The sequence below is a fragment of the Gordonia sp. DT101 genome (assembly GCF_049844895.1).
Lineage (GTDB): Bacteria > Actinomycetota > Actinomycetes > Mycobacteriales > Mycobacteriaceae > Gordonia.
Window position 1 is genome coordinate 1 of record NZ_JBNCLX010000001.1, and the last position, 230686, is coordinate 230686.

Sequence of the window (230686 nt, forward strand, 5' to 3'; positions counted from 1 at the left end):
CGAACCCGTCCACCACCAGAATGTCCTCCGGCCGTTCCTCGGGTCCGACGAGACGGTCATGCAGTTCGGCGGCCAACTGGTAGTCGTGCCACGCCAGATACGCCCGGCCACGCTGCGTCGCCGCCATCGACCCCAACAGCCTGTTGGCATCCACCTCATCGATGCCCTCGGCATGCAGGTGTCCGGTGAACAACGGCGCCAACTCAGGCCACGGTGAGGCCTCACCCCACCACGACGACAACCGCCAATCCGGACCCGACACCGAACACGCCTTCCCCACAGAGAACAGGACACGGCGAAACCACACGTCCCACATATCTCTGAAAGAAGACCCGCCCGTCAGGGCTGATCCGACATCAACACTTCGATTCCGCTGACAACCAACCTATTACACCGCACCGACAAGTTCGGTCATCGCCGAAACAATTTGTTGCCCAACCACACCAGCGGGTCGTAGTGCCGATCCACCACGCGTTCCTTCATCGGAATCAGCGCGTTGTCGGTGATCTTGATGTTCTCGGGACACACATCCGTACAACACTTGGTGATGTTGCACAGCCCCAGACCGTGTTCGGACTGCGCAGAATCGCGGCGCTCGGCCACGTCGAGGGGATGCATGTCGAGTTCGGCGACGCGCATCAGGAAACGCGGCCCGGCAAAGTTCTCCTTGTTCTCCTCGTGGTCGCGGACCACATGGCAGGTGTCCTGACAGAGGAAGCACTCGATGCACTTGCGGAACTCCTGTGACCGCTGCACGTCGACCTGCTTCATCCGGTACTCGCCCGCCTTGAGACCTTCGGGCGGCGTGAACGACTGGATCTCCCGGGCTTTTGCATAGTTGAACGAGACGTCGGTGACCAGGTCGCGGATGACCGGAAACGTCCGCATCGGCGTGACGGTGATGACCTCGTCTTCGGTGAATGTGGACATCCTGGTCATACACAGCAGCTTCGGACGGCCGTTGACCTCCGCCGAGCACGACCCGCATTTACCGGCCTTGCAGTTCCAGCGCACGGCCAGATCGGGAGTCTGCGTGGCCTGTAACCGGTGGATGATGTCGAGCACCACCTCGCCGTCGTTGACGAGCACGGTGTAGTCCTGCAGGTCACCGCCGTCGGTGTCACCACGCCATACCCGGAACTTCGCGTCATAGCCCATGTCAGCCCTCCTTGTCGCCGCCGGCGTCGGGATGCCCGGCGATCTCACCGGCGGTGTAGTACTTCTCGATCTCGGAGAAATCGAAGAGTTCCAGCAACTCCGCACGCATCGGGATCTGTTCTTCCTTGACCACCGTCACCTCGGGGACGGGCGAATCGCCACCCAGATCCGCGGTGCAGACCAGAAGTGTGTTGCGCCAATTCGCATCCATCGAGGGGTGGTCGTCGCGGGTGTGGCCACCACGACTCTCGGTGCGCAACAGCGCCGCCTTCGCGACACACTCACAGACCAGCAACATGTTTCGCAGGTCGACGGCCAGATGCCAGCCCGGGTTGAACTGCCGGTGCCCCTCCACCTGCATGCCGGGCAGTCGGCCACGGATGTCGTCGAGAACACGGATCGCCTCGTCGACCTCGGCTTCCTTCCGGATGATGCCGACCAGATCGTTCATGGATTGCTGCAGGTCGGTGTGCAGGGTGTATGGGTTTTCGGGCTTGCCTGCGCTCTTCGACTCGAAGGGCGCCAACGCGAACGCTGCGGCCCGGTCGACGTCGGCGGCGGACACGGCGGGCCGGGTTCCCAGCGATTCGATGTACGACGCCGCACCGAGCCCGGCCCGTCGCCCGAACACCAGCAGATCGGACAACGAGTTGCCGCCCAACCGATTCGATCCGTGCATGCCACCGGAGCATTCGCCTGCCGCGAACAATCCGGGCACGCGCGCCGCCCCGGTGTCCGGATCGACCTCGATGCCGCCCATCACGTAATGACAGGTGGGACCCACCTCCATCGGCTCGGCCGTGATGTCGACGTCGGCAAGTTCTTTGAACTGATGGTGCATCGACGGCAGCCGACGGACGATCTCGTCGGCCGGCATGCGCGAGGCGATGTCGAGATAGACGCCGCCGTGTTCGGTGCCACGGCCGGCCTTGACCTCTTCGTTGATCGCCCGCGCAACCTCGTCGCGCGGCAGCAGATCGGGTGTGCGACGGGCACTGTCGTTGTCGGCGAGCCACTTGTCGGCTTCTTCTTCGGTCTCGGCGTACTGGCCCTTGAAGACGGGCGGGATGTAGTCGAACATGAACCGTTTGCCGTCGGTGTTCTTGAGGACGCCGCCGTCACCGCGAACACCTTCGGTCACGAGGATGCCCTTGACACTGGGCGGCCAGACCATCCCGGTCGGGTGGAACTGGACGAACTCCATGTTGATCAGGCTGGCACCGGCACGCAGCGCGAGTGCGTGTCCGTCGCCGGTGTATTCCCACGAATTGGACGTCACCTTGAACGACTTGCCGATACCCCCGGTCGCCAAGACGATCGCCGGCGCTTCGAACAGCACGAATCGGCCGGATTCGCGCCAATATCCGAACGCTCCCGCAATGGCATCACCGTCCTTGAGCAATTCGGTGACGGTGCACTCGGCGAACACCTTGATACGCGCCTCGTAGTCACCGGTGGCCGCGTAATCCTCCTGCTGCAGCGAGACGATCTTCTGCTGCATGGTCCTGATCAGCTCGAGGCCGGTCCGGTCTCCGACGTGCGCAAGTCTGGGATAGGTGTGACCACCGAAGTTGCGCTGGGCAATTCGACCGTCCTCGGTTCGATCGAACAGCGCGCCATAGGTTTCCAGTTCCCAGACCCGATCCGGCGCCTCCTTGGCGTGCAGTTCCGCCATCCGCCAGTTGTTCAGGAACTTGCCACCGCGCATGGTGTCCTTGAAATGTGTCTGCCAGCTGTCCTTCGAGTTGGCGTTGCCCATCGATGCGGCACAACCACCTTCGGCCATGACCGTGTGCGCCTTGCCGAACAACGACTTGCACACCACGGCGACGGAGTAGCCCTTCTCGCGGGCCTCGATGACCGCACGCAGACCGGCGCCACCGGCACCGATCACAACTACGTCGTATTGGTGGCGTTCGGTTTCGGTCATCTAGCGATTGCTCCCAGCGTCGAATCGATTGCGCAACAGTCGTTGCACACATGGCAACGGGTCAACCCACAAATCGCAGGTCAGAGATCGTGTTACTGGCCACCAGCATGATGTAGAAATCGGTGAGCACCAACGTGCCGAGCGTGATCCAGGCGAACTGCATGTGGCGAGTGTTGAGCTTCGAGACCTGAGTCCAGATCCAGTATCGGACCGGATGCGCCGAGAAATGCTTGAGACGACCGCCGGTGACGTGGCGGCACGAATGACACGACACCGTGTAGGTCCAGAGCAGGATCACGTTCACGAGCAGGATCACGTTGCCCAGTCCGAACCCGAAACCTCCACCCTTGCCGTGGAACGCGGCGATGGCATCGTAGGTGTTGATCAACGAAACGATCACCGCCACATAGAAGAAATAGCGGTGTGCGTTCTGGATGATCAACGGAAGCCGGGTCTCCCCCGAGTACCGGGAATGCGGTTCTGCCACCGCGCAGGCCGGCGGCGAGAACCAGACCGAACGGTAGTAGGCCTTGCGGTAGTAGTAGCAGGTCACCCGAAAGCCGAGGAGGAACGGGAGGACCACGAACCCGAGTGGAATCCACATCGGAAGTTCGGGAAACGGGGTCCCGAAGTGGCTCGATCCCGGCACACACGACTCGCTCAGACACGGCGAGTAGAACGGCGACAGGTAGTGATAGTCGGCAACCCAATAGGCGCTGCGAACGAATGCCCGCACCGTCGCGTAGATGATGAATGCCGACAGACCCAGCACCGTCAACAGCGGCGACAGCCACCATCTGTCGACTCGAAGAGTTCGCGCCAGAATGCGCGCCCGTCCCGGAGAGAGAACCCCGGTTGCTTCCCGCTCAGTCGCGGGGGCGCTCACTTCGTCGGCTCACGCGAGTGGAAGCCCAGCCCTTCGTCTTGGGCACCAAGCCATGCCGCCTCGTCAGACTTGCTGTCGGGTACGTAGACCACGTCGTCCTTCCCCCCAGGCGCCCGGACCACCGGTGGCGGCGCATGCTCGAAGTCATGCAGGTCGATCTCGAGCCGATCGAGGTCGTTGGTCATCCGACGAACAGCATCAACATCCCCGTAGTGCGACTTCAGCGTGAAGATGTGATGCCGCAGCGCTCCGATACTGCGGTGGAGCTCCTTCATCTCGGCTGTTATCATGGCGATCCCTCCAAGACCTGTGTGATATGTAACACAGTACTGGCAGGGCGCAGTGAGTCAACGCTTTTGAGCGAACGTGTCACGCTCCCGGCAGGATGTCCGCAGTCGTCCCCGAGGTGCGTCCGGATCCCGCCGAAAGGGCTGGATCGCACTCCGATAAGACCAGCTCAACCGGCATTTCGGTTCGTGTTCGCCTGCACGGCTTGCGCCATGATCTCGAGAATCTCGGGCATCTGGTCGAGAATCTCGCGCTGCCGAGGCGTCAGGTCCGTATCAGCGGCAGCCGCAACGATTTCGCGTCGCCGGGTTCGATCCCGCGCCAGGGCCTCGCCTCCCCCGTCGGTCATCGACACGAGGGCACTGCGCGCATCGTCGGGGTCCGCCGCACGCGAGACGAGACCAGTGGCCTCCATGTCACGGACCGTGATCCGCATGCTCTGATGACGGACTCCGCGCTTGCGCGCCAGGGTCGCGACCGACTGCGGCCCGTCGCGGTCGAGGGCACCGAGCACCTCGCCGTAGCCGGACGGCAGCGATTCGGTGACCGACCGCACCGCGCGTACGAAGCCCCCCACCGCCCGGCGGAGATCCTCGGCAAGGTCGAGTCCCGTTGCGCCGTCGGCATTGTCCGAGTCGACAACCATGTCCCAAAGCGTACAGTCGGACTGTATTCATCTACAGCCGAACCGTGCGCCGGAGGTCTCATGCGTCTCACCAAATACACCCATGCCACCGTCACCCTGTCGAAGGGTGACAACACGCTGCTGATCGACCCGGGAACGTTCACCCCCGACGCCGCGGAGTTGCTGGCCGCCGCCGACGCCGTCCTCATCACGCACGAGCATTTCGATCACTTCGACGCCGAGAAGATCGTGGCCGCCATGAAGCAGCGGGACGAGCTGCATCTGTACGGACCCGCGTCCATCGCCGGCGCGTTGTCGGAGGTCGCGGACCGTGTGCACGCGGTCTCGACCGGGGAGTCCTTCGAGATCGCCGGGTTCGCGGTCGAGACGTTCGTCGCCGACCACGCGGTGATCCACCCGGAGATCCCCCTGGTCGACAACGTCGGATTCCTGATCGATCACCGCGTCTTCCATCCGGGCGATGCGTACCTGAATCCGGGTCGACCGATCGAGACGCTGCTACTTCCCGTCAGCGGACCCTGGATCTCCACCGAGCAGGCCATCGATTTCGTGCGGGCGGTGGCGCCGCAGCTCAGTATCGCGATCCACGACGTCATGCTCAGTGACACCGGCAAGGCGTCAACCGGCATGTTCCTCGGCGCGGACTCGTTGACCGGAACGCCGTTGGAGGTGCTCGCCGTCGGTGAGGATCGGGAGTTGGCGGGCGCGTAGGTCTGGTCGGGTCGGGTCGGGTCGGGTCGGGTCGGGTGCTGGTCTCGATACGCCACTCACTTCGTTCGCGGCTACTCGACCGGCAGAAAGGTTGCGGCCACTCGACCGGCAGAAAGGCTGCGGCCACTCGACGGGCAGCGGGTGCGACTACCCGCACCGGGGAGACACCTACCCGATCTGCGTTCCGCGTACCCTCACCCGCATGACCTTCGAGGGCTTTCCCGAGGCCGCACTCGACTTCTACGACGACCTCGAGATGGACAACACCAAGACCTTCTGGGAGTCGCACAAGGAGGTCTATCGTTCGGCTGTCGCGGACCCGATGCGTGAACTCACGGATGCGCTCGCCGACGAGTTCGGCCCGGCCAAGATCTTTCGCCCCTACCGCGACGTGCGGTTCTCCAAGGACAAGACGCCGTACAAGATCCATCAAGGTGCATTCGTCGGGCTCGGTCCGGCGACCGGATATTACGTGCAGATCGGCGCCCCGGGCCTGCGCGTCGGCGCGGGCTTCTACGAGGCGTCCACCGAGCGCCTCGCCGCACTGCGGGCCGCGGTCGACCATGACCGCCACGGTGCCGACCTGGAACGGCTGCTGAAGAAGCTCGCCAAGGCGGGCTGGGAGATCGGCGGCGACAAACTCAAGACCTCCCCGCGCGGGTGGGACGCCGACCACCCGCGGATCGACCTGCTACGCCACAAGTCACTCACCGTCGGCCGAGACTACGGATTCGAGGACGTGATCCACACCGCCGCCCTGGTCGATCGCATCCGTACGGACTGGCGGGCCACGACGCCGCTCGTCGAATGGGTCGTGCGGCACGGAGCTCCTTAACCGGAAAGGTCTCCGGCGACCGGACCGACGAGCCCGTGCTGTAAGGCGTAGAGGCTCGCGCCGACCCGGTTGGCGGCGCCGATCTTGGTGTATGTCCGCTCGACGTGATTGCGTACGGTCTTCTCGCTCAACACGAGTCGAGCCGCGATCTCCCGGTTGGACATTCCGCGTGCCACCAGTCCGAGGATCTCGGTCTCGCGTCGAGTCAGCGCATCGTCGCGGCGGCCCCGGACCCGCTTGTGTCCGGCGGCGGTCAGAACCGCCTCGACACAGTCGCCGTCGAGCGCTCCGCGGTCGGCACGCCGCTTGATCCGGGAGACCGCTTCCTCGTCGGTGAGCGCCGCCCGGTAGGGCCGTGGCTCGACCGCCGACCGGAAGGCAACCGCAGCCGCCACCAACCGTTGTCCCCGACCGAGTGCGGCACCTCCGATCCCGAGAGGATAGCCGGTGCCGTCGAGATGTTCGTGATGCGCACGTGCGATCGCCGCGATGTCGTCGAAGCCGGGAATCCGCATGAGAACTCGGTCGGTGAGGTACGGGTGCATCCTGACCCGCTCCCACTCGGCCCCGGTCAACTCTCCCGGTTTCGACCAGATCTGACTCGACACACCGATTCGGCCGACGTCGTGGAGATGCCCGGCGCGGCGCACGCTGTCGATCTCGACCGGAGACATCCCGATTTGACCGGCGGCGGAGTCCACGAGCTCGGCCACACCCCTCGAATGACCAAGCGCAAAAGGGCATTTGAGATCACCGAAGTCACCGATCGCCGTCACCAGCGCGTCCAGGCCGCGCTCGTCGAGAGCGATCTCCGAATCCGGGGCGAGGCTCATGGCGCTGCTCCACGGATCGTCCGCGGCCACCGACAGCGCACCCTCGGGGTCGGTGACGAACGCGTCGACGACCGCGGGATCGAAATGACCGCCGCGACGGCTGCGCGCCATCGCGACCGCACCGTGGACGCCGTACGTCCGGTGGTGCACCTCCGCCATGTCGGCCAGTTGCGCCACCCGCATCTCGATCGGGATGTCGTCGGCCGACACACCGTTCGGCAGTCCCCCGCCGTCGTATCGCTCATAGGTGAAGGCGATCGCGTGCTCGACCTCGGGGCCGAGCCCGATGTGCCGCGCCAGGGCTGCCGCCGACATGCAGTGCGAATGCACCAGTGTCGCGATCTGCCCGCGCGCGTCACGGAACAACGTCGCCATCGTCTTCACGCGGTAACCGATCGGCTCCCCGCGAGCCACGTTGCCGAGCAAGAATCGGAAGTATGGAATCCCGGACCAGTCAACGAGATACGCGTCACTTCGCACCGCGATGTCGTCGCCGAACCACCGTGCGTACTCCTGCGAATCGGCATGGCACCCGATCCACATCAGCAGGGTCGCATAGTAGGTCGTGTCGCGCTGGGTTCGGTCCAGCCCGAGCCGATCGGACAACCGGCAGGCGATGACCGCCGAGCGCAACATGTGTTCGGCCGGCTGACCGAGCCCGAGGTCGATGGCGACCGAGAGCCCGGCCAACACCTCCACGCGCCGTGGTAGCGCGGATCGCCCGGTCATGAGCCCATTGTCGACCTGTTGACTGTGCGGTGTCAGCCGCCTGCCGGCCCCGGGGCGAATCACGCGATCAGACACGATGCCGCAGCGCGGGCAGGAGCATGGGCACCCGCTTCCGGTACGCAACGTAGTCAGCGCCGAATGCGCGGACCAGGTCCCGCTCTTCCAGGCGGATGCCGACGAAGATGAACCCGATGGTGGCGATGGCGAAAACGAGGTGCCCTGTGGTCATCGTCGGCGTCACCCAGAAGGCGATGAGGAAACCGAGGTAGATGGGGTGGCGCACGATGCCGTACCAGAGCGGCGTGACGAACCTGTACGTCGGCGCCGGACGACCTCGCGCGTTGGTGACCACCTGCCGCAGTCCGAAGAGATCGAAGTGGTCGATGAGGAATGTCGTCGTCAGGACGAGCAGCCAACCCGCGAGCGACACCGCGACCAGGATGCTCGACGCAAGCGTTCCCGACACATCCCAGAGCTCGGCGGTGATCGGACACCACCACCACATCAGCGCGGCGAGGCACAACGAGGCAGCGAGCACATACGTGCTCCGCTCGACCACTACCGGCACGATGCGCGTCCACCACCGCTTGAAGCCGGCGCGGGCCATCACGCTGTGCTGCGCGGCGAAGATCGTCAGCAACACGACATTCACCAGCAGGGCGATCGCCGCCGGGACGGTCGGGCCGCCGTGATCGATGGTCCGGGCAACGAGATCGCTGTCACCGATGGTGATGCGGATGCCCTCGACGAAGGCGATGGCCCAGGAGAACACCAGCAGGAAAAGGACATAGGCTGCTACGCCGTACCCGACGGCGGCGATCCGCCCGGCAACCTCGACGGTCCCGGGGGCCGGGCGGCGCATCGTCGTCGTCATCACGCCATCTCCGATCGGGCCGCGACAACGTCGCCGGCCGACGGGGTCGGCGACGTGAAACTCGCGTGTCCGACAAAGAACAGGCCGCGCTGGGGTAGCCAGAAATCCCCGAGGGCCGTTTGGACGTCGAGCGGACCGGGGGCGCCGAGATCCTGCCCCCGATGGGAGGCCTCGGTGGTCGCCACCCGCCAGACCTGGAGCGGGGTGGCCCGGAACCGAGGTCCGTTCGGCGTCCGGCCACACAATCGCATGCGACCGGTGCCCAGGACGGCCCCGGCCATCGGACCCATGGCAGTCAAGACCGATCGGCTGGCCAGTGCGCGCATGGGCATCATGTCGCCCATCGCGGTCAAGATCCTCGTGGCCGGCGACGACGCCAGACCGATCCGCCAGTGCAGGACATCACCGAGAGTCACCTCGACATCGGACTCGCCGGTCCAGGCGATGTCGATGGAGGGAACCCGCCGAACGTCCGCGGCCGCGCCGAAGTAGCGGGGACAGCTCACCTTCGGATCGGTTGTCGTGTGAATTGTCCACCTGCCCTGCGGGTCTCGGTGCCAGATCGTCCGATAGGAAGGGCCGATCGAGCTGGCGACCATCTCGCGCAATGCGAGATAGTGGCCTGATGCGAAGGGCGTCCCCATGATCCCGTAACCGGCGAACCGTTCGTCGGTTCCACCCGGCAGTTCGGGATGTGCGCGCAGGGCGGTGACCGCCTGGTGAGGAGTGTGGGTACTCATCTGCTCAGTCTGAGACGCGGCCCGTGCTCGGCGCGTGGGGCAAATGCCTCATCTGCAGATCAGGAGCGAGGTCGAAGGAGCTGACGACCTTAGGAGACGACTCCGTCGACGTACACCCACTGCCCGTCGAGACGCGCGAACCTGCTGCGCTCGTGAAGTGAACCTCGGACCCCATCCTGCCGATGGTGCGCGGTGAACGTCACCTCGCCGGTGGTGTCGAATGGCGTTCCACCGGAAGTGGATTCGATGTCGAGTCGATACCACTGCAGGGTGTCGTCCAGGTCGAGGATCCGGGGCCGCGTGCGCGGATGCCAGCTCGCCAGCAGGTGATCTCGGTCGCCGACCGCGAACGCGGTGAACCGTGACCGCATCAGCGCCTCGGCGGTCCCGGCCTTCCGCTCGCCGGCCAGGATCGGACCGCAGCATTCGTCGAGGGTCAGGCCCGACATACACGGGCACCGCTCGTTCCCCGACCGGCCGTTCCCCGAAATGCTCATCACCGTGAGCCTATGCCCTCGAGACCGTCGACTGCGGATTGACAGCCGGCGCATACGCCGACCGCAGCACCGAAGGGTGTGATGGCACCATGCGCACCACCGAAAACACCTCGACCGATACAGTTCTCGTCGTCATGGTCGGCAGTGCCCGCGCACATGCGATCGTTCACCAGGTCCTCCGGTCCGGACGCAATGTCGTCCTGACCGGCCCGTCGTCGCACGATGTCGTCCCGTTTGTCGATGCCTCCGTCCGCGATCGCGTGTGGGCCGTCGTCTCCGATCCGTCGGATCCCGATCAGGTCGCCGCCGTCATCGAGCGCGCCATCGACATCGTCGGGCCGGTCATCATGATCATCGACCCGAGTGGCCTGCTGTCCGACGTCCAATCGGCCGATCGACAGGTCGCCTGACTGGATCGACCACGCACTTCGGCAGTCGATTCACCACCAGCGCCACCGCAGGCAACGTCACCGCCATCGCCGCGGCACGACGGGCTCTCCGGCAACGGGGCGAGCGGGTCTGGTTCGGTCCCACCATGTGGCAGGACGAGTCGGCGTTTCGCATCTCGGCGTCGTCGTGGCGGATCTCGATACGCCTCGGGCTCGCTACGCTCGCTCGTGGCTACTCGATCAGCGGGATCGGTCGGTGGAATCGGTCGGCGAAATCGATCGGCGGGATGGGCAGCTCGATCGGACAGCACTCACCATCGCGGTCCCTCAGGGCCGGAGGACACTCATCGACACCAGGACGAACTGACGCACTCGGCCCGCCACCTGCGAACCACACGTCGACAGCAGTGGGTCGGACATCTGTTCGGCGAGGATCACCTCGAGCGGACCGTCGTTGCCGTCGAGTACGACGCGAATCCGGTGATCGCCTCGCTGCACGTCCAGCGCTGCCAGCGCGTCGATTCGGTCCTCGCCGGTCTTCTGCCGCACGAAATGCTGGGCCGCCTGCACCGGATGCGGCAATGAGGTCCGTCCCCGCAGGTGCTCATCGTCCAGTCTTCCCTCGTTGTACAACCGGATGAGGGCAGCGGGATCGTCGCTCGAATCGACCCGCCCGTAACTCAGGCCGTGCGGCAGCACGAGCATCGTCGCGGCGAACCGATCACCGCCCAGATGTGAGCATTCCCAGGTCCATTCGGGGAACTCGGTGGCGATCGCAGTGGTCGCCGACCGGCCGCGCACCGCGCAGCACTGGTCGTGTTTGCCGTGCGCGCAGATCGCGATCACCGGGTCCGACGACGATTCGCCGTCGGAGCCGTCCAACGCGAGATCCAGATAGCTCGTCGCGTCGTCGACCTCTCCCTGATGGATCGACTCCTCCCCTGGGCTCGAGTGCACGACGAACCACCGCCAGCGCGGCGTCGGTGCACGCCTACCCGGTCGGCGGATGGCGACGATACGCATCCCGGTCGCCTCCACCCGACGAACGATGGAACGACCGAGTGCGGGATCGATGATCTTGGACGAGTTGAGGAACACCGACGGCCCCCATGGGCCCGACACCTCCAGGAGCAACCACGAGAAGCCGGCCGAGGCCGTGCCGTACATCGGGTCCCCGCGCTCCAGCGACTGATCGCTGCACGGGAGACCGCCCGTCAACCCGCCACCCCGGGCGTCGGCGGTTCGGCGGGAACCAGAACGGCTTCGCGCAGCAGCCGCCGAATCAAGACGATGCCGTCGGCGGTATCGAGTCCGGGCAGTGCGCCGGCATGCACGACGTCGCCGCGGGCCACCATATACAGGGCGTCGGCGCAGTACCCGGGAAAGCTGATCGTCCGGCCGCGCAGCCGTAGCTCGACGCGCTCCCCGGCCCGGGACACCGATCCCACCAGCCCGTGCCGCCAGCACACCCGCGTCGCGGCGTCGAGGTCGGCGATGATGCCGATCGTGCGCAGCGGCCGCACCGAGACCGGGCGAGTCTGTTCGGCGAACCGCGCTCGCAATCGAGTGGCGGTGGCGGCACCGAGATCGGCGCTCCGGTCCCGCAGCACCGCGACGAGGGCCGCCATCGCCTTTGCGGTCATCGCCTCGGTCTCGTCGCGGTCGGTCAGGTCGATCCCCATCGGTAGCGAGGAGCGGAACTCCTCGATCTGACCGAGTTCGTCGACGACGGCCCGGACCAGGTCGACGACGGTGGTCGCGGACACCCCGATGGTGAGATGAATGGACGTCTCACCCTGGGCCTGCGCGGAGTGAATCCACCCGCGGGGCAGGTACAGCACGTCGCCCGGGGTCAGCACCGTGTCGATGACCGGGTCGTCGCCCACCCGCGCCTTGATGGCGCTGCGATGATCGGTCCACGGCTGCGAGGCGAGCGGATCCCGGTGCACCGGCGCATGGACGGTCCATCGCTTGCGCCCGCCGGTCTGCAGCACGAACACGTCGTGGACGTCGTAGTGCGCATCGAAACCGCGGTTGTTCGCCGGCGTGACGTATGCGTTGGCCTGCACCGGATGACCGAGGTCGTCGACCATGCCCCGACCGAAGTCGATCACCGGCGGCCACAGCCGATGAAGCCCCTGCAGCACGATCGTCGCACCGGCCGCGAACTGCGCGAGCACCTGCGCGGAGTCGACCTGGTCGGGCATCTCCGCGCCGAACCCGGCCGGCCCCGTGTAACAGTCGCGACCGACGAGGTCACCGTCCCTGGCCATCCGGATGAAGGGTGTCCGGAGGCCGCGTTCGGCGATCAGTTCGTCGACATCCGATGCCGACAGCAGATCACCGAAGTCCCGCGGCAGTGAATCCGAACGGCTGAGCAGCGGCCGCCGGCCCCAGTATTCGCTCCCGAATGTCGCGGGACCGACCGAGATACAGCGACTGAGCATCGGGTGGCGGTCAGGCTGTTCCGTCGGCACCACCGTCATGGCCGTCGGGATTCGAGCCGCCGTCGGCTGGTCCCTCACCGGCACCCGCAGTCCCGTCGGCACCGCCGTCATGGCCTTCCGGATTCGAGCCGCCGTCGGCCGCGCCTTCGCCGCCTCCGGAGGTGGTGATGTCATCGTCGTCGAGTGCCATCGGCTTCCTTTCGTCGTCCGGAGCTGTACTTGGCTCCTCTCCCCACTATGAAGAGATCTCCCGGCAGTGTCCCGTCATTGAGAGGATCGATCTGCGACCGCCACTCATCCGATCCGAATGATTTCCTCTTACCGGCGACGACATGGCACCTCCGTGCGTGTTTCCCGGCGTAACCTTGCCCAGTGCAACACTGGCGCGTCCTGATCATTCTGTGCGCTGCGCAGTTCATCATGGTCCTCGACACCACAGTCATGAACGTGTCGGTCTCCAGCGTCGTGGTCGATCTCGACACGAGCATCACCCAGGTGCAGCTGGCGATCACGCTTTACACCCTGGTGATGGGTTCGTTCATGTTGTTCGGCGGTCGACTGGGCGACATGTTCGGACGTCGTCGGGTGTTCTCGATCGGCCTGATCGTCTACGGCATCGGATCTTTGATCACCGCGTTCAGCCCCAACATCGGGGTTCTGCTGTTCGGCTGGTCCTTCGTCGAGGGCGCCGGCGCGGTCTTGGTGATGCCGGCGATCATCTCACTCACCGCAACCAATTACGACGGCAAGGACCGTGCCACCGCGTACAGCGCACTGGGTGGGATCGCGGCCGCAGGAGCAGCGGCCGGACCGCTGATAGGCGGCTGGGTCACCGAGGCACTGACGTGGCGGGTCGTCTTCGCGGCCGAAACCGTGGTGTGCCTGGCCGTGATCGCATGCGTTCGGGTCATCTCGGACACCGGCCGGTCGAGTTCGCGGCGGATGGACTGGGGCGGTACGTTCCTCTCCGCCGCAGGTCTGGGCCTCATCGTGTTGGCCTTCCTGCAGTCCGGCACCTGGGGATTCATCCGGCCGTCCGGGGCGTTGACCGTCGCGGGCAACGAGATCACGCCTTTCGGTCTCTCGGTGGTGCCGTTCATGATCGCCGCCGGAGTGTTCGTCCTCATCGGATTCTTCCATTGGGAACGTCACGTCATCTCGCGTGGTCACACGCCGTTGATGCACCCTGACCTGCTGCGAAAACTCCAGTTGCGCAACGGCCTCGTCATGATGGTTGCGCAGCAGACGATCATCGGCGGGATCTTCTTCGTGATCCCCATCTATCTGCAGTACGTTCTGCTGAAAAATGCGTTCGAGACGGGCGTGAAGCTCGCGCCCATGTCGATCGCCATGCTCGTCGCCGCCTTCGCGAGTCCGAAACTCGCTGCGACACAATCGCCACGGCGCATGGTCCGCCTCGGTCTGATACTCGTGATCGTCGGATCGTGCTTGTTGGTCACCACGATCGAGCCGCAGCTCAACGGGGTGTTGTTCGCGATCGGGATGGCGATCTTCGGAGCGGGATTCGGCTTCATCGCCTCACAACTCGGCAACGTCATCATGTCGTCGGTCGGTGACCGCGACCGGGGTGAGGCCGGCGGTCTCCAGGGCACGGCGCAGAACATCGGGACATCGGTAGGGGTAGCCCTCCTCGGTGCGCTGCTCATCGCATCCCTCAGCAGCGGATTCAACAATGCCGCCCAAGCGGATCCGAACCTGTCCGAGCAGAGCAAGACCCGGATCGCCGAGCTCTCCGCCGACGGGGTCGAGATCGTGACCAAGGATCAGCTGACCGAGGCAGCCGAGGCGAACGGCCTGTCGGCCCAGGACGTGGAGCGGCTGGCCGAACATTACGGCGACGCCCAGATTCAGTCGATCAAGGACTCGATCCTGCTCGCCATCCTGCTCGCCGGGCTGGGTCTGGTCGTCGCCCGGCGCCTCCCTCGACAACCGGGTGCGGAACTCGGCGCCGGCCCCGTGGTCGGCGCCGAACCGGAGAATGCCTGACGGAACCGCGACCTCACGCATGCCGGGGCCGCAAAGACCACATCTCTCGTCAGCGACCCTGCGCGCGTGCAAGGTCGGTGACGAGAGATGAGGTCTTTGGGGATTCAGCTACCGAGAATCTTCGCCTTCTGCGCAGCGAATTCCTGTTCGGTCAGGATGCCCTGCTGATACAGGGCGCCCAGCTCCTTGAGCTGTTCGATGGTATCCGGGGCCGGCGCCGCAGCAGGTGCGGGCGGCGGAGCGGGAGGTGCGGCCTGCGGCACGGGTTGCGGCTGCGCGTAACGCTGCTGGTTCTCGTACTCCTGCCGGGACCAGCGGTTGGATTGGCGGCGGGCCACACGGTTGCTCACCGATGTCGCGGTTCCGGCGATGACGGCGGTGCGCGTGGCGGCGCGGATGAGTCCGGGCATGATGATCTCCTTCTGAGGGTCGGATCTGATCGGGAACGAGGCGGTCAGGCCTCGGCGGCTTCCAGGGTTTCGAGGAACTCGTCCATCGGGATACGACCGGCGGACACCATTTGGCCACCGTTTCGTCGTAGCGCCGCAGCAAACCCTGCAGCCCATGAATTTTCGTACACGATGATCGCCGCCGCGGTCCCCGGCTGCAGCACCGATGCCGCCTCGGAGACGTCGTCGGTCGAGATCAGATCGGTGGCGACGCCGTCGAAAACCTCGAAATCGGCACCGAGCTGGTCGAGTTCGAGCTGGGTGATCGAGCCGTCGTCGTCCTTCATCACGAAGGCGAGATCGATGATGCGGATGACACCACGATCCACCAAGTCGATCAGGTAGGGAATCGCCTCTCCGTTCGGCTGCTTGTCGGGCCATTCCAATACGACGTAATCGATGGGTCCGAGCTCTTGGGGGGCTTCTTCGGTCATGAAAACCTCGCTGCATCGCGATTGACAGGTGGTGATCGTCATCCCGCATCGCGCGGAAACGACGACCCTGGGACGATCCTAGTGCGAACAGGCCGCTGCGCCCCGGGGTTCGACCGCATTTTCATCCCGGCCGGGTGAGATGCGGCTCCACCACCGGATCGGGGCTGGTCATCGCTACGCTGTGCGGGTGACATCCGCCGTGCCCCGAACGCGGCCGTGGCGTGTCGTCGCGGCGGGACTCCTGGTGGCGCTCGCGGGCGTCTGCTATTCGTCCTGGGTTCTGGAGTTCCTGTGGCCCGGACCGCTCGATCCGTTCCGCAGTTTTCTGAGCGAATTGGACGCCGCACACCGCCCCCATCGAGAGGTGTACGTCGCAGGAGACATCACCACCTCGTGCTGCGCGATGCTCGCCACCCTCGCCCTGCTCGTGCCGCGCCCCGTGTTCCGCGGGTTCCCGGCGATCACCGCGGTGGTGGCGCTGGGCACCTTCGGGATGTCGACGATCGCCGACGCCCTCATGCCGATCGAATGTATTCCCGGCGTCGACACCGGCTGCCCGAACGAGCCCAGCGGAATCCTCCCGCAGTTACACCACATTCACGCCCTGACGAGCACGCTCGCGGTGTTCTCCATCTTCACCGCGATGATCGCGGCGACGGTCGCCGCCTACCGTTCCGGCACATGGCCGCAACTGCGGGTGGTCGGGAGCATCGTGCTGGTCGTGATCGTGGTGTCCACCGTCTGGATGTTGGCCGCCGACAACCTGTCGGGTGACTTTCGTCTGGGTCTCGCACAGCGCATCCAGGTCGGCGGGATGACGGTCTGGTTGATGGTCTGGGGATGGGCGATCGTCGCGGCGCGGCACGGTCGTAGCCAAGGCCACGCACGAATGTCGGAGGTGTGACGCTAGCGCAGATCGATGACGTCGCTCCCCGGCGACTCCCCGTACATCCCGACGATGTGATCTGCGTATTTCGTCGCAATCGGCTTGCGCCGCAATTTCATCGTCGGCGTCAACTCGTCGCCGCCCGGGTCCCAGGCGGTCGGCACCAGGGTGAACCGCTTGACCTGTTCGACCCTCGACAGTTTGCCGTTGCCCTGCCGGAAGGCGGCGGTGACCTCGTCGATCACCTCGCGCCGACGCGACAGCGTGGCTATGTCCGCATCCGGGATGTTCAGGTTCTTCGCTCGTGCCGCGGCTGCGTCCGGGTCCAGGACGACGAGCGCGGCGATGTACGGCTTGGCGTCTCCGATCGCCACCACCTGTCCGATCAGTGATGACGCCGCCTTCATCGCGTTCTCGATGTTCGTGGGCGACATGTTCTTGCCGGCCTCGTTGATGATCAGTTCCTTCTTACGATCGACGATGGTCACGTTGCCCTGGTCATCGATGGTGGCGATGTCGCCGGTGGCGAGCCAGCCGTCGGCGTCGATGGTGTCCGCGGACTTTTCCGGCTGTTTGCGATAGCCGCGCATCACCACTGGACCACGGATGAGGAGTTCACCGTCGGCGGCCAGCTTTGTCTCTACGCCGGCCACCGGTTTGCCCACGGTTCCTATCCTGAGATTCTCGGCCGTGGTCATGGTCGACACCCCGGTGGTTTCCGACATCCCCCAGACCTCCAACACCGGAATGCCGAGACCGAGGAAGAACTGGAGGACCTCGGGCGGAATCGCCGCCGCGCCGGAACCGGCGAACGTGACCTGGTCCATCCCGATGGCGGTACGGACCTTGTGCAGCACCAGCCTGTCGGCCAGCCCGTGCTGGACGCCACCGACCAATCCGTCACCGCGTCCCTCGAGATGCGCCTTCGCGGAGGCAGCTCCGACCCCGAGTGCCCATGCCGCCAGATTCTTCTTCACCGGGCTGGATTCGTCGGCCATCTTCGCCTCGATTCCCGCCCGGATCTTCTGCCACACCCGCGGCACACCGAAGAAGAAGGTGGGCCGCACCTCCGGTAGCGCAGCGGCGATCTCGCGTGGATCCGGAACGGTCGTCACCTGGATACCGCGGACCATGTTCGCCGCATGCGAGGACACGCGGTCGGCGATGTGGGCAGCGGGCAGGTATGAGATGACCCGGTCGTCGAAGCCCGCGTCGACGTGCTCCTCCAGAGCGGTCAACTCGGCGATGATGTTGCGGTGGGTGATCTCCACGCCCTTCGGCGGGCCGGTGGTGCCCGAGGTGTAGATGAGGGTCGCCAGATCATCCGGTCGGACGGCGCGCCACGATGTCTCGAAACCGAAGCCGTCCGGCGCCGCGGTCTGCTCCAGCTCGGCGAGCGTCATCGCGCCACTTGCGGCGCCGTCCACCACGATCGTCGTCGTGACCGCGGTGTCGGCGGCACGAATCGCCGGCAGGAAGGCCTGCTCGGTCACCACCACAGCGTTCTCGGCATTGCCGAACAGGTACTCGATCTGATCCGGTGAGCTCGTGTTGTAGATGGAGAACGGGATCGCCCCGAGATGCAACGCCGCCGTGTCGACCAGGTGGAATTCAGGCCGGTTGGTCAGCATGATGCCGACAGTGTCCCCACGTCGGACGCCGACTGAAGCGAGCCCGCAGGCGATCGCCTCGACGCGGACGGCATACTGCGCCCAGGTGATCTCCTGGATTCCGCCGACGGTCCGGATCGCCACGCTGTCCGGTCGTACCGTCGCCGTCAGTTGAAAGGCCTCCGGGAGGGTGGCCACTGCGATGCCGCTCTCGTGAGGAAATGTGATTCGCTCCGCGTCCGCCATGACCGATGTCCTCGTTCCGCCCGACTATGTGGTCGGCATCACAGTACCGAGAGATCTCGGAGCCGGAAGAGAATCCACCAGATTGGTAATGGAACAGTAAAACACAGACGTCAGCGATGCAATTTATGCTGCGAGAGCTCGATCAGGCGCCGACCGGACGAACCTCCCACGAACCTCCCCCGGTCAACTCGAGAACATTGGTGTGGTGCTGATCGGTGGTGCTGCGGTGGCTGACGGACACCAGGATCGTCTCGGGTAGTTCCGCCCGGATCAGTGAATACAGCGAGTACTCCAGACCTTCGTCGACGGCGGAGGTCGCCTCGTCCATGAACACCACTTCGGGCCGGGTCAGCAGGATGCGCGCGAATGCCACACGCTGCTGCTCTCCCGGCGACAACACCTTCGACCAGTCTTCCTCCTCGTCGAGCCGATCGACGAGGTGAGGCAGGAACACCCGCTCCAACGCGGTCCGGATCGCATCGTCGCCCAAGTCGCCCGGCCGGGCCGGATACGCGACCGCGGTGCGTAGGTCTCCCAGCGGAATGTAGGGGATCTGCGACAGGAACAACGTGCGGTCGCCCGGCGGGCGGGCGAACTCGCCGTCGGCGAACGGCCAGAGTCCGGCCAGCCCGCGCAGCAGGGTCGTCTTGCCCGAACCCGACCGTCCCTTCACGACGAGGGCGTCGCCCGGGTCGAGCGAGAGGCTGAGGTCGCGGATGAGTTCGTTGCCGTCCGGGGTGGTGATGTCGACATCGGTCAGGCGGACGGCACGCTCGCGGTCCGTGGTGGCGAGCACCGGCAACTCGCGTGACTCCTCGTTGGCGTCTTCGAGCCCGTTGAGCCGGATGAGTGCCGCACGGAAATCGGCGAACGAGTCGTAGGCCTCACGGAAGAACGACAACGAGTCGTGGACATTACCGAACGCCGTCGCCGTCTGATTCATGTCGCCCAGGGTGATCGTGCCGGCGAAGAAGCGCGGCGCCTGGATGACGTAGGCGAACACCACCGACAACTGGTTCACGACGAAGTTCCAGCCGGTGAACTTCAGGGTCCGGAAGACGATCTGCCAGAAGTTGCCGACCACGGCTCCGAATCGTTCGAGCAGGCCGGCACGTTCGACGCCCTCACCGTGATAGAGGGCGACGTTCTCGGCGCCATCACGAACTCGGACGAGTGCATATCGGAAGTTCGCAGTCAGACGTTCCCGGAGGAAGTACAGGCGGATCAGCGGTCGTCCGATCCAGAACGCGATGACAGTGGTGATCAAGACGAACATGTAGACGAACCAGACCATCGCGCGCGGCACATCGGCGCCGAACACAGACATCGGACCAGAGAGGTCCCACAGGATTTTCGTGAACGAGACGATGGTGATGATCGCCGGGATCACCCCGTTCGTCGATGATCCGTTGTACCCGAAGACAAGCTGGCGACTCGACGTCGCGACGGTCGTGATGTCCGTCTCGATGCGCTGGTCGGGGTTGTCGACCCCGGGCTGGATCGCGGCATCAGGCCCCTGAGGGAGCGCCGCCTCGACGAATCTGTTCCGGTAGAACGCCTTTCCACCGAGCCAGTCCGTGGTGTTGCGCGTTGTCATGTACTCGCGCAGCTTGATCTCGAAGGCGCTGCCCAGGTACAGCTCGATGAGGGTTCGTACGATGTGGATCGCTGCGAGGACGCCGAAGATCCACATGGCCTTCCAGAAGCCCGACTTTCCGGCATCCAGAGCATCTTGATTTCCCTGCGCAAGACCCTGGGCTGCGGTCTGGAGCGCCGTGAACATGTCATTGCCCTGATACGAGAACAGGACAGTGAGGCGGACGCCGGCAACCGCCAGCAGCAGCAGCACCCCGACCAGGCTCCACGCCAGCAGTCGAGTATCGGAGTCGGTGAAGAGCCACCGGCGGTCCGCCAGTACTGCCGCCCCCAGTTGGTGAACCGCGCCAGCAGATAGCCGACGACCAGCACCCCGACGAGAGCGATCATGAACACGATGCCGATCCACCGAAGCGAGGCCAAAACCTCGCTGCCCCAGTCGATGCTGTCAGTCACCCTCTCCCCCATCCATCCGAAGGTCACGTGTGGGTCCTGCCCGAAAACCGGCCAGGGGTTCACAGAGATCGCCGCAGTCTAACCCGCGCGTTCGCTTACCACCCGTTAAGGCGAGTGGTCACGGAACGGGACGCAACACAACCCCCGACGAAAGCGCCGATTCGGACACGGTCTCCTGGAGGACGTCGCCGATGCGGACGACATATCCGTCCCGCCCGGACGCGACGTCGCCGGCACGGAACGTCATCTCACATCCACCGCCGTCGCCGCTCTCGCGCTGACCGAGGGTCGTCGTCGACAGTTCGTCGCCGGTCTCGTCGTAGATCCGGACGGCTGCCCCCGGAGCAATCTGCAGTGCCTGTGCCTGGGTCGTCGGACACACCACCGCACCGTGCGCAGTGAAGGACGTCCGGTTGACCGTGCCGACCAGCAGTGCCGCGACCGCTACCCCCGCCAGCGCCATCGCGGCGAGTGAACTGATGATGATGATCGGCGATCGCGTGCTGCGCTGCCAGGTGCGCTGCGGCAACGTCGGTCCCGAGCGCAGCCAGAACTGAGGCGGGTCGGTGGGACCGGTGTAGGGACTCATCGGACGGCCGGCACCGGGGTGTGCCTGCGCCTGTGGCGCCACGTCGTGTCGAGGAGGCTGGGCGGAGGTCATGGGATCAGTCTGCCAGCACGGGGGGTGTGGTCTCGATACGCCGACTCGCCTGGCGGCTCGCCGGCTACTCGACCAGCGGATTGGCGCGGCCACTCGACCAGCGGTTTCGCGCGGCCACTCGACCAGCGGTTTCGCGCGGCCACTCGACCAGCGGTTTGGCGCGGCCACTCGACCGGCGGTTTCGCGCGCTACTCGACCAGCGGATTGGCGCCGCTCAGTTCTTGGGCGGGAAGTACTTGATCAGCGCCTCTTGGACAACCGAGGTCGCCAGGGTACCGTCACGCTTCCAGAACCGGCCCGATCCCATGCCGCGGCTACCGGTCGCGACCGGCGACCGCGTCGCGTACAGCATCCAATCGTCAAAACGGAACTCGCGGTGGAACCACATCGAATGGTTGACGGTGGCGGCGAAGAGTCGGTCGATCCCCCACGAGAGACCGTGGGTGGTGATGATCGAGTCGAGGACCGTGGTGTCGGAGGCATAGCACATCGCGGCCACGTGCAGGAGCGGATCGTCGGGCATCACACCGTCGGTCTTCATCCACACCCGGTTGTCCGTGAGGGTGGCCCCGGCGTCGCGCATCTTCCACGTCGGATCGTTGGCGAATCGGATGTCGATGGGGTGCAACGCATTGACGAACGTGGCGATGCGATCCTCGTAGCCCTTGAAATGCTCGCCGAGCGGCGGCAACTCCTCCGGGTAGGGCACCTGCGGGATGTCCACCGCGTGTTCCAGGCCGGCCGTGTTGTCCTGGAAAGCGACCAGCATCGTGAACACCTCAGAGCCGTCCTGCATCGCGGTCACCTGTCGGTTCGCGAACGACTTTCCGTCGCGAAACCGCGCGACGTGATACTCCATGGGCTTGCTGACATCGCCACCCCGGATGAAGTGGGCGTGCAGTGCGTGGATCGGTGGGTTCCCCCGGGTGATGGTGCGGCCGGCCGACACCACTCCCTGCGCCAGCAGTTGCCCACCGAACGTGCGCGCGGTCTTCTGCTCCGGGTGCTGGCCGATGAACAGGTCGTCGTCGCGTCGCTCGACGTCGAGCAGCGCCAGCAATTTGCCGAGATCCTCGGATTGGTCGGTCATGAGAGCACACCCTATGCCCTCGCGGAGGGTGGTCTCGATACGACTCCTCGCTGCGCTCGTCGTCTACTCGACCAACGGAAGAATACGGCTCCTACCAGCGGAACGGTACGAACTCGACCAACGGAAGAATACGGCTTTTACCAGCGGAACGGTACGAACTCGACCAGCAGAGCGATCCGACCAGCGGGGGTCAGTGGTCCTGCTCGCCGATCCGATGGACGTGAATCATGTTGGTGGAGCCGACTGTTCCGGGCGGAGCACCCGCGACGATCACCACCACGTCGCCTTCTTTGAGACGCCCGATGCGCAGGAGCTGCAGGTCGACCTGATCGATCATGTGATCGGTGCTGTCGACGTTGTCGACGATGAACGTCTCGGTGCCCCAGCTCAACGCCAGCTGGCTACGCACCTCCTGGGTCGGCGTGAAGGCCAGCAACGGAAGCCGCGAATGCAAGCGGGCGAGCCGGCGGACGGTGTCGCCCGACTGCGTGAACGCCACCAGAGCCTTCACCTCCAGTCGCTCGCCGATGTCGCGGGCGGCGTAGGAGATGATGCCGCGCTTGGTGCGCGGCACGTGTGAGAGCGGCGGGACGTCGCGGGAACCGCCCTCGACCGCACGCGCGATCTTGTCCATCGTCAGCACCGAATCGATCGGCCATTTACCCACCGACGTCTCACCGGACAGCATCACCGCGTCGGCACCATCGAGAACCGCGTTGGCGACGTCGGAGGCCTCGGCACGGGTGGGACGCGAGTTCTCGATCATCGAGTCCAACATCTGCGTCGCGACGATCACCGGTTTGGCGTTCTCCCGGGCCATCTGGATCGCCCGCTTCTGGACCAGCGGAACCTCTTCGAGCGGCAACTCGACGCCGAGGTCACCGCGGGCGACCATGATGGCGTCGAACGCCAGCACGATGGCCTCGAGGTTGTCGATGGCTTCGGGCTTCTCCAGCTTCGCGATCACCGGCACGCGGCGCCCCACTCGATCCATGACCTCGTGGACCAACTCGATGTCGGCCGGACTCCGGACAAAGGACAGGGCGATCATGTCGACACCCAGTTCCAGCGCGAACTCCAGGTCGGCAATGTCCTTCTCCGACATCGCCGGCACCGACACGTTCACGCCCGGCAGTGACAGGCCCTTGTTGTTGCTGACCGGTCCGCCCTCGGTCACCATGCACACCACGTCGTTGCCGTCGACTGCCGTGGCGACCAGACCGACCTTGCCGTCGTCGACGAGTAGCCGGTCACCGGGTTTGGCGTCGGCGGCCAGGTGTTTGTAGGTGGTCGACACCCGATCGTGCGTACCGACGATGTCGTCGACGGTGACCCGCACTTCGTCGCCCGTCGCCCACAGCACCTCGCCGTTCGGTGCGCCGGTGTCCTCGAATTTGCCGAGACGGATCTTCGGGCCCTGCAGGTCGGCCAGGATGCCGACCGCCTTCTCGGTGGCATCACTCGCCTTACGCACCCTGGCGTACACCTCGCGGTGCACGTCGTGGGTGCCGTGGCTCATGTTCATCCGGGCCACATCCATCCCGGCCTCGACGAGCTCTTTGAGCTTCTCGTCGCTACTGGTCGCCGGGCCGAGGGTGCAGACAATCTTTGTTCGCCGTGTCACTGTGTTCACCTTAGTCCCGTTGGATCGCCATCTCTATCCCGGCGCGGATTGGTCACCTGCCGGACAACTGCAGTTCGAGCAGGTCAGCGCCCCGACCGGGGTGGTCGCGAACACAATGAAACCAACGCCGCCCGCGCGCGTTGCGGGGCGTCGCCCACGTGGTGGTGCCGTCACCGCACCGACAGGGGCAGGGTCGCCGGCCGCACCGGCGACGGCAGGTCCGACTCGCCCATCAGGAGCTCGTCCACCGCGTGAGCGGCCGAGCGCCCCTCTGCGATGGCCCAGACCACGAGAGAGGCACCGCGGTGGGCGTCTCCGCAGACGAAGACATCCGGGGCGTCTGTCTGCCAGTCGCTGCCACACGACAGCGCACCACGACCATTGGGCTCGAGTTCGAGATCGGCGAGCAGCGGACCGCGCGTGACACCGGCGAACCCGATGGCGAACAGTGCCATCTCACAAGGGATCTCGAACTCGTCGCCGACCGGGGTGACCACTCGTCGCCCGTCCGGCTCACGGACCACCTGGACTTCGGCGAGCACCAGCGTCGTCACGTTGCCCTCCTCGTCGCCGACGAAGCGCTGGACGGCGACCTGATACTTCCGCTCACCGCCCTCGGCGTGCGCCGAGGATGTCCGCATCACCAACGGCCATGTGGGCCACGGTGACCGGTTGTCGTCGCGGTCGCTGGGCAGTTCGGGGTTGTAGTCGAGCTGCACCACCGACGTTGCCCCCTGGCGATGGGCGGTCCCGAGACAATCGGCACCCGTGTCGCCACCGCCGATGATGACGACATGCTTGCCCGCAGCAGAGATCGGCGACGGACCGTCGCCCTCGCATTCGCGATTGGCCGGCACGAGGTGCTCCATCGCGAGGTACACGCCCGCCAGCTCGCGCCCCGGCACCGCGTTGTCGCGGGCCTCCATCGCCCCGATCGCCAGCACGACAGCATCATGACGCGAGCGCAGTTCCTCCACCGACATGTCGGTACCGACGTCGCAGCTGGTGACGAACTCGGTACCCTCGGCACGCATCTGGGCGATCCGCCGATCGATATCGGACTTCTGCAGCTTGTACTCGGGGATGCCGTAGCGCAGCAGCCCACCGAGCCGATCATCGCGCTCGTAGACGGTCACCTCGTGACCGGCCCGCGTGAGTTGCTGCGCAGCAGCCATTCCCGCCGGCCCCGAACCCACGACTCCCACCGATTTTCCCGACCGCGCGGCGGGTGGTTCTGGACCGATGATGCCCTCCGCCCAGGACTCGTAGGCGATGGTCTTCTCGACACGTTTGATGGTGACGCTGCCACCGGTGGTGGCCTCCGAGATCGACAACACGCAGGCCGCCTCGCACGGCGCCGGACACACCATCCCGGTGAACTCCGGAAAGTTGTTGGTGGCGTGCAGCCGGCTACTCGCCGCGTCCCACCGTCCGCGTCGCACCAGGTCGTTCCATTCCGGGATCAGATTTCCCAGCGGACATCCCGCGGTGCCGGAATGGCAGAACGGGATTCCGCAATCCATGCAGCGGGTTGCCTGCTCGGACACCTCTGACATCTCCCGCAACGGGTTCTCACCGTGGTGATAGACGTCGTCCCAGTCCTGCACCCGCTCGGCGACCGGACGGTACTTCGATTCCTTCTTGGGGATCTCCAGAAACCCGCGCGGATCAGCCACGTGCCGCCTCCATGATCGCTGAATCGACGTCGCGCCCTTCGGCCTCGGCCATCCGAGCCGCGTCGAGGACTCGCTTGTAATCGCTGGGCATCACCTTGGTGAAGCCCAGGCACCGCCGTGGCCAGTCGGCCAGCATCGACGCACCGATCGCCGAGCCGGTGAGCTCCGCGTGCTTGGCGATCGTGTCGCGCAGGAATCGCAGGTCGTCGGGGTCCGGACGCAACAACTCCACCATCGCCATGTTCACCTTGGCGGTGTCGAGGTCGTAGACGAAGGCGATACCCCCGGACATACCGGCAGCCAGGTTGCGCCCGGTGGGCCCGAGGATCACCACCCGTCCGCCGGTCATGTATTCGCAGGCGTGGTCGCCGACGCCCTCGACCACCGCCGTGGCGCCGGAGTTGCGCACCGAGAACCGTTCGCCGACCTTGCCGCGCAGGAACACCTCCCCCGACGTCGCGCCGTACAGGATGGTGTTGCCCGCGATGACCTGATCCTCGGCGACGAACCAGGCGTCCGGATCCGGCGCGACGACGATCTTCCCGCCGCACAGCCCTTTTCCGACATAGTCGTTGGTGTCGCCCGACAGTCGGATCGTCACCCCCGGCGGCAGGAAGGCACCGAGCGACTGTCCGGCCGACCCGGTCAGCTTCACCACGATGGTGTCCTCGGCGAGCCCCTCGGCGCCGTAGCGGCGAGTGACCTCCGACCCAAGCAGCGTGCCGACCGTCCGGTTCACGTTGCGCACCGGCAATTCCAGTGTCACGGGATGTGCATCCTCGAGCGCACCTTCGGCGAGCTGGATGAAGGTCTGATCGAGAGCACGATCGAGTCCATGGTCCTGGCCCTGCATCCGGCGGGTCGGCCCCTTGTCGTCGTGGGTGCGGAAGATCGGCGTGAGATCGAGACCCTTGCTCTTCCAATGCGCCACCGCCTCAGCGGTGTGCAGACGCTGCGACTGTCCGATCGCCTCGTCGAGCGTACGGTAGCCCAGCTGCGCCAGGTGCTTTCGTACGTCCTCGGCGACGAACCGGAAGAAATTGACGACGTGCTCTGCCTGCCCAGTGAACCGCGCACGCAGCTGCGGATTCTGCGTCGCGACGCCGACCGGGCAGGTGTCGAGGTGGCAGACCCGCATCATGATGCAACCGGTGACGATGAGCGGGGCCGTCGAGAAGCCGTACTCCTCCGCACCGAGCAGGGCGGCCATGATCACGTCGCGGCCGGTACGCAGGGCGCCGTCGCACTGAACGGTGATGCGATCGCGTAAACCGTTGAGCATCAGTGTCTGCTGCGCGTCGGCGAGCCCGATCTCCCAGGGCGTGCCGGCGTGTTTGAGGGACGTCAGCGGCGACGCGCCGGTGCCTCCGTCGTGACCCGAGATCAGCACGACGTCGGCGTGCGCTTTGGACACGCCGGTCGCGACGGTCCCGACACCCACCGCACTTACCAGCTTCACGTGGATGCGTGCATCGGAGTTGGCGTTCTTCAGGTCGTGGATCAGCTGCGCGAGATCCTCGATCGAATAGATGTCGTGGTGCGGCGGTGGCGAGATCAGGGCGACGCCGGGCGTGGAATGCCGCGTCTTGGCGATCCACGGGTACACCTTGTACGCCGGGAGCTGGCCTCCCTCACCGGGTTTGGCCCCTTGCGCCATCTTGATCTGGATGTCGGTCGCGTTGATCAGGTAGTCGCTGGTGACCCCGAAGCGACCGGAGGCCACCTGCTTGACTGCGCTGCGCCGTTCCGGATCGTAGAGTCGATCGACATCTTCGCCGCCCTCACCCGAGTTGGAGCGGCCGCCGATCCGATTCATCGCGATGGCGATGGTCTCGTGCGCCTCGGCCGAGATGGACCCGTAGCTCATCGCTCCCGTGTTGAACCGCGTCATGATCGTCTCGACCGGTTCCACCTCGTCGAGCGGGATGGGATCGCGTGCGGCCAGGTCGAAATCGAACAGTCCGCGTAGCGTGCCCCCCTCGCGCGACAGCTTGTCGACCTCGTCCGAGTACTTCTGAAAGACCTCGGCCTGACCGGTTCTCGTCGCGTGTTGGAGCAGGAAGATCGTCTCGGGCGTGAACAGATGCAATTCGCCCTCACGGCGGTACTGGTATTCGCCGCCTACCTCGAGACGCCGGTACACCTGCTCTGTCGGGTTCTCCGGGAACGCGCGATGGTGCCGAATCCGGACCTCCTCGGCGAGTTCGTCGAGCCCGACACCTTCGATCCGGGAGACGGTCCGCGTGAAGTACTCCTTGACGACCTCCGACGACAGTCCGACCGCCTCGAAGGCCTGTGCGCCGGTGTACGAGCTGATCGTCGAGATCCCCATCTTGCTCATGACTTTGAGCACGCCCTTACCCAGCGCCTCGAGGTAGTTCCGACTGGCCTTGGACGACGGGACTCCGGTGAGTTCACCCTCCGCGATCAGGTCGTCGATCGACTCGAGCGCAAGGTACGGGTTGACGCCGGCCGCACCGAAGCCGATCAGCAGGGCGATGTGGTGAACCTCGCGGGCGTCACCCGACTCCACCACCAGCGCGACCTTGGTGCGTTCCTTGGTTCGGACGAGGTGATGGTGCACCGCCGACGTCGCGAGCAGCGACGGTATCGGCGCATGATCACGATCGGTCCGCCGGTCGGAGATCACCAGCGTGGTGTGCCCCTCGGCGATCGCCTGGCTCGCCCGCATCCGGAGGTCGTCGAGCGCGGCCCGCAGACCCATGCCGCCGTCGGCCACCTCGTAGAGACCGTGCAGCACCTTGGCCGACAACCCCGGATTGTCGCCGTCGTCGTTGATGTGGACGAGCTTGGCGAGGTCGTCGTTGTCGATGACCGGCCAATGCAGCAGGATCTGCCGGCACGACGCAGCGGTGGGGTTCAGGAGATTCTGTTCGGGACCCATCACGCGCGCCATCGACGTGACGATCTCTTCGCGGATGGCGTCCAGCGGCGGATTGGTGACCTGCGCGAACAGCTCGACGAAGTAGTCGTAGAGCAGTCGGGACCGCTTGGACAGCACGGCAACCGGAGTGTCGGTACCCATCGATCCGAGAGGTTCGTAGCCCGATGCGGCCATCGGCGTGAGGAGTACCCGCATGTCCTCCTCGGTGTAGCCGAACGAGACCTGTCGTCGGACGACGGTGTCGTGATTCGGTTTGTAGACCGACCGGTTCGGCAGGGTCGCGATGTCGAGCAGACCCGCATGGAGCCACTCGTCGTAGGGCTCGGCGCCGATCAGGTCGCCCTTGATCTCCTCGTCCGGGATGATCCTGCCCTGCTCGGTGTCCACGAGGAACATCCGGCCCGGTTCGAGCCTGCCCTTCGAGATGACGTCGTCGACGGGTACGTCCAGCACCCCGGCCTCCGACGCGAGGATCACGCGGCCGTCGCGGGTCTGCCACCAGCGTCCCGGCCTGAGCCCGTTGCGGTCGAGCACGGCTCCGACGACCGTGCCGTCGGTGAAGGTGACGCAGGCCGGGCCGTCCCAGGCCTCCATCAGCGATCCGTTGAACTGCAGGAACGCGTGGCGCTTCGAGTCCATGTCCGGCACGTTCTCCCACGCCTCGGGGACCATCATCATCACCGCGTGCGGAACGCTGCGGCCGCCGAGGTGCAAGAGTTCGAGGACCTCGTCGAGCGAGGCGGAATCCGATGCCTCCGGTGTGCAGATCGGGAAGGCGCGCTTCAGGTCCCCGGGGATGAGGTCGGTCTCGAGCAGCGCCTCACGTGCGCGCATCCTGTTGCGGTTGCCCCGAACGGTGTTGATCTCCCCGTTGTGGGCGACGAATCGGAAGGGGTGGGCCAGTGGCCACGACGGGAACGTGTTGGTCGAGAACCGGGAGTGCACGATGGCGATCGCGCTGTGGCACCGCTCGTCACGCAGGTCGTCGTAGTACAGCGGCAACTGCATCGTCGTCAGCATGCCCTTGTAGACCATGGTGCGGCTCGACAGCGACGGGAAGTAGATTCCCGTCCCTGCCTTGTCGATCTCCGGAGTGACCCGCTCGGCCTGCTTCCGGAACGGGTAGATGAAGCGATCGAGTTCGAGGCCGCCGATCCGCTTCGCTCCGGCAGACGGATCGACGGTGACGAACAGCTGCATCATGTACGGCATACAGCCGATCGCGGTCTCGCCGATGTCCGCGCGCTCGGCGTCGACCGGCAACTCACGCCATCCCAGGATCGTGACGCCCTCGGCGTCCGCCAGCGCACTCACCCGTTCGATGGCGCGCTCGCGCAGGACGGGATCGACCGGCAGGAAGCAGACACCAGCCGCGTAGGTGTTGTCACCAACCGTGGTCGGTGCGGGAAGGTCGAAATCGGTCACCGCGCGGAGCAATGCATCGGGGAGTTGGATGAGGATGCCCGCACCGTCACCACTGTTGACCTCGGCGCCGGCGGCACCGCGGTGTTCGAGGTTCTCGAGCGCCAGCAACCCGTCGGCGACGATCGAGTGGGAACGTCGGCCGTAGACATCGGCCACCATCGCGACACCGCACGAATCGACTTCGGCCTCTGGGTCGTACAGGCCCTGCTTGGCCGGGAGCGCGGAAAACAACATCTCGAACCTCCACTCGACTCGGTGACGAATCGCAATGCTCGATGTCCTCAGGGACAGCGCTGGCCCGTGGAGCAGTTATGCGGTGATCGGGTTCGATGGGCTGAGCCCGATCATCGTGAAGCTTCACTCTATCGGACCAAATCCGAGGGTGCCGCCTACTCCGCTGTGATCAGCACCGGAACGGGTGTGATCCGCGTGACGGGAGTGTCGATGCCCCGGCTAGTGGTGTTCGGGGTGCTCGTCGGGGTCGGTGGTGTCGGCGACATCCGGGGTGCCGTCGGCGACATCCGGGTTGCTGTCGAGGTCATCCGGGTTGCTGTCGGCGACGTCCGGGTTGCTGTCGAGGTCATCCGGGTTGCTGTCGGCGACGTCCGGGTTGCTGTCGACGTCATCCCGGGTGCTGTCGGCGACATCCGGGTTGCTGTCGGCGACATCCGGGTTGCTGTCGGCGACATCCGGGTTGCTGTCGGCGACGTCCGGGTTGCTGTCGGCGACGTCCGGGGTGCTGTCGAGGTCATCCGGGTTGCTGTCGACGTCATCCGGGTTGCTGTCGGCGACATCCGGGTTGCTATCGGCGTCATCCCGGGTGCTGTCGGCGACATCCGGGTTGCTGTCGGCGACATCCGGGTTGCTGTCGACGACATCAGGGTTGCTGTCGGCGGTGTCGTCGATCTCCGATTCGAGCACCCAGTCGTCGGTCGAGGACTCCGCGGTGAGCGGCTCCCCGTCGTCGGTCCGGGGCGTGTGCCGGGCGATCGCGGCCGCGAGTGCGGCCTCGGAGGGACTGTCGGCGGCCTCGTCGGTGTCCGCACGCCGGGCCGCCCTGCCACGTCTCGTGCCCGCGTCGGTGTCGCGATCCTCATCGGTGTCATCGGTGTCGGCGTCGTAGCGGTCATCGACGTAACCGGCGACCCCGAGCTCCTCGAGTTCTTCGGCCCGTTGCGGGTGATAGATCTCCAGCCCCTGCTCACGACCCCGTGGTGCGAGGACGAAGTAGGCTGCCGCACAGGCGAACACCAGCACCGCGGTGAACACGTTGATCCGGGTTCCGAAGATGTGGGTGGCCGGATCGGATCGCATCAGTTCGACGCCGAAGCGGCCGACGCAGTAGCCCGCCACATAGAGGGCGAACAGTCGTCCGTGACCGATTCGGAAACGCCGGTCGACGACGACGAGCAGAATCACCACCAGAACGTTCCACAGTAGTTCGTAGAGGAACGTCGGATGCACGATCGCAACCACATGCCCGTTGGATGTGCCGCTGATCAGACCGGGGTCGGCGACCCCGTTCGCGTCGACACGCTCGTAGATCTTCAGACCCCACGGCACGGTCGTCTCGCGACCGTAGAGCTCCTGGTTGAAGTAGTTCCCGAGGCGACCGATGGCTTGGGCCAGCAGGATTGCCGGGGCGAGCGCGTCACCGAACGCCGGCAGCCTGATGCCGTGTCGTCGCGCCCCGATCCAGGCACCGAGCGCGCCGAGCAGTACAGCACCCCAGATGCCCAGGCCGCCATCCCAGATCTTCAGTGCGTCGATCGGCTCCTTCGGGCCGTCGCCGAAGTAGGTCTGCCAGTCGGTGGCCACATGGTAGAGCCGTCCACCGACGAGTCCGAACGGCACGGCCCAGATCGCGACGTCGAGGACCTCGCCCTCTTGTCCGCCTCTGGCCTTCCAGCGCCGATTGCCCCACCAGACCGCGACGATGATCCCGACGATGATGCAGAGGGCGTATGCGCGCAGCGGAACCGGTCCCAGGTGCCAGACGCCCTCCGGCGGGCTCGGGAGGTAGGCCAGGACCATCGATCCTGCGGATCCAGTCCCGTCGAAAGTTGTCGGCCCAGCAAGGGGTGTCGGCACCGTCACGCTGCCACCCTAACCGACCGACCGATCCGGACCGTGGACCGGCAGTGGGACGCCTACGCGCCGCGTGCAGCCGAGCCGGCCGAGGTCGCCGCACGGACGCCCTCGGCGAGTTCGCCGACCAGCGCCGCGAGCTCGCTCGTGCCCACCTTGGCCGCCGACACCAGCGCCGAGCCCACGATCACGCCGTCGGCATAACTCGCGATCTCGGCAGCCTGCGCACCGCTGCGAACGCCCAGACCGACGCCGATCGGGATGTCCGAGTGTGCCCGCACCCGCGCACAGAGCTCCGGCGCTGCGTCGGACACCGCGTCGCGGGCTCCCGTGACGCCCATCGTCGACGCGGCGTAGACGAACCCGCGCGATGCATCGACGGTGAGAGCCAATCGTTCGGCGGTCGATGACGGCGCGACGAGATAGATGCGGTCGAGGCCATGCGCGTCGGACGCGGCCTCCCAGGCGGCACCCTCCTCGGGAATCAGATTCGGGGTGATCAGGCCGGCACCACCGGCGTTCGCCAGATCCTGCGCGAACCGATCGACCCCGTACTGCAGCACCGGGTTCCAGTAGCTCATCACGACGGCCTGTCCACCCGCCGCGGAGATCGCCTCCACGGCGGTGAAGACGTCGCGGACCCGCACACCGTTGGTCAGAGCCACGTCGGCGGCCTCCTGGATGGTGGGTCCGTCCATCACCGGATCGGAGTACGGCACGCCGACCTCGATGATGTCGCAGCCGGCCTCGACCATCGTCCGGAAGTACGCCACCGACTTCTCGACCGTGGGGTAACCGACGGGTAGGTATCCGATCAGTGCGCTGCGACCCTCGTCGCGGCATCGGGCGAAGGTGGGGCCGAGCTTCGACGGCGCGGTGTGGGTCACGGCGGCTGATTCCTGGGCACTCATACCGTCTCCCCCGTCTGTTCGCCGCCTGCCGCTGCCTCGTCCTGTGATGGTGGCTTGTCGAACAGGTGGAACCATTCCGCGGCGGTGTCGACATCCTTGTCACCACGACCGGACAGGCTCACGACGATGATCGCGCCGCCACCGAGCTCCCGGCCGAGTTTGAGCGCGCCCGCAACGGCATGCGCGGACTCGATGGCCGGGATGATGCCCTCGCGACGGCTCAGCAGCGCGAGCGCGTCCATCGCCTCGGTGTCGGTGATCGGCTGGTAATCAGCGCGGCCGATGTCCTTCAGATACGCGTGTTCGGGACCGACACCGGGATAGTCCAGACCGGCAGAGATCGAATGCGATTCGATGGTCTGCCCGTCCTCGTCCTGCAAGAGGTAGGAGTAGGCGCCCTGGAAGGCGCCCGGTGTGCCGCCCGTGAAGGTCGCGGCATGCCGGCCCGTCTCGACGCCGTCGCCGGCGGCCTCGTACCCGACGAGTCTCACCCCCGCATCGTCGATGAACGGATGGAAGATCCCGATCGCGTTGGATCCGCCACCGACGCACGCGACCACGGCGTCCGGCAGGCGACCGACCTGCTCTTGGATCTGGGCGCGCGCCTCCAACCCGACGACACGCTGAAAATCGCGCACCATCGCCGGGAACGGATGCGGCCCGGCCGCCGTGCCGAAACAGTAATAAGTGTTGTGCGCGTTGGTCACCCAGTCACGCATCGCCTCGTTGATGGCGTCCTTGAGGGTCGCCGAACCGTTGTCGACAGCGATGACCTCGGCGCCGAGGAGCCGCATCCGGGCCACGTTCAGGGCCTGCCGATCGGTGTCGACCCGGCCCATGTAGACCACGCATTCGAGACCGAGCAACGCGCAGGCGGTCGCGGTGGCGACGCCGTGCTGACCGGCGCCGGTCTCGGCGATCACCCGCGACTTGCCCATCCGCTGCGCCAGCAATGCCTGCCCGAGCACGTTGTTGATCTTGTGCGAGCCGGTGTGGTTCAGATCCTCACGCTTGAGGAAAAGCCTTGCGCCGCCGGCGGCCTCACGAAGTCGCGCCGCTTCATACAGCGGCGACGGGCGTCCGGTGTAGTCCCGCTGCAACCGGTCGAGCTCGGCGAGGTAGTCGTCGTCGCTGCGCAGTTTCTGGTACGTCGTGGTGACCTCGTCGATCACCGCCATCAACGCCTCGGGGACATGTCGTCCGCCGTAGACGCCGAAGTGGCCGCTCTCGTCCGGCTCGATCGATGTCCGCGTGGTGAGCCCGACACTCATGGCCGGGTAGGGAACGTTGGGAGAATCGGTATTCGCGCTCACGGTCTCTTGTCGTCGGCTCTCAGGGTCAGCGGGCGGAAATGGCCGTCAGCGAACCGGTTTCGGGCAGGAAGGGTGCGTCCCGGCGGTCACCAGCTCGGAGACGGCGGCCCGCGGGTTGCCACTGGTGACGAGTCCTTCGCCGACGAGCACCGCATCGGCGCCTGCGCCCGCATAGGCCAGCAGATCGGCTGTGCCGCGAACACCGGATTCGGCAACCCGGATCACTCGGGTCGGAAGCCCCGGGGCGATGCGGGCAAAGCAGTCGCGGTCGACTTCGAGGGTCTTCAGATTGCGTGCGTTGACACCCACCACCGAAGCACCGGCCTCGAGCGCGCGATCAGCCTCTTCCTCGGTGTGCACCTCGACGAGCGCGGTCATGCCCAGGCTCTCGGTGCGGTCCAGCAACGACGCCAGGACGTTCTGCTCGAGTGCCGCGACGATCAACAGGATCACGTCGGCGCCATGGGCCCGCGCCTCATGGATCTGGTAGGGCCCGACGATGAAGTCCTTGCGCAGCACCGGGATGTTCACCGCTGCTCGCACGCTGTCGAGATCGGCGAGCGACCCGCGGAAGCGGCGCTGTTCGGTCAGCACACTGATGACCCGTGCACCGCCGGCCTCATAGGCGGCGGCGAGCTCGGCGGGATCGGCGATGGCGGCCAGATCCCCCTTGGACGGGCTGGCGCGCTTCACCTCGGCGATGACCCCGATGCCCGGCTTGTTGAACGCAGCCATGGCATCGATGGGTCCTGGGGCCTGCGCGGACGCCGCCTTGATCGCCGCATAGTCGACCACGGCTTCGCGCGCGGCGACGTCAGCTTTCACTCCCTCGATGATGGAGTCGAGGACAGTCGGCGTACTCACGACGTGTGGGCCCCCTTTCGATGTTCGTGTGTTCTCAGGGTAGACCGGTGCCCGGATCGTCCTGTGGCCGGGTTGGTCGCTCACGGCCGTCGTCCGCAGGGGTGTCCGGGACATCGGTGGGATCGATCCCGGTGTCGAGTGCGTCCCACATCATGCGTTCGTTCGCGGCGGGTCCTTCGTTACGCTCGTCCCCCCGCGCGGCGTCCTCGGACGCGGCGTCACCGGTGGCCGCGGTGCCGGTTGCGGCGCCGTTGGCGCGCTCGTGCTCGGCGAAGATCTGGCGTTCCAGGTCCGCTCGCCGCGCGCCCGGACTCTTGTACTTCGACGACATCCCGGCCCCACCGGCCACCCGGAGCAGGAGCACACCGGCGAGAACAGCGCACACGGTGCCCGCCAGCGCGACCACCGCCGCCCAGGAATTGGTGGTGATCAGGAGTACCTGGAAACGGCCGGGAAGGTTGGCGGCGTCGGCGGCGTAGCCGGAGTCGGCACCACCGGTCATCAATGAGATCGCCGGGATGGCAGCGAGGACTCCGCCCGCCGCGACAAGTATCGCGATCACGCGTAGACCCCACCCACGCACCGAGAACGCCGCGAGGATGGCCGCGAGCAGCACCAGCGCCAGCGGTGTCAGCCACGGACTCCAGTCCGAGCCCTTGACGTCGAAATCCCGTGCGGGGGCGAGACCGTCCGCGGCAAGTACCCGGCACCACACCAGTCGCGACGCCGACCAGAAGGCCAGCGCCGCCAGTGCCAGCAGGATCGCGGCGAGCATCTGGCGGCGCCGCATGAACGACTTCACGGCGGCCGCCGGGTCCGTGCTCGATGGTGTCGGCGCGTTCATCGGGTCCCGCTCTCCACCGTGACCGCGTCGTCGTAGGCGCCCGACCCGACGCGCCGCATGGTGCCGGCCGCGGCCACCGCGTTGAGTACTGCGGTCGCTTTGTTGCGCGCCTCGTTGTACTCATATTCGGGCTCGCTGTCGGCGACCACACCGCCGCCTGCCTGTACGAAGGCACGCCCACCCGACATCAACGCCGTGCGGATCGCGATCGCGGTGTCAGCGTTGCCGGCGAAATCGAGATACCCGACGATCCCGCCGTAGACGCCGCGCCGCGTCATCTCGTGCTGGTCGATGAGTTCCATCGCACGCACCTTCGGGGCGCCGGTGAGCGTGCCCGCGGGGAAACACGCCGTGACCGCGTCGAGTGCGTGCTTGTCGTCGCGCAGCGTCCCGGACACCGTCGAAACGAGGTGCATGACATGGCTGTACCGCTCGACGTGCCGGTAATCGCTGACCTTGACCGTGCCGGGACGGCAGACCCGACCGAGGTCGTTGCGTCCGAGGTCGACGAGCATCAGATGCTCGGCGTTCTCCTTCTCGTCCTCCACCAGGCCCTTGGCGAGGAGCTGGTCCTCTTCCTCGGTGGCGCCGCGCCAGCGCGTGCCCGCGATGGGATGGGTGGTGGCCACTCCGTCGGACACCGTGACGAGGGCTTCGGGGCTGCTGCCGACGATGGTGAACGGACCGCTGCCGGCGCCTTCGTGACCGGGCATCCGTAGGAGATACATGTACGGACTCGGATTGGACGCGCGCAGCACGCGATAGACGTCGACCGGATCGGCCTCGGTGTCCATCTCGAATCGCTGCGACGGCACCACCTGGAACGCCTCGCCCGCTTCGATCTCGCCGACCAGGGTGGTGACGATCTCGCTGTACTCCGCGAGCGTCCGCTGCGACCGGTACTCCGGCGTCGGCCGATCGAAATGAGACACCGTGGACGGCGACGGGGCGGCCAGGGCCTCGGTCATACGGTCGAGCCGTGCGACCGCGTCGTCGTATGCCTGCTCGGCCCGCTCGGACGAGCCATCCCAGTTCACCGCGTTCGCGATCAGGGTGATGGTGCCCTCGTGGTGATCGACCGCGGCGAGGTCGGTCGCCAGCAGCATCATCATGTCGGGGAGTCCCAGATCGTCGGTCGTGGTCTCCGGAAGCCGCTCGAGCCGGCGCACCATGTCGTAGGCGAAGAACCCGACGAAGCCACCGGTCAGCGGCGGCATGTCGGGGAGCGGGTCGGTGGCCAGCAGGCGTAGCGACTCCGCCAGCGCCTCGACCGGGTCACCCCCGTCGGGAGCGCCGGTGGGGACTTCTCCCCACCAGCGGGCCTCACCGTCGACGACGGTGAGGGCCGACGGCGAGTGCGCGCCGATGAACGACCAGCGCGACCACGAACGGCCGTTCTCCGCCGACTCCAGCAGGAAGGTGCCCTCCCGGTCGCCGGCGAGCTTCCGGTATGCCGACAAGGGTGTCTCGGAGTCGGCGAGCACCTTGCGGGTGACGGGCACGACGCGGTGGTCGGCCGCGAGGTCGAGGAAGTCCGCGAGTGTCGTCGTGTCGCGGCTCATCCCAGCGGCTCGCCGCCGACGCCCCAGTGCTGCCGGGGGATCTCGGTGATGGTCACCCACACCGAGTCGGGATTCTTGCCGGTCGCCTTCGCGTAGGCATCGGTCACCGCCGCGATGGTCTCCCGTTTGACCCGGTCGGACAGGCCCGGGGTCTGCGAGATCTGGATCATTGGCATCGGCGCCGTCACCGCCTTTCTTCTCGACTGGTCGCGTTCATTCTCCCCCGCCGTCGGCAGGGGCTCCGCCGGCCGGGGGTGCGTCGGATGCCGCGAGCGGCAGCGACGCGGTGTCGAAACAACTGTGATTACCGGTGTGGCAGGCGGCGCCCACCTGGTCGACCACCAACAGCACCGTGTCACCGTCGCAGTCGAGCCGGACGTCGTGCACGAATTGGGTGTGGCCGCTGGTCTCACCCTTCACCCAGTACTGCTGCCGTGAGCGGGAGTAGTAGGTGGCGCGTCGCGTTGCCAGCGTCCGCTCGAGCGCGGCGTCGTCCATCCACGCCATCATCAAGACCGTGCCGGTCTCGCGTTCCTGGGCGACCGCAGCGAACAACCCGTCGTCATTGCGCTTGAGGCGGGCGGAGATGTCGGGGTCGAGAGCCATCTTCGAGGTCCTGTCGTGTTGTCGAGTGCGTAGGGGGAACGTCGCGTCAACGGACGATGATTCCCTCCGCCGCCATCGCGGCCTTCACGTCGGGGATGGTCAGCTCGCCGAAGTGGAACACCGACGCGGCCAGGACCGCGTCGGCGCCGGCCTGCACGGCGGGCGCGAAGTCGGCGATCCCACCTGCACCGCCACTCGCGATCACCGGGACGTCGACCTCGGCGCGTACCGCGGCCAGCATCCGCAGATCGAAGCCACGCTTGGTGCCGTCGGCATCCATCGAGTTGAGCAGGATCTCACCGACTCCGAGTTCCTGCCCGCGCCGGGCCCACTCGACGGCGTCGATACCCGTGCCGCGGCGGCCTCCGTGGGTGGTGACCTCCCACCCCGATGGTGTGGGTTCGTCGCTGTCAGGAACGGTCCGCGCGTCCACCGACAGCACGATGCACTGCGATCCGAACCTACGGCTCATCTCGGCGAGCACCTCTGGACGTGCGATGGCCGCGGTGTTGACGCTGACCTTGTCGGCACCGGCCCGCAGCATGGTGTCGACGTCGTCGACGGTGCGGATCCCGCCCCCCACGGTCAGCGGGATGAAGATCTGATCCGCCGTCCGCTTGACGACGTCGATCATCGTCGACCGGCCCGAGCTCGACGCCGTGACGTCGAGGAAGGTCAGTTCGTCGGCCCCCTCGCCGTCATAGCGGGCCGCGAGTTCGACGGGATCGCCCGCGTCACGCAGGTTCTGGAAGTTGACCCCCTTGACGACCCGCCCGTCGTCCACGTCGAGACAAGGGATCACTCGCACCGCAACTGTCATCGAAAAGTCCTCCCGATCGAGACGTCCCCGACAACACCGTCGAGACAAGGGATGACTCGCACCGCAACCGTCATCGGCGACCTCCGGAGTTCTCTGGGCGCCCGGCGCCCGGGGGCTGCGAGGCCCATTCGTCGCCGACCACGTCTTCGATGACCGTCATCAATTCCGCGTGCAGACCCGGTGCCGCACACACCAGCGAGGGCGACGCCGCCGTCCACGGTGCGCCGGCGAGATCGGTCGCGACTCCGCCTGCGGCGCGCACCAGCGCCGCACCCGCAGCGTTGTCCCACGCGTGCCGGCCGAAAGCGATTGCGCCGCCGAAGATCCCCGCGGCAGTGTAGGCCATGTCGACGCCCGTACTACCCGTCATCCGCAACCGGGCGACCCGAGAGCTCAACGCCCGGATGACATCTGCGCGTCGCGCACCGGGATAGCGACCCTTCGCGCGCTCGTTGAACGGACCGTAGGCGATGACCGAGGTCTGCAGGTCGATCGGACTCAGCGGCGGCACGGGTTCGCCGTCGACGAGCAGCGGGCCGTCGACGTGGCCGGCGTAGCGACGTCCGAGTAGCGGCAGCCAGGTCAGCCCGAGCACCGGGTCGCCGTCGACGAGCAGCCCGAGCAGGATGCCCGCCAGCGGGACACCTGTCGAATAGTTGTAGGTGCCGTCGACCGGATCGAGCACCCAGACGGGGCCCTCGGTGACCGGCGGTCCGCCGAACTCCTCACCGTGAACCGGGATCTGGGTGCGGTCGGTAAGTTCACCGGCGATCCGTCGTTCCAGATCGAGGTCGACCTGTGTGGCGAAGTCGGTGGGGCCCTTGGCGATTGCGCTCGGAGCGCCGAGCCCGGCCACGAACTCGGCGGCCACCGAGTCGAGGATGGTGCTCGCGGTGTCGAGCAGTCGTGAGTGGTCCATCACGTCCCGGCGACGGCGGCCAGGGCCTGCGGCAGGGTGAACCGGCCCGCGTAGAGCGCCTTGCCGACGATCGCACCTTCCACGCCGCGGTCGACGAGCCCGGCGATCGCGACCAGGTCGTCGAGGGCCGACACGCCGCCGGAGGCGACGACCGGCGCCGACGTGACCGCGGCGACCTCGCCCAGCAGATCCAGATTGGGTCCGGCCAGCGTGCCGTCCTTGGAGACGTCGGTGACGACGTACCGTGCACAACCGTCACGGTCGAGGCGCTCGAGCACCTCCCACAGGTCGCCGCCGTCGGTGACCCAGCCGCGACCGCGGAGACGGTAGGAGTCCCCTTCACGGACGACGTCGAGCCCGACGGCGATCCGGTCGCCGTAGCGTTCGATCGCCCGTGCACACCACTGCGGGTTCTCCAGCGCAGCCGTGCCGAGATTCACGCGGGTACAACCGGTCCCGAGCGCGGCGGCAAGCGAGTCGTCGTCGCGGATACCGCCGGAGAGTTCCACCTTCACGTCGAGTTCGCCGACGACGTCGGCGAGTAGTTCGCGGTTGTTGCCGCGGCCGAACGCGGCGTCGAGATCGACGAGATGAATCCACTCGGCACCGTCGGTCTGCCAGGCCAGCGCGGCCTCCCGCGGAGACCCGTATGAGGTCTCGGTGCCGGCCGCGCCTTGTACGAGTCGGACGGCCTGCCCGTCGGCGACGTCGACGGCGGGTAGGAGTTCAAGGGTGTTACCCATCGGTGGATGTGTTCCTGTCTGTCGTATCGGAGGTGTGGGGCCGGTCGGCACGCGCGGCCAGGATCTCATGCTCGGCACGGGCGATCATGCGCCGGGAGACGCCGCCGATCACCCAGATCATTGCCAGCACCGCGATCAGTGCGATGACCAGGCCCGCGATGGGCGACCATTGTGCCACCAGCAGGATCACCGGGATGGACACCAGCAGTACGACGACACCCGCGCCGAGCGAGTACAGGACCAGCTTGCCGTAGGAGAATCGGGTGTCGTCGATGTTCATGCCAGGGACCGGACCCAGTTGCGGAGCAGGTGCGCGCCGGCATCACCGGATTTCTCCGGGTGGAACTGGGTCGCGGCGAGTGCGCCGTTCTCGACGGCGGCCAGGAACGGCCCGCCGTGTGTCGCCCATGTCAGTTTGGGCGGATCGATCCGCGAACCGTCGGTGTCCATGCTCCAGTCCTGAACGGCGTAGGAGTGCACGAAGTAGAAACGAGTATCGGAATCCAGCCCGTCGAAGAGCATCGTGCCGTCCGCCGCGTCCACCGTGTTCCAGCCCATGTGTGGGAGCACCTTGGCCGGGAGCCGGCTGACGGTACCCGGCCACTCGCCGCAGCCCTGTGCCTCGACGTCGAATTCGACCCCCCGCTCGAACAGGATCTGCATGCCCACGCAGATGCCGAGCACCGGTCGCCCACCGGCCAGACGTCGGTCGATGATGCGGTGACCTCTGACCGCGGTCAACCCCTCCATGCAGGCGGCGAAGGCGCCGACCCCGGGGACCACCAGCCCGTCACAGTTGGTCGCGATGTCCCGGTCGTCGGTGACCGTCACCTCGGCCCCGGCCCGTTCGAGCGCGCGCTGCGCCGAACGTAAGTTGCCCGATCCGTAGTCGAGGATGGTGACCGCGGGTGCACCGCTCATCGGCTGCACCCCATCAGAGGGCGCCCTTGGTGGACGGCACACCACTCACCCGCGGATCGTTCTCGGTCGCGGCACGCAATGCGCGGGCCACCGCCTTGAACTCGGCCTCGGTGATGTGGTGCTGGTCGCGTCCGTACAGGACTCGCACGTGCAGGGCGATGCGTGCGTTCATGGCGATCGCCTCGAAGACGTGACGGTTGATCACGGTCGAATACGGAACGCCCGGATATCCGCCGATCACCGCGGTGAGCAGGTGCTCGGGTTCACCGGTGTGCACGCAGTAGGGCCGTCCGGACACGTCGACCGCCGCGTGCGCCAGGGACTCGTCCATCGGTATCCAGGCGTCGCCGAACCGCCGAATGCCCTTCTTGTCGCCGAGCGCCTGGCCCAACGCCTGACCGAGCACGATCGAGGTGTCCTCGATGGTGTGGTGTCCCTCGACCTCGACGTCACCTTTCGCCTCGACAGTCAGGTCGAAGCTGCCGTGCTGGCCGAACGCGGTGAGCATGTGGTCGAAGAACGCGATACCGGTGGAGATGTTGGTGACGCCGGTGCCGTCGAGGTTGAGCTCGACGGTGATCGACGACTCCTTGGTCGTTCGTTCGACCCGCCCGATACGCGGTGCTGTGGTGGTCACTTACCCATTCTCCAGATCTGTGGACGCGAGCGTTCGGCTGACGTCGAGGAAGGCATCGTTCTCGGCCGCCAGGCCGATGGTGACACGTAGATGGCCCGGGATTCCGACGTCGCGGATCAACACGCCGTGGTCGAGATAGCGTCGCCAGCTCGCCGGTGCGTCGCCGAAGTGACCGAAGAGGAGGAAGTTCGCGTCGGAATCCACCACGCGATACCCGGCATCGGACAGGGTCGCGGCGACGCGTTTTCGCTCGGCGATGATCGCCGCGACACCGGCCAGGGTGTCGTCGCCGTGCCGCAACGCCGCCCGGGCGGCGGCCTGCGTGAGTACCGACAGGTGATACGGCAGCCGGACGAGGAGCAACGCCTCGACGATCGCCGGTGCCGCGGCCAGGTATCCCAGGCGCCCGCCGGCAAACGCGAACGCCTTGCTCATGGTGCGGCTGACGACGACCTTGGCCGGGAACTCGTCGATGAGTTCGACCGCGCTGGGCCGCTCGGAGAACTCGCCGTACGCCTCGTCGACGATCACGATGCCCGACGCCGCCTCGACGATCCGCCGCAGGTCGTCTGGGGTCACCGAGCCGCCGGTCGGGTTGTTGGGCGAGGTCACGAACACCACGTCGGGTCGCCGGGCCGTCACCTCGGCGACCGCGTAGTCGATGTCGAGGCCGAAATCGGCAGCGCGATGGGCGGCCAGCCAGGTGGTGTCGGTGCCGTCCGAGATGATCGGGTGCATCGAGTACGAGGGCACGAATCCGAGCGAACTGCGCCCCGGGCCCGCGAAGGCCTGCAGCAGCTGCTGCAGGATCTCGTTGGAACCGTTGGCCGCCCACAGGTTCTCGACCGCGAGGGACACGCCGGTCGCGGTCGAGAGATACTCCGCCAGGTCGCTCCGCAGAGCGACGGCGTCGCGATCCGGATACCGGTGCAGCGCTGCGGCCACGGCACGCGCCGACTCTGCGACGTCGTCGATCAGTGCAGCCGACGGCGGGTGCGGGTTCTCGTTGGTGTTGAGGACCACTGGAACCTCGAGTTGCGGTGCACCATAGGCGCTCTTGCCACGGAGGTTGTCGCGCAGCGGCAGATCGTCGACGGTGATCCGGCCTCCCGGCACGGTGGGTGCGCTCACGACACCGCTCCCGAATCCGAACCACTTGCAGCGCGATGTGCGACGAACCGCTGTTTCACCGCGTCACCGTGTCCCGGCAGGTCTTCCGCGTCGGCGAGGGTCACGACGTGATCGGCGACGTCACGCAGAGCGGCCTCGTCGTAGTCGATGACATGCACGCCCCGCAGGAAGGTCTGCACCGACAGCCCCGACGCGAACCGTGCCGAACCCGATGTCGGGAGAACGTGATTGGACCCGGCGCAGTAGTCGCCCAGGCTGACCGGCGCATACGGCCCGACGAAGATCGCGCCGGCGTTGTGCACACGGTCGGCGACCGTGGCCGCGTCGCGCGTCTGGATCTCGAGATGCTCTGCGGCATAGGCGTCGACGACGGCCAGACCGGCCTCGAGATCGTCGACCAGCACGATGCCGGATTGTTCACCGGACAGGGCGGTGGTCACGCGCTCCCGATGCTTGGTGGCCGCGACCTGCGTATCGAGTGCGGTGTCCACGGCATCGGCGAGGTCGGCGCTGTCGGTCACGAGCACCGAGGCAGCGAGGACGTCGTGCTCGGCCTGGCTGATCAAATCGGATGCCAGGATGCCCGCGTCGGCGCTGTCGTCGGCGAGGATGGCGATCTCGGTCGGCCCCGCCTCGGAGTCGATGCCGACGACGCCACGACAGAGTCGCTTGGCGGCGGTCACGTAGATGTTGCCGGGACCGGTGATGAGGTCGACCGGATCCAGGACGGCACCCGGGTAGTCGGCGGCATCGGTGTCGGTGCCGCCGTAGGTGAGCAGGGCCACGCCCTGCGCGCCGCCGACCGCCCACACCTCGTCGACGTCGAGCAGCGCACACGCGGCGAGGATGGTCGGGTGCGGCCATCCGCCGAAGTCCTTCTGGGGCGGCGAGGCGATCACCAGCGAACCGACACCTGCCTCCTGGGCGGGCACCACATTCATGATCACCGACGACGGGTAGACCGCGTTGCCGCCGGGCACGTACAGGCCGACGCGCCGTACCGGGATCCACTTCTCGCTGACCACGCCGCCGTCGACGACCTGCGTGCGGGAGGTCTCCCGACGCTGGTCGGCGTGGACCTTGCGGGCCCGGGTGATCGATTCGCGCAACGCGTCGGCGACGGCCGGGTCGAGTCGCGCAAGCGCGTCGGCGATCACCGCAGCGGGGACGCGAACCGAGGTCGGCCGGACACCGTCGAACTTGGTACCGAACTCGAGCGCGGCCTCGACCCCGCGCTCGGCGATCGCGTGAACCACCGGCGCCACCGTGTCGAGGACGGCATTGACATCGGTGCCCCCACGCGGCAGCGCGCGACGCAATTCGGCGAGCGTCGGGGTGGCGCCGCGCAGGTCGGTTCGGGCGAGCATCGGGTTCTCCTGTGAGCTGGGGAGGGTGCGCACCATGCGCACACGTCACGACCAGTTTATGGGGTCGGGAGAAGCGGTTTCCGATCGGTAGCAAGAATCCGCGCACAGCGCGGATTCTTGCTACCGATTCGCTCAGGGAGCCGGGATGTCGAGCCCGAGGTCGAGCACGGTGACCGAATGCGTCAGCGCACCGACGGCGAGATAATCGACCCCCGTGCGTGCGTAGTCGGCGGCCATCTCGAGCGAGAGCCCACCGGAACTCTCCAGCTTCGTCCGGGGAGATCGCGTGTTGCGACGCTGTACCGCCATCTGCGTCTCCCACAAGGCGAAGTTGTCGAGCAGCACCAACTGCGGTTCCAGCGGCAGTACTTCGTCGAGCTGCGCCAGCGAATCGACCTCCACCTCGACCGGGAGGCCGGGGGCAGCCGCACGCACGGCGCTCAACGCCGCGCTCACCGAGCCGGCCGCAGCCACGTGGTTGTCCTTGATCAGCGCCGCATCGCCGAGGCCCATCCGATGGTTCACGCCGCCGCCGGCGCGGACTGCGTACTTCTGCAGATATCGCATTCCCGGCAACGTCTTCCGCGAATCACGCACCCTGGTGTCCGTCCCCTCGACCGCGGCCACCCATCGGGCCGTCGCGGTGGCGATGCCGGAGAGGTGCGACACCAGATTGAGCGCCGTCCGCTCGGCGGTGAGCAGTGTGCCGGTCGGCGCATGCACGCGGAGCACCACATCGCCGGGCCCCACCGCGGCGCCGTCGGGAACGGCGGCCGTCACCTCGTAGGCACCGGCGCCGATCACCTCGTCGAACACCGCGAGCACCACCGGGACCCCCGCGATCACGCCGTCGGCCCTGCTGACGACCGCGGCCTCGGTCCGCGCGTCGGCGGGAACGGTCGCGAGCGTCGTCACGTCGGGGCCGTGGCGCAAATCCTCGTCGAGAGCGGTCCTGATCAATGTCCGGACCTCGTCGGTGACGGTCAGATCCAGGTCCGCGGCGGCCCGGACCTGACCGACGAATGCCTCATTCACCGGAACCGGGACTGCCGATCGAGATCATCCGCTCGACGCTCTTGCGCGCCCGCTCGGCGACGTCGGGCGCGACATGAACCTCGTCGCGGCCCTCACGCAGCGAACGAAGCAGCGCAGCGGGGGTGATCATCTTCATGTACGGGCACGACGCGCGGTCGTTGACGGCCTGGAAATCGACTGTCGGCGCGGCCTTGCGAAGCTGGTGCAGCATGCCGATCTCGGTGGCCACCAGAACCTGGCGGGCGCCTGTCGTGCGGGCGGCGTCGAGCATGCCGCCGGTGGACAGGATCTTCACGCGATCCTCGGGGACCGCTCCCTCACCGGCGAGGTAGAGCGCCGACGTCGCGCACCCGCACTCGGGGTGGATGAAGAGGTCGGCATCGGGGTGGGCGCTCGCCTGGTCGGCGAGTTCGTCCCCGTTGATGCCGGCGTGCACGTGACATTCGCCTGCCCAGATGTGGATGTTGTCGCGACCGGTCTCCCGCTTCACATGGGCCCCGAGGAACTGGTCCGGGAGGAACAGCACGTCGCGGTCGGGCTCGATCGATGCGACGACGTCCACGGCATTCGACGAGGTGCAGCAGATGTCGGTGAGACCCTTCACCTCCGCGGTCGTGTTCACGTAGGAGACCACCACCGCGTCAGGGAACTCGGACTTCCATTCGCGCAGCTCGTCGGCGGTGATGGAGTCCGCGAGAGAACATCCGGCGCGGGCGTCGGGGATCAGCACCCGCTTCTCGGGGCTGAGGATCTTCGCGGTCTCCGCCATGAAGTGCACGCCGCAGAAGATGATCTCGTCGGCGTCGACCTCGGCGGCGATCCGCGACAGTGCGAGCGAGTCGCCGACGTGGTCGGCGACATCCTGGATCGCGGGAAGCTGGTAATTGTGCGCGAGCAACGTCGCGTTGCGAGCGCGGGCAAGCCGTCGAACCTCGTCGGCCCATTCTGGTGTCGGCTCCACGCCGGCGTACCCGCCGGGTCCGTCGGTCCACACGGCATCCATCAGACCGAGGTCGACGCTCGCCACTCCTGGCGCCGCGGCCGGACGATCGCTGGTGATGCTCATCTGCCACTCCTCTACCGGTCACGCTCGGGGCATGGGTCATGCGGCCGAGCAGGGTTTTCGACTGGTGGTCGAAAACACTGCCCATGGTAACACCGGTCACATCTACGGCATTCCCGCCCGCAATTCGAGTAGTCCACTACGCGTTCGCTCACGCGTGCCGAACCATAGCGTTGGCGGTGTACAGACCTCATCCGGCCAGTCCAGACCGCGGCCCCGGACCAGATTGTGAGCAACGCGATGACCGTCTCCCCCTCCGACAGCTTCAGCCCCGTCCCCGTATCGACCGGCCCACGGCCGATTCCGCCCGGCACCGGACGCCCGGATGCGGCCGCACAGCGTCGCGAAGCCGCCCTCGCCCGTCTGGCCGCCCGGCGGATGCCGCTCCCCGGACAGCCCGTCGCGATGCCGGTCACATCGGCACCGGCCCACACGGTGCCCACGACGTATCCGGCGCAACGGGTCCATCCGACCGACGCGCGAAACGGGCGTTCTCACATGCGGCTGATTCCGGGCACCACCCCGATTCCGCCCGGCATGTCGACGTCGCTCGCGGCGCCGACAGCACCACGGATACCGTCGCCGGCGCTGCGCCCGCATCCCGAGCGCCCCGCTCGCAGGCGACCCGGCCTCACCGACCGCGAGATCCAAGTGCTCCGCACCTGGCTGCTCACCGATTCGAAGATCTGTGTGGCGGAAGAACTCTCGATCTCGATCGGCACGGTGAACACCCATCTGACACGTATCCGGGCCAAGTACACGGCAGTCGACCGGACCGCCCGCACCAAGGCAGCCCTGGCCGCGCGCGCCATCCAGGACGGGATTCTCGCCCTCGACGAGCTCTGAGCCACGGCGTGGCGAGGGGCAGGCAGGCGGTCCGAGCACCCATACAATCGACGCCATGCCACCGCCCCCACCGTCGTCGCCCACCGCCTTCCAGGCACCGTCGGGCGTACGCGTCGAGGTGTTGACGGCGGTCTTCCAGGTGCGCGAGTCCGGGCCGGAGTCGGCATCCTCACTGTGCGTCCTGCTCGAGAAGGCAGCCGACGTTGACACCTGGTCACTGCCGGGCGGGGATGTCGCAGACGATGAGACCCTCCAGACCAGTGCGCGACGTCTCGTCGCCGACACGGTCGAGATCGGCAACCTCGCGCACCTCGAACAGCTGGCCGTGTTCTCCGGTCCGCATCGGGTCCCCGGCGTCCGCACCATCGCGTCCACCTACCTCGGGCTGGTCCCGAGCGACGTGCAAGCATCGCTTCCCGAGACCGCGGCCTGGCACGGCGTCGATGCGTTGCCGGACCTCGCCTTCGACCATGGCGACATCGTCGCCGCGGCGCGGCATCGCCTGGCCGCCAAGCTCTCGTACACCAACATCGCCTTCGCACTTGCCCCGGCACGATTCCCGATGTCGGAACTGTCCGAGATATATTGTGCGGCACTGGGTTATCCGGTCGACACGACAAACCTTCTCCGCATCCTCAGCCGCCGCGCCGTGGTGGTGGCGACCGGCACGGTCGGCAAGACCGGACGGTCCGGTGGGCGCCCTCCTGCCCTGTATGCGTTCGCCGACACCCGATTACGGGTCACCGACGAGTTCGCGACCCTGCGCCCGCCGATGTGACCGCGGCGCGGTCACCGGCGAGAGGAGCTCAGAAGGGTCTCGAGCTGGGTACGGGTCGTCTGTGGCTCCCGGCCGATGAGTTCCTCCAGTGCGGGATCCACGGCCGCGAAGTCGCCGCGGCGTCCCGCTTCGAACAGTCCGAGCATCAAGCGGGCCGCGGGCTCCGGCATTCCCGAGGCGATCATGCTCCGCACCCAGTCCTCGTCGTCGACGACGGTGCGGCGGATCGTCGTCGACGTGATATCCGACATCATCTCGGCGATGTCGGCAAAGGTGACTGCATCTCCCGCGGTCAACGGGGGTGTCGGGCCGTCGAACAGCGGGCCGTCGTTCCCGGCGGCGAGAAGAACCGCGGCCCCGGCGGCGAGGTCGTCGCGGGACGTCCACGACACCGGGCCGTCGTCGGGTAGTGCGAGTTCGCCGGTCTCGAGCGCACCGGCCACGAGATGCCCGACCGTGTGGGCGTAGAAGCCGTTTCGCAGCGAGGTCCAGGGCACGCCGATCTCGGCGATGCGACGCTCGGTCTGCGCATGGTCCGGGGCAGCACCGAACGGGGAATCCGTCAAGACGTTCTGGTGTGCGGTGTAGAAGACTCGTCGGGCACCGGCGTCGGCGGCCGCCCCGGCCGCGGCGGCATGCTGCGCGACGGCAGCAGGCCCGAGGGAATCCACCGAGGTCACCAGGACTCGGTCGGCGCCCTCGAATGCGTGGCTCAGGGATTCCGGGTCGTCGAAATCACCGCGGCGCACACGCACACCCCGGACGGCGAGGTCGTCGGCTTTCCTCGGATCGCGGACACTGACCGCGATGTCGGCCGGCGGAACCCGGTCCAGCAGTTCTCGGACGATGCCCGCGCCCAGGCCTCCGGTGGCACCGGTGATGACGATCATTGTGCTGCCCTCTCGACGTTATCGATGAAATCCCAATTGTGTTATCACTGATTCATCCAACGGTAACACAAATACGTTATCGTCGATAAATGACAATCGCCCATTCCGACCGCGACCTGGTACGACTCCGCGTCCTCGATGCCGCCGCCGAGCTCCTCGCCGACGGCGGTCCCGACGCGGTCACCACACGCGCGGTGGCGTCGTCCGCGGGCGTACAGGCGCCGACGATCTATCGACTCTTCGGCGACAAGGTCGGCCTGCTCGACGCCGTTGCCGATCGGGTGTTCGCGGACTACGTCGACGCAAAGAAGGTGGACCGCGACAGCGACCCGGTCCGAGACCTCCGACGCTCGTTCATCGCGCACATCGACTTCGGAACGTCGAATCCCGGTCTCACCGCGATCTTCTCGGACCCGCTACGCCGCCCCTCGGCCACCGAGGAGCGGGGCATCGCCGTGCTGCGGGAGCGTATCCATCGGGTCGCACGCGCGGGACGCCTCCGCGTGCCCGAGGAGCGCGCCGTCATGCTCGTGCACGCGATCGGCACCGGCGTCGTACTCGCGCTCATCGCAGCGCCGAAACCGGATCGAGACGACCACCTCGCCGACGCGGCGTGGGAATCGCTTGCCGCCGCGGTCCTCACCGACGTCACCGACCGGTCCGACGACGGCACGCGCGCGGCGGCGCTGCGCCTGCGGGCCGACGACGACGCGCTCGCCGCGGCGCTCAGCCCGGCGGAGCGGACGCTCATGCGTGAATGGCTCGACCGGATCGCCGGTTCGTGACCGGAAACGCCCATCGCGCCGACGTCAGAGCGCAGTCAACACCTCGGCGTCGCCTTCGGTGATCGCGATCGTATGTTCGCTGTGCGCCGTGCGTGAGCCGTCGGCCGACCGGATCGTCCAGCCGTCGGGGTCGTAGATGATCTGCGACGTGCTCTGCGCGAGCCACGGTTCCAGCGCCAGAGTGAGCCCGGGCCGCAACCGCATCCCGTGCCCCGCCCGCCCGAGATTGGGCACATGAGGATCCTCGTGCATCGTGCGACCCAGCCCGTGCCCGCCGAACTCGGTGTTGACGAGATAGCCTCGGGACGTGCAGATCTCGCCGATGGCGGCCGAGATGTCACCGAGGCGATTGCCTGCACGCGCCGCGGCGATACCCGCCACCAGAGCCGCCCTGGTGGTCTCGACGAGTCGCTCGTCGTCGCTGCGCGGGGTCCCGACGATCACCGTCCGTGCCGAGTCGGCAACCCAGCCGTCGATCGCCACCGCGATGTCCATGCTGAGCACGTCACCGTCCGCGAGTACGTGGTCGTGCGGCAGGCCGTGCAACACGGCGTCGTTGACCGACAGGCAGATGACGTTGCGAAACGGCCCTCGCCCGAACGACGGGTCGTAGTCCCAGTAACAGGAGGCGGCACCACGCTCTTCGATCAGCTCACGGGCACGCATCTCGAGGTCGAGGACATTGACACCGATCCGCGCACGACCGGCCAGGTCGTCGAGCAGTTCCGCGATGAACCGCCCGGTCACCCGCATCGACGCGACCTCTTCCGGTGACTTGAGTTCGATCACTGCGGCCTCCTGTGTCCGGCTCGGGCGGTATTTGAATACCACCCTACGTAACGAGGACGGTATTTTCATACCGGGGTAGCTACAGTGGGCACATGGTTCGCGCACCACTCACCCCTGAGCAGATCGCCGCAGGCCGCAGGCTCGGAACACTGCTGCGCGAGTGTCGCGGCAACCGCACGACGAACGAGGTGGCGCGTGCAGCCGGGATCTCACCGGAGACGCTGCGCAAGATCGAGGGTGGCCGTTTGCTGACGCCGTCGTTCGCGACCGTCGTCGCTCTCAGTCGGGTCCTCGATGTGTCGGTGGACGCGCTCGCCACCGCGATGAGTGGCGAGGTCACCGCTCACATCGGCTGAGCGGTGGGCTGCAGTCGCTCGTCGGCGCCGGCGTCGGGCAGGTCCCCGACGCCGAGGTCAGCGCGGCGCGCGGCGAGCGCGAGACCGAGGTAGACCAGCGAGGCGGCCAGCGGCGCGCACACGAACAGGACCCATGGCCCCCCGATCCCACCCCGCACGGCGCCGTCGAGCCAGAGGTCCGGGACCACCTCGAAGGTCGAACCCACCGGCGACGACCTGGGATCGTCGAAACGCCAATCGGCCACCGTCGTGCCGACCCAGGCCGCGACGAGCGAGCCGATCACCGTCGCCACCGCGACGGCGACGAATCCCAGCGGACCCCGCCACCGACGACTCGTGAACCATGAGATCGCCACGGCGACCACCCCGTAGCCGAACAGGAGCAGGGCAAAGGTTGCGACGCCCGCGAATTCCTCGGGGAACTGGCCTGCCGGGATGAGCGCGGAGTCGGCATCGACGACCCGGCCCGACATCGCCGGGGTCACCTCCGCCCAGATCATCCCGACCACGAAACCGAGCAGGACCACCGAACCGACCACCGCGATCAGCGGCCCGACGGCGGGCCGACGCCCGGCGATGGTCACCGCCGGCCCAGTTCGGTCGAATCGATCGTTCCGTGCCGGGAGCACCGGGCACCCCATCCGTCGGGACGTACCTGCACCACCATGCGTCGACCACACTGCCCGCAGAACCGGGGTGGTTCCAGACCCATCCGGGCTGCCGGCGGCACCGCATCGGCCGACTCCAGTTCGAGCTCGAGTCCGGTGTGGACACCGAACCGGCAGGGCTGGGCCATCGGGCCCGGGATCTCATGCAGCGCGTCGGGAATGCCCGGGGGCCCCGGCGTCGTCTTCGGAGACGTCACGTCGTCGAGCCTAGATGCTGTCGTTGAGTGCTTTGATCGGCATCGACAGATCCGACAGGAGATCGAGATCGTCTTCGGCCGGTCGGCCCAGCGTGGTGAGGTAATTGCCGACGATGACGGCGTTGATGCCGCCGAGGATGCCCTGCTGGGCACCGAGATCGCCCAGCGTGATCTCGCGACCACCCGCGAAGCGCAGGATGGTGCGGGGCAGCGCGAGACGGAACGCGGCGACCGACCGCAGCGCCTCGGAGGCCGGCAGGACGTCGAGATCGCCGAACGGGGTGCCCGGGCGCGGGTTGAGGAAGTTGAGCGGCACCTCGTCCGGCTCCAGCGACGCGAGATCGGCGGCGAACTCGGCGCGCTGCTCCAGACTCTCCCCCATGCCGAGGATGCCGCCGCAGCAGACCTCCATACCGGCGTCGCGGACCATCCGCAGGGTGTCCCAGCGTTCCTCCCAGGTATGGGTGGTCACCACATTCGGGAAGTGGCTGCGGGCCGTCTCCAGATTGTGGTTGTACCGATGGACACCCATGTCCTTGAGCTGATCCACCTGTTCCTGGGTCAGCATGCCAAGGCTGCAGGCGATCTGGATGTCGACCTCGTTGCGGATCGCCTCGATGCCGGCCGCGACCTGGCTCAGCAGCCGCTTGTCCGGGCCGCGGACCGCGGCGACGATGCAGAACTCGGTGGCGCCCGTCTTCGCGGTCTGCTTGGCAGCCTCCACCAGCGACGGGATGTCGATCCACGCGCTGCGCACAGGCGACGCGAAAAGACCGGACTGTGAACAGAAGTGGCAGTCCTCGGGACAGCCCCCGGTCTTGAGCGAGATGATCCCCTCCACCTCGACCTCGGGTCCACACCATCGCATCCGGACATCATGGGCGAGCTGCAGCAGTCCGGTCAGACGTTCTTCCGGGAGCCGCAGCACCTCGAGGACCTGCTCGCGGTTCAGCGGCTCCCCGCGGTCGAGGACCTGTGCGCGCGCGACGTCGAGGATGTCGCCGGTCGTCTGTTCGGATACAACGGATGCCTGGGTCACGAGTGGACTCCTTCGGTGGACTGGCTGTCGGGGTGGGCGGACGGTACCGCCGTGGAAAAATCAGTTACTTTCGGCGCGAATCCGGTTGCTTTCGGCGCGAATCCGGTTGCTGTCGGCGAGGATTCGGTTGCTGTCGGCGAAAAGGAGGTTGCTGTCGGCGGTAGAGCACTCTCACGCCGGAGCCAGTCGGTGTCGATCCATGACGGCGCGCGGCGGCGGAAGTCCGCCGGATCGAGGCCCCCCACGCCCGCCGGGATCACGCCGACGATCGGTACCCCGGTGACGCGCGGTAGATCGGTGCGGTTGCAGGTCATCGCGAGATCGGGGTCGGCGGGCCACGAGCCCACCACGAGGCCTGCCGGACGCAGGCCGCGGGCGACGATCGCACCGACGGTGAGCTCGGCATGGTTGAGCGCACCGAGCCCCGGCGGAACCACCACGAGCACACCCGCATCGGTGGCCGCCGCGACATCGAGCAGGGTCAGTCCGTCGGCCAGGCGGACCAGGATTCCACCGGCGCCCTCGACAAGGGTGAAGTCGTGGACGGCGGACAACGCGGCGACCGCGGCCGAGATCCCATCGAGATCGAGCTGATCCATCCCGGCTCGCCGGGCGGCCGTGTCCGGGGCGAGCGGATCGGGAAAGCGCGCACATTCCACCGTAGTGACCGGACCGGCCAACTCGTCGATCACGGCAAGGTCGCCGGGCTCGCCGGGCGCGACCCCGGTCTGTGCCGGTTTGCACACGGCCGCGGTCAATCCGGCGTCCGCGACGGCCGCGACCAGCGCTGCCGTGACAATGGTCTTGCCGACGTCGGTGGACGTGCCGGTGACCGCGAGGACATGTCCGGTCATCGCACACCCACCTCTCGGGCCCCGACCTCGCGCAGCGCGTCGTTCACGACGTCGGCGACCTGATCGATCACCGGCACGTCGAGATCGGCCCGCACGGTCAGCCGCAGTCGCGAGGTGCCCGCGGGCACCGACGGCGGGCGGAAACAGCCGACGAGGACGCCGCGATTCCGGCAGATCGCGGCGGCGGCCACCGCCCGTTGTGGCTCTCCGATGATCAACGAGATGACCGCAGCGGCCGGGGTGGGTGCACCGATCGCGACAGCGAGACGAGTCGCGTTGGTGCGCAGCAGATCCGGCATTGACGCATCTGAACGGAGCAGTCCGAGGGCGGCACGTGCCGCCCCCACCGCCGCCGGATTGAGCCCGGTGTCGAAGATGAAGGTCCGAGCCCGGTCGATCAGATGGGAACGCAGCAACGCCGATCCGAGCACCACGCCGCCCTGCGCGCCCAACGATTTGGACAGCACCGTGGTGACCACCAGGTCCGGAGCCCCCGACAGCCCGAGCTCGGCGACCAGCCCTCGACCGCCCGGCCCGCGGACTCCGAGGGCATGCGCCTCGTCGACGAGCAAGGCGGCGCCGTGATCGCGAGCTGCCGAATACAACTCACCGACGGGTGCCGGCTCGCCGTCGATGCTGTACACCGAATCGGTGACCACCAGGGCCCGTTGTTCGGTCCGCTCACGCAGCGCCGCACGCACCGCGGCGTGATCACCACGATCGGTCACCACCACCCGCGCCCGCGACAACCGGCATCCGTCGATCAGCGACGCATGCGTACCCGTGTCGCTGACGATCAGATCGCCCCGGCCCGCCAACGCCGTGATCGCCCCGACGTTGCCGAGATAGCCCGACGAGAAGGTCAGCGCAGCAGGAAAACCGAGGAAGTCGGCCAGATGGTCCTCGAGTTCGACATGGAGCTCGGTGGTCCCGACGACGAGCCTCGACGCGGTCGAGCCGGCCCCCCAGGTGTCGAGTGCGGCATGGGCACCGGCGATGACGGCCGGATGGCCGGACAGGCCGAGATAGTCATTGGAGGCGAGGTTGATCATCGTCGGATCGGGGGGCCGCACAACGGGTTCGCGATGCAATCCGGCGGCGCGCAGACGCGCGGCCTCGTCGGCCAGCCAGGCCAGCGCATCGTCGGCATCGACGACCGGCGTGATCACGGAATCCGGCAGTTCGGTGGTCGTCATCGGATGGCGCCCGCGACGAGATCGGTGGACAGGCAGGCCTTCGCGGCGGCCCGCACCCCACGGGTGATGGTGTCGATGTCGTCGTCGGTGCACACGAACGGGGGCATCACGTAGATGAGATCCCGGAACGGACGGACCCACACTCCCTCGTCGAGTGCGGCCGCAGTGGCGGCGGCGACGTTCACCGGACGGTCGAGCTGGACGACGCCGATGGCCCCGCGCACCCGGACATCGACGATCCCCGCATGACCGTCGAGGTCGGCCAGCCCCGACCGCAACCGGCTCTCGATGCCGTGCACCCGTTGCCGCCACGGGGAATCGAGCAACAGTTCGACCGAGGCGACCGCCACGGCACACGCCAGCGGATTCGCCATGAAGGTCGGCCCGTGCGCGAGCCCGCCCGCTTCCCCGGCGCTGATGACCGCGGCGATCTCAGCCGTACACAAGGTGGCCGCCAGGGTCAGGTATCCGCCCGTCAGCGCCTTGCCGAGACACATGATGTCCGGGGCCACCCCCGCATGATCGGCCGCGAACAGTTCCCCGGTGCGGCCGAATCCGGTCGCGATCTCATCGAAGATCAGCAGGACGCTGGCACGGTCGCAGATGCGGCGCAGTTCGCCCAGGTACCGCGGATCGTGGAACCGCATCCCGCCCGCACCCTGCACGACCGGTTCCACGATGACGGCCGCCAGCCGGTCACGATGCCGTTCGACCGCGGATTCGAGAATGCCGACGTAGTCGTCGTCGAACGCCGTAGGCGGCGCGGGCACAAAGACCTGTTCGGTGAGGACGTCGTGCCACATCGAGTGCATCCCGCCGTCGGGATCGCAGACGCTCATCGGCGTGAAGGTGTCGCCGTGGTAGCCGCCGCGCCACGTGAGCAGTCGGGTCCGCTCCCCGTGACCGCGACTGCGCCAGTACTGCAGCGCCATCTTGACCGCCACCTCCACCGACACCGAACCCGAGTCGCAGAAGAAGACCTTCTGGAGCGGCTCGGGGGTGATCGACGCGAGCAGCTGTGCCAGTCGGGCGGCGGGTTCATGGGTCAGACCGCCGAACATCACGTGTGACATCGTCCCGAGCTGACGGGTCACCGCGTCGTCCAGCACCGGATGGCGGTAGCCGTGAATCGCCGCCCACCACGAGCTCATCCCGTCGACGACGCTGCGCCCGTCTCCCAGCTCGAGCCGGACACCCCCCGCGCCCCGCACCACCAGTGGCGGTGGCTGCGACAGGTCGACCCCCGTCGCCGGCATCGCGCCATAGGGATGCCAGACATGCTCGGCATCGATACGACTGATGGTGGCCTCGTCCACAGCGATGTCCTTCGAGATCGGGAGAGACGTCGTTCGGGCTGACGGCGTCCTGGACACTGTACAGGCTTCCTGGACGCTGTACAGGCCGCGCGTCGTCGGGTACTCGCGCCCATTAGCCTGAGCGGGTGAGCAACAATCGGGCCGACGTCCTGCGAGCGGCTCGGGACATCCTCACCGACCACAGCCTCGCCGACCTCTCGATGCGACGACTAGCCGCGGACCTCGGTGTCCGCCCGAACGCGCTGTACTGGCATTTCCCGAACAAGCAGACGCTGCTCGCCGCCCTGTCCGACGACATCCTCGGCGAGGTGCGCACTGCGCCGGGGTCGCTCCCGTGGGATGAGAAGCTGGCATTCCTGGCGACCGGGATGCGCGCCGCGCTGCTGTCGGTGCCCGACAGCGCCGAGGTGGTGTCGTCGAGCTGGGCCAGCGGACTGTCGCCGAAGTCGATCGCCATCGACCTGACCACGGTGGCACGCCACGGCGGGCTGAGTGAACGGGACGCCCGGGCCGTCGCGACCGCGGTGTGTCAGCTGGTCATCGGACTCACCATCGAGGAGCAGACACGTGCCCAGATGGAACGCCTCCAGGTGATCGAGCCGTCGGACCGGGACTTCACCGCCGAGTTCACCGACGGCCTGAGCGTGATCCTCGACGGCGCGCGACTGCGCGCCCTGGCCGTGTCCGCGTCCCCCGCCTCGGCCGAAAGTAAAGAAAAGTAAAGGTCAGCGGGGGTGTCACCGTAGGCGTGTCGAAGCGGACCGAAGCGGGATATCACAGCTTGGACATGTAGATTGCTTCCCGATACCCGCCTCTGGCACACCCACCCAGCCGTCGGGTTCGGTTCGCCGAACGCGACGTCGAGACAGGAAGACGTACCCAGGTAGTGGCAGCCCCGACCCACGCAGCCGCGCCGGCGACGCCGGCGCAGGCCGGAAACGTGCCCGCGTATCGCACCGACCTCGATGGTCTGCGCGGTATCGCGATCGCACTCGTCGCCTGCTTCCACATCTGGTTCGGCCGGGTCTCGGGCGGCGTGGACGTCTTTCTCGCGTTGTCGGGGTACTTCTTCATCGGTTCGCTGCTGCGTCACGCGATCCACAGTCAGGCGCCGCACGTCACCTTCCGTGACACGATCGATCCGTGGCCGCGCCTGAAGCGACTCCTGCGCCGCCTTCTGCCCACCCTGTTCACCGTGCTGATCGCGGTGGCTGTGCTGACCGTCATCGTGATACCCGAGACCCGCTGGGTCAGCATCGGCCGCGAGCTGATCGCGAGTGCGTTGTACTACCAGAACTGGCATCTGGCGTTCAATTCCCAGGACTACCTCGCGGCGAGCTCGGCCAACAGCCCCCTCCAGCACATCTGGTCGATGTCGGTGCAGGGTCAGTTCTTTGTCGTCACCGTGGTCGTCGCCCTCGCATTCGCCGCACTGCTCAAGCTCTTCGCGAAGGCCGTCGCGCCGTTGGCGAACCCGCAGGTGATCCGGGCGGTCGTCGGTATCGCCATCCTCGCGGTCGCCGCCGTGTCGTTCTACTGGGCCCACATGCGGATGGGGGTCAACCAGCAGTTCAACTACTACGACACCCTCTCCCGGCTGTGGGAGCCGCTGACCGGCGGCCTGCTCGCGATCTGGTTGCCCAACTGGCGCGTCCCGCGCTGGATCCGTACGGCGGCCGCAGTCGTGGCCCTCGCCCTGATCGTCACCTGCGGCTGGTGGATCGACGGGGTCGACTCCTATCCGGGGCCGTGGGCGCTGATCCCGGTGGGCTCGACACTCCTGATCATCTGGGCTGGCGCCACTGCCCTGGAGCGTCCGCGGCCGGGCGTCTCCGAGCCGCAGGCCCTACCGCCGGTCAACCGGATGCTGGCCAGCCGGTGGCCGGTCTGGCTGGGCACCATCGCCTACGCCCTCTATCTCTGGCACTGGCCCCTGCTCATCTTCTACCTGACCTGGCGGGGCAAGGACCACGCCTCGGTGCTCGAGGGTGTGGGGCTGCTCGCGGTCTCGATCACGCTCGCCTGGCTCACCAAGCGATACATCGAGGATCCGTTACGCGGTGGCGGCCGGTCGCGGCTGGCGCACGCCCGCCATGACGGGAGCACCCGCTGGCTGACCTACACCTCGGCGCTGACGTCGGTCCTGGTGATCGCAACCCTGGTGACCGGGGTCGGCATCAAGGTCTGGGATCGGCACGTCTCGACCATGGTGGTGGACACCAAGAACCTCGATCCGAGCCTGTATCCCGGTGGCCGTGCACTTCTCAACGGCCTGCCCGTGCCCGCACTGGATCCGCAGCCGTCGCCGTTGCTGGTCACCAAGGACTTCCCGGAGACCTCCACCGACGGCTACATGAGCAGCTTCGAGGACCCCGACATCCACGTCGGTGTGTACGGCGACCCCAACGCGACCAAGACGATCGCACTGATCGGCGGATCGCACGCCGAGATGTGGATCAGCGCACTGAACCTGCTCGGACAACGCAACCACTTCAAGGTGACCACGTACCTCAAGATGGGTTGTCCGATGTCGACCGAGCTCGTCCCCAAACAGAACGGCGTGCCGTATCCGCAGTGCCACGACTGGGTGATGCGAGTCCAGAAAAAGGTCATCGCGGACAAGCCGGACGCTATCTTCACCAACTCGACCCGGCCTCGCGACTACGAGCCCGGCGACTGGGTGCCCCCGACATACACACCGATCTTCGACGATTTCATCGCCGCGGGCATCCAGGTGTTCGGTATCCGCGATACGCCCTGGCCGCACAACGCCGCGGGTCTGATCGACACGCCGACGTGTCTCGCCGACGGCGGGTCGGCCACGAGTTGCGCGACTCGACGGGCCGCAGCGCTGGCTCCCGAGGACCCGGCGAAGGCGTTGTCGGCGACCAGGCCGATGTTCCACGCTCTCGACCTCTCCAACGGGGTCTGCGATCCGGAGTTGTGCCCGGCGATCGTCGGCAACGTGGTCGTCTACAAGGACTGGCATCATCTCAGCGCGACCTTTGTCCGCAGCCTGACCGATGAATTGGGCCGACAGATGGCGGCAGCGGCACCGTGGACGGGCCAGTCGCCCCGGTGACCCCCCTCGCCCGTTGACCCCCTCGCCCGTTGACCCCCTCGCCCGTTGACGCTGTGTGACGTCGACGGTCACACATCGTAGGCGTGCTCTCCGAGATGAACCCGGGGCCGTTGACGGCTAGTGTCGTCTCATGGAATCGCCGAAGGTCGCAGTGACTGAGTCACCGGCCCCCGATGCCGGAGGTTCGCCCCCCGCCCAGTCCGCGGAGGTCACCAACGTTCCCGATCCGTTCGACTTCGCGGCACCACCGGACGACCGGGAACCCTTCATCGTCTGGCCGGGCAGCGCGTATCCGCTCGGCGCGACGTATGACGGTGTGGGGACCAACTTTTCGTTGTTCTCCGAGGTCGCGACCGCGGTCGATCTGTGTCTCGTCGACGACGCCGGGACGGAACGTCGGATCCGCCTGGAGGAGGTCGACGGATACTGCTGGCACTGCTACCTCCCCAACGTCGGACCGGGTCAGTTCTACGGCTTCCGGGTGCACGGTCCCTACGATCCCGCGCAAGGCCTCCGCTGCGATCCGAGCAAGCTGCTGCTCGACCCTTATGGGAAGGCGTTCCACGGCGAGTTCGACGGGGATGCGTCGCTGTTCTCGTACCCCATGGTCGACGAAGAGCCGGCGGAGGTGTCCGCCGACGACGGGACCGCCCAAGCAAACGTCGTCGACTCGACGGCCGGCGGCACCGACACGGCGCCGCGCGGCGATTCCGCGACCGGGTCCACCAGAACACCGGACACCGACACCGACGACACCGAGACTGCGGCCGAATCGGTCGCCGACACCGAGTCGTCGCTGACCCTCACCACCCGCGCGCCGACCGACATGCCGCAACTCGACTCGCTGGGCCACACCATGGTCTCCGTGGTGATCAATCCGTATTTCGACTGGCAGAGCGACCGATCGCCGCGCCGTCCGTATCACCAGACGGTCATCTACGAGGCCCACGTGAAGGGGATGACCGCCACTCATCCGGATGTTCCGGAACATCTGCGCGGAACGTATGCGGGGCTGTGTCACCCCGTCATCATCGATCATCTGCAGTCGCTGGGTGTCACCGCGATCGAGCTCATGCCGGTCCACCAGTTCATGCAGGATTTCGTCCTGCACGACAAGGGCCTCCGGAACTACTGGGGGTACAACACCTTCGGGTTCCTCGCACCCCACGTCGAATATGCGTCAAAGGCCGATCAGCCGGCAAGCGCGGTCACCGAGTTCAAGGCGATGGTCCGCGCATTCCACAAGGCGGACATCGAGGTGATCCTCGACGTGGTCTACAACCACACGGCCGAGGGCAACCATCTCGGCCCGACGGTCTCGTTCCGCGGGATCGACAACGCGGCCTACTACCGGCTCGTCGACGGCAACCCCGAGATGTACATGGATTACACGGGAACCGGGAACAGCCTCAACGGGCGCCATCCGCACACGCTGCAGCTGATCATGGATTCGCTGCGGTATTGGGTACTCGAGATGCATGTGGACGGCTTCCGTTTCGACCTCGCTTCCACCCTCGCCCGTGAGCTGCATGACGTGGACCGGCTGTCGGCGTTCTTCGATCTGGTGCAACAGGATCCGGTGGTGAGCCAGGTCAAGCTCATCGCGGAGCCCTGGGATGTCGGCGAGGGCGGCTACCAGGTCGGCAACTTCCCGCCGCTGTGGACCGAATGGAACGGCAAATACCGCGACACCGTCCGGGACTACTGGCGAGGCGAACCGGCCACCCTCGGAGAGTTCGCGTCGCGGCTGACGGGTTCGTCCGATCTGTACGAGGCAACCGGCCGTCGCCCCCTGGCCAGCATCAACTTCGTCATCGCCCACGACGGCTTCACGTTGCGTGATCTCGTGTCCTACAACGAGAAACACAATATCTCCAACGGCGAGGACAACCGGGACGGCGAGAGTCACAACCGATCCTGGAACTGCGGCGTCGAGGGCCCCACCGACGACCCGGACATCCTCGCCCTCCGCGCACAGCAGCAGCGCAACATCCTGGCCACCCTGTTCCTCTCGCAGGGCACGCCCATGCTGGCGCACGGTGACGAGATGGGCCGGACGCAACAGGGCAACAACAACGTCTACTGCCAGGACTCCGAACTCTCGTGGATGGACTGGTCGCTCGCCGAGAAGAACGCCGACCTGCTCGACTTCACCCGCCGGGCCATCGCGCTGCGCCACGACCACCCTGTGCTGCGGCGCCGAAGGTTCTTCGCCGGCAAGCCGATTCGCTGGGGCGATCAGGCCCTCGACATCGTCTGGCTGACGCCGGCCGGTCAGGCAATGACCGCCGAGGACTGGGACAGCGGGTTCGGCAAGAGCCTGGCGGTGTTCCTCAACGGCGACGGCATCGAGGAGAAGAACGAACTCGGCGAGAAGGTCGTCGACGACAGCTTCCTCGTCTGCTTCAACGCGCACGACGGCGACATCGACTTCCACCTGCCACCGCCGTCGTGGGGCCTCGAGTGGAGCGGCGAACTCGACACCACCCACGCCACCGGCGCGACCGACCTCACCGCCGCGGCCGAGACGACCGTGACCGTCGGTGCCCGATCGGTCCTGGTCCTGCGTAAGACGGCGTGAGCACCGAACGGCAGATGTCGTCCGCCGGCACCCACCGCATCGGCGGACGACAAGAACCGGTCGCCACCTACCGGATTCAGCTCACCCCTTACCACGGCTTCGCCGAGGTGGTCGACATCCTCCCCCAGATCGCCGATCTGGGCGTGAGCCATCTCTATCTGTCGCCCATCGGGCGCGCGGTCGAGGGGTCCACCCACGGATACGACTGGGTGCCGCCACCCGGGGTCTCGACCGAACTGGGCGGGATCGACGGGTTGCGGGCACTGCGTCGCGCCGCCACCGGCCACGGACTGGGAGTGATCGTCGACATCGTGCCGAACCACACCGGCGTGGCCGACCCGGTACAGAACCCGTGGTTCAACGACCTGCTGCGATACGGTTCGGGGTCGCGCTACGCGACGTGGTTCGACGTCGACTTCTCCACCGACAACGGCACCGACGGCAAGATCGCGCTCCCGGTGCTCGCCGCCGATGGCGACCTCTCGCCCCTTGCCGTCGACGACGGACATCTCCGCTACTACGACCATGTCTTCCCCACGGCTCCCGGCACCTCCGACGGCGCGCCGTCGGAGGTCCACGACCGTCAGCACTACCGGCTGGTCCCGTGGAACAGCGGATTGATCGGATACCGGCGGTTCTTCACCGTCAACGAACTCGCGGGACTGCGCCAAGAGGACCCAGAGGTCTATGCGGCCTCCCATCGATGGCTGTTCGACCTCGTCGACGAGGATCTCATCGACGGCGTCCGTGTGGACCATCCCGACGGGCTCTGGGATCCACAGGCCTATCTGCGGCGCCTGCGGGGCGACGTCGGCGATCGTCGGTTGATCTACATCGAGAAGATTCTCGCATCGGATGAGGAGCTGGAGCCCACCCTGCCGGTGGAGGGAACCACCGGCTACGAGCAGATGCGCGCGATCGACGCCGTCTTCACCGCACCGACCGGGATCATCGAGCTCGACGAGGTCCACGAGAACGTCACGGCCACGACCGGGGATTCGGCGTGGCTGCAAGCGACCGAACGAGAACGCAAACTGTTCACCGTCGGTCAGATGTTCCCGACCGAGCACCGACGGCTGGTCCGGGCGATCACCCACTCGGATCCGTCCGCCGACGTCGACGCGATAGCCGAGGCGACGGCCGAATTGATCGCCGAGATCGGTGTCTACCGCGCCGACTACCCGTCCCTGCGGCCCCGGCTCGTCGACACCGCAGCCCAGATTGCCCGTCGTGCACCAGCTCTCACGTCCGCACTCGAATTCGTCGTCCAATCCACCGCTAGCCCCGGGGCGGCCACGTCTCGGCTCGCCCAGACCTGCGGCGCGGTGACCGCCAAGAGTGTCGAAGACAGCCTGTTCTATCGCACGGCCCGACTCGTTTCCGCTCAGGAGGTCGGGGGCGACCCGGCCAACCCGGCGATGTCGCTGCGAGAGTTCCATACCCGCAATGCCCGGCGGGCACGTGACTGGCCGTGGGCGATGACCGCGACGTCGACGCACGACACCAAACGCGGCGAAGACGTGCGGGCCCGCATCGCCCTGCTCGCCCAGGTGCCGGAGCGGTGGTCTCTGCTGGTCCGCCGGATCTGGTCTGCCACGCCGCCACCGGACGACCTGACCGGATACTTTCTGCTCCAGAACATCTTCGGGGTCTGGCCCGTCTCCGGAGCCGTCGACGACACCCTGCGGACACGTCTGCGCGCCTACGCCCAGAAGGCGTCCCGTGAGGCCGGCCTCCACACCACCTGGACCGACGTCGACGAAGAGTTCGAGAGCGCTCTCAGCTCCTGGGTGGACGCCATCACCACCGGTGATGGCGCGGACGCGATCGGGACACTTGTCGGCGAGATCTCGACGAGTTGGCAGGCCGAGGCGATGGCACGCAAGGCGATCGCACTGCTGGGTCCAGGCGTCGGGGACATCTATCAGGGTACCCAGTGGTGGGACGACTCCCTCGTGGATCCCGACAACCGTCGGCCGGTGGACTACTCGCAGCCTGCGGACCATCCCAAGACCGCACTGATCCGCGTCGCCCTACGGGCACGTGCCGATCATCCGACCGCGTTCGGCGCGGGAGGTACCTACGCTCCGCTAGCGGCCGAGGGCCCGCGCGCGGATCACGTGATCGCCTTCGTCCGGGGAGCCGGCGAGGACCACCCGCGGGTCGTCGTGGTGACCGCGCGCTTCACCCACAGTATGTCCGCGTTCGACCGATCCGCGACCTCGGTGGTCCTGCCGCCGGGGGCGTGGACCGACGCCGTGACCGGCGAAACCCTGGACGGCGCCGCGGATCTCGCACAGTTGCTCGCATCCGGACCCGTCGCGATACTCACCCGCGCAGGGTGACCGCACCTCGAGCGGTGCTGATCACCCAGCTGGGGCAGGCGCCTGAGGGGCGGGCGCCTGGGGGGTGGCCGGAGCGGCCGGCTGACCGGACTGATTCTGTTCGCCCTGGGGCGCGCCGATACCGGCCTGAGCGCCGTCGAGCTTGGCGACCAGCCACTTGCCGTCCTCTTTGTGCAGGTCCAGCCAGATAAGCATCAGTTCCTTGCCGCCCGACGGCGCCAGTGTGCTGGTACCACTGACCTCCATCAGCACACTCGTCTTCGCGGAGTCGGTATCGAAACTGGTGACCGACACCGACTTCACGGTCGGGGTCGCCTTAACGTTCAGATCCTTGACGGCCTTGGTCCCGTCGGACTGCTGCTGCTCCAGATGTTGACGGAACTCACCGGTGGACAAGGGGCCGAGTAGCTCCTTCATGTTCCCGATGTTGTCGGTGTTCATCGTGCTGACCAACTTGACCGAGAACTCCTCCGACGCCGCCTTGCTGTCGTCGAAGGCGGCGAGTTCCTGCCGCTGGTGATAGTAGCCCCAGCCCAGCAGTACGACCCCGACGACCACGGCGATCACAACGACCGTGGCCAGGACCTTCACCAGCCCACGGGTCGTGAAGGTCAGCGAGATCTCGCGTCCGCCAGACGATTTCGGGCGTTCGGGATCGGCGGCCGCGTCGGCGGCCGTGGTCACCGAGGCCGTGGTCACCGAGGCCGCGGTGCCGGAGCGCCGGCCCGCGGTCCGAGCGGATTTCGTCTGTGGACGCGGCACCTTCGGTGCCGGCTCGTCGGCGCTGTCGGCCACCTTGCCATCGGCGTCGAGATCCGCGTCGTCCCGCGGCGTGGGGTCGGTGTGGGCGGCGTCCTCGGGACGGGGTGATCCGAACTCTGTCGAGTCATCATTCGGTCCGTCGGAGTTGTTGTCCTGCTTGGTCATTCCTTCTCTTCACATCACTTGTCGAGCGGCACTGTCCGCGCATTCGGGTCATAGCCGGGCGGCGGACCGGCGGTGTCGTCGCCCGGGGGTCGAGGTGCGCTCGCCGATCCGCGAACCTGTTGCCGCGGGTCTTCGGTCACACAGTACAGATTGGTGGGCACGGTCAGTTCCAAGATCTTCGTCGGTCGCACCGGGGTGACGGCGTAGTTGCAACTCGGACGAGGGAAGATCGAGCCGAACGCCCACCACGCGCCACCGTGGAACATCGAGAGGCTCTTGACCCCGGCGTCGCGGATCGACGGGAGTAGATTCGCGATCGCGGGTGCCCGCAGCGCACCCTGCCGCGCCACGTCCACGAATTGCTGGAGCACGTCGGACACCGGGTCCCGGATCTGGTTCAGGGAGCCGGTCAGACTCGTCAGTTGCGACGGCCCTCGATCGAGCAGGGTGCGGATCTCCTTGTCGGACGCCACCGCCGCGTTCACGATGGTGCTCAACGAGGAGACCGTGGTCCCCAGATCCGGCTGGATGTTCGCGGTGGTCTTCAGGATCGTGCCGGTGTCGGAGATCAGCTTCTTCGTCTGCGGCAGGACGAGTGCCAGATCCGCGAAGATGGTGCCGCCCGAGACGAACAGTGCGCGGAGGTCGTTGTCGTCGGAGCCGTCCGAGCCGAGTGCCACCTCGAGGTTGTCGACCGCCGACCGCAGCTTGACGGGATCGATCTGCTCCACGACGTTGAGGGACGCCTCCAGCGTCTCGGGGAACGGTGCCGTCACCCGGGTCTGGTTCACCTGGATGACGTCGCCGTCGGCGAAATACGGACCGTCGGCGGTGGCCGGTTCGAAGTCGACGTACTGTTCACCCGCCGCCGAGAGACCGAGCGCGGCGACGACCGCGTTGCGGTTGATCTTGACGTCGTCGCTGATCTTGACCGTCACGTCGACCTGTTTCGGCTGCACACGGATCGACTCCACCTCACCGACCCGGGCGCCACGCAGCATGACGCCGGAGGTGTCCTGGAGTCCACCGGAACTCGTGAAGTGCACGGTCATCTCATACGTGCCCTTGAACGGATCCCAGCGGAGCGTGCCGAACGACAGGTACGCCAGCCCGACGAGCATCACCAGGATCAGCCCGATGTTCCCGACGAGAACCGAGTGCCCGCGCACCCATGTGAACGGACCGGACACGACTCTCATCCGCAGCACCCCCGCGTTCCGGTGAGGCGCGCCAGCAGTCGGGTCAACGTCTGCTGCAACGCTCTCGAGCCCTCGTCCACGTCCTGCAACTCGGGCAGGCGACTCGCCGAGTCGAACCCTGCGCCGGGATTGAGGTAGTAGACCTTCGCCGACAGTGCCGCGGCACTACCGGGCGTCGACTTGACCCACTTGGGAGTCAGCGTGGCCAGATTGTCCGAGAGCGGACCGAGGACGCTCGCGGCGCCGCGCAGACCCTTCAGCGCGGTCGACAGGTGTCCGATGAGCTCGACGAGATTGTCCTGGTCGGAGTTCAGGAAGTCGTTGGTCGCCGCGGTCACCCGGTTGGTCTTGTCCAGGGTCGTCAGGATCTGACCGATCTGGCCGTTCACCGCGTTGACCGCGGGTGCGAGTTTGTTGATCGACGCCATGATCTGGGCTCGTCCGTCGGCGAGCTGACCGGTCAACACCTGCATGTTCCGCATCGACTCGTCGACCTCGGTGGAGTTCTTGTTGAACTTGGTGATCGCAGTGGTGAGGCCCTCGATCGAACCGGACAGCTCATCCGGATGCGCCGACACCGCGCTGCTCAACTCCGTCAGGATCCCCTGCAGTGAGCTCAGGGATCCGCTGTCGACCAGACCCGAGGTGCTCACGAGTAGATCCTCGACGGTCGCGGCGGCGGAAGTCGGCCCGTCGAGGTTGTCGCCGTCGCCGAGATACCCCGACGGCGCGCCCTTCGGGGGCAGGAGTGCGACGAACACGTCGCCGAGCGGAGTCGCCTGCCGCAGTTCGGCACCGGTACCGGTCGGCAGCTTGGACTCCTTGCTGACGTTCATGGTGACCACCGCCGAGTAGTCCTGCGCGACTATGTCGGTGACCTGCCCCACGTCGGTTCCGTAGAGCTTGACCTTCGCGCGCGTCGGCAGGTTGAGCGCATTGTCGAACTTCGCGGTCAAACGAATCGAGTCTCCGATGCCGCCGGGAGCGGGCAACGGGATCTGTTCGACGGTGAGGCCTGGTACCACGCCGCAGCCCGACATCGACACGACCGCGGCCACGAGCAGCATCATCAGGGCTCCCCGCGAGGCCCGTCGGCCGCGGCCATCGGCGCGCTGGACTCGGAAGGGTCCGATGCCATCTCGGGTCATTTCGTCAGCTCCAACATCGCCGAGAACACACCGAGGTCCGGCCCGAAATCCTTGAGCTGGCCAGTGCGGCATCCGTTCTTCTGGAGGTTGATGGCCTGGCAGAAGGTCGACAACGCCTCGGTGTCGATCAACGACTTGTCGAGCAGCACCTGTGCGCGCCAGGCCCCCTGCTCGGCCGAGACCGAGTTGCTGAGGTTCTGGAACAGTAATGGTCCCAGGTCGATCGTCTCCACCACCTGCCGAGAGAAGTCACTGAGGTTCTCGGCCAGCGCGGCGAGGCGGCCGGTCGACGACCCGATCGCTCCCGAATTGTTCCGCAGGAACGCGGTGGTGTTCTGCAACGCGACGTTCAGGTCGCCCAGCGTCGCCTGCAGACCCGGCGCCTGCGTGCGGAGCATCTGCGCGACGTCGTTGATGGAGTTGGAGAACGCGGTCATCTTCGGATAGTTGGACACCAGCGTGGAGGTCAGTCCCTGCACGGTCTTGATGATCTCCATCAGCGCACCACCGTTTCCGGATGCCACCTCCGAGGCCTTGCTGAGTTGGTTGAACGCCTCACGCATCCGTTCGCCGTTGCCACTGGTGATGCCGGAGGTGATGTCGACCAGGTCGGCGACCGGTCCCTCACCGGGCTGATCACCCGACAGCGACTTCACCAGCCCGTCGATCGAGTCGAACAGTTCGCCGGTCGAGACCGGGCTCTTCGTCTGCTGGATCACCGAGCCGTCGGCGAGCTTGTCACCCTCGGAGTAGGCCGGGGACAGCTCGATGTGCCGGGTTGTCACGATGGACGTGTTGACGATGGCCGCGGTCGCGTTGGCGGGCACCGGGACATCCTTGTCGACGGTGAAGGTCACCTTCACCCGGTTGCCCTGCTGCTGCACACCGGTCACCTGGCCGACCGGCATCCCGAGCACCGAGACGTCGTTGCTCGTATAGAGGCCGGCCACGTCATCGAAGTATGCGGTGACCTGAATGGCCGAGCCGAACGCCGCGGTCCACTTCGCCGGGATGAGCGAACAGCCGGACAGGCCCAGCACCACCAGGAGCGCCAGGGCGACCATCGACAACGGTCGGCGCAGGCCGGAGACTCCACGTGCGGAGATCAGCATCCGTCCACCACCCTTGCCAGACACAGCCAGTTGTCCGGGAAGATCCCCCAGGGAAGATAGCCATTCGCGTACGGACCGTCGCCGATGATGTTGTTGGTGAGTCGCGCGGTGACCGGGAGCACCTCGAGCAGCTTGCGCAGGTTGGCGCGATTCTTCTCCAGTCCCTGTGACATCGTGTTAAGGTTTGCCATGATCGGCGCGAACTGGTCGCCGTTCTCACGGGCCACTGCTCGCGCCTGCTCGGTGAGCTGGGCGATCCCGTCGAGCATCCTCGTCACCAAGGCCTCACGCGCGGTGATCTTCTCGGCGAGCTGACGACCCTGGCCCACGATGATCGACAACTGTGTCTGACTGTCGTCGACGATCCCCGTCACCGACTTCGTGTCGCTGACGAGTTGATTGATCTGATCCCGGCGGTTGGTTATCACCTTCGACATCGCCGTCAGCGAGTCGAGCGTCGGCTTGGTCACCGCAGGAGCACCGGCGAGCTGCCGGTTGAGGGTACGCAGGCTGTCGGCGAAGCTCTCGTCGTCGATCCCGGCGATGATCGGGGTGCCTTGTTCGATGGTCTTCTGCAGATCGTAGGGGACGCTCGTCTGCGCGATCCGCCCGTCGGCGGCCTGGGTGGGCGAATCCCCCAGCGACACATCGACATATCGCTGCCCGAGCAGCGTGGACATCTTGATCTCGGCAGAACCGTTCGATGTGACGTTCACGTCGCCATCGACCTTCATCGTGACGGTCACGTGGTTCCCGTCGAGTTCGGTCGAGCTCACCTCGCCCTTGTCGATGCCGGCCACCCGGACCTTGTCCCCGGGTCGGATACCACCCGCCTGGGCGAACTCACCGGTGTAGGTCTTCTTTCCGAGGTGCGCCTGCGCGAGACTGGTGACGCCCAGCACCAGCAGCACGATCACCACGGCACCGGCCAGCCCGTACCAGAAGCGCCGGTGGCCGTCGAAGTGTCTGCGCCACCTGTTCATCGACACACCTCCGAATGCTTGGTGCCACCGATCTTGTTGATGATGCCGGGCGGCAAGAGCACGTCTCCGATCGCGATGTCGAGGTCGCAGGCGTAGATGTTCAGGTAGTCGCCCTGACCGAGGACCAGCGGGAAGTGACCGAGGAAGATCGGCAGCTGGCCCGCCATCCGGTCGAGCTTGGCGCCGTTGGCGATGAGGGTGGAGGTAGCCGCTCGCGCGTCGGTCGCCGCGGCCGACAGCGAGCTGCGACTCTGGCCGAGCACGTCCGCGAATCCGCTTGCGGTCTGCCCGATCTGGGTCACCGACTTACCGAAGGCGGCCGAGTTGGCGTTGAGATTCTCGATCAGCCCCGAGATGCTGTCGATCACCGTGCCGACCTGGCCGCCCTGCTTGGCCAGGTCACGCATGACCGCGCTCAGGTTGTTGATGATCGACCCGATCACGACATCGCGATCGGCCATGTCCGAGGCGAGCTGCCCCACCTCGGCGACGGTGTAGCTCAGCGACACCTTGTTGCCCTGGAAGGCCTGGATCAGGCCCTCCGACAGTGCATTCACCTGTTCGGGTTTCAGGGTCTCGAACACCGGCTGGAATCCGGCGAGCAGTCGGGTCACGTCGAACGAGTCCTCGGACGGCTGTCGGAGAGATGACCCGGCCGTCAGCGGCGCGCTGTCGGCTCCCTTCACCAACGTGAGAGACAGGTACCGCTGACCGATGAGGTTCTGATAGCGGATCGCCGCCTGGGTGTTGGTGAACATGGGCTGATCGGTCTGGACGTCGAAGGTGACCCGGGCACGACCGTCGTCGAGGGAGATGTCGTGGACCCGGCCCACCCGCACGCCGGCCATCCGGACGTCGTCGCCGGTCGCGAGCCCGGAGGCATCGTTGAAATAGGTGGTGAAGGAGTTCGTGTTCCCCGGCAGCGACCGCTCCAGGGTGGACCAGATGATGTACGTCAGGAGCATCGCGACGATCGCGAACACCGTGAAGCCGATCAGTGGTTTGCGGATGCTGGACTGCCCGTGGCTCATCGACCGCCTCCCTGCTGTCCGTCCGGGTTCCCCGGCCTGATCGAGCTCGACTGGACCAGCGGCCCGAGCATCAACGTGTCCGCGGCACCCGGCTTGCGCTTGAGCGCCGTGCCGAGGGTCTTGTCGTCCGACGAGGTGGTCACCGATCCTGCGGCGGACGCGTTGCGGCGCATGCCGTCCGAAGGATAGATCATCAACGGACCGGAACTCGTCGGCCCAGTGCCGGTGCCCGGGCCCACACACCCCGGGGCGCGCGTCTGGCCGTAGGGGCCACCGTTGTAGACAGGGCAGTTCTGTCGTGTGTACCGCTGATACGCACCGAAGCTCACACCGATGTTGAGCTGCGCATGACCGTTGACACCGGTGAACACGGTCAGCGCCTTGGCCGCGAGATTGTTCAGCGCCGACAGCGACTGCGGCAACGCGTCCGGCTCCAGCACGGCGGCACCGACCATCGTGTTGAGATCACGCACCACCCGCTTGCCCCGATCACCGTTGGCCGCGAAGAGCGCCTGCGTCTCGTCCAGGACGCCCTCGCCGGCGGACAGGAGGGCGGTGAGATCCTGCTGTTTCTCGGCGATGGTCATCGCCGGGATCACACTGCGGCCCAAGGTGTCCAGCAACTGCGGCGTCGACTGGGAGAGTCCCTTGACGGCGTTGTTGAAGTTGTCGAAACCCGACGGCGCACCCGGCGGGAACTGGGCGTTGATGGTGCGCCAGTAGTTGTCCAGCAGCGGGACGAAGGCGCCGAACACCGCACCGCCGCCCTTCAGCGCATCCGAGATGGTCCCGAGGACCGAGGCGAGATCCTCCGGCGGTACGGCCTGCAGCAGGGTCCGCAGTTCGTTCTGCGCATCCTGCAACCGGATCGTCGGCAGGGTCTCGTCGGCCGGGATCGTGGCGTCCGAGGACAGACCCTGGCCGCTCGGCTGTCCGGGCGCGACCAGTTCGACGGAGTTGACGCCGAACAGGTTCGACGGCACCGTCCGTGCGGTGACGTTGCTGGGGATGCCCGTCGCCTGGTCGGGATCGATGTCGATGCCGACGTTCTTGTACTGGAGGTTGCCCGGCCCGACGTCGCCGCTGAGATCGATGGACTTCACCGCCCCGACGATCAGTCCGTTGTAACGGACATCGGCGTCGGTGAGCAACCCGTCGCCCACGTCGGTCAGTTTGGCGGTGACCGGGACCGTCGAGGTGAAAGTGCCCTGATACCGCAGGAAGAGCAGGACGAACAAGATGACGAGGGCGACGAGGAACGCGAGCCCGCGCAGTACGTACTGCAGCAGCGAGGGATTGCGGCCGTCGGTGGCGATGTCCATCGAATGCTCCCCCTAACCCGAGATCTTTATTCCGGGCGAGGTACCCCAGAACACGAGTGTCAGGACCAGGTTGGCGAAAACGATGACGATGATCGCCATGCGGATCGCGTGGCCGGCGGCCACCCCCACACCTTCAGGACCCCCGGAGGCGAAATAGCCGTAATAGCACTGGATGAACGTGGTCAGCAGGACGAAGACGACCACCTTGACGAACGAGGCGACCATGTCGGTGGAGACCAGGAACTGGTTGAAGTAGTAGGTATAGGTACCGGCGCCCTGGCCGCTCTGCAACTGGAACATGACCTGGCAGGCCAGGTAGTTCGCGGCCAGCGACACCGCATACAGCGGCACGATCGCCAGAACGGCCGCCGACATCCGGGTGGTGACGAGGTAGGGCAGCGGGCGGATGGCGATGGATTCGAGCGCGTCGATCTCCTCGCTGATCCGCATCGATCCGAGCTGCGCGGTGAATCGGCATCCCGACTGGGCGGTGAACGCGGTGGCCGCGAGCAGTGGCGCGATCTCACGGGTGGTGGCGAAGGCCGACAGGCCGCCGGTGACCGGAGACATGCCGAGCAGGTTGAGGGCGGTGTATCCCTCGATGCCCACGGTGGCCCCGCCCATGACGCCGAGGATCACCATCACGCCGACCGTGCCGCCGCCGACGACGATCGCACCATTGCCCCAGGCGACATCCGACAGCAGGCGCCAGACCTCTTTGCGGTAGTGGGTGAAGGCGATCGGGACCGCGCCGATCGACTTGACCAGGAAGGTGATGAGGTGGCCCATCGCGGCGAGCATTCCGCGTGGGCCCCGGTAGATCGCCTTGGCCGCCTCGAGCGGCCGGAGCGCGGGGGGCACATACCGTGATGCGGTCATCTCACACCACCTTCGCCGGAACGAGGATGGCGAACAGCTGGGTCAAGGCGACATTCACGGTGAACAACAGCAGCACGGAGTTGACCACCGCGGCGTTGACCGAGTTGGCCACACCAGCCGGACCGCCCTTGGTGGTCAGTCCGCGATCACAGGCGACCACCGCGACGATGGCACCGAAGATCACCGCCTTGATGATCGCGAAGGCGAGGTCGGAGGTGGATGCGAAGGACGCGAATGTGCCGGTGTAGCTACCGGGCGTACCGCCCTGGAAGTAGACGTTGAAGACGTATCCGGTGATGAACCCGACGAAGCAGACGAAGCCGCACAGCAGGAAGCTCACCACCATGGTGGCCAGCAGGCGCGGGGAGATCAGGCGCTGGATCGGGTTGACCCCCATCACCTTCATCGCGTCTATCTCGTCGCGGATGGTTCGTGAGCCGAGGTCGGCGGCGATGGCCGAGCCGACCGCGCCGGCCAGCAGCAGCGACGTCACCAGTGGCGCGCCCTGCCGGATCACCCCCAGGCCGGTCGCCGCGCCTGAGAACGAGGTCGCGCCGATCTGACCGGCGATGTTGGACACCTGGATCGAGACGATCACCCCGATCGGGATCGCGACCAGCAGCGTCGGAAACACCGAGGTACTCGACATGAACGCGCATTGGCGGATGAACTCACCGAACGGGAACCGGCGCTTGACGATGTCGACGATGAGGACCCTGAAGACCTCGACGAACATGCCCATCTGCCGACCGAAGGTGTCGAACGAGGCCATGACGTGGTCGCGGAACCACCGGCGCACTCCACCCGAGCCCGCACGTGTTGCCTCCCCGTTCGAGGTCACCGCGTCAGTACTCAATCCCCTACCCTCGCGTGTCGGCTGCCCCCGTCGCCGGGTTCAGTCAGATGTGTCGATCGAGCGGCCGACGCGGCCACCATCCCGCACACCATGTCGATGCGGGCCCCCTGGTGGGCCGACCCCCGCCGGTAAATATATCTGATATCTCCAATCCGTCTGTGTCACGGGTCACACTACCGACATCTGCGCCTGTCACAGCGGCGACATACCTTGTGTTTCGTGACCGATAAGTCGAAAGCTCCCGACACCATAACTGGGACGACCGACCAACGTGAGGACATATCGAGCTTTCCGGTCCCGGCGCGGCCTTTCGTCCCGCCGCCCACGGTGGTCGACATCCGGGTCTGGGCCCCGCGTGCACACAGCGTCGTGATGCTCGCCGACGCCGGCGATGGCCAGGTCGAGTTCCCGATGCGCCGAGACCCGGCGGCAGCGGGGCACGACGCGGCGCAGTGGTGGGTTCCGGCCGTCGAAGGCCCCACGGCCGATCTGGCGGAACTGCGGTATCGCTTTGTCGTCGACGGCGACGAGCCGGCCCCCGATCCGCGTTCGGTCCGACTGCCCGACGGCGTCCACGGCAGCTCGGCGCTGCATCGTCTCGACGAGTCGTCGTGGTCCGACGACGACTGGCCCGGCATCGACGTCCGCGGGTCCGTGCTCTACGAGCTGCACGTCGGAACCTTCACCGCCGAAGGCACATTCGATGCCGCGATCGGGCAGCTCGACCACCTGGTGAGCCTCGGGGTCGACGTCGTCGAGGTCATGCCGGTCAACGCGTTCAACGGGACCCACGGCTGGGGCTACGACGGTGTCGCGTGGTACGCGGTGCACGAACCCTACGGCGGCCCGGACGGCTTCGCCCGATTCGTCGACGCATGTCACCGGCGCGGTCTCGGCGTGGTGCTCGACGTCGTATACAACCATCTCGGGCCGTCGGGCAACCATCTCCCCCGGTTCGGCCCGTACCTCACCGAGGGAACCAACAGCTGGGGCTCCGCGCTGAACCTGTCGGAGCCGAATTCGGACGAGGTCCGTACCTACATCATCGCCAACGCGCTGCGCTGGCTGCGCGACTTCCACGTCGACGGGTTACGTCTCGACGCCGTCCACGCGCTGATCGATCACCGGGCTGTCCATCTGCTCGAGGAACTGGCCATCGCGACCGATGCGCTCGCCGTCGAACTCGGCCGGCCACTGACACTGATCGCGGAGAGCGACCTCAACGATCCGCGACTGATCTTGCCCCGCGAACTCGGCGGCTACGGACTCGGCGCGCAGTGGGACGACGACGTCCACCACGCGATCCACACCGCGGTGTCCGGTGAGCGGCAGGGTTACTACGCCGATTTCGGCAGCCTCGAGGCACTGTCGAAGGTGCTGCGGGGCGGGTTCTTCCACGACGGCACCTATTCCTCGTTCCGCCGACGCCATCATGGTCGTCCGATACCGACCGATCTGGTCGCCGCGGAGGCGCTGGTGGCCTACACGTGCAATCACGACCAGATCGGCAATCGGGCCGTCGGCGACCGGCCGTCGGCCTATCTCACCGGCGGCCGGCTCGCCATCAAGGCGGCACTCGTGTTGCTCTCGCCATTCACCCCGATGTTGTTCATGGGCGAGGAGTGGGCGGCCCGGACGCCGTTCGCATTCTTCACCTCACACCCCGAGCCGGAGCTCGGTCGAGCGACGGCGGACGGCAGGCGCGCGGAGTTCGCCGACCACGGCTGGGACACTGCGGAGATCCCGGATCCCCAGGACCCGGAGACGTTCCGGTCGTCGAAGCTCGACTGGTCCGAGCTGGACCGGCCGGCCCATCGTCGGATGTTCGACTTCTACCGCGAGCTGATCGGACTGCGCAAGCGCGAAGAGGATCTCCGTCACGGCGATTTCTCCTCGGTCACAACATCATTCGATGAAACAACGGGCTGGTTTGCGATGTTCCGCGGCGGATGGTGCGTGGTCTGCGTCCTGAATGGAACCGAGACGACCGTACCGGTCGACGTGACGCCCGAGCTCTGGTGGGAGGAACCCACGATCGCGGACGGAGTGCTGCGCAGCAGTGGGCACAACGTGGTGATCGGCCGGCTCCGGTGACCGGTCAGGTCAGGTCAGGTCAGGTCAGGTCAGGTAATCGTAGGCCGGGGTACCGGGTTCGAGTCGCTCGCAATGCAGCCGTGAGTGCGCCATCCGGTCCATCAGACCGACGAGACCCTCGGGTTCACCGAGCTCCACACCGACCAGCGCGGCCCCGGTCTCCCGGTTGTTCCGCTTGACGTACTCGAACAGCGTGATGTCGTCGTCGGGGCCGAGCACGTCGTCGAGGAACCTCCGCAACGCCCCGGGCTCCTGCGGGAAATCCACCAGGAAGTAGTGCTTGAGCCCCTTGTGGACGAGTGAACGTTCGATGATCTCGCCGTACCGGGACACGTCGTTGTTGCCGCCGGAGATCAGGCACACCACGGTGGCGTCGGCGGGCAGTTCCAGAGCGGACAGTCCGGTCACGGCAAGTGCACCGGCAGGCTCGGCGATGATGCCCTCGTTCTGATACAGCGCGAGCATGGTCGAGCAGATGGCCCCCTCGTCGACGTGCGTGATGTGCGTTGCGCCCGGGCGGGGTCGGTACCGGACACCGTCCTCGAGCACGCCGACCTGTGGTTTCGGCGCGATGCCGGGCAGGCTCGGGTGCTCGGTGATGGTCGCGTCGAGATCCGCCATCACCCGGTGGCCGATGCTGCCGATGCGCTTGACCGCCGCGCCGTCGACGAAAGGATCGATGGTGTCGAGGGTGACGGGACCACCGGCCGCCAGCGCCGCGGTCAGCGAGACGGCGCCGGTCGGCTCCACCCCCACGATCGCGACGTCGTCGCTGAGCGACCGGAAATAGGTCGCGATCCCGGCGAGACAGCCACCGCCACCGACGGGCGCGACCACCACGTCGGGCACCGTCCCGAGTTGCTCGACGATCTCGTAGGCGATGGTCCCCTGCCCCGCGGCGGTACGTGGATCGTCGAACGCGTGGATCCAGGACGCACCGGTGCGCATGACGTCCGACTGCGCCGCGGCCGCCGCCGCGTCGTAGGTCTCGCCGACGGCGATCAGATCGACGAAGTCTCCACCGTGCCAACGGATTCGGTCACGCTTCTGCTTCGGAGTGGTGGTCGGCACGTAGATCCGTCCGGGCACCTTCATGGACCGGCACGCATAGGCGACACCCTGTGCGTGATTGCCGGCACTCGCCGCGACCACGCCGCGGGCGAGTTCCTGCTCGGAGAGTTGGGCCATCACGTTGTAGGCGCCGCGAATCTTGTACGAGCGCACCGTCTGCAGGTCCTCACGCTTGAGGAAGACCCGGGCCCCGGCGTCTGCCGAGATCCGCGGTGATTCCTCGAGTGGCGTGCGGGCGACAGCCTCGGCGATCCGCGCGACCGACGCCGTGATGGCGTCCGCGGTCAACGTCGGGCCATGCTGATGAACCGGTGCCTCCTGCGTACTCACGCCCTCCATGCTCTCACCCGGCGCGATGGTGGCGCATCGGGAGGTCCAGCGCAGGCAGATCGGAAATGGTCGACGGGGACCCACCGCGGGCATACACTCCACAGAGGTCAACGAACCAGTCGTCCCCGAGATTGCGCGTGATCGACCGGCGGGCGGCGTCCAACCTCGGGAGGCCGAGATGTTCCGACGCTCCACATCGTCCGATTGCGCCGACGACACTGCGCCGGCAGCGCCCCCGAGATCAGGGCGACGCACCGCGCGACGACGACTGATCGCCACCTCCTCGGTGATCACACTCGCCGCCGGGCTGTTCACCGCGCTGTCGGCGGCCCCGGCCTCGGCGGCGCCGGTGTGCGCGGGCGCCGGGCAGGCGCCGCGCCTCGTCGGCTCGGTCCCCGGGGCAGCACTCGAAGGATTGACCGTCGACGCCGGTGGCCGGCTCTATACGACCGATCTGGTCTCGGGAAGGGTCTTCCGGCTGTCGGCGCCGGGCGCACGGCCGGTGCCGATCGCGCGCGTCCCCGAAGGCGGCGCCGGCGCACTGGCGTGGGCTCGGGACGGCGCATTGCTCGTCGGCTACGGCGCCGATCCCCGCGTCGTTGTCGGGGACTCGCTCCGGCACGCGGGCATCGCGCGTCTGAACGTGGCCAACCTGGCTCTCCGCCCCTGGGTACGCGGCTTCTCGGCCACCAACGGGATGGATACGGCAGCGAGCGGAATCGTCTATGCCACCAATGATTTCGGCAACCTGATCGGGCGTGCCTATCCCAACGGCGCAGTGCAGGCCGACTGGGGTTCGCTGCCCAGCGCCAACGGCGCGGTCCTCGGAAAGGGCGACCGGTGGCTGTACGTGTCCCGCACCTTTGTGAATCCGGGCGTCAGCCGCATCTCGACCGCCAACCCTCGCGTGGTGCAGAGCCTGCTCGATCTGGGCGGGAACATCACCGCAGGCCCGGATGGGTTGACACTGGATTCCAAGGAGCGGCCGGTGGTTCCGTTCAACGGGGCCGGCCAGATCGTCCGGATCACCTCACCGGGACGCTACTGCGTTCTCGGTTCGGGAATCCCCACATCCAGTGTGCTGTCCTACGGTCGGGGAAACCGCGGCTTCGCTGCGGGCCATCTCTACCGGGCGGGCTTCGACGGACGGATCTACGAGATCCCGGGCGGATTCGATCAGGGCGCCACGGCGGCGGTCCCGAGCTGAGCGGCGCCCTCGTCGGGCAGTCCGGGTCCTCGGAGGGAATCCTGGTTCGCTCGACGGCACCACGGTGTGCACACACTCCACGGAGGTCGACGAATCAGCCGTCCACCGGAACCTTGTGTGGGCGGACGTCCCCGAGATCACTGAGAGGCTGACATGTTCCGACGGAGCCGCTTCGATGATGCCGTCAACTCACGGGTACACCCCGGCGCGAGGACCCATCGTCGACGCCTGGTCGTGGCGGCATCGGTGGTGGCACTCTCGGCGGGCCTGCTCACCGCGGTGTCCGCGGTCCCGGCCTCGGCCGCGCCGATCTGCGCCGGAGCCGGTCAGGCGCCACGACTGGTCGGTACCGTGCCGGGCGCCGCACTCAAAGGTCTCACCGTCGATGCCGGCGGACGGCTTTACACGACAGACCTGGTCTCCGGCCGAGTATTCCGTCTCTCCGCGCCCGGCGCACCGGCGGTCCCGATCGCTCATGTCCCCGACGGAGGCGCCGACGCACTGGCCTGGGCACCCGACGGCGCGTTGCTGGTCGGCTATGGTTCCGATCCGCGCGTCTTCGTCGGGGACGCACTGCGACCCGGCGGCATCGCGCGTATGAATGTCGGCAACCTGTCGATCCGTCCGTGGGTACGGGGGCTATCGGCCGCCGACGGCATTGATGTCGGCGCAAACGGAACGGTTTACGCCACCAACGATTTCGGCAATCTCGTCGGCCGCGTCCACCCTGGCGGCGCCGTACAGGCGGCCTGGGGAACGGTGCCGAGCGCCAACGGCGCGGTTCTCGGACGCGACGACCATTGGCTGTATGTTTCCCGTACCTGGGTCAATCCGGGCGTCAGCCGCATCTCCACGGCCAACCCGCGGGTGATACAGAGCCTGTTGGACCTCGGCGCGAACACGATGGCGGGTCCGGCCGGCCTGACACTTGATTCCCGGGGGCGTCCGGTGGTGGCGTTCGGCGGGGCCGGACAGATCGTCCGGATCACCTCGCCGGGACGCTACTGCGTCCTCGGATCCGGCATCGCATCGTCCATCGTGGTGTCGTACGGCCGTGGCATCCGCGGATTCTCGGCGGGACATCTCTACCGGGCCGGCTTCGATGGCCGTATCTATGAGATACCGGGCGGATTCGATCGGGGTGCGGCTGCGGCCATCCCCGGCTGAACGGGTTCTCGTCGCGAATCCGGCTTCTATCGGCGGGAATGCGGTTGCTGTCGCGGGATTTCCGGTTGCTGTCGGCGGGAATGCGGTTGCTGTCGGCGACTAGCGGTGCCGGCGTGATTGCCAGAAGCGCTCGGTCCACCACACGGTGAGCAGCGCAATTGCCGAGGCCCAGGCGATGGCCTGGACCGAACCGGTGATCGCGAGGGCGAGCACCCCGACGACGACGGCGGCCAGCAGGGCGTGCAGCTTGTAGAGCGGCCACCTGGTGCCGGCGATCTCCACCGACCGTGCCGATATCCGCGACCGGGCCGGACGCACCTCGACCAGCGCGGAGATGTTCGCTGAGGTCATGGGTCACTCCTCGGTCAGGCGGAGATGGCGGATGTTCGTTGCCACTGACCCAAGTGTAACGCAGTTGGAACTAAATTGTTCGGGGCACCGAAAACTCTGGTTCGGATGTGCACTTTCACGCGGCCCGTCAGCCCAGACAACTCGGTCCGAGCAGCGCCTTGAGATCGCCCATCAGCGCGGAACTCGGGCTGACGCGCAACGTCTCCGTGAGCCGCAGGATCGTCGACCGCTGCTCACTGACGAGCGTGACGTGCACATCCGCGGTACCGGGGTGTCGCGTGAGGACCTGCTTGAGCGCCTGCACCCGGTCGGGGGTGCATGTCCGTGCACTGAGCGTGAGCGACACCGGTTTCGCCGTTCCCACTACCGCCAGGTCGGGTACCGCGAGATCGTTGGCGCTGATCATCGTGCTGTCGTCGCGTCTGTTGACCCGCGCTTTGATCAGCACGATATTGTCCGCGACGATGTCGAGCCCGTAGACCTGGAACGACCGTGGGAAGAAGTAGACCTCGACACCACCGACCATGTCTTCGAGGGTGACGACCGCGTACGGCTCGCCCTTCTTGTTCACGCGACGGTTGACCGACGAGATGATGCCGCCGATGGTGATCTGCGCACCATCACCGACCGTGCCCTCGAGGAGCGCGGTGATCGATGTGTCGGTCTGGGCCGCGATGGCGTGCGCCACCCCGGCCAGCGGGTGATCGGAGACGTAGAGCCCCAGCATCTCCCGTTCCAGCGCCAGTTTGTGCTTGGAATCCCATTCCTCGTCGGGCACCTTGACGGCGAAGACCTCGGACATCGTGTCGTCGGCCCCACCGGCGTCGCCGAAGAGGTCGAACTGTCCGATCGCCTCGGCCTTCTTGGTGCCGATGACGGATTCCACCGCGTCGCCGTGGACGAGGAAGAGCCCCTTGCGCGGATGACTCAACGAGTCGAACGCACCGGCCTTGATGAGCGACTCGGTGACCTTCTTGTTGCATGCGGTGACGTCGATCTTGCCGAGGTAATCGGAGAAGCTGGTGAACTTGCCCTTCTCCTCACGCGCGGCGAGGATCGCCGAGACCACGCCCGTACCGACGTTGCGCACCGCCGCGAGACCGAAGCGGATGTCGCCGCCGACGGCCGCGAAGTTGCGCTGCGATTCGTTGACGTCCGGCGGTAACACCGTGATACCGAGCTTGCGGCAATCGGACAGGTAGATGGCCGCCTTGTCCTTGTCGTCGCCGACCGAGGTGAGCAGACCGGCCATGTACTCGGCCTTGTAGTTCGCCTTCAGGTACGCCGTCCAGAAAGAGACCAGGCCGTAGCCCGCGGCGTGCGACTTGTTGAACGCGTATCCGGCGAACGGCAGAATCGTGTCCCACAGCGCCTTGATCGCCGCCGACGAGAAGCCGTTGGACTTCATGCCCTCTTCGAAGCCCTCGAACTCGGCGGCGAGGACCTCGGCCTTCTTCTTACCCATCGCGCGACGCAGGATGTCGGCTCGACCGAGCGAATATCCGGCCACCTTCTGTGCGATCTGCATGATCTGCTCTTGGTAGACGATCAGGCCGTAGGTGTCGGCGAGGATCTCCTTGAGCGGCACCTCGAGTTCCGGGTGGATCGGGCGGACCTGCTGCCGCCCGTTCTTGCGGTCGGCATAGTCGTTGTGGGCGTTCATGCCCATCGGACCGGGCCGGTACAGCGCGAGCACGGCCACGATGTCCTCGAAGCCGGTGGGCTGCATACGCTTCAGCAGTTCGCGCATCGCGCCGCCGTCGAGCTGGAACACGCCGAGGGTGTCGCCGCGGGCGAGGAGCTCGTAGGTCTTGGGATCGTCGAGCGGGGCAGCGTCGAGATCGAGGTCGACACCGCGGTTGGTCTTGATGTTCTCGATCGCGTCACCGATGACGGTGAGGTTGCGCAGACCCAGGAAGTCCATCTTGAGCAGACCGATGGCCTCGCACGATGGATAGTCCCAGCCGGTGATGATGGCGCCGTCCTGCGCACGTTTCCAGACCGGGATCGCGTCGGTCAGCGGCTCCGACGACATGATCACCGCGCAGGCGTGCACGCCTGCGTTGCGGATCAGGCCTTCGAGCCCCAGTGCGGTGTCGTAGATCCGCTTGACGTCGGGGTCGGTCTCGATCAGTGACCGCACCTCGGACGCCTCGTTGAACCGCTCGTGGTCGGGATCGGTGATGCCCGACACCGAGATGTCCTTGGCCATGATCGGCGGGGGCAACGCCTTGGTGATCTTGTCGGCGATGGCGAAGCCGGGCTGACCGAACTGGACGCGGGCCGAGTCCTTGATCGCGGCCTTCGTCTTGATGGTGCCGAAGGTGATGACCTGGGCGACCTTGTCGCTACCCCACCGCTCCGTCGCGTAGCGGACCATGTCACCGCGACGGCGATCGTCGAAGTCGATGTCGATGTCGGGCATGGACACGCGCTCGGGATTCAGGAACCGCTCGAACAGCAGACCGTGCGGGATGGGATCGATGTTGGTGATCCCCAACGCATATGCGACCAGCGAGCCCGCCGCCGAGCCGCGGCCCGGCCCGACCCGGATGCCGACCTCCTGGGCGTGCCGGATGAGGTCGCCGACCACCAGGAAGTAGGCGGGAAAGCCCATCTCGATGATCACGTCGAGTTCGTAGTCGGCGCGGCGCGCGTACTCGTCCGGGACGGATTCCGGATCGAAGCGGCTCTTCAGGCCCTTCGCGACCTCACGGCGCAGCCACGTCTGCTGCGTCTCGCCCTCGGGCACCGGGAAGACCGGCATCCGGTCGCGATGCTCGAAGACGTCGGCGTAACTCTCCACCTTCTCGGCGATCTCGAGCGTGGTGTCACACGCACCGGGCACCTGCGCATCCCACAGCTCGCGCATCTCCGCGGCCGATTTCAGGAAGTAGCCGTCGCCGCCGAACCTGAACCGCGTCGGATCCGACAGCGTCTTGCCGGTCTGGACACACAACAGGGCCTCGTGGCTGGTCGACTGGTCGCGGGTGACGTAGTGGCAGTCGTTGGTGACCACCGGCTTGATCCCCAGCCGGCGACCGATGTCGAGCAGGCCCTCACGCACCCGCCGCTCGATCTCCAGTCCGTGCTCCATCAACTCCAGGTAGAAGTTGTCCTTGCCGAAGATCTCCTGCCACTTCGCCGCGGCCTCGAGGGCCTCGCGCTCATGCCCGAGACGCAACCGGGTCTGCACCTCGCCGGACGGGCAGCCCGTCGTCGCGATGATCCCGTCCGCGTACTCCGCGATCAGCTCGGCATCCATCCGCGACCACTTGCCCAGCTGTCCCTCGATGGAGGCCAGCGACGACAGCTTGAAGAGGTTCCGTAGCCCGGTCGCGTTGCGCGCCATCATCGTCATGTGCGTGTATGCGCCGCTGCCGGAGACGTCGTCGCTCTTCTGGTCCCGGTTACCCCACAGGACTCGTTTGGTGTCGAACCGCGACGCGGGTGCGATGTAGGCCTCGATACCGATGATCGGGGTGATGTCGTGCTTGACCGCGGCGTTGTAGAACTCGCTGGCCCCGAACATGTTCCCGTGGTCGGTCATGCCGATCGCGGGCATCCCGAGGCGTTGGGCCTCCGCGAACAGCGGCGACACCTTGGCGGCACCGTCGAGCATCGAATACTCGGTGTGGTTGTGCAGGTGAACGAACGAATCGGCCACGAATCCCTCTCACCTCGACAGCTGTCACGACGACGACCACTTTAGGCGCGTCGTCCGACAGTCTTCGCGGGGCGCGCCCGACTGTGACAGATGGGGCGATCGCCTCGGTGTGTCGGTCCGGCGTGTCGGACCGACGGACCGTCAAGTGTCGCGCAGGACGTCCAGGGCGTGCTGCAGATCGGCCGGATACGGACTGGTGAATTCCACCCGCCGGCCGTCGGCGGGATGCGCGAACGCCAGCGAACGCGCATGCAGCCACTGCCGCTGCAGACCGAGCCGCTCGGCCAGCACCGGATCGGCGCCATAGGTCAGGTCGCCGCAACATGGATGGTGCAGCGCCGAGAAGTGGACCCGGATCTGGTGCGTCCGACCGGTCTCGAGATGGATGTCCAGCAGCGACGCTGATGCGTGCATCTCGAGCGTGTCGTAGTGGGTGACACTCGGTTTGCCGTTGGCGGTCACCGCGAACTTCCAGTCACTGCCCCGATGACGGCCGATCGGTGCGTCGATCGTGCCGGTCGGCGGATCGAGGTGTCCCTGCACCAGCGTGTGATAGCCCTTGTCGACGTCGCGTTCCTTGAACGCACGCTTGAGCAGCGAGTACGCCCGTTCGGACACCGCGAGGACCATCACGCCCGACGTCCCGACGTCGAGTCGGGACACGATCCCCTGACGTTCGGATGCCCCCGACGTCGAGATCCGGTAGCCGGCCGCCTCGAGCGCGCCGACCACGGTGGGTCCGCTCCATCCCTGCGACGGGTGCGCGGCCACCCCGACCGGCTTGTCGACGACGATGATGTCGGAGTCGTGGTAGATGACGTCGAGATCCTCGACCGGCGTGGGTTCGACCCTCAGGGGTTGTGCCGGTTCGGGCAGCGTCACATCGAGCCAGCTGCCGGCGGCCAGCTTGTGCGATTTGCCGACGGCCACCCCTTCGACGGTGATGTCACCGGCCTCGGCGAGCGCTGCGGCGACCGTGCGCGACAACCCGAGGATGCGGGCGACCCCGGCGTCGAGCCGCATGCCGTCGACCCCGTCGGGAACCGGCATCGACCTCGATTCACGCATCGGCGTCCTCCGCCGACACCGGCTCACCGTGCCCGGCCCGGCGCGCCGCCCAGCCGGTCCGCGATCCGTCGTACTCGAAGCCCAGCAGCGACAACGCGACGAGCAGGATCGCGCCGCACACCACCGCCGAATCCGCGACGTTGAAGACCGGCCACCAGCCGACCGACACGAAGTCGACGACGTGCCCGCGCAACGGGCCGGGCGCGCGGAAGATGCGGTCGGCCAGATTTCCCATCGCACCGCCGAGCACCAGGCCGAGCCCGACGATCCACCACGCCGATCGCAGACGACTGCTGTAGCGGATGATCCCCAGCACCACCACGAGCGCCACGACGGTCAGCACCCAGGTGTATCCCGACGCCATCGAGAAGGCCGCGCCGCTGTTGCGCACCAGGCGCAGCGTGATGGCGTCACCGACGATGTGCACCGGCTGTGCCGGGTCGAGATGCGCCACGGCCAGCGTCTTCGTCAGCAGGTCGAGGCCGATGACCCCGAGGGCGATGGCGAGCAGCACCCACACCATCGTGGGTCGACCACCACCGGTGACACCGTCGCCCGGGCCGTCCGACCCGACCCCGGCGGGCGGCGTCCCGGCCACGCCGTCGGCGCCACCGCCGTCCACCGGACCGGGTGTCGCTTGACTCATGACTCCATCATCCACCTCACCATCATCCACGAGGCCTGCAATACCCTGGCTGCCGTGTTCCTCTCCCGCGTCGTCACATCAGGTTCGGGGTGGCATGTACGGCCACCGAGTCGATGCGCAGGCATCGCCGTCGCGGCGCTGTTGGTCGTCGCCCTCGCCGGCTGTGGTTCCGATGACCAGGCCGGCGACACGTCCTCCACCGCGGCGCAGGCAGGCTGCTCGGACGACTCGACGTCGGGCCGAGAGGGCGTCAACCTCCTGCCGATCCCGCCGGCGAAGGTGACCGTGCTCGACGCGGGCGGCGCCGACAGGCGCACCGCCGCTGCAGCTCCCGATCGGACCAGTCCGCAGCGGTCGACCATGGTGACCACCTCGTCGGTGCTCTCGCCCGGCGACACCAAGACCCAGACCGTCGAGATGCCGCTGCAGGCACGCTTCCACTGCACCGACTCCACCGACCTCGAGATGACGCTGGGCCACGTGACGTCGCCGGAACCGGTCCTCGCCGACCAGTTGCGGGCGGTCGAGAACTCCCGGGCGGGTCTGGCCATCGGTCCAGGTTCGATGCCGATCTCGCTGCGCCTGCTCCCGGCCGAGGATGCCGGTCCCGAGGCGCGCAGCGCCGTCGAACAGTCCTTCGTCCAGGCCCTCCAGCTCTCGGTACCCGTCCCCACCGAACCGATCGGCCCCGGTGCGCGCTGGCGCGTCGAGCGCATCATCAGTGGGGCCGCGACGGTGACACAGCACATCGACGCGACCCTGAAGTCGTGGGACGGCAATCGGATGGTGGTCGACGTCGGCGTCGACGAGACTCCGGTCAACTCGGTATTCGCCATTCCCGGCAGTGATCAGACCCTGTCCATCACCCGCTTCTCCAACGGCGGCACCGGACAGGTAACCATCGACCTCACCCGTGGGCTGCCGGTGGCCGGCTCCATCGAGCTCTCCGGCGCGCGGGCCCTGGTCGGCAGCGACCCCAGCCGGCCGCTGATACAGCAGACCGGACTCTCCGTCCGGTGGCGCTGACCGGACGACCACGGCCGCCGGACCCGACAGAAACGGGCCGGTGACACGAGCAGTTGCTCGTGTCACCGGCCCGTCACTTCTGTCGAGCGACGCTCCGGGTCAGTTGGGCGCCTTCGATGTCGAGGCGCCACCTGACGACTTGCACATCGGGGTGGTGACGTTGTTCGCCGTGATCAGCGGACAGACCGTGTCACTCGACAACATCCACCGTCCGTCGGTGTAGACGATCCCCGCGTCCAGCTTGGTCGGGGGGTTGTCCGGCAGCTTGACCTGGACCTTCACGGTGGCCTTGTTGGGGCCGGCCGGGATCACCGGCGGGAAGATCTCATAGGTGACGTCCGGGTTGTCCTGCTTGGCCTTGACCAGCTTGTCGAAGACCGTCGGGTCGGCCGAGGAACCCTCGACCAGCTCGGTCTTCTCCGAGTTCGGCACGTTCGGGTCCAGCGCCTTGGTGAGCATCGCATTCAGCGTCGCCACCGATGGCCGCTGATTCGGGTTGGTCACGTCGTCCGCACTGCTCCCTCCGGCGTCCGCCGAGCTCGCCGCCGACGACACGGTCGGCACGTCCGGCACGTCGCTGTCGTCGCTGCCACAGGCCGCAACCGATGCGACCGACGCCGCGATCAACGCGGCGGTCACGATCTTCGGAAACTTCACCGATCTCCCTCACTGTCGTTCGTCACGCCTGCAGCGGACTCTCCCCCGCTGCAGGTCCTGGCAGATCCTGGTCGGCTCATCCCCCTCCGAGCCGCCAAAACTCACACCACTATGCCAAATGGACGACGAGGGCCCCAACATCCGAGCCGGGAACCGTCGCGGTCGGATCGCCAACGGTTGACGCGACGCGCAGGTTCCATCGACGCTGAACACCATGGCGAACACCCGCACCGTCCTGATCACCACCGGCGGCACGATCGCGGCGCTGACCACCGCCGACGGCGCCGTACCGAGCCTGGCGGCAACCGATCTGCGGCCCGATAACGGCGACATCACGGCCATCGATCTGATGTCGGTGGACAGTTCGGCGATGACCATCTCCGATCAGTTCGCGATCGTCGCGGCGATCGTGGACGCGCTGACCGATCCGACGGTGGCCGGTGTGGTGGTCACGCATGGCACCGACACGGTCGAGGAGACGTCATATCTCACCGACCTCTTCCTCACCGACGACCGGCCCGTGGTGTTCACGGGTGCGCAGCGACCCGCCGACGCGCCTGCGCCGGACGGTCCGGACAACATCGCCGCGGCGTTGCGGGCGATCACCGATCCGACATCGCGAGGCCGCGGGGTCCTGATCGCGATCGGCGGCGAGATCCGTTCGGCACGTGGCATCTTCAAGTCCTCGACGACTGATCTGGCGGCGTTCGACAATGTGCACGACGCATTACCGCGACGGCCGATCGGACGCCGGGTGCCGCGGAGGCGGCACGCCCGCGTGGACGCGTTCACGCTCTATCCGGGCGTGGCGCCGGGCATCATCGCGGCCGCCGTCTCCCAGCAGACGTCGGGCATCGTGCTGGCGGCCACCGGATCGGGCAACACCCACCCGGACATCACCGCCGAGGTGTCCGCCGCGGTTCGCGCGGGCGTCGTCGTGGTGGTGACCAGTCGGGTGCCTTTCGGGGCCGTCGTACCCGCCTACGGCGGGGGCGGCGGGGCCGTGGACCTCGCCCGCGCCGGCGCCATCGTGTCGCGCTGGCTGCGCGCCCCACAGGCGCGGATCGCACTGCTCGCGCTGATCTCGGCGGGAGCAGACCCGAACGAGATCCGCGACTTCTTCGATGCCGTCGAACCGCCGGGATGACGTGCACGCCCCGGCGGACGAACCGGCCACCCTACAGAACGGACGGTCAGTCGGCGTCGTCGCGCACTTCCGACGAGCCCAGATCGGGCCACGCGAGGCTGTCGAGCGGATCGGCGCGCCGCACCGCGGGATCGTCGCTGGCGAAGGTCACCGCACGGCCCGGTCCGGTCGCGCGCGTCTCGAACCGGACAGTCACCACCCCGTGCCCGCTCCCCTGTACCCACCCGTGGCCGTGGTCGGGGTGTGTCACGTCGGCGCCGGTCTCCCAGTGCTCGTGCGCCGCGGGGTCGTCGAGGGTCGTGTCGGAGCTGTCGTCGGTGAATCCGCCGGCGGGAACACCAGCGGCGGGGACGGCATCGGCGGGGACAGCCATCGGCCCGGAGGCCCCCGCCGCCACGAACGCGGCCTCGACATCCTCGGATTCGGCCGCCGTCGCGCCGGGCGCACCCCACTCCCCTTCCAGGTCAGCGAACAGTGAGAACTGTTGCACCGCAGTAAGTCCCGAATAACCAACGCCGACGAGCCGGATCGGTCCGATGCTGCGCGGGTCGAGGGCGAGTCGCTGCGCGGCCGAGACCAGCACCGACAGTTCGGTGGTGGCGGCCGGCAGCGTCATCGACCTCGTCAGCACCGACATGTCGGACCGCCTGAGCTTCAGCACCACCGTGCGGGCGCCACGCCCGTCGGACATCAGCCGCCGGTGCGCACCCTCGGCCGCGGCGTCGATGGCCGGGCGTAATTCGTCGAGCTCCACCAGGTCGCGGGGAAAGGTGGACTCGGCGCTGATCTGCTTGGCCGAGGCCCGTTCGGCGACCGGGCGGTCGTCGACGCCCTGCGCGAGCCTGTGCAGGGCGGGCCCGAGCGTCACCCCGAGCACCGAGGTGACCTCCACCTCGGACATCGCGGCGAAGTCGCCGATCGTCTCGATGCCGAGCCGCTGCAGCTTGTCGCCCGACACCGGCCCGATCCCCCACAACTTGCGGACCGGGAGCGAGTGCAGGAAGGCGAGTTCACGACTCGGCGGGATCGCCATCACCCCATCGGGTTTGGCGAGTCCGGAGGCGATCTTGGCGATCTGTTTACCACTGCCGAAGCCGACCGACGCCGCGATGCCCACAGTGTCACGGATCCGGCCCCGCAGACGTTCGGCGAATGCCGTGACCTCCTCGACCGAGGCCCCGGCGAGTTCCGCAGGCTCGCCGAACGCCTCATCGAAGGAGAGCATCTCGATCACCGGGATCGCGTCGCGGACCAGTCCGAAGATGCGGGCGCTCACCACGCGATAGACACCGCCCCGCGGTGGGAGCACCACCGCTCCGGCGCCGATCAGCCGCCGGGCCTGATGCATCGGCATCGCCGAGCGGGCGCCGAACGCCCTCGCCGCATAGCTGGCACCCGCCACCACGCCGCGGCCGCCCGTCCCGCCGACGAGCACCGGACGGCCCTGCAGCGTCGGTCGGGTCAGTTGTTCCACCGATGCGAAGAACGCGTCCATGTCCAGATGCATCACCCACCGCGCACTGCGCTCGGGATCGGGGCCCGCGGGCCCGGACGGTGATGGGACGGCGGACGCCACCCCCGCATCGTAGTTCGGACGGTCATCCGACCTCAGGACCGGATCTCGAACACCGGCAGATCGTCGAGGTGGGCGGCCAGTGTGGCGTCGTCGGGTTCGGTGCCCATGCCCTCCGGCAGGAACCGACCGACCTCCCACCCCCACTTGTCGAGGTAGGCGCGGATCATCGGTGCGCGGTCGGCGGTTGCCACCTCGACCAGGCGGACCGCGCGACGACTGCGACCGCGTCGCAGTTCGGCAGCATCGTTCGCCCGCACGTTACGTACCCACTGCGTGGTGCCACGCGGCGCCACCAGGTACTCGCGGCCGCCCAATCGCATCGGGTTCACCGGCACGCTCTGCGGCTTCCCGCTGACCCGCCCTGTCACGGTGAGGGTCCGCGCTCCCGCGAGATTCACCCCGTGATCGGCGAGCCAGCGCACGCTCTTGTTGAAGATGTTGTCGAAGCCCTTCGGGGCGCTGTAGTGCATCGCGGTCATGGTCTTCCCTTTCGAGGTCGTATTCGAGAGCACCGCTCTCGAATACTTAGTCTGCACGTCCTTGGGCAGCAAATCAAGAGCAGTGCTCTCTTTTTATGCGACACTTGTCCCCATGACAGGCCGAACACGCGCAGCCAACCGCGCCGCCATGGAATCGGAGATCCGCCGTCTGGGCCGGGAACACCTGCGCACCCACGGCGCGGCGGGCCTGTCGCTGCGCGCGATCGCCCGCGACATGGGCGTGGTGTCGTCGGCGGTGTACCGCTACGTCCCCAGCCGCGACGACCTCCTCACCCTGCTGCTCGTGGAGGCCTACTCCGATCTCGCGGACACGGTCGATGCAGCCATCGCCGTCGTCGACGAGACCCGCCCGCGCGATCGTCTGCGTGCCGCGACACGGGCACTGCGGCGATGGGCGGTCGACGATCCGTCCCGATGGGCGCTGCTCTACGGCAGCCCCGTTCCCGGGTACACGGCCCCGGCCGAGCAGACCGTCGGGCCGGGCACGCGGGTCGTCGGGACGCTCATCGCCGAGGTCGCACGCGCGCACGCAACCCGGGACCCTGCCGCCGCGAAGTCGGTGCCGCCGTCGGTGACGAGCGATTTCGACGCCATCCGAACGGAATTCGGCACCGATCTGCCCGACGACGCGATGCTCGCGGCGACCACCCTGTGGGCGACGACGATCGGCGGGATCAGCTTGGAGGTCTTCGGTCAGTACGGGTCCGACACCTTCGCCGACCCGGAGGCCCTGTTCCTCGCGCAGGTCGAGCGCGCACTCGCACCGATCGGCGCGTGATCCGCCCGATGTGACCGTCAGGAGTCGACGATGATCGTCAGCACCCGACGGAACGTCGCATAGTCCTCACGCCCGACCTGTCGAATCCAGTCGCGCTCGACGGCGGCCAGCCGACGATGAAGGCGGCCGAGGGTCTCGACACCCCGTTCGGTCAGCTCGACGGGACGGGCCCGCCGATCATCGGGATCGGGCTGCTGCGTGACGAATCCCCGATCGGACAGATGGGCGACGTGCCGGCCGGCACCCTGTTTGGTCATCCCCAGTTCGGCAGCGAGATCAACCGTCCGCAGCGCACCCCTCTCGACCGCCTCCAGAATACGGAAGTGCGATGGGCGCAACCCATCCCAGTCGTCGCTCGGGAACGCGGCACGCAGTTCGCCGAGCGCTGCGCCAAGGAGCTCCGCGGCATGCCGGGGCATGTCGACCCCTGGTTCCGTGAACGCATGATGCGATTCATCGACCGCACACCCGCGTTGTTCGACGAGATCGAGTGCCTGCCGCTGTTGAGTGCGCACGACGACGCGTGCCCCATCCCCTGGCGTCCGACGACGAGTTCGTGGTCATCGACTGGGCCTTCTTCGCGCGCGGCCGGATGGGTTTCGACCTGAGTCAACACGTCATCAGCGAGATCGAACTCCGGCGGATGTCCGCCGGCACCCTGACCGAGATACAGCGGGTGTGCCTGCCCGCTTGTCGACGCGGACCGGCCGAGGGCGGCACCTCACCGCCGACCGCGTCGCCATGGTGGGCGACATGCTCGACGCGATCGGGATCTGACTCTGTCACCGCGAGATCCGGCGTGGTTCCCCGACCCCGAGCAGTTTGTCCGGATTACGGGTGGCGTAGATGTCGGCGACGAGACCGTCGACCACGTCGAGCACAAACACCCCTTGCAGCTCACCGCCGAAGAACAGCCGCATGCCGGGCAGACTGTTGAAGATCGCCGGCTCCACCCGGAACTCCTCGAGTGTCGGCCCGACGCTCGCGAATCCGGCCAGCAGACGGGCCACCGCAAGAGCCCCGCGGATCGGACGGCGCACCGCGCTGGCCTTGCCGTCACTGTCCGCGGTGAACACGACGTCCGGCGACAACATCGCCATCAGCGTCTCGATCTCACCGGACTCCGCCGCCATCATGAACGCATCGGCGATCTCGGCCGTGCGTGCGGCATCGACGGGCTCGAACCGCCGTCGCCGTGCCCGCACGTGCGCCCGCGCCCGGTGCGCGGCCTGCCGGACCGCCGCGTCGGATTTGCCGACCATCTCGGCGATCTCGTCGTGGCCGAACCCGAACACCTCTCGCAGCACGAACACGACCCGCTCGTCCGGGCTGAGGGTCTCGAGAACGACGAGCATGGCCGTGGAGACCGATTCCGCGAGCACGACATCCTCGGCGGCGTCGCGCTCATCGAGCAGGATCGGCTCCGGCAGCCACGGCCCCACGTACTGTTCCCGACGCCGCGACGACGCCCGCAGCGCGTTCAGTGCCTGGCGGGTCACCACCTTTGCGAGATAGCCCTTGGTGTCGTCGACGGTGCCGAGATCGACGTCGGCCCACCGGAGATAGCTCTCCTGCAGCACGTCGTCGGCATCCGTCGCGGACCCCAGGATCTCGTACGCGACCGTGAACAACAGCGGCCGTAGTTCGGTGAACCGGCGGACATGCTCCTCGGAGTCGTGCTCATCGAGATCGGAGGTCACGCGACCACCTCGGCGCCACGGTCGCCTGTTTCGCGCGGTCGTCCGAACGACGGCGTCGCACCCGGTCGACGTCCCTCCACGCGAAGTCCCCAGATCACACTGCGGCAGACCACTTCCTTGATCGTCGCGGCGAACCGACCCGAGACGACGGCACGTGCGGGTGTGTCGTCGAGGTGCGTCGACTGGATCACGGCACCGTGCCGGCCGAGTGAGGTGCACTGCCCGACGAAGGCGAGTCGGACCGCGACCGGTTCGGCCCCGGCCAGCCGAGCGAGCACCGTGTCGGCGGCGTGCGGGCCCAACTGGTTCGCCGCCTGGCAGCTCATCCGGAACGGCATGCCCGACGGTGCCACGGCATCCCCCGCGCCCACGATCCGCGGGTCGTCGACACTCGTCAGCGTCTCGTCGGTGATGAGCCTGCCGATCGCGTCGGTCGACAGTCCGCTGGCCGCGGCCAGATCGGGCACACCGAACCCGGCCGCGACGATCGTCGTCGAGCTGCGCACGACTCGACGCTCACCGCGTTCCACGATGGTGACGGTATCCGGTCCGACGCTCGCGACGTGGCAATCCTCGAGGATCTCGATGCTCAGCTTCGCCAGCCGACGACGAGCCCGCTGCCGGGCACGGGCACCGAACGACGGTGCCAGGGTCGCACCGCACACGACCCGGACCGGCACACCTGCGTCTGCCAGTTCCGCGGCCATCTCGATGCCGGTCAGCCCACCACCGATCACGGTCGCGGGAGCGCGCGGATCCGTCCTGCCGATTCCGGCGAGGTGCGCCCGGAGTCGCTGCGCCGCTTCCCATTCCCCCAACGCGAAGCCGTACTCGGCAACCCCGTCGATCGCGTCGGCCGGGGTGCCCGACGACCCGATCGCATAAACGAGGTGGTCGTAGTCGAGGGCCGCGCCCGAAGCCAGTTCGACCCGTCGCCCCGCTGCGTCGATCCGACCGGCCGTGTCGACGACGAGACGGACCCGTCCGTTGAGCACGTGCCGGAAGTCCTCGTCGGCCGTGCCCGTACCGGCCACCCACTGGTGCAACCGAATCCGGTGGACGAACCGGGGTCGCGGGTTGACCAGGACCACATCGGCGTCGTCCGCCGCACTGAGCCGGTTGGCGGCCATCGTCCCGGCGTAACCGCCGCCGAGGACGAGGATCTGCCGGCGACGCGACGCGCTCACCTGTGATGCACTCATGACTGCTCCTTTGTCGAAAGGTGGACAGTCTCAGGACACCGGCCGCCGCCGTCGCGTGACACGGAGTGACTCAGATCACACAGGGTTACGAGGTAGCCGCCTTCGTGATGTCTGCCGTCACCCCGTCGCCGAGGTCGATGGCACCGGGCCCACTCTCGGCATCGGCCACGTCGAACGCCACGGCCAGCACCTCGCCCGCGATCAGCTCGGCATGTGTGCCGGCCCAGGCCAGACGCCCCGCCGGCACGACGAGGCGGACGGTGATGCGATCGGACACGTCCAGGCCCAGGGTGCGGCGCGCATCCTGGAGTTCCCGGACACGATCCTTGGCCCAGCCCTCGGCCTCGAGTTCCGGCGTCACCGTCGTGTCCAGCACTACCAGCCCCCGCCCACCGGGCATCTCCGCGGTCGAATCGGGCTCGACCGCGACCAGCCGGCGGGTGTACTCGCCGTCGTGCAGCTCGATCCCGTCGGCGACGACCACCTCGGCGCCGTCCGCGCCGTTCTGAACCGTCCAGTTGCCGGCCTTGACCGCCTTGATCGCGCGCTGGACGTCCTTACCCAGGCGCGGTCCGGCGGCGCGGGCGTTGACCACGATCTCGTGCCGACCATAGGCGTCCGCATCGGTGGCCAGAGTCACCGACTTCACGTTCATCTCGTCGGCGATCAGGCCCTTGAAGGGCGCCAGCTGCTCGGCGGTGGGCGACGCGACGGTCAGCCCCGGCAGCGGCAGACGGACCCGGAGCTTGTTCGCCTTGCGCACACTCGACGCCACCGAACAGACCTCCTGCACCTCGTCCATCGCTGCGACGAGATCAGGGTCCGACGGCAGGTCGCCGGCCGACGGCCAGTCCGTCAGGTGCACCGAGCGACCGCCGGTCAGACCGCGCCAGATCGCCTCGGTCGCCAGCGGCAGCAGAGGTGCGGCGAGTCGGCTCGCCGCCTCCAGCACCGTGTACAGCGTGTCGAACGCATCGGGGTCCTCGTCCTGCCCGCCCCAGAACCGCGCACGCGAGCGACGCACGTACCAATTCGTCAACGACTCGACGAACTCGCGGAACGCATCGCATGCTCTCGACACGTCGTAGGTGTCGAGCGCCTCGGTCATGGTGTCGCGGGTGACCGCGAGCTTGGCCAAGATGTACCGGTCGAGCACGTTCGTGGAATCGGTGCGCCATGCGGCCGGCCGTTCGGCGTAGAGCTGCAGGAAGCTGTAGGCGTTCCAGAGCGGTAACAGCGCCTGACGCACGCCCTCCCGGATGCCGCGCTCGGTGACGACCAGATTGCCGCCACGCAGGATCGGGCTGGCCATCAGGAACCAGCGCATCGCATCGGAGCCGTCACGGTCGAAGACCTCGTTGACGTCCGGGTAGTTGCGCTTGGACTTCGACATCTTCTGTCCGTCGTCCCCGAGCACGATGCCGTGTGCGGCGACGGATTTGAATGCCGGACGATCGAACAGAGCCGTCGCCAGGACGTGCAGGTTGTAGAACCAGCCGCGGGTCTGCCCGTTGTACTCGACGATGAAGTCACCCGGATTGTGTGGCAACACACCCTGATCTGGATCTCCGTCGAACCACTCGGAGTTCTCGAACGGGTAGTGCACCTGGGCGAACGGCATCGAGCCGGACTCGAACCAGCAGTCGAACACCTCCGGGACGCGACGCATGGTCGACTTCCCGGACGGATCATCGGGATTCGGCCGGGTCAACTCGTCGACGTACGGACGATGGAGGTTGTCCGGCCGCGCACCGAAATCGCGCTCTAGGTCGTCGAGAGAGCCGTAGACGTCGATCCGCGGATGATCCGGATCGTCGGAGATCCACACCGGGATCGGCGCACCCCAGAAGCGATTGCGGCTGATGTTCCAGTCCCGCGCACCCTCGAGCCACTTGCCGAACTGACCGTCGCGGATGTGCTCCGGCGCCCAGGTGATCTGCTTGTTCAGCTCGAGCATCCGGTCCTTGATCGGGGTGACCGCGACGAACCACGACGGAACCGCCATGTAGATCAACGGCTTCCCCGACCGCCATGAGTGCGGGTACGAGTGCTCGATGGTGTCGTGACGCAGGATCTTTCCGACGGATTTCAGGTCCTTGATGATCGCCGGGTTGGCGTCGAACACCATCAGACCCTCGTATGGCGGCACCATGGCCGTGAACCGGCCACCCGGATCCAGCGGCTGCACGACCTCGATGCCGTTCGCCGTGGACAGGTCCATGTCCTCCTCGCCGAAGGCCGGCGCGAGATGCACGACACCCGTGCCGCTGTCGGTGGTGACATAGTCGCCGAGCAGCACCCGGTGTGCGTTCGGATGGCCGACGAAGAAGTCGAACGGCGGCGTGTACGACAGACCGGCCAGCTCGGCACCGCCGTAGCTGTCGACGATCTCCGGCTCAGGGATCTCCTTGGCGTAGCTACCCAGCAGCGCCTTCGCCAGCAGGTACTCCTGGCCGTCCGCGGACCTCACGTGCACGTATTCGACGTCGGGGTTGACCGCGATGGCGAGGTTCGACGGCAACGTCCACGGGGTGGTCGTCCAGATCAGCGCGTTCACACCGTCGAGTGCGGTCAGCGGCCCGTCGGTGACCACCAGTGGCATCCGCACTGTGACCGCCGGGTCCTGGCGCATGCGGTAGGCGTCGTCGAGCTTGGATTCCTGGTTGCTCAACGGTGTCTGCTCGTACCAACTGTATGGCAGGACACGGTAACCCTGGTAGATCAGACCTTTGTCGTAGAGCCGCTTGAACGCCCACATCACCGACTCCATGAAGTCGAGATCCAGCGTCTTGTAGTCGTTGTCGAAGTCGACCCAGCGGGCCTGCCGGGTCACGTAATCGCGCCACTCGCCGGTGTAGCGCAGTACGGAGTCGCGACAGTAGTCGTTGAACCTCTCCATACCCATCGTCTCGATCTCCGACTTGTCGGTGATCCCGAGCTGGCGTTCGGCCTCGAGTTCGGCCGGCAGACCGTGGGTGTCCCAGCCGAAGCGGCGCTCGACCTTCTTGCCGCGCATGGTCTGGTACCGCGGTACCAGATCCTTGACGTACCCGGTCAGCAGATGACCGTAATGCGGGAGTCCGTTGGCGAACGGCGGCCCGTCATAGAAGACGAACTCCTCGGCGTCGGCACGATTGGCGATCGACGCCGCGAATGTCTGGTCGGCCTCCCAGTACGCGAGGACGCGCTCCTCGACGTCCGGGAAGGACGGTGTGCTGCGTGCGGTGTCGGTAGCGCTCCCGGCGTCGGTAGCACTCGACCCGCTCGCTGCGCTCCCGGCGTCGGCAGCACTCGACCCGCTCGCTGCGCTCCCGGCGTCGGTCGTCATGTCGGCGACCGGATAGACACGCGCTCCGGCGGGACGGTCGGATTGTGGTGCGGCGTCGGTCGGGTCGTTGCTGTGGACCGTGTCGGTCATCGGTCGGTCTCCTCGTGCCTGGCATGCGTATGACTGCTCTTGGCACGGGGACGCATATCAGGTCGTCGACGACCACCCGATCCGCGCGGTACCACCCCGCTTGCGCCACCGGTCCTGATCGAAGCCGGTTCGGCGCCTCTCTCCGGTCCGCGGTCACACCGCGCACCCACGGCTGTGTCGGGCCGCTCCCGCCCGGGTCTACCAAGTGCGCCGTGACGGCGCCCTGTTCTTCCGGGTGCTCCCCGGTGATTGCCGGATCAACGCAGCATCGAGTGTAGCCGCGGAACCGGCGTGCAGACCAATCGTTTGTCGAGGGGCCGTCGGTGACCCGCGGTCATTCCGGCGGGGGCCGCCAGTTCGGGTCCAGCGGATCGAATTTCTGTGTGCGGGACTCACGCGGGTGCGACCGATCCTCGTCCCCGGTCTCCCACCCCTCCGAAGGCTGGTGCCCCGGCGGGCGCTGTTGCGGTCCACTCGGCGCCGACGGGCGGCGCTGCTGAGGAGGAAACGACTCGGTGGCCGGATCGTCGGGGGCCGCGTGGGTTCCCGGCGCCCCGCGCCCGGGCGGCGGGAACTGCCTCTCATACGATCCCGGTCCGCGCGGAGGCGGCGAAGGGGTCTGATCCGCGGGACGCGGCGCAGTCACGCCGGCGTCACCGCCGTAGCCACCGACCGAACGCAGATAGTCGTCGTAGGTGCCCTCGCGGCCGGCCCGAGGCACGGACTCACCCTGGTGCGGTTCCGGCGGTCGCGGTGCGGACCGTGTGCCGCCGGCATCGGCTGTCGGTGTATCGGATGCGCGCTGGGGCGCGTCGCTCGCGACTCCGGATCGGGGCTCGGTCGGCGCCGACCTCGTCCGCGTATCCGAGGCCCCCTCATGACGTCCGCCGGCATCCTCATTCGCCACGGACAACGAACCGTCATCGGCCGCAACGAAATCGCTGATGGACGGCTCCTCGTTGCGACGACCCGACCCGACGATGTCGGCGATCAGCAATCCGAGGCCTACCAAACACACGATGATGCACGCGATGGCGAGCCACACGGTACCGGTGATCAGGCCGAGCACCAGTAGCACAAACCCGACCAGCGTTGCCGCCAGGGCCAGCGTCAGCACGAACTACTCCCTGCTACTCGCCGACTAACTCGGTGAGTAACTGGTGAAACCGCCGTTACCCGGATCCGAAGAGAAGGAATCGGCACGTCCACCCTCGACGGGTGCCGCACTTCCTCGCTGCTGCAACTCCTCGAGCTGGGACTCCAGGTAGGTCTTGAGACGGGTCCGGTACTCGCGCTCGTACACCTTCAGCTGTTCGATCCGGCCCTCGAGCACGGTCCGCTGCTGGTTGATGGTGCCCATGATCTCGCTGTGCTTGCGCTCTGCATCGCTCTGCAGGGCGTCGGCACGCTCCTGTGCCTGGCGCACCTGCGCCTCCGAACGCGTCTGCGCGTCGGCGAGGATGGCCTCCGACCGCTGTCGCGCATCGGTGAGCAGCCCGTCCGCCTTGGCCTGCGCTTCCGACACCATCGTGTCGGCACGCGTTCGCGCATCCGTGACCAGCGAATCGGCCTCCTGCCGCGAGGTCGAGGTCAGGCGGTCCGCGGTGTCCTGGGCGAGCGCGAGCACGCGGGCGGCACGGACGTTCGCGTCGTCCCCGCCGAACTCTTGCTTGGGTGCAGCGCTCTGCTGTGGTGCCTGCTGTTCCGGCGCGGCGGCGAAGACCTGCGTGCGCTCCTCTGCGGCCGGTGCGGACGACGCGGCGGCCGCGGCCGCTCCGGCGGCGGGCGCCGACGAACGTGCATCAGCCAGATCGCCTTCGAGCTCCTCGACCCTCTGTTTCAGGTCGCCGTTCTCCTCGATGAGACGGGCCAGTTCGGCCTCGACAAAGTCGAGGAACTGATCGACTTCATCCTCGTTGTAGCCGCGTTTACCGATAGGCGGTTTGCTGAACGCGACGTTGTGCACATCAGCTGGAGTCAGCCGCATGTCGGTTCCCCTCATTTGTCGGTCGAGATCATCTTTGTCAGTCGAGATGTGGGTCGGGATCAAGCTCTGTTCAGTTGGCAGCACACCCAGTCTGCACAGTCTTTGCTACAGGCTGTCACTGTTTATTCATACCAGTCCAATTGGTAACTGGCGTCAAATCCTGTCACACGAGAACCGTTCGTAGCAGGAGATCGATGCGCTCTTGCAATGAAACGGTCACTCGATGATGACATCCAACCGTAAACCACCGAAGGTGTGCAGTCATCGACCAGGTTCGGCCCGTCGGCGACGGCCCGGAGTCGATCACAACAAACCCCCCAGCTCACGCCAATCCTGCCAGGGCGGCCGCCGAGCTCCGGCTGAGTGAACTGACGATCTGCATGGCGATCAACACCACGATCATCACGATCATGAGCGAGAGGTCGAGGCGCACCGGCCCCAGCGGGATCGGCGGGAGGATCCTCCGCAATGCCCTGATCGGGGGATCCGTCGTGGTGAACACGATCTCGATGATCACCACCGCGAACCCCGTGGGCCGCCATTCACGTGCGAAGGTCCGCACCAGTTCGACGACAAGTCGCGCGAGGAGGAGCAGCCAGTAGATGAACAGCAGGTAATAGAGAACCTGGAACAGAATCGTCACCACACCAGGTTGCCTGATATGTCCCACCGGTGCTGAATCGGCCCGCTCCCTACGCTCCCGGCGCCGGTGCTGAATCGGCCCGCTCCCTACGCTCCCGGCGCCGGTGCTGAATCGGCCCGCTCCCTACGCTCCCGGCGCGGCGCCGAATCGGCCCGCTCCCTACGCTCCCGGCGCGGCGCCGAATCGGCCCGCTCGCTACGCTCCCGGCGCCGGACACGACAACGGCCCTCCCACATCGCCATGATGCAGAGAGGGCCGCTGCCCGAACGTGTGCTCAGCTGTGGTTGTAGAACCCGGTCTCGGCGATCTTGCGCCGATCCTCGGGCGAGACGTCGACGTCGGCAGGCGACAGGAGGAAGACTTTCGTCGCCACCTTGTCGAAGGAGCCGCGCAAGGCGAACGCCAGACCCGCGGCGAAATCGACGAGTCGCTTCGCGTCGTCGTTGCTCATGTCGACGAGATCCATGATGACCGGGTTCCCGTCGCGGAAACGCTCACCGATCGTGCGGGCCTCCCCGTAGTCCGACGGGCGGAGGGTGGTGATCTTCTGCAGCGGACCATCGGCGAAGACGCGCTCGAGTTCACGCTCGTCGGTGTTCATCGGTGCGCGCGGCACACCGGCCGCCCGCATGCCCGATCGCTGCAATGGTTCGAGCCGCTGCGGACGCATCCGCTCGACCTGCTCGCCGGCGTGCCGACCACCGGCGTAGGCATATTCCGGGACGGGCTCGTATCCGCCGCCGTCGTAGGAATTCATCTCGTACCCGTTCCCCCCGAAGCCCTGCTGATCGAATTCCGCCGGAAAGCGGCGATCGTCGACGTACGCGAAGTCGACGTCGCGCGGACCCTCGCGGAAGCCGGGTTCGCGATAAGCGGACTCACCGTAGTAGTCGTCGCGATAGGCGCGTCCGCCGCGCACCGGACCACCCGGTTCCTCCAGGTAGTCGTCCTCGTATTCACCTGGAGGCACCATGCCGAAATATGCTTTGAACTTCTGCATCGTGGTCATAGCTGGCCTCTCTGTCGTCCAACGCTGCCGGGGGAAGCAGTGGGTGGTGCAGTTGTCGATCTGTGTGCTCGTTGGTTCTCATGTGACCAATGTGATTACTGAGAGACTAACGGTCGAGGTCCCATGATCGCGGTACCGACACGCACGCATGTCGAACCGTGCGCCACCGCGGATTCCAGGTCACCCGACATCCCGGCGGACAGTGCGCGGGCCTCCGGATGATCGGCGAGGAAGCCCTCGCGGATCTCGGCAGCCCGTGACATCCAATGGTCGACCGAACCCTCGAGCGGCGCGATCACCATGAGGCCGGCCAGAAATAGTCCGGGCGCGGTCCGGACACGCTCGGCCAGCTCCGGCAGATCGTCGACCAGTGCGCCACCCCGATGCGGATCCCCGTCGAGGCTCACCTGCAACAGAATGCCCAGCCGCTCGGACCGCTCGCCCGCATCCACCGCCGCCTGCGCCCCCCGAGAGAGGGCGTCGACCACCTTGTCCCGATCCACAGAATGCACCGAACGGGCCCACGCGGCAACAGTTTTCGCTTTCTTGGACTGGACAGAACCGATCATGTCGAAGACCGCGGCCGGATCACCGGGCCGACCATCCGTCGGGTCGTCCGCAGCGAGCTCGGCCAGCTTGCGGCTCGCCTCCGGTTCCCGCGACTCACCGAAGCACCGCACGCCGAGGCCGAGCAGCCGCCGCACGTCGTCGGCCGGGAAGTACTTGGTCACCACCATCAACTCGACGTCGCCGCGTTTCCGGCCGGCCGCGGCGACCGCAGCATCGAGACGCTCGCGCGCAGCCGAATATCGTTCGGCCAGTTCGCGTGTCCGCGCGTCAATCACCTCGTCAGCCATCGGCACCCTCGGCGGGCCGGGAGTCCATCCAGATCACCGAGGCGAGCCGGCCGGTCGGCGCGCCACGACGATGACTGAACAGTTCAGGGTCCGCGACAGTGCTCCGCGGATCCGCGGCCACCGCACCCACACCTGCGGCGAGGAGTTGACGGCGCAGTCCCGCGCGCAGGTCCAGACCCGTTGTGCCCTTGGCGGTCACACAGGCGCTGCCGGGGAGATGTTCTTCGACGTCGCGCTGCATGTGCGGCGGCACCTCGTAGTCGGCCCCGGCGGCTGCCGGCCCGAGCAGGACGCCGATCCGCTCCGGCCGGGCGCCGAGTTCGATCATCGCGCGCAATGTCGCCGGCACGATCCCGATGCGTGCACCAACTCGTCCGGCGTGCACGCCTGCGATCACGCCGGCCTCGTCGTCGGAGAGCAGTACCGGCACACAGTCCGCGGACAACACAGCCAGCGCCAGGTCGGTCTCCGTGGTGACCAATGCGTCGGTCGCCGGCACCGGCTCGTCCACCGGACCGGTCACCACGGTGACATTGCGACTGTGGATCTGTTCCATCCACACGATCCGTCCTGCCGCCAGTCCGACCTGCTCGGCGAGTCGAGTCCGGTTCTCGGCAACGGCTTTCGGGTCATCGCCGACATGATCGCCCAGGTTGAACGAATCGTAAGGCGCCACCGAAGCGCCACCGGACCGGCTGGTGACCACGCGGCGAACCCGCACGGGCGAGCTCAGCGCTTCATGAACGACGGCACATCGACGTCGTCGTCGTCGAGGGTGACGTTGTTGCGCCGCGGACGCTCCTGCGCCTCGACGAACGGGTCGCCGGTGCCGGCCGGCATCTTGCCGAACAGCGGGTCGTTGTCCTGTGAGTTGGCCGCGACCGCACCCGCCTGTCCGGAACCGACGGTCGACTTGCCCGTCGCGGCGGCCGGGATCTCGGTGCGCTTACGCGGTGCGCCACTGTCGAATCCGGCCGCGATGACGGTCACGCGAACCTCGTCGCCGAGGTTGTCGTCGATCACGGTGCCGAAGATGATGTTGGCGTCCTCGTGGGCGGCCTCTTGCACCTGTGTCGCCGCGTTGTGGATCTCGAACAGACCGAGATCACTGCCGCCTGCGATCGAGATGAGCACGCCGCGAGCACCTTCCATCGATGCCTCGAGGAGTGGCGAGTTGATCGCCGCCTCGGCCGCCTTCTTCGCGCGTTCCTCGCCGCGCGAGGACCCGATGCCCATCAGGGCGCTGCCCGCGTCGCTCATCACACCCTTGACGTCGGCGAAGTCGACGTTGATCAGCCCCGGGGTGGTGATCAGATCGGTGATGCCCTGAACACCGTTGAGCAGCACCTCATCTGCGCTGCGGAACGCATCCATCAGACTGACCTGCGCGTCGCCGAGCTGTAGGAGCCGATCGTTGGGGATGACGATGAGGGTGTCGCAGGATTCCCGGAGCGCCGTGATACCCGCCTCCGCCTGCCCGCCGCGGCGCTTGCCCTCGAAGGAGAAGGGCCGCGTGACGACACCCACCGTCAGTGCGCCGAGTTTGCGGGCGATCGACGCCACGACCGGCGCACCGCCGGTTCCGGTGCCGCCGCCCTCACCGGCGGTCACGAACACCATGTCGGCGCCCTTGAGGAGTTCCTCGATCTCGTCGCGGGCATCCTCGGCCGCGCGACGCCCGACCTCCGGGTCGGCGCCGGCACCGAGCCCACGGGTCGAGTCCCGACCGACGTCGAGTTTGACGTCGGCGTCGCTCATCAACAGGGCCTGGGCATCGGTGTTGATGGCAATGAACTCAACACCTTTCAGTCCCTGTTCGATCATTCGGTTGACGGCATTGACACCGCCGCCGCCGATGCCGACGACCTTGATCACGGCCAGGTAGTTGTGCGGTGGCGTCATGTGCCCGCCTTCCTCGTTCGATCCGAAACCCTAAACCTGAACCATAGATTTAGAGTTATGTCAAGTAGATGGATGATGGGGATGACGTTAGGCACCGAATGGCGCGGTAACCAGCAAGCGTGCGGCGTGTCGCGAAGTTGGACCGCATTTTTCATGGATGTCACGTGCCGACGACCACCACGGACGTCGACACGGCGTCGCCGGCGCGGACGCCGCGTGGTCACTTGTAGGCAGGGAACTCCGGGCTCGACACGTTGTACGTGGTCGCCGGGCGCGTCAGGAGGGCGCTGAGGGTCCGGGCCTTCTCCGCCCCTTGCCCACTGTCGCCCCAGACGACGGTCTTGTTGCCCTTGAGAGTGAACTCGATGTCGACGGGCGACGAGGCCGCCACCTTGACGACCTGTCGCCCGATCGATTCCGGCAACCCGGAGACGGCAGCGAGCGCGGCGGTCGTCGTCGGGTCGCCGGGGCCCGGATTGGGTGTCGAGAACTCCGGCAACCGGTTCATCTCTGGCGGTACACCGGTTGTGGTGTCGAAGGTCAGATATCCGACGCCGGAACGATCGAGAACATGGACCTTCTGCCCGTCGGTCACCTTCACCACCGGTTGCCGCTCGACGACGGTGATGGTCAGCGACGACGGATAGCTCCGCTGTACCCGCACCGATTCGACCGAGGGGATCGCCGCGATCCGCTGCGCGACCGCGTGCGTGTCCACCTGCAACAGCGGTGTCCCGTCGGCCACCTGGGCCGCGCCGACGATCTGGTCGGTCGGGACCGCCCGATTGTCGTGGACGTCGGTGGACCGGACCGACATCAGTGGGGTGAAGTACGCGATCAGACCGAGACCGACCACCACCACGATCACCAGGACCGTGCCCAGCAGGAGCCGGGAGCGACGCGAGGTCCCCCGCACCCGCGGACTCACGGTTGCGACCCCGGGGTTCCGGCACCGTCCGTGTCTGCACCGTTCGCTCCGGCACCGTTCGCTCCGGCACCGTCCGCGACTGCGGTGACAGCGTGGTGGGCACCGCGGTCCCGCAACGCCTCGAGAATCTCCGGTCCCTGCATGGTGATGTCACCGGCGCCGAGTGTCAGCACCAGGTCGCCGGGGCATGCCACCGATGCAACTGTCCGCGCGAGCGCGGACAGATCGGGCTGGAAGATGACCGGTCGGGTCACCCGATCGGCGATGCTGGCACCGCTGATCCCCGGGATCGGCTCTTCGCGTGCGCCGTAGACATCGGCCACGACGACCTGGTCGGCGAGATCGAGCGCCGCGGCGAAATCGACCGCGAAATCACGGGTACGCGAGAACAGATGCGGCTGGAACACCGCGATGACCCGACCCGTCCCCCGTACGTCGGTGTCGGCCGCAACGCTCTCGACCGCGAGCCGTGCGGCGGTCAACACCGCCCGGACCTCGGTCGGGTGGTGCGCGTAGTCGTCGAAGACGTCCACATCGCCTGTCCGGCCGCGGAATTCGAATCGGCGGTGAACGCCACCGAAAGCCTCGACACCGTCGATGACACCCGCCAGCGCGCCACCGGCGCGCACACAGGCGACGACAGCTCCGATCGCGTTGAGCGCCATGTGTTCGCCGGGGACGGTCAACAGCATGGTGCGCTCGACGGACGGATCGGCGATCGGCGCGTCGAACCGCACCTGCGCCACCCCACCGGAGCCCCGCGCCGACCAGGAGAGCAGCGTCGCGACCTGCTTCGCGGCAGGTGCGAGGTCCGCATGCCGACCCGCGCCGTAGCCGAACACCGACACTCCCCGTTCCGTCAGTCGCTGTGCGCATCGACCGGCCAGAGCCGCCGAGCCCTCGTCGTCGAGACACACGATGAGCGATCCGCCGGGGGCGATGCGATCGGCGAACTCGTCGAACACGTCGACGTACGCCTCGCGGGTCCCGAAGTGATCGAGATGGTCGACCTCGATGTTGGTGACCACCACAACGTCCGGGGTGTACTCGAGGAGGGACCCATCACTCTCATCGGCCTCGGCGACGAAGATGCCGCCACTGCCGTGATGGGCATTGGTGCCGGATTCGTTGAGCTCGCCACCCACCGCGAACGACGGGTCGACACCACAATGCTGCAGCGCGACAACGGCGATCGAGGTGGTGGAGGTCTTGCCATGGGTTCCGGCCACGAGCAGGGTGCGGTATCCCGCCATCAGATCCGCCAGGATCCGGGGCCGCAGCAGGACCGGAATGCCCCGCGACCGAGCCGCGACGAGTTCGGGATTGGTCTTGGGGATCGCCGCATGCGTGGTCACGACCACCGACGGACCGCCCGGCAGCTGATCGAGAGCGGACGGATCATGACCGACCTGGATGCGGGCTCCGCGGGTGCGCAGCGCGAGGATGCCCCGGCTGTTCTTCGCGTCGGAACCGGACACCTGACCGCCGCGGGCGAGCAGGATCCGGGCGAGCCCGCTCATCCCCGCGCCGCCGATACCCACCATGTGCACCCGGCGAAGGCGTTCGGGGAGTTCGCCGATGGGACCATTCACGGAATCGCCGTTCATCGTCCCACCGCCCCGGTGCCACGGCCCTGACCACGCATACCGTCATCGTGGCCTACGCCACGCACGTCAATTGTCATTGCTCGGATCCCGATCCCGGTGAGCGAAACGCGGAACGGAGCCGCCGTCGTCGGCCGCCCCCACGGTGGGCCGCCGCCAGGTCCAGCGCCGCCGACGCGACCGCGTCCGCGGCGTCACGATGACCTGAGCCGGTCGCGGCCACCGACATCCCGGCCAACCGGTCCCGGTCGGCGAGCATCGCGGGGACCTCCCGGGCCACCCAGTCCGCGGTCAGCTCGGCGTCGTCGACGATGATGCCGCCGCCGGCCTCGACCACCGGGAGCGCATTGAGGCGCTGTTCGCCGTTGCCGTGCGGGAGCGGGACATAGATCGCCGGCAGACCGGTGGCCGAGATCTCGGCCACCGTCATCGCACCCGATCGGCACATGACGAGGTCGGCCGCGGCGTAGGCCAGGTCCATCCGCTTGAGGTACCCGACCCCTCGATACGGGGGCGCACCGGGAGGCGATTGCGGATCGATCGTGTGCTTCGGGCCGAACGCATGCAGCACACCGATGCCTGCGGTCCCCAGCGCACCCGCTGCGCCGGAGACGGCGTCGTTGAGTCGTTGCGCACCTTGCGATCCCCCGAACACCAGCAACGTTGGCGCGTCCTCGTCGAGGCCGAAATAGTGGCGCGCCTTGGCACGTAGTGCCGGACGGTCGAGTTCGGTGATCACGCCGCGTACCGGGATACCGACCACGTCGGCATCGAGCCCGGAACCGGGCACGGCCGCCAGTACCCGGTCCGCGAACCGCGCGCCGACCTTGTTCGCGATCCCGGCGCTCGCATTGGCCTCGTGGATGACGATCGGCAGCCGATGACGTCCGCGGACCCGCATCTGCGCCGCGAAGTACGCCGGCAGGGCGACATAGCCGCCGAAACCGACCACGACGTCGGCGCCGACCGACGACAGGACCGACCGGGTCGCGGTCACCGCGTGGATGAGACGTGCAGGCGTCTTGGCCAGTTCCATCCCCGGCTTCCGGGGCAGCGGGACCGGCGGGATCAGCTCCAGGGGGTACCCGCGCTCGGGCACCAGGGTGGTCTCGAGGCCACGGGTGGTACCCAGGGCCGTCACCCGTGCGGTCGGGTCCAGACGGGTCACCGCATCCGCGACGGCGAGCGCGGGTTCGATGTGCCCGGCGGTCCCACCACCGGCGACCACGACCGACAGCGGCCGATCCGACGACCGACCTCGCTCAGAACTCACCCGTGCCCAACTCCATTCCGCATCGTCGGCCGCCGCGTACCGGCTGCCGTGCGGTCTCGACCGTCTTCAGTGCCGTGACCAGGTGGAACGGCCCGCCGGCCGCCACTGGTGGGTCGACCCGGCCCGCCCGGCGTCGGATGCCCCACCCCCACCGCGGTTCGAACGCGGCGGGACCGGAGCGCCACGGCGGGTACCCGTTCCCGAATACCCCGTACGGTAGTCGACCCGGACAGCGGCCGTGCGTGGTGTCCGGGCGGTCGGGGCCGGGCGCCGCACCGGCTCGCGGCCCACGGCCTCGGTGGGCGTGCCGTGCCGCAGACGTGCCCAACGCGAGGGGGCCGCGGGCGCCGGGACACGAGCCCGATCCGGGCGTCGCTGATCGAGCCGATCACGCAGGGCATCGGCACGCGTCGGGCGATACGGCACCGGCGCGGGCAGACGCAGCCAGCGACCGAGACGACCCGGTTCGCCGGTACTCAGGGCGGCCACGGCCTCCGGCTCGTGCCGCGCGGCACTGGCCAGCAGTCCGAGCATGGCCAACACGGTCAGTGTCGAGGTACCGCCCGCAGACAGCAGCGGCAGCTGGATACCGGTGACCGGCAGCAGCCCGATGACGTAGCCGATGTTGATGAAGGCCTGGGCGGTGATCAGGACGGTGATGGTGCCGGTCATCAGTCGCAGGAACGGATCCACGGACCGCACGGCGATCCGGAATCCGATGAACGCCAGGATCGCGAACAGGATCACCACGAGCAGGCCACCGATCAACCCCAGTTCTTCGCCGATGATGGCGAAGATGAAGTCGTTGTGCGCGTTCGGGAGATAGTTCCACTTCGCCCGGCTCTGCCCGAGGCCGACCCCGAACACCCCGCCGTTGGCGAGCGCGTAGGTGGCCTGGCGAGCCTGATACCCGGCACCCTGAGGGTCGTCGATGCTGCCGAGGAAGCTGAGCACGCGCTGGGATCGGTAACCCTCGACCAGTGCCAGCAGCACCGCGATCGCGGTGCCGACTGCTGCGAACGTGAGGAACACCTTCACCGGCAGGCCCGCGAACCACAGCATCGCGCCGACGATGATGGCGATCGTGATGGTGGTGGACAGATTCGGCTCGAGGATGATCAGCAGGCAGACCAGCATCGCCACCGGGACGAGCGGGATCAGGAGCTCTTTCAAGGATGCGTTGTCCCGGCGCCGGGAGGCGAGCAGATGGGCGCCCCAGACGCAGAGTGCCACCTTCACCAACTCCGACGGCTGCACCGACAATCCGCCGATCACGAACCACCGCCGAGCACCCTGGCTCAGGGTGCCGATGCCGGGGATCAGCACCAACGCGAGCAGGACCGTGGTGACGACCATCAGCGGTGCCGCGGCCCGACGCAGGAGCCGCACCGGCAGCCGGAGCATGACGTAGAAGCCCACCAGACCCAGCAGGGCGAAGATCATCTGGGTGGCGAACAGCCCGTACGACGACCCGTCCTTGGAGTAGCCCTCCACCGAGGAGGCCGACAACACCATCACCAGACCGAATACGGTCAGCAGGAACGCGATCGTCAGGATCAGGTGATACGACGCGAGGGGTCGCGACAGGAGGTTGCGCACCGCCTCGACCACCGCAGCCGGCCAACTGGTGCTCGCCGACGACGAGTCCTTCTTACCCGTGGTCGGTTGGGTGCTGGTTCGTTGTTTGCCGGTCAGCTTCGTGCCGGTCTGATTCGTGCTGGTCTGCTTCGCCGTGCGGGACGACCGCCCCGGTACCTCCGTCGAGGAGCTCATCGAGACGTTCCGCTCACGTCGGCCGCTCCCGGCAGGGACCGCGCGGCCGTCGCGAACGCGTCACCGCGTCTGCCGTACCCCGCGAACATGTCCAGAGAGGCGGCCGCCGGGGCGAGCAGCACCGCGTCGGGGCGATCGTCGGCGGTCCGGGCCAGATGCGCGGCCACCTCGACCGCCCGCTCCATCACCGCGACAGCGGCTCGGTCGGAATCGGTGTCGTCGGATCCGACCGCCGCCGAAGGCGGTTCGGTCGGGGCGCTCAGTCCGGCGGGCAGTTCTTTCCCGAGGTGTGGGGTCGCGTGCTGAACAGTCACGCGCCCATCGTCCCCTGTGAATACTGTGACTGTTGGGACTTCTGGGGCGTGTCGCGAGATCGCGTCGACGATCAGCTCACGATCGCGGCCGATCGCGACCACCCCGGCGAGTCGCTCCCGCGTGTGGCGGATCATGTCGTCGACCCGGGCGCCCTTGAGCAGCCCCCCGGCAACCAGCACCACCCGCCGATGACCCGCGATCGCGGCCTCGGCAGCGTGCGGATTGGTTGCCTTCGAGTCGTCGATGTAGTCGAGATCCTCGACGCGGGCCACCACCTCGCCGCGATGGGCGGCGGGCCGGAAGTCGCGCAGCGCCTCGGCGACCGCGTCGGGTGAGATCCCGGCCGCGAGCGCGAGTGCCGCTGCCGCCAGTGCATCGGCGGTCCCCGACGGGCCGGACGGGTGAATCGCCGCGGTCTCGACGATCGGCCGCGACGACCCCGGCGGCCCGAAGGCACGGTCGACCATCCGGGAGTCGGCCACCCCGAGCTCGCCGTCCCCCGGCGCGCTCAGCGTGAAGCCGACCCGGCGACCGGCGACCGGCAGCGATGATGCCGCGCGATCATCGAGGCCGACCACCCCGACGGCACCGCGCAGTGCGACACCCTTTGCCTCGGCGTATGCATCGAACGAGCCGTGCCAGTCGAGATGGTCGTCGGCGATGTTGAGCACCACGCCCGCATCGGGGGCCACCGAGGGAGCCCAGTGCAGCTGGAACGACGACAGCTCGGCGCAGAGGATATCCACCCGCGGTGTCTGCCGCATCGCATCGAGCGCGGGCAGGCCGATGTTGCCGCAGGCCGCCGCCGAACGACCCGCGCCGATGACGATGTCGGTGAGCATCGACGTCGTCGTCGTCTTCCCGTTGGTTCCGGTGACGACCAGCCAGGTGCGGGGCCCGCCGAGCATCCCGGCGCGGTCGACGCGCCAGGCGAGTTCGACCTCGCCCCAGATCGGCAGTCCCGCCTCGACCGCGCGGACGATGAGTGGATGTGCCGGCGAGAATCCGGGCGACGCGATGACCAGGCCGGTCTCCCCTGGCCATGCGCTGTCATCGTCGAGCAGCGACGCAGTGCCGACCAGCCGCGCGCCGAGATCGGACAGGTCGTCGTCGCCGGGATCGTCCGGACCGAACCGGGCGTCGGCGACCGTGACGCGCGCTCCGGCGTCGAGCAGGTACCGGGCTGCCGACCGGCCGGCGGTTCCGGCACCGGCGACCAGCACCGTCGTCCCCGACAGTGCGGTCACGTCGAGGTCGGGCCGCCGATCAGCCACTGACGGCCAGGAACTCGCTGTAGAACAAGGACAGGCCCAGTGCGCAGGCGATGGCCGTGAGCAGCCAGAACCTGATGATCACCGTCGTCTCGGCCCAGCCACCCAGTTCAAAATGGTGGTGGAACGGGGCCATTCGGAACACTCGTCGACCCGTGGTCCGGAAGAATGCGATCTGGATCACCACCGAGATGATCTCGGCGACGAACAGCGCGCCGATCACGACCGCGAGGAGTTCGGTTCGGGTGGTGATGGACAGGCCGGCCAGCAGGCCGCCGAGCGCCAGTGACCCGGTGTCACCCATGAAGATCTTGGCCGGGGCCGCGTTCCACCACAGGAATCCGAGGCACGCACCCCCGCCGGCGACTGCGATCAGCGCGAGATCCAGGGGATCCCGGACCACGTAACATCCCGGCGTGATCTCCGCGGTCGCCTTCGGTCCGCCTGCGCAGGCATTGCGGTACTGCCAGAAGGTGACCAGGACATACGATCCCATCACCATGGCCATCGAACCCGCGGCGAGGCCGTCGAGGCCGTCGGTGAAGTTCACCGCGTTCGACCACGCCGCCACCACGAGCCAGCAGAAGACCACGAAGACGATCGACCACATCGAGATGGCGTCGATGTCGCGGACGTAGGACAGATGGGTGCTCGCAGGCGTGTACCCGGCGTCGTTGCGGAACTGCAGCACGAGCACGCCGAAGAGGATGGCGGCAGCGAACTGCCCGATCGACTTGGCGGTCTTGTTGAGCCCAAGGTTCCGGTGCTTGCGGATCTTGATGATGTCGTCGAGGAACCCGACACCTCCGAGCGCGGTGGCCAGACCCAGGACGAGCAACCCCGACGCGGTGACCCCTGTTCCGCCGGTGAACAGGCCGACGATGTGGGACCCGAGATAGCCCGCCCACAACGCGGCCAGGATCGCCACGCCACCCATCGACGGGGTACCGCGTTTGGTCTGGTGGCTCTGCGGGCCCTCGACCCGGATCTCCTGCCCGAAGCCCTGCCGGGTGAAGAGGCGGATGAGGAACGGCGTGAGAAGGATCGACACCGCGAGCGCGATGCCACCCGCGATCAGGATCTGTGTCACCGCGTCATCCCTGTCTGCACTGTCACCCTCGTCGCCCTCACTCGTTCGTCCCCGTCGTCGACATGCTCGATGGCCCGTCCCCCATACCTTCGTGCGCGATGTTCTCGCGTTCGGTTGTCTCGTCTTCCGCGCCGTCGCCCGAGATGTCGTCGCGCACCGGCCAGAGGGTCGCGAGTTCGGCGATCCCGGGTTCCTCCGCGGCCAGCAGGACCACATCGCCCGGACCGGGACGCCAGTCGTCGGAGGTCAGCAGGTCGCGTGCCTCATCGACCGTCGCGACCATCCGGACCTCGTCACCCCATGAGCCTTCCATGACCGTGCCCTGGTGCAGGGCACGCACGGCGCGCGACTGCCCCACACACAGCGTCTTGTCGACCGCGAGGCGGACGATCTGACGACCGAGTCGATCGTGTTCGACGACACGTTCGTTCTCCGTGAGTCCGTCGCCGACGGCGAGCTCACCGAGGATCGCCCAGGTGCGCGGCCGCTCGGCCCCCGCCGAGGGGGTCGCGCCCGCCTCCGCCAGTCTGCGCAGCATGACCCGCACCTCGTCGATGTGGACCGACGACGCCACGAGAACCGTAGGTGGCGTCGTCACTTCTCGTCCTCCCCGATGGCCGGCGGTGCGATCGACGAATCGAGGGCGGCCCCGGCGACCAGGCGGTCGTCGAAAGGATGCTTGACACCGTCGATCTCCTGGCCGGTCTCGTGTCCCTTGCCCGCGATGAGCACGGTGTCGCCCGGTGCCGCCCAGGCGATGGCCGCCGCGATGGCCTCGGCCCGATCCCCGATCTCGCGTACGTCGTGAACATCTCCGTCGAGCTTTGCGGCCCGTGCACCGCCGAGAATCTCGGCGCGGATCGCGGCTGCGTCCTCGGTGCGCGGATTGTCGTCGGTGACGATCACGAGTTCGGCACCGCGAACGGCGATCTCACCCATGATGGGCCGCTTGCCCACATCACGGTCGCCGCCGGCCCCGACCACCACTGCGATGCGCCCCCGGGTCTGCTCGCGCAGCGTGGCGATCACCGCCTCGAGCGCCGCGGGTTTGTGCGCATAGTCGACGACGACAAGGAACTCCTGCCCACGGTCGATACGCTCGAGCCGGCCCGGGACCGCGACGCCGGAGATCGCGCCGATCGCCGCCGACGAGGTGACACCGGCACCGACCGCGATCGCCACCGCCGTCAAGGCATTGGCCACGTTGTAGCGGCCCGGCAGTGGCACCACCATGTCCTGGTCGCCGCCGCCGGGCACCGTCACCGTCACTTGCTGGGCGCCGTCAGCGCCCACTGTCGACGGACCTGCATGCCAGTGCGCCGGCACGGTTCCGGTCGACACGGTCACCGGGGGCGACTGCTTGTCCGAACGGGCGATCTCGACCATCCGGCGACCCCACTCGTCGTCGACGCAGATGATCGGTCGCACCGCGTGTGTCGGCGACGACGGTGCGAACAACCGCGCCTTGGCGTCGAAGTAGGCCCGCATCGAATGGTGGAAATCCAGGTGGTCCTGCGACAGGTTCGTGAACGCCCCGATCGCGAACTGGGCGCCGTCGACCCGGCCCAGCGCGAGAGCATGGCTGGACACCTCCATCACGACGGCGTCGACGCCGCGCTCGAGCATGGTTGCCAGCATCGCCTGCAGGGTCGGGGCCTCGGGCGTGGTGAGCGCGCTGGGCTGGGCGACTCCGTTGATGCGAGTCTGCACCGTGCCCATCAGGCCCACCGAGTGCCCCGCGGCGAGCAGAGCCGCCTCGACCATGTAGGCGGTCGTGGTCTTGCCCGAGGTGCCGGTGATCCCGATCAGCTTCAGCCGGAGCGACGGGTAGCCGAAGATCCGGGCGCTCACCGGGCCGAGAACCTCTCGCGGATTCGGATGGATGAGCACCGCGCACGTCGCATCGGAGCCGAGGACCTTTGTCAGCTCCGCACGACCTGCCGGATCGGTGAGCACGGCCGTGGCGCCCGCCGCGACCGCCTGATCGGCGAACCGGGCACCGTGTGTACGGCCGCCGGGCAGTGCCGCGAACAGATCACCCGGAACCACGTCCTGGGCCCGCAACGTCACCCCGGTGACCTCGGTGTCGGCGGATGCCGAACCGACGAGGTCCACCCGAGCCCCGGTGGCCGCGGACAAGACCGACACCGCGGTCGGTGCCACGGTGGTCGGCCGAAGCATTCCCCCGGCAGGCTTCGCCCGGGTACGGCGAGTCGACGCCATCTGTGCCTCCCGCCTCCCTCGCTGTTCAACTCAGGCGACCCGGGTCGGGCTCGCCGGAACGCACTCACGATACCGTCAGCGCGATCGCTGTCCGTTACGGGTGACTGTGGACACGCACGGATTCGACATCGGTGCGCCGTTCATCGCCTGACCACCTCGGGTCAGGGCGCCTCCAGGGTCAGGCGCGGCGCCGGTCCCGACAGGGGCACCCGGTCACGCTGCAGCAACCACGACGCGATCGTCCCGAACATCGGTGCCGCCGACTGCCCGCCGCTGCCATCCGAGCTGCGTTTCGGGTTGTCCAGCATGATGCCGACCACGTATCGGGGATTGTCGGCCGGAGCGATACCCGCGAAGGTGATGTTGTAGTTCGAGTTCGAGTAGCAGCCGCAACTCGGATCGACCTGTTGGGCGGTGCCCGTCTTTCCCGATATCTGATAGCCCGCGACCGCACCCGTGTAGCCGGTCCCCTGTTGCACGCCCATCGGATCCTTCTGCATCACCGCCCGGAACATGTTCCGGACCGACTCAGCAGTCTGCGGGCTGACCACGCGGACGCCGTCCGGGCGAGCCAGGTCACCGACATCCTGACCGTCCCGCTTCTCGGACTCCAGGATGCGCGGCGGGACCCGCACACCATTGTTCGCGATGGCCTGATACATCCCGGTCATCTGCAGCAGGGTCATCGACAGTCCCTGCCCGATGGGCAGATTCGCGAACGAACCGCCCGACCATTGACTCAGCGCAGGCACCTCGCCGGCGCTCTCCGCGGGCAGCCCCACGCCGGTGCGCTGCCCGAGGCCGAATCTGTCGACCATGTCGGCGTACCGTTTCTCCCCGACCTTCCGGGCCAGCATGAGGGTTCCGACATTCGACGACTTACCGAAGATCCCGGTCGTGGTGTAGGGCTCGACACCGTGTGACCAGGCGTCGTTGACCGTCACTCCCGCCATGTTGATGCTGCCCGGCACGTGGTGGACCTCGGTCGGCGTGGTCACGCCGTACTCGATCGCTGCCGATGCCGCGATGATCTTGTTGACCGAGCCCGGCTCGAACGGCGACGTGACCGCCCGGTTGCCGAGATCGGCATTCTGCTGATCTCCCAACGGCTGCGAGGCGTTGAACGTGTTGTCGTTGGCCATCGCGACCACTTCGCCCGTCTTGGCGTCGAGGACCACCGCCGAGGCGTTCTTGGCACCCGAAGCAGCCTTGGCCGCCGACACCTGGCTCTGCACGAACCACTGGACGTCCGAGTCGATGGTGAGGCGAACGGTCGCGCCGTTGAGGGCCGGATGCACGTTGCGAGTGCTGCCCGGGATGATCGCGCCGTCGGAGCCGCGATCGTAGGTCTTGGAACCGTTGGTGCCTGCGAGTTGCGAATCGAGTGAGGCCTCGAGACCGACCAGACCGTTGCCGTCGTAGTTCACGTCGCCGATGATGTTGGCGCCCAACGACCCTCCCGGATAGAGCCGGATACTCTGCGGGTCGGCCCCGACCTCTGGGAACTCGTCGGTGATCTTGTTCGCCACCTCCGGACTGACCGACCGCGCCAGATAGACGAAGGTGTCGTCGCTCTTGAGCTTCGACAGCAGGTCCTGCTCGCTGATCGAACCACCGAGGGCCGAGGACACGCCTTTTGCGATCTCGCCGAGACGGTCGTCCACATCCGGTAGCGCGGCGTCCTTCTGGTGCGCCTCACCGATCGTCTTGCGCACCGACTTGGGCAGGAAGGTCAGCGATCGCGCTTCGTCGGTGTAGGCGAGCGGGCGACCATTGCGATCGAGGATCGCTCCGCGTTTCGCGGTGAGGATCTGGGTGTACTCGCGTTGTTGGGCCGCCTGGGCCGAGATCGACGATGCCTCCACGGTGTGCACCACGATCATCCGGATCGCCACCGCCAGCACCGCGAGGATCACCAGCGCCCCGGCGATCCGGCTGCGGCCCAGAAATGTCTCCGGTCGTTGCGGACCGCCGGCTCCGGACCCGGCACCGCCGCGACCACCTCCGGAACCACCGGAACCTCCGCGGCCACCGCGACCCCGACCGGACGAACCCGCGTCGAAACGCTGGAAGACGGCACGTGTCATGGTTGCCAATTGTCCACGCTGTTAGCGGGATTCCGTCGAATTTGCGCCCGGCGCGTTCTGGTTCGTCGGCAAGACGTTGGGTGCGGGGCGGGTCGCTGGTGCCGCGGGTGCGGCTGGTGCGGCTGGTGCGGCTGGTGCGGCCGAGTCCGTCGTCGCTGCGGACCCCTCAGGGGTCACGGACGATGACGCGCCGGGTGCCGGCGCCGTGCTGGGGGCAGGCGTGGGCGCGGTGGTTGGCGTCTGCGCGGGAGTACCATCTGAAGTCGAACCCTGTTGTGTACCTGAGGATTCCGATTCGCCTCCGGGAAGCCCCTCGGAATCGTCGACCTTCTTCGGGTCGATGCTGGACACCGGGTCCGGCCCGGTCGGCGGATTGATCGAACGCATGGCACGACCCTGCGCGGGTTCCGGATCACCGATCACCCGAGGCCGCCCGGTGCCGTCCACGATCATCCGCGCCGGATTCTTCGCCGGCACCATGCCCAGCCGAGATGCCTTGTCGGACAGTTCCGGCGCCGAGTCACCGGATTCGTAACTGCGCTTGAGTGAGTCACGCCGATCGACGAGCGCCTGGTTCGCCTGCCGCTCCTCACCGAGCCGATACGAATCCGCGGCAGCCTTGGTCGACAACAGCAGACTCATGCCGAGCCCGACCACGAGAAGGGCGAGTACCGGTACCACGAAAGGAATTCCGGCGATTCGAGCCCGCATCGAGATCGGTCGACCGACCGCAGGCGTCGACTTCGCCTTGGACCGGCCCGCGATCTGATCGGCCCGTTCATCCCGCTCGAGCCGTTTCCGACTACGGTCGATCGCGCGCTGGGCCGCGCGCGACCGGGTCGCGCGCTCACTCTCGAAACCCGAATGCCGCCGGCCCCGGCGGATCTGGTCCGCTTCGACGTGATCATCGTCGATCTCGATGTCCTGCAAGAGGGTCATGCGCGATCCTTTTCGTCGACACGTTCGATCACCCGGACACGCACCGGGGCCGATCGAGGGTTCTCCGTTTGCTCCTGGTCGTTCGCTCGCTCGGCGCCGCGGGTGACCAGGCGAAAATCCGGTGCCGAGTCCGGCAATTCGACCGGCAGGCCGATCGGCGAGGTCGATGTCGTTCGTGTGACGAACTCCCGCTTGACGATCCGGTCTTCCAACGACTGGTAACTCATGACGGCAACGCGCCCACCGACCCGCAGGGCCGACATCGCCGCCGGGAGTGCGCGGCGAAGTGCATCGAGCTCGTGGTTGACCTCGATGCGCAACGCCTGAAAGGTGCGTTTCGCCGGATGTCCACCGGTCCTGCGCGTAGCGGCCGGTATGGCTGCGTAGAGCAGTTCGACGAGACGGGCACTGGTGGTGAACGGTTCCTTCTCACGCTCCCGCAGAATCGCCGACGCGATCTTCCCGGCGAATCGCTCCTCGCCGTACTCGGACAGGATGCGTGCGAGGTCGCCGTGCGAGTACGTGTTGAGAATGTCTGCAGCAGTGGTGGATTCGGAGGAATTCATCCGCATGTCCAGTGGCGCGTCGACCGCGTAGGCGAAACCCCGGTCGGGACGGTCGAGTTGCATGGACGACACGCCGAGGTCGAAGAGCACCGCGTCGACGAGGTCGACACCGACGTCGGTCATCACCTCGCCGATCTCGTCGAAACGGGCCTGATGAAAGGTGATCCGCTCACCGAACTCTGACAGGCGGTCGCGCGCGATGTCGAGCGCGTTGCTGTCCCGGTCGATGCCGATCACCCGGACCCGTGGATCGGCGCGCAGTATGAGCTCGGTGTGGCCGCCTGCCCCGAGCGTGCCGTCCACGAAGATCGGAGTGCCGGCGCTTCGGGGGAACGCTGCCGTGATGAGGTCGACCATGCGGTCCGCCATCACCGGCAGATGACCGAACTCGCCAGAACGGCGGGGCGCACCGCTCGGCTCCGCGTGCGGAGTGAGCCGACCGGATTCGCCGTCCGGCTCCTCGTGGCGTGCGTTCACCGACCTCCTCCTCGGACTGTGCGGTTCGATTCGTCGGTCTCGGGCGGTGAGGGCTCGCAACGGGAGGTCTCCGATGAGGCGGGGTCTCGGCCCGATCGCGCACCTGGCGTTGGGGAAGTACGCCAGGGTCGCTCCGGGCCGAGGCCTCGACCCATCCGATCCCGTATTCATCTGTCTGCCCGGGCGGTGCCTGCTAGAGCAACGCGTCCAGGGCTGCCGAGCCCGCGGCGGAGAAGTCCTCCTCGTGCTGACTCTGGTAGTCGCTCCATGTCTGCGCGTCCCAGATCTCGAGGTGATCGAACCCGCCGATCACCACGCAGTCCTTGGACAGGCCGGCATAGTTCCGGTGCTCACCGGACAAGGTGATCCGTCCCTGTCCGTCCGGCCGCTGCTCATCGGTACTCGCGAAGAAGTACCGCTGGAACGCCCGCGCCTCCGGGTTGTTCCGCGATGCCGCCATCGTCTGTTCCGCTATCGCGTCGAACTCTTCGGCCCGATACACCGACAGGCTGCGGTCCTGGCCTCGTGTGACCATCACCCCTCCTGCCAGCGCGTCGCGGAACTTGGCGGGCAACGTGAGCCGCCCTTTGTCGTCCAACTTGGGCGTGTAGGTGCCGACAAATCGCACGGACATGTCGTCACCTCCTGCCCTACTGGGTTCGACGTCCGGTTCGCCTCACCCAGTGCTGCCACAGTACCCCACTTTCCTCCACTTTCCACCCCCGACGCTCCACTTACCCTCCACAGGATCAGAAAAGTCCAGTTCAATGGCCTGATTTCGAGTGGGGAACGATCCGCGACACGGCGCGTCGCAAGCACAGGCGGGTGGTGGCAATGATGCTCAATCACATCAAAGTGCCAGGTGAGACATGAAGTCCGCCCACGGTGGGGCGTAGTGGGGCACGCCGGTGGGGCACCGTGGGGAATCGGGGTGGGGCAGGTGGGCAATCGAAGCGGGGCACCGTGGAGAAAGCGGCTGGGAGTCGCGGGACGGGTCGCCGGCCTCAACCGGCGGGCGTCGAAGCCGAAAAGACCGCACACCGAAGTGGTGTGCGGTCTGTGAACGACCTGGCGCCGGTCTCACCCGGCGGAGAATCTACTCCTGCTCGAAGCGGCGGTTGAACCGCTCTTCCATGCGTTCGGAGAACTTTCGCTTGGGTCCGCCGCCGCGGGATTCCTTGGCACCGGGGCCTTGCTCACGGTCTGCCCCCGCTGATCGACTGCCGCCGCCCCAGAGGGCGAGCAACCCGGCCCCGAACATGACGAGAAAGCCGACGAGGCTGATGATCGGGAACCCGCCGACGCGCACCTCGACGATGAGTCCACCGACGAGGAGGACCAGACCCACAACGAAGATGGCAACCGCTTGCAGGCGGCGCCGGCCGCTGGACCGTCCGAGGCGACGACGCTTGACGCTCGACGCGAACTTCGGGTCTTCGGCATACAGAGCGCTTTCGATCTGTTCGAGCATCCGCTGCTCGTGCTCCGAAAGAGGCACCGACCCTCCTAACTCCCACTCCACCGACCCGACCGCATCGCCGTTGCCGGTCCTGCGCGATGTCGACGCCGTCTGCCGCCGTCTGCGGCTTCAATTTCCCATGATACGAGCAGAATCACCCGGCGACCACCATTACCCGAGGTTGGGTCGGATCATACCGTTACGCGGTCCGGTCCGAATGCGCGGCCTGGTGGGGCAACTTGCCTTGTTCGTACGAGATCAGCAACGCCTCGACGGCATTTAGCAGGTCGATGACCCTACGGCGCATCTGCTGGACCGCGCGATCATCGATCGAGCGGATCAGGCCGGCCTCGATGTCGAGACGTATCCGCGAGCGGGCGGCGAAGTAGGCGGCGTGGTCGTCGAGCTCCGGCACCACCACCGGAACCCGATTCCAGGCGCTACGGGAATGCCTGCGTCGGACCGGCCTGTTCGTCGGTTCGTGGATCTCCAGCGCCGCGCCTGCGGCACGCAACGCGGTGAGGTAGTACTGACGGAAGCGCTCTGCGGAGTCGTCGACGCCGTCGGCGTTGTCGAACAGGTTCTGGGCGCGGTCGAGCAGGTCACGGCTACGTCCCACCACGATCGGATCGATGTCCGTCGTGGACCCGGTCGTCGGAATCGAGTTGGGCATGTCCACCTCCCCGTGGTCAGTCGGCCGTCGTTGTATGCGGTGCGACTGCTGTATACAACGTCGGCCCGACAGCAAACGCTTCCCTCGTCGCCGTCGGGCCGACGCCCGATGTCGGCCGGGTGGACAGAACAGCTTGCGGAGGCTGATTCATCGAACACCCGTTCGACATATTCAATATAGCTAGCACCTCCGTCACCTTCAAGGCGACGGCCGACCCCGATGTCCATTGTTCGACGAGAGGACAGACGTTCGTTGACGATCCGCCTCGTTGATCTGACCGGCCAGGATTCCCGGATTTGGCTCGAACCCGCCCTCGACATCTACGTGACCGCGATGAACTACCCACGCGGTACCGAGATTCACCGGGCGGCGCTCTGGCGCGACCACATCACCCGGCCCGGCTGGCGTGCGGTCGGGGCGGTGGCGACGGTGCCGGCCACGGAGATCACCTCCCCGCAGATGGTGCGTCGGCGCTTGGCCCGGCCGGTGGCCCTCGCCGACGACGAACTCCTCGTCGGGATCGCCTACGGCTATCAGGGCGCACGCGACCAGTGGTGGAATCAGCAGCTCCGCATCGGCCTGCGCCAGGCGGGACATTCCGATCCCTCCGTCGATGCGATCACCCGCGACTACTTCGAGCTCACCGAACTGCACGTGCACCCGACGGCACAGGGACGCGGCATCGGACAGTGGCTCCTCGGCCGGTTGCTCGCCGGTCGGCCCGAGTGCCAGGTGTTGCTGTCGACCCCCGAGGCGCCTGCCGAGGACAACCGCGCCTGGTCCCTGTACCGGCGAATGGGATTCGTCGACATACTGCGCCATTTCACCTTCACGGGCGATCCGCGCCCGTTCGCATTTCTGGGACGGCCGCTTCCGCTGGGCCCCGACGACCCGGCCCGGGCACGATGACCGGGCGGAATCGCCGGGCGTGAGCCCCGCCGGCGATCGAACCCATCGGCCACTCGACGCGATCGTCGTCGGGGCGGGCCACAACGGCCTGGTCGCGGCGGCCTACCTGGCCCGTGCCGGGCGATCGGTGCGCGTCATCGAACGCGACCACGTCGCCGGTGGCGCGGTCTCCACGGTCGAGCGTTTCCCCGGCTATCGGGTCGATCGCGGGTCGTCGGCGCACCTGATGATCCGCCATTCCCCCATCCTCGACGAGCTGTCTCTCGCCGATCACGGACTGCGTTACGTCGACTGTGATCCCTGGGCGTTCGCCCCCTCGACCGATCGGACCGGGCCGATCATCTTCCGCACCGACCTCGACGCCACGTGCGAGTCGATCGAGCGTGCGGTCGGGTCGGACGACGCCGAGGCCTACCGACGATTCGTCGAGGTGTGGCGACCCCGGGCCAAGTCAGTCATGCGCGCGTTCTACGCCCCGGCGGGTCCGGGACGGTTCGCTGCGGCGTTCACCGGTCTCGCGAGCACCGCCGACTCCGCCCGGACGGGACTCATCGGACACCGGACCGGTGCGATGCTCTCCCTGACGCAGGAGCTGATGTCCTCCGGCGACACCCTGCTCGACCGGTGGTTCACCTCCGAGCCACTCAAGGCCGCGCTGGCCTGGTTCGGTGCGCAGTCCGGTCCATCGATGAGCGCACCCGGTACCGCCCCGATGGTCGGCTTCGCCGCGCTCCAACACGACATCCCGCCCGGCCGCGCCATCGGTGGCAGCGGGGCACTCACCGAGGCCCTTCTCGGCCGGCTCGGGAGCGACGGCGGCGAGGTGCTGCTGGGCCGCGCCGCCACCACGATCACCCGGTGCGGCGACCACTGGCAGGTCCGGACCGTGGACGGCGAAGGTCACTGCGCGCGAAAAGTGATCGCGGCCTGTCACATCGCCACCACCCTGGACCTGCTGACCGCAGGTGGATATCCCCACGAGACGGCCGACCGCTGGCGGTCGCAGATCGTCATCGGCGACGGCATCGGCATGGCCGTCCGGCTCGGCACCGACGCCCTCCCCGCCTACCGCGACCTGCCGTCGGACCTCCCGGCCCACGGCGTGCATTCGGCTCTCGGCCTGCTGGTTACCGATCGCGCGCAGCTCCGGCGAGCACACGCCGCGGCGTCGGTGGGCGACCTGCCCGAGCGACCCGCCTGCGTGGCGATGGGATATTCGGCGATCGACCCCACGCTCGCGCCACCCGGCAAGCATCTCGTCAACGTCTGGGCCCAGTGGCATCCCCATCGGCTCGCCGGTGGCCGGTCGTGGGCCGATGTCGCGCCGGATGCGGCCGCCGCGATCGGTGCGGAACTCGATCGCCATGCGCCCGGGTTCGGCGAACACGTCGAGCACACCCACATCCAGACCCCGGCCGACCTCGAACAGGAACTCGGCCTGCTGGGCGGCAACATCATGCACGTCGAGATGAGCATCGACCAGATGTTCTTCTGGCGCCCCCACCCCGATCTGTCCGGACACTCCGTTCCCGGCGCGAAAGGGATCCTGCTGGCCGGGGCGTCGACGCACCCCGGCGGCGGCGTGACGGGAGCGAGCGGCCGGATCTCCGCGCACCTGGCGCTTCGGCGGTGACACGTGCGAGTCGGCAACGGTTGCTCCGGCGCGTCTGGCACGATGAGCAACGTGCGCTCGTCATCTCGTAGGTCCGCGGTCCTGTTACTGGTGTCCCTGATGGCTGCCGCGCCCATGCTCACGGGCTGCCTGGAACGCTCGACCACCGTTGGTGACCGCTACTCCGGCACCATCGTGGTGGCGACCTCCCCGGACAATCCGCGTGGCGCACCCAAGCTCGACGTCCCGGAGTCGATGACGTCGAGCGTCACCCTCAGCGACTACTCCACTCGACCCGAGTCCGAGACGACCGCTGCGCCCGGAAGTTCCCCGACGCAGTCTCCCGCGAGCCCCGGCGCGAGCGCGGCTCCCGGCGCCACCGCCGACAAGGTCATCCCCCGCGTCGGCACCCGTGCGGTCTTCCACGATCTCACCGCCGGTCAGTTCAGCCAGCTCGGCGACATCGTGGCGGCCTCTTTCGGCGAGTCCGCGATGAGCATGGATCTGTCGGCGAAACGCAGTGGCGACGTCGTACGTTTCCGCGGCTCCGCCGACCTCACCGATCTGACCCCGAACCGCGACTTCGTCGAGCTCACGGTGACGTTCGGTGGACCGGTGAGCGCCACCAACGGCGATCAGATCAGCGACACCACCGTCACGTGGACGCCCGAGCCGCGTAAGCCGTCGGACTTCAGCGCCGACGCCACCTATCCGGATCCGGCGACGGCCGCCGTCAGCAGTTGGTCGTGGTTCTTCGCGCTGATCTGCCTGGCGACCGTCGCGATCGTGGGCTGGCTGGCCTATCTCAAGCGAGACCGCAGTCCCCGACCGGGCCGTCCACGGCGACTGGGACCGACGAACACGAAATCGTCGACGAAACCCGAGGCGACCGAGCAGACGTCGACGACACAACAGACGACGACGACACAACAGACGACGACGGGTTCCGGCAGTCGGTGATCGGCCAAGCGTCGGGACGTCAGCCGACGGTCGCGCCCAGCGCCGACGACGTGTCGACCCCGAGGCGCTCGAGGACCTCGCTGGTCGCCTTGGCGAAGTTCAGGCTGCAGAAGTGTATGCACGGCACGCCCTCGGCAACGAGGCGTTGTGCCATCTCGGTCGCGAAGTCGATCCCGACCGCACGCACCGCCGCACGGTCCTCCTCCGCGCCGTCACCGGCCGCGGCCGCGAACCGCTCCTGCACATCGGCCGGGATCACCGACCCCGACAGCTCGGCCATCCGCCGCGCACTCGCCAGCGACGTGATCGGCATGATCCCGGGAATGAGTGGCTTGGCGCCCTGCTCCGGATCCGCGCGGACCACCCGGTCCCGCAGCCGCAGGAAGTCGTCGGCGTCGAAGAACATCTGCGTGATGGAGTATTCGGCACCGGCGCGCAGCTTGTTCACCAGAGTGCGGGTGTCGTGCTCGAGCGTCGGCGCCCGGTGATGCCCTTCGGGGAACGACGCGACACCGACGTGGAAGTCGCCGAGCTGGTCGATCAGCCGAACCAGTTCCTCGGCGTAGGCGACCCCGTCCGGATGCCGGACCCAGTCGCCGAGCGGATTGCCCGGAGGGTCGCCGCGGAGCGCGAGGATGTTGGTGATGCCCTGGTCGGCATAGGCGCCGACGAGCGCCCGCAGCTCGTCGATGCTGTGGTTGACCGCGGTCAGATGGGCCACCGGTAGGAGTGTGGTCTGGGCGGCGAGCTCGCCGGTGATACGAACCGTCCGGTCGCGTGTGGAGCCGCCGGCGCCGTAGGTCATCGACACGAAGGCCGGACCCAGTCGCTCGAACGTGCGGACCGCGCGCCACAGCCTCGCCTCGGCCTCGGCGTCCTTGGGCGGGAAGAACTCCACCGAGAACGGGACGGGGCCGCGGTGAGGTGCCGACAGCCGGTCCACGATCGAGGGAGCCCGGGTGGGAGATGAGGTCACCCACACATAGTACGGATCACGGGTCGCGCCCTGCCGGGACCGGGCTCCACGGCGGCGACGTCGGCGGCACTAGCCTGGCAGGGTGACGTCCGCCCTGCCGATCCCGACCACACTCGACGCCGTGCCCGCCGCGGTCGAGTCGGCACTCGAGGTCTTCTTCGAGCGCGCGCTCCCGGTCGCTGCCGAGGTCGATCCGCAGGTGGGTGCGGCCGGCGAGGTGGTGCGGGACTTCGTCCTGCAGGGCGGGAAACGGGTGCGCCCCGTCTTCGCCTATGCCGGATGGCTCGCCGGCCTCACCTCGTCCGGACGCGACCTGCCGGCTGCCGGGCCGGACGTCCCCGCCGCGGACGATGCGCTCCGCGTCGCGGCCTCGCTCGAGCTCGTCCAGGCGTGCGCACTGATCCACGACGACATCATCGACCGATCCGACACCCGACGCGGCCGTGCCACCGTGCACCGGGTGTTCCAACGCCGCCACCTCGACGACGGCTGGGCCGGCGATGCCGCCCACCACGGGATGGCCGCCGCGATCCTGCTCGGCGACCTCGCCCTCGCCTGGGCCGACGACATGGTGCACGGTCATCACCCGGGCGATGCGACCGCGTCGGGAGAATCCGCGCCACGTCCACTGCCCGCGTCGGTCGGTCGGGTGTGGTCGTCGATGCGGACGGAGGTTCTCGGCGGCCAATACCTCGACATCGTCAACGAGGCGGCCGGCGACGAATCCGTCGGCGCCGCCTACCGCGTCATGCGGTTCAAGACCGCTGCCTACACGGTCGCCCGGCCGCTCGAACTCGGCGCCACCCTCGCGTCGGCGCCCGCATCGCTCATCGGTGATCTCCGTTCGATCGGCCACGATCTCGGTGTCGCCTTCCAGTTGCGCGACGATCTCCTGGGAGTCTTCGGCGACCCCGACCGCACGGGCAAACCATCCGGCGACGATCTGGTCGCCGGGAAGCGCACCGCGCTGCTCGCCGTCGGACTGGCACGGGCAGCCGAGCGCGATCCGGCCCTCGCCGCACGGCTCCGCGCCGCCATCGGCCGACCGCTGACCGCCGACGAGGTGCGTGCAGCCCGGTCGATCCTCACCGACGTGGGCGCGGTCGACGAGATCGAGTCGCAGATCTCCGGTCTGCTCACCAGCGCCCTGGCCACCCTGGAGGCGGCCGACATGTCCGAACCGGTCCGCACCGAGCTGGGCTCCTTCGCCCATCGCATCGCCCACCGCACAGCGTGACCACGACGTGACCACGACGACGGCACGGCACGGCGCCCGGGTGGTGATCATCGGTGCCGGGTTGTCGGGCCTCTCGGCGGCTTTGCGCCTCACCGGACTGGGGCACCGGGTCACCGTCGTCGATGCCGCGCCCACCGCAGGCGGACTGGTCCGCACCGAACCGCTCGCGATCGACGCCGCAGACCTGGACCTGACTACCGAAACCGTCGGATTTGACACGGGCGCAACAGTTCTCACGATGCCATCGCTGATCGACGACGCGCTCGGCGCGGTCGGCATCCCGGCCGCCGAGTCCCGCCGCCGACTCGCCCTGATCGACGTCGACCCGTCCTACGCCGCTCGATTCGCCGACGGCACACACCTCGACGTCCCGCGCGGCGCCGACAGGTTGGCCGCCGCCGCGACCTCGACGTTCGGCCCGGACGCGGGTGCCGGGGTGCGTGCACTCACGAGCTGGCTCGCCCGGCTCCACGACGTCGAGTTCGACACCTTCATCGATCACAACCTCAGTTCACTCTCCGACCTGCGTGACCGCCGAATCCTCTCCCGCGCCGCAGATCTGGTGGCGATGGGTGCGACCCGGCGGCTCACCCCGGCCGTCGCGCGGCACGTCACCGACGAACGCCTGCAGCGCGTGTTCACCTTTCAGGCCCTCTACGCCGGGGTGCCGCCACAGCATGCGGCGGCGATCTACGGCGTGATCGCACACATGGACATCGGACTGGGCGTCTACTACCCGACCGGCGGGATGGGTCGCGTCGGCGCAGTCCTGGCCGATGCGCTGCGCGAGGCCGGGGGAACCGTCGAACTGTCCACCCGTGCGACGGCCCTGTGTCGCGACGGCGCACGGGTCACGGGTGTCCGCCTGGACTCCGGCAACACCCTGCCCGCCGACGCGGTGGTGGCTGCCGTCCCGATCGGCGAGGTCGCTCGGCTCCTCGGCGCCCCGATGCCGCGCGGACCCCGATGGCGCCGTATCCGTCACTCGCCGAGTGCCGTCGTGATCCATGGTCTCGCCCCGCGTTCGGTGACCGCGAACTGGCCGGGTCACCACCACACCCTCGACTTCGGGGCCGCGTGGCAGGAGACCTTCGTCGACCTGACCCGCGCGCCGGGGCGTCTCATGCGCGACCCCTCGTTCCTGGTGACACGTCCCGCGGTGTCGGACCCGAGCCAGACCGGTCCGATGGAGCCCGTCTCGGTGCTGGCCCCCTGCCCCAACCTGACCACCGCCGACCTGCCATGGGACGTCCTCGCCGACGCCTACGTCGACGAGTGCCTGCAGACACTCGCACGCCGCGGCTACCGGGGCATCGACACGGCGCTGCGGGTACTGCGCGTCGACGACCCGGCCACCTGGGCGGCCGCGGGACTGCCGGCCGGGACGCCGTTCGGCGCCGCCCACACCGTTCGGCAGACCGGGCCGTTGCGGACCCCGAACCGGTGGCCGGGCAGCACCAATCTGATCCTGGCGGGTGCGGCGACAGTGCCGGGGGTGGGCATCCCGCCGGTCCTGGTGTCCGGCAGGCTCGCCGCCGAGCGCGTCGTCTCGGCTCTCGGTACGTCGTCGCGCCGTAGGATCAGGCCGTGACCGCGACCCGCGACGACACCCCGCGATCCCGTCGGAGCCGCGCGGTCCGCGAAGCAGGATTCGCGGACCTGGTGGTGGGCTTCGTCGGTTCCGTGCTCGTGTGCATCGGCAGCTTCGGCGTCGGTGACATCGCGCGGAACAGCACCGTCGCCCAGGATCTCGGTCTCTCGGCGATCGCGTACGGACACGGCAAGACGTTGTTCGGCAGCATTTTCTGGCTCGGCGTCGCCACCATGGTGATCGCATGGGTACGGCTCGGACGGCGGCTCGCCTCCGACCGATCGGCGCTGTCGGTGCGCACCTTCCGCTGGGGCATCGTGGGCTGGGCCGCCCCGCTCGCAGTGGCCGTTCCCGTCTACAGCCGCGATGTCTACGCCTACCTCGGTCAGGGGGCGTTGTTCCGGGCGGGATTCGATCCCTATGCGGACGGACCCGCCCACCTTCCCGGACCGCTCCTCGACAGCATGGCGCAGGTGTGGGCGACCACCACCGCGCCCTACGGTCCGCTCTTCGTCGGGCTCACCCGGCTGGTCACCGAGATCACCGGCGACCACGTCATTCTCGGCGTCTACGCGATCCGCCTGATCCTGTTGCCCGGGCTCCTGTTGGCGCTCTGGGCCATTCCGCGGCTGGCCGATCATTTCGGCGCATCACCGCAGACCGGTCTGTGGCTGGCACTCGCCAACCCGATGGTCCTCATCCACCTGGTGGCAGGCAGCCACGTCGAGTTGCTGATGATGGGCGTCCTCGTCGCCGGTGTCGCCCTGGTGGTGACCGGGCGACACGTCCCCGGTCTGGTCGTGCTCGGGCTGGCGGTGTCCATCAAGGTCACCGCCGGCATCGCGATCCCGTTCGTGGTGTGGATCTGGTTGTCACACATCCGCGACCGGCGCAGTGTCGAGCCGGTCGACGTGGCCCGCGTGTTCGCCTCGGTGGTCGCCGTCACCGTCGCGGTGTTCGCGGTCTCCACCGCCGTACTCGGGCTCGGACTGGGCTGGCTGACCGGTCTCGGCTGGGCCGATCGCATCATCAACTGGTTCACCCTGCCCACCCTCGCGGGGCACATCGTCACGCTGGTCGCCGCCCCGTTCACGGCGTTGAATCTGCAACCGGTCCTCGGGGTCACACGTGCGGTGGGGATGGTGGTACTCGCAATCATCCTGGTGGGTCTGTGGTGGTCGCACCGTCGCGACGAACGCAGCGCCATGGCAGGCATGGTGTGGGCGATGCTCGCGGTCCTGCTCCTCGAACCCTCCACGCTCCCCTGGTATTACACCTGGGTCCTGTGTCTCGCGGTGGCATTCACCCTGCCCCGCGGGGTGCGGGCGATCGTCGTCGGCGTGTCCACCTTCATGCTGATCGTGTTCCAGCCCGACGACTCGATCCTGTTCTACAAACTCCCGGAGGTGCTCCTGGCGACGGCGCTGTCCCTCCTCGCGGCCATCTCGCTCACCCGGCAGGATCCGCTGCGCCTGCGGCGGGCTGTCGAATGGTTCCGAGGCGGCCCCGACGTCGCGGACGAGTCCGACCGACCGACGACTCCCGGTGCGTGAGAGCATGCTTTGCGATACCGACGAGACGGATATCGTCCGGCTCGGCTACCGGCGGGCACGGGCGCTGACCGCCGAACACGGCCGGACGTACTTTGCCGCGTCGTGCCTCCTCCCCCCGCGGCAACGTCGCGGGGTATGGGCGCTCTACGGATTCGCCCGGATCGTCGACGACGTCGTCGACGATCCGCCCGCCGCGCCTGTGCCGCCCGACAAGACCGCCCAGATCGACCGGATCGAGGAGGCGCTGCACAGTGTGCTGCATCCCGAGCCCGACGGGACACCGGGTGCGGGGCTCGACCATCGACCCGGCCGCCACGAGCCGGGTGACCCCCAGATCGAGCCGATCCTGGCCGCGGTGCGCGACACCGTCGTGCAGTTCGACATCCCCACTGCCACCTTCGACGCGTTCCTGCGGTCGATGCGGATGGACGTGCCGGGCACCGCCGAATTCCGGGACCGCTATCGGACCTGGGCCGAACTCGCCGAGTACACCTACGGATCCGCGGCCGTCATCGGTCTGCAGATGATCCCGCTGCTCGGGGTGCGAGCAGCAGGTGACGACGTCGCCGACGGCGCCGCGACGCTGGGCGAGGCGTTCCAGTTGACGAACTTCTTGCGGGACATCGCCGAGGATCTCGACCGCGACCGGATCTACCTGCCCACCGACGAACTCACGGCGTTCGGGGTGGACGAGGACCACCTCCGTCGGTGTCGTGCGGAACGGGTCACCAGCCCGCATCTCCGACGGGCGCTCGCCCACATGATCGCGGTCAACCGGGACCAGTACCGACGAGCCTGGCCGTCGATCACGGCGCTGCCCAACAGATCTCGCCGATCGATTGCAGCCGCGGCGGCCATGTACCACGGCATCCTCCGCGAGATCGAACAGGCCGACCACGACGTCATGGATCATCGCGTGGTGGTCGGCGGCCGACGACGGGCCGTGCTGGCCGCACACGCGATCTCCGGTGGCCGCCCCTGGTGAGACGGCCGGGCAGACCGACCCGTCAGAACGCCTGGGCCTGAGCCCGACGAATGACCTCGCGAGCCGAATCCGTGTGCAGCGCATCGGCCGGGCACATACCGAGATCGTCCTGGACGGCGAACAGCCACTCCATCACCTCGTCGCGGGTGTAGCCGCCGTCGAAGAGGACCTCCACGAGTCCGGTGAAATGCTTGACGATCCCGAGGTCGTCGAAGAACACCGCCGGAATCGCCGGCTGTCCCTCGCGTGACACCGCGAGCAGTTGATGGTCCTGGATCAGGGTGCGCACACGGCTGGCCGACACTCCCAGCCGGCGGGCCGCGTCGCCGATCGTCAGCGTGTCGAGATCGGACGTGAGACTGTCTTCGGACAGCGGTAGTGAACCCACGTCGCCGAGCCTACCGGCTGGGGATTCGTCGCCCAACGATGCCGCCCCCGATTCGTGGCGGGAGACACCGGGCACCGGGCCTGCGCTGATCCGGGTCCGAGTCGATACACCGCCCGCGCGACGTCGACCGGTAGATTCGGCCACGTGAAACCTCCCGCCGACTCACTCCTGGGCGCGTCCCTCGAGGACCGCTACCGGATCGACGCGCCGATCGCGCGCGGCGGGATGTCGGCGGTCTACCTCGGGGTGGACCTGCGTCTGGGTCGGTCGGTGGCGATCAAGGTGATGGATTCCCGCTACAGCGGTGATCCACAGTTCCTGCGCCGGTTCGAGTTCGAGGCGCGGGCCGTCGCCGGATTGAAACACCCCGGGCTCGTGGCCGTGTACGACCAGGGCATCGACGACGGGATCGCCTTCCTCGTGATGGAACTCGTCGAAGGTGGCAGTCTTCGGGAACTGCTGCGCGAACGCGGTCCGATGCCGCCCCACGCGGTCAGCGCGGTGGCCGACCCGGTACTCGGTGGGCTCGGTACCGCCCATGCCGCCGGACTCGTCCACCGCGACGTCAAGCCGGAGAACGTGCTCATCTCTGACGCCGGCGAGGTGAAGGTCGCCGATTTCGGGCTGGTCCGCGCAGTCGCCGAGGCGGGCGTCACCTCCGCCAGTGTCATCCTGGGCACGGCGGCCTACCTGTCCCCCGAGCAGGTCGAGGCCGGTGACGCCGACGCCCGTAGCGACGTCTACTCGATGGGCGTCATGATGTTCGAATTGCTCACCGGCCGAACGCCTTTCCGTGGTGACACGCCGCTTGCACTGGCCTACCAGCGGCTCAGCTATGACGTGCCCGCACCGGGCGACGTGGTGGACGGTGTACCGGAGGAGTTCGACGAGATCGTGCTGCGCGCAACCGAGCGCGATCCCGCCGAGCGCTATGCGGACGGGTACGACATGCGTCGGGCACTGCTGGCCGCCGCCGACGAACTGGACCTGCCGTCCTTCACGGTCCCCGCCCCGCGCCGGTCGGCCGAACGCGACACCATGGCACGGTTCCGGGCCGATCGCGCCCAACCGCAGGCCCCGGCTGCCCCGGTCCCCAACCCCACCAGGGTGCAGTCGGGGCCCACGACCTCACCTCCGGTCGCCGCGCCGCCGCCGCGACCCGTGCGCGACCCCACGGCGGCGAGGATGACGCGCCTGGAGTCCAGATTCGACGAGCGGCCGGAACCGGACGACAACGGACCGGTGCGGGCGCTCATCTGGACCACCCTCGTGCTGCTGCTCGCCGTCGCGATCGGCGCCGTCGGCTGGTGGGTGGGACAGACCTATCTCAGCTGAGCACGCCGATCGATCCCGCGGCGACCGTCAGCCGCGCAGCATCTCCGCGACGAGGAACGCGAGCTCCAACGACTGCTGGGTGTTCAGGCGGGGATCGCAGGCCGTCTCGTATCGTCCGGCGAGGTCGAGATCGGAGATGTCCTGTGCGCCACCGAGACATTCGGTGACGTCTTCGCCGGTGAGCTCGATGTGCACACCACCGGGATGGGTACCCAACGCGTGGTGCACCTCGAAGAAGCCCTGCACCTCATCGACGATGCGATCGAAGTGCCGCGTCTTGTAGCCGGTCGAGGCCTCGTGGGTGTTGCCGTGCATCGGGTCGGACTGCCAGACGACCTTGTGCCCGGTCGCCTCGACCGCGGACACGATGGCGGGCAGGACCTCCCGCACCTTGTTGTTCCCCATCCGGGCCACCAGGGTGAGCCGTCCCGGGCGGTTGTGCGGGTCGAGTCGTTCGACGTATTCGACGGCCTGCGCGGGCGTCGTGGTCGGACCGATCTTGACGCCGATCGGGTTGTCGATCAGTTCGGCGAAGGCGATGTGTGCGCCGTCGAGCTGCCGGGTCCGCTCGCCGATCCAGAGGAAATGCGCGGAGAGGTCATAGAGCACCTTGTCGTCGGTGCCGGTTGGATCGTCGGCCAGACGCAGCATCGCGCGCTCGTAGTCGATGACGAGTGCCTCGTGGGAGGCGAAGATGGACGCCGATTCCAGATTGGTGTCGGTCACGCCGCAGGCGTCCATGAACCGCAGGCCGCGGTCGATCTCGGAGGCGAGCGCCTCGTAGCGAGCCCCCGCAGGCGAGGTCCGCACGAACTCCCGGTTCCAGAGGTGCACACGTCGCAGGTCCGCCTCCGAACCCGTCAGCGCGCGAACGAGATTCATCGCAGCGGCGGCGTTGGCGTACGCGCGGACCAGCCGCGACGGGTCATGCCTGCGCGTGGTCTCGTCGGCCGGGAACCCGTTGACCATGTCGCCGCGATACGACGGCAGGCCGAGCGCATCGGTGTCCGACGACCGCGGCTTGGCATACTGGCCGGCGATCCGGGCCACCTTGACCACCGGCATGCTGGCGCCATAGGTGAGTACCACCGCCATCTGCAGCAGCGTGCGGATGTTGCCCTTGATGTGCGGCTCGGTGTTGTCGACGAAGGTCTCCGCGCAGTCGCCACCCTGGAGCAGGAAGGCGCGCCCCTCGGCGACGTCGGCGAGCTGCGCACGGAGATCCCGGACCTCGGCGGGCATGCAGATCGGCGGCACGCTCTCGAGGACGGTGCGCATCTTGCGCGCCTCTTCGGCGGGCCAGCTCGGCTGCTGCAGCGCCGGACGCGCCATCGCATCGTCGAACCGGTTCTGCAGGTCGCCGGGCAGCGGCGGCAGCTCCGGGAGTTCTGCGATCGGAACGTCTACGGTCCAGTTCGTCACCACGGCTACAGGGTAGTTGAGCCGGTCGCGTACCAGGTGGGCGGGGAGCCCGGCGCGCGACGAGGCTCCGGACCGGCAGATGCGTCTCCGATCAGGGTCGCGACTTCTCGATGACCTGCCAACGACGCCAGTTGTGTCGGGCATCGGTGAGCGCATCGTGGGCGTCTCGCGGCGACGGCGGGAGCGCTGGTTTGCCCGCGGCCTCCCAGTGCTGTCGCAGCTCCCGGGTGAAGCGCGGCATCTCGCGCGGGAGCGCGGTCATCGGGCCCCACAGCTGGCACAGCACCACATGGTCGTAGGCGCCGACCCACGCCCACAATTCGACGTCGTCACCCTCGGCCGTCAGGAACGCGAACAGCTCGTCGCGGATCTGCCGACGGCTGCGCCAATAGGGTGACGCCGGGGACGGTAGCTTGGGCAATACGTTGGTCCGAACCCAGTCACCGGCCCGGCCCGGGTCGAACTCGGTGGACACCGCGTAGAATTCACGTCCGTCCTCGGCGACGACACCGATCGAGATGAGCTCGATCGTGGTGCCGTCCTCGATAAACTCCGAGTCGTAGAAGAACCGCATACCCCCCAGTATTCACACCACGTGGAGCAGAGAACCGCCGAGACCATGACTTATCTGTCCGCGGCCGACACCAGGCTGCATCGATGGGCGCCGTCGAACGGTGCACGCACCGCGATCGCCGTGGTGTTTCTGGCGTCGGTCACCCTGCAGATCGTCGGTATCCCCTTCACGTCGAGTTTCGGGACCCGCACGCGCATCGACCTGGACGTCTACCGTCTGGGTGGGCAGATCTGGCAACACGGCCAAAGCCTGTACGCAGACGGGTCCATGCCCTTCACAAGCGACGGAATCTGGTTGCCGTTCACCTATCCTCCGTTCGCCGCACTCGGCTTCATGCCCCTCGGCGCGATCAAGCTCGGTCTGGCCGGGCTGCTGATCTCGGTGATCACGGTCGCCCTGACGGTGGTGATCCTGCAGATCGTGCTGAGGATGCTCTCGGTGGGCAACCCGGAGAACCGATGGTGGACCGCGCTGTTGCTCGCTGCCGGAGTCGTCTGGCTCAACCCGTTGTGGATGACCCTCGGCTTCGGTCAGATCAACATCATCCTGATGGCGATGATCATCGTCGACATCTTTGTCGTCGGTCGGGGCCGTGCCGCCGCCACCGGACCGTTCCGCGGAATCCTGACCGGTCTGGCATCCGCGATCAAGTTGACCCCGCTGGTCTTCGTCGCCGTCTACCTGCTGACGCGGCAATGGCGCGCGGCGCTCGTCACGGTCGGCACCTTCGTCGGCGCCGGCGCGCTCGCATGGATCTGGCTGCCCGCGGACTCACACGGCTACTGGACGCACACGCTCTTCCACACCGCCCGCATCGGCGACCCCGCAGGCCGGATCAACCAGAACCTCAACGCGATGTGGATTCGCCTCATCCCACAATCGGAGTCGGCCGAGCAGTTGATGTGGGTCGCCAGTTCGCTCGTGGTGACCGTCCTCGCGCTCGTCGCCGCACGATCATGCCGGCCGATCGCGGCCTTCGGGGCATTCCGGCGTCCCGACGGCGGCGACCCCTCGGCACGGGTCGCGGCCGTCCTGACGGTCTCGGTGGTCGCGCTCTGGGGCCTACTCGTGTCGCCGACCTCCTGGGCCCACCACTGGGTGTGGGCGATCCCGACCATCCTGACCGCCACCGTGGTGGCCGCGCGCGACACCGATCGACGCGTGCGGGTCGGCTACGGCTCGGTGGCCGTGACCGGAGTGGTGATCTTCGCGCTCGGCCCGTTCCAGTTCTTGTCGCCCGCGGTCCGCCAGTGGTCGATCATCGACCACCTGATCGGGAATTCCTACACGCTCTGGGGGCTGGCCGTCCTGATCGTCGTGTGGCTGCTCCCGCCGCAGATCACCGGCGAGGGCACCACGCGCGCGCATCCCCAACTCGCCGACGCACACGTTCGCTGAACCGGCGGGGTGCCGGGCCACCGGCGCGGATGCGACGACGGTGTAGTCGTGGGTGGGTCAGGCGGCCGACGCCGACACGGGCTCCGCCGGTTTCGGCTTGCTGTCCTTGAGGGAGGCCGCATAGACGTCGACGTACTGCTGACCGGTCAGCTGCATCAGCTCGTACATGATCTCGTCGGTGATCGCGCGCTCGATGAACCGGTTGCCCTGCATTCCCTCGTAACGCGCGAAGTTCAGCGGCTTACCGATCTTGACGACGATGCGCGCCGGGCGCGGGATGAGCGAGCCGGGCGGGTTCAGCTTCTCGGTGTTGATCATCGCGACAGGGATCACCGGTACACCGGTGTCGAGCGCGACCCGTGCGAGACCCGTCTTGCCCTTGTACAGCCGACCGTCCGGGGACCGGGTGCCCTCCGGGTACATCCCCATCAGCTCACCGGTCTCGAGCTGCCGGCGCGCGGCGGTCAACGCACCCGCGGCCGCCTCCGCACCGGAACGATCGATCGGGATCTGACCCAACGCCGAGAAGAACCACCGCTGGAACGCACCCTTGGGTCCGGTGCCGGTGAAGTACTCGTTCTTGGCCAGGAAATAGATCCGGCGCCGCACCATCAGGGGCAGGTAGAAACTGTCCATCACGGCCAGGTGATTGCTCGCCAGGATCGCCGGTCCACGGGCCGGGATGTTCTCCAGCCCTTCGACCGTCGGTCGGCCGAGGAGGCGGAGAAACGGTCCCAGCAATACATATTTGAACGTGTAGTACCACATCGAAGACTCCGAACCTCGCCCATCGTCACCGCCTCAGACCTTACTCGCAGAAACGATACACATCCTCAGGTTCGGCTGCGTACCGTCTCCCCGGCCTGCACTCTGATGGCTTGTCGCGCAACTTCTGCCGCGCCCACCACACCGGCACTCTCACCGAGCTGGGTGCCGCGGATGCGGGCGAGCTGGCGATGACCGGCACCCGTCACGAGCCGTGCGTAGTGCTCGCGCGCCTCGTCGAGGAACAGCCCGGAGGCCGCGCCGACCCCGCCTGCGAGCACGATGAGATCCGGGTCGAAGATGTCCGCGATCATCGCCAGACCCTGTCCCAACGATGCGCCGAATTGGGCGAACGCCGCCAGCGCGACGGCATCCCCGTCCGCGGCAGCACCGGCCACCCGACGGCCGGTCAGTGAGCCGGGGTCGGCGGCCACGTCCGCCGCCAGTTGACTGCGTCCCCAGTCGCCGTCGGCGAGCAACTCGAGCACGGTGTCCACCAAAGCGGTACCGCTGCAATATCTTTCCCAGCATCCGAGCTTCCCGCAGGAGCACACCCGGCCGTTCGGGACCACCGTCAGGTGCCCGAGCTCCGGCGCCACCCCGAAGCTGCCACGATAGATCTCGCCGTCGAGCAGCAAGCCGGCGCCGATCCCGGTCCCGATGGCGAGGACCAACGAATTCTTGCCACGGGCCGCGGCCCCGAAACGCCATTCCGCCACCGCCGCGGCATTCGCGTCGTGTTCGGCGAACACGGGTACACCGATCCGGGCGGTCATGTCCTCGGCAACCGCGGCCTCCCGCCATGGGAGATGCGGCGCGAAACGCACCACCCGACGGTCCGGGGTCAGGAATCCCGCGATGGCCAGTCCGACCGCCTTCGCGGCCCACCGGGAGGTGAGTTCACCGACCAGCCGGTCGAGGCAGTGTTCGAGCGCGCTGGTCGTCGGCGGCGTCGCCGCCCGCAGGGTGTCCAGCATCGCACCGTGGTCGTCTACCACCGACGCGCGCACGCTCGTGCCACCGATGTCGATGCCGATGGTCAAGTCCCCCATCAGATCTCGCTCTCCGGATCAGGCCGGCGCACGTTCTCCGACCGGTCGACGACGTCGATGCGGACCGCGATCGGCTGATAGTGCTGGGCCACGTCACCGGTGGTCGACGGGGTCGATCGCAGAGCGTTGGCCATTGCCTCGAGCACCGCGATCAGGGCCGCGATCAGGCGGGCCACCAGATCTCCGAGCTCGGTGAGCAGCGTGCTGATGTCGCCGGTGAGATCGGCGAATGTACCGGCATCTGTCGACACTCCCGCGGTCGCCGACGCGTGCTGTCCGGCGGCACCCTGTCCGGGGCCGCCGAACAGGGCGGCGAGCTGATCGATCTGGGCCGCCACGCCGAGGAGAAAGTCCCGTACCGGGTCACCCGTGGCGCCACGGGCGTGGCCTGCGACGTTGTCGTCGTCGGGTCCGGTCGTGTCGTCCGAGGTCATGTGGGCAGCTCTCCTGTCCGGGTCCGGCAGTAGTGTACGCGACACCACCGCCACGTGGCCGTGCGGCGGATTGCGCCGATGTCAGCGGCCCTGCGGCCACAGTGCCGGGTCCGGCATGAACCGGACCGTCAGGTCGGCGCCGTCCCACGCCGCATCGACGACGACGCATCGCCGCAGCACCGAGGGTAGGCGCACGGGATGCCGGAAACCGCCGACGGTCACCAGCAGGTCGTCGCCGGATCGCCCGAGCCGCAGGCCCTCGGGATCGGGAAGTCGCTGACGCCAGGTCAGTTCGTACACGCGAGAGGTACCGGCCCCGGTTTCGGCGGCCTCGGTGACCTGTGCCGTGCCCGACCCGGAGGGCCGACCGTTGGGCACCGGGAGGCCGACTCCGAGTTTGCGCAGCCGGGCGGCCCGGTCGATCGGTAGGTCCAGACACGGCAACTCGGCGACCTCGACGTCTGCCTCGCCGCCCCGGACGACGGCGCGTAGCCGGTTCACGAGGGCGTCGCGATCCGCGCCGTCGCGGCCGGCTCCGGCACCCCGGTTGATCATCACCGATCGCAGCGCCAGGCCCATCACGTCGACGGTGGCCAGCAGGTGCGGAAGTGCGCGCTCACCGCGGTCGTCCGCCCCGACGACCACGTGCATCGCCACGGTGTGCGGGTCGGTCACGAGTTCGGTGACGTCGACACAGTCGCGGTCGATCGCGTCGACGGCCGCGGTCAACTGGGCCATCACCGGACGCTCGGCCGCAGCCGCGAGTCGACGATGCCTGGGCCACAATCGATTCAACGCCTGACTCAGCAACGACGACGCCCTCAGGAACTCGAACGGGTCGCCGAGTCCGGACGCGTCGACCACGATCCGGCGCCAGTGGCCGCTCACCGCCTCGTCCCGGATTCGGCGCATCACGAGGAAATCCTCGACACCCGGCAGGGTCGACAGCTCGGCGGCGTCGATGTCCGACACCGCACCGACACCCGGTAACGCCACCTTCGATCGGGCCATCGTCTCCGACAGCACGGCAGTGAACTCCGACCAGGTGGATTCGAGCAGCGCCAGGCGGTCGAGCGAGAGCAGGTGCAACCGGGTCGACACCGCAACCGGCTCGTCGGACTGCCGAAACACTCCCAGGAGGTCGGCGGTCGGCGAGCACCGGTCGACGGTGACCAGCAGGGTGTCGCGGTCGGGGGCCGTGACGGCACGGGTGCCCCCGGGCCTGCGGGTTCCCGAGCGGCTCAGGGCACCCGAGGCCGCGGTCACCGAGACGCCGGCACCACCCGGCCCGATCACCACATGGATGGGCGTGAGATCGATCAGCCTTCGACCCTCTTCTTCAGATCGTTCAATGCCGCCTCGGTGATCGCCTTCTCCGCCCGGCGCTTCAGCTGCCCGATCATCGGCACCAACAGGTCGACCATCAGTTCGTAGGTGACCTTCGTGGAGCCCGGGACCTGCTGCGCGAGAACGTATCGGCCGCGCTGATCGCGCTGCAGGTCGCTACTCACCAGTCGCCACGAGACCGCCCGCGCATCGGCCGCCCACTCGTAGGAGAGGACGTAGGTGTCCTGCAACACCCCGGCATCGAGCACAAACCGCACCTCGCTGGGCCGACCGCCCGCGCCGTACTCGGTCACCTGAACCTCACGCGCGGCCGAGACCCACTCCGGGTAGTGCTCGAAGTCGGCGATCACCGCCATGATGTCGTCGGGATCGGCGTTGACCACGATGGAACGTTCGGTGTGTTCGGCCATCAGACCGCCACCCGGTCGTCGCCGATTGCCGGGCCGCCCACCGAACGGCCGGTCTCGAGGCGATCCTTCACCTCGAACGACATCACCTTGCCGGCCGCACGGCGATCACGGTTCGCATCCGCGAGGTAGCCATTCCGGGCCCGCCCCTGCGCCAGGAGACCGGCCGTGGGCTCGGCGTGGAGGAAATAGTGCAGCACGAATCCGTCCATCACCGGTTCACACCAGATCTCCATGGTGCCGGCCAGCGGGCCGTCCACACGCCATCGCACCCCCTGCGCCCCCCGCTCCTCGGTCACGGCCAGGCGGAGGTCGGGCCACCACCGGCGCCAGTTGGCCCGGTCCCCGACCACCTCCGTCACCGACGACGGTGCGGCGGCGATGAAGGTCTCATCGGCCACCTGAATGCTCGTCACGTTCACTAGCTTCACACACTCGACCGACGCCGGGACAGCGACCTCGCCAGACGGGCTCGGCGAACGTGCCCCCGGTCACGTCGGCCACAGCGATACCATCGGTGACGAGAAGCTGCATGCGAAAGGTACCTCGATGAGTGAGTTCAGCGTTCCCGCACAATTCTCCGTCCCCGAGAGCGCCAACTGTACCGACATCATCTTCGGTATCGCCGAGCGAGAACCCGACAAAACGGTGTTCCGCCGCAAAGAGGGGCCGCAATGGGTGCCGGTCCGCGCAGGTGATGCCGCCGCGCAGATCACCGCTCTGGCCAAGGGCCTGATCGCCGAGGGCGTCGGCCCCGGCGATCGCGTCGCGATCCTCTCCCGTACCCGCCCGGAATGGACCCTGATCGATTTCGCCATCTGGTCGGCCGGTGCGGTGCCGGTTCCGATCTACGATTCGTCGTCGGGACCGCAGATCGAATGGATCATGCGGGACTCCGGAGCCAGTGCGATCGTGCTCGAGGATGCCGGCCATCGGGCCATCTTCGACGGGATCGAGAACCTCGAGGGCATCAAGGTCTTCCAGATCGACGGCGCAGACGGAGAGGCCGGTGCCATCGCGGCCCTCGAGGCCGCCGGGGCCGACATCCACGACGACGAGGTGACCAAGCGACGCGCGACGGTCACCGCGGCCGACCCGGCCACCCTGATCTACACCTCGGGCACCACGGGTCGGCCCAAAGGATGCATGCTCAGCCACAGCAACCTGCTCTCCGAGACCTACGGGGTACTCGAGGGCAACATGCGCACGCTGCTCGGCCCCGACAAGCGACTGCTGATGTTCCTCCCGATGGCGCACGTACTCGCACGGGCCATCAACCTGGTCGCCCTCGAGGCGGGCGTGGAGATCGGTTACACCAGCGACATCCCCAACCTGGTGCCGGAGTTCGCCGTGTTCCGGCCGTCACTGATCCTGTCCGTCCCCCGGGTCTTCGAGAAGGTCTACAACAGTGCCCGGCAGAAGGCACACGACGACGGCAAGGGCCGCATCTTCGACGCCGCCGCCGACGCGGCCGTCGAATACTCACAGGCGCTCGAGCGCGGCGGTGCCGGGCTGGTCCTCAAGGCCAAGCACGCGGTGTTCGACAAGCTGGTCTACGGCAAGCTGCGCGCGGCGCTGGGCGGCGAGTGTGAGCTCGCCATCTCAGGCGGCGCACCGCTCGGCCCCCGACTGGGACACTTCTTCTCCGGTGTCGGCATCCCCGTCTACGAGGGCTACGGCCTCACCGAGACGACCGCGGCCTTCAGCGTGAACACACCCGGCGAGGTGCGGGTCGGGACAGTCGGAAAACCGTTGGCCGGCAACAGCGTACGGGTCGCCGAAGACGGCGAGGTGATGCTCAAGGGTGGCGTCGTGTTCGGCGGCTATTGGCAGAATCCGGACGCCACCGCCGCCGCGATCGAAGACGGCTGGTTCCACACCGGCGACCTCGGGAACGTCGACGGCGATGGATTCCTCACGATCACCGGCCGGAAGAAGGAGCTCATCGTGACCGCCGGCGGCAAGAACGTGTCCCCGGCCGGACTCGAGGATGTCATCCGATCCAGCCCGCTCATCTCCCAGGCGCTCGTCATCGGAGACGCGAAACCCTTCATCGCAGCGCTCATCACGATCGATCCGGAGGCCTTCCCCGCGTGGAAGGAGCGCCACCACAAGCCCGCGTCGGCGAGCGTCGCCGATCTCGCGGGCGACGACGACCTGCGGGCCGAGGTCCAGGCCGCCGTCGACGACGCGAACAAGACCGTCTCGCACGCGGAAGCGATCAAGAAGTTCCGCATCCTCCCGGACGATTTCACGGAGCAGACCGGGGAGATGACCCCGACCCTGAAGGTGAAGCGCAACGTGGTGGTCCAGAAGTTCGCCGACGACATCGACGCGATCTACACCCGCTGAGACACCCGGACGCTCAGAGCAGCTGGCGCAGTCGAGCCGCGATCGATCGCCACTCCCAGGTGTCGACGGCGTGCTCGCGACCCCGCGCGCCCATCTCGGACGCCGTCCCCGGATCGGCGAGAATCGCCGTGATCGCGAAGGCGACCGCGTCGACATCGGTGCCGTCGACGACGGTCCCGGTGACGCCCTCGACGACCGTCTCGGGCGCCCCGCCCGACTGACCCGCGACCACCGGGACCCCGGTCGCCGATGCCTCGAGGTAGACGATGCCGAGTCCCTCGACATCCAACCCGCGTCCTCGCGTCCGGGCCGGCATCGCGAACACATCGGCGATGTTGTGATAGGCGGGCAGATCCGCAGAGGGCACCGAACCGGTGAACACGACGTGCTCGGCCATACCGTTCTGCGCCACCAGCTCGCGCAGGGTCTCCGCGTAGGGACCCCCGCCCACGATGACCAGCGCCACGTCGCCGATCTCCCGCCGGATCAACGGCAGCGCGCGGATCAACGCGTCCTGTCCCTTGCGCGGCACCAGCCGGGACAGGCAGAGCACCGTCGGGCGCTCACCGAGCCCGAGCTGCTCGCGAATCCGCTGACGTGCCTGCGGGTCCGGGGCGAACCGGCCGGTGTCCACACCGGGCGGCAGATACTCCAGGGCGGCCCGTGCGCCGAACGCCGCCGCGAACCGGCCACGCGTGTACCGACTCACGAAGGTGACGACATCGACGTTGCGCCCGATGAAGGTCAGCACCTGGCGCGCGACGGGCAACATCGACCATCCGACCTCGTGGCCGTGGGTGCTCGCGACGACCCGTTCGGCCCCGGCCCGCCGCATCGCCGGAGCGAGGACCGCCAACGGCGCGGCCGCACCGAACCAGACCGTCGAGATGCCGTGGGTACGGATGATCTTCGAGGCCCGGCGGGCGACGAACGGCGTGGGCAACATCAGCGTGGTGGGATGCCGCACCACCGTGTAGGGAACCGTCGCATCGAATTTCTCGTGGCCACGCCACCGCGGTGCGTAGACGACCACCTCGTCCGGCGGCAGGAGGTCGACCAGGTTCTGCAGGTACGACTGGATGCCACCGGGTCGGGGCGGGAAGTCGTTGGTGATCAACAGGGTTCGTCGCATCAATCGACCTGTTCGTTCAACCATCGCCGCCACGAGGCGACGAACTCGGCGCGCGACATACCCAGGACCGCACGGATCGCGACGTCCTGACGCTTCACGTCGTCGGTGGCGGCGACACCCACATAGAGCTCCTTCAGCTTCTTCTCGCCGAAACGTGCGGCCACGAACGCGGCAACCGACCACGCGGCCTGGTACGCCACCAGCGCCTGATCCGAGTCCACCGCGAACTCCCGGTCGGTCGGCAGCCCCGTGGGACCCTCACCGGCCCGCACGGCAGCGGCCAGATCGGGAGCAGCGTCCTCGAGGCGGACATAGGTGTCCTTCCGTCCGACGTACTCGGGAACGCCCTCGGTGATCCACAACGGGGCTCCCGGTGAGGTCACCACGCGCGCGGCCACGTGCGTCAGCTCATGCCGCAGCACCACTCCCAGCGCAGGCTCCGCGAGGTCTCCCGCGTTCGGGGTCAGGATGATGCGCTGCCCGGCGGCCGCATGGGCGCCGGTGTCGATCCGGCTGAACACGGTGGCCGCCGCCGCGCCGGCGATGTCGGTGGACGCGCTCTGGGCCAGATCGCTGAACTCGGACGGGCGCCCGGTGACCACCACCGCCGCGCGTCGCGGCCAGTCGGAGCCCCAGAAGTCGGTGACGGCGGCCGTCGCGCCCGGGAGCAGCCGGCGAACGCGATCGACCACGGTCTCCGTGCCGGGGTAGGACGCGACCACCGATTCCCCACCGGCGGTCGCGACGTCATCGGCCGCTACGCCGGGGAGTTCCCACAGCTGGGTCGGCATGGCGGCGGCCCCGATCGCCGACGCATCGCCGACGATCTTCCAGGCATCCCCGTACCGCGCCATCACGAACTGGGATGAGACCACCACCTCCGGTTCGTCGAGCCCCGGCTTCGCCGCACCTCCCAGTGCGTAGTGCAGTTCCACCGGCGCCACCCAGGAGTCCGAACTCCCCTGGGCGTCGAGTCGCGCCTGCAACTCGGGGGGCACCAGGGTCTCGGCCTCCTCCGTGGGCGCCAGGACGTAGCGAAGGGCCTTCAACTGCAAGGCTTCTCCCCGGGCCGGCGGTGCCGCGGACGACGGCGGAGGCGTGTGCGACGCGTCGCCGGAGGGCGAATCCGATCGCCGAGTGGGCGTGACGTCGAGGGCGGGCGACGAGGAGGGGCTCGACGAGCCACCCCGGAGTCCGGCGCCGGCGAGATCGGCGACCGATGTCTCGATCCGGGCGCGGAAGGCAGGCGACGCCGAAGCGTCGACGAGATCGGTGACACGGCTCCGGTCGCCGGCCAGCAGGCCCCTGCCGAGAGCATCGAGGGTCGCCTGCACCCCCGCCGTCCGTTGTTCCTCATAGACATTGGCCGGAGTGGTCGACGAACTGCTGCCCGATCCGGGCGCGGGAGTAACCGCCTCGCCGCACCCGGTCAGCACTGTCGCGACCACGAGCGCGGGCACGGCGACGGCCAGTAGTCTGCGCGGCCGACGCGGGCCACCCGGAGCGATCATCCGGACGCGCCCCTCACGGCACGCCACTCAGTACCGGCGAGCCGAGTCGAACGGTCCCGCCTCGTCGATCGGCACGACCTTCACAGGCACACCGAACGTGGAGGCATGGATCACATAGCCGTCGCCGACATACATGCCGACATGATGGGCATCCGAGTAATAGATGATCAGGTCACCCGGGCGCAGGTCATTACGATCGACCGACTGACCGGAACTGTTCTGCGCCTCACTGGAACGTGGCAGTGTCTTGCCCGCCTGCTCGTAGGCCCACACCATGAGACCCGAGCAGTCGAACGAATCGGGTCCGGTGGCACCCCACACATACGGATCACCGATCCGGCTCAGCGCGGCCTGCACCGCCACGAGTGCGGCGGACGTGCCCTTCGGGACGAATCGTGGGTCGAAGTCGAATTTCGGGCCACGGAGTGCCGCGAGCTGCTTGCCCGTCATGGACTCGTACACCGCGCGGATCTGCACCGCCTGCAGCTGCAGGTTCGCCTGTTTCGCCTGCAGCTCACCGCGAGTCTTCTCGGCAGCGGCAACCGCGGCGGTCGCCTCGGTCGCGGTCTGGTCCGCGGAAGCCTTCGCCGCCAACGTCTTCTGGCGCGCGTCTTTGAGCCCCTTCAGATCGGCGGCCGACTGCCGCGAGATCAGTTCCAGACCCGACATCTGATCGAGCAACGACTGGGGCGAATCGCTGACCAGCACGGCGTACAGGCGATTGACGCGGGCGCCCTTGTAGCTCGCGCGGACCACCGCGTCGACGCGGCCCTGGTAGCTCTCGAGACGCTTCTGCGTCACGACCAGCGTGCGGTCGGCGTCGGCAGACGCCCTTTTCGAGTCGGCCACGATGCGTCGCTGCTTGTCGTACTCGATCTGCGCGTTGTGCATCGCCTCCGCCGACTTCTCGGCGTCGTCGCTGAGCTTCTTGTATTGGGTGAGCAGCTGATTCGGCGACCGCACCGGTGCCGCCGAGGCGTCACCCGCGCCCGTCGCCGACGCGAACTGGCCGGAGGAGACGACGAGCGCCATCACCGCGGCGATGAGTATCACGGGCACGGACCGCGCCCGCGCGGTCCACCATCCGGTAACCACGGTTGTCACTTCTCCTCCGCCACTGTCCCCCCGATCACGTGACCCTGACGGCGACCGGATGGACCGATCCTGTCAGGCCAGGTGATTGGTTTGGGCGGATCACGCAATCCACGTGATCCGCCCAAACGAGTTCACATCCTCATCGGTGATCCGACGCTCAGTAACGCCGGATGCCGGTCACCGACCAGTCACCGACCTTGTCCTTCTTGACCGGCACTCCACTGGTCTCCGCATGGACGAAGGTTCCGTTGCCGATGTACATGCCGGCGTGGCTACCACCGTTGAAGATCAGCACGTCGCCGGGCTTGGCCGCCGCGATCGACGACACCGGGGTGCCGCCACCGAGCTGCCCGTAGCTGTCGCGCGGGATGGTCTTGCCCGCCTGCTTGTACGAGTAATAGACGAGACCCGAGCAGTCGAAGGCGTTCGGGCCGGCCGAACCGTAGACGTACGGCGCACCGATCTTGCTCTCCGCGACGCGCACGGCCTTCTGTGCTGCCGTCGGCTTCGCACCCAGGAAGCCGCCGTCGTCACCCTTGGGCTTGAACTGCTGCGGGATCTGGTTGTCGTTCAGACCAGGCACGGTGAAGGTACCCAGATTCGGAACCGAGACGCTCGCACCGGGCGACTGGGCCGCGGGAGTGGTCGGAGCTGCCTTGGGGGCAGGTGCCGCCTTGTGCTCCTGGAATTGCTGGGGGACCTGCTTGCTATCGACCCCAGGAAGTTCGAATGTGCCGACATTGGGCACGTGTATCGGCGCTGCGAGCGCCGGTCCCGCGACAGCGGCGAGCGAGCCGACAGTGATCGACCCTGCAACCACCGCGCGCTTGGCTACCTTGGTGCCGCGGTTGGGCTGTTCCAAACGATGTTTCGCCACGAAGCGACTTCTCCTTGCTCTCCCTTCGACCGCCGACCGGGTTAGCTGTCGGGTTCGGGCCGGAAGAATGGCCCTACACACGTGTCTCGACGACGTCGAAAACGTCGCCGGGCATGCGCGATTCACCCCGATTCGGATCACTCCGAAAACTTGATGGTTCCCCGGTTCGCCTGTGGCGATTGAGCGGTGACCGATCCAGACCACTCCTGTTGGAGCGGGACGCTCTGCAAAGGTCTCGGAAAGGTTACGAAATCTGATGCAGGTCTGTCCACCGACCCCTTCGGGCCCGAATCGGCGGACGTGTTCAACCAGCGCGCAGAATCCGGAGTTGCCGGCCGGAAACCGCACCGCCAGCTGCGGTTTTCGCATTTCTTGCAGATACTGCAGCGGCACTGGAGACCATTGCAGCAGCCTCGAAAACACCGATGGCGGCGTCGATGTCAGCGTCGCCCGGCACCCCCGATCTCGTAACCTTTCCGCCACCTTCGACGGTGGGGTTTTCGCAGTTGGGGGCGTCGAACAGCACCTGCATCATGCAGCCGTCACAGGCGACAGGACGGCCCGGGCAGGACTGGCAGTCGATGTACATGTGTGATCTCCATCTCAATCGCGTGCTCTGGGTATGTCGACGGGCCGAATCGCCTGACTCGGCACCGTGCGCCACACGTGATGGAGACTAGGGACGGCCACCGACAGATCCGGCGCCATCACCGGTCGAACTCAATTTTCCCGCCTGTCACATCAGAATCTGTCGCAACGTCGAACTAGTGTTCGGTGCGTGGTGCTCAGGGGGCAGGCGGACGGCGGACAACTCACCTTCGCCGATCTGGACGACAACGACGACGACGGATTCCGGCCCGATCGCTCACTGTTCGACACCACCCTCGTCGTCGTGGACCTCGAGACGACCGGTGGCAGTCCGACCGACGACGGGATCACCGAGATCGGCGCGGTGAAGATCCGCGGCGGTGAGGTCATCGGCGAGTTCGCGACGCTGGTGGATCCCGGACTGCCCATCCCCCCGCAGATCGTGACCCTCACCGGCATCACCGAGGCTATGGTCAGTGACGCGCCGATGATCGGCGCGGTACTGCCATCGTTCGTGGAGTTCGCACGTGGCTCCATCCTGGTGGCACACAACGCACGATTCGACATGGGTTTCCTCCGACAGAACGCGGCGCGCCTGGGGATCGACTGGCCGTTCACCGTCAGCCTGTGCACGGTGACCATGGCCCGTCGCATCCTGACCCGCGACGAGGCCCCCACCGTCCGGTTGTCCGCTCTCGCCGATCTCTTCGATGTCTCGACGCGGCCCACCCACCGCGCCCTCGACGATGCGCGCGCGACGGTCGAGGTGTTCCATCGACTCCTCGAACGGGTCGGCAATCAGGGCGTCGACACCTACCGGGAATTGACCGCCTACCTGCCGCGCTCCGATCCCCGATTGCGCGCCAAACGCACCCTGGCACGGGACCTGCCGTCGCGGCCCGGTGTCTATCTCTTCCGCGGACCGTCGGACGAGGTGTTGTACGTGGGCACCGCCGTCGATCTCCGGCGCCGGGTGATGTCGTACTTCACCGGCAGCGACCCCCGCCGGCGTATCGGCGAGATGGTGAATCTGGCCACCCGGATCGATCACGTCGAATGCGCCCACGCCCTCGAGGCCGGCGTGCGTGAGCTCAGGCTGCTGGCCGCTCATGCGCCCGCCTACAACCGGCGGTCCACCCAGCCGCATCGCGGCTGGTGGATCGTGCTGACCGGCGAACGCTTCCCACGGCTGAAGGTCTCGCGGACCCCGACCGATGAGTCCATCGGCCCGATCGGCAACCGCACGACCGCGGCGACGATCGCCGACATGATCAGTAGATCCGCCGGATTGCGCAGCTGCACAACACGATTGGGTTCCGCATCGCACCACTGGTGTCGATCGGAGGCCGCGGGCGGCCCGCGCATCGGAGGGTGTCACGCGGCGTCGGAACGCCCACTCACCCTCCCCGATTACCTACCGCGAGCCTCGGCGGTGCGTGACCTGATGGCAGGCGATTGCGACCGCCTGCTGACCGACCTCACCGATCGGTTGACCCGACTCGCCGATGCGCAGATGTTCGAAAGTGCTGCGCGACAACGTGACCGGGTGTCCACAACCGTGGACGCGCTGGCCCGCTGCCAACGACTCGCGGCGCTGTGCGCGATCGGCGAACTGGTCGTGGCGCGCCCCGATCCCGATCGGGGATGGGAGATCGCCGTGATCCGGCACGGCCGGCTGGCCAGTGCCGGGGTCGCGCGCCGCGGCATCGCCCCGATGGCCGTCGTCGACTCGTTGACCGCATCCGCGGAGACGGTGGTCGCGACCGAGGGGCCGTTGCTCGGCGCCCCACCGGAAGAAGCCGGGCTGCTCTATCGCTGGGTCACCGAACCGGGCGCCCGGATCGTCTCCACGACGGAACCGTTCGCGCTGCCCGCGGCGAGCGCCGAGCGGTGGTTGCCGTGGTCGCAAACCGCGCATGCCGCCCGTGAGTCGCCCCGGCGCGCGGGCCGACTGCCCCTCGCCGCGCACCCGGCACCCCCAACACCCGCCGATCGGGCGGGGTGATGTGCACGGTCGGCGCGGGGCCGGAGCACTACTGTGGCACCCATGATCACCGCCATCGTCCTGATTCACGCCGACGTACATCAGATCCCGGAGACCGCGCAGGCCGTGGCCGACATCCCGGGCGTCTCGGAGGTCTATTCATGCGCCGGTGACGTCGATCTGATCGCCAAGATCAAGGTGCGTGACCACGAGCAGATCGCCGACGTCGTGACCGGGAAGATCAATCGACTGCCAGGGGTCAGCCACAGCGCGACCCACATCGCGTTCCGCAGCTATTCCAGTTCCGATGTCGAGGGCGGCTTCTCCATCGGCGAGGAATGATCTAGCTTGCTGCGGCGGCCAACTCCGCGGTGAGGCGACCCCAGCGGTCGAGCAACCGGGTCGCGTCGCCGCTGTCGAGCACCGCGGCGGCCCGCTCGGTGGCAGCACCCATCGCGTCGGTCAGTCCGGCCGTGGTCATCACCGCCTCCTGCTCGAAGGCGACGATCGCCCCCGCCGCGTTCAGGAGCACCGCGTCACGCACCGGCCCTCGCTCCCCGGCGAACAGCCCGCGGGCGATCGTCGCATTGGCGATGGCGTCACCCCCCTGCAGAGCGGAGAGTTCGACCCTTCCGATGCCGAGATCGGCCGGGTCGAGCGCGAGTCGATGTACCGCGCCGTCGACCACCTGCCACACGGTCGAGGTCGTCGTGGTGGTCAGTTCGTCGAGTCCGTCGTCGCCGCGGACGACGAGCACCGAACTCCCCCGATCGGCGAAGGCCTGCGCGAGGACCGGGGCGAGATCGGCGAACGCACATCCGATCAGCCCGCGCCGCGGCCGTGCCGGGTTGGTGAGGGGCCCGAGCACGTTGAAGACCGTCGGGATGCCGATCTGGCTGCGCGGCGGACCGGTGAACCGGAATGCGGGATGAAAGACCGGAGCGAAGCAGAACCCGATGCCGAGTTCGTCGACACAGCGGGCGACGTCGGCGGCCCCGAGGGAGATGTTGATGCCGAGTGCCTCGAGGACGTCGGCGCCGCCGCTCTTCGACGACGCCGCCCGGTTGCCGTGCTTCACCACCGGAATCCCGGCCGCGGCGATGACGATCGACGTCATCGTGGAGATGTTGACGGTGTGCGAGCGGTCGCCCCCGGTGCCGACGACATCGACTGCGGGTCGCGGAACGTCCACCAGCGTGGCGTGATCGAGCATGGCCGCCGCCAGGCCGCGCAGTTCGGCCGGGGCCGCGCCCTTCATCTTCACACCCACACCGAAGGCCGCGATCTGTGCTCCCGTCGCCGCGTCGCTCATGATCTCGTTCATCGCCCAGGCTGCCTCGTCGACGGTCAGGTCGACGCCATCGGTGACGCGGCCCAGGATCTGTGGCCAGGTGAGGGACGTCGACGTGGTGCGGGAAGGCTCTGTGCTCACGGTGCAAAGGGTAGTGCGCGGCCACTCATCGGCGCGCCTCCGGTCGTTGGAGTACCTGCCATCGGAGCACCGTGCCACCGTGTCGGGCCCCGAGGCCGGCCATCCGCGACCGTTCCTGTGACAGGTGCATGGCGTCGAGTGTCTGGCGGCGCGCGAGCACCACGACGACGGTGTCGTCGGCGCCCCCGGCGACCGTCCGGCCGAGAGCATCGTCGTCGAGCCGTTGGTACCCGTCGAGCGCAGCCGTCGCGACGGCGTCGTCGGCCTGCGCGGCCGGCACCCGCAGCATGTGCCGCAACACGACGTCGTCGCCCGCCCGCCAGGCCGACTCGTCGAGCACTGCCGAGCTCGCCACCGTCTCGTCGTCGGACTCCGCCACCACGATCAGATCGGCGTCGTCGACACCCAGCGGCGCACCACCGGAACCGCGTCCCGACAACCGCTGCCGCATCCGTTCCCAGCGGCCCGCGCCCACCGGGTGTCCGTTCAGGTCCCAGCGCGCCGAATCCGATGGCCGAGAGGTGTTCCGATCGCCGTCCACACACCCAGCAAACCACGTCTGGAGACACGCCGACGAGGGCCTTCCCGGTGCCCCCACCTGGGTCGGGAGAAATAGTTCCGCCAATTTGGTGACCCAAGTGGTCACGGCTTACTACGAACCGTCATACTTCCTTTTGTGACTAGCGCTGTAGGTACCTCAGGAACAGCCATCACCTCGCGCGTGCACTCGCTGAACCGGCCCAACATGGTCAGCGTCGGCACCATCGTGTGGCTGTCCAGTGAGCTCATGTTCTTCGCTGGACTTTTTGCGATGTACTTCGTCGCGCGCGCCAACTCGTCGATCGGTTGGCCGCCCGAGCCCACGGAGTTGAATCTCACCCTCGCGATCCCGGTGACGACCGTCCTGATCCTGTCGTCGGTGACCTGCCAGATGGGCGTGTTCGCCGCCGAACGAGGTGACGTCTTCGGGCTGCGCCGGTGGTACATCCTGACGTTCCTGATGGGCGCCTTTTTCGTCTGCGGCCAGGGATACGAGTACTACCACCTGGTCGGTGAGGGCACCACGATCTCGTCGAGCGCATACGGTTCCGTCTTCTACATGGCGACCGGCTTCCACGGTCTTCATGTCATCGGCGGGCTCGTCGCCTTCATCTTCCTGCTGATCCGCACCAAGCTGTCGAAGTTCACGCCCGCGCAGGCCACCGCGGCCATCGTCGTGTCGTACTACTGGCACTTCGTCGACATCGTCTGGATCGGCCTCTTCGTCACCATCTACTTCATCAGGTAGCAGCCTCCGGGCCAGCCCCTGCAACAGCAACAGTCCGTCCGCTTAGTAGAGAGTCACAGATGAGTTCATCTCCACCGCGACCGTCGGATAGCGACGACGTGGACGCCGGCCACAACACCGATACGGCCGGCGTCGCGTCGGCCGGACGCTCGGCATCCGCAGCCACCTCGGCGCGCAAGGCGAAGTCACGACGCAAGCTGCGCCGTCGGGCCAGCGGCACCCTTCTGCTCCTCGTCGGTCTGGTGACCGCCGGGGTTCTCGCATCGGTACTGACCCCCAAGCCCCAGGTCGCGGTCGCCGACGAGTCGAACGCGGCGCTGATCAGCGACGGCAAGAAGCTCTACGAGACGTCCTGCATCACCTGCCATGGCGCAAACCTGCAGGGTGTCCAGGATCGTGGACCGGCACTGCTCGGTGTCGGCGATGCCGCCGTCTACTTCCAGGTGTCGACCGGCCGCATGCCTGCCGCACGCGGCGAGGCCCAGGCGATCCGCAAGCCACCGAAGTTCACCAAGGCGCAGATCGACCAGCTCGGCGCGTACGTCCAGTCGGAGGGTGGCGGACCGCAGGTCATCTACGAGCGCAACCCCGACGGCTCGGTGAAGATGAAGGACGGACTGCCCGTCCTCGCCCAGGAGTCGTTGCGCGGCAAGAACCTGGGTCGCGGCAGTGAGCTCTTCCGGCTGAACTGCGCGTCCTGCCACAACTTCACCGGCCGCGGCGGCGCACTGTCGTCGGGCAAGTTCGCACCGACGCTCGACGGGGTGGAAGAACAGCAGATCTACACGGCCATGCTCACCGGACCGCAGAACATGCCCAAGTTCTCCAACCGTCAGCTGTCGGTGGAGGAGAAGAAGGACATCATCGGCTTCGTCAAGTACGTCACCGAGTCCAAGCCGCAGGGCGGCCTCGGGATCGGCGGCTTCGGCCCGGTCAGCGAGGGCATGGTGATGTGGGTTGTCGGAGTTGTGGCGATCGTTGCCGCCGCAATGTGGATGGGATCACGAACATGAGTGCAACCGGCGGAAACGACCCGTCGCAGGACGAGCTCGACCAGATGAGCAAAGAAGAGCTGGTCAAACTCGGTACCAATCTCGACGGCGTGGAGATCATCCACCGCGCCGAGCGGTTCCCGGAGCCGGGCACCGGCGTCGAGAAGCGTGCCGAGCGCCAGGTCGCCGCGTGGTTCACCCTGGCCGGCATCTCGGCTCTCGCCTGCTTCATCATCTTCATCTGGAATCACTGGGAGTTCGCGCTCCCCGACTCGGTCGACTATTGGCGCTACACGCTCAACACCCCGCTGCTCGGCGTGACCTTCGGGCTCTCTGTGTTGTCGATCGGCGTCGGCATGGTGCTGTTCACCAAGAAGTTCATCCCCGCCGAGATCTCGGTGCAGGATCGCCACGACGGCGGCTCCTCCGAGGTCGACAAAAAGACGATCGGCGCGGAGTTCAACGATTCGCTGACCACCTCGACGCTTCCGCGTCGCAAGATGATCATCGGGTCGGCCCTGTTCGGGCTCGGTGCGTTCGCCTTCACCGGTCTGGTCGCCGGCCTCGGCGGGATCATCAAGAACCCGTGGGCACAGGGCGACAAGGCTCCGTTGTGGCACACCGGCTGGTCGCCGATCTACAACCCGGCGAACGATCCGAACGAGACGGTGTTCCTGCGGCGCGACACCGGTAACCCGTACCAGGTCGCCCTGGTGCGCCCGGAGGACCTCGACTCCGGCGGCATGGAGACCGTGTTCCCGTGGCGCGTGTCCGACGGCTACGGCGAGACCGAGGAATCCCGCCACAAGCTGGTCGAGGGCCTGCGGTACGTGAGCAATCCGGTCATGCTGATCCGCCTCCGCCCCGAGGACGCGGCCCGGGCCATCAAGCGCAAGGGTCAGGAGAGCTTCAACTACGGCGACTATTTCGCCTACACCAAGGTGTGCAGCCACCTCGGCTGCCCCACCTCACTCTTCGAGCAGCGGACCAACCGCATCCTCTGCCCCTGCCACCAGTCGCAGTTCGACGCCCTGGAGTACGCGAAGCCGGTCTTCGGTCCGGCCGCGCGCGCCCTGGCGCAGCTGCCGATCACGGTGAACAATCAGGGATACATGGTCGCCGCAGGCGACTACATCGAACCTGTCGGACCGGCATTCTGGGAGCGTAGATCATGACCATCGCCGACCGTCTCGCGACGCAGGCCGAAGGCGTCGACTCGCGCTACCACCTGTCGCCGGGTATCCGTCGTCAGATCAACAAGGTGTTCCCCACCCACTGGTCGTTCCTGCTGGGTGAGATCGCGCTCTACAGCTTCATCATCCTGCTGGTCTCCGGTGTCTACCTGACCTTCTTCTTCGATCCGTCGATGCAGGAGGTCGTCTACAACGGCGCCTATCAGCCGCTCAACGGCGTGATGATGACCCGCGCCTACGAGACCACCCTGAACATCTCGTTCGAGGTACGCGGTGGCCTGTTCGTGCGGCAGATCCACCACTGGGCGGCCCTGCTGTTCGCGGCGTCGATCATCGTGCACATGGCCCGCATCTTCTTCACCGGCGCGTTCCGGCGTCCGCGTGAGGCCAACTGGATCATCGGCTCCCTGCTGCTTGTCCTGGCGATGTTCGAGGGCTTCTTCGGCTACTCGCTCCCCGACGACCTGCTCTCGGGAACCGGCGTCCGCGCCGCGATGAGCGGCATCGTCCTCGGCATCCCGTTGGTCGGCACCTGGATTCACTGGGCGCTCTTCGGCGGACAGTTCCCGGGCGACATCATCATCCCGCGCCTCTACGTGATGCACATCCTGCTCTTCCCGGGCATCATCCTGGCGTTGATCGGCGCCCACCTGGCGTTGGTCTGGTACCAGAAGCACACCCAGTTCCCCGGCCCGGGCCGCACCGAGAAGAATGTCGTCGGCGTGCGCATCCTGCCCGTGTTCGCGGTCAAGTCGGGTGCCTTCTTCGCCATCACCACCGGCGTGCTGGCAATGATGGCCGGCATCTTCCAGATCAACCCGGTGTGGGTCCTCGGCCCGTACAACCCGGCACACGTCTCGGCGGGTTCGCAGCCCGACATCTACATGATGTGGACCGACGGGTTGGCCCGTCTGATGCCTGCGTGGGAGCTCTATCTCGGCAGATACACCATCCCGGCAATCTTCTGGGTGGTCGTGATCATCACGATCATCTTCGGCCTGATGTTCTCGTATCCATGGATCGAGAAACGGTTGACCGGCGACGATGCGCATCACAACCTGCTGCAACGTCCCCGCGACGTACCGGTCCGAACCGCGATCGGCGCGATGGCGTTGTCGTTCTACATCATCCTGACGCTGTCCTGTATGAACGACATCATCGCGCTCAAGTTCCACATCTCGCTGAACGCGACAACGTGGATGGGACGTATCGGGCTCATCGTCGTACCGCCGATCGCATATTTCATCGCCTACCGCTGGGCCCTCGCGCTGCAGCGCAGCGACCGCGAGGTGCTGGCCCATGGCATCGAGACCGGCATCATCAGGCGACTGCCGCAGGGTGAGTACATCGAGTTGCATCAGCCGCTCGGCCCGGTCGACGACCACGGCCATCCGATCCCGCTCCCCTACGAGGGCGCGGCGCTCCCGAAACGGATGAACAAACTGGGTTCCGCCGGCGCACCCGGCACCGGATCGATCCTCCTCGAGGATCCGCCGGAGCAGCAGACGCGCAACGTGGAACTCGAGCACGAAACGGAGAAGGCCGAGAAGCAGGCTCTGCGCGAGCTCCAGGCCAAGGGCGGCGACGCTCTGGACTGATCGGCTCAGGCTTCACCGGACCCCCAACCGCCCGCCGTGGCTATGGCCACGGCGGCCGATTCGTCGATGCTCGGGCAGTAGCCCCGACATGACTAGGATCGAGATGATGAGATCACCTCGACGATCACGATCACGACCACGATCCCGATTCCGCTGGGACTCTTCCGGTTTACGACAGATCACCCGAGGGCTCGGCACGCTCGACGCCGAGATCTTCGAGACCGTCGCGCGATCGGACTCCCCTGCCCTGGACGCCACGATGCGCCCACTCTCGCGCGCGGCCGACCATTCCACACTGTGGTTCGCCATCGCAGGCGGGTTGGCGCTGAGCAGCCGACCCACCGCTCAGCGGGCGGCAGCCCGCGGCGTCGCCACGCTCGCGGTCACCAGCCTGCTCACCAATCAGGTCGCCAAGCGGATCCGCACTCGTCCGCGACCGACACCGACCACCGTTCCCCTGCAGCGGCGCGGGCATCGGCTACCCACCTCGAACTCACTGCCCTCCGGCCACTCTGCGAGCGCGGCCGCATTCGCGCTCGGGACGGGCATCGAGAACGCGCCGGCGGGCCTCGTGCTCGGCGGCCTGGCCGGCCTGGTCGGTCTGTCGCGGGTGGCCACGGGTGCCCACTATCCCGGCGATGTCCTGGCCGGATTCGGGATCGGTGCGTCCGTCGCGGTCATCGGCGCCCGCCTCGTCCCGCCCATCACCGAGCACAGCGTCGCCGTGCCGGCCGCCAGTCGCGACCTCGCTCCCCCACGCCCCCGCGGCAACGGCGTGGTGGCGGTGGTGAACCCGTCGTCGGGATCGGGTGACGGCCGGTCGGTCGTCGATGCGATGCGCAGCGAACTCCCGGACGCGGAGATCATCGAACTCGGCCCCGACGACGACGTCGAGGCGCTGCTCGGTGACGCCGCTGGTCGCGCCGAGGTCCTCGCGGTCGGCGGCGGTGACGGCACGGTGGCGGCGGCCGCACGGGTCGCCCTGGACACCGGGTTGCCCCTCGCAGTCTTCCCGGCAGGCACCTACAACCACTTCGCGAAGGACCTCGGCATCACGACGGTCGCGGACACTGTCGCCTCGCTGGCGGCGGGCGACGTGATGCGGGTCGACGTGGCGATGCTCAACGACGACCGCGTCATCCTGAACACGGCGAGTATCGGGGCATACCCGCATTTCGTGCGCACCCGTGGCCAACTGCAACACCGGTGGAGTCGCCCGTTCGCGACGGCGGTCGCCCTCACGGCGACGTTGAGACGGACGCGTCCGGTGCGGATCCGCGTCGACGGCACGGTGATCGAGACGTCGCTGTTCCTGCTGGGCAACTCGCTGTATCAGCCGTCCGGCTTTGCACCGTCACGACGGGTACGCCTCGACGACGGTCTCCTCGACGTCCGCATCCTCGAGGTCGGCCATCGATTCGCAGTCATGCGCCTCCTCGGATCGCTGGTGGCCGGCCGGCTCGAGCGATCCCCGCTCTTCCACGAGATGCAGGTGCCCGAATTCTCGTTCTCGGCAGTCGACGGCCCGGTCGTCGTCGCTCACGATGGCGAGATCGGTGAGTCGTTCCAGGATGCCACCTTCCGGGTCGCATACCGTGCCCTGCCCGTCTACGCCCCGCGCCGACGCGACTGACCTCACGGCGGGCACCGGTCCACGAACAACATCAGGTCCACCAAAGCAATCGGCCACATCCCCGACTGGAGGATGTGGCCGATTGCCCAAGAGCAGTGCTGTCAGTGCTTCTCCGGACCGATGTGGTACTCGAACACGAGACCGGCAGCGGTACCGATGATCACGACTGCGGCGAAGATGGCGAACCAGAAGTTGCCCGTCGCGAACCCGATGGCGAACATCGCCGCCCCGGAAGCAAGCAGGATCGGCCACCAGGAGTGCGGGCTGAAGAATCCGAGTTCTCCTGCGCCGTCCTCGATCTCGGCATCTTCATAGTCCTCGGGACGGATCTCGACGCGTCGGGCAACGAACCTGAAGTACGTCCCGGCGATCAGGGTCAGACCACCGGTGAAGAACATCGCGGTCACACCGGCCCACTCCACGCCCTTGCTGGAGAAGGCCGTGCTGATCGTGTAGGCGATGCCGGCGATGAAAAAGAATCCGGTCAGCAGTTCGAAGATCCTGGCTTCGATTTTCATCCGTTGGCTCCCACCGTGCAGCCCTGCAGGGACGTGTTGGAGGCGTCACCCAGATCCTTCGGAGTGTCGCCGTTGGTCGCGCGACGCGTGTTGAACGGAACCGTCGTGACCGACCTGGGCACCTCGCAGATCGATTCGAGGGCCTGGGCATTGGTCGCGGTCGGATTCTGCTCGCGATAATGGATGTATGAGTCGAACTTCTGCGGACTGACCGCACGGACCTCGAAGTTCATCATCGAGTGATACGTACCGCACATCTCCGCACAACGACCCACGAACGCACCGGAGCGGTCGATGCTCTGGATCTGGAAGACACTGTCAGTGTGGTTCTGCTTCGGGAACGGCAAGACGTCCCGCTTGAACAGGAACTCCGGCACCCAGAAAGAGTGGATGACGTCGGCCGATGCGATCTCGAACTCGATGCGCTTGCCCGTCGGCAAGACCAGGATCGGGATCTCCGTCGACGAGCCGACGGTCTCGATCTTGTTGAACTTCAGGTAATCGCGGATGTCGTCGTCGCGACCGCCCGCCGGTCCCTGGATCGGATGCTCTTCACCGTCTTCGGTCCGCATGTTGCGGGTCTGCAGTTCGAAAGGGCTCGCCGCGCGTTCGAAACCGTTGTACGTATTGCCGTCGGTGAAGGTGACGTCGCGGTAGCCGAACTTCCAGTTCCACTGGAACGCGGTGACATCGACGATGACCTTCGGATCGGATGTCTTCTTCTCGACATCGTTCTGGACGACGACGGTGAAGTAGAACAGCACCGCGATGATGACGAACGGAACCGCCGTGTAGCTGAGCTCCAGCGGCACGTTGTAGGCCGTCTGACGGGGGAACTCGTCCTTACCGGCCTTGTGCCGGTGAAAGGTGATGGTCCAGAAGATCAGTCCCCAGACGATGATGCCCATGACGAGCGCGGCGATGACCGACCAGGTCCACAGATCGCCCATCTTCTTGGCCTCGGGGGTGATACCCGCCGGCCAACCGAATCGCATCGCGGTTCGGGCATCACAGCCCGACATGAGCAGCGCACCGATACCGAGTGCGACGACTGCCCCGATCTGCTTGATCGTTCGCGATGCGGATCGGGCTTCTTTCGCCCGCGGCCGTCCACCGTGTGCCAATTTCACGCCTTCCCGCTCGCTCGGTTCCGGCACGTCGTGCCGACCGAGTTGCCATGCCACATGACCCGCACAGGGCTGTCCTCGCCTGCACCGGGAGTGCTCACACCCAGCACTACAGCGATTCTCGCACCTAGTACTACGCAGCGTAGACCAACACGGCGAACCTTTCGTGATTGGGGTTTACCTTCGTGCGTCGAGACCGCCCGCGCGCGTTGTCATCACCCGTTCTCAGGCATACTCGACGCGTCGGGAGCACGTGTAGTCGTCGATAAGTGAGGCCTTTCTGGTGTGTGGTTTGCTCGGTCTGTTGACCTCGGACGGTTCGGCGGCCGACGCCGTCGACCTGGTGTCCACCGCATCCCACTGCATGCGCCATCGCGGCCCCGACGAGCCGGGTACCTGGCACGACGATGATCTGGTGCTGGGGTTCAACCGGTTGTCGATCATCGACATCGAGCACTCGCACCAGCCGCTACGCTGGGGCCCCCCGGAACAGCCGGACCGGTACGCGATGGTGTTCAACGGCGAGATCTACAACTACCTGGAGATCCGCGAGGAACTGCGACGGGACTCCGACGCCCGGTTCGCCACCGAGGGCGACGGCGAGGCCATCGTCGCGGCGTTCCACCACTGGGGGCCCGACTCGGTGCGGCGGTTGCGAGGGATGTTCGCCTTCGCCATCTGGGACACCGTCGAGAAGTCGCTGTTCCTCGCGCGCGACCCCTTCGGCATCAAGCCGATGTTCATCGCGACCGGACCGGGCGGCACCGCCTTCGGCAGTGAGAAGAAGAGCCTTCTCGAGCTGATCGGCCGACTCGGCCTCGGGGACGAACTCGACCCGCGCGCCATCGAGCACTACACGGTGCTGCAGTACGTTCCCGAGCCCGAGACCCTGCACGCCGCGATCCGCCGGCTGGAGTCCGGTTGCCACGCGACCGTGCGTGCCGGTCAGGCACCACAGGTGCAGCGCTATTTCACACCCCGGTTCGGAGTGCGGCCGGTCACCGACGCCACCCGTCAGAAACGCTACGACGAGATCGCCGAGGTGTTGTCGGACTCCGTGGCCAAGCACATGCGTGCCGATGTGACGGTCGGATCGTTCCTGTCCGGCGGCATCGACTCGACGGCAATCGCCGCGCTGGCCATCCGGCACAACCCCGACCTCATCACCTTCACCACCGGCTTCGAGCGACAGGGGTATTCCGAGGTCGACGTCGCCGTCGAGTCGGCCGAGGCGATCGGTGCCCGCCACATCGTCAAGGTGGTGAGCCCGCGCGAGTTCATCGACGCGATCCCGGAAATCGTCTGGTACCTGGACGATCCGGTGGCCGATCCGGCGCTGATCCCGCTCTACTTCGTGGCAGCCGAGGCCCGCAAGCATGTGAAGGTGGTGCTCTCCGGAGAAGGCGCCGACGAGCTGTTCGGCGGCTACACCATCTACAAGGAACCACTGTCGCTCGGCGCCTTCGACCGGTTGCCGAATGCATTGCGCCGCATCGCGGGACGGGTCTCCGACCGCATCCCCGAGGGCACGCGCGGCAAGAGCCTGCTGCATCGGGGGTCGTTGACGCTCGAGGAGCGCTACTACGGCAACGCGCGGAGCTTCGACGATGCACGGCTGCGCGCCGTGCTGCGCGATTACCGGCCGGAGTGGACCCACACCGACGTCACGGCACCGATCTATGCGATGTCGGAGGATCTGGACCCGGTCGCCAGGATGCAGCACATCGATCTGTTCACCTGGCTGCGCGGCGACATCCTGGTCAAGGCCGACAAGACGACGATGGCCAACTCACTGGAACTGCGCGTGCCATTCCTCGATCCCGAGGTCTTCCGGGTCGCGGAGACATTGCCGTTCGACGAGAAGATCTCGCATGGCACCACGAAGTACGCGCTGCGCCAGGCCCTCGAGCAGATCGTCCCGGCCCACGTCCTGCACCGCAAGAAGCTCGGCTTCCCGGTCCCGATCCGACATTGGCTGGCCGGCACCGAGATGTACGACTGGGCGCACGAGACGATCGAGCACTCACAGACCGATCACATCCTGAACAAGCAAGCGGTTGTCGCGATGCTGAACGAACACCGCGACGGTGTCGTCGACAACAGCCGACGACTGTGGACGCTGCTGATGTTCATGGTGTGGCACGGGATCTTCGTCGAGAAGTCGATCGTGCCCGCCATCACCGACCACCACTACCCCGTCCGGCTGTAGCGCCCGCAAGCCGCCCGCAACCCACCTCCCCCAATGCCACCAGCACGGAGGCCGAGAGCAACCAGCCACGAGTCGATTTGGTCGACATCGACAAAACCCTGGTTGCTCTCGACGAATTCTGGGTTGCTCTCGACGCGAAGCCGCCGGCACGAAAGGTGCTCGGCGCGAAGCCGCCGGCGCGAAAGGCGCTCGGCGCGAAGCCGGCGGCGTCGTGGACCTAGAGCTGCGCCGCGATCTCCGTGGATGCCGCATCGCCGTAGGCGTCGGCAAGTCGCTTGAGGGCCAGGTCGCGGTCCCAGGTCCAGTCCTGGGTCGAGACGGTCTCGAGGACCAACACGGCGACCATCGATCCGACCTGTGCGGCGCGCTCGAAGTCGAGTCCCCTGCCGAGTGCGGTCAGGAAGCCGGCACGGAAGCCGTCGCCGACGCCGGTCGGGTCGACCTTCTCGGTCTCCGGTACCACGCCGACGTGGGTCCGGGCACCGTCCTTGCCGACGATCTCGACGCCATCCTTGCCGAGCGTGGTGACCCGGACCCCGACCATGTCGGCGACCTGAGCCTCCGACAGACCGGTCTTCTGACGAAGCAGGCCCCATTCGTACTCGTTGGTGAACAGATAGGCGGCGCCGTCGATGAGAGCGCGGGCCTGTTCGCCGTCGAGCCGTGCAAGCTGCTGGGACGGATCGGCCGCGAACGGGATGCCCAGGGCCCGGCATTCGTCGGTGTGCCGCACCATCGCGTCCGGATCGTCCGCCCCGACCAGGACCAACTCGGGGGTGCCCACCTGCTCCACGACCTCCGACAGGGCGATCTCGCGGGCCTCGCTCATGGCGCCTGCGTAGAACGTCGCGAGCTGCGCCATCGTCTGATCGGTGGTGCACATGAACCGCGCGGTGTGCTTGGTGTCCGACACCCGGACCGCACGACAGTCGACTCCGTGCGACTCGAGCCAGCGGCGATAGTCGTCGAAGTCGGCGCCGACCGCGCCGACGAGGGACGGACTGCCACCAAGCTCACCCATCGCGTAACAGATGTTGCCGCCGACGCCGCCGCGTCGGACGACCAGATCCTCGACGAGGAAGCTCAGCGAGATGTGCTCGAGATGGTCTCCGAGCAGCTGCTCGGAGAACTTCCCGGGGAAGGTCATCAGATGGTCGGTTGCGATGGAGCCACAGACAACGATTGCCACGTGCGGATGCCCTTCGGTTTTCGGGAGCTGGACAGCAATCCACGCTACTCAGGTCGCCGAGACGACACTGACCGCACCCCCGGAACGGGGATGCGGTCAGTGTCGAAAGGGGTCTGGACTCAGTTGAACGAGTCGCCGCAGGCACAGCTGCCGGTGGCGTTCGGGTTGTCGATGGTGAAACCCTGCTTCTCGATCGTGTCCACGAAGTCGATGGTCGCGCCGCCGACGTAGGGTGCGCTCATCCGGTCCACTGCGAGAGTGACGCCGCCGAAATCGTCGGTGAGGTCACCGTCGAGGCTGCGATCGTCGAAAAAGAGCTGGTAACGCAGGCCCGCGCAACCGCCGGGCTGAACCGCGATCCGCAACGAGAGGTCCTCGCGGCCCTCCTGGTCGAGCAGCGCCTTCGCTTTGGTGGCAGCCGCGTCGGACAGAATGACACCGGTCGTGGTGGTGGCGGTTCCGGATTCGTTCTGAACGGTCATCGATGCTCCTGTGTGTCTCGGGTCGGGATCTCCTCGGGCGGCCGCGTCCACAGACCGGCGGCACGCCGATTCGGCCACGTGCTCATCACAACGGTACCCCGTCCCCGTCTATTCCTGCCGATCCACGCACACGGACCCGCCACCTCGCGCGGTCACTCCGCGACACGGGCGCCGATCGCGGGCTGCCGGGCACCCCGCTGCCGGCGCGCAACGATCACCGAGTCCAGCGTGAACACGACGAGTGCCAGCCAGACGATCGCGAACCCGATCCAGCGTTCCGGCGGCATCGGTTCGTCGAGCACCCACACACCGATGATCAGCTGCATGGTCGGCGTGATGAACTGCGCGATCCCGAGAACGGTCAGGGGGACGCGCCGGGCCCCGGCCGCGAACAACATCAGCGGCGCCGCAGTGACCACGCCGGCCAGGGCGAGCAGCACGGCATGCCCGGGCCCCGCGGAACCCATCGTCAGGCCGGTGGTCAGGCCGACGACGACGAGCTGCCCGATCGCGAGCGGCGCCAGCCACAGCGATTCCAGCGTCAGCCCGCTCGTCACGTCCACCGAGGCCCCGATGTGCTTCTTGACCAGTCCGTACAGCCCGAACGAGAACGCCACGCCGAGCGCCAGCCACGGAAACGACCCGTAGCCCACGACGATCACCAGCGTCGCCGACACGGCCAGCCCCACGGCCAGCCATTGCATGGGCCGCAGCCGCTCGCGCAACACGACGACCCCGAGCAGGACCGTGACGATCGGGTTGATGAAGTACCCGAGACTCATCTCGATCACGTGCCCGGTGAGGGTCGCGATCAGGAAGATCTGCCAGTTGAGATAGATCAGCAGGCCCGCCACTGCGGTCCAGACCACGAGGCGACGGTCGGCGAGTACCGCCCGCAGTCGCGGCCGGCCGCCGATGACCGGGACCAGCACCGCATAGAACACCAGGGACAGCAGAATCCGCCAGGCCACCACCTCCCACGGGCCCGTCGGTTCGAGCAGCACGAAATAGAGCGGCAGAAAGCCCCACAGTGCGTAGGCGCCCACCGCATACGCCGCGCCGGACATCTCGAGAGTGCGCCGCCCTCGCTCCTGCTGCCCGGTCACCGACCGTCACACACCGTGGACCCCCGTCGACTCGTCCTCACCGGCCCAGTCCGCCGCTGCCTGTTCGGCCAAGCGGGACAACTGGTTGGCGGCGTCGGTCATCGCCACCTCGACCGAACCCGCCACATCGACGATCGCGTATGCGGCCGCGATCCCGGCCGCCGCGATCTCCTCCGGCGGCAGAGCCACCTGACCGGCGAAGACGAGGGTCGGGACACCGGCACCGGCCGCCGACGCGGTGAGCGCGGCGACGACCTTGCCGCGCAGGGTCTGGGCGTCGAACTTGCCCTCTCCGGTGATCACCAGCTGCGATGACGCCACATCGGCGTCGCGTCCGGTCGCCTCGCCGACCACGGTGGCCCCGGAGACCCGGGTCCCGCCGAGCGCCAGCAGGGCGGCGCCGAGGCCACCCGCCGCGCCCGCGCCCGGCTCGTCGGAGACGTCACGTCCGGCCATCCCGGCCAGCACCCGCGACCACTGCGTCATCCGTTCTTCCAAGCGCAGCGCGGTAGCCGGATCCGCGCCCTTCTGCCGGCCGAACACCGCGACCGCGCCGAGCTCGCCGAGCAGGGGGTTCTCCACATCGGATGCGGCGACGAGCTCGACGCCGTCGAACATCCTGGTGGCCTCCCCGGGGCCGCCCAGCGCATCGATCAGGCCGCGTCCACCGTCATTGGTCGCCGATCCGCCGAGGCCGACGACGATCCGCCGGGCACCCGCGTCGAGGGCCTGCGCGACGAGGATCCCTACTCCCGCGGTGTCGGCCGCCAGGGCCGTACGCGGCGTGGGCCGACCACCGAGCTGGTGCAGCCCACACGCCTGCGCACACTCGATATACGCCGCCGGGTCGGGCCCACGATCGTCGAAGAGCCAGGTCGCGCTCACCGATGCACCCAGCGGACCGGGGACGTCCGCGGTTCGCACCGACCCGAACCGCGAGGCCAGGACGTCGACGAAGCCGGGCCCCCCGTCGGACTGCGGCGCCTTCCGCACCACGTCGGTCGGGCGCGTCGCCGACCATCCGCGAGCGATCGCCTCGGCCGCCGCCACCGCGGACAGCGTGTCCCCGAACGAGTCCGGCGCGATCAGGATCTGCATGTCGACCTCACCGATCCGTCATCTGCGGGCAGCGTGATCGTCCCATGGGCGAAGTATAGGGAGGTCGGAGAACCTCGGCAGCGCGGAATCACCTAGGCTCGAAGGTGTGAAGTTGCCATGGAAGTCAGATGACGACGCGACCGCTGAGGGCGCCGACACCGAGGTGTCCATCGCCGCTGACGACGAGTCGTCCACCAGCGCGAACAACGGCTCCAAGGGCACCGCGTACACGGCGGCCAAAGGCCGCGCGACGCCGTCCCGGCGAGAGGCCGAGGGTCGCCGCCGCGGTCCGGTCGCGCCCCCGCCGACCACGCGGTCCGAGGCCCGGGCGCGCAAGAAAGAGCTGAAGTCGAGCATGTCGCGCGAGGACAAGCGCAGGGTCTCCGACGATCGTCGCACCCAGCGCACCGAGCAGCGCGAGAAGATGATGGCGGGCGACGAGCGCTACCTCATGCCCCGCGACAAGGGACCCGCCAAACGGTTCACCCGCAACATCGTGGACTCCCGCCGCAACTTCGCCGGCCTGTTCATGCCCTTCGCGGTCGTGCTGATCGTGGTGATGTTCGTGCCGCAGATCGCCGTGTTCGCCAACATGCTGCTGTTGGTCTTCGTGGTCTTCATGGCGATCGACGCGTTCATCCTCGGCCGTCTGGTGAATCGGCGTGTACGCGAACGCTTCCCCGACGTCGATCCGTCGCAGACCGGGTTCCGCCTGGGCTGGTACGCGTTCACCCGCGCCATGCAGCTTCGCATGATGCGCGCTCCCAAACCGCAGGTGTCGCCGGGCGACGAGGTCTGATCCGGTGGGATCTCGGGGCACCCGCACACTGATCCTCGGCGGAGTGCGGTCGGGTAAATCCGGCCATGGGGAATCACTGCTGCTCGACCATCCATCGGTGCGTTACCTGGCCACCGGTCCGACCACCTCGTCGGACGCCGAATGGGTCGCCCGCCTTGCGGCCCATCGCGCTCGCCGCGACGACCGGTACACCACCGTCGAGACGATCGACGTGGCCGCGGCGCTGCGATCAGACCAGACTGTGACATTGCTCGACGACCTCGGGAACTGGCTGGCCGCGCAGCTCGACGCAGTCGGCGGATGGGGCGACGCGCCGGTCGATCTCACCTCCGTCCGCACCGAGATCTGCTCGGCCATCGCCGATTTCACCGGAGATCTGGTCATCATCAGCCCCGAGGTCGGGCTGTCCGTGGTTCCTCCGACGCCGGCCGGCCGACGTTTCCAGGATGAGTTGGGCGCCCTCAACGAGGCCGTCGCGGCGGTCTGCGATCGCGTGGTCCTGACGGTCGCCGGACGCGTGCTCGAGCTCCCGGCATCGGCATCGGCATCGGCATCGGCATCGACACCGGCACCGACACTCGCGCCCGCGCCCGCGCCGACAGCAACCGTTCTTACGCCGACAGCAACCGATTCCACGCCGACAGCACCAGAAAAGCAGACTGCGGCGGCGGCCACCCCGGCGCCGACGACGGATGGGCCGGTGGATCCGACCGATGCCGAGAACTTCCCGCCGGTCGAACCGCCCGATATCGCCACGGCCGCGGCCGCGCGTGCACGGCACCTCGAGCTCACCAAACCGCCAGGCTCGCTCGGACGCCTCGAGGACATCGGGGTCTGGCTCGCCTCATGCCAGGGTGCCTGTCCCCCAAAGCAACTGACTGCGCCGTCGGTGGTCGTGTTCGCCGGCGATCATGGCGTCGCACAGTCCGGGGTGTCGGCCTTCCCGTCCGAGGTGACCGCCCAGATGGTGGCCAACATCGCCTCTGGTGGTGCGGCTGTCAACATCCTCGCCCGGCGTGCCGGGGCCTCGGTGCGGGTCGTCGACATGTCCGTCGACGCCGATACCGCACCCGACGTCTCCCGCTACAAGGTCCGGCGCAGCAGCGGCGACCTGCGCATCACCGATGCCCTCACACTCGCTGAGGCGCGGGAAGCTCTGGCAGCGGGCCGCGCGATCGCCGACGAGCTCGTCGACTCCGGCGCGGACCTCCTCATCGGGGGCGAGATGGGGATCGGCAACACCACCCCGGCGACTGTGCTGATCGGTACCCTGACGCGGCGTGAGCCGGTCGAGATCGTCGGGCGCGGAACAGGTATCGACGATGCCGGGTGGATTCGCAAGACCGCGGCCATCCGCGACGGCATGCGCCGGGCGCGACGTCGCGTGCACGATCCGCTCTCGTTGCTCGCCGCCGTCGCGGGCGCCGACCTCGCCGCACTTGCCGGGTTCCTGGCACAGGCGGCCGTGCGCCGCACCCCGGTGATCCTCGACGGCATGGTCGTCACCGCAGCCGCGATGGTCGCCAACGAGCTCGCCCCGGGTGCGACGCACTGGTGGCTCGCCGGCCATCGCTCCGTCGAACCCGCCCACACCGTCGCTCTCGAACACCTCGATCTCGAGCCGGTGCTCGACCTCTCGATGCGCCTCGGCGAGGGCAGCGGCGCTCTCACCGCACTGCCGATCGTCGCGTCGTCGGTGGACATCCTGACGTCGATGGCGACCTTTGCCGACGCGGGCGTCAGCGGATCGGCCGCCCCCGACGCCTCAACCGGCGGCCTCAACCCCGACCCGGCGACCTCCGACCAGGTCAGCACCGATGGCGACACCACCGAGACGGCGGCGGCCTCGAGCGCCTCCACCATCTGACGACGACCATGGCGTCCTCAGTGCGGGCCGTCGGTGTGGCGTTCTCGTGGCTGACCGTGCTGCCCATACCGCACAGCTGGGTCGACGCCGCGGGACCGGTCGATCGACGTCTCGGCGGCGCCGTGATGAGCGCGGTACCGGTCGTGGGCGCCGTCCTCGGTGGCGTGGGCGCCACGCTGACATGGGGACTCTCCTACACCGACCTCCCATCGGCGATGATCGGTTTCCTGCTGGTGGCGGCACTGGGTCTGGCCACCCGCGGCATGCATCTCGACGGTCTCGCCGACACCGCCGACGGCCTGGGTTGCTACGGCACGCCCGAGCGGGTGGCCGAGGTGATGCGCAGCGGCACGGTCGGCCCCTTCGGGGTCGCCACGGTGGTCGGCGTGATCGTGATCCAAGGCCTCGGCTTCGCTGCCCTCGGCGACGATGGTCGCTGGTATGCGATCGCACTAGCGATCGCCACGGGTCGGGTGGCCGCGGTGATCGGCACGCGACAGGGCCTCGGGCCGGCGCACCCGAACGGATTCGGCGCACTCGTGGCGGGCACCCAACACGTCTCGGCCGTCGTGTGGCCGGCGATCGGGATCGTCGCGGCCGCGGTGTCCGGGCTCTGGCTCGCCGGTACCACGGTCGGCACGTCGGCAGTCGCGACGGCCGTCCAGGCGGTTGTCGCGGCCGGTGTGGTGTGGCTGTTCACCTGGGCCTTCACCCGCCACTGCGCGCGACGGATGGGCGGGATCTCCGGCGACGTCCTCGGCGCCGTCATCGAACTCGGTACGACCCTGATGGTGATCGGTCTCCTGGTCTGAGGCCACCGGGATCGACCTGTCGCACCCGACAAGTCAGCGGGACGCGACCGGCGGTGGCGCCAACCGGTCCCCCGAGACCAACGATCCGGCGTGTTTGATCCGCCGCGTCATGGGAGCCAGCTCGTATCCGGTCACACCGTCGAGATCGGCGAGAACGGTGACGACGAAATCGTAGAGGCCGGGAACGTCGACCGCGGCGACCGAGGCGATCATGTTCGAGGCGCCGGTGACCGCCGCCGCGAACGGGACGTCGGGATGTTCGGCCAGGGCATCGCCGACGGCACGCAGCCGACCGGGCGCGACGGTCAACCACAGTAACGCCGAGAGAAACCGGCCGGTAGCCGCCGGGGCCAGGTCGACGTCGAAATAGATCACCCCCGACGACACCAGCGTCTGGATACGCCTGGTGACCTGCCCCGGAGTGCTGCCGAGGGTCCGCGCCAGGGACGAATACGGCGACCGACCGTCGTGTGAGAGACGCTCGACCAGTGCGCGGTCACCGGGCGACAACTCCACCGGGCCACGGTCGGTGGTCGCGGGGATCCTGGTGGACACCAAGGCATCTGCCTGATCCCGGCTCAGCACATCTCGCCAGCCCTCCCAGTCGGTCGGCGCACCTCCGACGAACGTGTGCATGACCGCCGCGGCCGACACGTCCAGTACCGGCGCCGCCCTCGGCAGCAGCCTGGTGAGCAGCTCGTCGGTCTCGGATTCGGTGGCCGACCTCAGGTTGAACGCGACCTCCCATCCGGCCGAGAGGATCGAGACCCACGACACGTCGTCACGCCTGCCGAGGGCATCGGCGATGGGGCCGGCGTTCTCCGGCCGACAGCGGACCCGAACCATCCACACCGTGACGCCGATCGATCGTGGCTCGATCGCGACGGTCACGCGCATCAGACCGTCCCGACGAAGGCGCCGATACCTGCGGGCCACCGTCTGCTCGGCCACCCCGAGCACATCGGCCATCTGGCCGAACGATGCCCGCGGCGAGAGCTGAATCGCCCGAGTGATCTGCGCATCGAGTGCATCGATGGTGGAGGAATCACGAGGATCAGGGGCCGGCATGAGAAGAATTCTACGTTTCGACCGACTGGTGGCAGTCTCGAAGGCGATTGCGACGACACTTGTCGAGGTCCGAGATCCATCGCGCTCGGCCAGAGTCTTCAGGAGGTTTTCATGGCACGCAGATGGTGGACCCTTGTGGTGGTCTGTGCGGCGACGTTCATGTTGTTACTCGACGTCACGATCGTCGTGGTCGCCCTGCCGGATATCCAGCATGCACTGGGCGCCAGCTTCAGCCAGTTGCAGTGGGTCACCGACGCCTACGCGCTCGCACTCGCGGCGTTGTTGTTGACGTCTGGATCCCTTGCCGATCGCTTCGGCCGCAAACTCGTCTTCGTCGTCGGCCTGGTCGTCTTCACCCTCGGTTCGCTGTTGTGCGGTGTCGCCGCGGACCCGATGATGCTCGTCGTCTCCCGCGCCGTCCAGGGCGTCGGTGGCGCCATGCTCTTCGCGACGTCGCTGGCGTTGCTGGCCTCGACGTTCCACGGCCGCGAGCGCGGCGTCGCGTTCGGTGCGTGGGGGGCGGTCACCGGCATCTCGACCGCACTCGGTCCCATTCTCGGCGGCCTCATCACCACTGGGATCAGCTGGCGCGGAATCTTTCTCGTCAATCTGCCGATCGGCATCCTTGCGTTGTGGGTCGCGTTGACCCGCGTCGACGAATCACGCTCACCACATGCGCGACGCATCGACTGGGCGGGCATGATCAGTTTCACCGGCGGCCTGTTCGCACTGGTCTTCGGGCTCACCGAGGCCGGCGAGAGCTCGTGGTCGGACACCGGCGTCATCGTGTCGTTCGTTGTCGCAGCGGTCGCGCTCATCGCGTTCGTCGTCATCGAACTACGCGTCGCCGAACCGATGCTCGACCTGTCGCTGCTGCGAATCCCGACCTTCCTGGGCGGGTCCATCGCCGCCTTCACGATGAACGGCTCACTGTTCGCGGTGCTGCTCTATCTGGTGATCTATCTCCAGGACAGTCTGGGCTACTCGGCATTGCAGACCGGTGTGCGGTTGTTGCTGATGTCCGGCGCCACCATGGTCGTCGCCACCATCGCGGGACGTGTGTCCTCGCACGTACCGGCACGGTGGCTCATCGGACCGGGGTTGTTCGGGGTGGGCCTGGGCCTACTGCTGATGACCGGCCTCGACGGTGACACCGCCTGGACGCATCTCATCCCCGGCCTGCTCGTCGCCGGCATCGGCAGCGGCCTGGTCAATCCACCACTGGCCTCGACCGCTGTCGGCGTCGTCGAGGTGCACCGGTCCGGGATGGCGTCGGGGATCAACAACACGTTCCGTCAGGTCGGGATCGCCGTCGGGATCGCGGTCTATGGTTCGTTGTTCTCCGCGCGGATGTCGTCGTCGATCAGCGGGAGCCTGTCCGGGAACGGTGAGCTCGGCAGTCGGGCAGATGATCTCGCCGATGCTGCGCACAACGGCGCCTTGGGTCCGGTCCTACAGTCGCTTCCCGCCGGACTGCGCGGGGAGGTGGTCGGCGCCGTCCACACCGGCTTCGCCGACGCGATGAACCTGCTGTTCGTCGTCAGCGGATCGGTGGCACTCGTCGGCGCCGTGTGCGCGTTGCTCCTGATCCGCAGCAAGGACTTCGTCGCGGATCAACCGCCGAACGGTGAGCGGCCGGACACCTATGCCCGGCCGGCCGGTACCCCGACATCCTGAGCGACCGAACCATGACAAGCCCCTCGTGGCCCTCGGACCACGAGGGGCTTGTCAGCGTCGGTACAGCTCGGTCATCCAGCCGTGCGTGTCGGCGAAGGTGCCACGCTGAATCCCGGTCAGCGTGTCGCGCAACGCCTGGGTCACCTCGCCCGCCGAACCATCGCCGATCATGTAGTCCTCGGTGTCGCCCTTGACCCGGCCGACCGGGGTGATGACGGCCGCGGTCCCGCAGGCGAAGACCTCGGTGATGTCGCCCGTAGCAACTCCCTTACGCAGTTCCTCGGTCGTGATACGTCGTTCCTCGACGGCGAAGCCGGCGTCGGTTGCCAACTGCAGCAAGGACTCCCGAGTGATGCCGGGCAGCAACGAACCGCTCAGCTCCGGGGTCACGAGCCGCGCATCCGCGCCGGACCCGAACACGAAGAACAGATTCATGCCGCCCATCTCCTCGATGTAGCGGCGTTCGACGGCGTCGAGCCAGACGACCTGATCGCAGCCGTGCTGGGTGGCCTGTGCCTGTGCGAGGAAGGCGGCCGCGTAGTTGCCACCGCATTTGGCGAATCCGGTACCGCCCGGTGCGGCGCGGACGTACTCGGTGGAGAGCCAGACGCTGACCGGCTTGATGCCGCCCGAGAAGTACGCCCCGGCCGGAGACGCGATGACCGAGTAGATGTACTGGTTGGACGGCGCGTTGACGCCGAGGCCGGCCTGCGACGCGAACATGAACGGACGCAGATAGAGGGCTTCCTCGCCGCCGGCGGCGGGCACCCACTCGTTGTCGGCGTCGAGCAGCACCCGCAGCGACGCGATGAAGTCCTCGACGGGCAGCGGTGGCATCGCCAGACGCTCGGCGGAACGCTGCATCCGCACGCCGTTGGCCTCCGGACGGAATGCGGCGATCGAGCCGTCGGGCTGACGGTAGGCCTTGAGCCCCTCGAAGACCTCCTGGCCGTAATGCAGCACCATCGCCGACGGATCGAGCGCGATCGGCGCGTAGGGGCGCACCTGCGCGTTGTGCCACCCGCCATCCACGTCGTAGTCGACCATCACCATGTTGTCGGTGAAGAATTTGCCGAAACCGGGGGCGGAGAGGATCTCCGACCGACGATTCTCCGACACCGGGTGGGGATGCTCGGTACGCGTGAACTGCAAGGTCATTGGCCAATCGTACCGCCGCACCGCAAACGAGTTGTCGCCCGCCGTCACCGTCGGGACACGGTCGCGGTCCGCGGGGCGGCGGCCGGGGTCGACCCCGAGGTCAGACGTGCGGCGTGACGAACGGCGGTGCGACGACCTCGCACACCAGATCCCGCCCGCGGACGTCCACCACCACCTCGTCCCCGACGGCGATCCCGGCATCGGTGGCCAGCAGCGCGAGCGCGATGCCCTGCTTGAGCGTCGGCGAGAAGGTCCCCGACGTGCACGTGCCGATCTGCGCGCCACCCGGCCCCGACAGCACCGCGCACTCCGCCCGCGGTACGCCGCGCCCGGTCGCCTTCAGTCCGTGCAGCCGTCGGGCCGGGCCGGCGGCCTTCTCGGCGATGAGAGACTCCCGGCCGAAGAACTCGGGCTTCTTCCAACCGACCGCCCAGCCCGACCGGGCCTGCACGGGCGTGATGTCGGGGCTCAGTTCGTGCCCGTGCAGCGCATATCCCATCTCGGTCCGGAGGGTGTCCCGGGCGCCCAGACCCGCCGGCTGACCGCCGAGGTCGGTGACCGCCGACAACAGCGCATCGAACACCGGCCCGGCGTCGTCCCATCGCGGCAGCAGCTCGTATCCGCGCTCCCCGGTGTACCCCGTCCGGCACACGCGCACCGGCAGCGTTCCGACCTCGGTGGTCAGCTCTGCGTCGGTGAAGGCCATGTACTCCATCTCGGTGGGCAGCCCTACGCGCGCGAGGGCATCGGGAGCCTTCGGTCCCTGCACGGCCAGCACGGCGTACTCGCGATGGCGATCCGTCACGGTGACGCCGTCAGGTGCGGCTGCCGCCAGTCGTTCGACCACGCTCGCGGTGTTCGCCGCGTTCGGTATCAGGAACACCTCGTCGTCACTCACCAGATAGGTGATGAGGTCGTCGATCACACCGCCGGATTCGTTGCAACACAACGTGTATTGCGCCTTGCCCGGTGCGATCTTGGCGAGATCGTTGGTCAGGGTGCGATTCACCAGGTCCGCCGCCCCCGGCCCCGCGACGACGGCCTTGCCGAGATGACTCACGTCGAAGATGCCGACGCTCTCGCGGACGGCGGTGTGCTCGGCAACGGTTCCGGCATAGGAGACCGGCATGTCCCAGCCACCGAAGGCGGCGAAGGTGGCGCCGAGAGCACCATGGCGGTCGGCGATCGGGCCCGCAAGGAGTTCACTCATGGACACCTACCGTACTGGGACCGGAGCCACATGACCGCGATGCCGCACGCCCCGTCGCCCTCCGCCGCGTCGGCAGGCCCTGTGGCACAGTTGTGCCGTGAGCAAGAACGAGACGACTGACCGCGTGCGCGGCCCGGAACTGGAGTTGGCGACCACCCTCGGCAAGGCCGACGAGGCCCTGGTGATCGGCCTGATCAAACCCGAGAACAGTGAGAAGGAGGGCACCGGTACCGACGCCGACCCCACCCTCGTGATCGGCGACGGGATCTTCGATGATGCGCAGGCCGAGTTCGTCGGCGCGGCCGCCCGCCGCCTCGGCGCGACCGGCTCGCACGGCGAGATCACCCGGCTCCCGGCCCCCGAGGGCCTGGACGTCGACGTCATCGTCGCCGTCGGACTCGGCACCGCCGACAACCTCGACGATCCGGAACAGGTCCGGCAGGCCGCCGGGATCGCGGCGCGTGAACTCGACGGCCACGCGCAGGCGGCCACCACCCTGTCGGCGGTGAACCTGGCCGCGGCCGCCGAGGGATTCTTCCTGGGCGCGTACCGATTCGACATCTTCCGGTCGGAGAAGACCCGCCCCAAGAAGTCGCTCCCGACCACGATCACGCTGCTCGTCGAGGACAAGAGCCGGACGGCCAAGGCCGAACTGGCCCACGCGGCCGCGGTGGCCGATTCGGTGGCCATCGCCCGTGACTTCGTGAACACCCCACCGAGTCACCTCTATCCCGAGGAGTTCGCCGAACGCGCCCGTGTGCTGGGCAGCGCTGTAGGCCTCAAGGTCGAGGTGCTCGACGACACCGCGCTGGAGAAGGCCGGATACGGCGGCATCATCGGCGTCGGCAAGGGCTCGTCGCGTCTGCCGCGGCTGGTGCGTCTGGTGCACACCGGCAAGAAGGACGCCAAGAAGGTGGCGCTCGTCGGCAAGGGCATCACCTTCGACACCGGCGGCATCTCGATCAAGCCGGCAGCGAACATGGACCACATGACCTCGGACATGGGCGGCGCGGCCGCGGTCATCGCGGCCACCATCCTCGCCGCGCGACTCGAGCTCGACGTCTCGGTGACGGCCACCGTGCCGATGGCGGAGAACATGCCGTCGGCGACCGCGCAGCGACCGGGCGACGTGCTCACCCAGTACGGCGGCACCACCGTCGAGGTCCTCAACACCGACGCCGAAGGCCGGCTCATCCTGGCCGATGCGATCGTGCGGGCCTGCGAGGACGAACCGGACTACCTCATCGACACCGCCACGCTGACCGGGGCGCAGATGGTGGCCCTGGGGGCGCGCACCCCGGGTGTGATGGGCACCGACGACTTCCGCGATCGCGTCGCGGCCTTGTCGCGCGAGGTCGGCGAGAACGGTTGGGCCATGCCACTGCCCACCGAGTTGCGCGGTGACCTCAAGTCGCGGGTGGCCGACCTGGCGAACGTGACGAACCACCGGAACGGCGGCATGTTGTCGGCCGGACTGTTCCTCAAGGAGTTCGTCGCCGAGTCCGTCGGGTGGGCCCACATCGACATCGCGGGTCCGGCGTTCAACACGTCCGGCCCCTGGGGCTACACGACCAAGGGCGGGACCGGCGTGCCGGTCCGCACCATCGCCCGGGTGCTCGAGGACATCGCCGACCACGGCTGAGCGCACCGCGGACACGCGAATCGATCAGGGTTGCGGACCGTCGACCATGCGCTGGGTGCCGAGGACGATCGCGAGCGCGAGCCGTTCGGCGTCCTCCGTGCCGGGCTCCGCGGTGTAGATCATGATCCGAATGTCGTCGGCGGCGACGATCATGGTGTCGCAGTCGAGGGTGATCAAGCCGACGTCCGGGTGATCGATCGTCTTTCGCCTCCCTGGATCCGCGTGCCGCCCGACCTCGCCCGATTCCCAGAGGTCGACGAAACGCGGACTCAGCACCGACAGCTCGGCGACGAGGTCGCGCAACCGGTGATCGGCCGGATAGCGAGCGGCGGTCAGACGCAGATCGCCGATCAGGCCGGCCTCGAATTCCGCCTGCTCGTCGGGCGAGTGGACCGCTCGTGTTCCCGGCCCGACGAGGTTGCGCCAGACACTGTTGCGTTCGATCCCCCGCAAGTCCGTCGTGGCACCCATCAATGCGTCATACGGCGCATTGGCGACGATGAGTGTCCAGGTCGCGTCGTAGACGGCGACGGGGGTGTTGGCCAGCCGGTCGAGCAGTCGTTGCACACTCGGCGTGATGCGCGCCGACACCACGTCCCGACCCGGCGTGGCATGCCCGGCCAGGCGGAACAGGAGATCCCGTTCGGCATCGCCGAGGCGCAGCGAACGGGCGAGACTCTCCACGACCTGCACCGAGGGTGATGTCGATCGACCTTGCTCGAGTCGCGTGAGGTAGTCCACGGAGATACCGGCCAGCCAGGCGAGTTCCTCTCGCCGCAGCCCGGCAGCACGTCGGCGGCCGGCCACCGGGACGCCCACGGCCGACGGCTCGAGCCGGTCGCGCCATTGACGGACCATCCGGCCGAACTCCCACGATTGCACCCTTCGAGTGTGCACATCCGAGACGGTCGTTGTCCTGGCCCTGGCAGTCCTACGAAAAGTCGACGACTGCCTGTCCGCCACCGCGTGGGTGAGTCTCGATCTCGGGACTCACCCACGACGAACGGAGACGACAATGACCACGACAACACCGGGCACCGTGTTGATCACCGGCCCGACCGGCGGTCTCGGACGAGCCACCACGATGGCGATCGCGAACCGCCCGGCGGCCGGCCGCCCGGATCTGCTGCTGGTCGGGAGACCTGGTCGGGCACTCGGCGAGATCGCCGATGCCGCCCGCGCGACCGGGACGAACGTCCATGAGATCGGTGCCGACCTCGCACGCCTGGCCGACGTGCGGGATGCAGCGAGGACGGCCCGGCAGCTGATCGACGACGGCGCAGTACACCCGCTGCACGCCCTGGTGGCCAATGCCGGGATATCGGTGGTCGACACCCGCGTCGCCTCCGCCGACGGGTTCGAGATGACCTTCGCCGTGAATCACCTCGCGCATGCACAACTGATCGGCGACCTCCTCGAGACCTTCGCACCACCTGCGCGCATCGTTTTGCTGGGATCGAACACATACCACCAGAACATCTTCCGCCGAGTTCTCCACGTCCCGGCCGCAGCATGGCGTGATCCGGCCGAGCTCGCCCGCGCCGCCACGCCCGGGACGTCGGCGTCCCTCGAGGCAGGTGGCGTCGCCTACTCCGACTCCAAACTCGCGATCCTCTACTACGCACACGAACTGCAGCGGCGTGTGCGGCCCGGGATCTCGGTGATGGTGTTCGAGCCGGGATTCATGCCCGGCACCGGTTTGTCGCGGCAGCACGGACCGCGCACGCAGCAGATCGGCCGCGCGATCGAACGGATCCCGGGGGTTTCATCGCCCACGAAATCCGGTCCCGCACTCGCGTCGATCGTCCTCGATGACCGCTGGGCGCACCTGAAGGACGGCGCGTTCGTGGTCGTCGACGCCGAATGCGACGTGAAACCCTTCGCGACCGATCCGGCCCGCGAGGCGAGGTTGTGGGAGGCCACAACAGAACTCCTGAACGCCGCTGAGCGGGCCGGCGCGTGACGCGCGGCAAATGTCCGGGCACACCCGGTCCGTGTGACGCGTGCCGGGTAGGGTAGCTCAGGGACGGACGGCTCACCCGCCACAGCCCGTCCCCGTGCACCGACGGCGCACACACCGCGGCGCGCAGACCTAGTGACCACACGTCGAGTTCAGGAGTCAACAACGATGGCCTTCTCCGTCCAGATGCCCGCCCTGGGTGAAAGCGTCACCGAAGGGACAGTCACCCGGTGGCTGAAGGAGGAGGGCGACACCGTCGAGGCCGACGAGGCATTGCTCGAGGTGTCCACCGACAAAGTCGACACCGAGATCCCCGCCCCCACTTCGGGAGTGCTGACGAAGATCGTCGCCCAGGAAGACGACGTCGTCGAGGTCGGCGGCGAACTCGCGCTCATCGGTGAGGCCGGCGAGGCGGCCGGTGGCGACGACGCCGCCGACTCGAGCGGTGGCGACGAACCCGCCGAGCCGGAAGCTGAGGCCACGCCGTCCGAAGCGCCGTCCACCGACACCGAGGCGCCCGCCGAGAAGCCTTCTGCGGAGTCGACGTCGGGCGGTGGATCCGCCGAGGGCACCGATGTGGTGATGCCCGAACTCGGCGAGTCGGTCACCGAGGGAACAGTCACCAACTGGCTCAAGTCCGTCGGTGACGAGGTCGCCGCCGACGAGCCGCTCCTCGAGGTGTCGACGGACAAGGTCGACACCGAGATCCCGTCGCCGGTCGCCGGCACATTGCTCGAGATCGTCGCGGAGGAGGACGACGTCATCGAGGTCGGTGGCAAGCTCGCCGTGATCGGGGACGCATCGGCCGCGCCGAGCCAGAAGCCTGCCCCGGAACCGGCGGCCGAGAAGGCGCCCGAGCCGGAGCCCGCACCAGAACCCGAGAAGCCCGCATCCGCACCCGAGCCCGCACCGGCCGCGAAGTCCGAGAAGTCCGAGAAGCCGGCGGCGCCCGAGCCGAAGACCGTCGAGTCGACCCCGTACGTGACGCCGCTGGTCCGAAAGCTGGCCGCGGAGAACGACATCGACCTGAACAGCATCAAGGGCACCGGCGTCGGTGGCCGCATCCGCAAGCAGGACGTGCTGGCCGCGGCCGATGCCGCGAAGGCTCCCGCCGAGACGGCCGCAGCTCCCGCGTCGGCTCCGGCCACCCCGCAGGCACCCGCCGCGTCGGCGGCGCCGGAGGTCAATCCCGAGCTGGCGGCGCTGCGTGGGACCACTCAGAAGATCAACCGGATCCGGCAGATCACGGCCAAGAAGACCCGGGAATCGCTGCAGACCAGCGCACAGCTCACCCAGGTCTTCGAGGTCGACATGACCAAGATCGTGACGCTGCGTAAGCAGGCGAAGGAATCGTTCAAGGCATCCGAGGGCGTAAACCTCACCTTCCTGCCGTTCATCGCGAAGGCCGTCGTCGAGGCACTCAAGGCACACCCGAATGTCAACGCGTCGATCGACGAGGACAAGAAAGAGATCACCTACTACGACAAGGTGCATCTCGGCATCGCGGTCGACACCGAGCAGGGCCTGCTGTCGCCGGTGATCCACAACGCCGACGACCTGTCGATCGCGGGGCTCGCCCGCGCGATCACCGACATCGCGGGCCGTGCCCGGACCAACAAGCTCAAGCCCGACGAGCTGGCCGGCGGTACGTTCACCATCACCAACATCGGCAGCCAGGGTGCGCTGTTCGACACTCCGATCCTGGTGCCGCCGCAGGCGGCGATGCTCGGGACGGGCGCCATCGTGAAGCGCCCGGTGGTCATCTCCGGTGACGACGGTTCGGAGTCGATCGCGGTGCGTTCGATGTCGTACCTGCCGCTCACCTACGATCACCGCCTGATCGACGGCGCCGACGCGGGCCGGTTCCTCACCACTGTGAAGAAGCGCCTCGAGCAGGCCGCGTTCGCCGCCGATCTCGGCCTCTAGGACGCGATGCGGGTAGCCGTTGCCGGCTCGCAGGGGTTGATCGGCTCCGCGGTGGTCTCCGCGTTACGCAACGCCGGCCACACCGTGGTCCGGCTGGTTCGCCGCGAGGCCCTCTCCGATGACGAGTTCTCCTGGGACCCCGAGACCTTCGGGGTCCCAGAGGAGAGTCTGCGGGGTGTGGACGCGGTGATCGGCCTCGGCGGGGTCGGCGTCGGCGACCACCGCTGGACCGGGCGTTTCAAACAGGAACTCCGGGATTCCCGCATCACCCCGACCGAGGTGCTCGCCGACGCGGTCTCCGGGGCCGGTGTGCCGACCTTCATCAGCGCCTCGGCGAGCGGTTTCTACGGCGACACCGGCGACCGGGCGGCCGACGAATCCGCTGCGGCCGGAGAAGGATTCCTCGCCGGTCTGGTCACCGACTGGGAGCACGCGGCGACCGCGAACGCCGGCGACGACACCCGCGTGGTGTTGTTGCGCACCGCGCCGGTGCTGTCGCGCAGGGGCGGGTTGTTGTCCCGCCTGCAGCCGGTCTTCTGGCTCGGCCTGGGCGGGGCCATCGGTGACGGCGAACAGTACTTCTCCTGGATCACCCTGCCGGACGAGGTCCGCGCCATCGCGTTCCTGCTGGAGTCGACGATCAGCGGGCCGGTCAATCTGTCCGCGCCCGGAGCCGTGCCGTTTGCCGAGTTCGCGTCCGCTCTCGGCCGCGCGATGCATCGGCCGGCGATGCTCAAGGTGCCGGCGTTCGCGGCCAAACGGGTCGGCGGCGAGATGGCCGAGGAAATGATACTGTTCAGTCAGCGCGTTGTACCCGGTGTGCTGACCGACAACGGCTTCTCGTTCACCTATCCACAGATCGACGACGCATTGGGGTACACCCGTGCGTGACCGATCCATCCGCAGCTCCGCCGCGCCGATCGAGGTGCGCCGTCTGGGCACGCTCGACTACCCGGCGGCCTACGACCTGCAGCACCGGCTCGCTGCCGAACGCGCTGACGGCACGCTCGACCACGACGTCCTGTTGCTGCTCGAACATCCGTCCACGTACACCGCGGGCAAACGCACCGAGGACTCCGACCGGCCCACCGACGGCTCACTGGTGATCGACGTGGACCGCGGTGGGCGCATCACCTGGCACGGGCCGGGACAGCTGGTGGGGTATCCGATCGTCCGTCTCGCCGAACCGTTGGACGTGGTCGAGTACGTCCGACGACTCGAGGAAGCGCTGATCACGGTGTGCGCCGACCTCGGCGTGGCCACGAGGCGGGTCGAGGGCCGGTCGGGTGTCTGGGTGACCGACCAGAGCGGAGAACGCAAACTCGGTCAGATCGGGATCCGGGTGGCGCGCGGCGTCGCGCTGCACGGCTTCGCCCTGAACATCGACCCGGACATGTCGGCATTCGAGGCGATCGTGCCGTGCGGCATCGCCGATGCCGGCGTGACGTCGCTGAGCCGCGAGCTCCAGCGGCCGATCGCCGTCGGCGACACACTCGCACCGGTCGCCGCGGCCGTGGAGTCGGCACTCGACGACGACCACCGCGCACTCGGTGCGCCAACGACCGCAAGCGTAGGATCTGTGCAGTGACCGCGTCTCCCATCACCCCCTCAGACCCCGCTCCCAACGGCCGCAAATTGCTGCGCCTCGAGGTACGGAACGCGCAGACCCCCATCGAGCGCAAGCCGAAATGGATCAAGACGCGCGCGACGATGGGACCCGAGTACACCGAACTCAAAGGCCTCGTGAAGCGCGAGGGCCTGCACACGGTGTGCGAGGAAGCGGGCTGCCCCAACATCTACGAATGCTGGGAGGATCGCGAGGCCACATTCTTGATCGGCGGCGAACAGTGCACGCGCCGTTGCGATTTCTGCCAGATCGACACCGGCAAGCCGGCCGAACTGGACCGCGACGAGCCGCGCCGGGTCGCCGAGAGTGTGCAGGCGATGGGCTTGCGCTACTCCACCATCACTGGTGTCGCCCGCGACGACCTGCCCGATGAGGGCGCCTGGCTCTACGCCGAGACCGTCCGCGCCATCCACCGGCTCAATCCGGGTACCGGTGTGGAAAATCTCATCCCTGATTTCCACGCCAAACCGGATCTGTTGGCCGAGGTCTTCGAGGCCCGTCCCGAGGTGCTGGCCCACAACCTGGAAACGGTTCCGCGGATATTCAAGCGCATCCGGCCGGCGTTCCGCTACGAGCGATCGCTCGACGTGATCACCCAGGCCCGTGACTTCGGTCTGGTGACCAAGTCGAACCTGATCCTCGGCATGGGTGAGACACCCGAAGAAGTGCAGAGCGCCATCGTCGATCTGCACGAGGCCGGCTGCGACATCCTCACCATCACCCAGTACCTGCGGCCCTCGCCGCGTCACCACCCCGTCGAGCGGTGGGTCAAGCCCGAAGAGTTCGTCGACCACTCCGAGTTCGCGACGGAGATCGGGTTCGCGGGCGTCATGGCAGGACCGCTGGTGCGCTCGTCGTACCGCGCCGGACGTCTGTACGCCCAGGCCATGGCTCGTCACGGTCGAGAGCTCGCCCCGGCGATGGCGCACCTGGCTGACGGCGGCTCGGCCAGCCAGGAGGCCACGAGCCTGCTGGAACGACTCGCACGATAGAGATCGACCGCCGGGTCCGACCTCCGAAACCTGCGACGTAAACTGGTCAGCATGGCAAAGGCGCAAGACAAAGAGGCGAAGGCCGAAGCGAAGAAGGCCCGCAGGCAGGCGTCACGGGAACGCTACAAGCAGCTGTGGCAGGCCTTCCAGATGCAGCGCAAGGAAGACAAACGGCTGATCCCGTACATGGTCGGGCTGTTCGTCCTGATCGTCGCGGTCTTCGTCGTCCTCGGCCTCGTCTTCGGTTCGGTCTGGCTACTGCTTCCGCTGGGCATCGTGCTCGGCCTGCTCGCCGCGTTCATCCTGTTCGGGCGGCGCGTACAGCGCACCGTCTACACCAAGGCCGAGGGCCAGGCGGGTGCTGCCGGCTGGGCGCTGGGCAACATGCGTGGTCAATGGCGGGTCAAGCAGGCGGTCTCGGGCAACGCCCACCTCGACGCGGTCCATCGGGTGATCGGAAAACCCGGTGTGATCCTCGTCGGCGAAGGTTCACCGACTCGCGTCAAAACCCTGCTCGCGCAGGAGAAGAAGAAGGTCGCCCGAGTGGTCGGCGACACACCGATCTACGAGATCGTGGTGGGCAACGACGACGGTCTGGTCCCGTTGAGCAAGCTGGAGAAGCACATCAACAAACTCCCGCGGAACATCGATGGCAAGCGGATCGATGCCCTCGAGGGTCGTCTCGCCGCGCTGGGCGGTCGCAACCAGCAGGGCCCGGGCATGCCGAAGGGACCGGTCCCCGGCAACGCCAAGGTCCGCGGGATGCAACGCACGGCCCGACGTCGCGGCTGAGAGCCCGACCCGCACGGGGTGCCGGCGGTCAGTCCAGAAACCCGTGCAGAAGGGTCGCCGTGCCCTCGATGTGAGCGCGCATCGCTTCTGCCGCACCGTCCGGATTACCCGTCAGGATGGCGATCACGATCGCCTCGTGTTGCTCGTCGGAATGCGCGATGTTCGGTTCGAGTTGCGGGATGCGATCGAGTAGCCGATTGATCCGCATCCGGTTGTCGGCGACCAGGCTCACCAGCGACGGCGCACCCGCCGCCTCCGCGATCGCGAGGTGCAGTCGGGAGTCGAGTCGGCGGTAGTCGTCGCCGGTGGTGTCCCGGATGTCGGTCAGGCGGGTCCACAACGCCTCGCGTTCGGTGGCCGAGAAGGTGCGGCCGGCGGCCACCCGGGCGGCTCCCTCCTCGAGGATCTCGCGGAGCCGGAGTACATCGTCGAGTTCGGCGCCGGTGATCGGCTCGTCGTCGTCCCCCGCCGGACCGACGGTGTGATCGGCCACCCCGGGCGCAGGCAACACGTCAGTGAGGAATGTGCCGCCGTATCGCCCCCGCTTGGACACCAGGAATCCGGCGTCGGCCAGCGCCTTGATCGCCTCTCGGACGGTGTCCCGACTGACCCCCAGACGCACGGCCAGCTCTCGCTCCGGCGGGATCGACTCCCCCGGCTCGAACACCCCGAGCCGGATCAGCTGTAACAACCGCCCGACAGTCTCTTCGAAGGCGTTGGCCGGGCGCACCGGTGCCAGGAGCGTATCCGCGAGTTGTTCAGAACGGGCCGGAATCGTCATCGCATACCTACAGTCGTCATCGCAAACCTATAGGGGTGTCACATACGCCGAGCTGATTCCGCCATCGACCAGGAACGACGACGCCGTGATGAACGACGCGTCGTCGCTGGCGAGGAACGCGACCGCGGCGGCGAGTTCCTCGGGTTCGGCGAACCGCCCGACCGGGACGTGGATCAAACGTCGCGCCGCGCGTTCGGGATCCTTCGCGAACAGTTCCTTGAGCAGCGGGGTGTTCACCGGACCGGGGCACAGCGCATTGACCCTGATGCCCTGCCGGGCGTACTGCACACCGAGTTCGCGCGACATCGCCAGCACGCCACCCTTGGAGGCGGTGTAGGAGATCTGTGAGGTGGCCGACCCCATCACGGCGACGAACGATGCGGTGTTGATGATCGATCCCCGGCCGGCCGGACCCATGTGGCGCAGTGCCGCGCGGCAGGAGAAGTAGACCGACGTCAGGTTCACCCGCTGGACCCGATCCCAGGCATCGATTTCGGTCGTCTCGATGAGATCGTCTTCGGGTGGTGAGATCCCCGCGTTGTTGAAGGCGATGTCGACCGAGCCGTAACGCTGTGCCGCCGTGTCGAACAGCGCGTCCACCTGTCCCTGATCGGCGACGTCGACGTCGACGAACAGACCGTCGACCTCGTCCGCCGCCCGTAGGCCGGCGTCGCGGTCCAGATCTCCGATGACGATCTTCGCCCCCTCCGCCCGCATCCGGCGGGCCGAGGCCAGGCCGATCCCACCGGCTCCGCCGGTGACCACGGCGACCTTGCCGGACAGACGCTGGGTCAGATCGACTGTGCTGCTCATGATGTCCCTTCTGCCTGCGGGTCGGGGTCGACCGCGATGAAGACGTTCTTGGTCTCAGTGAAGGCCGACGGCGCATCGGGCCCGAGTTCCCGTCCGATCCCCGACTGCTTGTAGCCGCCGAACGGCGTCGAATACCGCACCGCCGAATGCGAATTCACGGACAGATTCCCGGCGGCCACCGCCCGTGAGACCCGCATCGCCCGCGACAGGTTCTCGGTCCAGATCGACCCGGACAGTCCGTACGGCGAATCGTTCGCCATCGCGACGGCCTGGGCCTCGTCATCGAACGCCTGGACCGTGACCACCGGACCGAAGATCTCCTCGCGCACACTGCGATCGTCCGGTTGCGGCGTCAGCACCGTCGGCGGGAACCAGAACCCGGGCCCGTCGGGGGCGCTGCCACGGAAAGCGACCGGCGCGCCGTCCGGCACGTAGGACGCGACCTTCTCCCAATGCGGCCGCGACACGAGGGGGCCCATCTCGGTGCCGTCGTCGCGTGGATCTCCCACCCGCACCGCGGAAACGGCCGGCTCGAGCCGCTCCATGAACTCGTCGTAGACACTGCGCTGCACCATGATTCGACTCCGCGCACAGCAGTCCTGGCCGGCGTTGTCGAAGACCCCGTACGGCGCGGTCGCCGCGGCGCGAGCCAGATCGGAGTCGGCGAACACGATGTTGGCGCTCTTGCCGCCGAGTTCCAGGGTGACCGGTTTGACCGACTGCGCAGCCTGTTCCATCACTCGCCTGCCGGTACGCGTGGACCCGGTGAAGACGACCTTGCCGATGCCCGGATGGCCGATGATGGCCTCTCCGACCACATCACCGCGCCCGGGCAGCACCTGCAGCAGGCCTTCGGGCAGACCGGATTCGACCGCGATTTCGGCGAGGCGGATCGAGGTCAGCGGCGTCCACTCGGCCGGTTTGACGATCACCGCGTTCCCGGCCGCCAGCGCCGGCCCGAATCCCCAGGAGGCGATCGTCATCGGAAAGTTCCACGGCGTGATCACACCGACCACGCCGATGGGCTCGGCAAACGTGATGTCGATCCCACCCGAGACCGGGATCTGGCTGCCGGCCGATCGTTCTGGTGCCGCCGAGTAGTAGGTCAGGACGTCGCGCACATGTTCGGCCTCCCACATCGCCTGTCCGAGCGGATGACCGGAGTTGGCGACCTCGAGATCGGCGAGCTCCCGGCGGTGCGCGCCGACACGAGCTGCGAATTCACGCAGGGCCATGCCGCGCGAGGCCGGCGTCGCCTCGGCCCAGGACCGCTGCGCTCGCCGGGCATCCGTCACCGCCCGGTCGACCGCTGCCGCGTCGAGCATCTCGACGTCGGCGAACACCTCGGCGGTCGCCGGGTTCACCAGTTCCATCACCGTCATGTATCCGCCTCCGATCGTCGTGTCATCCACACACGCCCCGCGTCGACGATCGCCGCGAACAGACGCAGATCGTCGAGGCGCTCCTCCGGATGCCACTGCACGGCGAGGACAAACGGCTCCCCCGGGCCTTCCACCGCCTCGATCACCCCCTCGTCGTCGCGCGCGCACACGACGAGACCCTCACCCACACGGTCGATCGCCTGATGGTGATAGCACTCCGCCGACGTCTGTTCGCCCATCAGGGATGCGAGGCGCGTTCCCGGCGTCACCGAGATCCGGGTCGTGGTGAACACCGCATTGCCTGCCTGGTGCCGCGAATGCCCGACGACATCGGGCAGGTGCTGATGCAATGTCCCGCCGAAGGCCACGTTGACCACCTGCGCTCCGCGACAGATGCCGAGCACCGGCACGCCGGCCCGCAGTGCGGCATCGAGCAGGGCGAACTCCCAGGCATCCCGGTCCACCCGGGGTTCATCGGTCGACGGATGCGGTTGCCGGCCATAGGAACCCGGATCGAGGTCCTTGCCCCCGGTCAGCACCAGCGCATCCAGGCCGTCGACGACCCGATCAGCCACCGCCTCGTCCACCGGTTGCGGGGGCAACAGCGTGGCGATACCACCACACCGGGTCACCCCGTCGAAATAGACCCGGGGCAAGAAGCTCGCCTGCACATCCCAGACCCCGGTCCGCGACGGTTCGAGGTATGTCGTCATCCCGATGATCGGCCCGGCCGCCCCAACTCCACGAGCCGAGGTCTCACAGTCGCTCAAAGCCACGCACCCTCTCCCAATCGGTCACGGCCGCACCGTACGCCGCCAGCTCGACCCTTGCGTTGTTGAGGTAGTGCTCGACCACGTCCGCACCGAACGCACGCACAGCCAGGGCAGAGCCGGCGAACAGCTCGGCGGCCTCGGCCAACGACGTCGGCAGCCGCTGCGCCGACCCCAGATAGGCGTTACCCGTGGCGATCTCCGGCAGCGGTAGCTCGCGGTCGATGCCGTCGAGACCGCCCGCGATGAGGGCGGCGACCGCCAGATACTGGTTGACGTCGCCGCCGGGCGCCCGGCATTCGACCCGCATCCCCCGGCCGTGCCCGACCACCCGCAGCGCGCAGGTGCGGTTGTCGAGACCCCAAGCGATCGCCGTGGGGGCGAAACTTCCGTCGACAAAGCGCTTGTAGGAGTTGATGTTCGGGGCATAAAGCAGCGTCAGCTCCCGCAGCGAGGCGATGATGCCCGCGATGAAGTGCCCGAACATCGGCGACATTCCGTTCGCGGCGTCGGCGTCGGCGAAGACCGGGGTGCCGTCCGGCTCCCGCAGCGAGATGTGGATGTGACAGCTGTTGCCCTCGCGCTCGTCGAACTTGGCCATGAAGGTGAGGCTCTGGCCATGCTGGTCGGCGATCTCCTTGGCGCCGTTGCGATAGATCGTGTGGTTGTCACAGGTGACCAGCGCATGGCCGTAGCGGAACGCGATCTCCTGCTGACCGAGATTGCATTCGCCCTTGACGCCCTCGCAGTACATCCCGGCACCGCTCATCCCCCGCCGAATGTCACGCAGCAGCGGCTCCATCCGGGTCGATGCGAGCATGGCGTAGTCGACGTTGTAGTCGGTCGCAGGCGTCAGCTCGTGATAGCGCTTCGCCCACGCCTCCCGATAGGTGTTGTCGAACACCATGAACTCCAGCTCGGTTCCGACGAAAGGCACCAGTCCGCGCTCGTCGAGCCGATCGAGCTGTCGGCGGAGGACGTTGCGTGGAGCCACGGTCACCGGCGAACCGGAGGTCGTGTTCAGATCCGCCAGCACCAGCGCCGTTCCCGGGAGCCACGGCACCCGACGCAACGTCGAGGGGTCGGGGGTCATCACCATGTCGCCGTACCCGGTGTCCCAGCTCGACGTGGCGTAACCGGCGACGGTGTTCATCTCGACGTCGACGGCCAGCAGATAGTCACAGCATTCCGACCCGTGTGCGGCGACATCGTCGAGAAACAGGCGCGCGGAGATCCGCTTACCGGTGAGTCGTCCCTGCATGTCCGGGAACGCCACGATCACGGTATCGATCTCATCGGCCGCGACGAGCTCCTGCAGATCGGTCAGGTCCAGCATGCCGTCGGTCATCCCGTACTCCTCTGTGCGCGCTCGTGACCGGACTCTCGGCGCCGGTCTGCCACAGTCAACCATTGGACCATTGCCCAACTCTCAGTCACCGCCTGATTTAACCCGATTGTTTCGTTTAAAGGTGGGTGAGACGACCATTGAGGTCATATTCTGCCTTATCAGTTGCTCGGGCGTCCCGCCCCGCACATGATCCGGTCTGAGTGAGAGCGAGCACCGCGATGGCAGATGTCCCGACCCCGGCGATGAGATCGGCGGGCGCCACCTACACCCACGCCGAGGACGGCTACTTCGAGAAGCGCCAACTCAAACGCAGTGCCGGCTTCTGGGGCATCTGGGGTATCGGGATCGCCGCGGTGATCTCGGGCGACTTCTCCGGCTGGAACTACGGCATCGGCCAGGCGGGCTGGGCATCGCCGCGCTGATCATCATCGTCATGTACTTCGGCATGCTGTTCTCGATCGGCGAGATGTCGGCGGCCATGCCCCACACCGGTGGTGCGTATTCATTCGCGCGTGCGGCGATGGGCCCGTGGGGCGGCTTCGTCACCGGCTTCGCCGAGACCATCGAGTATGTGTTCACCACCGGCGTCGTGGTCTATTTCTCCGCTTCCTATGCCGATGCCATCACCGACGACCTGTTCGGCCTGAGCATGCCCGCATGGGTCTGGTGGATCATTCTCTACGCGATCTTCATCGCGCTGAACTCCTGGGGCGCCGAGGCGTCGTTCAAATTCGCGATCGTGGTGGCCGTCGTGTCCATCGGCATCCTGCTGCTCTTCGCCATCCTGGCGTTCGCCAACGGTGCCGTCGATTTCGGCAAACTCCTCGACATCGATCCGGACGGGTCCAAGGCGGGTTCGAGCGACTTCCTGCCGTTCGGCGCGATGGGCATCCTCTACGCGCTGCCGTTCGCCATGTGGTTCTTCCTGGGCATCGAAGAACTCCCGCTGGCGGCCGAGGAGGCCCACGAACCGACCCGCGACATCCCCCGTGCGGGCCTCTGGGGCATGGTCACCCTCGTCGGGTGCGCGGCCATCGTGTTCTTCCTCAACCCGGCCGTCACCGGATCCGCCGCCCTGGGCGACTCCGGGGAGCCATTGCTCGACGGATTCCGTGCCTTCCTGCCGTCGGGCTGGGCGTCGGTGTTGTCAGCGTTCGCGCTGATCGGATTGCTGGCGAGCCTGCAGGGCATCATGTACGCCTACGGCCGCAACCTCTACTCGCTGAGTCGGGCCGGCTACTACCCGAAGGTGCTCTCGCTCACCGGTTCCCGCCAGGCTCCGTACATCGCCCTGATCGCAGGGGCCGTCGTCGGCTTCATCGCATTACTGGTCATCGAATACTGGATCTCGGGCGCGGGCGCAATCGTGCTGAACATCGCGGTGTGGGGCGCCGTGCTCGCCTACATGCTGCAGATGGTCTCGTTCGTACTGCTGCGCCGGAAGTTCCCGAACGCCCGCCGCCCCTACCAGAGCCCGACAGGGATCACCGGCGCGGTGATCGCGTTCGTCATCGCGGCCATCACCTTCATCGGCGTCCTGATCAACCCGGATTACCGGGACGCGGTGATCGCGATCGTGGTGTTCTACGCGATCGGGCTGCTCATCTTCGGGCTGTACGGGCGGCACCGACTGGTGCTCTCACCCGAGGAGGAGTACGCGGTGAGTGGTGGCCTGCACGGATTCGACCCGGAAGCCGAGGGCCTCGGCGGGACCATCGAGGACGAGATCCTCAAGGGGCACACCGACTGAGCAGGAACACCCCGACACTCGTGGACGCCCGGCACCGCGCCCCGTCAGCGGGTGCGGACCAACGCCGTCCCGGTGGCCCGATCGTGTAAGGCCCGGCCGTTGTAGTCGTTGATCACCGCCGGGACCAGGAACACGATGAGCACCTGCCGGCCGAGGGTCCGCAGGATGCCGACGGCCGCGAACGGGACCTCGCCGGTCGCTTCCGCCTCTCCGCGGTCGGGACCGAGGTCGACCCGGGCAACCCGCAATCCGAGGGCGAACTGGCCCGGGGTGAAACCGAAGAAGGTGACCGCGACCACCCCGAGGACGAACCAGACGCCGAGCACGGTCGTCCCCAGCGTCGGCGAACCGAAGGACACGAAGAGCAATGAGATCCCGCCGGCGAGCAACCAGTCGACGAGGAGGGCTGCGGTGCGCTGCCAGCCGCCCGCGAGCGCGCCCGGGCCGGATTCGGGGAGACCGAGGTCTTGGCCTCGATACTCGACGTCGGCGCCGCTGGGCCCGACTGGCGGGCCGGACAGCCAGGAGCCGGTTGCCCTGCCCATCATCGGACCCCCGGCTCGCCGCGCTGCGTGCTGCCTCTACTCGCCTGACCCATGACCGCCATGGTAGTCGTGGCAGTTCACCGGCCCACCATCGTCCACCCCGGGCCGATGTTTCCGGGGTATCGATGGTGCTCCGTCGGCGGACATGGCATCGTTGCGATCCGGGACGATAGTGCGTCGCCCGAGCATCGACCGCGTGTAACACAGGAGAAACACGGCCTTGACGCGCGGGCAACTTCGCGTCCATACGGTTCTGCAGAGATCCGCTGCTGCAACTCGGTGGCGGGTGAGGCGGGCCAGGTGATCTGGCCACCCGAACAAGTTAAGGAGTCACCGCACGGTGTACAGCAGCAAAGAAGAACTTCTCGAGGGCATCAAGAAAGAGGGCGTCGAGTACGTCGACATCCGTTTCTGCGATCTGCCCGGCGTGATGCAGCACTTCTCGATCCCGGCCTCCGCGTTCAACGAGGACGTGTTCGAGGACGGGCTGGCGTTCGACGGGTCGTCCGTTCGCGGCTTCCAGTCGATCGACGAGTCCGACATGATGCTGCTGCCCGACCCGGCCACCGCACGGATCGATCCCTTCCGCAAGGCGAAGACGATGAACATCAGCTTCTTCGTCCATGACCCGTTCACCCGCGAGGCCTACAGCCGCGACCCGCGCAACGTCGCCCGCAAGGCCGAGGACTACCTGGCCTCCACCGGCATCGCCGACACCTGCTTCTTCGGCGCCGAGGCCGAGTTCTACATCTTCGACGGGGTCTCGTTCGACTCCCAGATGAACGGCACCTTCTACGAGGTCGAGTCGGAGTCGGGCTGGTGGAACACCGGTTCGCCCACCGATCCGGACGGCAGCCCGAACCTCGGCTACAAGGTCCGTCCGAAGGGTGGCTACTTCCCCGTCGCGCCATACGACCACTACGTCGACCTGCGCGACGAGATGTCGACCAACCTCACCAACGCCGGGTTCGAACTCGAGCGCGGGCACCACGAGGTGGGCACCGGCGGTCAGGCCGAGATCAACTACAAATACAACACCCTCCTGCACGCGGCCGACGACGTACTGCTGTTCAAGTACATCATCAAGAACACCGCGTACGGGAACGGCAAGACTGTCACCTTCATGCCGAAGCCCCTCTTCGGCGACAACGGCTCGGGCATGCACGCCCATCAGTCGCTGTGGAAGGACGGCAAGCCACTGTTCCACGACGAGGCCGGCTACGCGGGCCTGTCGGACCTGGCGCGCTACTACATCGGCGGCATCCTGCACCACGCGCCGTCGCTGCTGGCGTTCACCAACCCGACGGTGAACTCCTACAAGCGTCTGGTCCCGGGCTACGAGGCACCGATCAACCTGGTCTACAGCCAGCGCAACCGCAGCGCCTGCGTGCGTATCCCGATCACCGGCAACAACCCGAAGGCCAAGCGCCTCGAGTTCCGTTGCCCGGACAGCTCGGGCAACCCGTACCTCGCGTTCGCCGCGATGATGATGGCCGGACTCGACGGCATCAAGAACAAGATCGAGCCGCACGAGCCCGTCGACAAGGACCTTTACGAACTCCCGCCGGAGGAGGCCAAGGGCATCCCGCAGGCCCCGACCTCGCTGTCGGCGGTCATCGACAAGCTCGAAGAGGATCACGAATACCTCACCGCCGGTGGCGTGTTCACCGAGGACCTCATCGAGACCTGGATCGCGCTCAAGCGTGAGAACGAGATCGAGCCGGTGCAGATCCGTCCGCACCCGTACGAGTTCGCGCTCTACTACGACTGCTGAGCGGATCTCGAACCGAACAGGCAACCGAAGGGCGGCCGGGACATCCCGGCCGCCCTTCGGCGTCTGTCGGTGGCAGTGTTCACATCGGTGATTGGTGTCACGTCTGGGCCTTTGTACCCTGCCGTTTCACATCATTTGCCTTTATTTTGAGAGCATGACTCGCACCAGATTTGTCGAAGACCTCGCCCCCGGGGACCGCATCAGTGTCGACGGCCTCCGCGCCGTGGTCCGGACCACCACCCCGACGGGCACCGATCAGCACCTCGTGGAACTCGTGAACAGTTCGGACGACCGTGACGCCATCGTCCTCGGACTGGGCACGAAGGTCGAGATCCTCTAGAAGCATCCCCGAGGCGTCCCATCCCGGACTAGTCTGCGGACAGGAGGTCGCCATGGACATCGGAAGCCTGATCGCGGCGTTGCTGCTCGGATTCGTCTGCGGGGCCATCGCCCGGGCGCTCGTGCCGAACGACGCCTTCAAGAGCATGAGCGGATGGCAGTCGTGGCTCGCCTCGACGGTCCTCGGCCTGCTCGGTGCGCTGCTCGGCTATTGGGTCTTCACCGGCCTGTTCGGTATCGGCGACGACGACAAGTTCGACTGGGGCGGCATCATCGGCGCCCTGATCGGCTCGATCATCGTCGTCGCGATCGGCTCGGCCATCATCAAGCGGTCCCGCGCTCCGCGCGCCTGACGTACCGCCCGTCGCCTCGAGGGTTCGCTCGCCCGAGCGTGCCCGCAGTCCCCAGCCGGCCAGTACCGCCGAGCACACCAAGATCGCCGCACCCGTCCACGCGGCCACCACGAGACCGTCGACAAACGCTCGCCGCGCCGCATCGAGCACCGTCGCCGCCTGCCCCGCCGGCAGGTGCGGCACCGCCGCCACCGCGCCCGCAAGACTCCGCGATGCCTCTCCCCCAGCCAGGTCCGCCGGGAATCCCAACCGGAACACCGCGTTCACCACACTGCCGAGGACCGCGATACCCAGCGCGCCCCCGAGCTCGCTCGAGGTCTCGAGCAGTCCGGAAGTGGCACCCGCACGATCGGCCGGTGCCACCCCCACCACGTAGTCGGCGATCATCGACGTGGCCGCGACGACCCCCGATGCCAGCAGCGTGGCGCCGATCAGCACCATGGCCAGCGAGTGAATCCCGGTGAAGGCGCCCAGGACTGCGAAACCCGCGGCACCCGTGCCCAATCCGCCGACGATCACCGCAGGCCGACCGATGCGCGCGGCGATGACCGCGGTCAGCGGCGCGACGGCTCCGACCGCCACCGAGGGCGCGAGACTCCAGAGGGCAGCGCGCAGCGGCGAGTACCCCAGGACCGATTGCAGATATTGCGTCATCAGGATGGAGTTGCCCAGCAGGGCGAACATGCAGATGAGGTTCGTCCAGATCGACGTCGCGAACCGGCGCTCGCCGAGGAGCCCGAGATCGACCATGGGATCGTCGATGCGGCGTTGCCGCATCACGAAGATCATGCCCACCAGCAGACCTGCCGCCAGCATCGCGGCCCGGGATATCGACCATCCGTCGGCAGCCAGATTCTTGATCGCCGCGACGCCGGGCAGCATCGCCCCGAGCACCAGAATGCCGCTGACGACATCGACCCGCCGGCTCGGCGTCGCGGTGTCGCCGGGCAGCACCAGCGGCGCCGCCAGCATCAGCACCACCATGATGGGCACGTTGATCAGGAAGACCGACCCCCACCAGACGTGTTCGAGCAGCAGACCGCTGACGATCGGACCGACCGCCACCCCGCCGGCGAGCACCGCGTTCCAGGTGGCCACCGCCTTGGCACGCTGGGCGGCGTCCTCGAAGATGTGGCGGATCATCGCGAGGGTCGACGGCATCAGCGTCGCGCCCGCCACGGCCAGCAGGGCGCGTGCACCGATGAGCATCTCCGCCGACGTCGCGAACGCCGCGGCCAACGAGGCCGCACTGAAGCCCGCGGCACCGATCATCAACAAGCGACGATGGCCGATCCGGTCGGCCAGCGAGCCCATCGACAACAGCAGCCCGGCCAGCACGAATCCGTAGATGTCGAAGATCCACAGCTGCTGTTCCGGGGTCGGCGACAGATCGGCCGCGATATACGGGACGGCGAAGAACAGGACCGAGACATCCATCGACACGATGAGCATCGGCAGACACAGGACGAGCAGGCCGAGCCAGGGGGATCGCCGGTTCATGACGACACCACCACCTTTCTGTGTACAACATCGACTGTTTATTTGGTACACAGATATTAAAGCCGTAACTGTGTATATGGCAAGCAATTAGTACGATGTCGGAATGACCTCGACGGACGACACCGCGCAACCCGCGATCCCGCGCTACCTAGCACTCCTCTGGGGACGCGAGGATCCCACGCCGCGGCGTGGTCCGCGCCCGACGCTGACCGTGCACGACATCGGCACCGCTGCCGTCGCGATCGCCGACGAACACGGGGTCGAGGCGGCGTCGATGAAGGCCATCGCGGCCGCCCTCGGACTCACGACGATGTCGCTGTACCGGTACGTCGACAGCAAGGACGATGTCATCGAGGTGATGGTCGACACCGCCTTCGGGCCGGCGGACCCGGACCTGACGTCGACCGGCAGCTGGCGCGAGCGATTGACCGCGTGGGCGCTCGCGGCTTCGGCACGACTCCGGCACCGGCCATGGCTCGCGGCGATCCCGCTCCGCAGGCCACCGGTGGGACCGAATGTGTTGTCCTGGACCGATTCCGGGGTGCGGGCGTTCGCCGAGACCGGCCTCACAAGCCAACAAAAGCTCAGCGCATTGCTACTGGTGGACGGCTTCGTCCGACAACATGTGCGCCAGGCGAGTCAGATGGGGATGCTCGACGCAGCCGACGTCGCGACCGGTAGCAGTTATGAGGCGATGGTCGCCGAGTTCGTCGACCACGACCGATTGCCGTACCTGGCTGCCGTCATCGCCGGCGAAGGCCATGACGACGACGACTTCTTCACCGCCGAACTCACCTTCGGGCTCGGAGTCATCCTCGACGGCCTCGACGCGCTCATCGGCTCGGTCTGAATGCCGACACCGACCGTCGACACGACGCAACCACCCTCGGGATCCGGCACCGGGAGCTTACGATTAGCTCATGATCCGCATAATCATCCGTACGCTCGTCTACTTGATCTCCGCCGCCCTCGGGCTGCTGGTGGCGACGTGGATTCTCGATGACATGCACGTCCACGCAGGCGGATTCCTCCTCGCGGTGGTCATCTTCGCGGCTGCGCAACTCATCCTCAGCCCGTTCATCGTGAAGTTCGTCCGGCGCAACGCCGAGGCCTTCCTCGGCGGGGTCGGGCTGGTGTCGACCTTCGTGGCCCTGCTGCTCGCGAATCTGCTCGGCAGCGACGGCATCGAGATCCACGGCATCCCGACCTGGATCGGGGCCACGGTCATCACCTGGCTGGTGACCGCGGTCGGCACGCTGCTCGTGCCGTTCTTCCTCGCGAAGGCGGGCGTCGAGCGTGCACGCGAGAACCGGGCGGATTCCGCCCGCTAGCACGTCCGTCCGGGAAGCGGTTCCGGCCGGGGTCAGCCGGCGAGTTCGGCGAACAGCCGTTCGTTGTGCCCGAACGCGGCAACCGCCTCGTCGATGAGCGACACGATCTGCTCATCGTCGAGCGGTAGGCCGTCGAGCGTGTCGCGGTAGGAGTCCTTGTAGCGCTTGAGCTTCCCGATCTCGTCGAATGCGTAGAAACTCAGTGCGGCCTCGGTGAGCCCGTAATGCAGCTTCATGCGGCTGCGGATGACCTGGCCGCCACTCAGATCCCCGAGATAGCGCGTGTAGTGGTGAGCCACGAATCGAGGCGGGTCGTCGCGGGTGGCCTCGATCGCGTCCACGTACGCGGACACTCCGGGCAGCGGCGTGAGGGTCGCCGGATCGACACCGAGCATCGCGAGGTCGGCGGCGAGCCGAGGAAGACGGCGTAGTCGTTCGTCGACGAGGGGCCCCGCCACCGTGTCGCCGGACAGGGTGTCCCCGACGGATTCCAGCGCCCGGTAGACGAAATAGAGCTGAGAGGCCATCCGCCGATATCCCCCCGCGTCGAGCCGGCCCGACATCAGGTCGTCGACAAAGGTGGCTCCCTCGGCACGGTCGTGTGCGTCCGAGGTGGCCGCACGGAGGCTCTCGGACAGCAACCGCCGGGGTTCGGCCTGCACGGCGTGGCCGGTCTCTTCGAATGGGATCGTCATGTTGGCACCAGTGTTACCACCACTCCGCGATGATCGGAACCCGGCAGGTCGAAGGTCCGCAACGACGTCGCGACGAATCCGCGACTGATGACATGATCGATGGCGATCACCGGGCGTCCACCGAAGCGGTCCGTCGGATACGTCGGCCGGAACCCGGCACCCGCCTGATCCGTCGCATCGACGATCCCGCCCTGCAACAGGTTGCGGTAACCGGCGTGGTCCCAGGTCGCGTTGAAGTCGCCCGCCGCGATCATCCGGCCCGGCGGCAGTGCTCGCAGGTACGTCCCGAGTAGGTCGAGGTCGCTGCGCCAGATGTTCGTGCGTCCCGGCAAGGGTGCGCCGGGGTGCACGGCGAGGACGTGTGTGCCTGATGCGCCCGGTAGATCGGTCACCCCCGCGAGGTTGTGCAGCGCCGTGCCCTCGAGGTCGACCTGACCGGACAGCGGTGTGCGACTGAACATCGCGGTGCCGATCGCGGTGGACCCCGGCAGCGCGAAGGAGAACGGCAGCCGACGACCGATCGGGCTCGCCCGCAGTCGCGTCAACGCGTCCGGCGTCACCTCCTGCACCGACAAAAAGTCCGCGTCGGCCGCGCCGACCTCGCGGGCCAGCGCGTCGACATCGGCACCACCGAACAGCATGTTCGCGGTGACGACGGTGACCGGTTGACCCGCCGGCGCATCCTGCGCCCGCGCCAACGGCACCTGTGTGTAGCAGAGCGCCGCCGACACCAGGATCGCGAGCGTCAGCAGAATCCATCGCCGGGTAGCCGCGAAGATCACCAGTGCCGATACCGCGGCAACCAGCGCGAAGGGGACGGCGCTCGTCAGGTACAGGCTGAGTTCCCCTCGTGACGGGAAGTGGTGCAACCAGACCGCTACCGCGGCGGCGGCGAGCAGAACCCATCCGGCGAGCATCAGGACGAACCGGATGAGTCGGCCGATCACGCCCCGAACACCTTGCGCACCACGGCCTTTGCCCGGCGAGTGACGCGCAGATAGTTCTCCAGGAACTCCGCCGCCTGATCTTCGGGCCAGCCGGCGGCATAGGCGACGGCCCGCAACTGCCTACCCGGTGCGGGGAGCTGATCGATCGGCTTGCCGCGGACCAGCACCAGGGCATTGCGCGCATTGGTCGCGGTCAGCCAGGCTTCCTTCAGGAGCGTTACGTCGTTCTCCCCCAACAACTCCGCGGCACCGATGGCGTCGAGGGACTGTAGGGTCGACGTGTTGTGCAACGACGGGTAACTGTGGGCATACCGCAGCTGGATGAGCTGCACGGTCCATTCGATGTCCGCGAGCCCGCCACGACCCAGTTTGGTGTGGGTCGCCGGATCAGCGCCGCGCGGCAGCCGCTCGGAATCGACGCGGGCCTTGATCCGGCGGATATCCTTGACCGCCTCAGCCGACACCCCGCCCTCGGGGTAGCGGATACGATCGGCCATGTGCAGGAAGTCGATTCCGAGCTGATCGTCGCCGGCGACCTGATGTGCCCTGAGCAACGCCTGGATCTCCCACGGCTGCGCCCACTGGTCGTAGTAGGCCGCGTACGCGGCGAGCGTCCGCACCACCGGGCCGTTGCGGCCCTCCGGGCGCAGTCCGGTATCCACCTCGAGCGGCGGATCCTCGCTGGGTGATCCCAGCATCGAGCGGACCTTCTCCGCGATCGTCTGCGACCAGCGGACCGCGAGCGCCTCGTCGACATCCGGCTCCGGTTCGCAGACGAAGAGCACGTCCGCATCGGACCCGTAACCGAGTTCACCGCCGCCCAATCGGCCCATGCCGATCACCGCGATGCGGGCGGGGGCCGGGAGCCCGCGGTCACGCTCGGACTCGGCGATGACGACGGTGAGGGCGGCGTTGAGCACCGATGCCCACACCGACGACAAGGCTGCGCACACCGCCGGTACGTCCATCATGCCGAGGATGTCGGCAGAGGCCACCCGCGCGAGTTCGAAGCGTCGGTGCGACCGGGCCGCGGCCACCGCACGTTTGAGATCCGGTTGGCGCACCGTCGACGCGATGAGCCCGCGGGCGACATCTTCGGGCCGCACCTCACACAGTTTGGGGCCGTTGGCACCATCCGAATAGAGGTGGATCACCTCCGGTGACCGCATCAGCAGGTTGGCGATGTATTCCGACGTGCCCAGGACGTGCATCAGCCGCTCGGCGACCACACCGTCGTCGCGCAACAGCCGGATGAACCACTCCTCTTTGTCCATCACATCGCACAGTCGGCGATAGTTCAGCAGGCCGGCGTCGGGGTCCGGGGTGTTCCCGATCCACTCGAGGAGCGATGGCAGGATCAACAGCTGGATCTGTCCCCGACGACCCGGCGAGGATGCCAGTGCGCGGATATGATTCAGTGCGCGTTCGGGTTTCGCATAACCGAGCGCCGACAGTCGGCGTTCGGCCGACTTGTCGGAGAGCGTCAACTCGTCGGTGTTGAAGCGCGTGGCCGCATCGAGCAGCGGACGATAGAAGAGCTTCTCGTGCAGCCTGCGGATACGTGACTTGTGGCGCTTGAGTTGGTCCCGCAGCACACCCGTCGCATCACGGTCGCCCTCCTGACGAATATGCGCGGCCCGGGCGAGCCAGCGCATGTTCCCCTCGTCCTCGAAGGCCGGCAGCAGATGGGTCCGCGACAGTCGTTGCAGCTGCAGCCGATGTTCCAACGCACGCATGAACTGATAGGAGGCGGTGAGATTCGCACCGTCGTCGCGACCGACATAGCCGCCGGCGGTCAGCGCACTCAGTGCATCGACGGTCGCCTTGACACGGATCTCCTCGTCGACGCGGCCGTGCACCATCTGTAGGAGCTGGACCGCGAACTCGACGTCGCGCAGGCTCCCGCTGCCGAGCTTGAGGTTGCGCTCACGCAGTTCCTCCGGGACGAGTGACTCGACGCGGCGGCGCATCGCCTGGGTCTCCGGCACGAAGTCCTCGCGTTCGGCCGCCGTCCACACCATCGGACTGAGCGCGGCGAGGTAGTCGTCGGCGAGGCCCATGTCGCCGGTCATCGCGCGAGCCTTGAGCAAGGCCTGGAACTCCCAGGTCTTGGCCCAGCGGCGGTAATACGCGACATGCGAGTCGAGGGTGCGGGTCAGCGCGCCGGCCTTCCCTTCCGGCCGCAGCGCGGCGTCGACCTCGAAGAAGGCCAACGACCCGACCCGCATCACCTCGCCGGCGATCCGGGCGGCCACTCCGTCCGCGGGCTCACTGACGAACACGACGTCGACGTCGCTGACGTAGTTCAGCTCACGCGCACCGCATTTGCCCATCGCGATGATCGCGAGCCGCACCGAGAGCGGATGGTCGCCGCACACCTCGGCGACGGCCACCGCCAGTGCGGCGGTGAGGGCCGCATCCGCGAGATCCGAGAGGAACCCGCCGACCTCGGGCAGATAGATCACCGGCTCGTCCTGAACGGTCGGCGCGACGTCGTGGGCCGCCAACTGCAGCAGCAGATTCCGATAGGCGGTGCGCAACGCGACCACCGACTTGGGTCCGGTGACCGTCGCACGGTAGACCTTGTTGCCCGCCTCGAGCGCGCCCGGTTCCGGGGCGGCCCCCACCGACGCCAGCATGCGCTCGTTCATCTCGTCGACGGACGGCAGGGTCGAACCGATCAGCAGACGCCAGGTCGACGGTTCGGCCACCATGTGATCGCCGAGGGCATCGGAGGCGCCGAGTACCGCGAACAGCCGGCCGCGAAATCCGGTGTCGGTGCGGACCCGGTCGTCGGCCTCGGCCCACTCGTCCACACCGGCCGCACCCTTGAGACGGATCAGCGCCCGGAGGGCCAGATCGGCGTCGGGCGCACGGGACAGGGCCCACAGCACGTCGACCGAATCGTCGTTGTCCCACTCCAGTTCGGCGAGGTGACCCGGGGCGGTGGTCTCGAGCAGCCCGAGGCGCCCGGCACTGGGAACGCGGCCGCGGCCGCGGCCGCGAAGTGAAGTCACACTCCAAAAGGTAGCGGTCGCGAGCGGTCAGGTGTGCACCAGGGCACAGCTACAGCGGCAGGTAACTCTTCAGCTCGTACGGCGTGACCAGGCTGCGGTAGCTCGTCCACTCAGCCCACTTGTTGCGGAGGAAGTAATCGAAGACGTGTTCGCCGAGCGCCTCGGCCACCAACTCCGACTTCTCCATCTCCACGAGCGCATCGGCGAGGCTGCCCGGCAGCTCCCGATAGCCCATCGCCCGTCGCTCCGCCGGCGTCAGCGCCCACACGTCGTCCTCGGCCTCGTCGGGCAGCTCGTAACCCTCGCTGATGCCCTTCAGCCCGGCGGCCAGCAGCACCGCGAAGGTCAGGTACGGGTTGCAGGCGGAGTCCGGGCTGCGGACCTCGATGCGCCGCGATGACGCCTTGTTCGGCGTGTACAGCGGCAGGCGGATCAGCGCCGACCGATTGGCACCGCCCCAGGTGGCCGCGGTGGGCGCCTCGCCGCCGTGGATCAGGCGTTTGTAGGAGTTCACCCACTGGTTGGTGACCGCGCTGATCTCACTGGCGTGGTGCAGGATCCCGGCGATGAAGCTCTTTCCGGTGCTCGACAGCTGCATCGGGTCGTCGGGGTTGTGGAACGCGTTGGTGTCGCCCTCGAAGAGGCTCATGTGGGTGTGCATCGCCGAACCGGGATGCTCGCTGAACGGCTTCGGCATGAAGGTCGCCCAGGTGCCCTCGTCGATGGCCACCTCTTTGACGACGTAGCGGAAGGTCATCACGTTGTCGGCCATGGACAGCGCATCCGCGTACCGCAGGTCGATCTCCTGCTGACCGGGCGCGCCCTCGTGATGGGAGAACTCGACCGAGATCCCCATCGACTCCAGGGCCTCGATGGCGTGGCGACGGAAGTTGGGCGCCGAGTCGTGTACGGCCTGGTCGAAGTAGCCGCCCGAGTCGGCCGGGGTCGGCACCGTGCCGTCGAGCGGCGCGTCCTTGAGGAGGAAGAACTCGATCTCCGGATGGACGTAGCAGCTGAAGCCCTGATCGGCGGCCTTGTTGAGCTGGCGCCGCAGGACATGTCGAGAATCCGCCCAGCTCGGGGTGCCGTCGGGCATCGCGATGTCGCAGAACATCCGAGCCGAGTGATGACGACCCGTCGAGGTCGTCCACGGCAGGATCTGGAAGGTCGACGGATCGGGCTTGGCGACCGTGTCCGCCTCGGACACGCGCGAGAATCCCTCGATGGCCGAGCCGTCGAAACCGATACCCTCGGCGAAGGCTCCCTCGAGTTCGGCGGGTGCGATCGCCACGGATTTGAGGTAGCCGAGAACGTCGGTGAACCACAGCCTCACGAATCGGATGTCGCGCTCTTCGAGGGTCCGCAGCACGAATTCCTTTTGGCGATCCATGCCCCGGACATTAGAAGTAGCCTGTTAAATCCGTGTTACATGTTCAAGTCGAACTCAGCATCCTGCGGTTTTGCGGAACAAATCTCAGCATCCGAGAGTGGCATGCGGCACTGTGGGATCGCTGAGATACCGGGTCACCGCCCCGTCGACGCACTCGTCGCCCCGGAACACCGCGGTGTGCCCGGGCCGGTCGACGCTGATGCGCCCGGCACCGATCCGTCGCGCGACCGCCATCGCCGTGGGGTACGGAGTGGCCGGGTCCCCGGTGGACGCCACCACGAGGGCGGGTGGAGTCCCCACGCCCGGCGTGCCGTCGACCGGCGGACCGCCGGCGGGGTGAACCGCAGGCGTCCAGAACTCGCAGATCCCCAGCGGCCCCCGTCCGGTGCCGCGCCCGTCGTCCCGAAACGGTGCGGCGCTACGCGCGCGGAGCTCCGACTCGTCGTATCGCGCACGGTCGGGCACTCTCCGATCGTCGGCACAGCTGATCGCGACGAAGGCGTCCTGCGACGCGTCGTAACGGCCGTCGACGTCCCGTCCCTCGAAGGCGTCGGCGAGCCGCGTCATCCCGGTGCCGTCACCCGCCGCGAGCGCGATCAACGCCGCCCGCAGGTCGTCCCATCCCGATCGCTGATACAGCGCGGCCACCGTGGCGATCTCGGCATCTTCGACCGACAGGGTCCGTCCACCCGCAGGCGCCGGATCGGCGAGCAGCGGATCGACCATCGCCCGATAGCGCGCAACCGCGTCCTCGACACGATCACCCAACGGGCAGCCCGGCCGCTGCACACAGTCCTCGGCGAAGGCGTCGAAGGCCTGCTGGAATCCCCTTTGCTGATCGATCGATGCGTCGATCGGGTCCTCGACGGGATCGACCACGCCGTCGAGGACGAGCCCTTCGAGCCGGGACGGATACCGCGCCGCGTACTCGAGGCCGAGGCGTGTGCCGTAGGAGTATCCGAGAAAGGCGATCGCGTCCTCATCGAGCGCGGCACGGATCCGGTCGAGGTCGCCCGCCACGAAGTCGGTACCGACCCGCGACAGGACGTCCGCACCGACGCGCGCGCGGCACTCGTGCGCCATCGCTTCCCGGTATCGCTCGACACGCCCGATGCCTGCCGCCGATCGGTCGCCCAGGTCCATCGCACGTTCGGTGTCGCGTTCGGCGTCGGTGCGGCAGCGGATGGCCGGCCGTGATGCGCCCACGCCACGCGGATCGAAGGAGACGATGTCATGGGTGTCCGCGATCGCCGACTGGGCCAGATTCGCGGCCGAGCCGACGAGATGGCCCACGCCGGAGCCGCCGGGACCGCCCGGATTGATCACCAGCGTCCCGGTCGCGGGGCCCGCGGCGCCCAGTCGCGCGACCGCGAGTGAGATCGTGCCCAGGCCGGGATCTCGGGGATCGAGGGGAACCGACAGCCGTCCACACGACACCCGGCCGGCGACCGACCCGGGAATCGCGGCGCTCACCACCCCGTCGTCGGAACCGCAGGAATGCCAATCGATCCCGGATCCGGACGACAGGAGACGGCACCCGCCCAGCACCGCGAGGACCGCGACCAACGCGACGACGACAACCCGTCGCACCACGGTCCGGCCGATGATCGCCATGCGGTGATCGTACGGTCCGAAGGATGCGTCCCCGTGTTGCCCATGTGAGCAAAGCCACAGGTCATGGGCGTTCAACCGTGCGCGCACCGGTGACACAATGGATGGCGTCCAGCCCAACCCGGGTACCTGCTTGGCAGGACTCGAGGCAGAAAAGAGACAACGATGTCCGATTCCTCGGTGTATGGCGCGTCCGAATCCACTGTTGCGTCTGATTCCTCCGCATCCGCTCCCCGTCGCCGCGCCACCCGCGTGCACCATCTGGCCCAGATGAAGGCCGATGGCGAGAAGTGGTCCATGCTGACCTGCTACGACTACTCCACCGCCCGCATTTTCGACGCGGCCGAGATCCCGGTGCTACTCGTCGGCGACTCGGCGGCGAACGTCGTGCTCGGCTACGACACCACCATCCCGGTCACCGTCGACGAACTCATCCCGCTCATCCGGGCGGTGGTCCGTGGTGCACCGCACGCGCTCGTCGTCGCCGACCTGCCGTTCGGCAGCTACGAGGCGAGCCCCCAGCAGGCCCTCGAATCGGCCGTGAAGGTGTTCAAGGAGACCGGCGCACACGCCATCAAGATCGAGGGTGGTGAGCGCGTCGCCGATCAGATCGCCGCGCTGACCGCAGCGGGGATCCCGGTGATGGCACACATCGGCTTCACCCCGCAGAGCGTGAACGGCCTCGGCGGTTACCGGGTCCAGGGCCGCGGCGACGCGGGCGACCAACTCGTCGAGGATGCGATCGCGGTTCAGGAGGCCGGCGCGTTCGCCGTGGTGATGGAGATGGTGCCCGCCGATCTGGCAGGCCAGATCACCCGCAAGCTCACCATCCCGACCGTGGGCATCGGCGCGGGCAACGAGACCGACGCCCAAGTGCTCGTCTGGCAGGACATGGCCGGGCTCACGCACGGCAAGACCGCCAAGTTCGTCAAGCGCTTCGGTGATGTCGGAACCGAACTACGTTCCGCGGCAGAGCAATACGCCGACCAGGTCCGGCGCGGAACCTTCCCCGCCCCCGAACACAGCTACTGACGGGAGCGCTCGCGCATAGGGTTGTGACCATGCGCGACTTCTACCCCAGCATCGAACCGTACGACCAGGGCCACCTCGACGTCGGGGACGGCCAGCAGATCTATTGGGAGACCTCCGGCAACGCCGACGGCAAGCCGGTCGTGTTCGTGCACGGCGGCCCCGGAGGTGGCACCGCCCCGGATCAGCGTCGGTTCTTCGACCCGGCGCGGTACCGGATCGTGCTCTTCGACCAACGCGGATGCGGTAGGTCGCGCCCGCACATCGCCGACGGCGCCGAGCTGTCGACGAACACCACCGGACACCTGATCGCGGACATGGAATTGCTGCGCACCCACCTCGGTATCGACCGGTGGCAGGTATTCGGCGGCTCATGGGGGTCGACGCTCGGCCTCGCCTACGCGCAGGCACATCCCGAGCGGGTCACCGAACTGGTCCTGCGCGGGATCTTCCTGCTACGACGCAGCGAGATCGACTGGTACTACAACGGCGGCGCGGCGCACATCTACCCCGACCTCTGGGAGTCCTATCTGGCGCCTATTCCCGACGGAGAGCGCGACGGTGACCTGGTCGCCGCCTACCACCGCCTGCTCACCTCCCCCGATCGATCCGTCGCCCAGGCCGCCGCGAGCGCATGGACCGGCTGGGAACAGGCGACCAGCCACCTGCTGCCCCGCCCACCCGGCGACGACCGGGACGGCGCCGACAAACCCCGTTTCGACCTCGCGTTCGCGACCATCGAGAACCACTACTTCGTCAACCACGGATTTCTCGAGGACGGACAGCTACTGGCCCGGATCGACCGCCTCGCCGACATCCCGGGCGTGATCGTCCAGGGGCGCTACGACGTCGTCTGTCCCACGCGCAGCGCATGGGATCTCCACCGAGCGTGGCCGAGCGCGGAGTTGCACATCGTCGACGACGCGGGGCACGCATCGTTCGAACCGGGCATCAAACATCATTTGATCACCGCGACGGACGGTTTCGCGGATCGGGCATTCTGAGACCGGCCTAGAATGCACAGACACAGCACACGTCGGGCGCGTGCATCGACCCGCGCCCAGGGACACAGGAGGACCGGGTGCCGGCATCCGAGCAGCTCGAAGTGGAACTGAAGTTCGATGTGGATGCGGGGCACACCGCACCCGACCTCCGAGTCCTGCCCGGCGTCATCGGTGCGACGGAACCCGAGACGTTCAGTCTCGATGCCACGTACTTCGACACCGAGAACCTCGACCTGGCCGGTAACCGGATCACCTTGCGCCGCCGCACCGGTGGCCACGACGCCGGATGGCATCTCAAGCGCCCGGCCGCGGCGCGCGGCGCGCGGCGGGAGCTCCAGCTCGGCTTCGACGAGGCGCCGGCCGATGGCGAGGTCCCGACCGACCTGATCTCCCCCGTGGTGGCACTGACCCGGACCCGCAGGCTCATCCCGGTCGCGGCCGTGTCCACGACACGGACCGTGACGACGCTGCTCGGGGCCGATGGGCAGCCCGTCGCCGAGTTCGCCGAGGATCTGGTCACCGCGCAATCGCTGCTGCCCGGTGGACATTTCCAGGAGTGGGCCGAGTGGGAGTTCGAACTCCTGGGCAACGACCCGCACCCGCGCCTGCTCAAGACCGCGGAGAAGACCCTGCGTGGTGCGGGCGGTCGCGAACCGTCGTCGGCATCCAAACTCGCACGTGCGATCGGTTCCACTCCGACCGTGGTCGAACCGCACCTCGGCAAGCGGCCGACCGCGCTGGAACTCGTGGTCACCGACATCGCCATCCACCGCAACTCGCTCATCACCCAGGATCCGCTCGTGCGCACCGACGCCGACGACGCGGTGCACCAGATGCGGGTGGCCTGCCGACGGCTCCGCAGCGTGTTCTCCGGATTCCCGACCGTTCTCGACGCCGAGCGCACCGATCACATCGGTGGCGAGCTGAAGCTCCTCGCGAGGATCCTCGGTGATGCCCGCGATTCGGAAGTCCAGCTGGCACTCGACGAGAACCTCCTGAAGGCCGAGAACGCCTCGCAGTCGCTGATCGCCGAGCTCGCCGGCACGGAGATCGCGATCCACGACCGGGCGATCAAGGCCGCGCATGCCGCGATCGACTCCGACAGGTACTTCGCCCTACTCGACGCGATCGACGAGCTCATCGCGTCACCACCGCCCGGACCCGACGCCGATCTCGACGCGACGATCGCCGTGGACCGCGCCATTGCCAAGAGCCGCAAGAAGATCCGCAACGAGCAAAGCGTGTTGTCGAGCCTGACGGAGGGCTCCGAGGAATGGGCAGAACAACTGCACACCATTCGTAAACGCGCGAAGCGGCTGCGTTACAGCACCGACGCCGCCGAGCCTCTCGACAGGAAGCGGTACCGCAAGGTCGCCACGATCGCCAAGCGCGTGCAATCCGCGCTCGGCGACTACAACGACAGCCGGATCAATCGCGCTCGGGTGGCCGAGATCGCCGGGTCCGGGAAGCTCTCCGGCCCCGACATGTTCGTACTCGGGCGCATCGATGCCCGGCAACAGGCTGACGGCGAGCGGGCCATCGATGCCTACCGCAAGGCCGCCAAGGACATCTGACCACGGCACGAGCGGGCCCGCGATTCCGGCGAACGTGCACAGTATCCCGTCGAACGTGCACAGTATCCCGTCGAACGTGCACAGTATCCCGTCGAGCGGGCCCACGTCGTCGTCGCGGGCCACCCCACCCGCACGATCGGCGCGAAAGTGCGCACGGTCGACGAGGTTCTGCGCCCGGTCGGCGAGTGGCGACGGCGCAGCACCACCGCGAGATGCATCGTTCACCCGCCGGCGGGGACGAACAGCACCTTTCGGGCCGACGGGTCGGCGACCGTGAGGACCACCGAGATCCCGCGCCCCTGCGCCGGATCTCCGTCGCACGGGGCGATCACCGCGGGGTCGGCGAGGAAGACCTGCGCGGCTCGGTGTTCGGTCGCCGCGTGCAGGACGACGGCGTCGAAGGTCTCCCCCACCCGGCCCGCGAGTACGACGGCCTCGGTCAGATCGATGCTCGCGCGGTCGGCCGACGAGGCGAGGGAATCCGCCGCCCGCAGGATCTTCGGAAGGGTCGGCAAGGCCCGGGTCACCCAGTCCGGCACCGGGTTCCCAGAGGTGACGGCGAGGCACACCTCGGTGGCGAAACGATCGCCGAGCCGTCGCAACGGTGCGGTGACGTGAGCGTAGAGCCCGGCAATCGCCGCGTGGCGCAGCCGGTCGGGCGACGGCGTTTCGCGCACATCGCCGTCGCCATTGCTCCCCAGTGCCAGATAGTCGGCACCGCGCATCAGGGTCGCGCCCACCGACATCAACGCGAGGGTCGCCGGTTCCTCCCTGGGCAGCCCCGCGAGGAACTGGCCGGGTGTCACGTCCGCGGGCCAGTCGACGTCCAGCGACGTCGCCGTCGCGCGCAGCGCGGACACCGCACGAGGATCCGCGGGCGGCAGGGTGCGCAGCAGGCCGATCCCGGCATCGGCCATGATCTGCCCGGCGCACATTCCGGTGAGCAACGACAGCTGCGAGTTCCACAGGTCCGCCGGGGTGTGCGGGGCGAGCCGCAGGGTCCACCCGGCGCCGGGAGCGGAGCGAGCGGGCCGAATCGAACCGGCGCCGGGAGCGGAGCGAGCGGGCCGAATCGAACCGGCGCCGGGAGCGGAGCGAGCGTCCCCGCCGTCCCGGACAACTTCTTGATCGGGCAGATCGAGTTCGACCGCACCACGATCGAGTGCGACTCGATGCCGCAGTTCGCCGAACGCGGGCAGGGCATCGATCGACGGATGCAACCGCCCCGCCGCGGCATCGGCCGACACCCCCGCATAGTCGAGCTTTGCGACCGACCGCACCGTGGCCCGGGCAATCGACACGTCGGCGGGCTCGCCGTCGGCGCCGACCCGGATGGTCCACAGCACGCACGGCCGGGTCTGGTCGGGCAGCAGCGATCCCGCGCCCTCCGACAGCGATCGCGGATGCAGCGGGACCGAGCAGTCCGGGAAATAGACGGTCGTGCCGCGCCGGCGGCTCTCCGCGTCGAGCGCCCCCTCCGGTTCGATCAGGGCCGCGACGTCGGCGATCGCGTAGTTCACCACGAAACCCTCGCCATCGGCGACGATGTGCACCGCCTGGTCGAGATCCATCGAGGTCGGCGGATCGATCGTGACGAACGGGAGGTCGGTCCGGTCCTCGCGAACGGCGGCGAACCGGTCGACGGGGTGATCGGCCTCCGCCTGCGCGGTCGCGCCGTAGTCCTCGCTGACGCCGAGTTCGTTCCGTACCGCGTCGAAGTCGAGGTCGGGGGCGGACAGTTTGCGCTGCACGTCACCGACTGTAGGGGCGAACGAGCCGGCGTGTAAGCCGGATCCTGTACCCGGTCTCGCGGTTCTCACCACGAGGCGGGCGGCGACCATCCATCTGGGTACTCCGTCGCCGGGTACCTCGAGCGGCCCACCCGCGGGCTCGGGCGAGCAGCCCTCGAACACCCGCGCACCCGCACTCCCGGTCACCCCGGGGTGCGAGCTTCGGCCTTGCTCCGGGTGGGGTTTACCTAGCCGACGCGGTCACCCGTGTCGCTGGTGCGCTCTTACCGCACCGTTTCACCCTTACCGCCCCGACGGATCGGGGCGGCGGTCTGTTCTCTGTGGCACTGTCCCGCGGGTCACCCCGGGTTGCCGTTGACAACCACCCTGCTCTGTGGAGTCCGGACTTTCCTCGGCGAGCGGCGTACCCAGAGGTCTGGGCCGTTCCGACCGCCGCGGCCGCCCGGCCGACTCGTTCGCCCACACAGGATAGCGGGCCGTGGTCACGAGTCAGTCGAGGTGGCCGGTGTCGTTCACCAGTCGCACGACGGATCCGCCGTCAGGATAGAACTCCGCGATGGACAACGATGCCAGGTCCAGATGCAGCCGGAACAAGAGTTCGGGCCCGGTTCGCAGTGCGTCCCGGAGCATTGTCTTGATCGGGGTGACATGCGATACGACGAGCACGGTGGCACCCGGATAACGCTGCAGCACAGCATCTCTGGTGGTGGCAATCCGCTCGGAGACCTGGGCGAAACTCTCCCCGCCGGGTGGCGCAACCGTCGTGTCGCCGAGCCATCGGGCGTGCAACTCGGGATCACGCTCGGCGGCCTCGGTGAATGTCAGGCCCTCCCAGTCACCGAAGTCCGTCTCGATGAAACCGTCGTCGATCTCGACAGCGAGTCCCAAGCGGTCGGCAACCGCCTCCGCGGTCGACCGTGCGCGCTGCAGCGGCGACGAGATCACCGCCGCGATCTCTGTGTGCACGCCGAGCCGCTGCGCCGCAGCCGCCGCCTGCCGACGTCCGAGTTCGGTCAACGCCGGGTTCCCGCGCCCCGAGTAGCGACGCTCCACCGACAGTTCCGTCTGCCCGTGCCGCAGCAACAAGATCCGGGTCGGGTGGGCCCGTTGGCCCTGCCACGTCGGCGCCCGGCCGCCAGATCGCGCAGCCGTCGCCATCAGAGACCCGATTCGGCCGTCCGGACCAGGACTGCGCCGCATTCCTCACAGCGGACCACCTCGTCGGCGGGTTTCGCCGCGATCGAGGCGATGGTGCCGCGATCCAGCTCCATCCGGCATGCACCGCATCGGCGGGCCCTCAGCAGGCCCGCGCCGATCCGGCCGGTCGCGCGCTGCTTCTCGTACACCGCAAGGAGTTCCGGTGTGATCTCGGCCGCGATCGATTCCCGCCGTGCCGCGACGGCGTCGTGATCGGCCGCGATCCCCGACAATGCGGTGTTCCTGCGCTCACGGGTGGACGCGACCTCGCTGTCCAGGTGTTCGATGGTCGCGGCGGCCCGCTGCTCTTCGGCGGTGACCGCCTCCTGCTGCTCCATGACGCCGAGCAGATCGTCTTCGAGAGACGCGCGACGACGGGCCAGGCCGGACAACTCGTGCTGCAGTTCGGAGAGCGCCTTGGGCGCGAGTCCGCCCGCGGTCAGCTGCGCGGAATCCTTGGCCTCCCGCGAGGCCATCCCCGACACCTCACTGTCGATCCGCCGATACTCGCGAGTCAGGTCCTCGGCGGAGATCTCGGCGCGGACCAGATCATTGCGCGCGGATTCGATCCGCTGGTCCAACTCGGTGATCTCGGTGTCCTCGGGCAGGTGCGTCCGACGATGATCCAGCCGAGCGAGTTCGGCGTCGGCGTCGGCCAGGTCGAGGAGTTGTCGCTGGATTCCTGCGTCCACCTTCACTGTGCAAACCTCCGCGATACGCGCACGCGATGTGCTCTCGTCACCAATGCCTCATCCCTCTGCTGTTCTCGTGCCCGATCGCCGCCGACAGCGGCAGATGGGTGCCCCACACGGTACGCGCCCGGCCACGGCCGGGAACACCGCGTCACGGCCGGCCGACGACGGCGAACGGGTCGGTCGGCTCGCGGTACACCGCGACGTCGACAGCGAGGGACTCCGACAGCAGGGTCGCCGCCTGCCCACACCACGGGAACTCGGTCGCCCAGTGCCCGGCGTCGACGAGAGCCGGCCCGCCGCGGCGGCGACTCTCGTCGGCCGGGTGATGCCTCAGATCCCCGGTCAGGTACACGTCGGCACCGACCGCTGTCACCGTGTCGAGCAGTGAATCGCCTGCACCGCCGCACACGGCGACCAGCTCGACGCGGGCGTCGAGGTCTCCCGCCACCCGGACGCCGGACGGACTGCTCAGACGCTCTGCCGCGCGTTCGGCGAACTCTCGCACCGTCATCGGGGAAGCCAGTCGTCCGAATCGTCCGAGACCCACGACGTCTGCGGTCTCGGCCAGTTCGAGGATGTCGAAAGCCGGTTCCTCATACGGATGTGCACCGCGCAACGCAGCGAGGACCGCTGCCCGCAGACCTCGCGCCGCGACCATCTCGATCCGGTCCTCATCAACGCGAGTGCGCTCCCCGATGACCCCGATCGCCGGATTGGCCGCGTCCTGGGCCTCGAACTGTCCGGTGCCGACCACCGACCACGAGCAGTCGCGGTATTCTCCGATCGCACCGGCGCCGGCCGCGAACATCGCCTCGCTCACCTGCTCGGCGTTGCCCTCTGGCACCATCACAACCCATTTGTCGATGGGCGCAGCAGGTTTCGGGTCGATCGGGACGGTGTCGACGAGGCCCATGAGTTCGGCCAGCGCATCGGACACCCCGGGCCGCGCGCTGTCGGCGTTGGTGTGCGCGGTGAACAGAGCGATCCCCGAACGGATCAGACGATGGATCAGCCGTCCCTTGACGGTGTCCGCCGCAACAGAATCCACTCCGCGAAGCAACAGCGGATGGTGGGCGACCACCATCTGTGCACCCGATTCGACGGCCACGTCCACCACGGCGTCGGTGACGTCGACGCACACCAGCACCGATCCGACGGGCTCGGTCGGATCCCCACAGACGGGGCCCACCGAGTCCCATGGCTCGGCGAGCCGTCGGGGGTACGCGCGATCGAGCACCTCGATCACGTCCGCACCGGTCACGTTCGCAGCGGCGGATATGGTCATGATCCGAGCTCCTCTCGTACTTCGTCGATGGCCGCGATCAACGACCGGGTGGTCGCCGCATCGCGCACCGCAAGCCGCAGGTGCCGGTCGTCGAGCCCCACGAAATTCGCAGCGCTCCGGACGGCGAATCCCTTGTCGCGCAATCGTCTCTTCATCTCGAGGGCGTCGGGCATCGCAGTCAGCACAAACGACGCGCTCGGTGCCACGCAGACCTCGATCCCCGCGGCGGTCAACTGCGCCACCATCTCCGCCCGGTCTGCCGCGATCACCTCGGCCTGCTCGCGGGCATACCGTTGCCCCTCGGGGCCGACGCATTCGGTCAGCGCGGTCAGTGCAAGGGTCCCGAGCGGCCACGGACGACGGCCGACGGTGAGCCGCCCGATCACCGCCGCCGCGGCGAGCAGATAACCGGCTCGCAGGCCGGCCAAGCCGAATGTCTTTGTCACGCTTCGGATGACGATCACGTCTTCGGCGCGGTCGCCGGCGATCGACGCAGGCTCACTCTGCCGGGTCCCTGGATCGAGGGTGATGTCGGCGAATGCCTCGTCGACCACCACCAGCCGCCCCGGCCTCCGCAGACTCTCGATGGCGGACACCGGATGCAGCACCGACGTCGGGTTGGTGGGGTTGCCGAGCACCACCAGATCCGCGTCGTCGGGCACCGCGTCGGGCACCAATTCCCACGGCGGCGGCAGGACCACGTCGGTGATCGGTACCCCCGCGGACCGCAGGGCGAGTTCGGGTTCGGTGAACGACGGCTGGATCAAGGCGGCATGCCGGGGCGCCAGGCGCGGCAGCAACTCGAACCCCTCGGCGGCGCCGGACAGCAGGAGCACCTCGTCGCGCGGCCTGCCGTGCGCCGCTGCGATGGCGGTAATCGCCTTCTCCTGATCGGAGATCGACGGATACTGCGCCAGATCGCCGATCCGACGTGCGATCGCGTCACCGATGAACTCCGGCGGGCCACTTCGCACGTTGACCGCGAAGTCGACCAGGCCGGGTTCGGCGTCGGCATCGCCGTGACGATGCCGCGCGAACAGCCCCGATGTCATAAATCACCAGCCTACGTGCACGATGGAACAGTGACCGACATGCCTGAGGCCGCCGACGTCCTGCCCGCCCGACCGGATCCCGCAGACCCGGCCACCGTCCTGCTCATCGATCTCGACGGCACCATCACCGACAGCTTCACGGGCATCGCCAACAGTTTCCGGCATGCGCTGGCCGAGGTCGATGCCCCTGAGCCGGCCCCGGAAGTGATCGCGGGCATCGCGGGCCCACCGATGATCGACACCCTCACTGCCATCGGCCTCGATCAGGAGACCGCCGATGCGGCCATGCGCGCATATCGCCGGCGTTACACGGATGTCGGTTGGCTGGAGAACTCCGTCTTCGACGGCATGCCCGGTCTCCTCGAAGATCTGGCCTCGACCGGACGCACGCTGGCCGTGGCGACCTCGAAAAACGAAGGCACCGCCCGAGCCATCCTTGATCATTTCGGGCTGGCCCACCATTTCCGGTTCATCGCGGGCGCCAGCGACGACGGCACCCGTCGCGCCAAGTCCGACGTAATCGCGCATGCCCTCGCCCAATTGGGGATCTCGGCAGACCCCGCCACACATGTGACCGATACGCCAGTGGTGATGCTCGGTGACCGGGCCCACGACGTCGAGGGCGCAGCGTTGTTCGGTATACCGGCGATCCTCGTGCGTTGGGGCTACGCTCTGCATGGGGAGGACGACGCGGCCGCATGGACGGTCGGGTCGATCGCACATCTGCGCGAGGTACTTGGTGTCTGAGCAACTACACGTGTGTTTCGTGTGCACCGGCAACATCTGCCGGTCGCCCATGGCACAGAACATCTTCCGCTCGGCGCTCGACGACGCCGGGCTATCGGACCGCGTCCGGGTGACCAGCTGCGGCACGAGCGGGTGGCACACCGGCGAACCCGCCGATAATCGAGCGCGCACGGAGTTGCTCGCCCACGGCTACTCCGATGCGCACGTGGCCGCACAGCTCTCCCCCGTCCATTTCGACGCCGACCTGCTGGTGGCGATGGACGCGGGGCACGTCCGCGAACTGGAGCGCAAGCGTCTCGGCGACCGCGTACGACTGTTGCGCAGCTTCGACCCGACCGCCGGACCCGACGACCTCGACCTCAACGATCCCTTCTACGGGACGGGTGAGGACTTCGCGATCACCCGCGAACAGATCGAGAGCGCCGTCCCGGGACTGTTGGCGTGGGTACATGCGACGCTCGAGGAGTCCGAGTAGTCCGCGGTGGACCCGCCGCGGCTCAGCCGGGCAGAACGAGGTTGTGGACGAACCGGATCTTCTCGAGGACCCGCTCCGGAAGGACGAACGGGTAGAGATCGGGATGCCCCATCGAGCGGTTGATCTGGTTCAACGCCCAAGTGAGCGGTAGCCACCACTCCACCAGCTGATCGAAACCGACGTCCCCCGGCAGGACACTGTCGAGCGTCGAACCGGACGGTGCCATCGCGAACGCCGCCGCGGTGTCCAGGGTGTCGCGGATGTGCAGATAGTGCGCGAAGGTCTCGGCGAAGTCCTCCGCGGGGTGCATCGTCGCGTACGACGACACGAAGTTCTGATGCCATCCCGTCGGTGCGCCCTCGGAATAGTGCCGGTCCAACGCCGCCTGGTAGTCGTCGTCGGGATCGCCGAACAGGTCCTCGAACGCCTGCCGAACCGTGTCGTCGACCAGAACGGTCTGGTAGTAGTGGCCGATCTCGTGCCGAAAGTGGCCCAGCACGGTGCGGTATGGCTCGTCGAGTTCGACGCGCATCTGCTCGCGGTGCACATCGTCGCCCTCCGCGAGGTCAAGCGTGATCACCCCGCTCGCATGTCCCGTGGTCACCGGTTGCGTGGCACTCGACAGCAGGTCGAACGCGAGCCCCGTCGCTGGTTCCTCGTCGCGCCCCTGGATCGGAAGGCGCAACTCGTCGAGTTCGAGAACCACCCGACGCTTGGCCGTCTCCGCCCGGCCGAACTCCACCAGCGCGTCGGTGTCGTGGTCACCCGGCCGCGTCCGGGTGAGCCGGCACGATGTGCACAGACTCGGCACGCCCGACCACGGAACCAGCCAGTTGCACTGTGCCACTTTGTTGTTCGTGCATCGCTCGAGAAGCTGGCCGTCGACTTCGACGCGGCCCTCGTCGTCGAGCACATAAATGGTGCGTGCCGGGAGCCAGAATCCCAATGCGCTCTTGCAGTGCAGACACAGGCTGTTCTCGAAGGAAAGACGCTGGCCGCACTTTCGGCAGAGGAAATCTCGCATTTCGTCCACGCTACCCTGGGCAGCCCTGTTTTCGGTGGTGGCCGCGTATGTGCGGCCTCGGCGGCTCGGTACCGTTGAGGTGTGCGCGTGGTTCGGATGTTCCTACGCCCCGGGTGGATCGCCCTGGGTCTGGTCGTCATCGCCTTCGCGGTCCTCTGCTTCACCCTCCTCGCCCCGTGGCAGCTGGGTAAGAACAGTGCCACCGAGGAGCGCAACGACCTGATCAAGTCCGCGATGTCCACGCCCTCGGCGACCTTGGGATCACTCGCACCTCCGGGTGCGGCGTTCAAGCCCACCACGGAATGGCGCGAGGTGACCATGACGGGTCACTACCTCACCGATCGCGAGGTCCTGGTCCGCCTACGTTCGGTGGACGAACGGCCCGCCGTGGAGGTCCTCACCCCGTTCGCCGCGACCGACGGTTCCCGCGTGGTGCTCGTCGACCGGGGATTCGTGCGACCGGACCAGGGCGCACTGCCCGACGTTCCCACCGCGCCGAGCGGCGAGACCACCATCACCGCACGCATCCGTGCGAGCGAGGGAACCAGTCCCGGCCGCGGCGCCCACGAGGAGGGTGGCACGCGGGCCGTCTACACGATCGATCCCGCCGAGGTGGGCCGGGCCGTCGACACCACCTTCGACCCGTTCTATCTCCAACTCTCCCCCGACCAGCCCGGCTCGCTGGGCGAGATCCCGCTACCGCAGCTGGAATCCGGCCCATACCTGTCCTACGGGCTGCAGTGGCTGGCCTTCGGCATCATGGCGCCGCTCGGTGCCGGGTACTTCATCTACTCCGAGATCCGCCAGCGCCGGCGCAACACCGCGGCCGCCGTGTCCACCGACGAACAACCCGACGGGACCTCGCCCGTCGCTCCCGCGGCCGAGGACGCCGAGTCGGCGGCGCCGCGGAACCGCCGGGCACGCGTCCGCGCCGACCTCCGTGAGGCAGGGGCCGCGTCGGGGGCCCGACAACGCGGCCAGATCGGCTCCGGTCCGGACGCCGAAGACACGTCGGCCGACGTGCGCGCCAAACTCAGCGACCGCTACGGCGGCTGACCAGGAGCACCACCGCCGCCGCCCCGACGGCCGCCGCGGTCTGGACACGGCGGGACAGGACGACAGCGGCACGCAGGTCAGATGTCCGGGGCGCGGGTCCGTCGCCCAGCAACGGCCGCTGCTCGACACCGTAGGGATATTCGGTGCGCCCACCCAGCGTGACCCCGAGCGCGCCCGCGAACGTGGCCTCCACGACGCCGGCGTTGGGACTCGGATGTGCACCCGCGTCGCGGCGCCAGGCCCGCACGGACCTGGCGGGAGCTCCGCCCAGCACGACCGTCAACGCTCCGGTGAGCCGCGCGGGCGCCAGATTCGCGAGGTCGTCGAGACGCGCCGCCGCCCATCCGAACCGCCGGTACCGTTCGCTACGGTGCCCGACCATCGCGTCGAGTGTGTTGACCACGCGATACCCGATCAGCCCGGGCATCCCGGCGAATGCCGCCCAGAAGAGCGGCGCCACCGTGGCGTCGGACGTGTTCTCGGCAATCGATTCGAGAGCGGCACGGACAATCCCCGCCTCGTCGAGAGCCTCGGGATCTCGTCCACAGAGGCTGGGAACCAGCTGTCGCGCGCCCTCGATGTCCTCGGAGTCGAGCGCATCGGCCACCGCGTCACCGACCCGGATGAGCGTGGTGCCACCGAGCACCGACCAGGTGGCGAGTGTCGTGATGACAGTCCTGGTCCCGACCGCGGGCACCCGGTCGGCCAGCTCTCCGACCGCCCAGCCGGCCCCGAGACACACGCAGGCGAAGACCGCCCCCGCCGGGCGATTGTCCCGGTAGAGCACCCGTTCGGCCGCGCCCGCCGCGCGCCCGATCCCGGCCACCGGGTGCCACCGCCGCGGATCGCCGAGCAGGCGGTCGGCCGCGACCCCGGCAAGCAGGCCCAGCGCGACTCCCGCATCGCGGTGGCGGGTCAGCGATGGACCACGACGACGGGTCTTGATGCGGCCGGACACGGAGGCGATCGTATCCGCGGGCGAGCCGGCGTCTCGTCCGGCCCGCATAGACTCACGGGCGATGGCCAGAACCCGCCCAGAACCCGTCGCCGGGAGGCACTCGATCGACACCGGGGTCGCCGAGTTGTCCCGCGATCCCATCGCGGGCGGGTGGTTGCTCACGATCAACGGGGCCCAGAGTTCACACATCCACCCGGACCCAACGGTTCTCGATTTCGAGTACATGCGCCAGATGGCCGCGGTGATGGCAGACCGCTACGGCGCCGACGCGTCATTGCGCGTCCTGCACCTCGGTGCCGCCGCGTGCGCCCTGCCGCGGTACCTCGCGGATCGTCAGCACGCCACACGCCAGGTCGCCGTCGAGATCGATGCCGAGCTGGCGCGGCTCGCCCGCGAGTGGTTCGACCTCCCGCGAGCACCTCGGCTACGAATCCGCGTGGGTGACGGCCGCGAGGTCCTGACCACCCTGACCGAGAACACCCGCGACGTGATCGTCCGGGATGCGTTCGCGGCCGCCCGCACACCGCGGCACCTGACGACAGTGGAGTTCACCGAACAGGTCCGTCGGGTCCTCGCGCCCGGCGGACTCTACCTGGCCAACTGTGGCGACGGCCGCGACCTCACTCTGGCACGCGCCGAGGTCGCGACCGCGGCCGCCGTTTTCCAGGATGTCGCCCTCGTCGCGGATGCCGCGATGCTCAAGGGTCGCCGCACCGGCAATATCGTGCTGGTCGCCGCGGACAGCCCGATCGACGACACCCCGGAACTCATCCGCACGCTGCTCAGCGATCCCCAACCCGCGAAGATTCTGACCGGCCGGCGGGCGCGCGAGTTCGCCTCGGGCGCGGTCATCCGCGACGATCACTGACGGCTTCGCGCCCGGCGCGGCTCGCGCAACGTCAGCGCATCGCAGGCGCGACCTGGACGTTTGTCCCGGTCGTCATCCGGCCGGATGACAAGGGATTTCCTCTGGTGAAGTGCCACGTCTGGACAGCGGATTCGTATCGAACAGACGTTCGACCGGACAGACGTACGCCCGAGCAGGGCGACTGCCCCGGGTCCGACCTCAGATGACGTAGTCGAGGTTGTCGAGGATCGCGGTACCGAGCGCCCGGTCGCCGTCGATGGCCACCCGCCCGGGGTCGGCGGTGCGCCGCCCCCCGGCCAGTCGGGCGAGGTCGCGCGCATCGAGAGTGAGCGCCACGTCGGCCGACTGATCGCCGCCGGCGAACTCGTCGACGGCCACCGCGCGATCCCCCACCTCGATACGTATCGCGCGCGAGACCACGCCGCCGATCCGCATGAGCACCGACGTCCCTTTCGGCGTGGCGGCCCGCTTACCCACCACGAACGGCAGGGACGCGGCGATCTCATCGAGCGCGAGCTCCGCGGGAACGGCATCGGTCGGGGCCGACCCGTCGGTGCTGTCGCGGATGTCGATCTCGTGCATCCAGCAGTCGAAGACCCGGATCCGCATGAATCTGCCGTAGCTTTCCGGGCCCGCGGGGGTCACCGAGTCGGCGTCGAACTCCTCCTGGGTCATCCGCGTCAGCATGTCGGTCCGGACCGCGACGATCTCGCGATAGGCGGCCATCACCTCACCACGCGACGAACCACGGAAATGGTCGAGCCATCTCTCGTTGAGTTCGCCGATCGGGTTGCGCACATGGTCGAGCGCGCCGACGTCGCGGCGCGGTTCCACCTCACGTCCGGCGAGCATGCTCTCGGTGCCGATCACGTGCGCGATGACGTCGGCCATCGACCAGCCCGGCAGCACCGAGGGCGCCGACCACTGGTCGTCGGACAGCGACGTCGTCAACGCGTCGAGTGTCGCCCATTCGGCGGTCAGGGCGGTGACGATGGATGAGATGGGCAGTGAGGTCTTGGCAGCCACAGCCGTCCTCCTGGTGATGTCGGTCGATCGGACTGCGTGTGGGCTGACGCTGTCCGCGGATCAGTGCACGGGTTCGACGCAACTGGCCGGTGCGGCGACGAGCGAACAGTACTCGGCCGGACGCGTCGGACGATAGTTCGGTGGCACGCCGTTGTCGGCGGTGATGCGCCGGTAGGTGGCCACCGCGTCGGTGGGTCGCCGCGTCAATGTCGGGTCCGACGTCACGTTCACCGTGTAGAGCCCGAATCTCGGTGTGTAGCTTCCCCATTCAAAGTTGTCGGTCAGACTCCAATAGTTGTACCCGATCACGTTCATACCGTCACCGCGGGCCCGCTGCAGCCAATAGACGAGGTCGCGCAGGTGATCGCCACGGCGGTAGCCATCGGCTCGGGCGGCACCGTCGCGGGTGGGCATGCCGGACTCGACCACATACAGCGGCTTGCTCGGATACCTGCGGCTGTAGTGCCGTAGTGCGTAGTACAGACCGTCGGCCGACACGGGAGCCAGCCAACTGTCGTCGGTGAGCGCATGCCAGGCACCGGTGTTCGCGGGTGAGATCGAGTAGTAGTAATCGATGCCGATGAAATCGAGGGTGTCGGCGACACGATCGACGAACTGCGTGTCGAGCACCGGTTCGACCGTCGGGACGTAGGCGACGTTCGACGACACCATCGCCGAAGCGTCACGGCCGTGGATGTAGCGATAGATCTCCCGATGCACCCCGACGAGACGATCGAGCATCGCCGGGACCTCGGGCGCCGCGATCGCACCGGTCCGGAGTTCGTTCGTCACGTACACGGTGGGTTCGTTGATGGTGATCCAGATCGGGTGATACCGGCTGTAGCGGTCGACCACGCGGCGCGCGTTGCGCAACCACCATGCCGGGGTCGCCGGGTTCGCCCAGCCGCCACGATCGGCCACCCAGCCCGGATACACCCAGTGATCGAGGGTGATCATCGGCCGCATACCCGCGGCGACGATGGCGGCGATCATCGCGTCGTAGTAGGCGATCTCGGTGCGGTCGAGCACACCCGGGCGGGGCTCGATGCGCGCCCACTCGATGCCGACGCGATACACCTTCACACCGAGCGCCTTCGCCAGCGCGATGTCGCCGCGGTAGCGGTGCCGGAAGTCGACCGAGGTGCCGACCCGATCATGCGTGGCACCCGAGGCGACATAACGCCGCCAGTTGCTGTCCGGCGAGAAGCCCTCGCTCTGGAACCCCGATGACGAGACGCCCCAGTCGAAGTCGCGGGGCAACGCCGCGGGCGCCGACGATCCGGCGATCACTGCGGGCGCGCCGATCGCGGCCGGGATCCCCGGTGCGGCGACCATCACGATCGTGGCGGTCACCATCGCAATCAGCACGGCCAGGCGGGGATGGCGACCCAATGGGGTGTCGGCGGTGAGCACGCGCTCAGAATGTCAGATCGCATGCACCGAGGTACGGATTTGGGCGTCCGGACCACTTCCCGCCACCCGTCGCATGCCCGACAACTACAGTGATGCGGTGCACGACAACCCCCGCACTCGTCGACGGCGCGGCACGTTCGTCTGGAGCGTTCTCGTGGCGGTGGTGACGATCGTCGGGGCCGGTGCAGCATCGGCCCCGGGAGTGACGGGTCAGGCCTCGGCGTCGCCCGCCGATCCGCGGCCGGCGGCCGGGTGCCCCTCGCTGCGAGCGGGCGACACACTCAGCAGGTCGGTCACCGTGCGTGGGGTACGCCGGACGTACCGGATGCACGTTCCGACGACCTACAGCGGCCGGCCGGTGCCGTTGGTCCTCGCCTTTCACGGCCGCGCCGAGCGCGGTGCGACCTTCGAGCGCTACACCGGTCTGTCCTCTCTGCCCGCGATCACGGTGTACCCGGACGGGCTGCGCGGCGCCGACGACAGCACCGCCTGGGAGGGTGCGCCGTACTCGTCACCGCGCGCCGACGACATCGCGTTCACGCGCGCCATCCTCGGCGCGGTGCGATCGAGCGCCTGCGTCGACCGGAATCGCACCTATGCGGTCGGACGATCCAATGGCGGCGGCCTGGTGGCGATGCTGGCCTGCCGGATGCCGCGTGAATTCGCCGGCTTCGCCACGATCAGCGCGGCGATCTACACCCGCACATTGCAAGGATGTTCGCACGGTCCGCCGATCTCACTGGTCGACTTCCACGGCACCGCCGACGGGGTCATCCATTACGGCGGCGGCACCAGATTCCACGCGCGCTATCTCTCGACGCCGGCCTGGTTGCGGACCTGGTCCGCCCGGGCCGGGTGTGCCGACACCACGGTGACGATCCCGCGGAACTCCGTCGTCGATCGTGTTTCGTGGCCGTTCTGCGCGCATTCCGGTCACGAGATCGTGCACTACCGGATCCGCGGCGGAACCCACCGATGGCCGGGTTCGATGGGGAATCGAGTGCTCGGAAGTGCCGCCGATACCGTGTCGGCAACACAATTGCTGTGGCAGTTCTTCATGACTCACCCCCTCTACGGTTCGTCGTGATCCGACGCTTCCGGCCTAGCCTGGAGGCATGAGTACAGATCTCCCGACCATCGAGCTCACCACCGGCGCCCTGATCCCCCAGCTCGGTCTCGGCGTGTGGCAGGCCGACGACCGGGACACCGAGCACGCCGTCGGGTATGCCATCGGCACCGCGGGCTACCGCCACATCGACACGGCAGCCGCCTACGACAACGAGGCGGCCGTGGGGCGCGGGATCGCGACGTCGGGAGTCGACCGTTCCGAGATCTTCGTGACCACCAAACTATGGAATGCCGACCATGGTGCCGATCGGGCACACGCGGCGATCGACGCCAGCCTCGACAGACTGGGCCTCGACCACGTCAACCTCTACCTGATCCACTGGCCACTGCAGGACACCGCACGGATGGTCGAGACCTGGCGGGCCCTGATCGAGATCCGGGACTCCGGGAAGGCCACGTCGATCGGAGTCTCCAACTTCGAACCGCACCATCTGACCGCGATCATCGACGCGACCGGCCAGGCACCCGCGGTCAACCAGGTGGAGCTGCATCCCCGTATGGCGCAGCGAGAACTCCGTGCGTTCTGCGCCGACCGTGGGATCGCGGTGGAGGCCTGGAGTCCCCTCGGCGGCAGCGGTGCCGGCTGGGGCGTGGATTCCATCCCGAACACACTGCTCACCGACCCCACGGTGACCCGGGTCGCCGAACGCCACGGCCGCTCGACCGCCCAGGTCATGATCCGATGGCACCTGCAGTCCGGCGTCATCGTGATCCCGAAATCGGTGCACGACGAGCGCATCTCCGCGAACATCGACGTCCTCGACTTCGAGCTCGACGACGACGACATGGCCGAGATCGCGACACTCGACACGGGTGAGCGGGTCGGCGCCCACCCCGACGAGCTGAACCTGGGCGCTCCCGACTAGGGGGCGGCATCGGCGACGCGTCGGTATTGAGGTCACCATCTGTCCGCAAAAGGCGGCAGGATGAATCCATGTTGGAAACGTCGGCCCGATTGCTGGCTCTGCTGACCTTGTTGCAGACGCGGCGCGACTGGTCGGGCGCGGACCTCGCCCGGCGCCTCGAGATCACCACCCGCACGGTCCGGCGGGACATCGACAAACTCCGTGAGCTCGGCTACCCGGTCGACGCGACGGTCGGCGTCGGCGGCGGGTACCGACTCGGCGCCGGAGCGGAGATGCCGCCGCTACTCCTCGACGACCAGGAGGTCCTCGCCGTTGCCCTCGGGCTCAACGAGATCACCACGGGGTCGGTGGCCGACATGGCGGATGCGTCGGCCGGCGCCCTCACCAAACTGCGTCAGGTGATGCCGTCGCGGCTGCGCCACCGACTCGATGCCCTGACCATGGAGGCGGTCCCGCGCGAATCGCGCACCTCGGTGTCGGGGGACGTGCTCACCGAGATCGCGACCGCGTGTCATCGCAGCGAACGCCTGAGATTCGACTACCGGCGCGGCGACGGGGCGGAGAGCCGCCGGGAGGTCGAACCATACCGATTGGTGCGGAGCGGTTTGCGTTGGTATCTGGTCGGCTGGGACCTCGGTCGCGAGGATTGGCGATCCTTCCGCGTCGACCGGATGGAACCCAAGACGCCCACCGGACCGCGTTTCATTCCCCGGGACCTGCCAGAAGGGGGTGCGACCGGGTATCTGACGCGCAGCCTTGGTGCGGTGTACCGGAAGGCGTCGGCGCGCGTGCGGATCCACGCACCGATGGACGTGGTCGAACCCATGGTCGACGCGGCATGGGGCACCATCGAGGCCGGCGACGATCAAGGCTGCGAACTCGTGCTGTTCAGCACGTCGTTGGTGAGCATCGCCCGCTGGCTGCGGGCGTTCGAGGCCGATTTCACCGTACTGGGCCCGCCGGAGCTGGTGGACGAATGCCGAGTGGCGGCGCGGTATCACGATGACCTGGCCGCGCGCTATCGACGAGCCGTGGACGGGGCAGCTTTCCGGTGAACCACGCGTCCGCAGAAACCTTGTCTCGCACCGTCTCCCGACTGCGAGACGCGGGCTGCGTGTTCGCCGAGGAAGAAGCGGACCTGCTCATCGGCGACGCCGCCGACGACGCCGAACTGGAGGACCTCCTCGGGCGGCGGGTCGCAGGCGAACCGCTCGAGGTGGTGCTCGGATGGATGATGTTCCGAGGCCTTCGGATCGAGGTCGATTCCGGCGTCTTCGTCCCCCGGCAGCGGACCGCATTCCTCGTCCGGCAGGCGCTGGCCGTCACGCGGCCGGGTGCGGTGGTCGTCGACCTCTGCTGTGGCACCGGTGCGATCGGCCTCGCGATCGCCACCGAACTGCCCGGCATCGAACTCCATGCCTGCGACATCGACCCGGTCGCCGTCCGGTGCGCATCGCGCAACCTATCGACCGTCGGCGGTGCGACGTGGTGCGGGGACCTCTTCGATCCGCTACCGGGTCGGCTCCGCGGCAACGTCGACGTCGTCGTGGTCAACGCTCCCTATGTGCCGACCGCCGAGATCGCGATGATGCCGCCCGAGGCCCGCGACCACGAGCCCCGGCACACGCTCGACGGCGGTGGTGACGGTGTCGATGTCCATCGTCGGGTCGCCGGCTCCGTCGGTCGCTGGCTGCGGCCGGGCGGGCACGTGTTGATCGAGACAGGTGATGTGCAGTCCCGACTGACCGCCGAAGCGCTCTCCGCCGCGGGACTCGCGACGACGATCGCATCGTCGGAGCAGATGTGGGCGACGGTGGTGATCGGAGCACCCCAATCGGCATGAGACGACGGCTGTGCTGCGTTCGGATGAACGGAGCGCATAGTTCTGTCGTCACCGGCCGGTCACTCCAGGCGCAGCGGCAGCCGTATTCACTATCTTGAAGTCAAGGAATCACATCATGAACATCTTTCGGGCCGGTGCCGTCTCGAGCGCAGCACTGGTCGCGATCATTCTCGGCGCCGGCATGGCCAGCGCCCTCAGCACCGACCAGTATGACCAGGTGCGCTACATGTGATGCGCGCCCGGCGCGGTCGACATCAACTACACCAATACCTAGGGAACTCATAGGAGCAGAAACACATCGTTCTCCCGGTCCAGAAAAACGGGGCTCGCTGTGGGTTCTACGACTTCACCGAGACCGACGAGTACGGCGGCTACGCCAGCGCCGGCATCGTCGACAGCGACGGCGGACCGGGCTGTTACTGAGACAGTCGACGGGGGGCAGCCCGTCAACTGTCAGAAACATCGGTGCGTGCAAAGGGATTCGAACCCCCGACCGCTGGTGTGCGAAACCGGAAAACTGGACGGTACTGAACGAGACTTATCGGCGGTACCTCTTGCAAGCGAGGAGAATTGGGAATCACATCTGTCACCTGGATGTCGGTGAGTGCCCGCTGAATTCGTGGACAAAAAGGTGGATAAGTGTTGGAGGGGTAGAAAGGGTCACTCCCCCGACACCACCATCGTCGCCCTGGACACCGCAGAAGTCGCACTGAGCGCCGAGATGGACAAGAACACCCAGCGGAACGGACTGACGGCGTACGAGACGGCACGGGCCCGAGAACGCAGGGCCGAGAACCCACGTGACGTTGGCGACGAGGAGGATCACCGCCCGTCGTCAGAGATCGACGACCGTGGATCTTTTCATTGCGGCGGTCTCGGGTAGGGGTGATGGCCTAGTCCGGGACCTGCTTCTGAGTGATCACGGTGCCAGCTCCGTCCTCAACGATCACCCAGTCGACGTCGGAGAAGCCGTCGTTGTTCGTCATCAGGTTCACCGTCGATCTTTCGATGTGATCGGCGATGTCTTTATCCTGGTTCCGATCAATCTGCGCGGTGACCACTGCGTTAGCGCCGTCGATCTTCGTGTCGACAATGACAGGCCACCATTGGGTGGTGCCGTAGTTGTCTTGCATGTCCTGCGAAAACTGTGCTGAGGTATCGCTGCCCGTGGTGGCGGTTGTGCTCATGGCGACACTTGCAGCAGGCGGTGAAACGCTCGCTGCTGTCGTGTCGTCCTCGGTGTCCGAGGAACACCCGGCGATGGTGAGGATCGCGGCGGCGGTCAGGGCGGTGGTGGCGAGGGTGAGACGGGGCATACGAACCCACTTTCATCCCCCAGTGGTTGGCAGGTTCCTCCCTAGGCCGCAGCGTAGTGGCATGGGCCCGCCCGGATGGGCGGATTAGGACACAGCCGTTGCCACATCGTGGTGACCCACCTCCACTCGAGTCACCAGCGGTCGGTTCAGACTTCGCGGTAATGCTGGGCGAGGTGTTCAGCAATAGAGCCGCTGGCGCCAAGCCCGAGGGCGTAGGTCACCACGAACTACTCACTCAACCCGGCGTCTTCGAGGTCCCGGATGGTCGGGTGGATACGTTCACGCCCACGGCCGCGCTTCGCGCCTGACAGGATCTCCGTGTCCCACATCAGCAAGTACTCGAACTTGCCGACCAAAGCGTCGTCCACGGCTGACTGAACCTGGTCGGTGGCCGCGTTGTATCCGCCGACTGCGGATGTTCACCCCTCGAACGACTCCGACCATTCCAGACAGATCCGAGTCTGGTCTTGTGGAGTCGCCATGACGGCTCTGCGCATGTTCTCGACCGTGGGCCATGCCCGAGAACGAGACCACCAGCACTGTGTGGGTGGGAGCGGTACGCGTCGACCTGCCCACCGTGTGCTCGGCGCCTGAGGACAGCGTTACCGGTGATCGGTGTATTCCGCGCTGGGAGGTCGTGAGCCGCTGCGCGAGGTTGCTGGAGTTGCCGGTGATCCAGTCGACCAGCCGCGAGCAGGCGTTTTCGTCGTACATGATGGCGGACGGCAACAGGACTCCGCGGTGGATCACGTGTGCGTGCATGCGAGCGCGGTAGTCGGTTCGCCCGGTTTCTGTACTACAAATTCGTGCTAGGTGACGCGATGGCCGTCGGGGATGGTGCGCTCGGGGCTGTACGAGTGGCGTTGTCGCCACCACATTCCGGCGCCGACGAGCGGGATGAGCCACACGACGGCCAGCCAGCCGACCTGGCGGCGTGTTGCCATCGAGCGGCCGTTGATGGCGATCGTGACCAGACACGCGAGAGAGATCCACACGACCACGACCGCCGAAGCGGCCAGCAGTCCGAAGAAGAACGTCCACAGGCCGCTGTCGTCCGCACAAACACCCGTATCGGCGCAGTCTTGTAGGCCTGCGGCGGCGAGGACGTGCGAGTGCATCGGCCGAACGATATCAGGGTCGGGTTCTAGCTCACCGGCGCCAAGAGCTCCAACGCCTACGACAGGTCCGGGGCCTGACGCGCTCTCTGCACGTAGTGCTGATTCGCAAATTCGGCGGCAAATCCTCTGACCTGCGCAAATGCGTGTTTCGGGCGGCAAAGTGTGGAATATGTGAGGGATTCGGGGTCTACACAAGAAAACCCCACTTCACGAAACATGCTGTGAGGTGGGGTTTTTGGTGCGCGCAATAGGATTTGAACCTATGACCGCTGGTGTGTAAGTTCCGCTATCTGCGAAAACGTACCTTACCGATCGTTCCCGTTGGTACACGCTAATTCCCGCATTAGTACTGGTAAGAATCATTTTTTGGCCAAACAGTTACCGCGCGTTACCGGGCTCTAATTCTCGTTCTGCGGACTGGTTGCGGACTGGTTGCGGACCGGCAGGGGTCCCGATCGCACGGTCGAGCAGCGTCATCGCGCGCTCGGTTTCCGACGCGAACAAGTGGCCGTAGACGTCGGCCGTGAGCGTGAGTGAGTGGTGCCCCATCCACTCCTGCACTTGTTTCGGCGGGATGCCCGAAGTGAGCGTGATCGACGCGAACGAGTGCCGTAACGAATGCAGGGTCGCGTCGCCGTCGGCCCCGGCGAGATCCCGCGCCGGGGCGAACACACGCTTGCTGAAGTTGTTACGCCGGAGCGGCCCACCGCCCCCCGTGGTGAACACGTAGTCGCCGGGGCCCCGTTTCTCGATCTGCACCCGCAGCAAGGGCACCAGCGCCGCGGGGATGGGAACCTCGCGCGACTTCCGGTTCTTCGGCGCGCCGATGACGACGCGGCCCGACACCTCGGCAACCGCGGTGTCGATGATCATTCGACGCTTGTCGAGATCGACGCGCGACACCCGCAGACCGGCGAGCTCGCCAAACCGGAGACCGCACAGTCCGAGCACGCGCAGCGCGAGACCGGGTTCACTCACCGGCACCTCGACCGCCGACCAGTCGGCGGGGATCTCGCTTGCTTTACCGGCCGCAATCCGCCGACGCACGGTCGCGGCAAGGTAATCGGCGGCGTGGCCGACCTGTTCGATCTCAGCGGCCGATAGGAATACCTTGTCGGCGATCGGCATCCTGGGGAGCGGGACATCCTTCGCCGGGTTCGAGCGCAGCCGTTTCGATCGAACTGCGATGCCGAGGATCTGCGACAGCACCGCGTGGCAGTGCCGCACCGACGACGCCGATAGGCCCTTGTGCGACGTCTCGGCGGTGCCCTCGGTGAGTCCACCGACCCACGCCACGATCTCGTCGTGGTCGACCTGCGCCAGCGCGACGGCGCCCCATCGCGGTTTGACGTGGCGTGTCCAGACGGCGGCGTAGCTTGCTGCGGTCGCCGCGGTCTTGGCCTTGTTCCCGGCGAGCCACGTTTCGGCGACAGTGCCGACTGTCATCGCCGACTTGGTGGGGTCGATCCACTCGCCACGGGTGACGGCCGCGGATTGATCAGCAAGCCATTCCTTGGCTTGTTTCTGAGTCCTGAAGGACTTGGTGTGCTCCTCGCCGTCGGTGCCCACATATCGAGCCATCCACCGCAGACCAGAACCGTGTCGAGCCGACGGGGTGCCATCCCTCCGGGTCCATCTGTCCTCGACACGGGCCCCGGTGACGCGCTTAGTGGGGACCGATTCGGGAGTGAACGACATGATGCCAACGGTAGCAGTCCGCCAACATTAAGAGGTCATGGCTCCAAGTGTGACGGGAATCACATGTTGGGTAAATGCCCTGCTAGACGGACAGATGTCGAGATTGCACGTGAACTCTTACAAAGGTGCCCGAAACGGGCTGTACCTGCGGCGACGACCGCACCCCCGTAAGAATTGAAGGCAACTCTAATACGTTGCGCCACAGTCACTTTAGACATATTTGATGCGTTCAGTTCATTCTTTCTTCAGGCGATCGCCCCCGACCGCTGGAATACGAGGAGACCACCCTTATGAATGACGAGACGCCCGAGAGGATGACCGCCCCGCAGGCCGCGAAGTACCTCGGTGTGAGTAAGCAAACGCTCTACAACCTGCGCAGCGCGGGCAGCGGCCCGGCGAGTTACAAGATCGGACAGAAGCTGTTTTTCGACCGGCGGGACTTGGATCTGTACATCGCGCGGTGCAAGGCCGCGACGCTGGTGGCGGGATGACGGCCGACGAGATCCGGGCCCTCGCCCGCAAGGTCGCCGCCAGCGCGCCCCCACTCACCGACAACCAGCGCCACGTCATCCGGCTCGCTTTCGCCCGGCCGAGCACGAACCCGGAGTGTGCGCGCCATGCCTGATCTCAACGTCACGCCGCCGCGGTTCTCCGTCGAGATCACCGACTCCGGCGGGGTCGCGCTTCCCGGACTTCCCGCCGACCCGACCCTCGATCCGAGCGAGCTGCTCACCCTCACGGCCGCGACCGCCGGATTGGTCGAAGCCTTGATCGACGCGCAGCTCGACGAGACACATGACGGATTGGCCGAGCGTCACCGAGATCTCACCGCACTCAACAGGATCGCGTGGGCCGAACGCCTGGCCGACGAACACCGCAAGCCGCAGTAGACCCGCTCACCGAGCGGGACCGGGGAGGGCCAGCACAACCAAAGGCCCGAAAATGCACGATCACAGCACTATTCAGCAGACCAAGCGCCGCGTTCGATTCGCGTGCCTGTGCGGGTCGATGCCCGAACGGCGCGACATCGTCGAACTCAACGCCGCCGGTGTCATCGACGACGAGCTCGCCGAGCTCATCGACTTCGCCCGGACCCACAACAAGTGAAGGGAACAATCATGTCCGATAGCCGAGAGACCGTCGTGTTCGACGGGTTCGCCAAGAAGTACACCGAGAACCGACCCCCGACCCCGGCAGACGTGCGCGGTGGCGGTACCCCGCGGCCCTACGACGCAGGGGACTTCAGCAAGTCGGGCCTCGACCGGGGCCAGCACGTTCCCGCAACCAGCGCGCGGCGACCGGCGCTGTCCGCCAAGCTCACCGGCCGGGCCGCCGAACTGTGGGGTCCGATCCGCGAACGGGAGATCGGCGCGTGGTCGCGCGTCAAGAGCCGCCTCACCCCGCCCCCGTCTGCGGGTGAGACCGAGTCGACGATCATCGCCGACGCCCTCGACGATGGCCGTCACCGCCGCGGGATCGCCGAGGATCTCGTCGACCGGCTCGCCGAGGTGACGCATTCGACCGACCTTGCCCGGGCCGCCGAGCGGGGCCTCAACATCTCGGGGACGATGGTCGCCCGATCGCTGTCCGATCAGATCCGCAACTCGTCTGATGCCCTGTTCAACGCGATCAGTGCCGACCTGCGCGATCTGCTCGACGAGGCAGAGGACGTCGCTGCCGCACTCGACGGTGCCGACAGTGCCGAGGCCGCGATCAAGGCCGGGGGTAACGTTCCGGCCGCGTGGGGTCGCCGCGACGGTCTGCGCGATCGGTATACGGCACTTGCGGGTGCCGTCCACTACGTGCGCCGCGCAACGGCGGCCGGGTTCGAGAACCGGGCCGGGTCGGCCCCGGATCGCCTCGGCTCGCCGGTTACCGAGCTGTCGTTCGCGTCGAGCTACGCCGTCGTCGATAACGCGCTCGTGGACTTCGGCGCATCGGCGACCGCCGCCGCGATCCTGCGGGGTGGGTTCTGATGGCGCGGGACGGAATCGCGAAGTACCTCGCCAAGGAACCGACGGCGGCGCAGCAACGCCGCACGCCCGGCTACCGCAACGGGTTCGGCCGTCTCCTCACCGATGACGCGACCGCCGAGCAAGCCAAGCGATCGCAGCTCGCCGCCCTGCGCCGCGATCGGATCAAGGCCGCTATCAGCTCCCGGACATGCGAGTTCGACGTCCGGGGCAAACCGATCGACCCGCTCGTCGACGACGACGCAGCAATCGAGCAGGCATGGCAGGAGACGTTCGGCGAACAGGGCGACGGGTGATCGTCAATCACCGCCGCGAGGCCCGGTTCTACGACGGTGACGGTGTGTCGATGCCGGTCTGCCGTTCGTGCTGGCAGGTGTCGACGGTGCTGGTCCGTGGTCGCGTCTGGGTAGGGTCCCGGCGCCACGGCGGCACCGTCGCCCACCAGCGCAAGGCCTGCGCATCGACACTCCCGGGCTCGACGATCTCGCGTGACGTCGGCGTGAGCGTTGGTGTCAATTCTGTCAAAGGTGTTGCGTAGCAAGTCCACACCCCGCGGGTAGCGCCGCAGCGAAGTCGAGAGATCCGGCCGTGCTCACAGTTGCCCGGCGATCTCGCCGAATCATGAAACGGAATACACATGTCGCACAACGACA

At 67.5% G+C, this 230686-nt stretch carries 212 protein-coding genes, 1 other RNA gene, 4 pseudogenes and 1 riboswitch (1 of these 218 cut by a window edge); of the genes and pseudogenes, 74 read left to right on the forward strand and 143 right to left on the reverse strand.

The window, feature by feature from the left end:
- The 6 genes and pseudogenes from ACLQ3I_RS00005 to ACLQ3I_RS00030 all read right to left on the reverse strand — a co-directional run.
- Positions 1-262 (reverse strand): annotated as a pseudogene (locus tag ACLQ3I_RS00005) (HNH endonuclease); the annotation flags it as partial.
- A 149-nt stretch (positions 263-411) separates the two neighbouring features.
- Positions 412-1158, reverse strand: coding sequence for a succinate dehydrogenase/fumarate reductase iron-sulfur subunit (locus tag ACLQ3I_RS00010; RefSeq protein ID WP_425799790.1), 747 nt, complete (start codon positions 1156-1158; stop codon positions 412-414).
- 1 nt (position 1159) lies between these two features.
- On the reverse strand, positions 1160-3088 hold the full coding sequence (locus tag ACLQ3I_RS00015; RefSeq protein WP_425794868.1) for a fumarate reductase/succinate dehydrogenase flavoprotein subunit: 1929 nt from the start codon (positions 3086-3088) through the stop codon (positions 1160-1162).
- Between the two features lie 61 nt (positions 3089-3149).
- Complete coding sequence (locus tag ACLQ3I_RS00020; RefSeq protein ID WP_425794867.1) at positions 3150-3974, reverse strand: hypothetical protein; 825 nt, start codon at positions 3972-3974, stop codon at positions 3150-3152.
- Positions 3971-4264: a hypothetical protein gene (locus ACLQ3I_RS00025; protein WP_425799791.1), complete on the reverse strand. Its 294-nt coding sequence runs from the start codon at positions 4262-4264 to the stop codon at positions 3971-3973. Before ACLQ3I_RS00025 ends, ACLQ3I_RS00020 begins: the two co-directional genes overlap by 4 nt.
- Positions 4265-4431: 167 nt before the next feature.
- Entirely contained in the window at positions 4432-4908 is a 477-nt protein-coding gene (locus ACLQ3I_RS00030) for a MarR family winged helix-turn-helix transcriptional regulator (RefSeq protein WP_425799792.1), read from the reverse strand.
- A 60-nt stretch (positions 4909-4968) separates the two neighbouring features.
- On the opposite strand from ACLQ3I_RS00030, the gene ACLQ3I_RS00035 reads away from it, so the two are divergent.
- Positions 4969-5619 (forward strand): MBL fold metallo-hydrolase, encoded by a 651-nt coding sequence (locus ACLQ3I_RS00035; protein WP_425794864.1) that lies wholly within the window; start codon positions 4969-4971, stop codon positions 5617-5619.
- A 202-nt stretch (positions 5620-5821) separates the two neighbouring features.
- Positions 5822-6454: a DUF2461 domain-containing protein gene (locus ACLQ3I_RS00040; RefSeq protein WP_425799793.1), complete on the forward strand. Its 633-nt coding sequence runs from the start codon at positions 5822-5824 to the stop codon at positions 6452-6454.
- On the opposite strand, the gene ACLQ3I_RS00045 is transcribed toward ACLQ3I_RS00040, so the two are convergent.
- From ACLQ3I_RS00045 to ACLQ3I_RS00060, 4 genes are all read right to left on the reverse strand, one after another.
- Positions 6451-8016 carry an HD domain-containing phosphohydrolase gene (locus ACLQ3I_RS00045; RefSeq protein WP_425799794.1) on the reverse strand — a complete coding sequence of 522 codons (1566 nt, stop codon included), beginning with the start codon at positions 8014-8016 and terminating at the stop codon, positions 6451-6453. The two genes, ACLQ3I_RS00040 and ACLQ3I_RS00045, sit on opposite strands and share 4 nt — an antisense overlap.
- A gap of 67 nt (positions 8017-8083) precedes the next feature.
- Entirely contained in the window at positions 8084-8890 is an 807-nt protein-coding gene (gene mddA / locus ACLQ3I_RS00050; protein WP_425799795.1) for a methanethiol S-methyltransferase, read from the reverse strand.
- Entirely contained in the window at positions 8890-9630 is a 741-nt protein-coding gene (locus tag ACLQ3I_RS00055; RefSeq protein WP_425799796.1) for a hypothetical protein, read from the reverse strand. Before ACLQ3I_RS00055 ends, mddA begins: the two co-directional genes overlap by 1 nt.
- A gap of 89 nt (positions 9631-9719) precedes the next feature.
- A complete protein-coding gene (locus tag ACLQ3I_RS00060) occupies positions 9720-10127 on the reverse strand; it encodes a YchJ family protein (RefSeq protein WP_425799797.1) in 408 nt (135 codons plus the stop codon).
- An 89-nt stretch (positions 10128-10216) separates the two neighbouring features.
- On the opposite strand from ACLQ3I_RS00060, the gene ACLQ3I_RS00065 reads away from it, so the two are divergent.
- Positions 10217-10537: a hypothetical protein gene (locus tag ACLQ3I_RS00065; protein ID WP_425794858.1), complete on the forward strand. Its 321-nt coding sequence runs from the start codon at positions 10217-10219 to the stop codon at positions 10535-10537.
- A gap of 306 nt (positions 10538-10843) precedes the next feature.
- On the opposite strand, the gene ACLQ3I_RS00070 is transcribed toward ACLQ3I_RS00065, so the two are convergent.
- The 3 genes and pseudogenes from ACLQ3I_RS00070 to ACLQ3I_RS00080 all read right to left on the reverse strand — a co-directional run.
- Complete coding sequence (locus ACLQ3I_RS00070) at positions 10844-11734, reverse strand: sucrase ferredoxin (RefSeq protein WP_425799798.1); 891 nt, start codon at positions 11732-11734, stop codon at positions 10844-10846.
- Positions 11731-12963: a cupin domain-containing protein gene (locus ACLQ3I_RS00075; protein WP_425799799.1), complete on the reverse strand. Its 1233-nt coding sequence runs from the start codon at positions 12961-12963 to the stop codon at positions 11731-11733. The genes ACLQ3I_RS00070 and ACLQ3I_RS00075 overlap by 4 nt, the downstream gene beginning before the upstream one ends.
- A gap of 13 nt (positions 12964-12976) precedes the next feature.
- Positions 12977-13153, reverse strand: a pseudogene (locus tag ACLQ3I_RS00080) (BatC protein); the annotation flags it as partial.
- Positions 13154-13335: 182 nt separating this feature from the next.
- Between ACLQ3I_RS00080 and ACLQ3I_RS00085 the strand changes: the two are divergent.
- Positions 13336-14970 (forward strand): MFS transporter, encoded by a 1635-nt coding sequence (locus ACLQ3I_RS00085; protein ID WP_425794854.1) that lies wholly within the window; start codon positions 13336-13338, stop codon positions 14968-14970.
- 104 nt (positions 14971-15074) lie between these two features.
- Here ACLQ3I_RS00085 and ACLQ3I_RS00090 read toward each other — a convergent pair whose 3' ends face one another.
- Both ACLQ3I_RS00090 and ACLQ3I_RS00095 read right to left on the reverse strand, forming a co-directional pair.
- Positions 15075-15380, reverse strand: coding sequence for an SHOCT domain-containing protein (locus ACLQ3I_RS00090; RefSeq protein ID WP_425794853.1), 306 nt, complete (start codon positions 15378-15380; stop codon positions 15075-15077).
- A gap of 44 nt (positions 15381-15424) precedes the next feature.
- Positions 15425-15853: a DUF6325 family protein gene (locus ACLQ3I_RS00095; RefSeq protein WP_425794852.1), complete on the reverse strand. Its 429-nt coding sequence runs from the start codon at positions 15851-15853 to the stop codon at positions 15425-15427.
- Positions 15854-16040: 187 nt separating this feature from the next.
- Here ACLQ3I_RS00095 and ACLQ3I_RS00100 point away from each other — a divergent pair, with 187 nt between their 5' ends.
- Positions 16041-16757 carry a DUF998 domain-containing protein gene (locus ACLQ3I_RS00100; RefSeq protein WP_425794851.1) on the forward strand — a complete coding sequence of 239 codons (717 nt, stop codon included), beginning with the start codon at positions 16041-16043 and terminating at the stop codon, positions 16755-16757.
- A 2-nt stretch (positions 16758-16759) separates the two neighbouring features.
- On the opposite strand, the gene ACLQ3I_RS00105 is transcribed toward ACLQ3I_RS00100, so the two are convergent.
- The 25 genes and pseudogenes from ACLQ3I_RS00105 to nadA all read right to left on the reverse strand — a co-directional run bounded on the left by ACLQ3I_RS00105 (position 16760) and on the right by nadA (position 46855).
- Positions 16760-18595: an AMP-dependent synthetase/ligase gene (locus ACLQ3I_RS00105; protein WP_425794850.1), complete on the reverse strand. Its 1836-nt coding sequence runs from the start codon at positions 18593-18595 to the stop codon at positions 16760-16762.
- Positions 18596-18737: 142 nt separating this feature from the next.
- A pseudogene (locus tag ACLQ3I_RS00110) lies at positions 18738-20647 on the reverse strand (ABC transporter ATP-binding protein/permease).
- Positions 20648-20765: 118 nt separating this feature from the next.
- The gene (locus tag ACLQ3I_RS00115; protein WP_425792063.1) at positions 20766-21308 is read right to left on the reverse strand and encodes a hypothetical protein; all 543 of its coding nucleotides are present in this window, start codon (positions 21306-21308) and stop codon (positions 20766-20768) included.
- 214 nt (positions 21309-21522) lie between these two features.
- Entirely contained in the window at positions 21523-22398 is an 876-nt protein-coding gene (locus ACLQ3I_RS00120; protein WP_425792062.1) for an acyl-CoA thioesterase, read from the reverse strand.
- 190 nt (positions 22399-22588) lie between these two features.
- On the reverse strand, positions 22589-24022 hold the full coding sequence (pyk, locus tag ACLQ3I_RS00125) for a pyruvate kinase (RefSeq protein WP_425792061.1): 1434 nt from the start codon (positions 24020-24022) through the stop codon (positions 22589-22591).
- Positions 24023-24192: 170 nt separating this feature from the next.
- Entirely contained in the window at positions 24193-25698 is a 1506-nt protein-coding gene (locus ACLQ3I_RS00130; RefSeq protein WP_425792060.1) for a glutamate synthase subunit beta, read from the reverse strand.
- Entirely contained in the window at positions 25691-30262 is a 4572-nt protein-coding gene (gene gltB, locus ACLQ3I_RS00135; RefSeq protein WP_425799800.1) for a glutamate synthase large subunit, read from the reverse strand. The genes ACLQ3I_RS00130 and gltB overlap by 8 nt, the downstream gene beginning before the upstream one ends.
- Before the next feature lie 219 nt (positions 30263-30481).
- On the reverse strand, positions 30482-32062 hold the full coding sequence (gene lgt, locus ACLQ3I_RS00140; protein ID WP_425799801.1) for a prolipoprotein diacylglyceryl transferase: 1581 nt from the start codon (positions 32060-32062) through the stop codon (positions 30482-30484).
- A 116-nt stretch (positions 32063-32178) separates the two neighbouring features.
- Positions 32179-33027 carry a tryptophan synthase subunit alpha gene (gene trpA, locus ACLQ3I_RS00145; protein ID WP_425792057.1) on the reverse strand — a complete coding sequence of 283 codons (849 nt, stop codon included), beginning with the start codon at positions 33025-33027 and terminating at the stop codon, positions 32179-32181.
- On the reverse strand, positions 33024-34298 hold the full coding sequence (gene trpB, locus ACLQ3I_RS00150; RefSeq protein ID WP_425792056.1) for a tryptophan synthase subunit beta: 1275 nt from the start codon (positions 34296-34298) through the stop codon (positions 33024-33026). The genes trpA and trpB overlap by 4 nt, the downstream gene beginning before the upstream one ends.
- Positions 34299-34385: 87 nt before the next feature.
- Entirely contained in the window at positions 34386-35204 is an 819-nt protein-coding gene (gene trpC / locus ACLQ3I_RS00155; protein ID WP_425799802.1) for an indole-3-glycerol phosphate synthase TrpC, read from the reverse strand.
- 34 nt (positions 35205-35238) lie between these two features.
- Positions 35239-36048 (reverse strand): TIGR02234 family membrane protein, encoded by an 810-nt coding sequence (locus ACLQ3I_RS00160; protein ID WP_425792053.1) that lies wholly within the window; start codon positions 36046-36048, stop codon positions 35239-35241.
- A complete protein-coding gene (locus ACLQ3I_RS00165) occupies positions 36045-37610 on the reverse strand; it encodes an anthranilate synthase component I (RefSeq protein WP_425799803.1) in 1566 nt (521 codons plus the stop codon). The genes ACLQ3I_RS00160 and ACLQ3I_RS00165 overlap by 4 nt, the downstream gene beginning before the upstream one ends.
- Entirely contained in the window at positions 37607-37786 is a 180-nt protein-coding gene (locus ACLQ3I_RS00170) for a tautomerase family protein (RefSeq protein WP_425792049.1), read from the reverse strand. The genes ACLQ3I_RS00165 and ACLQ3I_RS00170 overlap by 4 nt, the downstream gene beginning before the upstream one ends.
- A 37-nt stretch (positions 37787-37823) precedes the next feature.
- Positions 37824-38216: a phosphoribosyl-AMP cyclohydrolase gene (hisI, locus tag ACLQ3I_RS00175; RefSeq protein WP_425792047.1), complete on the reverse strand. Its 393-nt coding sequence runs from the start codon at positions 38214-38216 to the stop codon at positions 37824-37826.
- A gap of 46 nt (positions 38217-38262) precedes the next feature.
- Positions 38263-39036 (reverse strand): imidazole glycerol phosphate synthase subunit HisF, encoded by a 774-nt coding sequence (hisF, locus tag ACLQ3I_RS00180; protein ID WP_425792045.1) that lies wholly within the window; start codon positions 39034-39036, stop codon positions 38263-38265.
- A 70-nt stretch (positions 39037-39106) separates the two neighbouring features.
- A complete protein-coding gene (locus tag ACLQ3I_RS00185; RefSeq protein WP_425799804.1) occupies positions 39107-39955 on the reverse strand; it encodes an inositol monophosphatase family protein in 849 nt (282 codons plus the stop codon).
- Positions 39955-40698, reverse strand: a complete 744-nt coding sequence (priA, locus tag ACLQ3I_RS00190) for a bifunctional 1-(5-phosphoribosyl)-5-((5-phosphoribosylamino)methylideneamino)imidazole-4-carboxamide isomerase/phosphoribosylanthranilate isomerase PriA (protein WP_425799805.1) — start codon at positions 40696-40698, stop codon at positions 39955-39957. Before priA ends, ACLQ3I_RS00185 begins: the two co-directional genes overlap by 1 nt.
- Entirely contained in the window at positions 40691-40978 is a 288-nt protein-coding gene (locus ACLQ3I_RS00195) for a hypothetical protein (protein ID WP_425799806.1), read from the reverse strand. The genes priA and ACLQ3I_RS00195 overlap by 8 nt, the downstream gene beginning before the upstream one ends.
- Positions 40975-41619 (reverse strand): imidazole glycerol phosphate synthase subunit HisH, encoded by a 645-nt coding sequence (hisH, locus tag ACLQ3I_RS00200; RefSeq protein ID WP_425792037.1) that lies wholly within the window; start codon positions 41617-41619, stop codon positions 40975-40977. The genes ACLQ3I_RS00195 and hisH overlap by 4 nt, the downstream gene beginning before the upstream one ends.
- Before the next feature lie 13 nt (positions 41620-41632).
- A complete protein-coding gene (hisB, locus tag ACLQ3I_RS00205; protein ID WP_425792035.1) occupies positions 41633-42256 on the reverse strand; it encodes an imidazoleglycerol-phosphate dehydratase HisB in 624 nt (207 codons plus the stop codon).
- On the reverse strand, positions 42257-43387 hold the full coding sequence (locus ACLQ3I_RS00210; RefSeq protein ID WP_425792033.1) for a histidinol-phosphate transaminase: 1131 nt from the start codon (positions 43385-43387) through the stop codon (positions 42257-42259).
- Entirely contained in the window at positions 43384-44754 is a 1371-nt protein-coding gene (gene hisD / locus ACLQ3I_RS00215; protein ID WP_425792031.1) for a histidinol dehydrogenase, read from the reverse strand. Before hisD ends, ACLQ3I_RS00210 begins: the two co-directional genes overlap by 4 nt.
- A 132-nt stretch (positions 44755-44886) precedes the next feature.
- Complete coding sequence (gene nadC, locus ACLQ3I_RS00220; protein ID WP_425799807.1) at positions 44887-45789, reverse strand: carboxylating nicotinate-nucleotide diphosphorylase; 903 nt, start codon at positions 45787-45789, stop codon at positions 44887-44889.
- A complete protein-coding gene (nadA, locus tag ACLQ3I_RS00225; protein ID WP_425792027.1) occupies positions 45782-46855 on the reverse strand; it encodes a quinolinate synthase NadA in 1074 nt (357 codons plus the stop codon). Before nadA ends, nadC begins: the two co-directional genes overlap by 8 nt.
- Positions 46856-47092: 237 nt before the next feature.
- Here nadA and ACLQ3I_RS00230 point away from each other — a divergent pair, with 237 nt between their 5' ends.
- Both ACLQ3I_RS00230 and ACLQ3I_RS00235 read left to right on the forward strand, forming a co-directional pair.
- Positions 47093-47698 (forward strand): LuxR C-terminal-related transcriptional regulator, encoded by a 606-nt coding sequence (locus tag ACLQ3I_RS00230; RefSeq protein ID WP_425792025.1) that lies wholly within the window; start codon positions 47093-47095, stop codon positions 47696-47698.
- A 55-nt stretch (positions 47699-47753) separates the two neighbouring features.
- The gene (locus tag ACLQ3I_RS00235; RefSeq protein ID WP_425792023.1) at positions 47754-48476 is read left to right on the forward strand and encodes an NUDIX hydrolase; all 723 of its coding nucleotides are present in this window, start codon (positions 47754-47756) and stop codon (positions 48474-48476) included.
- Positions 48477-48487: 11 nt separating this feature from the next.
- On the opposite strand, the gene ACLQ3I_RS00240 is transcribed toward ACLQ3I_RS00235, so the two are convergent.
- Entirely contained in the window at positions 48488-49366 is an 879-nt protein-coding gene (locus ACLQ3I_RS00240) for an NAD(P)H-binding protein (protein ID WP_425792021.1), read from the reverse strand.
- Between the two features lie 89 nt (positions 49367-49455).
- On the opposite strand from ACLQ3I_RS00240, the gene ACLQ3I_RS00245 reads away from it, so the two are divergent.
- Entirely contained in the window at positions 49456-50151 is a 696-nt protein-coding gene (locus ACLQ3I_RS00245; RefSeq protein ID WP_425792019.1) for a TetR/AcrR family transcriptional regulator, read from the forward strand.
- A gap of 24 nt (positions 50152-50175) precedes the next feature.
- Here ACLQ3I_RS00245 and map read toward each other — a convergent pair whose 3' ends face one another.
- Positions 50176-50940 carry a type I methionyl aminopeptidase gene (map, locus tag ACLQ3I_RS00250; RefSeq protein ID WP_425792017.1) on the reverse strand — a complete coding sequence of 255 codons (765 nt, stop codon included), beginning with the start codon at positions 50938-50940 and terminating at the stop codon, positions 50176-50178.
- 92 nt (positions 50941-51032) lie between these two features.
- Between map and ACLQ3I_RS00255 the strand changes: the two genes are divergently transcribed.
- Positions 51033-51296: a helix-turn-helix domain-containing protein gene (locus ACLQ3I_RS00255; protein WP_425799808.1), complete on the forward strand. Its 264-nt coding sequence runs from the start codon at positions 51033-51035 to the stop codon at positions 51294-51296.
- On the opposite strand, the gene ACLQ3I_RS00260 is transcribed toward ACLQ3I_RS00255, so the two are convergent.
- The 6 genes from ACLQ3I_RS00260 to ACLQ3I_RS00285 all read right to left on the reverse strand — a co-directional run bounded on the left by ACLQ3I_RS00260 (position 51284) and on the right by ACLQ3I_RS00285 (position 56566).
- On the reverse strand, positions 51284-51880 hold the full coding sequence (locus ACLQ3I_RS00260; protein ID WP_425799809.1) for a DUF2567 domain-containing protein: 597 nt from the start codon (positions 51878-51880) through the stop codon (positions 51284-51286). The genes ACLQ3I_RS00255 and ACLQ3I_RS00260 overlap by 13 nt on opposite strands.
- A complete protein-coding gene (locus tag ACLQ3I_RS00265) occupies positions 51877-52092 on the reverse strand; it encodes a hypothetical protein (protein ID WP_425792114.1) in 216 nt (71 codons plus the stop codon). Before ACLQ3I_RS00265 ends, ACLQ3I_RS00260 begins: the two co-directional genes overlap by 4 nt.
- A gap of 79 nt (positions 52093-52171) precedes the next feature.
- Positions 52172-53200: a biotin synthase BioB gene (bioB, locus tag ACLQ3I_RS00270; protein ID WP_425799810.1), complete on the reverse strand. Its 1029-nt coding sequence runs from the start codon at positions 53198-53200 to the stop codon at positions 52172-52174.
- On the reverse strand, positions 53197-54054 hold the full coding sequence (gene bioD, locus ACLQ3I_RS00275; RefSeq protein WP_425799811.1) for a dethiobiotin synthase: 858 nt from the start codon (positions 54052-54054) through the stop codon (positions 53197-53199). The genes bioB and bioD overlap by 4 nt, the downstream gene beginning before the upstream one ends.
- Entirely contained in the window at positions 54051-55250 is a 1200-nt protein-coding gene (locus ACLQ3I_RS00280) for an 8-amino-7-oxononanoate synthase (RefSeq protein ID WP_425799812.1), read from the reverse strand. The genes bioD and ACLQ3I_RS00280 overlap by 4 nt, the downstream gene beginning before the upstream one ends.
- Positions 55247-56566 carry an adenosylmethionine--8-amino-7-oxononanoate transaminase gene (locus tag ACLQ3I_RS00285; protein WP_425799813.1) on the reverse strand — a complete coding sequence of 440 codons (1320 nt, stop codon included), beginning with the start codon at positions 56564-56566 and terminating at the stop codon, positions 55247-55249. The genes ACLQ3I_RS00280 and ACLQ3I_RS00285 overlap by 4 nt, the downstream gene beginning before the upstream one ends.
- A 125-nt stretch (positions 56567-56691) precedes the next feature.
- On the opposite strand from ACLQ3I_RS00285, the gene ACLQ3I_RS00290 reads away from it, so the two are divergent.
- The 4 genes from ACLQ3I_RS00290 (at position 56692) to treY (ending at position 64574) form a co-directional block, all read left to right on the forward strand.
- Entirely contained in the window at positions 56692-57288 is a 597-nt protein-coding gene (locus ACLQ3I_RS00290) for a TetR/AcrR family transcriptional regulator (protein WP_425799814.1), read from the forward strand.
- A gap of 164 nt (positions 57289-57452) precedes the next feature.
- Entirely contained in the window at positions 57453-59648 is a 2196-nt protein-coding gene (locus ACLQ3I_RS00295) for an acyltransferase family protein (protein WP_425799815.1), read from the forward strand.
- Between the two features lie 130 nt (positions 59649-59778).
- A complete protein-coding gene (glgX, locus tag ACLQ3I_RS00300; protein WP_425799816.1) occupies positions 59779-62229 on the forward strand; it encodes a glycogen debranching protein GlgX in 2451 nt (816 codons plus the stop codon).
- Positions 62230-62243: 14 nt separating this feature from the next.
- Positions 62244-64574, forward strand: coding sequence for a malto-oligosyltrehalose synthase (gene treY / locus ACLQ3I_RS00305; RefSeq protein WP_425800674.1), 2331 nt, complete (start codon positions 62244-62246; stop codon positions 64572-64574).
- Positions 64575-64595: 21 nt separating this feature from the next.
- On the opposite strand, the gene ACLQ3I_RS00310 is transcribed toward treY, so the two are convergent.
- The 9 genes from ACLQ3I_RS00310 to ACLQ3I_RS00350 are packed head-to-tail and all read right to left on the reverse strand — an operon-like array spanning position 64596 to position 74031.
- Positions 64596-65501, reverse strand: a complete 906-nt coding sequence (locus tag ACLQ3I_RS00310) for a hypothetical protein (protein ID WP_425799817.1) — start codon at positions 65499-65501, stop codon at positions 64596-64598.
- Between the two features lie 14 nt (positions 65502-65515).
- Positions 65516-66700 carry an MlaD family protein gene (locus tag ACLQ3I_RS00315; RefSeq protein ID WP_425799818.1) on the reverse strand — a complete coding sequence of 395 codons (1185 nt, stop codon included), beginning with the start codon at positions 66698-66700 and terminating at the stop codon, positions 65516-65518.
- A complete protein-coding gene (locus ACLQ3I_RS00320; RefSeq protein WP_425791993.1) occupies positions 66697-67848 on the reverse strand; it encodes an MlaD family protein in 1152 nt (383 codons plus the stop codon). The genes ACLQ3I_RS00315 and ACLQ3I_RS00320 overlap by 4 nt, the downstream gene beginning before the upstream one ends.
- Complete coding sequence (locus ACLQ3I_RS00325; protein WP_425799819.1) at positions 67845-68960, reverse strand: MCE family protein; 1116 nt, start codon at positions 68958-68960, stop codon at positions 67845-67847. The genes ACLQ3I_RS00320 and ACLQ3I_RS00325 overlap by 4 nt, the downstream gene beginning before the upstream one ends.
- The gene (locus ACLQ3I_RS00330) at positions 68954-69943 is read right to left on the reverse strand and encodes an MCE family protein (RefSeq protein WP_425791989.1); all 990 of its coding nucleotides are present in this window, start codon (positions 69941-69943) and stop codon (positions 68954-68956) included. Before ACLQ3I_RS00330 ends, ACLQ3I_RS00325 begins: the two co-directional genes overlap by 7 nt.
- Positions 69940-70974, reverse strand: a complete 1035-nt coding sequence (locus ACLQ3I_RS00335; RefSeq protein WP_425799820.1) for an MlaD family protein — start codon at positions 70972-70974, stop codon at positions 69940-69942. The genes ACLQ3I_RS00330 and ACLQ3I_RS00335 overlap by 4 nt, the downstream gene beginning before the upstream one ends.
- A complete protein-coding gene (locus ACLQ3I_RS00340) occupies positions 70971-72296 on the reverse strand; it encodes an MlaD family protein (protein WP_425791985.1) in 1326 nt (441 codons plus the stop codon). Before ACLQ3I_RS00340 ends, ACLQ3I_RS00335 begins: the two co-directional genes overlap by 4 nt.
- 12 nt (positions 72297-72308) lie before the next feature.
- The gene (locus ACLQ3I_RS00345; protein WP_425791983.1) at positions 72309-73175 is read right to left on the reverse strand and encodes an MlaE family ABC transporter permease; all 867 of its coding nucleotides are present in this window, start codon (positions 73173-73175) and stop codon (positions 72309-72311) included.
- Between the two features lies 1 nt (position 73176).
- The gene (locus tag ACLQ3I_RS00350) at positions 73177-74031 is read right to left on the reverse strand and encodes an MlaE family ABC transporter permease (RefSeq protein WP_425799821.1); all 855 of its coding nucleotides are present in this window, start codon (positions 74029-74031) and stop codon (positions 73177-73179) included.
- Between the two features lie 372 nt (positions 74032-74403).
- On the opposite strand from ACLQ3I_RS00350, the gene treZ reads away from it, so the two are divergent.
- The gene (gene treZ / locus ACLQ3I_RS00355; RefSeq protein WP_425800676.1) at positions 74404-76125 is read left to right on the forward strand and encodes a malto-oligosyltrehalose trehalohydrolase; all 1722 of its coding nucleotides are present in this window, start codon (positions 74404-74406) and stop codon (positions 76123-76125) included.
- Between the two features lie 24 nt (positions 76126-76149).
- Here treZ and ilvA read toward each other — a convergent pair whose 3' ends face one another.
- A complete protein-coding gene (gene ilvA / locus ACLQ3I_RS00360) occupies positions 76150-77535 on the reverse strand; it encodes a threonine ammonia-lyase IlvA (RefSeq protein ID WP_425791979.1) in 1386 nt (461 codons plus the stop codon).
- Positions 77536-77704: 169 nt separating this feature from the next.
- Here ilvA and ACLQ3I_RS00365 point away from each other — a divergent pair, with 169 nt between their 5' ends.
- Positions 77705-78733, forward strand: coding sequence for an SMP-30/gluconolactonase/LRE family protein (locus tag ACLQ3I_RS00365; protein WP_425799822.1), 1029 nt, complete (start codon positions 77705-77707; stop codon positions 78731-78733).
- A gap of 153 nt (positions 78734-78886) precedes the next feature.
- On the forward strand, positions 78887-79900 hold the full coding sequence (locus tag ACLQ3I_RS00370) for an SMP-30/gluconolactonase/LRE family protein (protein ID WP_425791975.1): 1014 nt from the start codon (positions 78887-78889) through the stop codon (positions 79898-79900).
- A 99-nt stretch (positions 79901-79999) separates the two neighbouring features.
- Here the strand turns inward: ACLQ3I_RS00370 and ACLQ3I_RS00375 are convergent, their stop codons facing one another.
- The 4 genes from ACLQ3I_RS00375 to lspA all read right to left on the reverse strand — a co-directional run bounded on the left by ACLQ3I_RS00375 (position 80000) and on the right by lspA (position 85632).
- Positions 80000-80251, reverse strand: a complete 252-nt coding sequence (locus tag ACLQ3I_RS00375) for a hypothetical protein (RefSeq protein ID WP_425791973.1) — start codon at positions 80249-80251, stop codon at positions 80000-80002.
- A gap of 127 nt (positions 80252-80378) precedes the next feature.
- Entirely contained in the window at positions 80379-83918 is a 3540-nt protein-coding gene (gene dnaE, locus ACLQ3I_RS00380; protein WP_425791971.1) for a DNA polymerase III subunit alpha, read from the reverse strand.
- Positions 83919-84059: 141 nt separating this feature from the next.
- Positions 84060-84986, reverse strand: a complete 927-nt coding sequence (locus tag ACLQ3I_RS00385) for an RluA family pseudouridine synthase (protein WP_425799823.1) — start codon at positions 84984-84986, stop codon at positions 84060-84062.
- Positions 84979-85632, reverse strand: a complete 654-nt coding sequence (gene lspA, locus ACLQ3I_RS00390; protein ID WP_425791967.1) for a signal peptidase II — start codon at positions 85630-85632, stop codon at positions 84979-84981. Before lspA ends, ACLQ3I_RS00385 begins: the two co-directional genes overlap by 8 nt.
- Here lspA and ACLQ3I_RS00395 point away from each other — a divergent pair.
- Positions 85624-86658: a hypothetical protein gene (locus ACLQ3I_RS00395; protein ID WP_425799824.1), complete on the forward strand. Its 1035-nt coding sequence runs from the start codon at positions 85624-85626 to the stop codon at positions 86656-86658. The genes lspA and ACLQ3I_RS00395 overlap by 9 nt on opposite strands.
- A 99-nt stretch (positions 86659-86757) precedes the next feature.
- Here ACLQ3I_RS00395 and ACLQ3I_RS00400 read toward each other — a convergent pair whose 3' ends face one another.
- The gene (locus ACLQ3I_RS00400; protein WP_425791963.1) at positions 86758-87315 is read right to left on the reverse strand and encodes a hypothetical protein; all 558 of its coding nucleotides are present in this window, start codon (positions 87313-87315) and stop codon (positions 86758-86760) included.
- A 214-nt stretch (positions 87316-87529) separates the two neighbouring features.
- Here ACLQ3I_RS00400 and ACLQ3I_RS00405 point away from each other — a divergent pair, with 214 nt between their 5' ends.
- Positions 87530-88462 carry an asparaginase gene (locus ACLQ3I_RS00405; RefSeq protein ID WP_425791961.1) on the forward strand — a complete coding sequence of 311 codons (933 nt, stop codon included), beginning with the start codon at positions 87530-87532 and terminating at the stop codon, positions 88460-88462.
- Positions 88463-88508: 46 nt separating this feature from the next.
- Here ACLQ3I_RS00405 and ACLQ3I_RS00410 read toward each other — a convergent pair whose 3' ends face one another.
- Positions 88509-89969, reverse strand: a complete 1461-nt coding sequence (locus ACLQ3I_RS00410; protein ID WP_425792111.1) for a DNA polymerase IV — start codon at positions 89967-89969, stop codon at positions 88509-88511.
- A gap of 101 nt (positions 89970-90070) precedes the next feature.
- Positions 90071-90517 (reverse strand): nitroreductase/quinone reductase family protein, encoded by a 447-nt coding sequence (locus ACLQ3I_RS00415; RefSeq protein WP_425791959.1) that lies wholly within the window; start codon positions 90515-90517, stop codon positions 90071-90073.
- A gap of 112 nt (positions 90518-90629) precedes the next feature.
- On the opposite strand from ACLQ3I_RS00415, the gene ACLQ3I_RS00420 reads away from it, so the two are divergent.
- Positions 90630-91316, forward strand: coding sequence for a TetR/AcrR family transcriptional regulator (locus tag ACLQ3I_RS00420; protein WP_425799825.1), 687 nt, complete (start codon positions 90630-90632; stop codon positions 91314-91316).
- A 17-nt stretch (positions 91317-91333) separates the two neighbouring features.
- On the opposite strand, the gene ACLQ3I_RS00425 is transcribed toward ACLQ3I_RS00420, so the two are convergent.
- The 25 genes from ACLQ3I_RS00425 to ACLQ3I_RS00545 form a co-directional block, all read right to left on the reverse strand.
- Positions 91334-91831 (reverse strand): MarR family winged helix-turn-helix transcriptional regulator, encoded by a 498-nt coding sequence (locus tag ACLQ3I_RS00425; protein ID WP_425799826.1) that lies wholly within the window; start codon positions 91829-91831, stop codon positions 91334-91336.
- A 267-nt stretch (positions 91832-92098) separates the two neighbouring features.
- Complete coding sequence (gene sigJ / locus ACLQ3I_RS00430) at positions 92099-93016, reverse strand: RNA polymerase sigma factor SigJ (RefSeq protein ID WP_425799827.1); 918 nt, start codon at positions 93014-93016, stop codon at positions 92099-92101.
- Positions 93013-94218, reverse strand: coding sequence for an NAD(P)/FAD-dependent oxidoreductase (locus ACLQ3I_RS00435; RefSeq protein ID WP_425799828.1), 1206 nt, complete (start codon positions 94216-94218; stop codon positions 93013-93015). The genes sigJ and ACLQ3I_RS00435 overlap by 4 nt, the downstream gene beginning before the upstream one ends.
- 85 nt (positions 94219-94303) lie before the next feature.
- Entirely contained in the window at positions 94304-97636 is a 3333-nt protein-coding gene (gene ileS, locus ACLQ3I_RS00440) for an isoleucine--tRNA ligase (protein WP_425799829.1), read from the reverse strand.
- Between the two features lie 334 nt (positions 97637-97970).
- A complete protein-coding gene (locus tag ACLQ3I_RS00445; RefSeq protein WP_425791947.1) occupies positions 97971-98753 on the reverse strand; it encodes a hypothetical protein in 783 nt (260 codons plus the stop codon).
- Between the two features lie 24 nt (positions 98754-98777).
- Positions 98778-99623, reverse strand: coding sequence for a DivIVA domain-containing protein (locus tag ACLQ3I_RS00450; protein ID WP_425791945.1), 846 nt, complete (start codon positions 99621-99623; stop codon positions 98778-98780).
- A gap of 322 nt (positions 99624-99945) precedes the next feature.
- Positions 99946-100266: a YggT family protein gene (locus ACLQ3I_RS00455; RefSeq protein WP_164309288.1), complete on the reverse strand. Its 321-nt coding sequence runs from the start codon at positions 100264-100266 to the stop codon at positions 99946-99948.
- Between the two features lie 274 nt (positions 100267-100540).
- On the reverse strand, positions 100541-101275 hold the full coding sequence (locus tag ACLQ3I_RS00460) for a cell division protein SepF (RefSeq protein WP_425791943.1): 735 nt from the start codon (positions 101273-101275) through the stop codon (positions 100541-100543).
- Between the two features lie 95 nt (positions 101276-101370).
- Positions 101371-102132 (reverse strand): YggS family pyridoxal phosphate enzyme, encoded by a 762-nt coding sequence (locus tag ACLQ3I_RS00465; protein ID WP_425791941.1) that lies wholly within the window; start codon positions 102130-102132, stop codon positions 101371-101373.
- Positions 102125-102853: a peptidoglycan editing factor PgeF gene (gene pgeF / locus ACLQ3I_RS00470; RefSeq protein WP_425799830.1), complete on the reverse strand. Its 729-nt coding sequence runs from the start codon at positions 102851-102853 to the stop codon at positions 102125-102127. The genes ACLQ3I_RS00465 and pgeF overlap by 8 nt, the downstream gene beginning before the upstream one ends.
- An 8-nt stretch (positions 102854-102861) precedes the next feature.
- Positions 102862-104034 (reverse strand): cell division protein FtsZ, encoded by a 1173-nt coding sequence (gene ftsZ / locus ACLQ3I_RS00475; RefSeq protein WP_425791937.1) that lies wholly within the window; start codon positions 104032-104034, stop codon positions 102862-102864.
- Between the two features lie 220 nt (positions 104035-104254).
- Complete coding sequence (locus tag ACLQ3I_RS00480; protein WP_425791935.1) at positions 104255-104962, reverse strand: cell division protein FtsQ/DivIB; 708 nt, start codon at positions 104960-104962, stop codon at positions 104255-104257.
- A complete protein-coding gene (murC, locus tag ACLQ3I_RS00485; protein WP_425791933.1) occupies positions 104959-106569 on the reverse strand; it encodes a UDP-N-acetylmuramate--L-alanine ligase in 1611 nt (536 codons plus the stop codon). Before murC ends, ACLQ3I_RS00480 begins: the two co-directional genes overlap by 4 nt.
- A 73-nt stretch (positions 106570-106642) precedes the next feature.
- A complete protein-coding gene (gene murG, locus ACLQ3I_RS00490; RefSeq protein WP_425799831.1) occupies positions 106643-107839 on the reverse strand; it encodes an undecaprenyldiphospho-muramoylpentapeptide beta-N-acetylglucosaminyltransferase in 1197 nt (398 codons plus the stop codon).
- Positions 107840-107905: 66 nt separating this feature from the next.
- Positions 107906-109612: a putative lipid II flippase FtsW gene (gene ftsW, locus ACLQ3I_RS00495; protein WP_425799832.1), complete on the reverse strand. Its 1707-nt coding sequence runs from the start codon at positions 109610-109612 to the stop codon at positions 107906-107908.
- On the reverse strand, positions 109609-111201 hold the full coding sequence (murD, locus tag ACLQ3I_RS00500) for a UDP-N-acetylmuramoyl-L-alanine--D-glutamate ligase (RefSeq protein WP_425791927.1): 1593 nt from the start codon (positions 111199-111201) through the stop codon (positions 109609-109611). Before murD ends, ftsW begins: the two co-directional genes overlap by 4 nt.
- Positions 111194-112288, reverse strand: a complete 1095-nt coding sequence (mraY, locus tag ACLQ3I_RS00505) for a phospho-N-acetylmuramoyl-pentapeptide-transferase (protein WP_425791925.1) — start codon at positions 112286-112288, stop codon at positions 111194-111196. The genes murD and mraY overlap by 8 nt, the downstream gene beginning before the upstream one ends.
- Positions 112289-112325: 37 nt before the next feature.
- Positions 112326-112886: a UDP-N-acetylmuramoyl-tripeptide--D-alanyl-D-alanine ligase gene (locus tag ACLQ3I_RS00510; RefSeq protein ID WP_425791923.1), complete on the reverse strand. Its 561-nt coding sequence runs from the start codon at positions 112884-112886 to the stop codon at positions 112326-112328.
- Positions 112883-114511, reverse strand: coding sequence for a UDP-N-acetylmuramoyl-L-alanyl-D-glutamate--2,6-diaminopimelate ligase (locus tag ACLQ3I_RS00515; protein ID WP_425799833.1), 1629 nt, complete (start codon positions 114509-114511; stop codon positions 112883-112885). The genes ACLQ3I_RS00510 and ACLQ3I_RS00515 overlap by 4 nt, the downstream gene beginning before the upstream one ends.
- A 161-nt stretch (positions 114512-114672) precedes the next feature.
- Positions 114673-116598 carry a peptidoglycan D,D-transpeptidase FtsI family protein gene (locus ACLQ3I_RS00520; protein ID WP_425799834.1) on the reverse strand — a complete coding sequence of 642 codons (1926 nt, stop codon included), beginning with the start codon at positions 116596-116598 and terminating at the stop codon, positions 114673-114675.
- Between the two features lie 21 nt (positions 116599-116619).
- The gene (locus ACLQ3I_RS00525) at positions 116620-117537 is read right to left on the reverse strand and encodes a hypothetical protein (protein WP_425799835.1); all 918 of its coding nucleotides are present in this window, start codon (positions 117535-117537) and stop codon (positions 116620-116622) included.
- A complete protein-coding gene (rsmH, locus tag ACLQ3I_RS00530) occupies positions 117534-118481 on the reverse strand; it encodes a 16S rRNA (cytosine(1402)-N(4))-methyltransferase RsmH (RefSeq protein WP_425792110.1) in 948 nt (315 codons plus the stop codon). The genes ACLQ3I_RS00525 and rsmH overlap by 4 nt, the downstream gene beginning before the upstream one ends.
- 292 nt (positions 118482-118773) lie before the next feature.
- Entirely contained in the window at positions 118774-119214 is a 441-nt protein-coding gene (gene mraZ / locus ACLQ3I_RS00535) for a division/cell wall cluster transcriptional repressor MraZ (protein WP_425791915.1), read from the reverse strand.
- A gap of 462 nt (positions 119215-119676) precedes the next feature.
- Positions 119677-120078: a DUF3040 domain-containing protein gene (locus ACLQ3I_RS00540; RefSeq protein ID WP_425791913.1), complete on the reverse strand. Its 402-nt coding sequence runs from the start codon at positions 120076-120078 to the stop codon at positions 119677-119679.
- 160 nt (positions 120079-120238) lie between these two features.
- On the reverse strand, positions 120239-120712 hold the full coding sequence (locus tag ACLQ3I_RS00545; protein WP_425791911.1) for an SAV_6107 family HEPN domain-containing protein: 474 nt from the start codon (positions 120710-120712) through the stop codon (positions 120239-120241).
- 252 nt (positions 120713-120964) lie between these two features.
- Here ACLQ3I_RS00545 and ACLQ3I_RS00550 point away from each other — a divergent pair, with 252 nt between their 5' ends.
- From ACLQ3I_RS00550 to ACLQ3I_RS00560, 3 genes are all read left to right on the forward strand, one after another.
- Complete coding sequence (locus tag ACLQ3I_RS00550; protein WP_425791909.1) at positions 120965-121621, forward strand: GNAT family N-acetyltransferase; 657 nt, start codon at positions 120965-120967, stop codon at positions 121619-121621.
- Positions 121622-121640: 19 nt separating this feature from the next.
- Complete coding sequence (locus tag ACLQ3I_RS00555; protein WP_425791907.1) at positions 121641-123254, forward strand: phytoene desaturase family protein; 1614 nt, start codon at positions 121641-121643, stop codon at positions 123252-123254.
- Positions 123255-123353: 99 nt separating this feature from the next.
- The gene (locus ACLQ3I_RS00560; protein WP_425799836.1) at positions 123354-124193 is read left to right on the forward strand and encodes an LppM family (lipo)protein; all 840 of its coding nucleotides are present in this window, start codon (positions 123354-123356) and stop codon (positions 124191-124193) included.
- A gap of 19 nt (positions 124194-124212) precedes the next feature.
- Here the strand turns inward: ACLQ3I_RS00560 and metF are convergent, their stop codons facing one another.
- On the reverse strand, positions 124213-125169 hold the full coding sequence (metF, locus tag ACLQ3I_RS00565; protein ID WP_425799837.1) for a methylenetetrahydrofolate reductase [NAD(P)H]: 957 nt from the start codon (positions 125167-125169) through the stop codon (positions 124213-124215).
- 82 nt (positions 125170-125251) lie between these two features.
- Between metF and ACLQ3I_RS00570 the strand changes: the two genes are divergently transcribed.
- Genes ACLQ3I_RS00570 through ACLQ3I_RS00585 form a run of 4 tightly spaced genes read left to right on the forward strand, consistent with a single transcriptional unit; the run spans position 125252 to position 130535 of the window.
- Complete coding sequence (locus ACLQ3I_RS00570; protein ID WP_425799838.1) at positions 125252-126406, forward strand: polyprenyl synthetase family protein; 1155 nt, start codon at positions 125252-125254, stop codon at positions 126404-126406.
- A gap of 7 nt (positions 126407-126413) precedes the next feature.
- Positions 126414-127997, forward strand: coding sequence for a phytoene desaturase family protein (gene crtI, locus ACLQ3I_RS00575; protein WP_425791899.1), 1584 nt, complete (start codon positions 126414-126416; stop codon positions 127995-127997).
- A complete protein-coding gene (locus tag ACLQ3I_RS00580) occupies positions 127994-129550 on the forward strand; it encodes an alpha-(1->6)-mannopyranosyltransferase A (protein ID WP_425799839.1) in 1557 nt (518 codons plus the stop codon). Before crtI ends, ACLQ3I_RS00580 begins: the two co-directional genes overlap by 4 nt.
- A complete protein-coding gene (locus tag ACLQ3I_RS00585; protein WP_425799840.1) occupies positions 129543-130535 on the forward strand; it encodes a phytoene/squalene synthase family protein in 993 nt (330 codons plus the stop codon). Before ACLQ3I_RS00580 ends, ACLQ3I_RS00585 begins: the two co-directional genes overlap by 8 nt.
- Positions 130536-130557: 22 nt before the next feature.
- Here the strand turns inward: ACLQ3I_RS00585 and ACLQ3I_RS00590 are convergent, their stop codons facing one another.
- A complete protein-coding gene (locus tag ACLQ3I_RS00590) occupies positions 130558-130923 on the reverse strand; it encodes an Rv2175c family DNA-binding protein (RefSeq protein ID WP_425791893.1) in 366 nt (121 codons plus the stop codon).
- A gap of 144 nt (positions 130924-131067) precedes the next feature.
- Between ACLQ3I_RS00590 and ACLQ3I_RS00595 the strand changes: the two genes are divergently transcribed.
- Positions 131068-132258, forward strand: coding sequence for a protein kinase domain-containing protein (locus tag ACLQ3I_RS00595; RefSeq protein ID WP_425791891.1), 1191 nt, complete (start codon positions 131068-131070; stop codon positions 132256-132258).
- A 27-nt stretch (positions 132259-132285) separates the two neighbouring features.
- On the opposite strand, the gene ACLQ3I_RS00600 is transcribed toward ACLQ3I_RS00595, so the two are convergent.
- Positions 132286-133680: a class II 3-deoxy-7-phosphoheptulonate synthase gene (locus ACLQ3I_RS00600; protein WP_425792109.1), complete on the reverse strand. Its 1395-nt coding sequence runs from the start codon at positions 133678-133680 to the stop codon at positions 132286-132288.
- Positions 133681-133771: 91 nt separating this feature from the next.
- Positions 133772-134254 (reverse strand): polyadenylate-specific 3'-exoribonuclease AS, encoded by a 483-nt coding sequence (locus ACLQ3I_RS00605; protein WP_425799841.1) that lies wholly within the window; start codon positions 134252-134254, stop codon positions 133772-133774.
- A gap of 45 nt (positions 134255-134299) precedes the next feature.
- Between ACLQ3I_RS00605 and ACLQ3I_RS00610 the strand changes: the two genes are divergently transcribed.
- A complete protein-coding gene (locus ACLQ3I_RS00610) occupies positions 134300-135652 on the forward strand; it encodes a glycosyltransferase 87 family protein (protein ID WP_425792108.1) in 1353 nt (450 codons plus the stop codon).
- Positions 135653-135709: 57 nt separating this feature from the next.
- On the opposite strand, the gene ACLQ3I_RS00615 is transcribed toward ACLQ3I_RS00610, so the two are convergent.
- From ACLQ3I_RS00615 to ACLQ3I_RS00640, 6 genes are all read right to left on the reverse strand, one after another.
- Positions 135710-136420 carry a lysophospholipid acyltransferase family protein gene (locus ACLQ3I_RS00615; protein WP_425791887.1) on the reverse strand — a complete coding sequence of 237 codons (711 nt, stop codon included), beginning with the start codon at positions 136418-136420 and terminating at the stop codon, positions 135710-135712.
- 65 nt (positions 136421-136485) lie between these two features.
- Positions 136486-137469 (reverse strand): ROK family protein, encoded by a 984-nt coding sequence (locus tag ACLQ3I_RS00620; protein WP_425799842.1) that lies wholly within the window; start codon positions 137467-137469, stop codon positions 136486-136488.
- Positions 137469-137903 carry a hypothetical protein gene (locus tag ACLQ3I_RS00625; RefSeq protein WP_425799843.1) on the reverse strand — a complete coding sequence of 145 codons (435 nt, stop codon included), beginning with the start codon at positions 137901-137903 and terminating at the stop codon, positions 137469-137471. Before ACLQ3I_RS00625 ends, ACLQ3I_RS00620 begins: the two co-directional genes overlap by 1 nt.
- A gap of 81 nt (positions 137904-137984) precedes the next feature.
- The gene (locus ACLQ3I_RS00630) at positions 137985-139202 is read right to left on the reverse strand and encodes an ArsA-related P-loop ATPase (RefSeq protein ID WP_425799844.1); all 1218 of its coding nucleotides are present in this window, start codon (positions 139200-139202) and stop codon (positions 137985-137987) included.
- 20 nt (positions 139203-139222) lie between these two features.
- Entirely contained in the window at positions 139223-139660 is a 438-nt protein-coding gene (locus ACLQ3I_RS00635; RefSeq protein WP_425791880.1) for an SRPBCC family protein, read from the reverse strand.
- Positions 139660-140088: a hypothetical protein gene (locus tag ACLQ3I_RS00640; protein ID WP_425799845.1), complete on the reverse strand. Its 429-nt coding sequence runs from the start codon at positions 140086-140088 to the stop codon at positions 139660-139662. Before ACLQ3I_RS00640 ends, ACLQ3I_RS00635 begins: the two co-directional genes overlap by 1 nt.
- A gap of 118 nt (positions 140089-140206) precedes the next feature.
- Between ACLQ3I_RS00640 and ACLQ3I_RS00645 the strand changes: the two genes are divergently transcribed.
- Positions 140207-142009, forward strand: a complete 1803-nt coding sequence (locus tag ACLQ3I_RS00645) for an AMP-dependent synthetase/ligase (RefSeq protein WP_425799846.1) — start codon at positions 140207-140209, stop codon at positions 142007-142009.
- A gap of 13 nt (positions 142010-142022) precedes the next feature.
- Here the strand turns inward: ACLQ3I_RS00645 and ACLQ3I_RS00650 are convergent, their stop codons facing one another.
- From ACLQ3I_RS00650 to ACLQ3I_RS00670, 5 genes are all read right to left on the reverse strand, one after another.
- Positions 142023-143141, reverse strand: a complete 1119-nt coding sequence (locus ACLQ3I_RS00650) for a glycosyltransferase family 4 protein (RefSeq protein WP_425791874.1) — start codon at positions 143139-143141, stop codon at positions 142023-142025.
- The gene (locus tag ACLQ3I_RS00655; RefSeq protein ID WP_425791872.1) at positions 143141-144652 is read right to left on the reverse strand and encodes a hypothetical protein; all 1512 of its coding nucleotides are present in this window, start codon (positions 144650-144652) and stop codon (positions 143141-143143) included. Before ACLQ3I_RS00655 ends, ACLQ3I_RS00650 begins: the two co-directional genes overlap by 1 nt.
- Positions 144653-144679: 27 nt before the next feature.
- A complete protein-coding gene (locus ACLQ3I_RS00660; RefSeq protein ID WP_425792107.1) occupies positions 144680-145684 on the reverse strand; it encodes an NlpC/P60 family protein in 1005 nt (334 codons plus the stop codon).
- 220 nt (positions 145685-145904) lie between these two features.
- A complete protein-coding gene (locus ACLQ3I_RS00665; RefSeq protein WP_425791870.1) occupies positions 145905-146624 on the reverse strand; it encodes a C40 family peptidase in 720 nt (239 codons plus the stop codon).
- A 14-nt stretch (positions 146625-146638) separates the two neighbouring features.
- Positions 146639-146820, reverse strand: a riboswitch (cyclic di-AMP (ydaO/yuaA leader).
- Positions 146821-146928: 108 nt separating this feature from the next.
- On the reverse strand, positions 146929-147213 hold the full coding sequence (locus ACLQ3I_RS00670; protein WP_425791868.1) for a hypothetical protein: 285 nt from the start codon (positions 147211-147213) through the stop codon (positions 146929-146931).
- 189 nt (positions 147214-147402) lie between these two features.
- Here ACLQ3I_RS00670 and ACLQ3I_RS00675 point away from each other — a divergent pair, with 189 nt between their 5' ends.
- Together ACLQ3I_RS00675 and ACLQ3I_RS00680 are read left to right on the forward strand one after the other, a co-directional pair.
- Positions 147403-149217, forward strand: coding sequence for a DEDD exonuclease domain-containing protein (locus tag ACLQ3I_RS00675; RefSeq protein ID WP_425799847.1), 1815 nt, complete (start codon positions 147403-147405; stop codon positions 149215-149217).
- A 42-nt stretch (positions 149218-149259) separates the two neighbouring features.
- Entirely contained in the window at positions 149260-149538 is a 279-nt protein-coding gene (locus tag ACLQ3I_RS00680) for an Lrp/AsnC family transcriptional regulator (protein WP_124706671.1), read from the forward strand.
- Between the two features lies 1 nt (position 149539).
- Here ACLQ3I_RS00680 and trpD read toward each other — a convergent pair whose 3' ends face one another.
- Positions 149540-150628, reverse strand: a complete 1089-nt coding sequence (trpD, locus tag ACLQ3I_RS00685; RefSeq protein WP_425791864.1) for an anthranilate phosphoribosyltransferase — start codon at positions 150626-150628, stop codon at positions 149540-149542.
- A gap of 25 nt (positions 150629-150653) precedes the next feature.
- Positions 150654-151169, reverse strand: a complete 516-nt coding sequence (locus ACLQ3I_RS00690) for a hypothetical protein (RefSeq protein ID WP_425799848.1) — start codon at positions 151167-151169, stop codon at positions 150654-150656.
- 135 nt (positions 151170-151304) lie between these two features.
- Between ACLQ3I_RS00690 and ACLQ3I_RS00695 the strand changes: the two genes are divergently transcribed.
- The 5 genes from ACLQ3I_RS00695 to ACLQ3I_RS00715 all read left to right on the forward strand — a co-directional run bounded on the left by ACLQ3I_RS00695 (position 151305) and on the right by ACLQ3I_RS00715 (position 157332).
- The gene (locus tag ACLQ3I_RS00695; protein WP_425791860.1) at positions 151305-151916 is read left to right on the forward strand and encodes a cytochrome c oxidase subunit 3; all 612 of its coding nucleotides are present in this window, start codon (positions 151305-151307) and stop codon (positions 151914-151916) included.
- Between the two features lie 59 nt (positions 151917-151975).
- On the forward strand, positions 151976-152929 hold the full coding sequence (locus ACLQ3I_RS00700) for a c-type cytochrome (RefSeq protein WP_425791858.1): 954 nt from the start codon (positions 151976-151978) through the stop codon (positions 152927-152929).
- Complete coding sequence (locus ACLQ3I_RS00705; RefSeq protein WP_425791856.1) at positions 152926-154083, forward strand: ubiquinol-cytochrome c reductase iron-sulfur subunit; 1158 nt, start codon at positions 152926-152928, stop codon at positions 154081-154083. Before ACLQ3I_RS00700 ends, ACLQ3I_RS00705 begins: the two co-directional genes overlap by 4 nt.
- Positions 154080-155699, forward strand: coding sequence for a cytochrome b (locus ACLQ3I_RS00710; protein WP_425791854.1), 1620 nt, complete (start codon positions 154080-154082; stop codon positions 155697-155699). Before ACLQ3I_RS00705 ends, ACLQ3I_RS00710 begins: the two co-directional genes overlap by 4 nt.
- A gap of 106 nt (positions 155700-155805) precedes the next feature.
- Complete coding sequence (locus ACLQ3I_RS00715) at positions 155806-157332, forward strand: bifunctional phosphatase PAP2/diacylglycerol kinase family protein (protein ID WP_425799849.1); 1527 nt, start codon at positions 155806-155808, stop codon at positions 157330-157332.
- A gap of 101 nt (positions 157333-157433) precedes the next feature.
- Here ACLQ3I_RS00715 and ACLQ3I_RS00720 read toward each other — a convergent pair whose 3' ends face one another.
- Positions 157434-157850 (reverse strand): cytochrome c oxidase subunit 4, encoded by a 417-nt coding sequence (locus ACLQ3I_RS00720; RefSeq protein WP_425791851.1) that lies wholly within the window; start codon positions 157848-157850, stop codon positions 157434-157436.
- Positions 157847-158920 (reverse strand): cytochrome c oxidase subunit II, encoded by a 1074-nt coding sequence (locus ACLQ3I_RS00725; RefSeq protein ID WP_425792106.1) that lies wholly within the window; start codon positions 158918-158920, stop codon positions 157847-157849. Before ACLQ3I_RS00725 ends, ACLQ3I_RS00720 begins: the two co-directional genes overlap by 4 nt.
- Positions 158921-159260: 340 nt before the next feature.
- On the opposite strand from ACLQ3I_RS00725, the gene asnB reads away from it, so the two are divergent.
- Positions 159261-161186, forward strand: coding sequence for an asparagine synthase (glutamine-hydrolyzing) (asnB, locus tag ACLQ3I_RS00730; protein ID WP_425799850.1), 1926 nt, complete (start codon positions 159261-159263; stop codon positions 161184-161186).
- A 77-nt stretch (positions 161187-161263) separates the two neighbouring features.
- A complete protein-coding gene (locus ACLQ3I_RS00735) occupies positions 161264-161407 on the forward strand; it encodes a hypothetical protein (protein ID WP_425799851.1) in 144 nt (47 codons plus the stop codon).
- Here ACLQ3I_RS00735 and ACLQ3I_RS00740 read toward each other — a convergent pair.
- From ACLQ3I_RS00740 to ACLQ3I_RS00755, 4 genes are all read right to left on the reverse strand, one after another.
- On the reverse strand, positions 161404-162375 hold the full coding sequence (locus ACLQ3I_RS00740) for a carbohydrate kinase family protein (protein ID WP_425799852.1): 972 nt from the start codon (positions 162373-162375) through the stop codon (positions 161404-161406). The genes ACLQ3I_RS00735 and ACLQ3I_RS00740 overlap by 4 nt on opposite strands.
- A gap of 119 nt (positions 162376-162494) precedes the next feature.
- Positions 162495-162857 carry a HesB/IscA family protein gene (locus ACLQ3I_RS00745; protein WP_425791843.1) on the reverse strand — a complete coding sequence of 121 codons (363 nt, stop codon included), beginning with the start codon at positions 162855-162857 and terminating at the stop codon, positions 162495-162497.
- A gap of 152 nt (positions 162858-163009) precedes the next feature.
- Positions 163010-163963 (reverse strand): EamA family transporter RarD, encoded by a 954-nt coding sequence (rarD, locus tag ACLQ3I_RS00750; protein ID WP_425791841.1) that lies wholly within the window; start codon positions 163961-163963, stop codon positions 163010-163012.
- Positions 163964-163969: 6 nt separating this feature from the next.
- On the reverse strand, positions 163970-165061 hold the full coding sequence (locus tag ACLQ3I_RS00755; RefSeq protein ID WP_425799853.1) for a glycerate kinase: 1092 nt from the start codon (positions 165059-165061) through the stop codon (positions 163970-163972).
- A gap of 106 nt (positions 165062-165167) precedes the next feature.
- Between ACLQ3I_RS00755 and ACLQ3I_RS00760 the strand changes: the two genes are divergently transcribed.
- Genes ACLQ3I_RS00760 through ACLQ3I_RS00770 form a run of 3 tightly spaced genes read left to right on the forward strand, consistent with a single transcriptional unit; the run spans position 165168 to position 168539 of the window.
- Positions 165168-165860: a DUF3043 domain-containing protein gene (locus tag ACLQ3I_RS00760; RefSeq protein WP_425791837.1), complete on the forward strand. Its 693-nt coding sequence runs from the start codon at positions 165168-165170 to the stop codon at positions 165858-165860.
- Between the two features lie 4 nt (positions 165861-165864).
- Positions 165865-167727, forward strand: coding sequence for a nicotinate-nucleotide--dimethylbenzimidazole phosphoribosyltransferase (gene cobT, locus ACLQ3I_RS00765; RefSeq protein ID WP_425799854.1), 1863 nt, complete (start codon positions 165865-165867; stop codon positions 167725-167727).
- A gap of 8 nt (positions 167728-167735) precedes the next feature.
- On the forward strand, positions 167736-168539 hold the full coding sequence (locus tag ACLQ3I_RS00770) for an adenosylcobinamide-GDP ribazoletransferase (protein WP_425799855.1): 804 nt from the start codon (positions 167736-167738) through the stop codon (positions 168537-168539).
- 33 nt (positions 168540-168572) lie between these two features.
- Here the strand turns inward: ACLQ3I_RS00770 and ACLQ3I_RS00775 are convergent, their stop codons facing one another.
- Positions 168573-169607, reverse strand: a complete 1035-nt coding sequence (locus ACLQ3I_RS00775; RefSeq protein WP_425799856.1) for an Lrp/AsnC family transcriptional regulator — start codon at positions 169605-169607, stop codon at positions 168573-168575.
- Between the two features lie 111 nt (positions 169608-169718).
- On the opposite strand from ACLQ3I_RS00775, the gene ACLQ3I_RS00780 reads away from it, so the two are divergent.
- Positions 169719-171284: an MFS transporter gene (locus ACLQ3I_RS00780; protein WP_425799857.1), complete on the forward strand. Its 1566-nt coding sequence runs from the start codon at positions 169719-169721 to the stop codon at positions 171282-171284.
- 51 nt (positions 171285-171335) lie between these two features.
- Here the strand turns inward: ACLQ3I_RS00780 and ACLQ3I_RS00785 are convergent, their stop codons facing one another.
- Positions 171336-172442 (reverse strand): branched-chain amino acid aminotransferase, encoded by a 1107-nt coding sequence (locus ACLQ3I_RS00785; RefSeq protein ID WP_425799858.1) that lies wholly within the window; start codon positions 172440-172442, stop codon positions 171336-171338.
- A gap of 100 nt (positions 172443-172542) precedes the next feature.
- The gene (gcvT, locus tag ACLQ3I_RS00790) at positions 172543-173652 is read right to left on the reverse strand and encodes a glycine cleavage system aminomethyltransferase GcvT (protein ID WP_425799859.1); all 1110 of its coding nucleotides are present in this window, start codon (positions 173650-173652) and stop codon (positions 172543-172545) included.
- A 97-nt stretch (positions 173653-173749) separates the two neighbouring features.
- Between gcvT and ACLQ3I_RS00795 the strand changes: the two genes are divergently transcribed.
- Positions 173750-175294, forward strand: a complete 1545-nt coding sequence (locus tag ACLQ3I_RS00795; protein ID WP_425799860.1) for a leucyl aminopeptidase — start codon at positions 173750-173752, stop codon at positions 175292-175294.
- Positions 175295-175318: 24 nt separating this feature from the next.
- Here the strand turns inward: ACLQ3I_RS00795 and ACLQ3I_RS00800 are convergent, their stop codons facing one another.
- Positions 175319-176176 (reverse strand): helix-turn-helix transcriptional regulator, encoded by an 858-nt coding sequence (locus ACLQ3I_RS00800; RefSeq protein WP_425799861.1) that lies wholly within the window; start codon positions 176174-176176, stop codon positions 175319-175321.
- Between the two features lie 133 nt (positions 176177-176309).
- Here ACLQ3I_RS00800 and ACLQ3I_RS00805 point away from each other — a divergent pair, with 133 nt between their 5' ends.
- From ACLQ3I_RS00805 to ACLQ3I_RS00830, 6 genes are all read left to right on the forward strand, one after another.
- A complete protein-coding gene (locus ACLQ3I_RS00805) occupies positions 176310-177257 on the forward strand; it encodes an SDR family NAD(P)-dependent oxidoreductase (RefSeq protein ID WP_425799862.1) in 948 nt (315 codons plus the stop codon).
- Between the two features lie 165 nt (positions 177258-177422).
- Positions 177423-179180 carry a 2-oxoglutarate dehydrogenase, E2 component, dihydrolipoamide succinyltransferase gene (sucB, locus tag ACLQ3I_RS00810; protein ID WP_425799863.1) on the forward strand — a complete coding sequence of 586 codons (1758 nt, stop codon included), beginning with the start codon at positions 177423-177425 and terminating at the stop codon, positions 179178-179180.
- Between the two features lie 6 nt (positions 179181-179186).
- On the forward strand, positions 179187-180071 hold the full coding sequence (locus ACLQ3I_RS00815; RefSeq protein WP_425799864.1) for a TIGR01777 family oxidoreductase: 885 nt from the start codon (positions 179187-179189) through the stop codon (positions 180069-180071).
- The gene (lipB, locus tag ACLQ3I_RS00820) at positions 180064-180768 is read left to right on the forward strand and encodes a lipoyl(octanoyl) transferase LipB (RefSeq protein WP_425799865.1); all 705 of its coding nucleotides are present in this window, start codon (positions 180064-180066) and stop codon (positions 180766-180768) included. The genes ACLQ3I_RS00815 and lipB overlap by 8 nt, the downstream gene beginning before the upstream one ends.
- Complete coding sequence (gene lipA / locus ACLQ3I_RS00825) at positions 180765-181799, forward strand: lipoyl synthase (protein WP_425791812.1); 1035 nt, start codon at positions 180765-180767, stop codon at positions 181797-181799. Before lipB ends, lipA begins: the two co-directional genes overlap by 4 nt.
- Before the next feature lie 51 nt (positions 181800-181850).
- A complete protein-coding gene (locus ACLQ3I_RS00830) occupies positions 181851-182591 on the forward strand; it encodes a DUF4191 domain-containing protein (RefSeq protein WP_425791810.1) in 741 nt (246 codons plus the stop codon).
- Positions 182592-182619: 28 nt separating this feature from the next.
- Here ACLQ3I_RS00830 and ACLQ3I_RS00835 read toward each other — a convergent pair whose 3' ends face one another.
- Genes ACLQ3I_RS00835 through ACLQ3I_RS00855 form a run of 5 tightly spaced genes read right to left on the reverse strand, consistent with a single transcriptional unit; the run spans position 182620 to position 187685 of the window.
- Positions 182620-183372: a FadR/GntR family transcriptional regulator gene (locus ACLQ3I_RS00835; RefSeq protein ID WP_425799866.1), complete on the reverse strand. Its 753-nt coding sequence runs from the start codon at positions 183370-183372 to the stop codon at positions 182620-182622.
- Positions 183373-183399: 27 nt separating this feature from the next.
- Entirely contained in the window at positions 183400-184185 is a 786-nt protein-coding gene (locus ACLQ3I_RS00840; RefSeq protein ID WP_425799867.1) for a 3-oxoacyl-ACP reductase, read from the reverse strand.
- Positions 184182-185567 carry an aldehyde dehydrogenase family protein gene (locus ACLQ3I_RS00845; protein WP_425799868.1) on the reverse strand — a complete coding sequence of 462 codons (1386 nt, stop codon included), beginning with the start codon at positions 185565-185567 and terminating at the stop codon, positions 184182-184184. The genes ACLQ3I_RS00840 and ACLQ3I_RS00845 overlap by 4 nt, the downstream gene beginning before the upstream one ends.
- Positions 185564-186280, reverse strand: a complete 717-nt coding sequence (locus ACLQ3I_RS00850) for a gamma-glutamyl-gamma-aminobutyrate hydrolase family protein (RefSeq protein WP_425792104.1) — start codon at positions 186278-186280, stop codon at positions 185564-185566. The genes ACLQ3I_RS00845 and ACLQ3I_RS00850 overlap by 4 nt, the downstream gene beginning before the upstream one ends.
- Before the next feature lie 43 nt (positions 186281-186323).
- Positions 186324-187685 carry a glutamine synthetase family protein gene (locus ACLQ3I_RS00855; protein ID WP_425791805.1) on the reverse strand — a complete coding sequence of 454 codons (1362 nt, stop codon included), beginning with the start codon at positions 187683-187685 and terminating at the stop codon, positions 186324-186326.
- Positions 187686-187903: 218 nt separating this feature from the next.
- Here ACLQ3I_RS00855 and ACLQ3I_RS00860 point away from each other — a divergent pair, with 218 nt between their 5' ends.
- Both ACLQ3I_RS00860 and ACLQ3I_RS00865 read left to right on the forward strand, forming a co-directional pair.
- Positions 187904-188107 carry a hypothetical protein gene (locus ACLQ3I_RS00860; protein WP_425799869.1) on the forward strand — a complete coding sequence of 68 codons (204 nt, stop codon included), beginning with the start codon at positions 187904-187906 and terminating at the stop codon, positions 188105-188107.
- Positions 188108-188118: 11 nt separating this feature from the next.
- Positions 188119-189435 (forward strand): amino acid permease, encoded by a 1317-nt coding sequence (locus ACLQ3I_RS00865; protein WP_425799870.1) that lies wholly within the window; start codon positions 188119-188121, stop codon positions 189433-189435.
- 44 nt (positions 189436-189479) lie between these two features.
- Here the strand turns inward: ACLQ3I_RS00865 and ACLQ3I_RS00870 are convergent, their stop codons facing one another.
- Positions 189480-189980, reverse strand: coding sequence for an RDD family protein (locus ACLQ3I_RS00870; protein ID WP_425791801.1), 501 nt, complete (start codon positions 189978-189980; stop codon positions 189480-189482).
- Positions 189981-190320: 340 nt separating this feature from the next.
- On the opposite strand from ACLQ3I_RS00870, the gene glnA reads away from it, so the two are divergent.
- The 3 genes from glnA (at position 190321) to ACLQ3I_RS00885 (ending at position 192446) form a co-directional block, all read left to right on the forward strand.
- Positions 190321-191754 carry a type I glutamate--ammonia ligase gene (gene glnA / locus ACLQ3I_RS00875; protein ID WP_425791799.1) on the forward strand — a complete coding sequence of 478 codons (1434 nt, stop codon included), beginning with the start codon at positions 190321-190323 and terminating at the stop codon, positions 191752-191754.
- 154 nt (positions 191755-191908) lie between these two features.
- Complete coding sequence (locus ACLQ3I_RS00880; RefSeq protein ID WP_267629316.1) at positions 191909-192094, forward strand: hypothetical protein; 186 nt, start codon at positions 191909-191911, stop codon at positions 192092-192094.
- 145 nt (positions 192095-192239) lie between these two features.
- Positions 192240-192446, forward strand: coding sequence for a GlsB/YeaQ/YmgE family stress response membrane protein (locus ACLQ3I_RS00885; protein ID WP_425800678.1), 207 nt, complete (start codon positions 192240-192242; stop codon positions 192444-192446).
- Here the strand turns inward: ACLQ3I_RS00885 and ACLQ3I_RS00890 are convergent.
- A pseudogene (locus ACLQ3I_RS00890) lies at positions 192444-193946 on the reverse strand (MFS transporter); the annotation flags it as partial. The gene ACLQ3I_RS00885 and the pseudogene ACLQ3I_RS00890 overlap by 3 nt on opposite strands.
- Positions 193947-194049: 103 nt before the next feature.
- On the opposite strand from ACLQ3I_RS00890, the gene ACLQ3I_RS00895 reads away from it, so the two are divergent.
- Together ACLQ3I_RS00895 and ACLQ3I_RS00900 are read left to right on the forward strand one after the other, a co-directional pair.
- A complete protein-coding gene (locus tag ACLQ3I_RS00895) occupies positions 194050-194796 on the forward strand; it encodes a TetR/AcrR family transcriptional regulator (protein ID WP_425791796.1) in 747 nt (248 codons plus the stop codon).
- Between the two features lie 70 nt (positions 194797-194866).
- Positions 194867-195277, forward strand: coding sequence for a hypothetical protein (locus tag ACLQ3I_RS00900; RefSeq protein WP_425791794.1), 411 nt, complete (start codon positions 194867-194869; stop codon positions 195275-195277).
- A 32-nt stretch (positions 195278-195309) separates the two neighbouring features.
- Here the strand turns inward: ACLQ3I_RS00900 and ACLQ3I_RS00905 are convergent, their stop codons facing one another.
- From ACLQ3I_RS00905 to ACLQ3I_RS00925, 5 genes are all read right to left on the reverse strand, one after another.
- A complete protein-coding gene (locus tag ACLQ3I_RS00905) occupies positions 195310-195972 on the reverse strand; it encodes a heme oxygenase (biliverdin-producing) (protein ID WP_425799871.1) in 663 nt (220 codons plus the stop codon).
- A complete protein-coding gene (locus tag ACLQ3I_RS00910) occupies positions 195969-196916 on the reverse strand; it encodes an endonuclease/exonuclease/phosphatase family protein (protein WP_425792102.1) in 948 nt (315 codons plus the stop codon). The genes ACLQ3I_RS00905 and ACLQ3I_RS00910 overlap by 4 nt, the downstream gene beginning before the upstream one ends.
- Entirely contained in the window at positions 196916-199936 is a 3021-nt protein-coding gene (locus ACLQ3I_RS00915) for a bifunctional [glutamine synthetase] adenylyltransferase/[glutamine synthetase]-adenylyl-L-tyrosine phosphorylase (RefSeq protein WP_425799872.1), read from the reverse strand. The genes ACLQ3I_RS00910 and ACLQ3I_RS00915 overlap by 1 nt, the downstream gene beginning before the upstream one ends.
- A 49-nt stretch (positions 199937-199985) precedes the next feature.
- Positions 199986-201326, reverse strand: a complete 1341-nt coding sequence (locus ACLQ3I_RS00920) for a glutamine synthetase family protein (RefSeq protein ID WP_425791790.1) — start codon at positions 201324-201326, stop codon at positions 199986-199988.
- An 84-nt stretch (positions 201327-201410) separates the two neighbouring features.
- Positions 201411-202940, reverse strand: coding sequence for an alpha/beta hydrolase (locus tag ACLQ3I_RS00925; protein ID WP_425799873.1), 1530 nt, complete (start codon positions 202938-202940; stop codon positions 201411-201413).
- A 162-nt stretch (positions 202941-203102) separates the two neighbouring features.
- Here ACLQ3I_RS00925 and panB point away from each other — a divergent pair, with 162 nt between their 5' ends.
- From panB to ACLQ3I_RS00940, 3 genes are all read left to right on the forward strand, one after another.
- Entirely contained in the window at positions 203103-203969 is an 867-nt protein-coding gene (gene panB, locus ACLQ3I_RS00930) for a 3-methyl-2-oxobutanoate hydroxymethyltransferase (RefSeq protein WP_425791786.1), read from the forward strand.
- Between the two features lie 29 nt (positions 203970-203998).
- On the forward strand, positions 203999-204970 hold the full coding sequence (pip, locus tag ACLQ3I_RS00935) for a prolyl aminopeptidase (protein ID WP_425791785.1): 972 nt from the start codon (positions 203999-204001) through the stop codon (positions 204968-204970).
- A 77-nt stretch (positions 204971-205047) separates the two neighbouring features.
- A complete protein-coding gene (locus tag ACLQ3I_RS00940; RefSeq protein ID WP_425791783.1) occupies positions 205048-206544 on the forward strand; it encodes a CHAD domain-containing protein in 1497 nt (498 codons plus the stop codon).
- A 221-nt stretch (positions 206545-206765) separates the two neighbouring features.
- Here ACLQ3I_RS00940 and ACLQ3I_RS00945 read toward each other — a convergent pair whose 3' ends face one another.
- The 6 genes from ACLQ3I_RS00945 to cobC form a co-directional block, all read right to left on the reverse strand.
- Positions 206766-208295, reverse strand: a complete 1530-nt coding sequence (locus tag ACLQ3I_RS00945) for an RNB domain-containing ribonuclease (protein ID WP_425799874.1) — start codon at positions 208293-208295, stop codon at positions 206766-206768.
- Positions 208296-208312: 17 nt separating this feature from the next.
- Positions 208313-208749: RNase P RNA component class A (gene rnpB, locus ACLQ3I_RS00950), an RNA gene on the reverse strand.
- A gap of 35 nt (positions 208750-208784) precedes the next feature.
- Positions 208785-209453: a bifunctional RNase H/acid phosphatase gene (locus tag ACLQ3I_RS00955; protein ID WP_425791779.1), complete on the reverse strand. Its 669-nt coding sequence runs from the start codon at positions 209451-209453 to the stop codon at positions 208785-208787.
- Positions 209453-210190, reverse strand: coding sequence for a zinc ribbon domain-containing protein (locus ACLQ3I_RS00960; RefSeq protein ID WP_425799875.1), 738 nt, complete (start codon positions 210188-210190; stop codon positions 209453-209455). The genes ACLQ3I_RS00955 and ACLQ3I_RS00960 overlap by 1 nt, the downstream gene beginning before the upstream one ends.
- A 145-nt stretch (positions 210191-210335) precedes the next feature.
- The gene (locus ACLQ3I_RS00965; protein WP_425791775.1) at positions 210336-211472 is read right to left on the reverse strand and encodes a Nif3-like dinuclear metal center hexameric protein; all 1137 of its coding nucleotides are present in this window, start codon (positions 211470-211472) and stop codon (positions 210336-210338) included.
- Entirely contained in the window at positions 211469-212524 is a 1056-nt protein-coding gene (cobC, locus tag ACLQ3I_RS00970; protein ID WP_425799876.1) for an Rv2231c family pyridoxal phosphate-dependent protein CobC, read from the reverse strand. Before cobC ends, ACLQ3I_RS00965 begins: the two co-directional genes overlap by 4 nt.
- A 39-nt stretch (positions 212525-212563) precedes the next feature.
- On the opposite strand from cobC, the gene ACLQ3I_RS00975 reads away from it, so the two are divergent.
- Both ACLQ3I_RS00975 and ACLQ3I_RS00980 read left to right on the forward strand, forming a co-directional pair.
- Positions 212564-213271 (forward strand): HAD hydrolase-like protein, encoded by a 708-nt coding sequence (locus ACLQ3I_RS00975; protein ID WP_425792101.1) that lies wholly within the window; start codon positions 212564-212566, stop codon positions 213269-213271.
- Positions 213264-213746, forward strand: coding sequence for a low molecular weight protein-tyrosine-phosphatase (locus ACLQ3I_RS00980; protein ID WP_425791772.1), 483 nt, complete (start codon positions 213264-213266; stop codon positions 213744-213746). The genes ACLQ3I_RS00975 and ACLQ3I_RS00980 overlap by 8 nt, the downstream gene beginning before the upstream one ends.
- A gap of 22 nt (positions 213747-213768) precedes the next feature.
- Here the strand turns inward: ACLQ3I_RS00980 and ACLQ3I_RS00985 are convergent, their stop codons facing one another.
- The gene (locus tag ACLQ3I_RS00985) at positions 213769-214770 is read right to left on the reverse strand and encodes a zinc-binding metallopeptidase family protein (RefSeq protein WP_425799877.1); all 1002 of its coding nucleotides are present in this window, start codon (positions 214768-214770) and stop codon (positions 213769-213771) included.
- A gap of 81 nt (positions 214771-214851) precedes the next feature.
- On the opposite strand from ACLQ3I_RS00985, the gene ACLQ3I_RS00990 reads away from it, so the two are divergent.
- Positions 214852-215826, forward strand: a complete 975-nt coding sequence (locus ACLQ3I_RS00990) for an SURF1 family protein (protein ID WP_425791768.1) — start codon at positions 214852-214854, stop codon at positions 215824-215826.
- Here ACLQ3I_RS00990 and ACLQ3I_RS00995 read toward each other — a convergent pair.
- Positions 215804-216709 (reverse strand): cobalamin biosynthesis protein, encoded by a 906-nt coding sequence (locus tag ACLQ3I_RS00995; protein WP_425792100.1) that lies wholly within the window; start codon positions 216707-216709, stop codon positions 215804-215806. The two genes, ACLQ3I_RS00990 and ACLQ3I_RS00995, sit on opposite strands and share 23 nt — an antisense overlap.
- 136 nt (positions 216710-216845) lie before the next feature.
- Here ACLQ3I_RS00995 and ACLQ3I_RS01000 point away from each other — a divergent pair, with 136 nt between their 5' ends.
- A complete protein-coding gene (locus tag ACLQ3I_RS01000; protein WP_425799878.1) occupies positions 216846-217652 on the forward strand; it encodes a spermidine synthase in 807 nt (268 codons plus the stop codon).
- A 198-nt stretch (positions 217653-217850) separates the two neighbouring features.
- On the opposite strand, the gene ACLQ3I_RS01005 is transcribed toward ACLQ3I_RS01000, so the two are convergent.
- Both ACLQ3I_RS01005 and ACLQ3I_RS01010 read right to left on the reverse strand, forming a co-directional pair.
- Positions 217851-218678: a maleylpyruvate isomerase family mycothiol-dependent enzyme gene (locus ACLQ3I_RS01005; protein WP_425791765.1), complete on the reverse strand. Its 828-nt coding sequence runs from the start codon at positions 218676-218678 to the stop codon at positions 217851-217853.
- A gap of 60 nt (positions 218679-218738) precedes the next feature.
- Positions 218739-220034 carry a family 1 glycosylhydrolase gene (locus tag ACLQ3I_RS01010; RefSeq protein ID WP_425792099.1) on the reverse strand — a complete coding sequence of 432 codons (1296 nt, stop codon included), beginning with the start codon at positions 220032-220034 and terminating at the stop codon, positions 218739-218741.
- A 154-nt stretch (positions 220035-220188) separates the two neighbouring features.
- Here ACLQ3I_RS01010 and ACLQ3I_RS01015 point away from each other — a divergent pair, with 154 nt between their 5' ends.
- From ACLQ3I_RS01015 to ACLQ3I_RS01030, 4 genes are all read left to right on the forward strand, one after another.
- The gene (locus tag ACLQ3I_RS01015) at positions 220189-221178 is read left to right on the forward strand and encodes an alpha/beta hydrolase family esterase (protein WP_425799879.1); all 990 of its coding nucleotides are present in this window, start codon (positions 220189-220191) and stop codon (positions 221176-221178) included.
- Between the two features lie 28 nt (positions 221179-221206).
- Positions 221207-222085, forward strand: coding sequence for an aldo/keto reductase (locus ACLQ3I_RS01020; RefSeq protein WP_425791761.1), 879 nt, complete (start codon positions 221207-221209; stop codon positions 222083-222085).
- Positions 222086-222153: 68 nt separating this feature from the next.
- A complete protein-coding gene (locus ACLQ3I_RS01025) occupies positions 222154-223140 on the forward strand; it encodes a helix-turn-helix transcriptional regulator (protein WP_425799880.1) in 987 nt (328 codons plus the stop codon).
- Positions 223141-223160: 20 nt separating this feature from the next.
- Positions 223161-223928, forward strand: a complete 768-nt coding sequence (locus ACLQ3I_RS01030; RefSeq protein WP_425799881.1) for a putative protein N(5)-glutamine methyltransferase — start codon at positions 223161-223163, stop codon at positions 223926-223928.
- 893 nt (positions 223929-224821) lie between these two features.
- Here ACLQ3I_RS01030 and ACLQ3I_RS01035 read toward each other — a convergent pair.
- The 4 genes from ACLQ3I_RS01035 to ACLQ3I_RS01050 form a co-directional block, all read right to left on the reverse strand.
- Positions 224822-225244 carry a hypothetical protein gene (locus ACLQ3I_RS01035; protein WP_425799882.1) on the reverse strand — a complete coding sequence of 141 codons (423 nt, stop codon included), beginning with the start codon at positions 225242-225244 and terminating at the stop codon, positions 224822-224824.
- A gap of 227 nt (positions 225245-225471) precedes the next feature.
- On the reverse strand, positions 225472-225612 hold the full coding sequence (locus ACLQ3I_RS01040; protein WP_425799883.1) for a hypothetical protein: 141 nt from the start codon (positions 225610-225612) through the stop codon (positions 225472-225474).
- Positions 225613-226053: 441 nt separating this feature from the next.
- Positions 226054-226362: a hypothetical protein gene (locus ACLQ3I_RS01045; protein WP_425799884.1), complete on the reverse strand. Its 309-nt coding sequence runs from the start codon at positions 226360-226362 to the stop codon at positions 226054-226056.
- Positions 226363-226740: 378 nt separating this feature from the next.
- Positions 226741-227943 (reverse strand): tyrosine-type recombinase/integrase, encoded by a 1203-nt coding sequence (locus ACLQ3I_RS01050; RefSeq protein WP_425799885.1) that lies wholly within the window; start codon positions 227941-227943, stop codon positions 226741-226743.
- A gap of 407 nt (positions 227944-228350) precedes the next feature.
- Here ACLQ3I_RS01050 and ACLQ3I_RS01055 point away from each other — a divergent pair, with 407 nt between their 5' ends.
- The 7 genes from ACLQ3I_RS01055 to ACLQ3I_RS01085 all read left to right on the forward strand — a co-directional run.
- Entirely contained in the window at positions 228351-228551 is a 201-nt protein-coding gene (locus ACLQ3I_RS01055; protein WP_425799886.1) for a helix-turn-helix transcriptional regulator, read from the forward strand.
- Positions 228548-228685 carry a hypothetical protein gene (locus tag ACLQ3I_RS01060; protein WP_425799887.1) on the forward strand — a complete coding sequence of 46 codons (138 nt, stop codon included), beginning with the start codon at positions 228548-228550 and terminating at the stop codon, positions 228683-228685. Before ACLQ3I_RS01055 ends, ACLQ3I_RS01060 begins: the two co-directional genes overlap by 4 nt.
- Entirely contained in the window at positions 228678-228950 is a 273-nt protein-coding gene (locus ACLQ3I_RS01065; protein ID WP_425799888.1) for a hypothetical protein, read from the forward strand. The genes ACLQ3I_RS01060 and ACLQ3I_RS01065 overlap by 8 nt, the downstream gene beginning before the upstream one ends.
- Positions 228951-229002: 52 nt before the next feature.
- Entirely contained in the window at positions 229003-229167 is a 165-nt protein-coding gene (locus ACLQ3I_RS01070; protein WP_425799889.1) for a hypothetical protein, read from the forward strand.
- 11 nt (positions 229168-229178) lie between these two features.
- Complete coding sequence (locus tag ACLQ3I_RS01075) at positions 229179-230036, forward strand: hypothetical protein (RefSeq protein ID WP_425799890.1); 858 nt, start codon at positions 229179-229181, stop codon at positions 230034-230036.
- The gene (locus ACLQ3I_RS01080; RefSeq protein ID WP_425799891.1) at positions 230036-230329 is read left to right on the forward strand and encodes a hypothetical protein; all 294 of its coding nucleotides are present in this window, start codon (positions 230036-230038) and stop codon (positions 230327-230329) included. Before ACLQ3I_RS01075 ends, ACLQ3I_RS01080 begins: the two co-directional genes overlap by 1 nt.
- A 341-nt stretch (positions 230330-230670) precedes the next feature.
- Positions 230671-230686, forward strand: the start of a protein-coding gene (locus ACLQ3I_RS01085; protein WP_425799892.1) for a phage/plasmid primase, P4 family. The gene runs 2636 nt beyond the window's last position; 16 of the gene's 2652 nt are visible here — the first part of the coding sequence; its start codon is at positions 230671-230673; the stop codon falls past the right edge of the window.

Bases quoted from the DNA above. Each gene is read 5' to 3' on its own strand.
- ACLQ3I_RS00010 (WP_425799790.1), bottom strand. From the start codon at position 1,158: ATGGGCTATGACGCGAAGTTCCGGGTATGGCGTGGTGACACCGACGGC.
- ACLQ3I_RS00015 (WP_425794868.1), bottom strand. From the start codon at position 3,088: ATGACCGAAACCGAACGCCACCAATACGACGTAGTTGTGATCGGTGCC.
- ACLQ3I_RS00025 (WP_425799791.1), bottom strand. From the start codon at position 4,264: ATGATAACAGCCGAGATGAAGGAGCTCCACCGCAGTATCGGAGCGCTG.
- ACLQ3I_RS00030 (WP_425799792.1), bottom strand. From the start codon at position 4,908: ATGGTTGTCGACTCGGACAATGCCGACGGCGCAACGGGACTCGACCTT.
- ACLQ3I_RS00035 (WP_425794864.1), top strand. From the start codon at position 4,969: ATGCGTCTCACCAAATACACCCATGCCACCGTCACCCTGTCGAAGGGT.
- ACLQ3I_RS00040 (WP_425799793.1), top strand. From the start codon at position 5,822: ATGACCTTCGAGGGCTTTCCCGAGGCCGCACTCGACTTCTACGACGAC.
- ACLQ3I_RS00045 (WP_425799794.1), bottom strand. From the start codon at position 8,016: ATGACCGGGCGATCCGCGCTACCACGGCGCGTGGAGGTGTTGGCCGGG.
- mddA (WP_425799795.1), bottom strand. From the start codon at position 8,890: ATGACGACGACGATGCGCCGCCCGGCCCCCGGGACCGTCGAGGTTGCC.
- ACLQ3I_RS00055 (WP_425799796.1), bottom strand. From the start codon at position 9,630: ATGAGTACCCACACTCCTCACCAGGCGGTCACCGCCCTGCGCGCACAT.
- ACLQ3I_RS00060 (WP_425799797.1), bottom strand. From the start codon at position 10,127: ATGAGCATTTCGGGGAACGGCCGGTCGGGGAACGAGCGGTGCCCGTGT.
- ACLQ3I_RS00065 (WP_425794858.1), top strand. From the start codon at position 10,217: ATGCGCACCACCGAAAACACCTCGACCGATACAGTTCTCGTCGTCATG.
- ACLQ3I_RS00075 (WP_425799799.1), bottom strand. From the start codon at position 12,963: ATGCTCAGTCGCTGTATCTCGGTCGGTCCCGCGACATTCGGGAGCGAA.
- ACLQ3I_RS00090 (WP_425794853.1), bottom strand. From the start codon at position 15,380: ATGCCCGGACTCATCCGCGCCGCCACGCGCACCGCCGTCATCGCCGGA.
- ACLQ3I_RS00095 (WP_425794852.1), bottom strand. From the start codon at position 15,853: ATGACCGAAGAAGCCCCCCAAGAGCTCGGACCCATCGATTACGTCGTA.
- ACLQ3I_RS00105 (WP_425794850.1), bottom strand. From the start codon at position 18,595: ATGGCGGACGCGGAGCGAATCACATTTCCTCACGAGAGCGGCATCGCA.
- ACLQ3I_RS00115 (WP_425792063.1), bottom strand. From the start codon at position 21,308: ATGACCTCCGCCCAGCCTCCTCGACACGACGTGGCGCCACAGGCGCAG.
- ACLQ3I_RS00120 (WP_425792062.1), bottom strand. From the start codon at position 22,398: ATGACCGACCAATCCGAGGATCTCGGCAAATTGCTGGCGCTGCTCGAC.
- gltB (WP_425799800.1), bottom strand. From the start codon at position 30,262: ATGTTGTTTTCCGCGCTCCCGGCCAAGCAGGGCCTGTACGACCCAGAG.
- lgt (WP_425799801.1), bottom strand. From the start codon at position 32,062: ATGGTCCTGGCCTACCTCCCGAGCCCGCCGGAGGGCGTCTGGCACCTG.
- trpA (WP_425792057.1), bottom strand. From the start codon at position 33,027: ATGAGTGCCCAGGAATCAGCCGCCGTGACCCACACCGCGCCGTCGAAG.
- trpB (WP_425792056.1), bottom strand. From the start codon at position 34,298: ATGAGTGTCGGGCTCACCACGCGGACATCGATCGAGCCGGACGAGAGC.
- ACLQ3I_RS00160 (WP_425792053.1), bottom strand. From the start codon at position 36,048: ATGAACGCGCCGACACCATCGAGCACGGACCCGGCGGCCGCCGTGAAG.
- ACLQ3I_RS00165 (WP_425799803.1), bottom strand. From the start codon at position 37,610: ATGAGCCGCGACACGACGACACTCGCGGACTTCCTCGACCTCGCGGCC.
- ACLQ3I_RS00170 (WP_425792049.1), bottom strand. From the start codon at position 37,786: ATGCCAATGATCCAGATCTCGCAGACCCCGGGCCTGTCCGACCGGGTC.
- hisI (WP_425792047.1), bottom strand. From the start codon at position 38,216: ATGGCTCTCGACCCCGACATCTCCGCCCGCCTCAAGCGCAATGACGAC.
- hisF (WP_425792045.1), bottom strand. From the start codon at position 39,036: ATGACAGTTGCGGTGCGAGTGATCCCTTGTCTCGACGTGGACGACGGG.
- ACLQ3I_RS00185 (WP_425799804.1), bottom strand. From the start codon at position 39,955: ATGGACCACTCACGACTGCTCGACACCGCGAGCACCATCCTCGACTCG.
- priA (WP_425799805.1), bottom strand. From the start codon at position 40,698: ATGGGTAACACCCTTGAACTCCTACCCGCCGTCGACGTCGCCGACGGG.
- ACLQ3I_RS00195 (WP_425799806.1), bottom strand. From the start codon at position 40,978: ATGAACATCGACGACACCCGATTCTCCTACGGCAAGCTGGTCCTGTAC.
- hisH (WP_425792037.1), bottom strand. From the start codon at position 41,619: ATGAGCGGTGCACCCGCGGTCACCATCCTCGACTACGGATCGGGCAAC.
- hisD (WP_425792031.1), bottom strand. From the start codon at position 44,754: ATGCTCGCCCGAACCGACCTGCGCGGCGCCACCCCGACGCTCGCCGAA.
- nadA (WP_425792027.1), bottom strand. From the start codon at position 46,855: ATGAGCATCACCAGCGATCGTCCGGCCGCGGCGCCAGGAGTGGCGAGC.
- ACLQ3I_RS00230 (WP_425792025.1), top strand. From the start codon at position 47,093: ATGACCGTCTCCCCCTCCGACAGCTTCAGCCCCGTCCCCGTATCGACC.
- ACLQ3I_RS00235 (WP_425792023.1), top strand. From the start codon at position 47,754: ATGCCACCGCCCCCACCGTCGTCGCCCACCGCCTTCCAGGCACCGTCG.
- ACLQ3I_RS00240 (WP_425792021.1), bottom strand. From the start codon at position 49,366: ATGATCGTCATCACCGGTGCCACCGGAGGCCTGGGCGCGGGCATCGTC.
- ACLQ3I_RS00245 (WP_425792019.1), top strand. From the start codon at position 49,456: ATGACAATCGCCCATTCCGACCGCGACCTGGTACGACTCCGCGTCCTC.
- ACLQ3I_RS00255 (WP_425799808.1), top strand. From the start codon at position 51,033: ATGGTTCGCGCACCACTCACCCCTGAGCAGATCGCCGCAGGCCGCAGG.
- ACLQ3I_RS00265 (WP_425792114.1), bottom strand. From the start codon at position 52,092: ATGGCCCAGCCCTGCCGGTTCGGTGTCCACACCGGACTCGAGCTCGAA.
- bioD (WP_425799811.1), bottom strand. From the start codon at position 54,054: ATGACCGGACATGTCCTCGCGGTCACCGGCACGTCCACCGACGTCGGC.
- ACLQ3I_RS00280 (WP_425799812.1), bottom strand. From the start codon at position 55,250: ATGACGACCACCGAACTGCCGGATTCCGTGATCACGCCGGTCGTCGAT.
- glgX (WP_425799816.1), top strand. From the start codon at position 59,779: ATGGAATCGCCGAAGGTCGCAGTGACTGAGTCACCGGCCCCCGATGCC.
- treY (WP_425800674.1), top strand. From the start codon at position 62,244: ATGTCGTCCGCCGGCACCCACCGCATCGGCGGACGACAAGAACCGGTC.
- ACLQ3I_RS00310 (WP_425799817.1), bottom strand. From the start codon at position 65,501: ATGACCAAGCAGGACAACAACTCCGACGGACCGAATGATGACTCGACA.
- ACLQ3I_RS00315 (WP_425799818.1), bottom strand. From the start codon at position 66,700: ATGAGAGTCGTGTCCGGTCCGTTCACATGGGTGCGCGGGCACTCGGTT.
- ACLQ3I_RS00320 (WP_425791993.1), bottom strand. From the start codon at position 67,848: ATGACCCGAGATGGCATCGGACCCTTCCGAGTCCAGCGCGCCGATGGC.
- ACLQ3I_RS00325 (WP_425799819.1), bottom strand. From the start codon at position 68,960: ATGCTGATCTCCGCACGTGGAGTCTCCGGCCTGCGCCGACCGTTGTCG.
- ACLQ3I_RS00330 (WP_425791989.1), bottom strand. From the start codon at position 69,943: ATGAACAGGTGGCGCAGACACTTCGACGGCCACCGGCGCTTCTGGTAC.
- ACLQ3I_RS00335 (WP_425799820.1), bottom strand. From the start codon at position 70,974: ATGAGCCACGGGCAGTCCAGCATCCGCAAACCACTGATCGGCTTCACG.
- ACLQ3I_RS00340 (WP_425791985.1), bottom strand. From the start codon at position 72,296: ATGGACATCGCCACCGACGGCCGCAATCCCTCGCTGCTGCAGTACGTA.
- ACLQ3I_RS00345 (WP_425791983.1), bottom strand. From the start codon at position 73,175: ATGACCGCATCACGGTATGTGCCCCCCGCGCTCCGGCCGCTCGAGGCG.
- treZ (WP_425800676.1), top strand. From the start codon at position 74,404: ATGCTCGCCGACGCCGGCGATGGCCAGGTCGAGTTCCCGATGCGCCGA.
- ilvA (WP_425791979.1), bottom strand. From the start codon at position 77,535: ATGGAGGGCGTGAGTACGCAGGAGGCACCGGTTCATCAGCATGGCCCG.
- ACLQ3I_RS00365 (WP_425799822.1), top strand. From the start codon at position 77,705: ATGTTCCGACGCTCCACATCGTCCGATTGCGCCGACGACACTGCGCCG.
- ACLQ3I_RS00370 (WP_425791975.1), top strand. From the start codon at position 78,887: ATGTTCCGACGGAGCCGCTTCGATGATGCCGTCAACTCACGGGTACAC.
- ACLQ3I_RS00375 (WP_425791973.1), bottom strand. From the start codon at position 80,251: ATGACCTCAGCGAACATCTCCGCGCTGGTCGAGGTGCGTCCGGCCCGG.
- ACLQ3I_RS00385 (WP_425799823.1), bottom strand. From the start codon at position 84,986: ATGCGTGAATCGAGGTCGATGCCGGTTCCCGACGGGGTCGACGGCATG.
- lspA (WP_425791967.1), bottom strand. From the start codon at position 85,632: ATGAGTCAAGCGACACCCGGTCCGGTGGACGGCGGTGGCGCCGACGGC.
- ACLQ3I_RS00405 (WP_425791961.1), top strand. From the start codon at position 87,530: ATGGCGAACACCCGCACCGTCCTGATCACCACCGGCGGCACGATCGCG.
- ACLQ3I_RS00410 (WP_425792111.1), bottom strand. From the start codon at position 89,969: ATGCATCTGGACATGGACGCGTTCTTCGCATCGGTGGAACAACTGACC.
- ACLQ3I_RS00415 (WP_425791959.1), bottom strand. From the start codon at position 90,517: ATGACCGCGATGCACTACAGCGCCCCGAAGGGCTTCGACAACATCTTC.
- ACLQ3I_RS00420 (WP_425799825.1), top strand. From the start codon at position 90,630: ATGACAGGCCGAACACGCGCAGCCAACCGCGCCGCCATGGAATCGGAG.
- ACLQ3I_RS00435 (WP_425799828.1), bottom strand. From the start codon at position 94,218: ATGAGTGCATCACAGGTGAGCGCGTCGCGTCGCCGGCAGATCCTCGTC.
- ileS (WP_425799829.1), bottom strand. From the start codon at position 97,636: ATGACCGACACGGTCCACAGCAACGACCCGACCGACGCCGCACCACAA.
- ACLQ3I_RS00450 (WP_425791945.1), bottom strand. From the start codon at position 99,623: ATGCGGCTGACTCCAGCTGATGTGCACAACGTCGCGTTCAGCAAACCG.
- ACLQ3I_RS00460 (WP_425791943.1), bottom strand. From the start codon at position 101,275: ATGACCACGATGCAGAAGTTCAAAGCATATTTCGGCATGGTGCCTCCA.
- ACLQ3I_RS00465 (WP_425791941.1), bottom strand. From the start codon at position 102,132: ATGGCTGACGAGGTGATTGACGCGCGGACACGCGAACTGGCCGAACGA.
- ftsZ (WP_425791937.1), bottom strand. From the start codon at position 104,034: ATGACGCCACCGCACAACTACCTGGCCGTGATCAAGGTCGTCGGCATC.
- murC (WP_425791933.1), bottom strand. From the start codon at position 106,569: ATGAACGGCGATTCCGTGAATGGTCCCATCGGCGAACTCCCCGAACGC.
- ftsW (WP_425799832.1), bottom strand. From the start codon at position 109,612: ATGAGCTCCTCGACGGAGGTACCGGGGCGGTCGTCCCGCACGGCGAAG.
- ACLQ3I_RS00515 (WP_425799833.1), bottom strand. From the start codon at position 114,511: ATGGCGTCGACTCGCCGTACCCGGGCGAAGCCTGCCGGGGGAATGCTT.
- ACLQ3I_RS00520 (WP_425799834.1), bottom strand. From the start codon at position 116,598: ATGACACGTGCCGTCTTCCAGCGTTTCGACGCGGGTTCGTCCGGTCGG.
- ACLQ3I_RS00525 (WP_425799835.1), bottom strand. From the start codon at position 117,537: ATGACCCTCTTGCAGGACATCGAGATCGACGATGATCACGTCGAAGCG.
- mraZ (WP_425791915.1), bottom strand. From the start codon at position 119,214: ATGTCCGTGCGATTTGTCGGCACCTACACGCCCAAGTTGGACGACAAA.
- ACLQ3I_RS00545 (WP_425791911.1), bottom strand. From the start codon at position 120,712: ATGCCCAACTCGATTCCGACGACCGGGTCCACGACGGACATCGATCCG.
- ACLQ3I_RS00560 (WP_425799836.1), top strand. From the start codon at position 123,354: ATGGCTGCCGCGCCCATGCTCACGGGCTGCCTGGAACGCTCGACCACC.
- ACLQ3I_RS00605 (WP_425799841.1), bottom strand. From the start codon at position 134,254: ATGCGGTTCTTCTACGACTCGGAGTTTATCGAGGACGGCACCACGATC.
- ACLQ3I_RS00610 (WP_425792108.1), top strand. From the start codon at position 134,300: ATGACTTATCTGTCCGCGGCCGACACCAGGCTGCATCGATGGGCGCCG.
- ACLQ3I_RS00615 (WP_425791887.1), bottom strand. From the start codon at position 136,420: ATGTGGTACTACACGTTCAAATATGTATTGCTGGGACCGTTTCTCCGC.
- ACLQ3I_RS00620 (WP_425799842.1), bottom strand. From the start codon at position 137,469: ATGGGGGACTTGACCATCGGCATCGACATCGGTGGCACGAGCGTGCGC.
- ACLQ3I_RS00625 (WP_425799843.1), bottom strand. From the start codon at position 137,903: ATGACCTCGGACGACACGACCGGACCCGACGACGACAACGTCGCAGGC.
- ACLQ3I_RS00635 (WP_425791880.1), bottom strand. From the start codon at position 139,660: ATGGCCGAACACACCGAACGTTCCATCGTGGTCAACGCCGATCCCGAC.
- ACLQ3I_RS00645 (WP_425799846.1), top strand. From the start codon at position 140,207: ATGAGTGAGTTCAGCGTTCCCGCACAATTCTCCGTCCCCGAGAGCGCC.
- ACLQ3I_RS00650 (WP_425791874.1), bottom strand. From the start codon at position 143,141: ATGCGACGAACCCTGTTGATCACCAACGACTTCCCGCCCCGACCCGGT.
- ACLQ3I_RS00655 (WP_425791872.1), bottom strand. From the start codon at position 144,652: ATGATCGCTCCGGGTGGCCCGCGTCGGCCGCGCAGACTACTGGCCGTC.
- ACLQ3I_RS00660 (WP_425792107.1), bottom strand. From the start codon at position 145,684: ATGGCGCTCGTCGTCTCCTCCGGCCAGTTCGCGTCGGCGACGGGCGCG.
- ACLQ3I_RS00670 (WP_425791868.1), bottom strand. From the start codon at position 147,213: ATGTACATCGACTGCCAGTCCTGCCCGGGCCGTCCTGTCGCCTGTGAC.
- ACLQ3I_RS00680 (WP_124706671.1), top strand. From the start codon at position 149,260: ATGATCACCGCCATCGTCCTGATTCACGCCGACGTACATCAGATCCCG.
- ACLQ3I_RS00700 (WP_425791858.1), top strand. From the start codon at position 151,976: ATGAGTTCATCTCCACCGCGACCGTCGGATAGCGACGACGTGGACGCC.
- ACLQ3I_RS00705 (WP_425791856.1), top strand. From the start codon at position 152,926: ATGAGTGCAACCGGCGGAAACGACCCGTCGCAGGACGAGCTCGACCAG.
- ACLQ3I_RS00710 (WP_425791854.1), top strand. From the start codon at position 154,080: ATGACCATCGCCGACCGTCTCGCGACGCAGGCCGAAGGCGTCGACTCG.
- ACLQ3I_RS00715 (WP_425799849.1), top strand. From the start codon at position 155,806: ATGAGATCACCTCGACGATCACGATCACGACCACGATCCCGATTCCGC.
- ACLQ3I_RS00720 (WP_425791851.1), bottom strand. From the start codon at position 157,850: ATGAAAATCGAAGCCAGGATCTTCGAACTGCTGACCGGATTCTTTTTC.
- ACLQ3I_RS00745 (WP_425791843.1), bottom strand. From the start codon at position 162,857: ATGACCGTTCAGAACGAATCCGGAACCGCCACCACCACGACCGGTGTC.
- ACLQ3I_RS00755 (WP_425799853.1), bottom strand. From the start codon at position 165,061: ATGCAGATCCTGATCGCGCCGGACTCGTTCGGGGACACGCTGTCCGCG.
- ACLQ3I_RS00770 (WP_425799855.1), top strand. From the start codon at position 167,736: ATGGCGTCCTCAGTGCGGGCCGTCGGTGTGGCGTTCTCGTGGCTGACC.
- ACLQ3I_RS00775 (WP_425799856.1), bottom strand. From the start codon at position 169,607: ATGCCGGCCCCTGATCCTCGTGATTCCTCCACCATCGATGCACTCGAT.
- ACLQ3I_RS00780 (WP_425799857.1), top strand. From the start codon at position 169,719: ATGGCACGCAGATGGTGGACCCTTGTGGTGGTCTGTGCGGCGACGTTC.
- ACLQ3I_RS00785 (WP_425799858.1), bottom strand. From the start codon at position 172,442: ATGACCTTGCAGTTCACGCGTACCGAGCATCCCCACCCGGTGTCGGAG.
- gcvT (WP_425799859.1), bottom strand. From the start codon at position 173,652: ATGAGTGAACTCCTTGCGGGCCCGATCGCCGACCGCCATGGTGCTCTC.
- ACLQ3I_RS00805 (WP_425799862.1), top strand. From the start codon at position 176,310: ATGACCACGACAACACCGGGCACCGTGTTGATCACCGGCCCGACCGGC.
- sucB (WP_425799863.1), top strand. From the start codon at position 177,423: ATGGCCTTCTCCGTCCAGATGCCCGCCCTGGGTGAAAGCGTCACCGAA.
- ACLQ3I_RS00815 (WP_425799864.1), top strand. From the start codon at position 179,187: ATGCGGGTAGCCGTTGCCGGCTCGCAGGGGTTGATCGGCTCCGCGGTG.
- ACLQ3I_RS00830 (WP_425791810.1), top strand. From the start codon at position 181,851: ATGGCAAAGGCGCAAGACAAAGAGGCGAAGGCCGAAGCGAAGAAGGCC.
- ACLQ3I_RS00835 (WP_425799866.1), bottom strand. From the start codon at position 183,372: ATGACGATTCCGGCCCGTTCTGAACAACTCGCGGATACGCTCCTGGCA.
- ACLQ3I_RS00840 (WP_425799867.1), bottom strand. From the start codon at position 184,185: ATGAGCAGCACAGTCGATCTGACCCAGCGTCTGTCCGGCAAGGTCGCC.
- ACLQ3I_RS00845 (WP_425799868.1), bottom strand. From the start codon at position 185,567: ATGACGGTGATGGAACTGGTGAACCCGGCGACCGCCGAGGTGTTCGCC.
- ACLQ3I_RS00850 (WP_425792104.1), bottom strand. From the start codon at position 186,280: ATGACGACATACCTCGAACCGTCGCGGACCGGGGTCTGGGATGTGCAG.
- ACLQ3I_RS00855 (WP_425791805.1), bottom strand. From the start codon at position 187,685: ATGACCGACGGCATGCTGGACCTGACCGATCTGCAGGAGCTCGTCGCG.
- ACLQ3I_RS00860 (WP_425799869.1), top strand. From the start codon at position 187,904: ATGGCAGATGTCCCGACCCCGGCGATGAGATCGGCGGGCGCCACCTAC.
- ACLQ3I_RS00865 (WP_425799870.1), top strand. From the start codon at position 188,119: ATGTACTTCGGCATGCTGTTCTCGATCGGCGAGATGTCGGCGGCCATG.
- ACLQ3I_RS00870 (WP_425791801.1), bottom strand. From the start codon at position 189,980: ATGGGCAGGGCAACCGGCTCCTGGCTGTCCGGCCCGCCAGTCGGGCCC.
- ACLQ3I_RS00880 (WP_267629316.1), top strand. From the start codon at position 191,909: ATGACTCGCACCAGATTTGTCGAAGACCTCGCCCCCGGGGACCGCATC.
- ACLQ3I_RS00885 (WP_425800678.1), top strand. From the start codon at position 192,240: ATGAGCGGATGGCAGTCGTGGCTCGCCTCGACGGTCCTCGGCCTGCTC.
- ACLQ3I_RS00895 (WP_425791796.1), top strand. From the start codon at position 194,050: ATGACCTCGACGGACGACACCGCGCAACCCGCGATCCCGCGCTACCTA.
- ACLQ3I_RS00900 (WP_425791794.1), top strand. From the start codon at position 194,867: ATGATCCGCATAATCATCCGTACGCTCGTCTACTTGATCTCCGCCGCC.
- ACLQ3I_RS00905 (WP_425799871.1), bottom strand. From the start codon at position 195,972: ATGACGATCCCATTCGAAGAGACCGGCCACGCCGTGCAGGCCGAACCC.
- ACLQ3I_RS00920 (WP_425791790.1), bottom strand. From the start codon at position 201,326: ATGGATCGCCAAAAGGAATTCGTGCTGCGGACCCTCGAAGAGCGCGAC.
- ACLQ3I_RS00925 (WP_425799873.1), bottom strand. From the start codon at position 202,940: ATGGCGATCATCGGCCGGACCGTGGTGCGACGGGTTGTCGTCGTCGCG.
- panB (WP_425791786.1), top strand. From the start codon at position 203,103: ATGTCCGATTCCTCGGTGTATGGCGCGTCCGAATCCACTGTTGCGTCT.
- pip (WP_425791785.1), top strand. From the start codon at position 203,999: ATGCGCGACTTCTACCCCAGCATCGAACCGTACGACCAGGGCCACCTC.
- ACLQ3I_RS00955 (WP_425791779.1), bottom strand. From the start codon at position 209,453: ATGGCGACGGCTGCGCGATCTGGCGGCCGGGCGCCGACGTGGCAGGGC.
- ACLQ3I_RS00965 (WP_425791775.1), bottom strand. From the start codon at position 211,472: ATGACCATATCCGCCGCTGCGAACGTGACCGGTGCGGACGTGATCGAG.
- cobC (WP_425799876.1), bottom strand. From the start codon at position 212,524: ATGACATCGGGGCTGTTCGCGCGGCATCGTCACGGCGATGCCGACGCC.
- ACLQ3I_RS00975 (WP_425792101.1), top strand. From the start codon at position 212,564: ATGCCTGAGGCCGCCGACGTCCTGCCCGCCCGACCGGATCCCGCAGAC.
- ACLQ3I_RS00985 (WP_425799877.1), bottom strand. From the start codon at position 214,770: ATGCGAGATTTCCTCTGCCGAAAGTGCGGCCAGCGTCTTTCCTTCGAG.
- ACLQ3I_RS01000 (WP_425799878.1), top strand. From the start codon at position 216,846: ATGGCCAGAACCCGCCCAGAACCCGTCGCCGGGAGGCACTCGATCGAC.
- ACLQ3I_RS01010 (WP_425792099.1), bottom strand. From the start codon at position 220,034: ATGGTGACCGCCACGATCGTGATGGTCGCCGCACCGGGGATCCCGGCC.
- ACLQ3I_RS01020 (WP_425791761.1), top strand. From the start codon at position 221,207: ATGAGTACAGATCTCCCGACCATCGAGCTCACCACCGGCGCCCTGATC.
- ACLQ3I_RS01025 (WP_425799880.1), top strand. From the start codon at position 222,154: ATGTTGGAAACGTCGGCCCGATTGCTGGCTCTGCTGACCTTGTTGCAG.
- ACLQ3I_RS01035 (WP_425799882.1), bottom strand. From the start codon at position 225,244: ATGCCCCGTCTCACCCTCGCCACCACCGCCCTGACCGCCGCCGCGATC.
- ACLQ3I_RS01045 (WP_425799884.1), bottom strand. From the start codon at position 226,362: ATGCACTCGCACGTCCTCGCCGCCGCAGGCCTACAAGACTGCGCCGAT.
- ACLQ3I_RS01050 (WP_425799885.1), bottom strand. From the start codon at position 227,943: ATGGCTCGATATGTGGGCACCGACGGCGAGGAGCACACCAAGTCCTTC.
- ACLQ3I_RS01055 (WP_425799886.1), top strand. From the start codon at position 228,351: ATGAATGACGAGACGCCCGAGAGGATGACCGCCCCGCAGGCCGCGAAG.
- ACLQ3I_RS01060 (WP_425799887.1), top strand. From the start codon at position 228,548: ATGACGGCCGACGAGATCCGGGCCCTCGCCCGCAAGGTCGCCGCCAGC.
- ACLQ3I_RS01065 (WP_425799888.1), top strand. From the start codon at position 228,678: ATGCCTGATCTCAACGTCACGCCGCCGCGGTTCTCCGTCGAGATCACC.
- ACLQ3I_RS01070 (WP_425799889.1), top strand. From the start codon at position 229,003: ATGCACGATCACAGCACTATTCAGCAGACCAAGCGCCGCGTTCGATTC.
- ACLQ3I_RS01075 (WP_425799890.1), top strand. From the start codon at position 229,179: ATGTCCGATAGCCGAGAGACCGTCGTGTTCGACGGGTTCGCCAAGAAG.
- ACLQ3I_RS01080 (WP_425799891.1), top strand. From the start codon at position 230,036: ATGGCGCGGGACGGAATCGCGAAGTACCTCGCCAAGGAACCGACGGCG.